This window comes from Amycolatopsis sp. WAC 04197 (genome assembly GCF_003947475.1).
Lineage (GTDB): Bacteria > Actinomycetota > Actinomycetes > Mycobacteriales > Pseudonocardiaceae > Amycolatopsis > Amycolatopsis japonica.
The window spans coordinates 392864-621899 of the sequence record NZ_QHJK01000002.1 but is presented as its reverse complement, the minus strand read 5'-3'; the positions used below and the strand labels follow the sequence as shown (position 1 = coordinate 621899).

Genomic DNA, 229036 nt, shown 5'->3' with positions numbered 1-229036 from the left:
CCCGGACTCCGGCCCGTAGGCCAGCACGTTCTGCTCGGGACCACCGTCGAACGACGCCGTCAGCGCGCCCCGCTGCGTCCCCTCCTGCCGGTAGTGCGAAACGAATGCGACGTCCACAGTGGACTTTCCGGAGACGTCGAGCGAAGGCGACACCAGGGAAGAGTCGAAGGTTCCACGCGACGAGGGCGAACCCTTGTCATCCCATTCGTCCGGATCCGCGACCGCGAACACGCCCCGCGCTCGGGCGTTCGCCTCACGCTGCTGTCCGGGAGCGGTCCGGGTCCAGAAGTCGTCGGTCGTGAAGGCCCAGCCCTGCCATTCCGTCACACCGGCGGGCATTCCGGACGCGTCGCGCACGCTCCAGCCGCCGGGTGCGTCGTGCGTCCAGCCGAGCACTCCGGCCGGGACACCGGTTTCGTCCTGCCGGGGCTTCAGAACGGCGGTGTCGAAGACGTCCGAAGGCGCGGCGCCGAGCGGGTAGCCGTCGTAGCCCGCCGGAGCCGCGATGCCCAGATGCCGCAGCACCGTCGGCGCGATGTCGACGATCTTCGGTGCCACGGCGGGGGTTCCGGCCGGAACCGCACCGCCCGCGGCGATCACGAAGGTCATCCGCTCCTCGGGGCTGTCGCCGCCGTGTCCGCCGGAGGCCGTGTGGCCGTGGTCGGCGGAGATCATGATCAGCCAGTCCTCGTCCGCGCGGGCCGGCCGGGCGTCGACGGCGGCGAGCAGACGTCCGATCAACGCGTCGTCGGTGCGCAGACTGGCTTCGTACTGCGAGGAGTCCGCGCCGTGCTCGTGGCCGGCGATGTCCGTCTGTCCGAAGTAGACGAACGACGCGTCGGCCTTGCCCTGCTTGAGATGCTTCTCCGCGTCGACGGCCACCTGCTCGTCGGTCTTCTCGTAGCCCGCGCTGTCACCGTTCAAGACGAACTTGCGGTCCTGGCCGGTGCGCAGGATCCGGTCGCCGATCGGCGTCCAGTCGACCGCCGCGTAGGTGTCGAGCGCCGGGTTCGCGGTTTCGGCGCGCGCGAGCCAGCTCGGATGCGAGGCGAGATCGTCGCCGGTGAAGGAGTTGTCCTTCACCTTGTGTTTGTCCGGCCAGACGCCGGTGAGGATCGTGGACCAGCCGGGGCCGCTGACCGTCGGCGCCATCCCGCTGCCGTACAACGAACTGCGCGAGGAGTACCCGCGGTTCGCCAGCGCGTGGACGTTCGGGGTGTCGGCGGCCATCAGCTTGTCGAACCGGGCGCCGTCCAGGCCGATGACCAGCACCTTGGGCGTTTTGGCCGCGGCGACGGCGACACCGGACGTCAGCCCGGCGACGGCCACCAAGACCGCGAGGAGGGAAAGCGTTCTGCGCACGAAAGCCTCCGGTAACTCGTTCGAACCAATTGTTCGTCAAGTTAGTGCGCCGAACCGACTTCCCGATGAAGTCCGCGTGCCTTCGCCGAGGACTTCAGCCGACGGAAGCTCGTCCTGACCGTCTGAGATCGTGCGTGGAAAATGGACCCATGAGCGAGAACCCGAGCCCGCCGTCGGCGCTGACCATCGCGGGGTCCGACTCCGGCGGCGCCGCCGGCCTGCAGGCCGACCTGCGCACGTTCCTCACCTGCGGGGTGCACGGTCTGGTCGCGGTCACCGCCGTGACCGTCCAGAACACCCTCGGCGTGCACGACCGCACCGACATCCCGGCGCGTATCGTCGCCGGGCAGATCGAGGCGGTCGCGGCCGACATGGGCGTCAACGCGGCCAAGACCGGCATGCTCGCCTCGGCGGAGATCATCCACGCCGTCGCCGCGGCCTGCGACAAGGCCGAGATCGGCCGCGACAGCAAGGTGCCGTTCGTGGTCGACCCGGTCGCGGCGTCGATGCACGGGCATCCGCTGTTCGACGAGGCCGGGCTGGTGGCGCTGCGCGACGAGCTCTTGCCGCGCGCGACCGTCCTCACGCCGAACCTCGACGAGGTCCGCCTGCTGACCGGGATGACCGTGACCACCCGCGAGCAGATGCACCAGGCGGCCGTCGTCCTGCACCGGCTCGGGCCGAAGTACGTGCTCGTGAAGAGCGGGCACCTCGTCTCCGACCCGGAATGCGTCGACGTGCTCTTCGACGGCTCCACGTTCGTCGAGCTGCCGGGTGAGCGGTACGCCACGCAGCACACGCACGGCGCCGGGGACACGATGGCGTCGGCGCTGACGGCCGGTCTCGCGAAGGGGATGTCCGTCGTCGAGGCCGCCCGCTACGGCAAGTGGTTCGTCTCACACGCGGTCGAAAACGCCTACCCGATGGGCGCGAAGGTCGGTCCGGTTTCGGCGTTTTGGCGGCTTGCGCCGGAGCACTGAGCACACGGACGGTTACCATCTGCGCCGTGACGGGACGCGAAACGGTGGCCAAGGTCGTCGAAGACCGCCGCTTCCAGAACTTCATCATCGCGGTGATCGTCTTCAACGCCGTCACCCTCGGCCTGGAGACCTCGACCAGGATGGTCGCCGAGTACGGGTCGCTGCTGCACACGGTCGACTACGTCGCGCTCGGGATCTTCGTCCTCGAGCTCGGCGCGAAGCTCTACGCCTACCGCGCGAAGTTCTTCCGCGACCCGTGGAACATCTTCGACCTGCTCGTCGTCGGCATCGCCGTAATCCCCACCACCGGCCCGTTCGCGGTGCTGCGGGCGTTGCGGGTCCTGCGGGTGCTGCGGCTGATCTCGGTCGTGCCGTCGATGCGGAAGGTCGTCACCGGCCTGCTCGCGTCGATCCCCGGGATGGCATCGATCGCCGCACTCCTCGCGCTGATCATCTTCGTCGCGGGCGTGATGGCGACGAAACTGTTCGGCGCGATCTCACCGGAGAACTTCGGCGACCTCGGCACTTCGCTGTTCACGCTCTTCCAGGTGATGACGGGCGAGGCGTGGCCGGACATCGCGAAGGAGATCATGAAGGAAGCACCCATGGCCTGGGTGTTCTTCGTGGTCTACATCCTCGTGTCCAGCTTCGCGGTGCTGAACCTCTTCATCGCCGTGGTGGTCAGCGGGATGGAGGACGAGCTTCGCCAGGACATCCGCGAGGAAGAGGCGAAGCAGGCCGAAACCCAGGCTCAGGCGAACAAGGAGATCCTCGACGAGCTTCGCGCTCTTCGCGCCGAAGTCAGCGCTCTTCGTCGGCAATAAGCGCTTCGAGCGCCGGGAGAGCCGCCGCCAAGGCCGCCTGGTGCTCCGGAGTCAGCCGTTCGAGGCGTTTGCCGAGTTCGTTCACCCGCGTCGACCGGACGCCGGAAACCAGCCTCTCGCCCTCTTCGGTGGCCTCCGCGAGCCAGGCGCGCCTGTCGATCGGGTCCGATTCACGGCTGACGTAGCCCGCTTCGACCAGCGAAGCGACGATCCTCGACATGGTGGCCGCGGCGACGCCTTCCTTCGCCGCGAGATCCCCCAGACGGAGCTGCCCGTGGTGCACGAGCGTCGCGAGCGCGGAGATCGCACCGTGGCCTGGTCCGGGCACGCCGGCCTGCCGCAGTGACCGGGACAGCCTGCCCACCGCCAGGAACAACCTGCCCGAAACGTCCTGGACCGTTGACGTGGTCACCACTGGCTCCTCTGGGTACACGGCGGCGGGTGCGCCTCCGGAAAGTGCCGTCAACCATACGGGCTCCGGGGGCGTACTCGCGGTCAAGGCCGTGAACCGTACAAAAGGGTTATCGAGGAGGGCTGGAGGCGTGCGCCCAGAACCGCTGCGGGATCCGGCCCGCGCCGGCGGCCAGCCGCCCGGCGGTGACGGCGGCCCGCATCGCCGATGCCATCCGTTCCGGATCCGCGGCCCTGGTCACGGCGGTGGAGAGCAGGACGGCGTCGCAGCCGAGCTCCATCGCCAGCGTCGCGTCGGAAGCCGTGCCGATCCCGGCGTCGAGGATCACCGGGACCCCGGCACGCGACACGATCAGCTCGATGTTGTGGGGGTTCCGGATGCCGAGACCGGTGCCGATGGGCGCACCGAGGGGCATCACCGCCGCACAGCCCGCCTCCTCCAGCCGCAGGGCCAGCACCGGGTCGTCGTTGGTGTACGCGAGCACGGTGAAACCGTCCGCGGCGAGCTGTTCGGCCGCGTCGAGGGTCTCGAACGGGTCGGGCAGCAGCGTGCGGTCGTCGGCGTGGACCTCCAGCTTGATGAGGTCGGTTTCGAGCGCTTCACGGGCGAGCTGCGCGGTGAGGACCGCTTCGGCGGCCGTGCGGCAGCCGGCGGTGTTCGGCAGCAGGCGGATGCCGAGCCGCCGAAGCAGTTCGAGGACCCCGGAGCCGCCTTCGGCGTCGGCCTTGCGCATCGCGACGGTGGTCAGTTCCGTCCCGGACGCCACCAGCGCGCGTTCCAGCACGGCGAGGTTGCCCGCGCCGCCGGTGCCGATGATCAGCCGCGACGAGAGTTTGTGCTCGCCGATGACGAGTTCGTCACCGTTCATGTCAGCCTCCTTGCACAGCGGTGAGGATGTCGACGCTGGCGCCCTTGCGCACCACCGATTCCGGCCAGTCGCCCCGCCGGACGACCACGCCGTCCACCGCGACCGCGACCCCCCGCGTCGCCGTGCCCAGCGCCTCCAGCACACCCTCGACGGTGGTCCCGTCGGGAAATTCGCGCCACTGGCCGTTGACCTGGATCTCCATCACACCCGCTCCTCGCTTCGCCGCGACGGCGTGGCCGCCGCGACCTCGTCCGGCAACGGCCTTCCCTCTAGCCAGGCGACCGCGGCGTCCGCGGTGACCGGGGCCATCAGGAGACCGTTGCGATGGTGACCTGTCGCGGCGAAGACACCTTCGCCCAGCTCACCGATGAAAGGCATCGTGTCGACGCTCGCCGCGCGAAGCCCGGCAGCCGTCTCGACGACTTCGTATTCGGTCAGGCCCGGAAAGACGCGCTCCGCGCCTTCGAGCAGCTCACGCACGCCCCGGACGGTGACGGTCTCGTCGAAACCGGCCTCGTACTGGGTCGCGCCGAGTACGAGCTGCCCGTCGTCGCGCGGGACGAGGTAGATCGGGCGGCCCTCGACCATCGCGCGGACGGTCCGCTTCGGCGGCGGCAGGCAGCCCCGTCGCGGCCGCAGGCGCAGGATCTCGCCCTTCAGCGGGCGGACCACGCCGTCGAGCGCGGGGTGCAGGCGTCCGGTCCAGGCGCCCGCGGCGAGGACGACGTCGCCTTCGAGGTCTTCGAGCCCGGCGACCGTCTCGTGGCGGAACTCCACGCCGTGCGCGTCGCACGCGTGTTTGAGCGCGCGCAGCAGCTTTCTGTTGTCCACGGCGAGATCCCCGGGTACCAGGAGTCCACTTCGGACTGTTCCGGCGAGACCGGGCTCGGCGCGGCGGGCTTCGCGCCCGGTCAGCTGCCCGACCTCGCGGCCGAGTTCGGTGAGGTACGCGGCGAGCATTTCGAGGTTGCCCGCGTCGGCGCTGTCCAGCGCGACGACGAGTGTGCCGTGCGGGGAAAGGCCCGGATCGACACCCTCTTCGGCCAGGTCACGGGCGAAATCCGGCCAGCGGCGCAGCGACGCCTCGCCGAGGGTGAGCACGTCCTCCTCGCCGGGCCAGGCCTCGGTGACCGGGGCGAGCATGCCGCCCGCGAGCCACGATGCGCCACGTCCCGGATCCGGGTCGTACAGGGTGACGCGACGACCGCGCGCGGACGCACGCCAAGCGACCGCGAGGCCGATGACCCCGCCGCCGACAACCGAAAGTTCCTTCATCTGCGATCACGCTCCCTGCGCCGGCATGACCCGGATCAGGTTCCACGGTCGGAGCGGTCTCGGCTCCCTCTCAGCCCGTCCTCGGGCTCCCGTGCGGACCACCACACCGTAGCGCGCGAGTACCGTCGCCGCCATGCCCACCCTGTCTGGTTCGCCGATCCGCGCCCGGCTCGCGGACGCCCGCCTGTACCTCTGCACCGACGCCCGCCGCGGTCGCGGCGATCTCGCCGAATTCGCCGACGCGGCGCTGGCCGGCGGGGTCGACATCATCCAGCTGCGGGACAAGACCGGCGGTGCCCCGATCGAGGCGAAACACGAGATCGCCGCCCTCGAGGTGCTGGCCGAGGCGTGCGAAAAGCACGACAAGCTGCTGGCGGTGAACGATCGCGCGGACGTCGCGCTCGCCGTCGGCGCGCACGTGCTGCACCTGGGTCAGGACGACATCCCGGTGTCGCTGGCGCGCCGCGTGCTGGGGGACGACGTGGTGATCGGCCGGTCCACCCATTCGGCCGAACAGGCCGCGGCCGCCGCCGGGGAGCCCGGCGTCGACTACTTCTGCACCGGCCCGTGCTGGCCGACGCCGACGAAACCGGGCCGGTCCGCGCCCGGACTCGACCTGGTGCGCTCGACGGCCGCGTCCGGGACGACGCGGCCGTGGTTCGCGATCGGCGGGATCGACACCGAGCGCCTGCCCGAGGTGCTGGCCGCGGGCGCGTCGCGGATCGTCGTCGTCCGGGCGATCACCGAGGCCGAAGACCCCGAAGCGGCCGCTCGCACGCTTCGCTCCGCCCTCCCCTGACCACCCCTCCCATGCATTTAGTCCTCTGGATGCGGTAGTCGGCGATACGAACTACCGCATTCAGAGGACGAAATGCGGGGAGGATGAGGGGTCAGGGCACGGGGGTGTTCGAGGCGGGCGGGGCCGACGGCGTCGTCGAAGGTGCCTGGGAGGTCGAAGGCGTGGTGGACGGCGCTGTCGGCGTCGTCGGGGGCGCCTGCGTAGTGGTGGGTGCCGTCGAAGGCGGCGGAGTGTTCGTCGCCGTCGTCTCGGGCCGGTCGTCCTTCGTCTCCGAAGGGGACGTCGCGGGCGGGGCGTCGTGCTTGTCCTGCGGCTCCTGGGCCTGCCCGCCGCCGATGATCTTCCCTATGGTCGTCCCGGTGCCGCCGCCGAAGGTCTTCCCGGTCGCGCCCTCGAAGCCGGTGATCGCGACGAGCGCCACCGCGAACGCCACCACGCTGACCCCGGCGATCACCGCCCAGCGTGGTTTGAACTTCCGGCCCGTGGGTTCCTCTTCGTCCTCGGACGGTTTCAACCGGACGGTCTCTTCTTCGCCCGGGTCGAGCACCCGGCGCCGCCCCGGCACGGTCAGCACCACTCGCGCCTTCAGCGCCGCGTCCTTCGTCCGCTGAAGCGAACGCAGGTACAGCTCGCCGCCGAGTGTCGTGATCACACTCGCCAGCCCGGCACCCGCGACCGTTCCGGCCACGCCGAGCGTGGAACCCAGCAGTGCCGCGGTGATCGCGGCCATCGCCGCCGCCGTCACCTGGATGATCCGGCCCTGCTTTTCCGTCTTTTCGGTCTTCTCCGTGCTCTCCTTGGTCATGATCCCGTTCTGCTGCTAGTCGGTCCTCACCCGTCCTAACGAATAAGGCGCGCGGGATGCTCCCTTCGTTGTCCGCACGTGAGGAGCGCCACGCTGTCTGTCCAAAAAGGACTGTCCACGGTTCACAACTCCTTGACATAATCGGACGTATGGATCTGGTATCGATCGAGGAAATCCGCGACGCGGCGAGCCGTGTCAAAGGCGTCGCGGTGCGCACACCCCTGCTGGCACAAGGGTGGGCGCCGTTGTGGCTCAAACCGGAAAGCCTTCAGCCGATCGGCGCTTTCAAGGTGCGCGGGGCCTACAACGCGATCGCCGCGCTGACCGAAGATCAGCGTTCCCGCGGCGTCGTCGCGTTTTCCAGTGGCAACCACGCGCAAGCGGTCGCCTACTCGGCGAAGCGATTCGGGATTCCCGCGGTGATCCTCATTCCGGACGTCGCCCCGCGCGCCAAGGTCGAGGCCACCAAGGCGCTCGGCGCCGAAGTCATCGAGGTCCCGATCGACGCCCAGGAGTCCTCCGCGCTCGCCGTCGCCGAGGAACGGGGGCTCACCATGATCCCGCCGTTCGACCACCGTGACGTCATCGCCGGGCAGGGCACCGTCGGCCTGGAGATCGCCGAAGACCTGCCGGACGCCGGCGTCGTCCTCGTCCCGCTGAGCGGCGGCGGGCTGGCCTCGGGCGTCGGCACGGCGATCAAGGCGCTGCTGCCGGACGCGAAGGTCATCGGCGTCGAGCCGGAGCTGGCCGCCGACACCGCCGAGGGCCTGCGCGCGGGCAGGCGGATCGAGTGGCCGATGGACCTGCGGGCGCGGACCAGCGCCGACGGCCTGCGCGCCCAGCCGTCGGACCTGACCTTCGCGCATCTCCAGTCGGTGCTCGACGACGTCATCACCGTTTCGGAGGAGGAGATCCGGGACGCCGTCCGGACGCTGGCGCACCGCGCGCGGCTGGTCGCCGAGCCGAGCGGGGCCACCGCGACCGCCGCGTTCCTCTCCCACCGCGAAGCGCTGCCGCCGGGCAAGGTCGTTTCGGTCGTTTCGGGCGGCAACCTGGACCCCGCGACCCTGGCCGACCTACTGGCGTAACTCGCGTGATTGGCGCCGTATCTCGCGTGATTGGGGACGTAACTCATGAGTTACGCCCCCAATCACGTGAGTTACGCCTTCGATCACGCGTGATGCGCGGGGCGGACGTGCGTCGGGGGCGAGTCGACCCCGCAATGGAGACATTCGCCCGGATGCGGTGACTCGTCGATGTCCTCGCCCGAAGGGGTGTCGAGGACACCGTTGTGGATGCCGAGCGCGATCAGCCCGCCGCCGATCGCCAGCGCCGCGCACACCAGCAACGCCGTCCGCCAGCCCGCGGTCAGCGCGACCGGATCGGTGTACGCGGCGCCGGAAAGCCCGGCGACGGCGGGCAGGACGGCGATCGCGAGCAGACCGCCGGACCGGGCGATGGCGTTGTTGACCCCGGAGGCGACGCCGGCGTACCGGTCCGGCGCGGCGGCGAGCACCGTCGCGGTCACCGGCGCGACGACCGTCGCCAGCCCGGCGCCGAACACGACGACGGCGGGCAGCACCGACCCCAGGTACGAAGATCCCGGCCCGACCCGCATCAGCAGGAGCATGCCCACGCCGACCAGGATCGGGCCGACGACCAGTTGCGTACGCGGCCCGATCTTCTGCGCGAGCGCGCCCGACCGGCCGGAGAACAGCAACATGATGACGGTGATCGGCAGCCCGGCGAGCCCGGCCGCGGTCGGCGAATAGCCCAGCGACACCTGGAGCTGCATGACCATCAGCATCATCACGCCGCCGAGCGCCGCGTAGACGACGAAGGTCAGCGCGTTGGCGAGGCTGAACGTCCGGTCGCGGAACAGTTTCGGCGGCACGAGCGGATCGGCGGAGCGGTGCTGGATCACCAGGAACGCCGCCAGCCCGGCGACGCCGAGCACGATCGCCACCAGGACGACGACGTCACCGATACCGCGCCCGGGCGCCTCCACGAGCGCGCCGGTGAGACCTGCGAGACCGATCGCGCCGACGGCGGCGGCGAGGAAGTCGGGATGTCCGGTCGCCTCCTCGTCGCGGGACTCGGGCACGTAGCGCCGGGCGAGCAGGACGCAGACGGCGGCCAGCGGCAGGTTGATCAGGAACGCCAGCCGCCACGACCACACCTGCACGAGGACGCCGCCGAGCAGCGGGCCGATCGCCGCCGCGATACCGCCGAGCCCGGACCAGGCGCCGATCGCGCGGGCCCGGTCGTCATGGGCGAAGGACGCTTGGAGGATCGCGAGGGAGCCGGGCGTGAGCAAAGCTCCCCCGATCCCTTGGAGGATCCGGGTCGCGACGAGCATCTCGGTCGTCGTCGCGGCGGCGCACAGCCCGGAGGCGACGCCGAACCAGACGACGCCGACGAGGAACATGCGACGGCGGCCGTAGCGGTCCCCGAGTGATCCGGCGACGAGGATCAGCGCGGCGAGCGCGAGGAGGTAGCCGTCGAGGATCCATTGAAGGCCCGCGACGGACGCTTCGAGTTCTTCGCCGATCCTCGGGAGCGCGACGTTGATGATCGTCCCGTCGAGCATCGCCATACCCGAGCCGACGATGGTCGTGGCGAGTACGCCGCGCGCCACCGGCGTCCCCCATCGGATTCCCGCCGCCGTGTCAGTCATGGGACGACTGAATCACGACGATCGGTGACCCGGCCACCGGGAAATCGGCGTGAATTCCGGGAAAGCGATCTTTCCCGGAATTACCTGACTCGTCAGGGAAGCAGCGTGGTGACGAATTTGTAACGGTCACCCCGGTAGATCGCCCTGGCGAACTCGACCGGTTTTCCGTCGGTGGCGAAGGAATGCCTCGAAAGGAGCAACATCGGCATTCCGACGTCGGCGCCGAGCATCTCCGCCTCGTGAGGTCCGGCGAGGGCGGTCTCGATCGTTTCCTCGGCCCTTTCGAGCTCGACGCCGTAGTGCTCCCTCAACACGGCGTACAGGGAGCCACCTGCGGAAACGTGTTTGCGCAAACCGCGGAACCGGCCGAGTGGGAGATGCGTGGTCTCCAGCGCCATCGGCTGCGAATCGGCGAGCCGGAGACGGCGAAGGCGAAGGATCTTCGCGCCCACCCGGATTCCGAGCAGTTTCGCCAGATCCGCTTCGACGGGCAGTTCGTCGATCTCCAGGAGCTTGGAGGAAGGCTTGAGGCCCTGCTTGCGCATGTCCTCGGTGTAGGACGACAACTGCAGGCGCTGCGCGAGTTTCGGTTCGGCGGCGAAGGTGCCCTTGCCCTGCACGCGGTGGAGCCTGCCCTCGGCGGTGAGGTCGGCGAGCGCCTGCCGGACCGTGGTGCGCGAAACGGTGAATTCCCCCGCCAGTGCCCGTTCCGTCGGAATCGGCGAGCCCGGGGGCAACGCGTCGAGAAGATCGAGCAGATGCTGTTTCAGCGCCCAGTACTTGGGTTCGCGCTGTCCGCGCATCCCTGCCGTAGCGCCCGCCTCACTCGCGGTGGTTGTCTCCAACATGACCGACTCCCTAAGCCTTCCCACTCGAACGCGCACCGTCCCCGCTAGGAAACGTACCCTTCTCCACAAACGTCCATTCGGGCTAGCATTGGTCTAGACCTACTCGGGGGACGAAGTACGTCCCGGTGGAAGGGAACGAGATGACCGAACAGCGCCCCGGCGAGCACATGGCCGCGGAGATCTCCCAGCAACCCGCCATTCTGGCAGGAATCGTGGAGCGACAGGCCGAAATCGCCGAGGTGGCCGAAGCCATCTCCAAGCGCCCGCCCAGGTTCGCACTGCTCGCCGCCCGGGGCTCCAGCGACCACGCCGCCCTGTATGCGAAGTACCTGATCGAAGTACTCCTCGGTCTCCCCTGCGGTCTCGTTTCGCCCTCCACCGCGACTTTGTACGGCGCCCGTCCCGATCTGCGGGACGTTCTCTTCATCACAGTAAGCCAAAGCGGTGGTTCTCCGGATCTCATCGAGGTCACCGAAACCGCGCGTCGCCAGGGAGCGCTGACCGTCTCGGTCACCAACACCCCGGAATCGCCGCTGCGCGCCGCCGCCGAACTCGGTGTCGACATCGGCGCGGGGCTGGAAAAGGCCGTGGCCGCCACCAAGACCTACTCGGCCACCTTGCTGTCGCTTTACCTTCTGATCGACGCGGTCCGCGGCGGCAAGGGCGAAGACGCGGAGAAGCTGGGCGAGCTCGCGCAGCAGACCCTCGACGGCTCCGTCGAAGGCGTGCAGCGCGCGGTGGACCGCTACCGCTTCGTCGACCGGGTGCTCACCACCGGCCGCGGCTACTCCTACGCCTCGGCGCTGGAAGGTTCCTTGAAGCTGGCGGAAACCAGCTACCTCGCCGCCCGCGCGTACAGCGGCGCGGACCTGTTGCACGGTCCGGTCGCCGCGGTCGACGGCGAGACCGCCGTGCTGGCCGTGACGAGCCAGGGCCACGGTGTGGGCGCGATGCAGGAGGTCCTCGAGGCCGTCGGCAAACGCGGCGCGGACGTGCTCGCGGTCGGTTCCGCTTCGGCCGACGTCCCCGCGGCGCTGCGGATCGGCGTCGCGCCGTCCGCCGAAGAGGTCGCCCCGATCCTGGAGATCCTGCCCATCCAGCGGATCGCGCTCGGCCTTTCGCTGGCGCGCGGCGGTGACCCGGACAGCCCCCGCGGGCTGCTCAAGGTGACCAAGACCCGGTGAGTCACGTAATCGGTGTGGACGCCGGAGGCACCTCGACGCGAGCGATCGTCGTCGACGCCTCCGGCGCCGTCCTCGGCACCGGGCGCGCGGGCGGGGCGAACCCCAACTCCCATCCCCCGCACACGGCCGCGTCGCGGATCGCGAGCGCGATCACCGGCGCGCTGGGCGGACTCGACCCGGCCGCGACGGCGGCGTGCGTCGTCGGCATGGCGGGCGTCAGCAAACTGAGCGATCCGTCGATCGCGGAGATCTTCGAAGCCGCTTGGAAGGACGCGGGGATCGGTCCGGTGCGGACGGTCCCCGACCCGGAGGTCGCCTACGCGTCGGCGACCTCTTCGCCCGACGGTTCGGTCCTCGTCGCGGGAACCGGGTCGATCGCCGGCCGGATCCGCGGCAGGCGCATGGTATCCACCGTCGGCGGCTACGGCTGGTTGCTCGGTGACGAAGGTTCGGCGTACTGGCTCGGCCGTGAAGCCGTTCGTTCCACTTTGGATGTTCTCGGCCGCGGCGGCGAACCCGGTCCGCTCGCGCGCGCCGTGCTCACCGAAGCGCTCGGACCGTCCGCAGTGGACCCGGGGAGCGACCGGACCCCGCTCTGGCGCGCGCTCATCACGAGCGCCAACGCCGAAGCGCCGATCCGGCTCGCCAGGTTCGCCCCGTTCGTCAGCGAGGCCTACCGCGAAGGCGACCCGGCGGCGGACGAGATCACCACCCGCGCGGCCGCCCTGCTGGTGACGAACGTCATGACCGCGCGGGATCCCGGCGAGACAACGCCGATCGTCTTGGTGGGCGGCGTGCTGTCCCCGGACGGCCCGGTCGGCGCGAAGGTCCGCGCCGAACTCGCCGGTCTCGAAGTCCTGACCAGCACCGATGGGGTACTCGGTGCCGCATGGCTCGCCGCCGTCGACGCCTATGGGGAAGGGGCGCCGCGGCCGGCACCCCGGTGAAAAAACACCCGAAACAAGCCCGAAAAGACCAAACCATCGACTCCGGGGCCGAACTCCGGGTACCGTAGGACCCGGCCCCCGGACCCTCCCCCCTCGCCGGGGGCCGCCTTATGTCCTGGGCAGCCCACCGGGCTCGGAATCCGAGGGATCCCCGTTCTCCTCCACCACCCGCAGACCGGGATGGTCCGGCGGCAGCGCGCGGTACAGCACCCAGCCGCTGACGGCGACCGTCACCGCGACCAGCGGCCAGGACAGCACCGTCCGCGCGATGCCGAGCGCGACCACCTGCCCGCTCCACCACAGCGAGCCGTACACGGCCACCCGCAGCGTGTACTGGAGGAAGACCCACACCCAGCTCGCCCGTGAATACGCGCGCAGCAGCGTGGGATCACGGCGCCAGCGGGTCTTCTGCCCGATGACGAGCCCGACCACGACGCCGAGCAACGGCCACCGGACCACGATGCTGGCCGCCCACAGCAGCGCGCTGGCCACATTGGACAGCAGCTGGATGAGGAAGAAGTCTTCGGCGCGGCCGGTGTGCAGCGCGATCAGCGCGGCGGCGATCACCGCGGCGAGGCTCACCACGACCGCGCGGGCCTTGTCGCCCCGCGCGACCCGGTACCCGCCGAGCAGCACCGCCACCCCGATGGCCACGCCGGAGCCCCAGGCGATCGACTGGCCGGCGATCAGCCAGCCCAGGACGAAGGCCGCGGGCGGGATGCTCGCGTCGATGGCGCCACGCCGCCCGCCGAGGATCTGGGCGAGCGACTCGCGCGGGGGTCGTGAGGTCACCCTTACAGCCTGCCGGATCTCTGAGCCCGAACACCCGGGCGGGGAGACGTTCGCCACACACCCTGTCCGGTTTACGCCCACTTGAGGGGAATCTCCGCAGCCCAGGAGTGTACATCCCGGTAATGGAGATGCATGGACGTCCGACAAAATAAGAGACTGTGTCAACGGGCTGAACCACGGGTTTCGGCAAGGCGGGATTGCAGGGGCGCTCTCAGCTGTTAGTTGTGGTGTACAAGTACCAACCGGGGGCACACGGACGGAAGGGGACCCAACGTGTACGGATTCGACAGCTATGTGGCGATAGGTGACAGCTTCACCGAAGGACTCAACGACGACTTGCCCGACGGCACCTTCCGGGGCTGGGCGGACAGGCTGGCGGAGATCCTCGCCGAAGGCAGGCCCGACTTCCAGTACGCGAACCTCGCCCTCCGCGGCAAGATGCTCGACGAGATCCTCGAAGAGCAGCTGCCCATCGCCCTCGAGGTGAAGCCCGACCTGGTCACCCTGTGCGCGGGCGGCAACGACATCATCGTGCCCGGCGCGGACGTGGACGCCGTCGCCGCGCGGCTGGAGGCGGGGGTCGCCAAGCTGCGCGAGGCCGGGATCCCGGTGCTCATCTTCAACGGGCCGGACACCAAGTACCTGTCCGTGATGCACGTCCTGCGGGGGAAGGTCGGCATCTACAACGCGCATCTGTGGGCGATCGCCGACCGGCACGGCGCCAAGATGGTCGACATGTGGGCGATGGCCCCGCTGCACGACCGCCGCGCCTGGAGCGACGACCGGCTGCACTTCACCCCCGAGGCCCACCGGCGGATCGCGCTGCGCGCGGCCGAGGTCCTCGGCGTCCCGGTCGCCGACGACTGGCGCGAGCCGTGGCCGGCGTCCGAGCAGCCGAGTACCTGGATCACGTCGCGCCGTTCGGATCTCGAATGGACGAAGGCGCATCTGCTGCCGTGGATCCGGCGTCAGCTCAAGGGCGAGTCCATGGGCGACGGCCTGTCCCCGAAGCGCCCCGCGCTCGCGCCGCTGCTCCCGCTGGAGCAGATCGAGTCGGGGACCGTCGCCCTGCCCGCCAAGGATCTGCGGGAGATCCACCACCACGCGAGCTGAAGGGGACTATCCCCTCATCTGGCGCAGCGAAGGGGCCCTTCACCACATCTGATGCGGTGAAGGGCCCCTTCGGCTCACATCACCCGAACGGGTCATGTCCTGTTCGTCCGATGCACCTACGCCGAGTGCGGCTTACAGTCCCTTTATGCCCGGTACACGCTGGAGCCGCTTGCTGCCTACAGCGCTGCTGGTCACGCTCGCCTTGACGGCGATCACCGTCTGGTCGGCCTCGGACGACATCGAGGCCGAGCTGGCCGCGCGCGCGAAGGCCGCGCTCGCCGACGTCGGCGTCTCCGGCGGGCAAGTGAGCTTCTCCGGCCGCGACGCGAGCCTCTCCGGGTTCCCTCCGGACAAGGCCGCGCAGGCCATCGACGCCATCCAGCGGATCGACGGGGTCCGGACGGTCGAGATCTCCGGTGACACCGCACCGCCCGCGGGCCCGGTGACGACCAGCGGCGAGCCGCCTGCCCCGAGCACTCCGCCGAGCCCTTCGCCCAGCCCCACGCCGACCTCGGCCAAGCCGACGGACAAGGCCGGGTTCCAGGCCGAGATCGACCGCCTGCTCGCGGCCACGCCGATCACCTTCGAACCGGACACCACCGACCTCACCCCGGACGGCGAACGCGGCGCGCTGGAGATCGCGAAACTGCTCACGGACGCGCCACGCGACCTGAAGTTCCGGATCACCGGATCGGTCGCGACCGGTTCGGACCGGAAGCTCGCGCTGAACCGGGCGCTCACGGTGGAGCGGCTGCTGGAGCGCAACGGGGTCAAACGCGACCAGGTGTACTCCCCCCAGCGCAAGAACTCCGACGGCGCGAGCGGCGAGGGCCGCCGCGTCGACATCACGGCGGAACAGAGGTGATGGCCTGATGCTCTGGCTCTTCGGGCAGATCTGGCTCTGGCTGCTCATCTCGTTCGCCCTCGGCTGCGGTGTCACCTGGCTGCTGATGCGCGGCGAACGACGTGAGCGGCCTGCCACGGAACCGGTGGCCCACGAGCCGGCGCGGGGATTCCCGGTCGAGCACGAACCGGATCCCGAACCCGTGCCCGAACTGCTTTCCACCGAACGGACGCAGTTCCTCCCGCCCGCGCGGATCCAGGACGACGACGAGCCGTACGACCAGGAGGCGGAAGGCCACCGCGAGGGTCAGCTGATCCCGGAACCGGTGCGGGCCTACCACCCGGAGCGGCCGGAACCGGCCGCCCGCAACGGCGAGGGCGCGCACGAACCCGAACCGGTCTGGCCGAGCGACGAGGACTGGCCGCCCGCCAGGCAGGCGCCCGAGCACCGGCCGGGGCAGGGCGGCTGACACTCGCCTGGTAAATTCGGCTACGCACTGTGAGCGGGACGCCGGGTACGTTTCTTCGATCGGGAGCTCCGGCACACGAAGGAGGCTCCGATTGGCGCTCCCCTATTGGACGCCGCACAACCTGCTGCCTCCTGGCCGCCATCCCGCCGATCTGGCCGATGTCTACGAGCGGCTGGTCTTCGACGCGCCACACCAGAACGACCGTGAAATCCTGTTCAGCGCGCTGAACAGTTACCTGGGCGTCGCCCGGCGGATCATGCCGACCGGCCGCGCGTGGATCGGCGGCGATCTGACCGCCAGGACCCCGCATCCGCCGCTCGGGCTCGACGTGGTGCTGATCCCGGACGAATGGGGCGCGCTCAAACGGCTCGACGACGCGGGCCGCTCGGCGCTGTACGGGCTGCTGACGTTGCGCGGGGTCATCGTCGGCCAGCCCGCGATGTATCTCGACCAGGTCCAGCCCGTCGGCGGCATGCTCGACGGTTTCCTCTGCCGCCCCGGCGACGAGGAGATCTGGGAAGAAGTGTGGGCATCGGGTGGCAGGGGAATTCCGGAAGTGATCTGGTGAGGAACGAATTCCGGCGTATCGCCGACGAGATCCCCGGCGGCACCTGGCTCGACGACCTCGCCCGAGCGTCGGCGATGGCCGCGTACGCGAAGTTCGAGCGGACGTCGCGCTCGCCGCTGCTCCGCGTGTCCGTGATCGGCGAATCGCATCTGGACGCGTACACCTTTTCCGACATCAGCCGCGCGTTGCAGGACGCGACGGCGAAGATCGGGCACATCATCCGCAATCCGTCGGGCGAGGTGACCTTCGTCCAGCCCGCGGACCGGGAAAAGGCCCCGCTGATCCAGCGCGGCCAGGCGGGCAACGCGATCTTCTTCGGCTTCCCCGAACCGGCGCTCGACGACGCGCTGATCCACGACGGGATCGAGTCGCTGTCCGAACGCGCGGTGAAGGAACTGTGCGATTTCCTGCCCGCCAACGGCTCCGACGACGGCGCGCTGGACGCGGTGCTGCTGCAGCGCGACACCGTCCGCAACGCGGTCAGCGACATCGTCAACGCGGTCAGCAAACACGCCGGGATCGGGATGGCGCTCACCCCGACGTCCGGCGACGAACTGACCCGCAGCATGACCACCGAGCAGGCGAGGATCCTGTCCGGGAGCCTGCGCGAGTCACGCGAGGCCGTCGGCTACGAAACGGTCAGCGGCAGGCTCGACGGGGTCCGCACCCGGCGCCGGATCTTCTATCTCGAACGCGAATCGGGCGGCACGATCCAGGGCGCGGTGGCGCCGGATCTGCTCGACGAGATCAAGGAGAACCTGGACCGGCCGGTGACCGCGCGGTTGCGCGTCGTGCGCACCACGACCATCGACGGCCGCCGCGGCCGCCCGGTGCACGAACTGCTGGAGATCACCCCGGAAGTCAGCCTGTTCGATCAGTGATCGGGTTTCCGACATTCGGCGATGCCACAATTCTCGTCAGAAAATGTCGATGACCGCTTGATCATCGTTGAATGATGACTTTTTCCGGCAGGTAACAATTTCGGCCATTGCCCCGAACGATGGGTTAACGTCTTCGGACGGAAGCCTCCGAAAGGGCACGTATGCCGACCGATCCACCTCTCCCGCACCCACCCGCCACCCGCTACGGCCCGGGGTTCGCCGCGCACGGAACACGGCACCGCAAACCCAAGAACGGCCTGGTCATCGCAGGTTTCCTGGTCGGCTTGGCAGCGCTCGGGGTCGCCTTCGTCCCGGTCGCCGGGATCGCCGCCTGGCCGCTCGCCGTGATCGGAATGATTCTTTCCGTGATCGGTTTGACCAAAATCAAGAAGGGCGAAGCGGACAAGAAGGGAATGGGGATCGCGGGGCTCGCGCTTTCCATCGCGGGTCTGCTGGCCGCCGGCGGGTTACTGGTCTACACCAGTTTCTTCGCCACCGGCGAGTCCGGCTTGCACGTCCCGGCCGTCGCCGGGGACAAGAACACCGTCGAGTTCATCGTCAGCGCCTCGGGCGGCGCGACCATCCGGTTCGGCTCGCTCAACGACCAGCGGACCGAGACGACCCCCGCCAGCACCGACGAATGGCGCGGCACGGCGTCCTTCAACTCGGGCGACTACCTGCTCACCGTCACCGCGGACACCCGGAACTCGTCGGTCAGCAACCAGATCGCCTGCACCATCCTGGTCAACGGCCAGAAGGTCGCGGAGAACAAGGGGCAGACCATCGCCCTGTGCACCGCCGGCACCCGCTGACCCCACACGTTTCGTCCTCTGAATGCGGTCCTTGCGTGTGCAAGTACCGCATTCAGAGGACGAAACGCGGTGGTGCCGCCTGGCGGCCGGCCGGTATCGCCCCCACCTCCACCGGCCGGACCGCCACGAGCCGCTCCTGGCGGCTCTTCAGACGGGCCCGCGAAGGGCCCGCCCGAGCGCCGATCCCTACCGCATGCCCCTCCCCTAGGGCTCGATCGACGCTGAACCGGACCCTACGCGCGTGTGCGGCGAGGCCACTAAGAATCCGCTAAGGATCACTCACGGACTTTCGCCGAGGTCGGTGAGTTCCGCACGGACCATTCCCGCGAGCTTCGGATTGACGTCCGCGAGGATCTTCAGCGCGAGCGCGAACTGTTCGCGGGCACCGTCCACATCCGACCCGGCCCGCAGCACCCTGCCCAAGGTCAGCCGCAGTACGCCCTCCTGGAGGACGAACCGCCTGCTGATCGTCAGGTCCACGGCCTCCCAGACGTACCGTTCGGCCGCGGCGAGTTCGCCGATCCGCATGCTCAATTCGGCCAGGTTGTTCAGCGAGACGACGACGTAGCTGTCGTCGCCGAGGGTCCGGTCGATCTCCAGCGAGGCGATCTGGTGCCCGATCGCCTCGATGAACCGCCCCGCCCGCTTTTCGGCCTCGGCGCAGTTGTTGAGCGCCTGCCCGCGCAGTTCGAGGTCGCCGGTCCGCTCGGTCTCCTCGACCGCCCGCCGCAACGTCCCGATGGCCTCGTCGTACCGGCCGAGCAGCGTCAGCGCGGAACCGAGGTGGATGTTCGCCGAGACCATCAGCCGGTCGTCGCCGATCGCGCTCGCGAGTTCCAGCGCGCGTTCGGCGTCGGCGAGACAGCCCTGCGGCAGCTCGAAGGTGAGCGCGATGGCGCACCGGGAGATCAGCATCCAGCACTGGCCGAGGACGTCGCCGGACCGTTCGGCGGCCCCCAGCCCGATCCCGACCAGCCGCGTCCATTCGTCCAGCAACGGGTACACCGCACGATAGGTGTGCGCGACCCGGGCCAGCCGCCACACGTCGTCGTGCCGTCCGGCGGCACGGGCGGCTTCGAGGACTTCGAGCAGGTTCTCCCATTCCGCGGTGAACCAGTCCTGCGCCTCGTCGAAGGAACCGATCGGCGGCGTCTGCGCGTCGGTCAGCACAGCGGTGAAATCGAGGGGGTCGACGATCCGCAGCATCTTGCGGCGGGCCCGGTCGGCGACGGCCTGATAGAACCGCACCGACCGCGACAGGACGTCCTCCCGGTCGGCCTCGTCGAGTTCGTTCTCCGCCAGTTCGCGCAGGAACAGCCGGACGAGATCGTGCGGGACGAAGGAATCGCGGCCGGTTTCGGCGAGCAGGTTGTGCGCGGCGAGCACCCGCAGATGCCGCCGCGCCTCGGCGACGGTGATCCCGCCGATCGCGGCCGTCAGATGCGAACCGGCCGAAACGCATTGGACGACGCCGAGCCGCAGGAACGTGTTCGCGACCTCGGCGGGCAGACCGCGGAACGAGACGTCGAACGCCGCGCGGACGCCGTCGTCCGGACCTTCGACGTCGAGCGCGGCCAACCTGGTCCGCTCGTTGCCGAGCTCGTCGACGAGATCCTGCGCGGACCACTGCGCGCTGGCGGCGAGCCGGGCTCCCGCGATCCGCAGCGCCAGCGGGAGATAGCCGCACAGCCGGGCGAGAGCGTGGTTGAGGTCGTAGCCGGCGGGCCCGGCGAGTTCCTCGATCAACCGGACGGCGTCACCGGGCGCGAGCGTGCCGAGCACCCGCAGTTTGGCGGCATTGGACACGGCGAGCCCGTCGAGGCGGGAGCGGCTGGTCACCAGCGTCATCGACCGCGAACCGGGCGGCAGCAACGGCCGGACCTGGTCGGCGGAGCGGGCGTTGTCGAGGATCACCAGCATCCGCCGGCCGGCGATCATCGACCGGTAGAGGGCGACGCGTTCGTGGACCTGCTCCGGGACGCCCTCGGCAGGGACGCCGAGCCCGAGCAGGAACTGAGTGAGCAGCTCGGCGGGCTCCAGCGGCGGATGGTGCGGATCGAACCCGCGCAGCGCGGCGAAAAGGATGCCGTCGGGGAAGCGGCGGGCCGCGCGATGCGCCCACCACACCACCAGGCTGCTCTTGCCGATCCCGGCGGTGCCGGTGACCACGCCGACCGCGGTCTCGCCCGCTTCGGCCCGCTCGGCGAGTCCGTCGAGCCAGGCCAGATCCGCCTCGCGCCCGGCGAGGTTCGGCACCGCGGGCGGCAGCTGCTGGACGGGCCCCGCCTCGGGCTTCGGCTCGGCGACGACCTTGACCGGCAGATCGTCGTTGAGGACGCGTTCGTGCAGCCAGCGCAGGTCCGCGCCGGGTTCGACCCCGAGGGTGCGCAGGGTCGCCCGGGACACCGTGCGATAGAGCTCGAGCGCGTCGCCGCGGCGTCCGGCGTGGTAGAGCGCGCGCATCAGCTGACCGGCCGTGCGCTCGGCGAGCGGATTCGCCCGGACCAGCGGGCTCAGCTCGACGATCAGTTCCGCGTGCCTGCCGAGTTCGAGATCCGCGTCGACCCTGGCGCCGTGGACGGCGAGCCGCAGATCCTCCAGCTCGGGGGCGCGAACCGAACTCGGCACGCCGGCCAGCGCGGGCCCTTGCCAAAGGGCGAGGGCCTCGGCGAGCAGTTCGGACGCCTTCTCCGGTTCTTCCGTCGAAGCCCGCTCCAGCAGGGACCGGGCGCGGTGGACGTCGATCCGGTCCGGCTCGACGGTGAGCTGGTAGCCAGGCGGCGTGGTGCGGATCTGGGCGCCGTCCGGGTGATCACCCTGGATGCCCCGGAGCACGCGGCGCAGATGCGAGACGTTGCCGTGGACGATCGTGCGGGCGGTGGCGGGCGGATCGTGGCCCCACAGCGCGTCGATGATCTCGTCGAGCGCGACGACCTTGTTGACCTTCAGCGCCAGCAGCGCGAGCAGCCCGCGGACACCGGGGCCGCCGACGGGGACGGGCCGATCGCCGTCGAGGAGGCGTACGGGACCGAGGAGCTGGAAGCGGGCAGGGGAACCGCTTTCGGCCATGACAAGCCCCCCTCCCTCCGATCTCTCCCCTTACCGGAGTAGCCAACCTACCGCGCGAAGAGCCCGCCAACCAGAACGCGGCTGGTCGTGAAGGCCTCCTTCCCTACTTTGAGGGTAGGGAAGGAGGCCTTCACGGACGCTCGATACGGACAAATGCCCCACGGGGCTTCTGTCCACTATGGACTTCCGGGGAGGCTGCGCTCAGCACCAGGGGCTCGCCTGAAGTACGTGAAGGCCCCCTTCCTGTACCTAGGCGCAAGGAAGGGGGCCTTCATGTACCTGGCAGGCGCGTGCTGTGGCTGCTGGTGCCGGTGGGGCGTGCGTGGCGGCCCGCAAGTCCGTGAATGCCTCCTTGAGGGACCCAGAGTCCCTCAAGGAGGCCTTCACGGACCGGACCCGTGCCACTCAACGACACGAAAAAGGCTCCGTGCCATCAGTCCCGATCTGATGGCACGGAGCCGGGGGATGTCCGACTTGGGCCGCCTGGGGGCGCGACCCACATCGGACATCGGCGTCCACGTCCGTCCGGGTGGGCTCACCCCGAGCGAAGAACCCGTTCGGTCGTCGACAACACCTACGTGAGCGAGCCCACTGGCCCGCTCACGTGGCGACAACGTAACAGGGCGCACACCGACGGCTACAAGCGCCCCGTCATGGCCTTCGCGACCTGCGGTTTCGTCAAACGGGTCAACGCGTCAGCGGTGTCGAGTCGCGGCCGGCGATGAAGGCCGGACGCGGTTCGATCGCGGCGTACGGCTTCTGCAGCGCGTTCTCGACGCTGTTGAACACGACGAAGATGTTCGACCTCGGGTACGGCGTGATGTTGTTCGAGGAACCGTGCATCACGTTCGAATCGAACCAGAGCGCGGAACCGGCCTGCCCGGTGAACTGGTCGATCCCGTATTCGGCGGCGAGCGAGGTGATGTCCTCCTCGCTCGGGACGCCGACCCGCTGCTCTTTCAGCGAACTCTTGTAGTTGTCCTCCGGGGTTTCCCCGGCGCACTGCACGAAGGTCCGCTGCGAGCCCGGCATCACCATCAGCCCGCCGTTGAACGGGTAGTTGTCGGTGAGCGCGATGGAGCAGCTGACCGCGCGGGGCACGGGCATGCCGTCCTCCGCGTGCCAGGTCTCGAAGTCCGAGTGCCAGTAGAACCCGGTGCCCTTGAAGCCGGGCATGTAGTTCACGCGGCTCTGGTGGATGTACACCTCGGAGCCGAGGATCTGCCGCGCCCGGTCGAGCACGCGCGGGTCGCGGACGAGTTCCGCGATCAGCTCGCTGGTCTCGTGGACGTCGAAGATGGAGCGGACCTCACCGGTCTTGGCTTCGGTGATGACGCGCTCGTCGTCGCGGTGGTCCCCCGACGACATCCTGACGAGTTCCTGCCAGTACGTCTGGACTTCGCCAGGCGACAACAACTGGTCGACGACGGTGTAACCACGCGTTTCGTGGTTGGCGAGCGTGGCCGCGTCCAAGGGGCCGTCGGCCTCGGTGCCCCAGACGGTGGGGTGCGTCCTGGGCAGGTGTTCGGGCTTACCCGTGATGCGGGTCGGGTAACTGTCGTCGACTCGGGTGTCGGTCAGCGTCAATGCAGTCGCCTCCTCGAGCGTTTCCTAGGGTTCGGTGACGAGCGGGTACACGCCGTTTTCGTCGTGGACCTCACGGCCGGTGATGGGCGGGTTGAACACGCAGACGCACTTGATCTCGGTCTTGGGCCGGACCTGGTGCTTGTCGTGGTCGTTGAGCAGGTACAACGTGCCCGGCTTCAGCTGGAAGACCTCGCCGGTCGCGGTGTTTTCGAGCTCGCCTTCACCGGAGGTGATGAACACCGCTTCGATGTGGTTGGCGTACCAGAAGTCGTTGACCGTCCCGGCGTACAACGTGGTCTCGTGCACCGAGAAACCGACGCCCTCCTTGGCCAGCACGATGCGCTTGCTGCGCCAGTTCGGGGTCTTGATGTCGGCGTCGGTGTCGGTGACCTCGTCGAGTGTTCTGACAAGCAACGGAAAACTCCTTCTCGTTCTTGGTTGAGGGCGGTCGGTTCGGGTCAGTTGAGGACGGAGGCCACAGCCTCGTCGATGATCGACAGGCCCTTCGTGAGCTCGTCGTCCGTCAGCGTGAGCGGCGGGAGGACCTTCATGACCTCTCCGTCCGGCCCGGAGGTCTCCATCAGCAGCCCGCGCTCGAACGCGGCGGCGCAGACCTTGCCCGCGAGGTCGCCGTTGGCGAACTCGATGCCCCGGGCGAGGCCGCGGCCCTTCGCGAACAGGTTCGCGTCCGGGTACGCCTCGACGATGCCCTGGAAGGCGGCGGCGATGCGCTCGCCCTTCGCCTTCGTCGACTTCTCCAGCTCGTCGTCGCTCCAGTAGACGCGCAGCGCCTCGGTCGCGGTGACGAACGCCGGGCTGATGCCGCGGAAGGTGCCGTTGTGCTCACCCGGCTCCCAGACGTCGAGGTCCGGGCGGATCAGCGTCAGCGCCATCGGGATGCCGTAGCCGCCGATGGACTTCGAGAGGCACACGATGTCGGGTTTGATACCCGCGTCCTCGAAGCTGAAGAACGGGCCGGTGCGGCCGCAGCCCATCTGGACGTCGTCGAGGATCAGCAGGATGCCGTGCTTCTTGCACAGGTCGTCCAGCGCCTTGAGCCACTCGATACGGGCGGCGTTGATGCCGCCCTCGCCCTGCACGCCTTCGACGATCACGGCGGCGGGCTCGTTCAGGCCGCTGCCGGAGTCTTCGAGCAGCTTCTCGAAGTAGAGGAAGTCCGGGATCGAGCCGTCGAAGTAGTTGTCGTACGGCATCGGGGTGGCGTGCACCAGCGGGACACCCGCGCCGCCGCGCTTCATCGAGTTGCCGGTCACCGAGAGGGCGCCCAGCGTCATCCCGTGGAAGGCGTTGGTGAAGTTGATGACCGATTCCTTGCCGGTCACCTTGCGGGCGAGCTTCAGCGCGGCCTCGACGGCGTTCGCGCCACCGGGGCCGGGGAACACGACCTTGTAGTCGAGATCGCGCGGCCGGAGGATCTTCTCCTGGAGCGTCTGGAGGAAGTCCCGCTTCGCCACGGTGAACATGTCGAGCGCGTGCGTCACGCCATCACGGGCGATGTAGTCGATCAGCGCCCGCTTCAGCGCCGGGTTGTTGTGCCCGTAGTTGAGCGCGCCGGCGCCCGCGAAGAAGTCGAGATAGGCCTTGCCGTCTTCGTCGTACAGGTAGCTCCCCTGGGCCCGGTCGAACACCACGGGCCAGCCACGGCTGTAACTGCGTACTTCGGATTCGAGTTCCTCGAAAATGCTCATCACGTTTTCTTTCTCCCTGAGATCCCCGGATTTACGTTCTATTGACTGCTGAGCGGACCGATTCGGTACAGGTCCTCCCGCTCATGCGTTCCTTCCTCGGCCGGGAAATCCGTCGCGGAGAACAGATCCTGGCGTTCCACGGTGGTGTCCCACCGCTTGGCGAACGAGGCGAACAACCGGATCGAAGCCTCGTTGTCCGGCGTGATCGTGGTTTCGAGGTACCGCACGCCCTGCGCGGTCAGACGGCTGAACAGCTCGTCGAGCAGGGCTCCGGCCAGGCCTTTTCCCCGCTGGGACGCGTCGACCGCGACCTGCCACACGAAGCCGGTGTCCTGCTTGCGGTATCCGATCACGAAGCCGACCGGGACGCCGTCGACTTTCGCGACGACCGAGGTGTCGGCGAAATCGTGGCACCACAGCAAATAGGCGTAAGGCGTGTTGAGATCGAGCTTCTTCGAATCGCGGGCGATTCTCCAGAGCGCGGCACCGTCTGCCTTGGTCGGAGTTTCGATCAAGTGCTTTCCGGACATGTCCAAGAAACGTACCGGAGGATTCGGGCGCGGTCAGATCAGCGCGGCAGCGGCAACGCGGCTACCTGCAACAACCTCGAAACACACGTGATAAAGGTAACTGTAACGTTTGAAGCGCAGCACGTGTGGGTAAGGCCGCTTCGGTGCGGTCTCACTGCACGTGACGATACCAACCGTTACCACTTCGTCGCACGGTCAGGGCGCGATTCGGCACCTGATTCCGCTATTCACGACGCCGCTTTCGCCCGGCGATCGCACCGATCGGCGTCCAGATGGCGGGCAGGACGAGCAGCAGGCAGACGACCAGCCACCACACCGGTGCCTCGCCGCGCCGCCAGCCCGCGACGACGTCGCCGAGCCAGCCGAAGAGCGGGTCGCGCACCGGTGGCAGGAACGCGGCGAACAGCAGGGCCGCCACCACCAGCACGCCGAGCACCGTGAGCACCATCCGCCACGTCTTGCGCAACGTCATCAGGCTGACCACCAGGAACACGACGGCGCCCGCGGCGACCGGCACGCCGACCCACTGCAGGACCGGGCCGCCCTGTCCACCGAGGACGAAACCCGCCAGCACGGTGATCAGCGCGGCGAGCACGTTCCATGGCGACGGCAGGGTGGCCGCGCCCCGCGTGATCCACCACGCGCTGCGCCCGGCGGCCTTGGCGAAGGTCGCGGCGGGCTGGACCGATTTCGGCACCCGCGTCGCCCCCGCGGCCGCGTTGAGCCCCGCCGCGCCCGCCTTGACCAACGTCTTCGTCAGGAGCATCGTCCCGCGTTCGTGCTCGAACCGTTCGCCGGAGACCTGGCACGCCTGGAACGCGCGCTGCGTCTGCTCGTCGGTTTCCGGCTCGTTCTCGATCAGCCGCCTGAACCGTTCCGACGGTTTTCCGTTGCCCTTGGCCGTTTTCGCGTCGTGTCCGCAGTGGAGGCCGACGCACGGCAGTTCCTCGCGCGCGATCTCCAGCTGCCGCACCCTGGCGAGCACCATCGCCGTCACCGGCATGCTGATCGGCAGGACGGCTTCCCCTTCGACATCGGCGAGTTCGCCGTCGAGACCGAGGAAAGCCAGTTCCCCGGCCAATTGCGCGCGCAGGGCGTCCGCTTCCTCTTGCGACAGCCCGTCTTCCGTGCCCGGCTGTCGCCAGCCGATCGCCTTGAAGGTGTCCCGCACCTGGGTCCGGAACGCCTCGCGCCCGACGACGTCGCGCAGCAGCCGCAGGCGTTTCGGGTCGAGCAGGCACTGCACCAGCCAGCCCGCGCCGTCGACGCGGCCCCACATCCAGTCGTTCGCGCGCCAGGACGCCTTGTAGAACGCGCCGAAGTAGTCGGCCTGCATCCCGGTGAGCTTGTCCCAGGATCGGCGGCGCTTCATGTCCATCAGCGTCCGCGAATCCGCGCTCACCTGGACGAGATCGACCCGCTGGTCGACCGACGGCGGCTGCGCGAGCAGTCCCCGCGTCGCGATGTGCAGGCGCACCAGCCGCGAGGTGACGATGGGATCTCCAGCACTCGTGTCGTCCGACGTGAGCCCCGTCCAGGCGAGCAGCGTGCTGACCGCGTCGGCGGCTTCGGTATCGGGTTTCGCCTGTGCCAGCGGCAAAAGGATCGGCGTCGCCTGCCGGAGCGCGGCGACGACGAGCGGCCACGCCTCCTTCAGCGTGTCCGACCGGCCGAGCTTGGCCCATTCCTTGGCGAGGCCTTCGATCCAGGCGGCCAGCGTGACCTCGGCCGACGGCGGGCCCTGTTCGGTGACCCAGCCCGCGAGCCGTTTCCCCCGCGCGGCCTTGTGCCGCGCTTCGTGCAGCAGCACCCGGCAACGGTTGAGCTGCACCGCCTGCTCCGGCGACGGATCGAGCCGGAAGCCGGCGTTCACCAGCTGGAGACCGGTGGCGACGGAATCGTCGAGCGCGGTGGTGCGGAAGGCGACCAGATCCGTGAACTCGCAGGTGTCCTTCGGCGGCTCGGTGGGCAGGCCGTCCCGCAATCCGGCCGCCGCGGCCGCGCGCAGCTGCGCCGCCGTACCGGACGCCCACTGACGACCTTGATCCTCCACATCGGACAGTGAGAGCCTGCGGGTCGCCTCGCGGACCAGCGCGGTGGCGTCCTCCTGCACCCGCCGGTCGCGGTAGTCGTTCATCAGCCGCTGGTCGACCAGCGTGTCCGGGCCGCCGCGAACCCCCATCGCGGCCAGGGAGACCCTGGTCCCCCTGGTGCGGACGACGGCGTCGTTGTGCCTGGTCAGATCTTCCAGTTCGGCGCTGATCGTCTGGCTCAGCACGGTGCCGACGACCTTGCTCATGGCGCTGCCCAGCAGCGGCGGGCGTTCGGGATCGACCGCGACCCGCTCGGCCTCGCGTTCGGCCGTCGGCACCACGTACAGCAGCAGCCGCCGGACGTCCGAATGCGACTGCCGTTCGAAGATCTCCCGCAACGCCGGCCGCAGCGGTTTGTTGAGCAGGACACCTCCGTCGGTGAGCCAATGCGACCGGGTGACGTCGGTGTACTTCGTCATGTCCGGATGCAGCGGGCCGGTCTTCTCGCCGATCGGCATCCTGGACAGCTCGAACGCGCCGGGGAACGACGCGGTGGAGCGCGCCGCGAGCGCGAGCGGCCCGACCACGTCGTCCGTCCACAAAGGAGCGTCGAAGCGGAACAGCAGCCGATGTTCGGTGTCCCGCACCAGGTTTCCGAGCGCGTCGTCGAACCGGGTCGTCTCGCCGTCGATCATCGTGCCGGTGAGCAGCACGGTGATGTCGGGACAGTCGGGTTTCACCGTCGCCTTGTCGGTGATCCGGTGCAACGCGTCCTTGAGATCCCCGAGCAGCACCTTGTCGCCGTCGAGCAGCGAACGCGGTTCCTTCTCGCCGGGATCGCGGATCAGGTTGTCGAGCGATCCCGTGCTGATCCACGTGTCACGCAGCACCTGTGGGCTCGACCGGAACGCCTCGGCCAGCCCGAGGCACGCCGCGTTGATGCCGCCCGCGCTCGTGCCGGTGAGCACGTCGAGCGAGACGGTGGCGTTGAGCAAGTCGAGCAGGGCCCGGTACGGGCTCTTCGATTCCGGTGTTCTCGATGCCTGCAACAGATGCGAGGTCTCGGTGGCGACCCCGCCCATCCAGACCGCGAGACTCGCCCCGCCCACCATGGTCATCGCCAGCCGGATCTCCTGCGGCCACGGGCTCCCCGCGTCGGCCATGTGCGCCCTCCCCAAGGCTTTGCTGCAGGGGGCACTCTAGACCGGACGGCGGACCCGGTGTACCGCCGATGGGGCAGCCATCCGCGCATTTCGTCCTCTGAACGCGATCCTTGCGCAGGCGAACTACCGCATTCAAGGACGAAATGCGGGAAGTGTCAGGCGGCGAAGTGCTCCAGGAGGAGGACTTGGGCCTCACCGACGGCGAAGCCCAGGACGGCGCCGGTCGCGATCAGGATCCATTCGTCCTGCTGGAAGGCCGGCCGCAGCAGGCCTTCGAATTCGCGCGGCGACAGCTCCTTCATCTTCGTCACCAGCACGTTCCGGATGTCCATCGCGTCGGTCGCGTAATCCTCGATGTACCGCATGGTCTCCGGCAGCTTGTCCATGATCTTCTCGGCGATGTTCAGCTTCATGTCCTGATACCGCCTGCTGCCGACGGCGAACACCACCAGCGGTTTCCCGACGCCGACGCGGCGCCCGAGCTGTTCGTCGAGCTGACGCTGGATGAGCCCGAGCACCCGGTCCGACAGCGGCCCGTGCAGCACGGCCTCGATCACGTTGTGCGGGGTGATGATCTCCTTCGCGATCAGCGCGCCGTACGCCTCCGCGACCTCACCGCGCCGCTTCAGGAACAGCCCCTGCCAGCGCACGCCGAAGTACCGGCGTTCCTCGATCGGGTAGAAGATCATCCGCAGCGCCAGCCAGTCGGTGAACCAGCCGGTGAAAAGCCCGAACAGCGGCATGATCAGCGGGAACTTGAACAGCACCCACGCGATCATCTGGATGACGCCGATGAGCCCGCCGAAGAAGATGCCGGAGCGGGCGATGAACTTGAACTCCTTGTCGCCCGCTTCCTGGAAGATCCGGTTCAGCAGCCGTTTGTCCTTGACCAGTGCGGTGACCACCATGCCCTTGAGGTCGAACACACTGTCCACATCGGACTTGATGAGCTCCAGCACGGCCGCGACCATCCGCGGCGTCTCGGCCTGGACGCGCTGGATCACCAGCCGCTGCATCCCCACCGGCAGCGATTCCCACAGTCCCGGCTGGTAGTGGGCGGCGACGTCGCGCACGATGTCCTCGACGGCCGCCTGGAGCGGTTTTTCGATCTCCTTGGCGATTCTCTGCGGATCGAGCCGGGCGACGACCTCCGCCGGTTTGATCAGCTGCTCGGTCATCGTGTCGCAGGCGATGCTCGCCATCCGCGCGGCGCGTTTGGGCACGATGCCCTGCCAGCCGAGGAAGGGTTTGATCCCGATGAACTCGACCGGCTGGAACATCATCCGGATCGCGACGAGTTTGGTGGTGTAGCCGATCAGGGCGGCGACGATCGGGATGGAGACGTAGATCGGCCAGTGCTCGCCGAAATCGGCGAGGATCCCGTCGAGGAACGCACCCATGCCGGGGTCAACCGGCGCTCGGGTCGCAGGCCTGCCAGAACTGGGCGCCGAGCCGGGAGATATGGACCGTGCGTTTGACGAACTTGGCCCGCTTCACCGATTTCTCCGCCTCACGGACGGTCTCGTCGGTCAGCAGGATCTCGTACTGCGTCTCCAGCGCGGGCACCTCTTCGTCCAGCTCGACCAGGCCGAGCCCGATCAGCCTGGTGAGGTAGCCGGGCACCTGGTCCGGCAGCGACACCCCGGCCGCCTTGCCGACGGTGGAGGCGTTGCGCAGCACGAACCGCCCGGCGGCGCCGAGGCTCGTGCGCTCGGCGACGTCGACGGCGGGGAACGGCGAGCCATCGGAGAGCGCGGAAAGGATGCGGGCCTCGTCCGGCGTGAGCTGCCGCAGGATGATCGCGTAGAGGTATTCGCGCGCCCGCTCGCGGCCGAAGCCGATCGAGTGGTTGAGCAGTTCGGCCATCGCCGCGCGGAGCGGTTCGAGCTGGGCACGGGTGTGCACGAGGGTGATGGTGGCCTCGACCGGCCGGGAGCCGTTGGTGTCGGGCCGGTTCATCGCGGACGCGGCGGTGAGCGCGGCGTGGTACGGGTCGTCGACCTCGTCGAGACGGCGGCGCAGCTCCGAGAGCAGCTGCCGCTCACCTTGTTTGACGATCTGTTCGGCGATCTCGACACCGGGGAGCTTGCGGGTGAACTCGAAGCCCGTGCGGGCGGCCCAGCCCGCCAGCTGTCCCGCGCGTTTGGCGAAAGCGGCCAGGTCTTCACCGGCGGGTCGGTCGTTGCTCACGGGCACTCCCCTCACGTTCGCGCTGATGCTACCTGCGAGTAGGCCGAATGGCCGAAATTGTGATCGACGAGGGTGTTTGGATGGTCACCATGAGCTTCACGCGCTGGGGTCCGCCGATCGACGTCCTCCCGTTGTTCGCGCGGGAGGAGCAGGCCTTGCTGGACGTGCTGACCGGATTGGACGCGGACCAATGGGCCGCGCCGACGGTGTGCACGGGCTGGACGGTGCACGACCTCGCGGCCCACATCCTGGGCGACAAACTCGGCAGGCTGTCCCGCGACCGCGACGACTACCGGACGACGGCGCCTCGCGAGGGCGAACGGTTCGGCGACTTCATCGACCGGATCAACGACGAATGGGTGGTCGCGTGCCGGCGGCTGTCCCCCGAAGTGCTCTTCGCGATGCTGGTGGACAGCACCTCGCAGATCGCCGAGATGTTCGGCCGCGCCGATCTCGACGCCGTCGGCGATCCGGTGAGCTGGGCCGGGGACGAGCCCGCGCCGGTGTGGCTCGACGTCGCCCGTGAGTACACCGAGTTCTGGGTGCACCAGCAGCAGATCCGCGAGGCCGTCGGCGCGCGGCCGCTGGACGATCCGGACTTCCGCGGGCCGGTGATCGACACCTTCATGCGGGCGTTGCCGCACACCCTGCGTGACATCGACGCCCGCGTCGGCCGGCAAGTCGCCTACACCGTCACCGGCCAGGGCGGCGGGAAGTGGACGGCACGGCGGACCGCGGACGGCTGGGAACTCGACCGCGTCGCGCCGACGTCACGGGCGCCGCTGGCCTCGGTGACGACGGACGCGGACACCTTCTGGCGGCTGTGCACCCGGAACCCGGCGGACCGCGCCCGCGTCACCGCCGAGGGCGACGAAAACGTTTGCGCCGCCGTGCTCGGGATGACGTCGATCATCACATCAGCGTCTGTGGGTGAACCCGCGTCCGCGATCGACGTCGGCAGGGCGTGACCTGGTCTTGCAGGTCCCGAAGGTGGTTAAGGCGCCCTGCCACCGCGATAGCGGGGCCTACGGCCGGGGCGGGTTCACACGCTCGGTCATTTTCAGGTCCCACCTTCAGCTCCGCCATCACATCAGGTAGCGGCTCACCTTCTCCGGCCGGATGAGGAGCCGCACGAGGTCGAGGGTCTGGATCCCGGCGAGCTCGCCCGCGTGGGCCGGGTCTTCGAGGTCCCAGTAGCGCTCGGCGAGCCTGGCGGCCAGGTCGTGCGCCCCGTCGGGTTCCACCGTGGCGGGGCCGGAGACGGAGACCCAGCGCTCGCGCTCGCCCACCGGCGCGGCCACGATGATCGACGCCCGAGGGTCGTCCTTCAGGCGTCGCACCTTGGGCGACTCACGGGGCGTGAACAGCTGGATGGCGCTGTCGGCGGTGGCCTCGAACCACACGGGCCGGACCGGGCCGCCTGCCACGGTCAGGAATCCGTGCAGCGGGCGGCGGAGGAATTCGAGGTCGTCGGAGGTCAGCATGAGCTCGATTCAATCCGGCCGGCTCGGACGTGCCCATAGGTGAAAGGCCGGATCACCTGTCCATTCGTCTAATCTCGGCCGCGTGGACGTGTTCAGTGACCTGATCCGCGGCGTGCGGTCCCACGGTTCGTTGTTCGGCAGCACGACGCTGTCCCCGCCCTGGGCACTGCACTTCGTCGACGGCGCGCCGCTGACCCTGTGCGCCGTGCTCACCGGGGCGGGTTGGATCGTGCCGGAGGAGGGTCCGCCCGAGCCGCTACGCGCGGGCGAGTCGGTCATCGTGCGCGGACCCGCGACGTTCACCTTCGTCGACGAAGTCGGCACTTCGGCCGAGCCGCTCGCGTGCGGCGAGCACTGCGCGACGCCCGAACAGGGCGGGACCCGGCACCGGCTCGGCTGGGTCGACGACCCCGGCGGCGAGACGACCTTGATCGTCGGCGCGTACCCGGTGCGCGGCGAGATCGGCCGCCCGCTGCTGGACGCGCTGCCCGTCGTGCTGCGGGTGGACGCCGGGGGCGCGGGCGACCCGGTCCTGGAACACCTCGCCGCGGAGGTCGCCATCGACGCGCCGGGTCAGCAGGTCGTCCTCGACCGGCTGCTGGACTGGATGCTGGTCTGTTCCCTGCGCGAGTGGTTCGACCGGCCGGGCGGTGAGCCTCCGGCGTGGTGGGCGGCCCAGCGGGATCCGGTGGTGGGTGACGCGCTGCGCCTCCTGCACGCGGAGCCGGCGGCGCCGTGGACGGTCGGTTCGCTGGCCGCCCGGGCCGGGGTCTCGCGGTCGACGCTGGCCAAACGGTTCGCCGAGCTGGTCGGCGAACCGCCGTTGACCTACCTCACCCGCTGGCGGATGACGCTCGCGGCGGATCTGCTGACCGGCAAGGCGTCCGCGACCATCTCGGACGTCGCGCGCACCGTCGGCTACTCCGACGCCTTCGGGTTCAGCGCGGCGTTCAAACGCGTGCGGGGCGTCAACCCCAGCGAGTTCCGGGCCGGCGTCGCTCAGCGCAGTTGATGCCGGGACTTCTTGGCCTGCTTGCGCAACTGCAGGATCCGGGCGCCGCCGACGAGCGCGACCAGCGCGCCGCCGGCGATCACCGAGAACAGCATCGCGACCGCCAGCGGCATGCTGCCGGACATGCCGAGGAAGTGGACGGTGGCCGTGTCCTGGTTCTGCAGGATGAACACGAGCAGGAACACCAGCACGATCAGCGCCACGATGACGGCGATCCAGGTGCCGCTCACCCTGGTCCGTTTGAGTTTCGGGCCGGCCTCGAACTTTCCGCTGTGTCGTGCGCCGCCCGCGGTCTCGGGCGGGCGGACGGGAACCTCGGCGGCGCCTTCCTCCGGCTGCGTCATGCAGGACAGTGTCCGCCGAAGCGGGCTGGATCGCGCTCTCAAGCGTCCGAACGGGTGACCTCGTCCGCCGCGCGCAGCACGCGCAAGGTGTTCTTCCCGGCCAGCTTCGCGCAGTCTTCTTCGCTCCAGCCGCGTTCCAGCAGCGCGGCGAACAGCACCGGATACTTGGAAACGTCTTCGAGGCCTTCGGGCAACGTCGCGACTCCGTCGTAGTCACCGCCGAGTCCGATGTGGTCGACACCGGCCACTTCACGCGCGTGCTCGATATGCGCGACGACGTCGTCGATACCCGCCTTCGGCTTCTCCGGCCCGCCTCGTTCCGCGGTGAACTTCGTGCGCTGGTCGATGTCGCGGTAGTCCTTGCCCGCGGCTTCCATGTCCAGGCGCAGCCGGTCGTCCCACTCTGCGACCTTCGGCGAGATGAAGCCCGGCACGAACGTCACCATCGCGACGCCGTCCTTGGCCGCCAGCGTTTCCAGCACGTCGTCGGGGATGTTGCGGGGGTGATCGTTGACCGCGGTGCAGGAGGAGTGGCTGAAGATCACCGGCGCGGAGCTGACCTCCAGCGCGGCGCGCATGGTGCTCGGCGCGACGTGCGAGAGGTCGACGAGCATGCCGATCTCGTTCATCTCGCGGACGACGTCGCGGCCGAATTCGGTGAGCCCGCCGTGTTCGGGTTCGTCGGTGCCGGAGTCGGCCCAGGTGGTGTTGTAGTTGTGCGTCAGCGTCATGTAGCGGACGCCGAGACGGCGCAGGATCCTCAGCACGCCAAGGGATTCGGCGATGCTGTGGCCGCCCTCGGCACCCAGCAGCGAAGCGATCTTGCCGTCGCGGAAGGCGGCCTCGGCCTGGTCGGCGGTGTCCACGAGGGCCAGGCGATCGGGGTATCGCTCGGCCATCTGGTGCACGATCTCGATCTGTTCGAGGACCGCCGTCACCGCGCTGTGCCCCTCGAACTGGCAAGGCACGTAGACGGACCAGAACTGCATCCCGAGCCTGCCCTCGGCGAGCTTCGGGAAGTCGGTGTGGAGATGCGGCTGACGGACCGTGAGATCCGTGCCCGCCACGGCCTCGACCGGATCCGGCCCGGTCGTGACCCGCAGTTCCCATGGCAGATCGTTGTGCCCGTCCGCGAGGAGGACCCTGTCGAGCAGGGCCTGGGCGCGGACGAGGTCCCCGTTAGTCATCGGACGATTTTACGTTCGCGTGCTTTGCTCTCCCCGTTACGGGTTGAGCCACCCGGCGGCCGCTACCAAACCGTTGCCGGTGACCTGGTGCCCGCCGGGATGCCGGTGGGCGACCACGTCCGCGCCGCGTTCGCGCAGGTCACGGACGAGTGTCTCGGCCGAACCCAGCGGCGCCATCGGATCGTGCTCGCCGTTCGACAGGAAGACCCTGGTACCGGACAGGTCTTCGCGTGGCGGCTCCGGAAGCGGTGACATCGCCGCGAACAGCGCGGACTCGCGGACGGCGTCCGGACGGAGCAGGGTCACCGCGGCGGCGATGTTGGCGCCGTTGGAGAACCCGATGGCCACGAGCCGCCGGTCACCGAGGCCGTATTCCTCGCGCGAGGCGAGGACGAAATCGGCCAGCTGGTTCGCGCGGAAGACGACGTCCTCGTGGTCGAAGACGCCCTCGGCCAGCCGCCGGAACCAGCGCGCCGCACCGTGTTCCGACACCGGCCCGGCCGGCGCGAGCAGCGCCGACGCCGGGCTCAGCTGCCGGGCGAGCGGCACGAGGTCGTCCGGCCCGCCGCCGGTGCCGTGCAGGAGCAGCAGCACCGGCTCGTCGGCCGCGCCCTCGACGTACTTGTGCTCCAAGGTGCTCATCGCGGGTTGTTCTCGCTCGGAAGGTCCAGCTTCGGCAGCATGGCCTCGATGTCCTCGCGCTTGGGTTCCAGCCACGGCGGGAGTTTCAGCGCGCGGCCGAGTTCGAGCAGCGGCTCGTCGATCGCGAAACCGGGTTCGTCGGTCGCGACCTCGAGCAGGGTGCCGCCCGGCTCGCGGAAGTAGATCGAGCGGAAGTACTGACGGTCCAAAATGGACGTGACGTTCACGCCGTCGTCGATGAGCTCGTCGCGCCAGGCGGCCTGGGTCTCTTCGTCCGGCGCGCGCCAGGCGACGTGGTGCACGGTGCCCGCCGCCACCAGCCCGCGCGGGGCGTCGGGGGTCACGAGGACGTCGACGAGCGCGCCGGGGCCGCCCTCGCCGGCGGAGAACCGGAGGCGATTGCCGTCCTGGTGCTCGAAGGACAGGCCGAGGCCGTCGGTCAGCATCCCGGCGGTCGCGTCCTCTTTGGACACCGACAGCGTGACGGAGTGCAGGCCGCGGATCGCGTGTTCGGCGGGGACGAGCTTCGTGTCCCACGGGTCACGCGGGTCGCCCTGCGGATGCGCGACGAGCGCGAGCTTCAGGCCGTCCGGATCGGCGAAGGTGAGCGTCTCCTCGCCGTCGGAGTTCCGGATCTGGCTCGTCTCGACATCGCTCGCGGCGAGGTGCTGCTTCCACCAGCCGAGCGAGGCCTCCGGCACGGAGAACGACGTCGTGGTCGCCTGGCCGGTGCCGTGACGGCCCTTCGGCGCGTCCTTCCACGGGAAGAACGTCATCAGCGAGCCGGGTTTGCCGGACCCGTCGCCGTAGTAGAGGTGGTAGGTGCCGGGGTCGTCGAAGTTGACGGTGGTCTTCACCAGCCGCAGGCCGAGGGCCCGGGTGTAGAAGTCCGCGTTGCGCTGGGGGTCGCCACCGATGGCGGTGACGTGGTGCAGGCCCGAAGTCTTGATCGACATGGTGCCCTCCTCTGGAGCCGGTGGAATCACGCTAGCCCGATAACCTCTCGCGCGCAAGATATATTCCTGGAAGAGTTCTTGGTGTACTCTCGCCCGCGTGACAACCGAGGAACCGCAAGACGACGAAGTGGTCACGTGGTGGGGCCTGGTGATCGAGGGCTACCTGGCCACGCAGAACAAGCTGATGGGCGAGATCGCCGAACGGTTCGGCCTGGCGCCGGCGTCGTTCGACATCCTGCTGCGGCTCGTGCGCTCTCCCGAGCACCGGATGCCGATGACGCGGCTGGCCGTCGAGGCGGCGCTGTCCAGCGGCGGGTTCACCAAGGTCGCGGACCGGCTGGTCGCCGCGGACCTCATCTGCCGGGTGCCGAGCCCGGACGACCGCCGGGTCACGTTCGCGGCGCTCACCGAGCACGGTCTCGACGTCGCGGAGAAGGCGCGGGAGGCGTGTGCGGAGATCCTGCGGCGCATCGTCCTGACTCCGCTCGGTGACGACGCGCACGCGCTCGCCGAAGCCATGCGCACCCTGCGTACCGTCAACGGCTCCTGACTCCCCGCGTTTCGTCCTCTGGATGCGGTACTTGCGTGTGCAAGGACCGCATTCAGAGGACTAAATGCGGCGGGGCGGGGGCCTGGACCTCGTACATGTCCCGCACCAGTTCCCGGATGACGTTGCGCCGGATCTTCCCGGTCGCCGTCTTCGGCAGTTCGCCCAGTTCGACGATGCCCCGCGGCCGTTTGAACGACGCCAGGCCCGCCCGGCAGAACTCGATCAGCTCGTCCGGGTCGAGCCGGTGCCCCGGCACGCCGACCACGCACGCGACCGGTTTCTCGATGCCGTCGGCGTCGAAGGCGGCGACCACCGCGACCTCGGCGACCGCCGGATGTTGCCGCAGCCGGTCCTCGACCTCGGTGGGCGAAACCCAGATCCCACCCGGTTTCAGCATGTCGTTGAAGCGGCCCAGACAGGTGTAGCTGCCATCGGCGTTGCGCACGAAACTGTCGCCCGTCCGCAGCCATTCGCCCTGGAAGACCTGCTTCGTCGTCTCGTAACGGGCCCAATACCCGGTCGCGATCGACGGCCCGGCGACGAACAGCTCACCGGGCTGCCCGTCCGGCACCGGTTCGCCGTTTTCGTCGCGCAGCGCGATCTCGTAACCCGGCACCGGCGTCCCGGTACTGCCGGGCCGGACCTGACGCGGCCGGTTGGACAGGAAGATGTGCAACGCCTCGGTCGAGCCGATCCCGTCGAGGATCTCGACGCCGAACCGGTCGCGAAACCGTTCGTACAGCACGGCGGGCAGCGGTTCGCCCGCCGAAACCGCTTGGCGCACCGAGGCGAACGTGTCGTCGGGGATGTCGCTGGCGAGCAGCGCCGCGTAGAACGTCGGGACGGCGAAGAACAACGTCGGCCGCTCCGCACGCGCCCTGGCGGCGATCAGTCCCGGGGTCGGCCTCGCCGGTTCGAGCAGTGCCGTCCCGCCGGCCGCGAGCGGGAAGAACGCCGAATTCCCCAAGCCGTAGGCGAAGAACAGCTTCGGGACGGAGAGGAACCGGTCGTTCGGCCCGATGTCCAGCACGCCGCGCGCGTACGTCTCGCAGACCGCGCGGATACCCGCGTGCCGGTGCATCGCGCCCTTCGGCTTGCCCGTCGTCCCCGAGGTGTACAGCCAGAGCGCGGGCGAGTCCTCCCAGGTCGGCGCCGGTTCGAAACCGACGTCGTCCACTGTGGACAGATCGCCCCACTGGTGCGTGCGGATCCCGGACGGCAGATCGGCCGCCTTCGCCCGGTCCAGCACGACGTCGGTGACCTCCGGCGCCAGCCCCAGCGCGACCGTCGCCTGCGACGCGAACTCGCCCGAGACGCACAGGACCCTGGCCCGCGAATCGGCGAGCATCTTGCCGAGGTCCAGCCCGGTGACCATGGTGGACACCGGTACCGCGACCGCTCCGGCCAGCATCGCGCCGAGGATGCCGGTGAGCAGTTCGACGTCGTCGGCCATGCAGAACAGGACCCGCTCCTCCGGGCGGACGCCGATCGCCTTCAGCCCTGCCGCGACCCGCCGGGTTTCGGCCGCCAACCCCGCGTACGTGAGACTTCGCCTCGGGGAAACGACCGCGTCCTTCGCGCCCCGCCCTTCCGCCAGATGCCGGTCGAGCAGGTAGCTCGCCGCGTTGAACCCGGTAGCAGCAGCGGTCACGGGCGCACCTCAATCGCTCAGCTCAGGTAAACGTATTCGTAGTCGAACGGTTTCCCATTGATGCCCTGGCGTGGCGGCGCCACCCAGCTCGCGATCTTTCCTCGCTCGTACACCGGGTGCATCAGCGATCGGACGAAAGTCAGGTCTTCGGGAGTGGGCAGCCACTTGCGTTTGCCGGCCAGCCACGTCCGCTCGTCGACAACGGTGCCGTCGGGCGTCACATGGTGGCCGGAGTTTATGCCGACTTCGCGATTGAATCCAGGGTGCGGGAGGACGAATCGGAAGTCGACGCCCGCCTCGTCCAGGATCTTGTTCCAGCGGTTGACCCCGGTCTGGCAGTCGGCGCGGTACTCCTCCCGCAGGTCGAGGTTCAGCAGCAGGATGGCCGCGTGTTCCTCGCTCTCCCAGGTGCCGTCGGCTTTCGGCCGCGACAGCGATCCGGCGGCGTCGGTGAGCTTGTGGTCGTCCTTGCGGCGGGGCTCCTGCCAGCGGCCTTTCAGCCCGGCGGTGTAGTAGTTCGCCGCGTTGGTCGAGGTCTCCCCGCCGAAGAGGTCGAGCGAGACGGTGTAGTGGAAGTTGAGGTAACGCTGGATGACGTCCAGCGGGATGCCCCCGTACCCGCCGATGTCGAAGGTGTCGTGTTCGCGGATCAGTTCGGCACTGCGGGTGACCACCCGGTCGACCCCCGTGGTGCCGACGAACATGTGGTGCGCCTCTTCCTTGAGCATGAATTCACAAGTGCGGGAAAGCGGGTCGAAGCCGCTTTCCTTGAGGGTGCCGAGCTGATATTTGCCATCACGATCGGTGAAATAGGTGAACATGTAGAACGCGAGCCAATCCGCGGTCTCCTCATTGAAGGCGCCGAGGATCCGCGGGGCGTCCGGACTTCCGGAATTCCGGAGCAGCAATCCTTCCGCCTCGTCCCGGCCTTCGCGACCGAAGTAGGCGTGCAGCAGGTACACCATCGCCCACAGATGGCGGCCTTCTTCGACATTGACCTGGAAAAGATTCCGCAGGTCGTAGAGGCTCGGCGCGGTGAGGCCCAGGAGTTTCTGCTGCTCGACCGAAGCGGGTTCGGTGTCGCCCTGGATGACGATGAGCCGCTGCAGGTCGGCGCGGTATTCGCCGGGAACCTGCTGCCAGGCCGGCTCGCCCTTGTGCTCGCCGAAACCGATGACGCGGTCGGGGTCCGGCTCCGCGAGGAAGATCCCCCACCGGTAGTCGGGCACGTTGACGTGGTCGAAATGCGCCCAGCCGTCCCGGCCGACACTCACCGCGGTGCGCAGGTAGACCCCCTGCGTCCGCAGGGTCGGGCCCATTTCGCCCCACCAGTCCAGGAACTTCGGCTGCCAACCTTCCAGCGCCCGCTGAAGGCGGCGATCACCGGAGAGGTCGACGTTGTTGGGGATCTTGGCGTCGTAATCGATCTTGGTGGGCATGGGCTGTTCAAACCCGCTTCCTGTCGAAGACGGCCTTCTGACCAGTACCGTAGCGACGCAACGCGCCCTCGGGACCGGATGCGTTCGGACGAGTGAAGATCCAGTTCTGCCACGCGGCGAGCCTGCCGAAGATCTTGCTTTCCAGGGTTTCGGGACCCACGAACCGGTGATTGGCCTCCATTCCGGTCAACGCGTCGGGGCTGAGCGAAGCCCGCCCTTCCAACGCGATCCGGATCTCGTCCTCCCAGTCGAGGTCGTCCGGGGCGTCGGTGACGAGGCCGAGGTCGTTCACTTCCGCCGGGCTCAGCGCCTTGCCGCGCACCTCCGCGAGCCTCGTGACGTGGTCCGGGTCCCCGAAGAAGCGGGATTCGAGGCGGGTCAAGCCGTTGCCCATCGGGAAGCGGCCGAAGTTGGCTTCGGACAACGTGATCGCCGCTCGTTCTTCACTGTCTTCGTCGTCGATCGGCGGACCGTCCAAGATGTACTGCCGGTCGGCGGCGAGCGCGAGTTCCAGCAGGAGCCCGGCGTAGCAGCTACCCGGCTCGACGAGGGCGATCAGGCTACGGCTGGTGACGTCCAGCCGCTTCAGCGTCCGCTTGAAGTAGTGGACGATTTCGTTGCTCAGACAGTCTTTCGCGTCGAACACGGCGCGTTCGCGTTCGAGGACCTTCGCCTGATCGCCTTCCGTGCGGAGCACCCACGTGCCGAGTTCGGGTTCGTTGGTGCGGAGCCGGAGGATCGCGTCGTCCAGCTCGCGCGTGACGTCCAACAGCCAGCCGTCGTCGTCCTCCGGCCCTTTGACGGTGATCGTCGCTTCGGTCGCGGTACGGGCGATGTCGACATAACGATGCTTGAGCGGCTTCAGCTCGACACCTTCGCCGTCGAGCCGCTCGCTCGTCCGCGCGAACTCCTTCGCCCTGGCCAGCACGGCTTCGCGGAATCCCTGCCGGGGCACGAGTTCGTCGACGAGCCGCCAGTCGACGGCGGTCCGCCCTTTCACTCCGTCGGGGCGTGTGGCGAAGACGTCGGCGAGATCCCGCCGTACGCCGCGTTTGTCGACCACCCGGGTGAGCCCGCCAGTTCCGGGGAGGACGCCGAGAAGCGGTACCTCCGGCAGCGCGACGGTCGAGGAGTTGTCGTCGACCAGGAGGATCTTTTCGCAGGCGAGAGCGATCTCGTAGCCGCCGCCGGCGCAGGTGCCGTTGACCGCCGCGACGTAGAGCTGGCCCGAATACGCGGCGGCGTCCTCCATGGCGTTGCGGGTCTCATTGGTGAATTTGCAGAAGTTCACCTTCCACTCGTGCGACGACGACGCCAGCATGCGGATGTTCGCGCCGGCGCAGAAGACGTTGTCCTTCGCGCTGGTCACGATGACCACGCGGACCTCGGGATGTTCGAACCGCAGCCGCTGCGTGGCGTCGTACAACTCGATGTCCACGCCGAGGTCGTACGAGTTGAGCTTGAGCTCGTAACCCGGGACGAGGCCGCCGTCGGGGTCGACATCGAGTTCGAGCCACGCGACGTCGCCGTCGGTGGTCAGTTTCCAGTGCCGGTAGCCGCTGGGATGACGTTCGAACGTCACCGATGTGGTCCGCGTCACCCTTCAGATTGTCTACATTGCACTGATCAGCGTCAATGTTATGTAGAAAGTTGGTCACGGAGCAGGTCGTGGAAACGCACCCAGTCGGCGCCCTTGCGGATGACCGAGGAAAGCGCGCCGACCAGGAGATACACGTCCGCGACCGTGCAGTCCGACCGAAGACGGCCGGCAGCCTGGTCGTGGGCGATGATCTCGGCGACCACCGTTTCGAGGCGCTCGCGAGCAGAACCGCGCGGCTCGCTCCCGGGCCGCCCGCGGGCCGAATCGATGGCGGCGGTGAGGCCGCGATCGCCCGCCAGCACCTCGCCGACGTACCGGAAATAGCGCTCCAGACCGGAATCCTCACCGAAACAGTGCGCCCGGGCGTACTGCTCGATCTCCGCGAACCGGTGCTCCGCCGCCGCCTCGACCAGCGCCTGGCGATCCGGGAAGTGCCGGTACACGGTCCCCACGCCGACCCCGGCCGCGCGGGCGATCTCCGGCATCTGCACGTCGTCCCCGCGTTCGGCGAACAACGCGCGCGCGGCGTCGACCACCTTCGCCCGGTTGCGTTCCGCGTCCGCTCGCGGCTTGATTGACAACCCGCCTCCTTCGCGTTTAAGTGGAAACGGAGTCCGTTTCCGATTGAAGGGCAGCATAGCATGTCGAAGGACCGTTTTCTCCTGCTCAAGCCTGGTCAAGCCCGCCCCGGCCGGGTTCCGCTGCCGCCCTCGTTCAGCGTGAAGGCGATGACCGAAGACACCGAAACGAGGTTCTCGCTGCTCGAGGTCACCCTCGCCATGGACATCCCGCGGCACGTGCACCACGAAGCCGACGAATGCATTTACGTCCTCGAAGGCGAACTCGGGATCGACTTCGACGACGAGACCCACATCGCGACGAAGGGCACTTTCGTCCTGCTGCCGCGCGGCGTCCCGCATGCCTTGCGCCGCGTCTCCGAGCCGCCGCGGGTTCTGCAGATCTCGTCCCCCGGCGGCTGGGAGCACTACCTGGAGGACCTGTTCGAGGCGGGACCGGCGGTCTTCACCCAAGGCGCGATCGACCCGGCGAAGATCAACCGGGTCGCCGCGCCCCACCGCATCACGTATGGGAGCTGACCACCGCGGGAACGCGGTTGAGTTTCGTCGCCGCCCAGGTCACGAAGACCCACAACGCGAGCGCCGAGGCGGTATCGGTGTAGATGGTGGCGAACCAGAAGGCCGGGATCTGCGGCACGGCGACCAGGAAATGCCCGAGGCTCGCGAGGCCGGAGAGCGAGTAGACCATCAGGAACGCGAGCGCCCGCCAGTAGCGTCCGCGCAGGTAGTCGCGGTAGCCGGCGAGACCGAACGCGGCGAAGACGACGTACGCGACGGCGACCAAGGTGGCGGCGACCGCCACCGGGATCCCCTCGATCTGCGGATAGTCGGCAGCCCTGATCACGTTGTGCGCGTAGTGCAACGTGGTGGTCAGCAGGGTGAAGGCCAGGATCAGGCGTAGCGCGGTGAGGCCGCCGGTTCGAAGAGCTTCCATGTTCGCCCCCTTGCGATTTGATAGATCGCTCTAGCGAGAGCGTAGCCCAAGGCGGGGTGTGTGGAAATAGGGACGTTGAGTGTCTCTATTTCCACACACCCTGTACTCCGGTAGCGATGCTGACTGGCTGGCTGTGAGGAGTCGGCGGGCAAGTACATGAAGGCGACCAAGGTGCCGACGCCGAGCACCTCTTCGGCTCTCGGAAATGTCGGTGGGTGCGCGTAGAGAAGGAGGAGTGCCCGAAACGACCGTGCCCCTGATCGGGGTCGAGAACCTCAAGATGCCCGAGTGGGCCGCGGTCGACGAGACCGTGGCCCAAGCGGGGATGGTCAAGGCCATCCGCACGCTCCCCTCCGCCGTGGCGATCGTGCTGCGGCTGGCCTGGCGGACATCGCCGCGGCTGACCCTGCTCGCCGGCGTCGTCCATCTGCTTTCCGGCTGTGTCACGGCGTTCGGCCTGCTGGCGACGGCGAACGTGTTCATCGCGTTGCTGGAGAGCGGGCCGACGCCGGAACGCGTCCTGCAATCGCTGCCCGCGCTGGTGGTCGTCGTCGGCACGTACGCCTTGCGCGCGTTGCTCGACACCGCGGTGGCCGCGGTCGAGGGCGCGCTCCGGCCGCGGGTGGTGACGTCGGCGGGTGACGAGGTCACCGCGGCGATGGTCCGGGTGCGGCTGCTGGCCTTCGAGGACGCCGATTTCCGGGAGCTGGCCAGGCAGGGCGCGCGATACGGGGTCCGGTCGATCGAGATGAGCCTGCGCTGGCTCGCGGATCTGACGTCGGCGCTGATCTCGCTGGTCGCCGCGCTGGTGGCAGCGGGTCTGCTCAACCCGTGGCTCGCGCCGGTGCTGCTGCTCGCCGCGGTCGCCGACGGCTGGGCGGCGGCGAAGGTCGCGCGCCTGAACTACCGGCATTATCTCGACACCGTCGGCCGCAACATCCGGAAGGGGATCGTCGAGGAGGTCGCCACGTGGCGCCAGTTCGCCCTCGAACGGCACGCCCTCACCCTCCAGGAGCCGCTGCTCCAGGAGTACCGGCGGATCACGGAAAGCCTGATGCGCGAAGAGGTCCGGCTCGCGCATCGCAGCAACATGGTCCGGCTGACCGGCCGCGCGGCGGCCGGGGTGGGCACCGCGATCGCGTATCTGGTGCTCGGTCTCCTGCTCCACAGCGGGCAGATGGAACTCGCCCTCGCCGGGACGGCCGCGCTCGCCATGCGGACGGCGTCGAACTCGCTGTCCATCACGATGCACGCGGTGAACTCCTTGTACGAGGAGTCCTTCTACATCGCGTTCTTCCACCGGCTGCTCGTGGAATCCGCGAAACGCGGCCCGGTGAAGGGCGGGGTCGCCGCTCCTGAAGACCCCGAGGAGATCCGGCTGGAGAACGTCGGGTTCACCTATCCCGGCCAGGAAACCCCGGCTCTGCGCGACGTTTCCTTGACCATCCGGCGCGGTGAGGTGATCGCCCTCGTCGGGGAGAACGGGTCGGGCAAGACCACGCTGGGCAAATTGCTCACCGGGCTCTATCCGCCCTCGGAAGGAAAGGTGTACTGGGACGACGTCGATCTCGCGGGCGCCGATCACGAGTCGGTGCACGCGAACATCGCGGTGATCGCCCAGGATCCCGCCGAATGGCCGATGACCGCGGAGCACAACGTGACCGTCGGCAGGCTCGGCCGCGAGGACCCGGACCGCGTCGCCTGGCAGGACGCGATCACCTCTTCCGGCGCCGACGAGGTGATCGAATCCTTGCCCGCCAAGGAGAAGACGGTGCTGTCCAAGAAGTTCGACGACGGGCAGGACCTCTCGGGCGGGCAATGGCAGCGGATGGGCATCGCCCGGGGGATCTACCGGGACGCCGCCGTCCTGGTCGCCGACGAGCCGACGGCCGCGCTCGACGCGAAGGCCGAGGCCCGGGTCTTCGCCGGGCTGCGGCACGCGAGCAGGCGCACGACGATCCTGGTGACCCACCGGCTGGCCAACATCCGCTCCGCGGACCGGATCCTGGTGCTGGAGAAGGGGCGGCTGATCGAGCAGGGCACGCACGCCGAACTCATCGAGGAAGGAGGGCTCTACCACGAACTTTACGAAATCCAGGCTCGCGCGTACCGCGGTGAGTAGGCACACTGTCGTGATGCCGGAGAAGATCGCCGAAGTGAACGGCATCCAGCTGTGCCACGAGACGTTCGGCTCGCCGGACGGCAGACCGCTGCTGATGATCATGGGCCTGGCCTCCCAGATGATCTGGTGGGACGACGAACTCTGCGAGAACCTCGCGGCCGAGGGGTTCTTCGTCATCCGCTACGACAACCGGGACGCCGGCCGGTCCAGCCGGATGACCGGCCGGGTGAACCTGCCGCTCGCCTACGCCCTGCGCACGGCGCCGTACTCCTTGGCGGACATGGCGGGCGACGCCGCCGGGCTGCTGACCGAGCTCGGCGTCGCGAGCGCGCACGTCGTGGGCGCGTCGATGGGCGGGATGGTCGCGCAGACCCTGGCCATCGAGTATCCGTCGCGGGTCCGGTCGCTGACGTCGATCATGTCGACCACCGGCAACCGGTTCGTCGGGCGGCCGAGCGCCAAGGCGATGGCGATGCTGCTTTCGGCGCCCCCGCGCGGCCGCGAGGAGTACGTCGAGCAACTGGTGCGCACGTTCCGCGTGATCGGTTCGCCCGGTTATCCCTTCGACGAGGCCCGGATGCGGGAGCGCGCGGAGCGGTCGTTCGATCGCGGCGTCAACCCTGGCGGGACGGCGCGGCAGCTGGCGGCGATCGTTTCGAGCCGGGATCGCTTCCGCGCGTTGCGGAAGGTCGACGTGCCCGCGCTCGTCGTGCACGGTTCGAAGGATCCGCTCGTGCACGTTTCCGGCGGCCGGGCGACGGCCCGCGCGCTGCGGGAGTCCGAAGTGGACATCGTCCCGGGCATGGGGCACGACCTGCCGCGCGCGATCTGGCCCCGGCTGACGCGCGGTCTGCTCCGGACGGCCGACCGCGCCGACGTCAAGACCCGGCGAGCGTGATCGAGCCCAGGTTCGAGAAATGCGCCGCCACCCGTGAACCCGGGCGCACGTCGACCGCGTCGGTCATCCCGCCGGTGAACACGAGCCAGCCCGGCTCCAGCGCGCGCCCGCGCGCACCGAGGGCGTTGGCCGCCAGCGCCAGCGCCTCCGCCGGATGCCCCAGTACCGCCGCCCCGGTGGCGGTGTCGACGATCGCGCCGTCGACCTCCAGCAGGGCCACCTCCAGCGACAGATCCAGCGATGCGGGCTGTGCGCCCACCGGCCCGAGCGTGACGTACGCGGAAGAACCGTTGTCCGCCACGACGTCCGGCAGCTCGAAGCGATAGTCGCGGTAGCGGCTGTCGATGATCTCGACACCGCCGTGGACCCGGTCCACCGCCGCCATCGCGGTCGCCGCGGTCACGCCAGGCCCCGAAAGACGTTGTCCCAGAACGAAAACCAGCTCCGGCTCGGCACGCGGATGGAGCAGGGACGGCACGGGCACCCCGGCGGGGAGCACCATCGCGTCGGTCAGCCACGCGAGCAACGGCGAGTCGATGCCCATGCGTTGCTGTTTCGCGCGCGAGGTCAGGCCGAGCTTGACGCCGATCAGCGTCTCGCCGCGCTCCAGCCTGAGCCGGAGCGCCTCGTCCTGGATCGCGTACGCGGTGTCGATGTCCAGCTCCGGCCACGTGTCGGTCAGCGGCTCGCGTTCTTCCCCGGACAGCAGCGCTTCCGCCGCCTCCCGCACCTCGAGGCTCACGGCCGTTCCTCCCCGGAGAACTTCGCGGTGACACTGCCGAGTCCCGCCATCGTCGCGACGACGGTGTCGCCCGGATTCACCGGGATCGCCCGCGTCATCGAACCCGGCAGCACGACGTGCCCCGGTTCGAGCGCGACACCGAGCGGCCCGACCGTGTTCGCGAGCCATACCAGCGCGTTCACCGGCGAACCGAGCACCGCGCCACCGGCGCCGGTCGCCGCGATCTCCCCGTTCTGGTGCAGGACGCAGCCCACCAGCCGCAGGTCGATGTCGCCGATCGCGGTCGGCCTGCTGCCGAGGACGACACCGCCCGAAGACGCGTTGTCCGCGATGGTGTCGACGATGCTGATCTTCCAGTCCCGGATCCGGGAATCGACGATCTCCAGCGCCGGGACGACGAAGTCCACCGCCCGCAGCGCGTCCGCCACCGTGACCCCGGGGCCGCGCAGCCGCGAACCGAGCACGAACGCGATCTCCGGTTCGATCTTCGGCTGCAGGAAGCCGCCGATCGGGATCGGCTGGTGTTCGAGATGGAACATCGAAGCGGTCAGATGGCCGTAGTCGGGCTGGTCGACGCCCATCTGCCGCTGCATGGCGGCGGAAGCGAGGCCGACCTTGTGCCCGCGCACGCCGTCGCCGCGCTCGGCCCAATGGCGGACGAGCCGCTGCTGGACGCGGTACGCGTCCTCCAGCGTCGCGGCGGGATAGGTCTCGATGAGGGGCGCGATCGGCTTGCCGGTCTCGTACGCGCTGAGCAGCGCGGCCGCGGCCTCCTGCAGCGTGCTGGCGTCCATGGGCTCCTTCCGACCAGTCGGACTCTGCCCCGTCACCCCGGACCGCACAAGACGGCCGTTCCACTGGCCGGTACGACGAGATTAGGCCGAAAGGGTCTCGCACGACCCCGATCATCACCTAGCCTGCTCCCATGTCCGATTGGGCGCTCTCCAGGGCGAAGGCCAGGATCGACCGCCGCGAGGAGCTCGACGAGCTCACCGCGCGTATCCGCTACGAGGTGCGGGTGCACCTCAACGAGCCCACCGCGCACAATGCCTACGACGAGCTGACCGACATCTTCGCCATCGGGCACGCGGAGTGTTCGGCGCTGCTCAAGCACCGCCGGGTCCTGCCGTTGTGGGAGCGGCTGCTGCTCCAGCGCTACACCCGGCGCCTCTACGGCAAGGCCGTCTCGGCCACCGTCGGCGATCTCCCCGCCGACGCGGGGCCGGCGCCCGCGGCCGCGTTCGGCCCGGAGATCGCGTCACTGACCCCGGATTCCGGCGACACCGGCGCGAAGTTCGACCTGCAGGGCCGCGGTCTGGTCAACGTCTTCCGGATCGCCGCCGGGCGGCACGGCGAGATCTGGCCGGACCGCCACGACGTCGCGACGACGTCCGCACGCAGTGTCCTCACCTGTTCCGCGGTCTTCCTGCGGCGCCGCGTGTGGCACGTCGTCTGGCCGGTGTACCGGGTGCGCGGGCTGCGGCTCTGGAAGCTCTAGGAGGGGGTCGTGAGTGACAAAGAGGGTTAGAACGACATTTGCCACTCACGACCCTCGACAGGATCACCCATTTCGACATTAATCGGACATGCCGTCGCCGAGACGTGTCCACAGTGGACGCTTGAGGCGTAGCGGGCTTCGGTTAACCTGCCGCAACCGCCGCCACTGGCGATCAAGGGCCGTCCAAGGTCAACGCAAGCCACAGGACAGGCGACCTTCAGGAATTCGCGGCCGCCCGCCGTGGTTGTACGGGATATGACCGATCGCGCCACCGAGATCCTCGCCGGATCGAAGACGATCGCCGTCGTGGGACTGAGCCGCGATCCGGCCAAGTCCTCGCACGGGGTCGCCGCCGTACTGCAGGCACACGGGTTCCGGATCATCCCGGTCCACCCGTCGGCCGACGAACTGCTGGGCGAGAAGGTCTACCGCTCGCTCACCGACATCCCGGAACCCGTCGACCTGGTCGACGTCTTCCGCCCGTCCGCCGACACCCCGCCGATCGCCGAACAGGCCGTCGCGATCGGCGCGAAGGCGCTTTGGCTGCAGCAGGGCATCGTCTCCGCCGAGTCCCGCCGGATCGCCGAAGAAGGCGGTCTGGACTACGTCGAAGACCGCTGCACGGCGGTCGTCCGAGCGATCGGAAACCTCTCGGTGCGTTAGAAACGGACTCCACCCCGGACCCTCGCCGCGATTTTCCGGCGAGGGTTCTTTCATGTCCGTGAACAGAAAAATGACCCCTGAAGTCATACGCCGAATCGGACCGCCGAACGGATTGGTCCAAACCGGTGATCTTGACGGGAAGCCCGAGAGCTGGGAAAACTTGTCCGGTCGCCAGTTTGTTAAGAAACCTTCCCAAGGGTCCGGTGAACTGTTAACGTCCGAATCCGCTTAGCGGAAACAGGTGCCGATGATCGGCACCCCGGTCCTACGGAGGGCGAAGTGGGCACACCACGCGGGCTGGATTCCAGTGGCACACTCGAGCGCGGTCTCGCGGTTCTCGAGCACGTCGGCCAGAACCAGGAGATTTCCACCAACGCGATCGCCAGGCAACTGGGTCTCTCGCGGAGTGCCGCCTACCGCATCGTAGGCACCCTCAAGAATCTCGAATACCTCGAAGCCGATCGCGCCACCGGCCGTGTGCGGCTCGGTACCCGGCTGGTCGAACTCGGCGCCCGCGCGATGGCGGCGACCGACCTCCACCGCTGCGCGCCGCGCTACCTCGCCTCGCTCGCCGAGCGGAGCGGCGAGACCACGTATCTCGCCGTCCCGGACAACGACACGATGGTCTACGTCGCCACCGAACGCAGTGCCAACGCCGTCACGCTGGCCTGCCGCCTCGGCACCCGCCGTCCGCAGCACGCGACGTCGCTGGGCAAGGCTTGGCTGGCGGCGCTGCCCGAACAGGACCGTGTCGAGCGCATCCGCCGGATGAAACTCGACAGTCTCACGCTCAAGACGATCAACGATCCCGTCCGGCTGCTCGACGATCTCGCCAGGACGAGCCGTCGCGGCTGGGCGGTGGACGACGTCGAGAACGAACCGGACGTCGGTTGTGTGGCCGCCGCCGTCCGCGACCACACCGGACGGCCGATCGCCGCGATCAGCGTCGCGGGCCCCGCCGGCCGTGTGCTCCGTCGCACCGACGAACTCGGCGCGACGGTGGCCGGGACCGCCGCCGCGCTGTCGCTCCGCCTGGGTTACGTGCGCGCGCAAAGGGCCTGAGGTGGGCTGGCTCCAGGACTACCAGCCGGCGGGCGGGCTGTGGCTGTCCGCCGCGCTGGCGGCGCTGCCGATCATCGTGCTGCTGGTGACGCTGGGAGTCCTGCGCCGCTCGGCGCAGCTCTCGGCCGGGCTCGCGCTGATCACCGCGCTGCTGGTCGCGGTGCTGCTGTACCGCATGCCCGCCGGGCTCGCCCTCGATTCCGCCGCCATGGGGCTGGTCTTCGGGGTGTGGTCGGTGGCCTGGATCGCGTTCCACGCCGTGTACTTCCACAACGTCACCGTCGCGACCGGACGATTCGACGACATCAAGGCGGTCCTCGCCGGGTTCAGTGAGGACCGCCGCCTCCAGGCACTGCTGATCGCGTTCGGTTTCAGCGCGCTGCTGGAAGGGATCGCGGGCGGCGGCTCGCCGATCGCGATCACCGCGGCGATGATGGCCGCGCTCGGTTTCCCGCCGGTGAAGGCGGTCGTGCTGGCGTTGCTGGCGAACACCGCGCCGGTCGCGTTCGGCGGTCTCGGCAATCCGTTGATCGTGCTGGGCAGGCTGACCGCGCCGATCCTCGACCTGAAACAGGAGCAGGCGACGGAACTGTTCTCGTCGATGGTCGGGCGCCAGCTCCCGTTGCTGGCGTTGATCGTCCCCGGTTTCCTGATCGTGGTCCTCGCGGGCTGGAAGCGGATGATCGAGGTCTGGCCCGCCGTGCTGACGGCCGGGCTGTCGTTCGCCGTCATGCAGTTCGTCACCTCGAACTTCATCAGCCCGAGCCTCGTCGACGTCGTCGCCGCGCTCGCCGCGATGGCGTCGCTGTGGATCCTGACGCGGTTCTGGCAGCCTTCGGCGGTTTGGCGTTTCGACGGCGAAGAACCGGTGAAGGCCAGTCTCGGCGCGGCGAAGGCCGGACGCGGCGCGCTGTACGCGTGGGCGCCGTACATCATCCTGATCGCGGCGATCTTCCTTTCCCGGATCGGCACGATCTTCAAGAACCTGCCCGAATGGCTGGACCTGACGAAGCTGCTGCACAAAGCCGACTGGATGTTCGCGTGGCCGGGGCTGCACAAGGAGGTCGTCCAGCACCCGCCGATCACGCCCAAGGACACGCCGTACGCGGCGACGCTGACCGTCGACTTCCTTTATTCGCCCGGAACGGTGGCCCTGATCGCGGCGATCGTGGCGGGGTTCGCGATGGGCGCGAAACCGCGGCTGCTGCTGGCGACCTACCGCCGGACACTGCACCAGATGCGGTGGGCGCTGGCGACGATCTTCATGATCCTCGCGATCGCGTTCGTCATGAACTACTCGGGTGCGACGCAGACCCTCGGCCTCGCGCTCGCGACCACCGGGGTGCTGTTCCCGTTGTTCTCCGCCTACATCGGCTGGCTGGGTGTCTTCCTCACCGGCTCGGACGCGTCGACGAACAGTCTCTTCGGGCCGATGCAGGTGATTTCGGCGCAGCAACTGCACGTCGACCCGATCCTCGCCGGCGCCACCAACACCTCCGGCGGCGTGATGGGCAAGATGATCTCGCCGCAGAACCTGTCCATCGGTGCCACCGCGATCGGCCGGTCCGGTGAGGAAGGCGCGCTGCTGTGGCAGACGTTCCTGTGGTCGGTGGTGCTGACCGCCGTGGTCGGGGTGATCTCGTTGCTGCAGGCGACGGTGCTGCGGTTCATGATCCCGTCGTGAACGTGAATTCGATAATGTCCACAATGGTCATCCGATCTTAACCGGCCATTGGGCTGGATGGATGAACACCGGATCCGTTCACCGGAATGCGAACTACCGTTGTCCTCATGCCCATGACGCTGATCAAAGGTACGTTCCAGCTTGTCGGAGCCTCACCGGACGGCGATTCGGTGCGGTTCTATCCCGAAGACCCGCAGGCGACCAAGAAGGCGGGCCTGAAGGTCCGGCTCAATTCGCGGGGCGGGATGCAGTTGCGGCTCGACGCGATCGACGCGCTCGAAACGCATTACCAGGCCAGGGGAACCGGCGGGATGTGGCACCAGCCCGCGGAATTCGCCGACGCCGCCGCGGCGAACCTGCTGAAGTGCCTCGGCTTCAAAACCGTCGAACGCGACGAGCGGGGAACGGTCACTTCGTCGACGCCGATCAAGGTAGCCGGTCACATACTGACGCGATTCGCCGACAAATACGGACGAGCCGTGGCGTTCGCCTTTCCCGGGCAGCGGCCGGGCCGGTCGGCGGACCTTTCCAAGGTCCATCTCGACGTCAAAACGCTGAAGAACTCCGCGAACTACCGGCAGGTCGCGGACGGTCTCGTCTATCCGACGTTCTATTCACTGCTTTATCCCGATCTCCGTGACGCCTTGGCCGAAGCCGCGGTCAAAGCCCGCCAGAACGGGCTCGGGCTGTGGCCGCAGGACGTCACGAACTCCGGGTTCAAGCTCGCGTCGCGGCGGCAACTCGCCGACGAACTGGTGATCCTGCCGAAACTGTTCCGCCGGCTCGTCGACTACCTCGCGCTCGACGAAAGCGGCGGGGTCTCGCTGACCGGCTTCTCCGACTTCCTCGATTCGCGCAACGATCGCCTGTTCACCGTCCCGGACGGGCACGCGACGGAATTCGAGACCTTGGTGAGCGTGAAGCGGCAGACCGTGAGCCTCACGATCGAGCCCGAGCGGATCGTCTTCATCGAGGCCTGACCCACTCGTGTGGGCAAAAAGACCGTACCTCCCTCCCCCGCGGCCGTGCTCATCTGAAAGGTGGGAGAGGGAGCCGATGGAAGGACACGGTTCGCGACGGCCGGAGGAGGCCGACGGGCGGATGGAGCCGACTTCGAAACTCGTCGACGCCGTCCGCGTCCTGGTCGTGCGTTACTGCCGGGCGCGGATCGGTCGTCGTTCGGGCACCTACGACATCGCCGACGCGGTCGCCAAGGACAGCTGCCGCGAAATCGTCGCCGGGACGGCCGGTGCGCGCGCCCTGCTCGCGTTCGCCTACGACGTCACGCACGGTCTGGTCGACGACTTCCACCGGACCGCCGCCGAACTGCCGAATCCGCTTTCGGGGCTGCCGGGGCAGCAGCGCGAGATCATGGTGCTGCGGTCGCTCGTCGGGCTTTCCGCCGACGACACCGCGCTCGCGCTCGGCTGCTCCGTCCAGGCGGTCCGGCTGGGCCAGCACCGGGCGCTGACCGCGCTTCGCCCCGCCCGCGCCTGACGGCGTTTCGTCCTCTGAATGCGGTGGTTCGCACCACGAACCACCGCATTCAGAGGACTAATCGCGAGGGGTGCATTCGGCCGCGCGGTTCAGGAGCAGGGTGCGCTCCCGGTCGTTCCCGGTCATCTCCGCCGCGCGCTCGAACTCGGCGCGGGCCTCGTCGAGGCGGCCGAGTTTCGACAGGAAGTCGCCGCGCACGCTCGGCAGCAGGTGGTACGCCTTGAGCGCGGGCTCCGACGTCAGCTTGTCGACGATCTCCAGCCCCGCCTCCGGCCCGACGGCCATCGACAACGCCACCGCGCGGTTCAGTTCGATCACCGGCGACGGGTTCAGCTTCCCGAGCCCTTCGTACAGGACGGCGATCCGCGCCCAGTCGGTCTCCTCGCCCGTCCGCGCCCGCGCGTGGCAGGCGGCGATGGCGGCCTGCGCCGCGTAGACGCCGAAAGCGCCGCCCGTGAGCGACTCGGAGAGCTCCAGCGCGGAGAGGCCGCGGCCGATCAGGATCCGGTTCCATTTCGTGCGGTCCTGGTCCATCAGCAACACGGGTTCGCCGTTCGGCCCGACGCGGGCGGCGGACCGTGAAGCCTGGATCTCCATCAGCGCGACGAGCCCGTGCACCTCGGGTTCCTTCGGCATCAGCCCGGCGAGGATCCGCCCGAGCCGCAGCGCCTCCTCGCACAGCGCGGGCCGCATCCAGTCCTCGCCCGCCGTCGCCGAATAGCCCTCGTTGAAGATCAGGTAGATGACTTCGAGCACCGAAGAAAGACGCGCGACCCTGTCCGCCCCCTCGGGCACCTCGAACGGCACCTTGGCGTCGCCGAGCGTCTTCTTCGCCCGCACGATCCGCTGCGCGATGGCGGTCTCCTTGGCCAGGAACGCCCGCGCGATCTCGTGCGTCTGCAGCCCGCCGATCATCTTCAGCGTCAGCGCCACCCGCGCCTCGGTCGAAAGCACCGGATGGCAGGCGGTGAACACCAGCCGCAGCAGATCGTCCTCGATATGGTCGTCGAGGCCCGCGGTGAAGTCGGGTTCCTCCTCGTACTCCTGCTCGCGGCCGATCTCGCCGAGCTTCTTCTCGTACCGCTCGTTGCGCCGGAAGGTGTCGACGGCCCGGCGTTTGGCCGTGGTCATGAGCCAGGCGCCCGGATTCCTCGGGACGCCCGACTCAGGCCACTGTTCGAGCGCGGCGACCAGCGCGTCCTGCGCCAGCTCCTCCGCGAGGCCGACGTCGCGCGTCATCCGCGCGAGGCCGGCGATGAGGCGGGCCGATTCGATCCGCCACACCGCGTCGATCGCCGAACGGGAGTCTGTCGTTGCCGTCACGCCGACCAATCAACATCGTCGGCGCGACGACCGCAACCATTAGTTGGTCTCTGCCTGCTGCCGCAGCTTCTGCTCGTGCTCGACGATCTCCGGGGTCGCGTTGTCGAAGTCCTCCATCTCCGCGATCCGGCGGATCTCGATCTCGCCCTCGCGGAACGGCGCGCGCTTCATCCATTCGATAACCTCGGCGCGGTCCTTGACCTGCAGGATCCAGAAACCCGCGATGAGTTCCTTGCTCTCGGCGAACGGCCCGTCGACGACGCGCGCCTCGGTGTCGCCGGAGTACTGGAGGCGGAAGCCCTCGGAGCTGGGCAGCAGGCCTTCACCCGCGAGCATGACGCCGGCCTTCACCAGCTCCTCGTTGAACTTCCCCATCTCCTGCAGTTCCTCGGCGCTCGGCTGGGCGCCGGCCACGTCGGTCTTCTCGTCGCTCTTGACAATCACCATGAACCGCATCGAAGTCTCCGTTCCCGGCGGGGCTCGTCCCTGCCACATCTACGCGTCGATCGGGCACCCCGGGTTTCGACACGGTCCCCGAACTTTTTTCCGCGGATATTCGAGCAGCCGGAAAACCGCAGGTCAACCACCCATGCGAGAATCTTCGACCGTGTCCGCACTCCCCGAAACCCTCCGCTCCGCCCTCGACGAAGAGCTGGGCAAGTACCCGCAGAACAGGCTGACGCAGTCCGTCGAGCGGCTCAGCACGCGCTACCGCGAGAACGCCCCCGCGAGCGCGCCCATCCTCTCGTCCGAAGCGGACGTCGCGGCGTACGCGGGCTACCGGATGCCGGCCACGTACGCGGCCGTACACGCCGTCCTCGCCGAAGCCGCCCTTCGCGCCCCTGGGTTCGCTCCGCGCACGCAGATCGACATCGGCGGCGGAACCGGCGCCGCGATCTGGGCGGCGGCCGACGTGTGGCCGTCACTGGAGGAGAGCACCGTCGTCGAACAGGTCCCCGGCGCGATCGCGCTGGGGCGGCGGCTCGCGGAGAACGCCGGGGACAAGGCCGTCCGGGGCTCGACCTGGCGACGCGGCCTGATCGACCCGGCGGCGCCCGCGCCCGAGGCCGATCTGGTGACCCTCTCCTATGTCCTCGGTGAGCTGCCCGAAGCGCGCCGGGCCGACACCGTCCGCTGGCTCTCGGCGAAGGCCTCGATGCTGGTGCTGATCGAGCCCGGCACCCCCGCGGGTTACGAGCGGATCGTCGCGGCGCGGGATCAGCTCGTCGGGCTCGGGCTCTCCCTGGTCGCGCCCTGTCCGCACGAGCGCGAGTGCCCGATCCCGCGCGGCAAGGACTGGTGTCATTTCTCCGCGCGCCTCCCGCGCACCGGCCTGCACCGTCAGCTCAAGTCCGGGACGCTGGGCTTCGAGGACGAGAAGTTCTCCTACGTCGTCGCGTCCCGCACGGCGCCGGAACGGGCCGACGCCCGCGTCCTGCGGCATCCGGCCAAACGCAAGGGCATGGTCAGCCTGTCCCTGTGCGCCGAGTCCGGGCTCACCGAGAAGATCGTCACCAAACGGCACGGCCCGGCCTACCGCGCGGCCCGCGACGCGGAATGGGGCGACGCCTGGCCCGATCACTCCACAGTGGACTGACGGCGCCGCGGCGGATTGCCGATGGCGGTGAGCAGCGCGCCGAGCGCCGGATTGTCGTTGCCGCGCCGCCACATCAGGTCGAGTTCCACCGGACGGCCCTCGACCCCGTCCACCGGACGGAGCACGACACCTTCGAAGCGCAGCGTGCCCGCCGCGGCAGGCACCAGCGCGACGCCGAGTTCCGCCTTCACCAGCGCGAGCACCGTATGCACCTGGCAGGGGTATTGCGTGTACTCCGGCGACACCCGGGCGGCGCGGAACACCGCCACGAGCAGATCGTGGAAGTACCGGCCTTCCGACGGCGAATACATGATGAACGGTTCGCCGTCGAAATCACGGACGCCGGGATTCTTCTTGCGCCGCGCCAAAGGATGCGCCGACGGCAGCGCGGCCAGCAGCGGTTCCCGCCACAGCGGCAGGGTCACGATGTCGGCGCCCGCGACCGGTGGCCGGATCATGCCGAGGTCGATCCCGCCCGCCAGCAACTCCTCCACCTGCACCGCCGTCACCATCTCCCGGAGCACGAGATCGACACCGGGCACCTCGGCGTTCGCCGCGGCGATGACGCGTTCGAGATACGAATACGCCGCCGTGGCGGTGAAACCGAGTGTCACGACGCCGACCTCACCCTTCTTCACGCGGCGGACGTACAACGTCGCCTCGTGCGAGGAACGCAGGATCTTCCTTGCCTCGGCGAGGAAAACCCGTCCGGCGGGGGTCAGCCGGACGGTGCGGTGCGTACGGTCGAAAAGCTCGGCCCCGAGTTCCCGCTCCAGCAGCTGGATCCGCCTGCTCAACGGCGGCTGCGTCATCGAGAGCCGCTCCGCCGCCCGGCCGTAGTGCAGTTCCTCGGCCACCGCGACGAAACTCACCAGCTGCTCCAGGGAGAACACCCATCCAGTCTAGGAATCGGCCTGGGGCGGACAAGCGCCGAACCGGTATCGCTCAGCGCGGGATTTCCACCGTGCGGTCGATGATCCCGGTCGCCACGGCGAGGATCTTGCGCACGAGCGCCGCCGCCTGGCCGTTCGCCGAAGGAAGCCCCCGCGAGTTCGCGATAGCAGTCGACGACTTCTTCGGCACCAATGCGGTAGCCCGAAGAGCTGAACGGCGGGTGCGGACGGCCGTCAATGGTCCGTTCAGCCGGTTCCGGCTCCCCGGACCGCGCCTAGGCTGGAAACCGAGACCGCTTGTCCTGGCCCTCGGCAACGGTGCTCGCCGGCGAGCTCTGGAGGGGCCATGTGCGTTCGCATTCTCGAAACCCGCGCCAAACGGGAGAATCCGTTGGTCCGGTTGTTGATCCGTATTCAGCTCAAGGCGTCCTGGCGCTGAGCGCAGGCCCGCAGCCTGCTGATCGCGCGGTGTTTCGTCACCCGCACCCGTGACGACGTCGTACCGAGTGCCGCGGCGGTCTCGTTCGACGTCAGCTCGCCGATCACCCGCATCCCCAGCACCTCACGGTGGGCGACGGGCAGCATCCGCATCAGCCTGCCGAGCCGCACCCCGAGGTCGGTCCGCAGCGCGCGCTGCTCCGGTTCGTCCGCCGGTCCGGCCGGGCGTTCGGGGAGTTCGCCGGTCAGCACCTGCTTGCTCCGCGCCGCCTTCCGGAAGACGTCGGCGACCTTGTTCGCCGCGATGGCGCGCAGGAGGAACAGGAAGGAACCGCCGCGTACGCCGTATCCGGGGACGGCGACCAACACCGCGAGGCAGATCTCCTGAGCGACGTCGGCCGGTTCGAGGTAGGTCAGCTCATGGCCGCCGAGGCGGGTCTCGGTGTACTGCCGTGCCCATGCCGCGACGGCGGACATGAGGTCGTCCATACCGTGCGGCTCGCCGTCCGCCGCGGCCTTGGCGAGGCCGTCCCAGGAGGCGGCGGAAATCCACGTCTCGCCGCCGCCGGTTCTTCGCATCGGAAATTCGTCGCTCATGTCCCGCTCCCCACGGATGAGAAAACCCGGCCGCCGGGGTCCAGGACGGAACCCGGACAACGGTAGTCGAGGAATCCGGCCACCTCAATCGACGAAGGATGCGCGACGAATTGTCCGCCTGGGCGGAAAACCGGACAGATTCCCACCAGTGGTCTGGACATGTCGGTGTACCGCGACGTAACTTCCCGTGCTGAGACCCCTCGCCAAGGTCACGCCCAGGCCGGGAACGCGCCCCCGGCCGACATCCGCAAGCACCGCCGCGGCGCGTCCACGCTCCGCGGCGGGATTCCGCCGAGGAGTGAACTGTGCGCATCCGCAAGAAGGTCCGGCGCGTTTTGACCGCGTTGGCGGTCGCCCTCCCCCTGGTCACCGGCGTTTCGGCGCTTTCGGCGCCCACCGCGGCCGCCGCGGGCCCCGATCCGCTGCCGCTGACCGTGACGAACAATTCGAACCGCTCAGACGCGGTCCACCTCTACGTGCTCGGCACGAACCTCAATACCGGGAAACTCGGCTACGTCAACGCCGCCGGCGCCTTCACCGCGTGGCCGCCGGGCGCGAACCCGCCGAGCCCCGCGCCGGACGTCTCGATCGCGGGCCCCGGCAACGGCGGCTCGACCACGCTGCGGATCCCGCGCATGCTCTCGGGCCGGGTCTACATGTCGTTCGGGCAGAAGATCAAGTTCTTCCTCACCCCGGACGGCCTGGTGCAGCCCGCGCCGTGGGCCGACGGCGACCCGAACCGCGACATCCTGTTCGACTGGAGCGAATTCACCTACGACAACGGCGGGCTGTTCATCAACAGCTCGCAGGTCGACATGTTCAGCGTGCCGCACGCCGTCGGGCTGACCAACGGGGCGGGCGCGAGCAAGGAAGCCGGCCGTTTGAAGCCCGGTGGCCGCGAGAACGTCTTCAACGCCGTCCAGGGCCAGTCCGGCTTCTCGAACCTGGTGTACAACCGGCTGCGGGTCCTCGCGCCGGGCAAGGGGCTCGACACCGGCAAGTTCGCCGGCAACTACCTCGACGGCTACGTCACGAGCGCCTGGAACACCTACAAGTCGACGCCGCTCACCGTCGTCCCGTTCGAGGCCGAACCCGGTAAGAAGTTCACCGGCCGGACCGGCGGGGACGACGTCCTGCGCTTCACCGACACCTCGGGCGCCGAAGTGGCGTCGTTCAGCAAGCCGAGCACCCGCGACGTCTTCAACTGCGACGGACGGCTGCACGCGCCGAACGACCAGGTCGTCGGCCCGATCGCGCGGACCCTGTGCGCGGCGCTGCACCGCTCGACGCTCGGCTCGCTGCACACCCAGCCGACGTATGACGCGGGCCAGTTCTACAAGCAGCCCGTGACCGACCACTACTCGCGGATCGTGCACGAGCAGATGGTCGACGGGAAGGCGTACGGCTTCGCCTTCGACGACGTCGGGCACTTCGAGTCGCTGGTGCACGACGGGGATCCGCGGACAGCGCGGATCACGCTGACCGCGTTCTAGCCGATCAACGCGCCCCGCTCCCGATCCGCCAAGCCGACATGCCGATCCCGCTCGGCACGAGCGAGAACACCGGCGGCTCGGGAGCGTGGACGCGCGCCAGCTCCTCCGGCGTGTACCGCACGCACTTCCGGTGCCATTCCAGGATTCCCGCCATCCAGTCCTTCAGGTGGTCCGCGTACCCGGTGACCGCCGCGCGGACGTCGTCGCCGAGCCCGAGGTCGTCGCACATCCGCGGCAGATCCTCACCGGCGAGCTGCTCGAACTGCGTCATCCGCGCGTTCATCAGCCGGGCCGCGATGTCGCGGGCCTCGATCCGGTCGACGTCCAGGAACCGCTCGGCGACGTACACGAGGTTGTGCGTCTCGCCCTCGTATTCGATCTCCTTCTGGTACGAGAACAGGTCGTTGGAGAACGCCGCGTAGTCCTGCGCCGCCGTGTCGAGTTCGAACAGCACCCGGTTCCCGAAGAGCTCGGCGGGCACGACGTCGCCGAGTTCGAGGAGCGCGAGGCTCTTGGTCAGGTCGGAGCCGAACGTCCGACGGCGCATCTCCACGTAGTCGACCGGGTCGGGGACGCGGTTCTGCGCCTGGTTCCCGACCTCCCAGGCCCAGCTCGCGGTCATGCTCTCGACCGCCTGCCGGAACCCCGCGCGTGTGCGCGGGGACAGCGGTCCCGCGGTGCGGCCCCACAGGTCCGCGAGGCCGACCTCTATCGGGTTCGACGGCTTCGGCACCGGCTCGCCTTCGAGCGGCATGAACAGGGAAAGCCGGTCGCTGCACAGTTTCGCGGCGACCGCGTCTCGTTTCGCCCCGAAGACCAGCGGGAAGTAGTCGTCGCCGAACGTGCCCCAGGTGAGCCAGTCGGACGACAGCTTCAGCCCGTCGAGGTCCGTGTCCGGGTCGATCATCGCGGCGCAATACGCGAGGTCGATCCCGCGGAACCGGCGCTCGTCCCAGATCCCGCCGTCGAGCATCCCCATCTCCCGCGCCCAGCCGGGCGCGTATTCGCGGGCGGCGGCGAGGTGGGGGCTGGTGCGCACGGGATACGGCATGCGGAATTCCGGCAACGGCAGGTGCCCGGTCTTCGCGAACGGCGGCGGCGCCTGCTGGCGTATCCGCTGAACGAGGCCCGGCCCGTTCGCGGCCGCGCCCTCGTTCATGTACCGGCTCGACCGGGTGTGCCATTCGTGACCGCCGGATTGCCAGTCCTGCATGCCTTTGACGTACAGGCCGACCGCGATCTGCTCGGGCAGTGAGACATCGCGCTCGGCGAGCAACGCGGGCACCTCGACGAGCGCGGTGTTCTCGAACTGCTGCAATCGCGAGGTCAGCAGGTCGTTGGTGAGTTCGGCGGCTTCCTGCGTCGGGCAGTCGAGGAACTTCTCGAAGACGAGGACGGCGTTGGAGTTCTCGCCCTCCTCGCGCACTTCGCGTTGGTAGGAAAAGAGATCGTTGCGAAGGTGGACGGCGTCGGCGAACGTGTCACGCAGCACCTCCATCGGCCTGGTCGCCGCGATCCGGTCCGGTACCTCGGCACCGACGGCGAACTCGATGAGGTTCGCCGACCACGGCGCCCCGCCGACACGACGGCGCATCTGGACGTATTCGATGGGGTTCGCGATGCGGCCGCGGTCGATGTTGTCCAGTTCCCAGAGCGATTCGACCATCAGATTGTGCGTGCTGGTGACGAAACGCCGTCGCCAGGCCTCGGACATCGAAGGAATGGTGCGTGCCCAAAGGTTTTCGAGCCCGGCTTCGGCGGGATTCCCCGGTTCCGGCGACCTTTCTCCCGGCCCGGTCATGAACAGTTCCAAGCGGTCCAAATAGGCCTTGGCGCCCTCGGTGTTCCGGGTGTACTTGAATTGCGCGAGGAAATCGTCGTCGAAGAAGAACACCCACACGTACCAGTCCGTGACCAGATCGAGGGACGGCCCGTCACAGTCCGGATGGGTGTGCGCGCAGAGCAGCGCGTAATCCATTTTCGCCAGCGCCTGCTCGTTCCAGACGACGTCACCGGACGGCGACGGCGAATCGAGCATCCCCATTTCCCTGGCCCAGGACATACTGTGCGCCCGTGCCGCTTCGAGGTGCGGATTCATCCTGGCCGGATGCGGCAGGTAGAACTCGGGCAAGGTGAAAGCCTGCATCTGCGACTGCCTCCCGGGCCGGGGTCGGATCCGTTCCGACGTTTCCAGCCCGCCGCCGCGCCGGGCAACCGTCCACCCGAGCGATTCGGTGCGCCATGGAGTGAATCAGTCCCAGAGTGACTCGGGATCGACATACGGCGCGAGCAATCCGGTCAATATCTCGTCACCGTTCCCGTTCAACGCGTCCTCGGCGATCCGACGGGCGACACCGACGAGGAAATCGGCGGCCTGCACCCGCGGATCGGTCCGGGAATCCACGAATTTCACCCCGGCCAATCCCGGACTCGCCTCGATCCGGGCGAGCCGGTCCCCTTTGAGCGACGGTTGTTCGTCGTGGACGAGGAAGACCGGCTCCCCACCCGCGCTCCAGTACTCGATGGCGCGGAGGATCGCGGGCACCAGCGGATCGAGGATCTTGGCGTCACGCGCCCGGCCGACCTTCGCCCTCAATTCCGCGCTGTCCCCGGCCATCGCGAAGAACGACCCCGCCGCCGGATCGCGACGGTTCCTGGTCCGCAGCACGTCGTTGAACGCGGCGAGGAGCTCGTCGTCAGGCCGGATTTCCGGGCCGGCGAGCGCCCGGAGTTCGTTCGCCAGCAGCCGTTTCTTGTCCACGAGGTACACCTGCGCACGCCCGTGGACCGGGCCGCGCGGACCGAGGAACCATTCGAGCACCCGCCGGTGCTTCGTGCGGAGGAGGTGGTTCGCCTTGTACTCGACCGCCGGCGAGCGGATCCTTCGCCGCAGCTCGACCAGGCAGGCCGTGGCCTCTTCGAGGCTCAGCCGGACCCCCGCGTGCGCGAACACGCCGGTCCGGCCGCCGATCAGTTTCTCGCCCTCGGACCCGGACTCGTCGCAGGCGATCTCCAGGGGCACGCTGCGCATCGTGCCCGATCGCGAGGGCCGGGTCGACCGGGTTACGCGGGTTCTGGCAGCGGCTCGCCGGTCTCCAGCAGCGATTTGAGGCTCGACAGGATCGACGGCCAGCCGCCCTTGACCATCTCCAGCGCGGTGCTGCCCTGGTCGAAACCGTCGTGCACCACGGTCAGCTTCACCATGTCGCCGACGGGTTCGAGATCGAACGTCACCTTCGACCGCGACTCGGCCTGGAGCTTCGCCGACACGTCGTCGTCGAGCCCGACCGACTTGGCGAACTCCGGCGTGAAGGTGTGCCAGGTGTAGGACAGCCGCCGGTACGGGTCGGACTCGAGGACGACCTGTTCGGGATCCTCCAGCTTCACACCGAGCTGCTCCCAGGCCATCGTCGAGCCGGCCTTCCAGTCCGAGGTGAACTCGCAACCCCAGTACTGCTTGGTGAAGACCGGATCGGTGAGCGCCCGCCAAAGCCGCTCCGGCGTCGTCCTGATGTAGCTGGTGTACACGAATTCGTCGGTGCTCATGGGTTCCTGCTCCAATGCCTTCTTGAGGTCGGCGAGCGCTTCGACCCGGCCCTGGTGGTACCGGTCGATCCAGCGCTCGGCGATCGCGTTGATCGGCTCCGCGTTCACGTAGTGCAACTTCTCGCGGCCACGCCACACCGTGGTCACCAGATTCGCCGCTTCCAGCACGGCCAGATGCTTGCTGACCGACTGCCGCGCCATGTCCAGCCCCGCGCACAGCTCGCGCAAGGTCTGCCCGTTGCGGGCGTTCAGGTCGTCGAGCAACCGCCGCCTGCTCGCGTCGGCCAGCGCCTTGAAGACCTCGTCCATGCCGCTCTCCCTGATATGCAGCCTCGCGGCTGCCTTTACAGGTTAGGCAGCCGTACGGCTGCATGTCAAGGCGCTCGCCAGGTCCGTGGGTTCGGCGGGCAAGTGCGCCCGCGAACGCCCCGTCACGTTTCCCCCGACTCCCTCGTCCAGGTGGCGACACGTCCACTCGAAGGAGTTCCCATGCCGACCCCGTTGCGCGTCGCGATCGCCGTGCAGACCCTGGCCGTCTTCCTCACCCCGATCTCCGCCGGTCTCCTGCTGACCGTGCCGAGTGGCCACACCCTGCACAGCGCCACGGCCTACACGCTGTTCAGCGTCTCGATGCTTCACGTGCTCATCGCGATCCTCGTGTGGCGACCGGGTGGCGGCTCCGCCAAGCCGATCCTGCCCGTGGCCGTATTCCTGGGCCTCACGCTGGTGCAGGTGTTCCTCGGGATCGCGCACGTGACGGCGGTCCACGTCCCACTCGGCGTCGCGCTGTTCGGCTTCAGCCTCGTACAGCTGAGCCGGATCCGGCCCCTGCCACGGGAAGCGGCGGCGCCTTGATGACCGCGGTGGAAGCCTGCCGATCCATGCGTCCCTCCACCCGAGATACTTGAACGCGCAACCAAATGCGAGTACTAGTGGCACCAAGGCCGATACGGCCCGTCCATACCTCAGGGGAGTATCGATGCGTCTTGGGTTCAGCCTTCCGGTGTTCGGCAAGGCGGCGGCCACACCAGGTGGGATCGCGCGGTACGCGCGTACGGCGGAGCAGGCCGGGGCGGCCAGTCTCTGGGTCGGCGACCGGTTGCTGTCGCCGGTGAACCCGGAGGTGGCCTACCCGGGCTACGACACCATGCCCGAGGAGTTCTGGACCGCCCAGGATCCGTTCACCGCACTGGCCGTCGCGGCCGCGGTGACCGAAACCGCGATCCTCGGGTCCAGCACCATCAACGCGACGCAGTACCAGCCCGCCAACTTCGCCCGGCTGCTGACCAGCATCGACGTGGCCAGCAACGGCAGGCTGCTCCCCGGCCTGGGCATCGGCTGGTCACCCGACGAATACGCGGCCGTCGGCGTTCCGATGGCAGAACGTGGCAAGCGGCTGGACGACCTACTCGATCTCCTCGACACCTGGTGGACCAAGGACACCGTGTCACACAACGGCATCGGCTACACGATTCCGGAGACCCACGTCCACCTGAAACCGGTACGCAAGCCGCCCGTACACCTGGCCGGGTTCGGCGAGAGGGCACTGCGCCGGGTCGCCGAGCGGGCGGACGGCTGGCTGCCGGTCTGGACGGTGCCCGAAACCATCCCCGCCGACATGCTCACCGCCACCCTGGCCAAGATCCGAGCCGACGCCGAACAAGCCGGTCGCGACCCGCGGACACTGGGCGTGGCGCTGCGAGTGAATGCCGCCCCGGACACGAAGCCGGAACTCATCGCCGAGTCGGTGACGAAGATCGTCGCGACCCTTGCGCCGGACCACACCTTCGTCGACCTCACCTACCTGACCAGCAGCGTGGAAGAACACATCGACCTCACCGGCCGCCTGCTGGAACTGACCGCCCGAGGCTGAAAGCGGAGCCCATAAGGGCCATGAACAGACCCCGCGAAACGCGAGGCATCAGCATGTCGATCTGGAGCCGCCAAGGGGGCTCGAACCCCTGACCTTCTGTTTACAAGACAGATGCTCTACCAGCTGAGCTATAGCGGCCTTGCCCAGGACAGCCTGGGCAAGGCAAGTATATCGGCGCCCGTTCAGCGCTCCGCAGGGCGCACCCGCGGGTCCCCGGCCACCGTCCGGAAGGCGTGCGCGAACGTCACGGCGGTCGCCGGATCCCGGCGATCGGCGACGTAGTACCAGTTCATCCGGACGGCGTCCGGGGTCACTTCGAGGACGGCCGGACCGTGCGAGTCGAGTTCCACGAAGCGCACGTGCGGGTTCAGCGCGCGGATCGCGGCTTCGACCTTCAGCGAGCCGGTCCGCGGCGGGACGCCGAGTTGCTCGTCGATGTTGTCCGAGGTGACCGAAGGGCAGACGAACTCGACGGCGACGCTCGTTCCGTCTCGGGGCACGTCGTTCGCCCACGACGAGTGGACGTCGCCGGTCAGGAACACCGTGTTGCCCCGGCCTTGCGCGGCGATGGTGTCGAGGACGCGGCGGCGGTCGGCGGTGTAGCCGTCCCATTGGTCGGTGTTGACCGTGGTCGGCTGGCCGTCGAGCAGGTCGCCGAGCGCGAGCCGTTCGCGTGTGGGCAGCGCGGGGATCTTGATCGGCGTGACCATCACCGAGTTCCCGATCAGGTTCCAGGACGCGGTCCCGCGCGCGAGGCCGTCCAGGAACCACTGCCGCTGATCAGCGCCGAGGATGGTGTCCTCCGCCGAGACCGGGCCGGGTTGCCGCGTCCGGTACGTCCGCAGGTCCAGCATGGTCAGGTCGGCCAGCGTCCCGAACTTCAGCCGCCGGTACAGCCGGTCGCCGCGATGCCGCACCGGCATCCATTCGAAGTACGCCTGGTGCGCGGCCCGCATCCGGTCCGCCCAGTCGCCCTCGGTCGCCGGGTCGTGTGACGGCGATCCGCCGGACCACGCGTTGTCGGCGGCCTCGTGGTCGTCCCAGGTCGCGATCATCGGATGCCGGGCGTGGAGCCGCCGCAGGTGCTCGTCGGTCTTGTACATCGCGTGACGTTGCCGGTAGTCCGCCAGGGTGATCAACTCGTTGGGCGGTACCGAAGGCCGGAGATCACCCGCAGGGTTGGGATTCCCTTCGTAGAGGTAGTCACCCAGGTGAATGAAGGCGTCCAGGTCGTCGCGGCCGGCCAGATAGCCGTAGGGGGCGAAGTGACCGACAGCCCAGTTCGCACACGAGACCACGCCGAAGCGCAGGCTTTCGACGTCCTCGTCGCGCGGAGGCGCCGTGCGGGTCCGGCCGGTCTGCGAGACCTTCCCCTGAGACGCGAACCGGTACCAGTACCCGGTCGACGCGCACAGTCCGCCGGCCGTCACCTTCACCGTGTGGTCGCGTTCCGGGCCGGTCCGAAGGTGACCGCGAGCGACGACGCGCGTGAAGCCGGCGTCCTCGGCCACCTCCCACCGGACGTCCACCGCCGCCCCTTTCCCGGATCCCGGAACCGCCTCGGGCGAAGGGGTGACGCGGGTCCAGAGAAGGACCGAATCGGGCATCGGGTCACCCGAGGCGACCCCGTGCGCGAAAACCGGGGCTTCCGCCCCGCTAGATGCACCCGAAAGGGTGAACGTCGCCGCGGTCCCGGCAGCGGTGACACCGGCCGCGCGAAGAACGGAACGCCTGCTCACGGAGGACGCCATGACATGCAGTGTGCCGTAAACCGGCGACGTCGCGATGATCTTCCTCCGACGTGGCGGACGCCACTTCGGGTTTCCTGCAACGGTCGAGGCACCGGCCCCGATGCTCCTCGGGAAAGTCCCTCGAACCAGAGTGAGGAGGTGGATCGATCATGAAGATCAACGAGCACACCAAGGGAGCCCAGCGCGGCGAACGCGGTGCCGAAAAGAACCAGGACGAAACACCCGAACGTGGCGAATGGCTGCTGGAAGCGCCGCGCCAGCGTGACGGAGAGCGATCGATCCCCCAGACTCGCTCGCACCGGCCGAATCTGCTGCGCCGCCGCGCCTGGCAGATCCTCGAAGCGCCGACGGCGGAGCAGCCCGCCGTCGACGTCGACGAGGCGATGGGCCCGCAGCCGCCGGACGACACGACGGTCAACTTCGTCCTGGACCTCGTCCTGCGCATCGGCGAGGTCCAGATGTCGAGCGGCGCCGGCGCCTCCGACGTCACCGCGACGATCATCGCGCTGACCTCCGCGCTCGGCCTCCCGCACTGCGAGGTCGACGTGATCTTCACGTCGATCACGGTGACCTGCCACCGCGGCACCGACATGGCCCCGGTCACGGCGCTGCGCGTGGTCCGCTCGCGCAGCCTCGACTACACGCGGCTCACCCAGACCGAGACCCTGGTCCGCCGCATCGTCCGCGGCAACATCGGCGCCGAAGAGGCCCAGCAGGAACTGCAGCGCATCACGACCGCGCCGCACCCGTACCCCCGCTGGGTGGCCACGGCCGCCTGGGGCGGGCTGGCCGCGTTCATCACCCTGATCCTCGGCGGCAGCATCGACGTGGCGCTGGTCGCGCTGGTGATCAGCGCGGTCATCGACCGGCTCGGCCGGTTCTTGAACCGCTTCGCGCTGCCGTTCTTCTTCCAGCAGGTGATCGGCGGCCTGGTCGCGACGCTGTCCGCGATGGCGATAGTCAGCAGCAACCTGCTCACCACGGACAAACCCACGCTGGTCGTCGCGGCGGCCGTCACCGTGCTGCTGTCCGGGCTCTCCACGGTCTCCGCCGTGCAGGACGCCATCACCGGCTACTACGTCACGGCGGCCGGGCGTACGACCGAGACCGCGCTGATGAGCGCCGGGCTGATCGCGGGTGTGGTGCTCGCACTGAAGATCGCGGTCCTGCTCGGCCTGCCGCTGACGCCGCTGCCCGAGGTCGTTTCCTCGACCCCGCAGCAGTTGCCGATCATCGTCATCGGCAGCGTCGGCGCGTCGGCCTGCTTCGCGCTCGCCTCGTATTCGACCCTGCGCGCGATGATCGTCGCGGGCGCGGCCGGGGCGATCGGCGGCGCCGTGTACGGCGCGCTGATGCTGACCGACTTCCAGGCCGTCAGCTCCTCCGCGGTCGCCGCGACGCTGGTCGGGTTCTGCGGCGGCGTGCTCGCCAGGCGCCTGAAGGTGACGCCGCTCGTGGTGGCTGTGTCCGGCATCACGCCCCTCCTCCCCGGTCTCTCCACCTATCGTGGTCTATACCAATTGGGCGTCGAGCCCGGCGGGAACATCTCGACGCTGATGACCGCGGTCGCGATCGGGCTTGCCCTGGCAGCGGGTGTGGTACTCGGCGAATACCTGGCGCAACCGGTGCGCACGGGGCTCGGCAGGCTGGAACGCAAATTCGCCGGGCCGCGGATGGCGGGTCCGCTGGAACCCGCCGAACGACGCTTGGAGTGATCGCTCGGCGACGGGCCGCGGCCTCCTCGCGCGATAGGGTTTCCGCTTAGGGCAGCGACCCGCGATTCGAGGGAGCGGCTGGTGGACGAAGTGATTGCCGAGACGAGCAGAACGGCCTCCGCGGATTTCGTGGTGGTGGCGAACCGGCTCCCGGTGGACCTCGAACGGACCGCCGACGGGAGCAGGCGCTGGACGGCGAGCCCGGGCGGGCTGGTGTCCGCGCTCGAACCGTTCCTGCGGTCACGCAAGGGAGCCTGGGTCGGGTGGCCGGGTGTGCCCGACGTCGACGTCGAGGAGTTCGACGACGACGGCCTGGTGCTGCACCCGGTCTCCCTGACGTCGGACGACGTCCGCGACTACTACGAGGGCTTCTCCAACGCGACGCTCTGGCCGCTGTACCACGACGTGGTGGCGCGGCCGGTGTTCGACCGGAGCTGGTGGGAGTCCTACGTCCGGGTGAACCGGCGCTTCGCCGAGGCGAGCGCGAAGGTCGCCGCCGAGGGCGCGACCGTGTGGATCCAGGACTACCAGCTGCAGCTGGTCCCGGCGATGCTCCGCGAGCTGCGGCCCGATCTCCGGATCGGGTTCTTCCTGCACATCCCGTTCCCCCCGGTCGAGTTGTTCATGCAGATGCCGTGGCGGACCGAGATCGTCCGCGGCCTGGTCGGGGCCGACCTCGTCGGATTCCACCGGCCGGGTGGCGCGCAGAACTTCCTCTGGCTGGCGCGGCAGCTGGCCGGGCTCGAATCCAGCCGCGGCGCGGTCGGTATCCGCACCCGCCCCGGCCTGATGCAGGTCGGCGACCGCACGGTGCGGGTCGGCGCGTTCCCGATCTCCATCGACGCCATCGGCCTCGACAAACTCGCCAAGACCAAGGGCGTCGCCGAACGCGCCGCCCAGCTGCGCCGTGACCTGGGCAACCCGAAGAAGGTCCTGCTCGGCGTCGACCGGCTCGACTACACCAAGGGCATCGACCTGCGGCTGCAGGCGCTGCACGAGTTGCTGCACGAAGGCCGCGTCCGTCCGGAGGACGTGACGTTCGTCCAGCTGGCCACGCCGAGCCGCGAACGCGTCGAGCACTACCAGCGGATGCGCGGCGACATCGAGCAGATGGTCGGACGGATCAACGGCGAATTCGCGCGCGTGGGTCACCCGGTCGTGCATTATCTGCATCAGTCCGTGAACCGGACGGAACTGGCCGCGTTCTTCTCCGCGGCCGACGTCATGGTGGTCACTCCCCTGCGTGACGGGATGAACCTCGTCTGCAAGGAGTACGTCGCCTGCCGCCACGACCTGGGCGGTTCGCTCGTGCTTTCGGAGTTCGCCGGCGCCGCGGCCGAGCTGACCAGTGCGCTCCTGGTCAACCCGCATGATCTGGACGGGGTGAAGAACGCCTTGGAGACTGCCATTACGCTCGACCCCGCAGAGGGACGCCGCCGTATGCGCGCCATGCGTCGACAGGTCCTCACGCATGACGTCGACCGCTGGGCGCGCTCGTTCCTCCAAGCGCTCGGTGCCGAACCGGCCGACTGATCCCCCTACCCCGCATAGTTCCCGAGGAGAAATCGTTGACCGCCGAGGCACTGCCCGCCGAGCTGCGGCGTGCGATCGTTCAGGTCGCGCGCACCCCGCGGCTGCTGGTCGCCTGCGACTACGACGGCACGCTGGCTCCGATCACGGCCAACCCGGACGAAGCCCGTCCCCTGCCCGAATCGGTAGGTGCGCTCAGGTCGCTGGCCGGCCTGCACGAGACGACCACCGCGGTCATCTCCGGCCGCGCGTTGCGTGATCTCGCCACTCTTTCCCGCCTTCCGGCCGAGGTGAACCTGGTCGGCAGCCACGGATCCGAGTTCGACATCGGCTTCATCCACGCCCTCGACGACAAGGCCCGCGAACTCCACAGACGGCTCGAGGCCGAGCTGGAGAACCTGGTGCTCGACGTGCCGGGCGTCTCGCTCGAGGTCAAACCCGCGAGCATCGCGGTGCACGTCCGCCGCGCCGAGCACGAGGCCGGCAGGCGAGTCCTCCGCGATGTCCACAATGGACCTTCGAAATGGGAGGGCGTGTCCACGACCGACGGCAAGGAGGTCGTCGAGCTCGCGGTCGTCCAGACGGACAAGGGCCGCGCGCTGGACACCCTGCGCCACCAGGTCGGCGCGACGGCGGCGGTCTTCCTCGGCGACGACGTCACCGACGAGAAGGCGTTCGCCCGGATCTCCGGCCCGGACCTCGGTGTGAAGGTCGGCGACGGCGAAAGCCTGGCCCAGTACCGGGTTCCGGACACGGTCGACGTCGCGATGGCGCTCGCGTTCCTGCTCGAAGAGCGGCGCAACTGGCTCTACGGCGAGCAGGCCCCGCCGATCGAGCGGCTTTCCCTGCTGGCCAACGAACGTTCGGTCGCGCTGGTCACGCCGGACGCCCGGCTGACCTGGCTGTGCCACCCCGGCCCCGACGCGCCCGCGATCTTCGCGGACCTGCTCGGCGGTGCCGGCGCGGGCCACTTCTCGATCAAGCCGCACCGCAACGGCCTGCCGCTCGGGCAGCGCTACCTGCCGAACACGATGACCGTCGAGACCCGCTGGTCGCGACTGCTCGTCACCGACTACCTGGAGCCGGAGAGCCCCGCGCACCGCACGGATCTCGTCCGGGTGATCTCGGGTGAGACGGCGGCGGAGATCGTGTTCGCGCCGCGGCCCGAATTCGGCGGTGTGCCGGTGAAGCTGGTCGCCGAGGGCGACGGGATCCTGGTGCAGGGCACCTCGGAACCGTTCGCGCTGCGCTCGCCCGGCGTGGAGTGGGAGATCACCTCCGACGGCATGAACGACACCGCGACGGCGCTGGTCACTCCCTCGCCGGAGAACCCGGTGGTGCTCGAACTCCGTTGCGGCACTTCGGATCTCAGCGAGCACGAACTGTCCGAAGTGGAGCGACGGACGCGCGCGGGTGACTACTGGAGCACGTGGGCGCGGACGCTCAAACTGCCCAGCGTCCAGACCGACCTCGTCGGCCGCTCGGCGCTCACCCTGCGCGGGCTGGTGAACACCGACACCGGCGGCGTGCTCGCGGCGGCGACGTCCTCGCTGCCGGAGGAGATCGGCGGCGTCCGCAACTGGGACTACCGCTACTGCTGGATCCGCGACGCGGCCATGACCGTGCGCGAACTGGTCCACCTCGGCTCGACCGAAGAGGCCGAAGGCTACCTCCGGTGGCTGCACGGCGTTCTGTCCACTTTGGCCGGTCCGGAACGGCTACACCCGCTGTATACCTTGGCGGGCAGCGTGATCGGCGCCGAAGCGGTCATCGAATCGCTGCCCGGATACGCCGGTTCGCGGCCGGTCCGCGTCGGCAACCTGGCGAACCACCAGGTTCAGCTGGACGTGTTCGGCCCGGTCGTCGAACTCGTGCAGACGCTGGCGGAGGCGCGCGGGGAACTGCGCGACGAGGACTGGCAGATGGTGCGCGCGATGGCCGAGGCCGTCACACGGCGCTGGAACGAGCCGGACCACGGCATCTGGGAGGAGCGGCACGTGCCGCGCCACCGGGTGTACTCGCGGGTGATGTGCTGGGTGACCATCGACCGGGCGGTCAAACTCGGCGAGGTCTACGGCCGTGAGGTGCCGGGCGCGTGGCCTTCGCTGCGTGACGAGATCGCCGCGGACGTGCTGGAGAAGGGCTGGAACGAAGAGGTCCAGGCCTTCACCACCGCCTACGACGGAACGGACCTCGACGCCGCTTCGCTGTTCGTCGGGCTGACCGGGCTGATCGATCCGGCCGACCCGCGTTTCCAGTCCACGGTGACGGCGATCGAGGCGGAACTGCGCAGCGGGTCGACCGTGTACCGGTACCGCCGCGACGACGGTCTTCCCGGTGGCGAGGGCGGTTTCCACATCTGCGCGGCCTGGCTCATCGAGGCGTACCTGCTCACCGGGCGGCGCACCGAGGCCGAGGAACTGTTCACGCAGATCGTCGACGCGGCGGGCCCGACCGGCCTGCTGCCCGAGCAGTTCGACCCGATCGCGGAGCGTTCGCTGGGCAACCACCCGCAGGCGTACTCGCACATCGGGCTGATCCGCTGCGCGAACCTGCTTTCCCAGTAGGTCGCTTCACGTGTCAGGAAAGGGTCGTTCAGGACGTTTTTCGTCCTGAACGACCCTTTCCTGACATCCGGCTGCCGCTCAACCCCCGGCGACCGACGGAATGATCTGGACTTCCTTCGCCTCCGCGAGCGAAGTCTTGGCCCCATCGAGACGACGGCATTCCTCACCGTCCACATAGAAGTTCACATAGCGCCGCAGCGCACCCGTCTCGTCGCGCAACCGCCGTTCCAGCGCGGGAAAACCGTCGCCGAGCGAGTCCAGGACCGCGTCGAGCGTGGGCGCGTCGACGTCGAGCGTCCCCGCTCCGCCCGCGAGCGGCCGCAGCATCGCGGGCAGCAGGACCCGGACCATCTAGACCACCTGGGCCCGGACGCAGAGCACGTCCGGCAGATGCGCGGCCACCTGATGCCAGGTGTCGCCCCCGTCGGGGCTGGCCCACACTTCACCGGATCGCGTGCCGAAGTAGATCCCGTCCCGCGCGTCGACGCACATGCCGTCCCGGAGCACACCGGCGTAGAAACCCTTGTCCGGCAAGCCGTTTCCGAGTCCCGTCCAGGTCTCGCCCGCGTCCTCGCTGCGGTAGACGCGGCAGCGGCCCTCCGGCGGGAACCGGAGCACGTCGGCCACCAAGGGGAAGTTGTAGACGGTGTCCGGCTCGGTCGGATGGACGACCATGGCGAATCCGAAGTCGTTCGGCAGGCCGCCGGCGATGGACTTCCACGTCTTCGCGTCGTCGTCGCTGCGGTAGACACCGCCGTGGTTCTGCAGGAAGAACCGTTCGGGCCGCGCCGGATGCATCGCGACCTTGTGCACGCACTGCCCGAATTCGGGTTCCTCGTCGGGGAGGAATCCCGCGCTGATCCCGCGGTTCGACGCCGTCCAGCTCTTGCCGCCGTCCTCGGTCCGGTAGACGCCGCCCGTCGACATGGCGACGGTGATCCGCCGGGAATCCGTGGGATGCGGCAGGATCGTGTGGATCATCTGGCCGCCGCCACCGGGTGTCCAGTGTGGACGGTGCTCGTGATCCCACAGCCCGCGCACGAGTTCGAAGGTCTCGCCGCCGTCCTCGGACCGGAACAGCGCGGACGGCTCGACACCGGCGTAGACGACGTCCCCGGCGAGCACGATCTGCCAGATGCCTTCGAGCGCGGTCTCCGTGTCGGCGGGGAAGGCGACCGGGGCGTGATCGGGTTCGGACCAGGTCTCGCCGAAGTCCTCCGACGTCGCGATCGTCGGTCCGAAGTGCTCGTTGACCGCGGCCGCGTAGACCTTGCCGGGGGTCAGCGCGACCGCGCGCACCGCCTCCATCGGGAACTTCGGCTCGGAGAGTTCCCAGTTCTCGCGATCCTCGCTCCGGGCGAGGAACAAGCCCTTCCTGGTACCGATCCCCAGCTGGAACTCCACGACGCCGTCCTCCTCGCTCCGGTTATGTGACCCAGGTCACCGTACTACCGCGAGCGGGGAAATGGAGGCGTCGCGCCGGCTGCTGTCCAAGGGGTCGTGGCCTTCGCCTTCTCGGGAGAACGAGGGTCACAGACGAGCAGCCGGCGCGACGGGCTTTCGGGGGCGGTCAGGTACCGCTGATCAGGCGCAGGGCGAGATCGGGGCTGAACTGACCGGCTTCGACGTTCGGCGCGATCCCGCATTTGCCGTCGGAGTCGCCGGGCACCTTGACCCAGAGCAGCATCTCGGCGCCGCCGCCGGTCTGCGAGGTCGCCCCGAGCTTGCGCCCGGCCGGGTTGCACCACTCGGAGCCCAGCGGGCCGTTGCCGTTGCGGCTCGTGTCGATCACGAACGGCTTGGTGTAGCCGTACTTGCTCGACAGCGCCGCGCTGACACTTCGGCCGTAGTTCGCCGAGTCGGTGGTGGTCTTGTAGTTCGACACGTTGATCGCGAGACCGCGGATCGACTTCACCCCGACGGCGTTGAGCCGGTCGGCCATGGTCGCGGCCGGGATCCAGGTCGAGTTGCCGCCGTCCATGTACGCCCAGGTGTTCGGGGCCTTCGCGGCGAACTGCTCCGCGGCGTACTTGAGGAGATCGAGGCGGGTCTGGCGCTCACCGGTGGGCAGGCAGTCGAGCTGCGCGAGCGCGTCCGGCTCGATGACGACGACCGCGGGCTTGCCGCCGATGCCGTCGGCGAAGTTCGAGATCCAGGTCCGGTAGGCGTCCGGGCTGCCCGCGCCGCCGCCGGAGTGACCGCCGCAGTCACGGCCGGGGATGTTGTACGCGACCAGGATCGGCAGCTTGTCCGCGACGTCGGCGGCGTAGGTGTAGCCGTCGACCGCGGTCTTGATGTTCCCACTCCAGTTGCCGAACCAGCGCGCGCCCGCCTTGGTGGAGATGGCGGCCTTGATCTTGTCGGCGGTGCTGCCCGGGTGATCCCTGACCCAGACCGCGGGATTGGAGTTCGGGTCGACATAGAAGCCGTTGGTCTTCTCGAGCGGGTTGCCGTCGGCGGCCATGGCCGGCGAGGCGACCAGGGCCAGCAACGAGGCTGCCAGCAGACCGAGCGTCTTGATGCGCATGTTCCCCAGCTTCGGGCTCTTCCGTACAAGATTCGTACAACCCACGCGTTTCGTCCTCTGAATGCGATCCTTGCGCACGCAAGTAACGCATTCAGAGGACGAAACGCGGGAGGGCGTGGGTCAGGCCGAGTAGCCCTTCGGCGGGATCAGGGTCGCGAGCTGGTTGAAGGTGAGCCAGTAGATCTGGTTGCCGCCGAAGTTGGCCGGGTCGGCGATCTTCACCGTCATGTTGTCGCTGTTGTAGCCGATGATCGTGAAGTAGTGGTAGATCGTGTAGTTCGGGTAGCCCGGCGGGTGGTTGTTCGCCGGGGCGACGATGTTCGCGACGATCGCGTAGCCCTTGTCGACGTCCAGCACGATGTCGCGCCACAGCAGGTCGCGCTGCGCCTGGGTCGGCGGGTCGTTCGGCATCTCCTTGGTCTCGTACCAGCCACCGGCGACGTGGTTGTTGAGGACGCGGGTGACCTGCCCGATCCAGTCGGTGCCGTTGGTGGTGGTCGGCAGTTCGTTCGCGAGCTGCTGCTGGCTCGGCGGATTGCCGTTCTTGGCCGAAATGGCGATGCGGGTGGCGGCCGGGCCGCACCAGTACCCGGTCTCCTGGATCTGGTACTGGATGTTGAGTTCGGCGGCCGCCCTGACCCCTTCGACCTTGGCCGGCGGCGCCATCGACTCCACATCGACGACTGTCTTACCTTGAGCGACGGCCACCGCCGGAGCGGTGATCAAGGCGGACGCCGCGAGCGCGGCGACGACCACGGTCCTGAGTCGACGCATGGTAATCCTTCCCCAGTTTCACTTTTGAATGGTGAATAGTGAACATGATCGCCGGTCCCGGGGCTTTTGTCTGCGGCTTCACCTGCGCTTTCCCCGGTCGGCCCACGACGAAAGTAGGATCGGATGAACGCTTCGAGCGCCATCGGGCAATAGCGATCGTGCAGGTGATGAAAGACGATCACGAGCAGGCCGGCTCGCGCGGACCGGACAGACCCGATCTCGGTGGCCCCGATCCCGCACCCGTCTTCGGCATGCTCTTCGACGCCCACGCGGCCCCGCTGCAGCGTTATCTCGCGCGCCGCGTCGGCACGGAGACCGCGCACGACCTCGTCGCCGAGACGTTCCTCGTGGCGCTCCGGCGACGCGAGACGTACCGCCCGGAGGCCGGGACGGCGCGGGCGTGGCTCTACGGCATCGCGACGAACCTGCTGCGGCATCATGTCCGCACCGAGACGAGGGCCCTCAACGCGACGGCCCGGCTCGCGGCCGCCGGACAGGCGGTCTCGGCCGGACATGACGGCCGTGTCGCCGAGCGGGTCGACGCGCAGTCCCGCGCGGCCCAGCTGGCGGGCGCGCTGGCCGAACTGAGCGTCGCGGACCGCGACACCCTGCTGCTGGTGTCGTGGGCGGGCCTCGATCCCGGCGAGGTCGCCGAGGCGCTGGGGATTCCCGCCGGGACGGTGAGATCGCGGCTGCACCGGATCAGGAGATGGCTGCGCGCCAACGCACCGGAGTCCACAAAGGACGGATCGAGCAGGAACGAGGAGGGCGAAAGTGCACGGCGATAGCGTCAGGAAGGTGTGGTCGGAGGCCGAACTCGACGAGGCGCTGGCCTGCCTCCACGCCGAACCGGAAACCCGGCGGGACGAACTGTCCCGCGCCAAGGCGGCACTTCTGCGCGCCGCCGGCGAGGTCGAGGACGAACTGCTCCCGAGGCTCGCGCCCCCGCCGAGGAAACGGCCCGGCGCTTGGCGATGGATCGCCGCCGCCGCGGCCGCGGCCCTGGTGTCGGGCGGAGGGATCGTGGCGACGAACGCCTTCACCGACGGCGACGGCCCGGCCCCCGCGGACCATTCGGTCGTCGGCCCGAACGAAGAAGCGCTCAAATCCCTCCACGGCGACGACTTCCCGCTTCGCGACGATCAGTACCGGCTCGTCACGGAGTCCACCTGGACCACTCGTGTCACCAAGTCCGGGCTGGTCTACCAGACCCACGAGATCCTCGAACGCTGGCTGCCGGTCCCGGGCTGGAAGTCGTTCAAGACCCGGTTCACCGGGACCGGTGAGATCCGCTGGGTCAAGGGCGACTACCAGACGGCGATGAGGAACGGCGAAGCACTGCCGGGCCCGTCGTCCTCGGTCAGCGTGAACGAGGTGCCGCCGCCCACCACCACCACCACGACGTCGCCGGCACCTCCGATCCTCCCGCCCCAGGACCGGCTCCCTTCGGAGAGCGGCTGGACGCAACCCTCCCCGGACTTCCTCGCGGAACTGCCCATCGACCCCGGCAAGATGGCCGAGCGGCTCCGCCACGACGGCACAACCGACCCTCCCGCTTCGGACGGCCGCCCCGCGGAACAGCCGAACTCGCCGCCCGAGATGTTCGAAATGGCGTTCAACGTGCTGCGCTCGTCCCAGGGCTTCGGCGCGCAACGGGTGGCTCTGTGCAAAGCGCTCGCGAGGATGCCCGGCATCGTCCTGGAGACCGTGACCACTCCTGACGGTCGCTCCGCGTTGTCGTTCTCGGTCACGATGCCGGACCGGACACGCACGTTCATCGTCGACCGGGCGACGGCGGCCGTCGTCGGGAGCCGCGCCGTCCGGGCGAACGACAAACGGGAGGGCTGGCCGGGGCTGACCCTGTTCGACACGACGATCTCGGTGGTGATCACCGACGACGACGGCCCCTAACGAGCGTGCTTCGCGGCGTTGAGCGCGCTTCCGACGTCGGCCACCTCCAGCACCCGGATACCCGGCGGGATCTTGCCGGAATCCGGCGGCACCAGCGCGTACGTGAAGCCGAGCCGGGCGGCCTCCGCGAGCCGCCGCCCGACGCTCGGCACCCGCCGGACCTCACCCGAGAGCCCGACCTCGCCCATCGCGACGAGTTTGGGCGAGAGCGGCGTGTCCCTCGCCGACGACATCAGCGCCAGCACGACCGCGAGATCGATACCCGGCTCGGTGATCTTCATGCCGCCGACCGTCGCGACGTAGACGTCCTTGTCGCCGACCTTGATGCCCGCCCGTTTCTCCACCACGGCCAGCACCATCGCGACACGGGCCGAATCGAGGCCGCTCACCGCGCGCCGGGGCTGCGGTGACTGGGTCGCCGACACCAGCGCCTGCACCTCGCCCAGCAGCGGCCGCTTGCCCTCCATGGTCACCGTGACCGCGGTGCCCGCGACCGGCTCCGCGGTGTGGCTGAGGAACAGCCCCGACGGGTCGGGCACGCCGACGATGCCCTCCTCGACCAGTTCGAAGCAGCCGATCTCGTCGGCGGCACCGAAGCGGTTCTTGATACCGCGCAGCATCCGCAGCGTCGAATGCTTGTCGCCCTCGAACTGCAGGACGACGTCCACCAGATGCTCCAGCACCCGCGGCCCGGCGACCGAGCCGTCCTTCGTCACGTGGCCGACCAGCACGATCGGCAGCCCGCGTTCCTTGGCCAGCGCGACCAGCCCGGAGGTGACCGCGCGGACCTGGGTGACCCCGCCCGGCGCGCCCTCCACCTGCGGGGAGGCCATGGTCTGGACCGAGTCGACGATCAGCACGCCCGGCTTGACCGCGTCGACGTGGCCGAGGATCGCGGAGAGATCGCTCTCGGCCGCGAGGAACATCTCGTCGTGGACGTTGCCGGTGCGCTCGGCGCGCAGCCGCACCTGCCCCGCCGACTCCTCGCCCGTGACGTACAGCGCGCGGCCCGCGGTGGCCGCCCACTGGTAGGCGACCTCCAGCAGGAGGGTCGACTTGCCGACACCGGGCTCCCCGGCGAGCAGGATGACCGCGCCCGGCACGAACCCTCCGCCGAGCACCCTGTCCAGCTCGGAGACGCCGGTGGGCTTCGCGCGCGCCGTCTCGACGTCGACCTCGCCGATCGGACGCGCGGGCGCACTGGGCGCGCCCGCCGCGACCCTGGCTATCGCGGGGCGGGCGTCGCCGCGCTCCTCGAGCGTTCCCCACGCCTGACATTCGGGGCAGCGCCCGACCCATTTCGGCGCCTCGTACCCGCACTCACCGCAGCGGTAGGTGCTGCCTTTCTTGACCACTCCGCGAGGCTAGCGGCCACCACCGACAAACCCGGGGAGCGACAAGTACATGAAGGCCCCCTTCCTGTACCTAGGCGCAAGGAAGGGGGCCTTCATGTACTTACGAGGGAGCTAGTGCCCGCCGCCTTCGGCCTTGGGCTTCTCCGGCGCGGGCGCCCGGCTGCCCGGGTGTGACGGCGCCGCGACCGGCAGGTCGACGGTGATCGAGCCGGAGTTCTTGAAGACGAAGGTGACCTTGATGGTCTGGCCCGCCCACACCGGCTGCTTCAGCCCCTGCAGGACGATCGTGGCCTTGCCCACCTGGTCCGGCGCGTTGGTCTGCTCCGGGCCCGCGGACGGCGTGACCGTCCCGGCGACGCTCGACGACGGGGCGCCGGAAGACGAGGGCGTACCCGACGAGGACGAGGGCGCGCCCGAGGACGAAGCCGGCGCGGAGGACGCCGGGGCGCTCGTCGGCGCCACCTCCTTGGTCGACTCGACCGCGTCGGACGGGCCGATCACGAGCGCGTGGCTCGCCACGACGACCTTGGCTCCGGTGATCTTGGCGTCACCGGTGGCGGCTTCGGAGGAGACCGAGACGAGCTCGTCGTCCAGCTTGCCCTGGTTCACGATGGTCAGCGTCAGCGGCGCGGCGGCACCGGCCGGGTACGCCTGCCCCTCGGTCGGGAACTGGAGCGCGGCGTTCCGCAGCACCAGGTCCTTCGCCTGCGCGTACGTCCCGTTGACCGCGGGCTGCTGCGAGTCGGTCTGGGTGATCTGACCAGCACCGCAGCCGGCGAGCACGAGCGCGGCGCCGAGCGCCAGCACACCTGCGCCGAACACGCGACGATTCTGCAGCCTCACGTCGGAGTCCTTCCATCTCACGGCCTCTTCACCGCGAAGACTAGCCGGGCGCCTTCACGGGCCAAGAACCCGGTGCGTGTTGGCACCCCACCAATGCGGTGACGTGCCCAAGATCAACCGTCCACAAAGGATTTGGAAATCGTTCGCTTCTCACCAGCGTGAGCATGGGCGAATTGGGTTTGTCAACCCCCGGGCGGACCACCGTCAGGCCGCTGACCTGCGACGACGATCGCGGGCCACTAGGTGGGCCTCGTCGGCACGTGCTAAGATGAATTCAGCGAAAGGGGCAGAGGACACATGGTTTTCAAGGTCGGAGAGACCGTCGTCTACCCGCACCACGGTGCCGCACTCATCGAAGCCATCGAGACCCGCGTGATCAAGGGCGAGGAGAAGAAGTACCTCGTCCTCAAAGTCGCGCAAGGGGATCTTACGGTTCGCGTGCCCGCAGACAACGCCGAGATCGTCGGCGTTCGTGATGTCGTCGGGCAAGAAGGACTGGACAAGGTTTTCGACGTTCTGCGTGCTCCGCACACCGAGGAGCCCACCAACTGGTCTCGTCGGTACAAGGCCAACCTCGAGAAGCTCGCCTCCGGCGATGTGAACAAGGTGGCCGAAGTGGTGCGCGACCTCTGGCGGCGAGAGAAGGACCGCGGACTTTCAGCCGGCGAGAAGCGCATGCTGGCGAAGGCGCGGCAAATTCTGGTCAGCGAGCTGGCGCTCGCGGAGGGCACCGACGAGGACAAGGCTGAAGTCCTCCTCGACGAAGTTCTGGAAACCGCGGCAGTCTGAACCGGCGGGTGTCCCACGCCAGGTGAGGCTGCGAGGGATACCTCTACGATCGCGCACATATGAGCACCGTCCATATGAGCACAATCGTGTTCGTCACTGTCGTTCGACACCATGCCTCCGACGCGGAGCTCGCTCTCGCGCCGGTCAATGGTGAAGCGCTACTCACGCACACTGTGCGGGGGCTGCTCGCTCTGCCGGATCTTGATCTGGTGTTCGTAGCGGCCCCCGAGCGGTGTGCTGATTTGTTTTCGGCCGCTTTGAGCGGCTTCGAGGAGCGTTGCCGGATAGTACCCGGCTCGTCGCTCAAGCATGCTTTCGACACCGTCGAAAAAGAGATCACCGGGAATCCGGTCTTCCTCGTGCACGACGCCCTGCGCGCCTTCACTCCCCCGGACACGGTCCGTGCCGTCGTGGACGCGGTCCGTGCGGGATCTCCCTTCGTGATTCCCGTACTGCCGATGGCGGACACCGTGAAGGTGACTGATGCGGCGAAAGTGATTACAGGGACCGAAGACCGCGCGTTTCTGCGCACGGCGCAAACCCCGCTCGGCTTCACTCGTGAGACTTTTCTCTCGTATGCCGGCAAGCCGTCTCTCGACGGCGCGCACACCGTCGCCGGACACCCGGATGCGATGCGCGTCACCAACTCGTTCGAACTGAAGCTGGCCGAAGCGATCGCTCGGGCTGGGAAAGAGGAAGTGCTGTGAGGATCGGGAACGGCGTCGACGTACACCCCGTCGAGGCGGGCCGTGAATGCTGGATCGCCGGGCTCCTCTGGCCCGGCATCGACGGTTGCGCCGGCCATTCCGACGGCGACGTCGCCGCGCACGCGCTGTGCGACGCGCTGCTGTCCGCGGCCGGGCTCGGCGATCTCGGCGCGGTGTTCGGCACCGGCGATCCGCGCTGGGCCGGCAAGCACGGCGTCGAATTCCTCGCGGAGGCGCGGCGTCTGGTCGAGGCGGGCGGTTGGACCGTCGGAAACGCGACCGTCCAGATCGTGGGCAACGCGCCGCGCGTCGGGAAACGCCGCGAAGAGGCGCAGAAGGTGCTGAGCGAGGCCGTCGGCGGGCCGGTGAGCGTGTCCGGGACGACGACCGACGGGCTCGGCCTGACCGGACGCGGCGAGGGCATCGCGGCGTTCGCGACGGCGTTGCTGCTGCCCTCGCAGGAATAGCCGCGGCCGGAAGCCGGTTCGGGCTGTCATGGCAGTCACACTTCCCGAACCGGTCCGTGCACTGGTGGACGGCAAGAACTTCGCGACCGTGGCCACGCTGGACGCCGACGGCGGCCCGCAGACCTCGGTCGTCTGGGTGGGCCTCGACGACGGCGATCTGGTCTTCAGCGCCACCGAAGACCGGCTGAAGGTGCGAAACCTGCGCCGCGATCCGCGCGCGAGCGTGTCGATCACCGACGCGGAGAACCCGTACCGGCACACGCAGCTGCGCGGCACGGTCACGATCACCCCGGATCCCGGGAAGGCGTTGCCGAAGACGCTCAGCCACAAGTACCTCGGCCAGGACCCGCCGCCGGAGGGCGATGACGTCGAGCGGGTGATCGTCCGCCTGCGCGTCGAACGGATCGCCGGGAACGTCCGGTGATTAGGCTCTCCGGCATGGGTGTGACCTTCAACGACGCGACCAAGAAACTCCTCGACGGCAACAACTTCCCGGTGCTGGCGACCATCAACGCCGACGGCTCCGCGCAGACGTCCGTGCTGTGGGCGAAGCGGGACGGAGACACGGTGATCTTCGCGACCGTCCGCGGCCGTCTCAAGGAGCGGAACATGGCCAGGGACCCGCGGGTGTCCGTCTCGGTCTTCGACCAGGAGAACCCGTACAACTACGTCGAGATCCGCGGGACCGTGGAGATGACCGACGAGGGCGGGCGCGAGCTGATCAACGAGCTGTCGCACAAGTACCTCGGCAAGGACTACCCGGACGAGCCGGCGGAGGTCGTCCGCGTACTGGTCCGGATCACGCCCACCAAGATCACCGGCAACGCCGCCTGACACGCGCCATGAAGGTCCTTTCCTTGCAAATTTTGCAAGGAAAGGACCTTTCATCTCACACGCGAGGGGCGGCAGGAACCCCACGATCGTGGCTAATGTGGACCTCGTGACCTTTCGCGCTGTGTTGTTCGACTTCTCCGGCACGGTCTTCCGGCTCGAACAGGACGAGACCTGGCTCGCCGACCTCACCGGCCACGATGGCGAGAGCTTGGACATCGAGGCCCAGACCGAACTGATGCGCCGGATGACCGCGCCGGTCGGCCAGGTCGTCGATCTCGACGAAGAGCACCTGTACGCCTGGAACCACCGCGACCGCGACCCGGTGCTGCACCGGAAGGTGTACCTCGAGGTCCTCAAGCAGTCCGGGGTGCCGCACGCCGACCAGGCCCTCGCGCTCTACACCCGGCTGATCGATCCCACCCAGTGGACGCCGTACCCGGACACCGAGGCCGTCCTCAAGGGCGTTTCGGGCAAGGGCGTGAAACTCGGGGTGCTGAGCAACATCGCCTTCGACATCCGGCCCGCGTTCGGCCGCCGGGGCTGGGACGCCTACGTCGACGAGTTCATCCTGTCGTTCGAGGTCGGAGCGGTGAAACCGGAGCCGGAGATCTTCCGCGCGGCCGTCGAGCGGCTCGGCGTCGACCCGGCGGAAACGCTCATGGTCGGCGACAGCGAGGAAGCGGACGGCGCCGCGCGCGACATCGGCTGCGCGTTCGCGCTGGTAGAGCCGCTGCCGACGACCGAGCGGCCGGACGCCCTGCTCAGCGCCCTGCGCACCCATAACGTGCTGTAATACGGTCACTGCGACACCGCTCACGCCGACCCCGTACCCTTTTAGGGTGGCACTACACCTCTATGACACGGCGACCCGAAGCGTGCGGGAGTTCCATCCCGCCCGTAGTGGAACGGCGTCCATGTACGTGTGTGGTGCCACCGTGCAGGGCATCCCGCATATCGGCCACATCCGCGGCGCGCTGAATTACGACGTCCTGCGTCGCTGGCTCGTCCACAGTGGACTCGACGTGCTGATGGTCCGCAACGTCACCGACATCGACGACAAGATCCTCAACAAGGCCACGGAGGCGGGTCGCCCCTGGTGGGAGTGGGCGGCGACGCACGAGCGCGCGTTCGAGTCGGCCTACGAGACGCTGGGCTGCTTGCCGCCCTCGATCGCCCCTCGGGCGACCGGGCACGTCACGCAGATGGTCGAGCTCATGCAGCGGCTGATCGACGGCGGGCACGCCTACGCCGCGGACGGCAACGTGTACTTCTCGGTGAAGGCGTTCGACGGCTACGGCGAGCTCTCCGGCCAGAAGCTCGACGAGGTCCAGCAGGGCGAGGACAAGCGTGGCGGCGAGGCCAAGCGCGACCCGCGCGACTTCACGCTGTGGAAGAGCGCCAAGCCGGGCGAACCGTCGTGGCCGACGCCGTGGGGTTCCGGCCGCCCTGGCTGGCACCTCGAATGCTCGGCGATGGCGACGACGTATCTCGGCGCCGAGTTCGACATCCACGGCGGCGGCGTCGACCTGGTGTTCCCGCACCACGAGAACGAACGCGCCCAGTCGAACGCCGCGGGTGATCCGTTCGCGCGGTTCTGGCTGCACAACGCCTGGGTGACCATGGCCGGCGAGAAAATGGCCAAGTCGCTGGGCAACACGGTCTCGATCCCGGAGATGCTGCGCGAGTACCGGGCACCCGAACTGCGGTATTACCTGGTCCAGCCGCATTACCGGTCGACGATCGAGTACTCCCCGGGCGCGCTCACCGAGGCCGCGCAGGGCTACCGGCGGATCGAGCAGTTCCTCCGCCGGACCGCGAGCAGCGCCGGCGCCGTGCACCTCGGCGAGATCCAGGCCGGATTCGCCGCCGCCCTCGACGACGACCTGGCCACCCCGCAGGCGTTCGCCGTGCTGCACAACACGGTCCGGGACGGTAACGCGGCCCTCGACGCGGCCGACAATTCCAAGGCACTCGAAATCGCCGCCTCCGTGCGCGCGATGACCGACGTGCTCGGCCTCGACCCGCTCTCCGCGCGCTGGTCCGAGGCGGGCGGCAATGAGACGCCCACCCGGCAGGCACTGTCCGATCTCGTGGAAGGGCTGCTGACCGAACGGCAGCAGGCCCGCGCCGACAAGGACTTCGCCCGTGCGGACGCCGCGCGTGACCGCCTCCAGCAGGCGGGCATCGTGGTGGAGGACACGCCCAACGGTCCACAGTGGACCGTCAAGGACGTCTGACTCTTACTCGGTTTCTAGCTCAAGGATTCTCACTGATGGCAGGCAACTCCCGGCGCCAGGGCGCTATTCGCAAGCCCGGCACGAAGAAGGGTCAGGTCGTCGGCTCCGGCGGCCAGCGCCGGAAGGGCCTCGAAGGCAAGGGCCCGACCCCCAAGGCCGAGGACCGGCCCGGCCACAAGGCGTACCGGATGGCCAACGCGCGTGACCGCAAGGACCAGGCGCGGCAGAAGAAGGCCGACAAGCCGGAACTGATCGCCGGGCGCAACCCGGTGGTCGAGGCGCTGCGTGCCGACGTGCCCGCGACCGCGCTGTACGTGGCGATCAACATCGAGATCGACGACCGCGTCAACGAGGCCGTCCGGCTCGCCGGCGACAAGGGCATCTCGATCCTGGAGATCCCGCGCGAGGAACTGGACCGCAAGACCAACCGGGCCATGCACCAGGGCCTCGGCCTGCAGGTCCCGCCGTTCGTCTACGCCGACCCGCGTGACCTGATGGCCGTCGCGAAGGACTCCGGGCAGACCCCGCTGTTCGTCGCGCTCGACGGTGTCACCGACCCGCGCAACCTCGGCGCCGTGATCCGCTCGGCCGCCGCGTTCGGCGCGCAGGGTGTCCTCCTGCCGGAGCGGCGCAGCGCGGGCATGACCGCGGTCGCGTGGCGGACCTCCGCCGGCACCGCGGCCAAGCTGCCGATCGCCGTCGCGACCAACCTGACCCGTCAGCTGAAGGCGTGGAAGGACGAAGGCCTGATGGTCGTCGGCCTCGACGCGGACGGCTCGGTCGACATCGACGAACTGGACCTCGCGGCGGATCCGCTGGTCATCGTGCTCGGCTCCGAGGGCCGCGGACTGTCCCGGCTCGTGCGCGAGACCTGTGACGCGACCGTCTCGATCCCGATGGCGGCCGGCGTCGAATCGCTCAACGCGTCGGTCGCGGCCGGCGTGCTGCTGGCCGAGGTGGCGCGCCGCCGACGGCTCGCGGGACGTGTCTGACCCCGCACTTCGGCACACGGTGCGGGGCGCGCAGGCTAAGGTCACCAGCGGATAACGCGTAAAACCGCCTGGGGGACCCCGCACCGATGTCGTTCATTTCACCGCTGTTCCTGTGGTACTTCATGCCGGCGGTCCTGCTCGCCGTGCTGGTGTGCCCGCGCGGCTGGCGGAACGGCATCGTCGCGGTCGGCAGCCTGATCTTCTACGCCACCGGCGCCGGGCCGTACACGCTCGTGCTGCTCGGCTGCATGGTCGTCAACTTCCTCGCCGGGCCCGCGCTGGAGCCGAACGCGTGGGATCTGCAGAACAAACGGCGTAAACGGCTGCTGCTCGGCGTCATCGGCCTCAACGTCGGCATGCTGCTGATCTGGAAGTACGCGGGGTTCGCGACCCAGCAGATCGCGGCCGTGACGCATTGGTTCGGCGGCGGCTTCCCGGTGGCCGACCTGGTCATCCCGATCGGCATCTCGTTCTACACGTTCCACCACATCTCCTACGTGGTGGACATCTACCGCGGCGAACGCCGCGCGCTGCGCGACCCGGTGTCGTTCGCCGCGTACATCGCGATGTTCCCGCAGCTGGTGGCCGGGCCGATCGTGCGGTACCGCGAGATCGCCGACCAGCTGCCGCAGCAGCGGTCGCACCGCCTCGACGACATCGCCGCCGGTTTCCCGAGGTTCGCGCTGGGGCTGTGCAAGAAGACGATCATCGCGGACTCGCTCAGCCCGATGGTGGACGCCTGCTTCAACACGCCACCGGACCAGATGACCTTCGCGATCGCCTGGCTCGGCGCGATCGGGTACACGCTGCAGCTGTTCTTCGACTTCTCCGGGTACTCCGACATGGCGATCGGGCTCGGCCGCATGCTCGGCTTCCGGCTGCCGGAGAACTTCGCGAGACCGTACTCGTCGGTGACCATCACCGAATTCTGGCGACGCTGGCACATGTCGTTGTCCCGCTGGTTCCGCGACTACGTCTACATCCCGCTGGGCGGCAACCGCACCGGCGCCGGGCACACGTACCGGAACCTGTGCATCGTGTTCGTGCTGACCGGGTTCTGGCACGGCGCGCAGTGGACGTTCCTGATCTGGGGCATCTACCACGGCGCGCTGCTGATCGTGGAACGCGCTTTCGGCTACGACGTCACCCCGAAGTCCCAGGCCGCCCGCATCGGCCGCCGCGCGCTGACGCTGGTGCTCGTCGTCTTCGGCTGGGTGTTCTTCCGCGCGAAGGACCTGCCGCACGCGCTCGGCATGATCGGGCACATGGTGCTGCCGGACTTCACCGGGCTCACCGACGTCGTCGAGAGCGCCGTGACCAATCAGCGGCTGCTCATCCTGTTGTGCGCGCTGGCGATCGTGTTCCTGCCCGCCCATCCGGTGACGGGACCGCTGCTGGAATCGTCGCGGAGCCGCCCGGCCACGGCGCTGCGGATCGGCGTGATGACCGTCGGCCTGGTGTACGCGGCCATCCTGATCGCGACCGGGACGTTCAGCCCGTTCCTCTACTACCAGTTCTGACGGAGCCGAAATGACCAACCTGGCAGCCCAGCCCGGAGTGATCCCGTACGTGGACAACCACGACGGTCCTCGCCGCCTGCTCACGGTCGACATGCGTCCCTTTCCCAGTATGAGGCTGACTTACGTACCGTTCGCGAGCATCGACGGCAGGCAGTACGTGGTCTCGTGGGGGTCGGTCATGTTCGAGATCCCCGCCGACCGGAACGTGCACGTCAGCGTCCACATGCAGACCAACTACGGGGCCGGGTCCAGTGCGACACCGTTCGCCTCGATCGTCTTGGCGCCGCATCACGAGCCGGTCCGGCTGGCCACCCAGCTCACCAGCCAGGGCGGTTCGATCCTCCCGGTCGGCTAGCTCGGCCTCATGATCGACGGCTGGAAGCGGGATCGCATCGGTTCGGCGCTGCGCGGCGGGAATCCGACCGTGCTTCGGCGCCTGGACGCGGGTTTCGCGGTGATCGGCGATACGCAATTCCTCCCGGGCTATTGCGTCCTGCTCACCGATTCCCCGGTGTCGGCAAGCTGAGCGATCTACCGCGGCCACGGCGGCTGAAGTTCCTGTCGGATATGGAGATGCTCGGGGAAGCCGTCGAAAACGTCTGCGCGCGAAGGGATCCGGGCTTCCGCCGGGCCTCAGCACGACTCGCTGCGTACCGAGCTGGCCGACGAGCTCGACAGGCTGCGGGCCGCGTCGAGCACCAGCTGAGCGAACTCCTTGCCCCGCACCATCGGCAGGTAGTGCCCCGCCTTCGGGACGTTGACCAGCCTGCCGTCTGCGCACGCGTCGAGAAAGCGGCGTTCATGGCGCCTGAAGTGGTCGCGTGAGCCGTTGACGAGCCAGGTGGGCCCCGGATAGGCCGCCAGGTCCCCGAGCACGTCGAAGCCCGCGAAGGCCTCGGCGACGTCCGGGATGACCTCGGTCGCGATGCCGCCGCCGATCACCGCTTCGGCGAGTTTCGGCGGAAGGGCGCTTCGGAACTGCCATCGGCCCAGCCGTTCACCCTGGTCCGGCAGCCGCATCAGCAGGCGGTGCGCCAAGCGGAACGGGGTCTCCAGTGCCTTGCCGGGCAGGAAGGTCGAGCCCGCGACGACGAGACCCGCCACGCGCTCCGGATACTCTGCCGCCGCTGCGATCGCGACGTAGCCACCGAGCGAGTGCCCGACCACCAGCGCGGGCTCGTCGATCGCTTCGGCGACCGCGTCCGCTGCCGCGGCCAAGGTGAACCGCTCACCTCTCCGGGTGCCGTGGCCGGGGAGATCGACCGCTTTCGCGGGATGTCCGAGCAGTCGGAGTTGCTCGGACCAGGCGGCACCGCTGAGCCGGATGCCGTGGACGAAGACGACGGGGACCATGGACTGCCTCCTGATTGCAACGCACCGTTGCGTTGCAAAGTACGTCCGATCGTCGCACAACGCAACGGTGCGTTGTATTCTCCGCCGGTGAGCACTCGGAACGGCCCTCGCAAGGCGGAGGCGATCTTCGCCGCGACTCTCGAACTCCTGGCGGAGCACGGCTACGACAAGCTCGCCATCGAGGCCGTCGCCGCCCGGTCCGGCGTCAACAAGACGACGCTGTACCGCTGGTGGCCGTCGAAGGACGCGCTTTTGGCCGCCGCACTGCGCGATTCGGGCCTGTTCGCCGTCGACGTCCCGGACACCGGCGGCCTGCGCGGCGATCTTCTCGCCGTGGCAACGCAAATCCATCGTTTGCTGACTTCGGAGCACACCGCGCCGGTCGTCACCGCGACCCTGACCGCGGGCCCCCGGCGCCCGGAACTCGGTGACGTGGCGAGGAGTTTCTTCGCCGACCGCATGGCGCGCGAGGAGCCGATCTTCGAACGCGCCATCGCCAGAGGCGAACTGCGCGCCGGCGTCGATCCCGTCCTGGTGATGGATCTGCTGGCGGGGGCGATCTGGTTCCGCTCGCTGCTGCGCGGCGGCGAAACCGGTCCGAAATTCCTCGAAGAAGTCGTCGACACAGTACTGGGCGGTGCCGCGTGAAAATCACACTGAAGATCGAATCCGAACGGCTCGAAGATTATCTGGCCGCCGACGCGATCGTCGATCACGATCATCCGCTGATCCGCGAAACGGCTGACAGCCTGTCACCGACCGGCGGCACCGAAGTCGACGTGATTCGTTCGATGTTTCACTTCGTACGCGACGAGATCGCCCATACGGTGGACGCCGCAGATTCCCGCGTCACCCTTATGGCCTCCGAGGTTTTGCGCGAGCGGGTCGGACTTTGCTACGCGAAGGCCCATCTGCTGGCCGCTTTGCTTCGCAGTCAAGGCATCCCGGCCGGGTTCTGTTATCAGCGGATCGGCGTGCTGCACGGGCTCAACGCCGTGTACCTCAGTGGTCCGGACCGGTGGATCCGGCTGGACCCGAGGGGCAACAAGAACGGCGCGGACGCGCACTTTCCTTTCATACGAGCGAGTCAGCCGGAAGAAGAACGGCTCGCCTGGACGCTGGACCCGGCGAAGGGCGAGATCGACTTCCCCACCGTGTACACCGCACCGTCTTCGGCCGTCGTCGAAATCTTGTCGTCCGCGAAGCCCGGTCCGGCGTGGTACGAAGGAATCCTTCCGCACGCTCCGTGAGTGGTTTTTCCGTGATCCGGCGAAACCTCCGATGCGAAACCGGCATCGCCGAGCGTCACATTCGTTGTTGGTCCCTTTCCCCCGATTTTCTTATTTCGACATTGTCACGATGCGCGTAGAGTAACTCCCCGCACTCGAACAGATACGCACTGCGTTCGTCCGTTCGGGTGCTGATCAAGGAGGTGACCCTCGTGCCCGCGGAAGCCGACCGGCTCCGCCGTACCCCGTTGCAAGAGATCTTCTGGACCAGGACGAGTCTTCTGCTCACCGTACTGGTCGTCGTCGCGGGCCTCAGCCTGTGGATCTCCAGCATGATGGATCCCGGCGCCGGCAAGACACTGCTCACCTCACTGGGCACCGGCACCCTGATCTCCGCGGTGGTCGGCTTCGGCCAGACCCTGATCACCGCCACCGCGTCACAACGCGCGATGGTGACCCCGGTGATCGAGGAAAGCCGACGAGCGCTGGAAGCGCTCAGCGCCGAATACCGTTCGCTCAACAAGGAATTCTTCCCCACCCACGTCTTCGAAGCGACCACCGATCCGGATCCGTTGTTCAACCGGGTCATGACCGAAGACCTCGACGTGGCCAGGCACTACTTCTTCCGCGGGTTCTCCGGCAGGCACGCCGCGGCCCGATTGTTGTTGTCCCGCACCGAAAGGGAGCTCCGCGTGGTCATCGCCGACCCACGCGACGAGGGTTCGATCGGTGGCAGGGCGCGGTATCTCCTGCGCAGCGAAGAAGCGGGCATGGACTACGAGACGATCCGGTCGCGGCTCAACGACGAGATCAGCATCGGCCTGGTCGGGCTGTTCCTGGCCCGCAGCCGGTGCTCACTGGTGGACATCACCGTCGTCGCCGACCCGCCCTTGGACCGGCTCGAAGTGTTCGACGAGAGCGTTTGGGTGACCTTGTACAGCGACATCCGCGGCGCGACCACGTTGTATCCGCGAACGCTGCGGTTCAGCGAAGGATCCTTCCTGTACAACAAGGAACGCTCCGAGTTCCTGCGCGTGTCCCAGTCGCGGTCGGGACGGCACTTCCGCATCTCCACCACGACGACGCGGGCGGATTTCCTCGCCCTGTACGAAAAGATCACCGGCTCTCCCCTGTCCGAAGAGAACTTCCTCGAACTGGAAGGGAAATTCCATTCCTTCCGGAAGGAGTTCACCACACTCGCCGAGTTGAACCCCTGACCTCTCGGCGTCGCAGAGCACTAGATTTGAGGAGCTGAAGTTGCTCACTCGCTTGTCCCCCCTCACCCAGCTCTCCGCGCTGCTCCGGACCACGGACCTGCCGCTGGCGCAGCACTGGCAGATCGTCGACGGGATCTTCCGCGACTGGACGTCTAGACCAGAGTTGCGCGACGACCTCCGGCGGCATCTGGATTCGCTGAGCCCGGACGAGGCGAGCGCGGTACTCGAGCGATCCAGGGAGACCACCACCCATTTCGCCTGGTGCCTGCTCGATTGTCCGACAGATCCTTTTTCGGTCTGGCTCCACGAGTACAAGGCGCCGGAGGACTGGCGCGAGGGGTACGCCGATTCCGTGCACAATCACAGATATCACTTCTGCACCACGATCCTCCGTGGCAACTACGTCCACGAACGTTATTCGACCCTGCGCGACCAGCTTTCCGGATTGATCACATCGGTTCGGTTACGACGTAGCACGCTGTGTCAGACCGGGTCGGTAGGCGTCATGTACGCGGACGAGTTCCATCGGATTCCCGAGGCCACCGAAGGGACTATGACGTTTTTGGTGAAATCACGCCCCGTGAGCGAGTTCAGTCTTTCCTTTGACCCGAAGACCGGGACAGGGCACCGTCACGTTCCGGTTGAGGTCCGATTGGGGGATCTCGCCGGCCGCATCTAACTACACACCGCCGTCGAAGGCGCATACCATTACTCCACCCGTCTCCTGAACGGGATCGGAGAGGTGTATGCGCGCGCGAAAGAGCACGATTCCTTCCCACACCATTGACGCCGTCGAGCAGCACGTCCGGAGACTGTGCTGGCGTTATGCGGACAAACTGCAGTTCCACGGCTGGCACCACGTGAGTTTCGTCCGGGCGAAGGCCGCGGGGTTCGCCGACCACAACGGCGCGGATCGCACCGTCGTCGAAGTGGCGGCGCTGGTGCACGATGTGAACTACATCGTGCTCCGGAACTCCCCCGCGGCCGCCGGACGAGACCTCCGGATGGACATCCTGCGGGAATGCGGGGTCGAGGAGAACGTGGGCCGATGGATCGACGAGATCATCGACGAAGCCGAAATGGCCACCAGAGGCCGCCACATCTCGCTCGAAGCTCAGGCGTTGAGCGACGCCGACACGCTGTTCAAGGCGCTGCCGGTGACGCCCGTCGTCCTCGCCCACCGCTATCTGCGGGAGAACGGGTTGAGCCTCCGCGAACTGGCGCACAAGATCGTCGGGGAACAACGCGACGTCCACGACAGCGGCTATTACTTCTACAACCCGAAAGCGGCGGAGAACTACTCCCGCTGGGCGTTGGCGAATCTCCAGTTGTGGCAGTGCATCAAGGAAGCCGTCGACGATCCTACGGTCGTCGAACTGCTCGACGCGGTGCACGCCGTGGACGCCACGGACTTCGAAGTCGAGCCCGCGGCGTCCTAGGACGTCAGTGAACGTGCCGGCGCCTCCGCCAGTACGCGAAGCAGACTGCTCCCAGCAAGGGGCCCCACAGCAGGAGCGGCACGTAGGTGAGTTCGAAGAACGCGAGTTGCCAGCCGTGCATGGCATTCGCGGGGTAGTCGGCCGGGAGCGGGTCGCCTTGGATGGTGAGCCCGGACATCCCGGTGACGAAGGCGGTGGTCCACAGGACGGTCAGGATCGTGGCGCCGAGGGCGGCGGGCAGGATCGCGGCGAGGGGCCGCACTCGGCGTCCGCCCAGCCACGGGATCCAGCGAGGGACGACCTCGCCCCAGGAGGCGATCAGTCCGATGGCGGTGAACGCCAGCAGTTCCGAGACGACGGACAGGCCGACGATGTACACCGGCCCCGGCAACCATGACGGGAGCTGGCCCGAGCCGTGCGTGGCGTCGTCGCCGATGTGGAAGACGACGGTCATGATCCGCCACAGGCCGGAGGGCAGCACGACGAAGGGAATGGCGTAGGCGGCGATCCGGGCCCACCGGGGGACTCCCGGCACCGGGGCGTGCGCGTTGTGCCAGGCGGCGCGCAGTCGCCCGGGCGCGGTGGGGTGGTGGACAGTCATGCGTGCTCCTCGGACCATCGGATGCCGATCACTTGATCGGCATCCCACGATCACAGCCGCCGCTGCCCGTCGGCCTCCCTCGCCGGTTTGAACCCCGTCCGTCGCTTGGGGGAAGGTGTGGCCTAGCGCTGGCCGTAGCCGCGAAGTTTCTCCACGACGTGCTCGATCTCGTCGGGCGGGAGCAGGTTCGGCGTTCCGGCCGCGCGGGCCGTCAGCCATACCTGGCAGACCCACTCGAGCTGTTGCGCGCGGCTGTACGCCGAGCCGAGGCTGTCGCCGAAGGTGGTGGTGCCGTGGTTCGCCAGCAGACAGCCCCGGCGGCCGTCCAGCGCCTCCAGCATGGCTTTGGCGAGTTCCTCGGTGCCGTACGTGGCATAGGCGGCGACGCGGGCTGTCGGACCGATCGCGGCGAGCATGTAGTGGATCGGCGGCACCTCGGTCACGAGGGTGGAGACCGCCGTGGCGTGCACGGAATGCGTGTGCACCACCGCGGAGATCGGCTTGCCGTCCGGATCCGCCGCCTGCCGGTACACCGTGAGGTGCATCGGGAGTTCGCTGGTCGGTTTGAGCGTGCCTTCGACGATTTCGCCGTCCAGGCCGACCACCGGGATGTCTTCCGGCCGCAGCCCGGCGTAGTCGACCCCGGTCGGGGTCACCGCGACCAGCTCGCCCTGCCTCGCGGAGACGTTGCCGGAGGTGCCGACCACGAGCCCGTCCGCGGTCATCCGGCGGGCGAACTCGCAGACCGCCAGGCGTTCTTTGGCCAGGATCACCGTCACAACCTCCAAAGTCCGCGGGCCGCGGCCAGTGAGGCCTGATAGTCGGCATAGCCCTGCTCGTAGAACCCTACGTTCTCGGGCCGGACCTCGACGACGCGCGCGCTCTCCGCCCAGAGTTCCCGGTCGACCGGCTCGCCGAGGGCGTCCGCCGCGACGATCACCGCGCCTCGCGCGCCCACCCCGGGATCGCCGGGGATCACGATGGGCCGTCCGAGAACGTCGGCGAAGATCCGGGTCCATTCGAGCGACCGGACCCCGCCGCCGCACGCGTACAACGTGCCGGTGAGCCCGGCCGCATCGAAGCATTGCCTTGCCGCGTAAGCGATCGACTCGCACAGCGCCCGGACGATGTCCCCACGCTCGCTCTCCAGGCTCAGCCCGGAGAACTGGGCCCTCGCCGAAGCGTCGACGAACGGCGCCCGCTCACCGGATGCGGAGAGGAACGGAAGCGCGCGGACCCCGCCCGCACCGGGCTCGCTCGTGTCGAGCAGCGAGCCGATCTCCTCGACCTCGATTCCGAACAGGCGGCACATCCAGTCGATCCCCGCCGTGCCGACCATCGCCGGCATCGCCCGCAGGAACTCGCCTTCTTCCGGCGTGCAGAGGAACATCCCGGCGGGCTCGCCTTCCGGATCGAACTCCGCCGAGTCCGTCAGGACCTGGCAGGCGAGGGTGGTGCCGGCGGTGAGAATGCCGTCGCCCGGCCGTCGTACACCGGCACCGATGGCACTCGCGGGCAGGTCGAACGGCCCCGCGGTGACGGGCAGCCCGACCGGAAGTCCGAGCAGCCCGGCACCGCGTTCGTCCAAGCGGAACACGGTCTTCGGCGCCGCCGGCTCCGCGAACAGGTTCCGGCGGTGGGAGAGACCGACGGCCGCGATGGCGGCTTCGTCGTACCGCCGGGTGGCCGGGTCGAGGAACGGCAGCGAAGCATCCGACGCGTCGACCGTGATCTCGCCGGTCAGCCGCTGGAGTACCGCGTCGACGCAGTAACCCGCGACCACCGCCCTGTCCAGCGACTCCGGTTCATGAGTGTCCAAAAAGGACATGATGGCCGCGGCGCAACCGGGGAACATTCCCGACGCGGTACGGCGGAACACTTCCCTGGTCACTCCGCCCGCCTGCCACTGGGCGAGCAACGAGTTCGCCCGGCCGTCGAGCCAGGAGATCGCCGGGCGCACGGCCTCGCCGGATTCGTCGCGCAGCCACAGCCCGTCGCCCTGACCGGTGAGGGCCAGTGCGGTGACCGGACCGTCGAGCCCGGCGGCGACCTCGCGCACCACCGTCGCCACGGTGCCCAGCACCTGATCGAGATCCTGTTCGACCAGCCCGCCCGGCAGGTGGTGCACCTCGGACGTGGTGCACGCGCTCGCCACGGACATCCCGGCCTTGTCGAAGACGACCGCCTTGGTCAGTGACGTGCCGATGTCGACGCCGATGATCATGGCCGCAGGACCTCGGGGTTCGCCAGATTCGCGAGCGCCTCCCCGCGCGCGTACCGGCCGACTTCGGCGGCGACGATGCTCGCCGCCCGCTCCGCCGTCTGCCTGCTGGCCCCGGCGAGGTGCGGGGTCGCGATCACGTTCGGCGCGTCGCGCAACGCCCAGTCCGCGGGCGGGGGCTCGACGTCGTACACGTCGAGCGCGAGCGCGCCGAGCCGTCCCGAGCGCAGGGCTTCCGGCAGCGGGGAGTAGTCTAGCAAGCCGCCGCGCGCGGTGTTGACCAGCACGGCGCCTTCCGGCAGCAGCGCGAGCTTGGCGGCGTCGATCAGATGCCGGGTCTCCTCGGTGAGCCGGGCGTGCAGGCTCACCACGAAACTGCGGCGCAGCAGGTCGTCCAGTTCGACGAGCTCCGCGCCGTCGGCGCTGATCCGGGCCGGATCGGCGAACGGATCCGAGACCAGCACCTTCGCGCCGAACGCGACGAGCACCTTGGCCACCCGCGCACCGATCGCGCCGTACCCGACCAGGCCGACGGTGGTCCCGTCGAGTTCGAGACCGGTCTGGTCGTAGGCGTAGTAGTCACCGCGCCAGGTGCCGCCCAGCAGTTCGGCCGAGGACGTCGAGATCCGGCGCATCGCGGCCAAGATCATCCCCACCGCGAATTCGGCGGCGGCACCGGCGTTACGGCCGGGTGCGTACGTCACCGCGACACCCGCTTCGGTGGCCGCCGCGAGATCGACGTTGACCGGGCCACCCCGGCATACGGACACGAGTTTGAGCCCCGGCGCGGCCGCGAACACCTGCTTGGTGAAGGGCGCCATCTGGGTCACCGCGACCTCGGCTCCCGCCAATGCCTCGATCACCTGCTCCTCGGTGCCGCTGGCCTCGTGGACGTTCGCGACCGGACCGAACGGCTCCACCGGCCACGGCAGGGTCAGTTCCGAGAATTCGTGCCCGGCGCCGATCTCGGCACGGACGGCGTCGGCCAGCAGGCCGGTGCCGACGAAATGGTCTCCCGCAGCGAGTATCCGCAACTCTGCGTCCTCTCTCCGTGCCCGTGTCGGGCCGCGTTCAGTGAGCTTGCTCGTATTCGGTGATGTGCGCGACCTTGCTCGCGCTGGCCGAGGCCGGGTCGAAACGATGGCCGACCCATTCGGCGACGATCTTCTTCGCCAGCTCCGGACCGATCGCCCGGGCACCGAAGGTGATCACCTGGCAGTCGTTCGATTTGACCGAACGCTCGGCGGAGTACGAGTCGTGCGCGACCGTGGCCCGGACACCGGGGACCTTGTTCGCCGAGATCGCCATGCCGATCCCGGTCCCGCAGACCAGGACTCCGCGATCCGCCTCGCCCCGTGCGATCGTCTCCGCCGCCGCCAGGCCGAGCAGTGGGTACGCCTTGTCGTCGGACCCGTCGGCCACGCCGAGGTCGGTGACCTCGTCCACCCGGTCGTCGGCGAGGAGCAGGTCACGCAACTGGTCCTTGAGTGCCACCCCGGCGTTGTCCGCCGCCACCACGATCCGCATTCAGTCTTCCTTTCCGAGAGCCTGGCCGACCGCGGTGACGAGCAGCGCGAACGAAGTGGCCCCGGGATCGGGGTGCCCTTCGCTCCGCCGCGCCAACCGCGCCGCCCGGCCTTTGACGGGCAGCAGGTCCGCCGTGGCCTCGGCCGCGCTCACCGCGACCTGGGCCGCCTTCTGCCAGGCCTGCGGGACGTCGGCGCCCGCCTCGGCCTGTTCGCGCAACGCCAGCCGGAACGGCTCGATGGCGTCGAGCATGGTCTTCTCGCCAGGTTCGGCCTTGCCCAGTTCGACGAACGCCTTCACGGCGCCGTCCACCGCGCTCGCGAGCGTTTCCGTGGTGACTTCTTCGGCCGCCAGGCCACGCAGTCCCGCGCCGGTCTCGGCGAGCAGGACGCCGTACAGCGCGCCGGACGCACCGCCCGCCGCGTCGGCGAACGCCGTCCCGGCGGCCAGGAGCGCGGTGGACAGCGAGTCTCCGTCGCGCCGAGCGGCGGACACCGCGGCCCGCATACCCCTGGTCATCCCCAGCCCGTGGTCACCGTCGGCCGCGACCGCGTCCAACCGGCCGAGCTCGGCCTCGTTGGCCTCGATGTCGCGCAGGGCCGCGGTCAACGCGCGATCCACGATGCCCTGGCCCGGCTCGACCTCCGCCAGCAGAGCGTCCACTGTGGACTCCAGCGGTACCTGCGCCAACGCGGCACCGGTGCTCCGATAGCCGGGGGTGTCGCAGGGGGCCGCGTAGAGCTCGGCGAGTTCGTCGTCGAGCACCAGGATCGACAGCGAGACACCCGCCATGTCGAGCGAAGTGACGAACTCGCCGACCTCGGTGTGCGACGGGCTGAGCCCCGCCGCGGCGAGCCGCTCGTGCACCCGGGTGTAGGTCGCGAACATCTCCTCGTATTTGGTGCGGCCCAGCCCGTTCAGCAGGACCACCACGCGTCCGTCGCCGGTGGGCAGTTCCGGGAGGAGACCGTCGACCAATTCGTCGGCCAGCTCCCGTGCGCTCAGCCTGCCGACCGTGCGGACGCCGGGCTCGCCGTGGATGCCGAGGCCCAGCTCCATCTCGCTCTCGCCGACGGTGAACAGCGGAGCGGACGCGCCGGGCAGCGTGCACCCGCCGAACGCCACGCCGAAGGTCCGGGTGTTCGCGTTCGCCTTCTCCGCCACCGCGTGCACGGCGGCCAGATCGTCACCGCGTTCGGCGGCGGCGCCCGCGATCTTGAAGACCAGGAAGTCGCCCGCGACACCGCGACGCCTTTCCGGCGCGTCGGCGGGGCCGCTGGCGATGTCGTCGGTGACCAGGATCGTCCGGCTCTCGATGCCCTCGGCGGCCAGCCTGCGCGCCGCCAGTCCGAAATGCAGCACGTCGCCCTGGTAGTTGCCGTAGCCGAAGAGCACGCCGGCTCCGCTCTCCGCGGCCCGCGCGGTGCGATAGACCTGCTCGGCGCTCGGGCTGGTGAACACGTCGCCCACGACGGCTCCGTCGGCCAGACCGGGACCGACCAGCCCGGCGAACGCCGGATAGTGCCCGCAGCCGCCGCCGATCACCACCGCGACCTTGGGTTCGGTTTCTTCCCGGCGCAGCACGCCATAGGCGCCGGGAACCTTGCGCACCGAACGCCCGTAGGCCATGACGAACCCGTCCAGCCAATCGCGTTTGAACGTCTCCGCGGCGCCCAGGACCGTCATCGCCCGCTCGCTTCCGCGAATTCACCGGACAGGTACGCGAGCAGCTTGCGGCGGACGTCGTCGTTGTTCTCCGCGACCTCGGCGGCCAGCGCCAGCGCGTCCGGCTTCGGCGGGTACACCGGATTCGGCAACGCGATCACGGTGAGCCCGGCCGCGGCGGCGGCACGGATGCCGTTGCTGGAGTCTTCGACGCCAAGGCATTCCTCACCGGACCGGCCGAGCCTGGCCGCGGCTTCGAGATAGACGTCCGGGCTCGGTTTGCCCCTGGCGACCTCGGCGCTGGAGACGGTCGCGGCGAACTCGCCGGTGAGCCCGTGTTTGGAGAGCACCGCGTCGATCACCCGGCGGGCGGCCGACGACGCCAGCGCGACCGGCACCTTCGCGCTCACCTCGCGGACCATCTCCCCGGCGCCCGGCAGGAGGGGCGCCTCGCCCGCCTCGATCGCGGCGATCATGCCGTCCACGACGGCACGCTCGACCTCGGCCGCGCTTTCCGGGGTGCCGGACCGCTTCGCGAGATACGCGGCCCATTCGGGCGCGCTCATCCCCTGCACGGACGCGGTGTCCTCGGCGGTCCATTCGGTGCGGTGCCGGGCGGCGTACGCCACCCAGTTCTCCTCCCAAAGGTGTTCACTGTCGACGAGGACACCGTCCAGGTCGAACACCACCGCGGCGAGTGCCATCCGGCATCTCCTTTCACATCGATGCTGTTAAGTTAACATCGATATTGTGATCTAGGCAAGCTCCGAGGAGGGATTACGTGGTCGCACGGTTGTTATTGGCACGGCACGGCCAGACGGAATGGCATGCCGAGAACCGGTACGCGGGCAGCAGCGACGTCGCGCTGACCGAGGAAGGGTTACGGCAGGCGGACGAGCTCGCCGGGTTCGCCGCCGAGGCCAAGCCGTCCGCCGTGTTCTGCTCGCCGCAGAGCCGGGCACGGCGCACCGCGGAGCCGTCCGCCAAGGCGTTGGACCTGCCTTTACGGGTGGTCGAGGAACTGCACGAAGTCCACTTCGGACTGATGGAAGGGCGCACCAGGGCTGAGCTGGCGGAGACGGATCCCGCTGCGGTGGCGAGGTTTCTCGCCGATCCCGTGAGCGGCGCGTTCCCCGGTTCGGAGCCGCCCGCGGACGCGGCGGCCCGCGGCGCCGCCGCCTTGCGTGGGATCGCCGCCGAGGTTCCGGGCGAGACCGTGCTGGTCGTCGCGCACAACACCTTGATCAGGCTGACGTTGTGCGCGCTGCTCGGCATCCCGCTCGAGAACTACCGCACCGTGTTCCCGCGGCTGGACAACGCGGCCGTCACGGAGATAGAGATCGGCGGCACGCGCACCGGCCTGCTGCGCCTCAATCAACCCGCCCGCACGCGATACTGGACGACATGAGCGATGAGAAGACGGCCGGTGCGAGCGCGCACTCTCGTAACACGCGTCAGCAGCTGATCACCGAACACGTCTTCACAGCCGGCTCCGCGAGCATCGCCGACCTGGTGGAACTCACCGGCGTCAGCACCATGACAGTGCACCGCGACGTCGACGAACTGGCGCGGCGCGGCCTGCTCCGCAAGTACCGGGGCGGCGTGTCGGCCATGCCGTCGACGGTGTTCGAAAGCAACGCCGACTACCGGATGAACGTGCATTCGGAAGAGAAGATGGCCATCGCCGCGCACGCGCTCGCGCGCGTCGAGCCGGGGATGTCGATCCTGCTCGACGACTCGACGAGCGCGCTCGCGCTGGCGAAGATGCTGCACCGCGTCACCCCGCTGACCGTCGCGACGAACTACCTCGGCGCCATCGAACTACTCAAAGGCGTTCCCGACCTGCGGCTCATCTGTATCGGCGGCGACTACTCCGCGACCCACGACTCGTTCCTCGGCATGCAGAGCCTGGAGGCGATCGAGCGGATCAACGTCGACGCGACCTTCGTTTCGACCTCGGCGATGAACACGCGGATGACGTTCCACCAGGAACCGGAGATCGTGATGCTGAAGCGCGCGATGCTGGCCAGCGCCCGGACGAAGGTGCTGCTGATGGACCACAGCAAGACCGAACGCGCGGCGCTGCACCGGCTGGCGCCGTTGAGCGACTTCGACGTGCTGATCGTCGACGACGGAGTGGAAGAGCACCTGGTCGAGGAGATGCGGAGCCAGGTGGAAGTGGACCTCGCGGAACTCTGAGACACACGCGACCTGAAGTACGTGAAGGCCCCCTTCACTGCGTCCAGCGCAGCGAAGGGGGCCTTCACGTACTCGGGACACCCGGGCGCGCGAGGCTAACACGAAAATCCACCGATGTAACATCTTGAAAGTTAAGTTAACACGATCCATGATACGCTGAACACGACGTCATGGAGGCGTGCATGAACCAGGTAACACCGCCGTTATCGCGATCCGGGAGCGGGTTCGCCCGCGTACTGAACCGTTGGGGCCTGCCCGCCCCGCTGTTCCTCGGCTACGCCGGGCTGCTGCTGTTCATGATCGGCGACGGGGTCGAGTCGGGCTTCATCGCGCCGTTCATGGCGGACAACGGCGCGGGCACCGAGATCAAGGCTTCGTACGTGATCACCGTGTACGGCGTCGCCGTGATGCTGGCGTCGTGGTTGTCGGGCGCGCTGTCGGATCTGTGGGGCCCGCGTCGCGTGATGATGATCGGCCTGGCCATCTGGCTGGTGTTCGACGTGCTGTTCCTCGCGGTCGCGGTGTCGGGCGAGAACTACCCGTTGATGCTGGTGTTCTACGGTCTGCGCGGGTTCGGCTATCCGATGTTCGCGTTCGGTTTCCTGGTCTGGATCACCGCGGTGGCGCCGGTCGCCAGGCTCGGCGCGGCGGTGGGCTGGTTCTACTTCGCCTTCACCGGCGGGCTTCCGACGCTGGGCGCGTTGGTCGCGAGCTTCACGAACCCGGTGCTGGGCCAGTACGGGACGCTGTGGGTGTCGGTGGCGCTGCTCGCGCTCGGCGGATTGCTCGCGATCTTCGGTGTCCGGCAACGGACCGGGTACACCCGGCTCGCGCCGCCGGACGTGAAACCGGTGCAGAGCCTGGTTTCCAGCGTGTCGATCGCGTGGAAGAAGCCCCGCGTCGGCGTCGGGATGCTCGTCCGCGTCATCAACACCGCGCCCGAATTCGGGATGCTGGTGTTCTTCCCCACGATCTTCATCGAGGAGATCGGGTTCGGGGAGAGCCGCTGGCTCCTCCTGGTCTCGGTCATCTACGGCACGAACATCTTCTTCAACCTGATCTTCGGCGTGCTGAGCGACCGGATCGGCTGGCGCACCACGATCTTCTGGTTCGGCGCGATCGGCTGCGCCGTCTCGATCCTGTTGCTCTACTTCGTCCCGATCGCCATGGGCGCCGAGTACTACTGGCTCGCGCTGCTCGTCGGCGCGCTGTACGGCGCCACGCTCGCCGGGTTCGTGCCGATCTCGGCGCTGCTCCCCTCGCTCGCCCCGGAGAACAAGGGCGGCGCGATGGCCCTGCTGAACCTGGGCGCGGGCGCGGCGGCGTTCGTCGGGCCGGCGATCGTCAGCGTGTTCCTCGGCCCGCTGGGCGCGGCCGGTGTGGTGATCGTCTTCGCCGCGCTGTATCTGGTCGCGGCGGTCATGGTGCGTTACCTGAAGCTGCCCGATGAGACGGCGAAGGCGATCGAAGAGGACAAGAGTCTGCAAGAAGTCGGAGAGAAGGTCGTCACCACGTGAACCAACCCGTCACGATCGGCATCGACGTCGCCACCGCGGGGGTCCGAGCCCTCGCGGTGCGCGGCGGCACCGTCCTCGCTTCGGCCGCCGGGCCGCTGCCCGCGCCGGTCCGCGACGGCCGCGGACACAGCGAGCAGGACGCCCGGTCCTGGTGGCCGGCGGTGAAGACGGTGCTGGCGAAGGTCACCGGCGAGCTGCCGGGCAGGGGCGGCGAGGTCGCCGCGGTGGCCATCGCCGCGACGTCGGGGACGATCGTCGGGGTCGACGCGTCCGGTGCGCCGGTCACCCCCGCGCTGATGTACGACGACAGGCGCGGGGCGGAGCTCAACCGCGAGGCCACCGCGCTCGGCGCGGATCGCTGGCGGCGGCTCGGTTTCGGCGTGTCCGCCACGGCCGCGCTCGGCCGGATCGCCTGGCTGGCCGGGCACGTCCCCGACGTCGCCGGGATCCGCCACACCCCCGATCTGATCGCCGCGGAGCTCACCGGCGGGCCGGTGGCGGCCGACTGGTCGCATGCCTTGAAGAGCGGTTACGACCCGCTCGCCCTCGAATGGCCCGCCGAGGTCTTCGAGGCACTGGGGGTGCCGGCGAGCCTGCTCCCCTCGGTGGTCGCGCCGGCCACCGTGCTGGGCGAGGTGGCCCGTCCGGTCGCCGGACTCCCGGCCGGCTGCCCGGTCGTGGCCGGGATGACCGACGGTTGCGCGGGCCAGCTCGCGGCCGGCGCGGTCGCTCCCGGGAGCTTCGTCGGGATCCTCGGCACGACGTACGTGCTCAAGGGAGTCACCGAAGAACTGGTGCCGGATCCGACGGGGGCGATGTACAGCCACCGTCATCCGGACGGCTGGTGGCTGCCCGGTGGCGCGTCGAACACCGGCGGCGAGGCCGTCGCCGGGCAGGATCGCCTTTCCGAACTCGACGCGGCCGCGGCCGAGCTGGGTCCGGCGAAGGTGGTCGCGTATCCGTTGCGGCGCAAGGGCGAACGCTTCCCGTTCGCCAGCCCGGACGCGGAGGGCTTCGTGTCGGGCGAGGCCGACGAGGTGGAGCTGCACCGGGCCAGGCTGGAGGGGGTCGCCTTCCTCGAACGGCTGGCGTTGGACCACCTGCGCCGCCTCGGTGTCACGGTCACCGATCCGCTGCTGGCGGCGGGCGGCGGCAGCAGAAGTCCTTTGTGGACACGGATCAGGGCGACCGTCAGCGGCCTCGGCCTGCGGGTGTCACCCCAGGCGGAAACGGGCTACGGCGCCGCGCTGCTCGCCGCGGCGGGAGTCCTGCCGGGCGGGCTGACCGAGGCATCCGAGGGGCTCGGCGAGGGAACGCTGGTGGAGCCCGACGAGCGCGAAAGTGCCGCGCTCGCCGAGTCGTACCAGCGATTCTGCGCCGAGCTGCACACCAGGGGCTGGATCGACGACGAGCTGTTCGCCGTCGTCCGGCGTTAAAAGATCAGGAAGGGCGTGGGCCGTTGGATTTGGTGGGAGCGGGCTTCGGCGCGGCCTCCGGTTTGGGTGCCTCGGCGGCATCGGGGGCGGGAGCCAGCAGCCGGATGGCCTCCTGGACGGCGACGTCCGTGGCGGAGAGCCGATCGGCGACCTTCGACCGGAGTTCGAGCGCGAGCTTCCGGGCCTGCTGGGCTTCGGCCTGCTGAGTCTTCGCGTCGGTGAGCGCCTCCGCGACCTGCTCCTGCTTCGCGGCGATGTCCTCCGCCGAAGACTTCTCCGACTTGGCGATCTTCTCCGCGGAGATCCGCTCGGCCTCGGCACGTTTGGCCGCCGACACCCGATCGGCTTCCGCGATCTTGTCCGCGGACGCCTTCTCGGCCTCCGCGCGGCGAGCCGCCGAAGCCTCCTCGGCCTTCTTGTCCGCGGCGGCGCGAGCCCGGACGCTCTCCATGTCCAGTTCCTTGCGCTTCTGTGCCGCCTCGGAGTTCAGCCGCTCGATCTCCGCCTTGGCGTCGGCGAGCAGCTTTTCCCGCTCGGCCTGCGCGTCCTTGGCCGCCTTCTCGATCGCGCGCTGCGTCTCGTGGGCGTACTTGTCCGCTTCGGCCCGGGTCGACTTGGCGTCGGCTTCCGCGGCGGCCTTGAGGTCGGCGATCTCCTCCTCGGCGAGCTGCATCATCATGCGGACGCGTTCGGCCATCGCGCCGGCGCCGGACGGGCTCGAACTCATCCGCACGAGGGCGGCCTTGGTCTCGTCCAGTTCCTTCTGGGCGTGGCCGAGCGCCTTGGTGAGTTCACCGGCGGTCGCCACGGCCTCGTCGCGGCTGCGTGACGTCTGCTTGAGTTCGGTCGCCAGTTCGGCGAGGCGCTCGTCGACCTGACGCTTGTCGTAACCGCGGACTGAGCCCGCGAACGGGGACGATTTCGCTGAGGGCGCCTGAGGCGCCGTCTTCTCAGGAGCGACCATGGCGGCCACCTTAATGAGCTGGCACCCGTCGGGCAGTACCGCCAAACGGCTGCACTCGGCGTACGGCGGACCGATCACATGGCATCCTGCATTGTTGACAGGTCGTAAGCAGCGGAGGCCCGGTTGGACATCTCGGCGATCCTCGAAGACATCCGCGAGCACTGGCACGTCTACGCCACGATGCCCTTCATCGCCGCGCTCATCGGGTACATCACGAAACGCGTCGCCATCGAGATGATGTTCCGGCCGCTGGAGTTCGTCGGGATCAAACCGTTCCTCGGCTGGCAGGGGGTCATCCCGGCCAACTCGCGCCGGATGGCGACCACCGCCGTCGACCTGCTGACCAAGAACCTCGTCGATCCGCAGGAGATCTTCTCCCGGCTCGATCCCGAGGAAATGGTCAAGGAACTCGAAGAGCCGCTTCTCAAGGCCGTCGAAGACGTCACCCGCGAGGTGATGGAGCAGTATCAGCCCAGACTGTGGGAACTGCTGCCGACCCGGGCGCAGCGCATGCTGGTCGATCAGGTCCGCGCGCAGGCGCCGAAGGTCGTCGCGCGGCTGATGCGCGAGGTGTCGACGAATATCGACGAGGTCCTCGACGTCAACGAGATGCTGATCAACTCGATGGTCCGCGACAAATCGCTGACCTGCCGCCTGATCAAGGAGGTCGCGACCCCGGAGCTGCGCTTCATCGCCCGGTCCGGCATCTGGTTCGGGTTCGTCATCGGCCTGATCCAGTTCGTCGCGTGGGCGCTGACGAAACAACCGCTGATCATGCCGATCTTCGGTTTCGTCACCGGGTTCGTCACCGACTGGCTGGCGCTGAAGATGATCTTCTACCCGCGCGAGCCTCGCCGGTTCCTGTTCTTCAGCTGGCAGGGCATGTTCCAGAAACGCCGCCAGGCGGTGGCCAAGGACTACGGCGCGCTGATCGCCGACGAGGTCCTCACCGTGCGGAACGTGATGGAGGCCGTGCTCACCGGGCCCAAATCGGACAAGCTGTTCGCGATGATCACCCGCGAGGTACAGCGGACGATCGACGCGCAGGCGAGCATCGCGAAACCGTTGGTGGCGCTGACCGTCGGCGGGGTCCAGTACCAGGAGATGAAGAAGGCCGCGGCGGAAAAGGCGATCGCCTATCTCCCCGAAACGGTGAAACACGTGGAGAGCTACGCCACTGACGCGCTCGACGTCCGCAACACCATCGTCACGAAGATGCAGCAGCTGACCCCGCTCGAGTTCGAGGGGATCCTCCGTCCCGCCTTCCAGCAGGACGAATGGAAGCTGATCGCGGTCGGCGCGGTGATCGGCGGGCTCGTGGGTGAACTTCAGGTCCTGTTACTGCTCCATTGAGGACCGGCGGCTAGGTTGCCCTTCAAGCAAGACGCGGGAGGGGCTCGGAAGTGGACGCCGTCATCGCCGATCTCGGCGAGCACTGGCCGGTGTACGTCAGCATGCCGTTCATCGCCGCGCTGATCGGTTACGTCACCAAACGCGTCGCCATCGAGATGATGTTCAAACCGGTGGAATTCGTCGGCGTCAAACCGTTCCTCGGCTGGCAAGGGGTACTGCCGGCGAACGCGGAGCGGATGGCGGCCACCGCCACCGAGATGCTGACGAACAACCTCGTCGACCCGAAGGAGATCTTCGCCAGACTCGACCCGGCCCAGGTGGCGAAGGAGATCGAGCAACCGCTCCTGCGGATCGTCGAGGACGTCACCCGCGAGGTGATGGAGCAGTACCAGCCCAGACTCTGGGAAGTACTGCCGAACACCGCCCAGCAACTGCTGCTCAAACGCGTGCAGGCGGAGGCGCCGCGTGCGATCACGAAGATCATGGGCGAGATCTCGGAGAACATCGAGGACGTCCTCGACCTCAAGCACATGGTCGTGACGAACCTGGTGCGCGACAAGGCCTTGCTGAACCGGCTGATCCGCGACATCTCGCGGCCGGAGATGCGGTTCATCGCGCGGTCGGGGATCGTGTTCGGGTTCTCCCTCGGCTGTGTGCAGCTGCTGGTGTGGGCGCTGACGAAGTCGCCGATCGTGCTGCCGCTGTTCGGTATCGGCATCGGCTGGTTCACGGACTGGATCGCGCTGAAGATGATCTTCCTGCCGCGCGAGCCGAAACGGTTCTTCGGCTTCTACACCTGGCAAGGCGTGTTCCAGAAGCGCAAGGACCAGGTCTCCGCCGACTACGGCGACATGATCGCGCGCGAGATCATCACCATCCCGAACCTGCTCGAAGCCGTGCTGAGCGGGCCGAAATCGGACAAGCTGTTCTCGATGATCACCCGCGAGGTGCAGCGGACCATCGACGCGCAGGCGAGTGTCGTGAAGCCGTTCGTCGCGATGGCCGTCGGGAGCAGGCGGTTCCAGGAGATGAAGCAGACGGCGGCCGCGAAGGCCGCGGCGCGGATCCCGGAGACGATCCGCCACGCCGAAAGCTACGCGGTCAACGCGCTCGACGTCCGGAACACCATTGTGGACAGAATGCGGCGGCTGAACCCGCTCGAGTTCGAGCAGCTGCTGCGCCCGGCGTTCCGGCAGGACGAGTGGAAACTGATCGCCGTCGGCGCGGTGATCGGCGGCCTTGTCGGTGAACTTCAGGTGCTTCTACTGCTTCACTGAAGGCCAACCGATACGGTTTCCCCCTTCCCTGAGCGAAGCGAGGAGGTCGTGTGGACGCCGTCCTGGACGACCTCGCCCGGCACTGGTGGCTGTACGCCGCGATCCCGTTCGTCGCCGCGCTGATCGGCTACGTCACGAAACGCGTCGCCATCGAGATGATGTTCAAACCGCTCGAGTTCGTCGGGATCAAACCCTTCCTCGGCTGGCAGGGCGTGGTGCCCAAACACGGCGGGCGGATGGCCGCCGTCGCGACCGAGCTGCTGACGTCGAATCTGCTGGACGTCAAGGAGGTCTTCCGCCGGATCGATCCGGCGATCATCACGCGCGAGATCGAGCAACCGCTGCTGCGGGCCGTGGACGAGGTCGCCCGCGAAGTGCTCGAAAAGCACCATCCCAGGCTCTGGGAGGTCATGCCGACGATGGCGCAGGAGCTGCTGATCAAGCAGGTCCAGGCGTCGACGCCGCGGCTGGTGCGCGAGTTCATGGAAGAGATGACCGAGAACCTCGACGAGGTGCTCGACTTCCAGCACATGACCGTGCAGCGGCTCACCAGGGACAAGAAGCTGCTCGTCCGGCTGATCCGCGAGACGTCGCGGCCGGAGATGGCGTTCATCGCGCGCACCGGGATCTACTTCGGCTTCGGGCTCGGCATCGTGCAGGCGTTCGTCTGGGCGCTGACGAAGGAACCGTGGGTGCTGCCGATCTTCGGTGGCAGCATCGGGCTGTTCACCGACTGGCTGGCGATCAAGCTGATCTTCGTGCCGCGTGAGCCGGTGCGGGTCGGGCGGGTGATCCTGCAGGGCAAGTTCCAGCGGCGGCGGGCCGAGGTCGCGCACCAGTACGGCGAGATGATCGCGAACGAGATCCTCACCGTGCCGAACCTGCTCGACGCCGTCCTGCGCGGGCCGCGATCGGATCGGCTGTACGCGCTGGTCGAGCGGCTGGTGGCGCAGGCCGTCGACGAGCAGGCGAGTGTCGCGAAACCGATGGTCGTGATGGCCGTCGGCGGGCAGCGGCTGCAGGAGATCAAGCAGGCGGCGGCGCGGAAGGCGCTGGAGCGGCTGCCGCCGACGATCCGGTACGCCGAGGGTTACCTGACCGAGGCGATGGACGTCGCGAAGATCGTCGAACGGCGGATGCTGGGGCTGACGCCGCTGGAGTTCGAGGGGTTACTGAGGCCCGCGTTCCGGCAGGACGAGTGGAAGCTGATCGCGGTGGGTGGGCTCATCGGCTTCCTGGTCGGTGAGCTGCAGGTCCTGCTGATGCTGCACTGACCTGCGTTTCGCGGGCTAAACGCGATTTGGGTGCCCGGGGCCGCTGACCTGCGTTTCGCGGGCTAATCGCGATCCCGGGTCTCCAGCCAGGCGCACCTGCGTTTCGCGGGCTAAACGCGATCCGGGGCGCGGAAGTGAGGCGTTCTCACGTGCGCGAGACACGGGGTGATTACGGTGGAGGGGTGGCGTCCGAACCCCAGCAGCTGCCAGCCGTCCACGAGGCGTGGCTTCCGCGCGAGCACGCGTTGCACCGTCCCCGCCACGGTGGCAGGCAGCTGACCGCACTGATCAGCGCGCTTCTGTTCTTCACCACCCCCGCGCTGCTGTGGGTGTTCGGCGTCCGGCCGGGCGAGATCGAGAACCACAAGCTCGCGAGCTTCCCCGGGCTGGACCGGGGCTGGGGTTTCTTCACCGACATGCCGACCTGGGCGATCGACCAGCTGTCGTTCCGGCCGGGCGCGATCGCCGCCGCCGACGCGATCAGCCGCGGCGTCTTCGGCGAGGGCGCCCCGCTCGACCAGCCGCCACCGCAGCAGCAGGCGGGCCCGATCCCCGCGCCGCCGGCACCGTCGCCGTCCAAGACCGCGCCCACCCAGGGGCCGACGCCGAACGCCGCGTCCGGTTACCGCCGTGTCGTGCAGGGCCGCGACGGCTGGCTGTACTACGGCTACGACGCCGACGCGAAATGCGATCCGTCCCGTCCGCTGCCCGAGACCATCGCCAAGATCAACGAGTTGCGGCGCGCGGTCGAGCAGTCCGGGAGGCGGTTCGAACTCGTCGTCGCGCCGGACAAGTCGACGATGGTGCCGCAGTTCCTGCCGGACACGTACCCGGGCAAGGACTGCTCGCGGTCGGCCGAGGCGTCCACCTGGCACCGGATGCTCAAGGACGCGCGCGCGATCGACCTGCGGCCCGAACTCCGCGCGTCCGAGGGCCGCGTGCAGCATCCGATCTACCCGCCGAACGACACCCACTGGGCCGACGAGGGCGCCCTGGTGATGACGCGCGCCATCGCGAACGCGATCAAACCGGGGGTCACGCAGACCTGGGTCAGCGTTCCCGTCGGCCAGTACGACACCGTCGCCGATCTGCCGCCGCTGATCAGCAAGCAGGGCACGAAGACGAACACGCTGTACAGCCTCCGCCCGGACGGCGTCGTCGAGCGCGCGGGCGAGCCGAACGGCGACATCGACCGGCCCGTCTACCGTACGGCGAGCCCCTTGATCGGGACCGTGGACGACAAGATCCTGATCTACGGCGACTCGTTCACGAAGGCGTCTTCGCGGTATCTCTCGGGCGCGTTCACGAACCTGACGATGCTGGCGCACTTCACGCAGAAGACGTCGCAGGCCGAGGCCGTCGACGCTTTCGTGAACGCGAACGTCGTGGTCGTCGAGGCCGTGGAGCGCAGTGTGGCCGGTGGTCAGCTCGCCTTCATCGACCCGAATTTCCTCGAACCGCTGAAGAAGGCGCTCGCCGAGAACCCGATCCGCTAGCGCAAGGCAGGCCGCGCGGTCGCCGTCGGCTCGATGCGGACCCGCGACGTACGTCCGCGCAGCCACGCGATGAGACGGCAGACCAGGTAGATCACGAACGAGATCGTCGTGACGAACGCGCTCACCGGCTTCCCTGGTGCGAGCGAGAGGATGATCCCGCCGAGCGCGGCGATCTCCGCGAACACGATCGACAGCACGGTCGCCTTCCACGGGCTCGCCGTGACCCGCGCGGCCGCCGCGGCCGGGGTCACCATCAGCGAGACGACCAGCAGCGCGCCGACGATCTGCACGCCGAGCGCGCTCGAGATGCCGACCAGCACCGCGAAGATCAGCGACAGCAGCCGCACCGGCACGCCGCGCGCCGTCGCGACCGCCGGGTCGACCGTGGCGAACAGCAGCGGCCGGTAGATCACCGCGAGCACCACCAGTACGAAGACCGACGCGCCGACGAGCAGGTTCAGGTTGGTCGAGTCGATGGTGATGATCTGCCCGACGAGGATGCCGAACTTGTTGGCGCTGCGGCCTTCGTAGAACGACAGCAGCAGGACGCCCATGCCGAGGCCGAAGGCGAGGATCACGCCGATCACGGAGTCGCGTTCGGACTCGCGGCCGCCGAGGATCCCGATCAGCAGGGCGGCGATGACCGCGCCCGCGAGGCCGCCGAGTTCGACGCCGACACCCAGCAGCAGCGCGCCCGCCGCGCCGGTGAAGGCCAGTTCGGCGGTGCCGTGCACGGCGAACGACATCCGCCGCATGACCACCAGCGGGCCGAGCACGCCGGCCACCAGGCCGAGGACGGCGGCCGCGAGCAAAGCCGTCTGCACGAAGTCGAGGCCGAGGAGTTCGCCGGTCAGGGCGAAGTCGAACATCTTGTCCACGGCGTTTATCCGAGAACCCGCGACCGCGATCGCGTCGCCAGGGCGCGAGTTCGCGTCATCGAGCGCGTTGATTCACCAAGACGCCCTGCCGCCCCGATCGCGGGGCCTCCGGCCAGGGCGGGTTCTGCGTGTGGTCCAGGCCGCACGAATGACCTCACTTCGTCTACCACTTCCGCTACGAAACCTGTTCGTCGATGTGGTGGGGTTCGTCCTCGCACAACGCGCTCTGCGCCCCGGCGACGTGGATCTGCCCGCCGACCTTGAGCACCTCGATCCGCGTCCCGTACAGCTCGGACAGCGTCTCCGAGTTCATCACCTCGTCCGGTTTGCCGACCCGGAACTGGCCGTTCACCAGATAGAGCACCCGGTCCACATAGGACAGGATCGGGTTGATCTCGTGGGTGACGAACAGGACGGCGGTGTCCGCCGAACGCCGCCGCTCGTCGATCAGCTCGCTGACCGCGCGCTGGTGCGCGAGGTCGAGGGAGAGCAGCGGCTCGTCGCACAGCAGGACTTCGGGGTCGCCGACCAGCGATTGCGCGACGCGGAGCCGCTGCTGCTCGCCGCCGGAAAGCCGCCCGACCGGCTGCTTCGCGTACGCCTGGGCGCCGACGGACTCGATCGCCTTCGCCACCAGCTGACGCCGCTTCGAAATCCCGAAGAGCCCGGTGCCCCACCGGTGCCCGTCCAGGCCGAGGCCGACCAGGTCCACCCCGCGCATCGTCAGGCCCTCGTCGAGGGCGCGCTGCTGCGGGATGTAACCGATCCGCCGGTTGGTCCCGCCGGGGCGCCGCCCCGCGATCTCGACCGTGCCCTCGGGCAGCCCCTGCTGGCCGAGCAGCACCTTGAGCAGGCTGCTCTTCCCGGAGCCGTTGGGCCCGAGGATCGCGAGGAACTCGCCGGGTTCGACGTCGAGGTCGAGCCCGGACCAGAGGGTCCTGGTGCCGAACGCGAGGCTCGCCCCGCGGACACGGACCGCGGGGCGGGCTTCGGCGGGTACGGAGGTCACTACTTCAGTGCTCCGGCCAGCGCGTCCACTTCCTTGGTCATCCATGCAATGTAGTCGGTCACACCCTGCGGGAGCGTTTCGGTGACGTCGACGACCGCGATACCGGCGTTCTTGGCGTCGCCGACGACCTGCTGGGTGACCGGGGTGGTGGTCTGCGCGTTGTTGATCAGGGCCTTGACCTGCTTGCCGGAGATCAGCTGCTTGACCTCGTTGAGCGCGGCGGCGGGCACGTCCTGCTCCGCTTCCACGGCCTCGGCGAAGGCGGGCGGGGTCGCGTCGGTGACCTTCGCGCTGTCGAGCAGGTAGTGCGCGACGGGCTCGGTCGCGACGACCTTGGCGTTCGAGGCGCCCAGGCCTGAGACCTTCTTCAGCAGCTCCTGGGTCTTGCCCTTGAACGCGGTCGCGTTGGCGGTGAAGGCGTCCTTCGAGGCGGGCTGGATCTCGCCGAGCTTCGCGGCGACCTGGTCGGCGATCTTCTCGACGCCGGGGAGGCTGTACCAGACGTGCTCGTTCTCGTTGCCGGTCGCGGCGATGTCGACGGCGACCAGCTTCTGCGCGCCGGTGGCCTGGTCGGCGAGCTTCGAGAAGAACTCGTCGTAGCCGCCGCCGTTGGACAGCGTCAGCTTCGCGTTCTTCGCGGCGATGGCGTCGCTCGCGGTGGTCTCGTAGGAGTGCGGGTCGGCCGAGGGGTCGTGGATGATCGAGGTGACCTCGACCTTGTCGCCGCCGACGGCGGTCACGACGCTGCCCCAGACGTCGGTCGAGGCGACGACCTTGATCTTCTCGCCACCCGGGTTCGCGGCGGACGCGTTCGGCGAACCGGAGCCCGTCGACGCCTTGTCGCTCGACGCGCAAGCCGTCGCGCCGAGCGCGAGGACGGCCAGGGCCGACACGGCCGCGAAAACACTCTTAGTACGGCGGGAATTCATTTACTGCACTCCTGCGGATGCCCAGGCCAGGTGTCACCGATGCCGGGTAATGGAAACCGTTGTCAGATTCAACTGTACCCCATCCGGATGACGGTGCCCCCCGTCCAGGCGCGAGCTGTACCCAGGGTCACTCTGAATCGAGACCTGCCACACGTCGGGTGATGCTTCTGCAAAACGTTCTGAACCGTTACGGTTTGCGGATGGGCCGTCCTATCCGCACCAGGAGGCAGGCGACACTGGCGTCGTTGGCCGCAGAGCTCGGTGTGTCGAGGACCACCGTCTCCAACGCCTACAACCGACCCGACCAGCTGTCCCCTGAGCTGCGCCGCCGCGTCCTCGAGACCGCGCGCCGACTCGGCTACCCGGGCCCGGACCCGGTGGCCCGTTCACTGCGGACGCGCAAAGCCGGCGCTGTGGGTCTTTTGCTCACCGAAAACCTCTCCTACGCCTTCCGCGACCCCGCCGCCGTCGGCGTGCTCGAAGGGCTCGCGCTGGCCTGTGAGGACGCGGGCGTCGGCCTGCACCTCGTCCCGGCGAGCCCGGGGCGCGAGGACGTCGCGGCCGTGCACCGCGCCGGCGTCGACGGTTTCGTCGTCTACTCGGTGCCCGACGACGATCCGCATCTGGGCGCCGTGCTGGAGCGCCCGGTGCCGACGGTGATCGTCGACCAGCCGCGCGTGGACGGTGTCGACCGGGTCGGCCCGGACGACGCGGCCGCGGTCACCGCCATGGCCGAGCACCTCATCTCGCTGGGCCACCGGCAGATCGGCGTGCTGTGCATGCGGCTGGCCCGCGAGCGCAACGACGATTTCGTCTCCATCCAGCGGCAGAGCGCCGCCCACTTCCACGTCCAGCGGATCCGGCTGGAGGCGCTGGCCGCCGCGTTCTCCGCGGCCGGGGTCGACTGGGCGACCGTGCCGGTGGTCGAACGCTTCGACCACACCGTGGACGACGGCGCGTCGGCCGCACGCCAGCTTCTGGACGCGTACCCGCAGGTCACGGCCGTGATCTGCACCTCGGACATCCTCGCCCTCGGCGCGCTGGCCGAGGCGGAGCGCCGCGGGCTGCGGGTGCCGCAGGATCTGACGGTCACCGGATTCGACGGCATCACCGAGGCCGAGCGTTCCGGGCTCACCACGGTCCACCAGCCGGTGCTCGAAAAGGGCAAGGCGGCGGGCAAGCTGCTGCTCAGCTCCGCCGACCGGGTCGGGCCCAAGGTGATCACGCTGCAGACGGAACTCCGGGTCGGGCGCACGTCCGCGCCGCCGCGGACGGCCGAAGAACGCTGGTTCGGGCCGTGATCTGCGCCCGCACGCGTTGCCGTCGCCCCGCGCGTCGGTTCCAATGAACACGTGACCTCAATCGACGTACTGCTCAAGCGAAACCAGGAACTGGGTGATGTCACTCCTGGTGACCGCTCGTCGCCGAGGCCATCGCTCCACGTGACGATCCTGACCTGCATGGACGCCCGTATCCGGGTGTTCGAGATCTTCGGCCTGATCCAGGGTGAAGCACACATCCTGCGCAACGCGGGCGGCGTCGTCACCGACGACATGATCCGCTCGCTCGCGCTCAGCCAGCGGAAGCTCGGCACGCGCGAGGTGCTGATCGTGCAGCACACCGACTGCGGCCTGTCCATGGTCACCGAGGACGACTTCAAGGACGAACTCGAAGCCGCCAGCGGGCTGCGCCCGACGTGGTCGGTCGAGGCGTTCCGGGTGGTCGAGGACAGTGTGCGCCGGTCGGTGCAGCGGGTCCGGCGCAGTGACTTCCTGGCGCATACGGACAACGTGCGCGGCTTCGTCTACGACGTCAAAACGGGCCGCCTCAGCGAGGTCGAGTAAGGGTTTTAAGCTGACACAGTGGGCGTCGACGCGGATGTGCTGACCGACTGGTTCGACGAAGTGGGGCGCGACCTGCCCTGGCGCGAGCCGGAATGCTCCGCCTGGGGCGTGCTCGTCAGCGAGATCATGTTGCAGCAGACCCCGGTCGCGCGCGTCCAGCCGATCTGGCTCGAATGGATGGCGCGCTGGCCGGTGCCGTCGGCGCTGGCGGCGTCGTCGCAGGGCGAGGTCGTGCGTGCCTGGGGCAAACTCGGCTACCCGCGGCGCGCGCTGCGGCTGCACGCCGCGGCGGCCGTCATCGCCGCCGAACACGGCGACGTCGTTCCGTCCGATGTGGACATTCTGCTCGCGTTGCCGGGGATCGGCGCGTACACCGCCCGCGCGGTCGCGGCCTTCGCCTACGGCAAGCGGGCGCCGGTGGTGGACACGAACGTCCGGCGCGTGGTCGCCAGGGCGGTGCACGGCGCGGGTGACGCCGGGCCGCCGTCGAACACCCGCGACATGGCCGACGTCGAGGCGCTGCTCCCGCCGGAGGACGCGCCCGCCGCGAAACTCTCCGCGGCGCTGATGGAACTCGGCGCGCTCGTCTGCACCGCGCGCTCGCCGCGCTGCGCGGACTGCCCGATCTACGAAGACTGCGCGTGGCAGCGCGCGGGCAAACCCGCTTACGCCGGGCCCGCGAAGCAGGTCCAGAAGTTCGCCGGCACCGACCGTCAGGTGCGCGGTCTGCTGCTCGACGTCCTGCGCGGCAGCGAGGGACCGGTCGAGAAGGCGCGGCTCGATCTCGTGTGGGACGAATCCGGGCAGCGTGACCGGTGCCTCGACTCCCTGCTCGTCGACGGCCTCCTCGAACAGACCCGGGACGGTCTGTTCGCGCTCCCTGGCGAACACTAACGCATTACGACAAAAGTTGGTCAATGGTTGTCATCGGCGCGATGGCGGGTTAGTTTTCCGGCCAACGCGCATGATGGGAGTTACGCCCGTGGCCGACTTCGACCGACGTACCGCGCTCAAGGGCGGCCTGACGGTAAGCGCCGTCGGGCTACTGGGGACAGCGACGACTTCCGCCGCCGACGCGGCTTCCGGGGTGGCGGAACCCAAGATTTACGACACGACGGCCTGGAACGCCCGCCCACCGGCCGGGGCGATCGAGGTGCAGAACCACAAACCGACGTACATCGTCGTGCACCACACGGTCGATCCGGGGAACGTCACCGACTACACGCTCGAACACGCCTTCTGGGCGTCGCGTTCGATCCAGAACTTCCACATGGACACCCGTGGCTGGATCGACACCGGCCAGCAGTTCACGAACAGCCGCGGCGGGCACATCACCGAAGGGCGGCACCGCAGCCTGGAGATCCTGCGCGGCGGGACCCGGCACGTGCTGGGCGCGAACGTGGGCAACAACAACAGCACCTGCATCGGCATCGAGAACGAGGGCCTCTACAGCAAAGAGGACGTCACACCCGCGCTCTGGGACTCGCTGGTGAAGCTGGTCGCGTACATCGCTTCGCAGTACGGGATCTCGCCGGAGTTCATCAAGGGACATCGGGATTTCAACTCGACCGAATGCCCGGGAACGGTGCTGTACAACCGGCTTCCCGAGCTGCGCACGGAGGTCGGCAAGCTGCTGGGCACCGCGTCGCCCAAGGTGGACCTGCCGGAGTGGCCGCTGCTCAAACCCGGCGACTCCGGGCCTCGGGTGCGGACGGCGCAGGAACTCCTGCGGGCACGCGGTTTCGCCGTCCCGGTCGACGGCCTGTTCGGACAGTCCACAAAGGACGCTGTTGCCGCGGTGGCGGCCCGGCACGGACTGGAGCGCGATGCCTGCGGTGCGACTGCGGCCACCGACGAGACCGGGTTCCTCGGCTCCGACGTCTGGCCGCTCATCGTCGGCTCCGGCACCGATCTACGGGCGCTGAAGGCACGACTCGCCGGCTGAACAGCAGCGGCGCGAGGATCAGCACGGCCGCGCACCACGGGAGCGACGACGTTCCCAGCGGCAGCAGCAGCCCGCCGACGAGGGCTCCCCCGGCGACGGCGCCGTTCCAGGCCGCGATCGTGAGCGACTGGGCGGCGTCGGCCGTGGGGCCCGCGAGCAAGGCGGTGACGGCCTGGAACGCGGTCGGCGCGCCGCCGAATCCCAGGCCCCACAAGCCCGCTGCGGCCAGCACGAGTCCGTGGACGCCGTCGCTGATCCCCAGCAGGAGGATGGCGGCGGCGGTCACGGCGGAGCAGGACACGAGCACCGCGCGCGGACGGCTGTCGAGCGCGGAGCCGACCGCGACCAGCCCGCCCACCGTGGCGCAGCCGAACACCAGCAGCGCCGCGCCCGGCATCGGTGCCGAGTCGAGCCCGGCGAGCACCGGCCCGATGTAGGTGTACGCCACGTTGTGCCCCAACGAGAACAGCGCCACCGTCGCCAGTACGGGACGCATCCCCGGCAGCCGGGACGCGGCCAGCGGCCGGGTGGGCCGCGACGCTTCCGAGGGCACGGTGGGGACCACGGCGGAAACCCAGGCCAGTAGCGGCACCGAGATCAGTGCCATCGCGGCGAACGCCCAGCGCCAGTCGGCGAATTCGCCGAGCGCGGTACCCGCGGGCACGCCCAGCGCGAAGCCGATCGGCGTGCCGGACATCGCGACGGCCAGCGCGCGTCCGGTGAGTCCCGCCGGGGCGAGCCGCATCGCGTAGCCCGCGACGAGCGACCACATCACCCCGGTCAGCGCACCGGAAACCACCCGTGTCGCCAGGATCAGCGGATACGACGAGGACACGGCGATCACCAGATTCGTCGCCAGGAAGCCGAAGATCAGCGCGAGGAGCAAGCGCTTGCGCGGCACCCGGAGGGTCGCGCCCGTGAGCGGGATGGCGGTGAGCGCGGTCGTGATCGCGTAGACCGTCACCAGCTGCCCGGTGGCCGACGGCGAGACGCCCAGGTCCTCGGACATGCCCAGCAGCAGACCGGCGGGGAGCACTTCGGTGAGGCAGCCGAGGAACACCGTGGTCGTCAGCGCGAGCAGCGCCGGGAGGGGCAGCATGCTCCGACGATCTCTTCCGCCGGGTGACGCGGATAGTCCCTGGCGGGTATGCCGCGCGGTTATCGGCCGGGATAACCCGGCGGCATGACCGGCTGGCAGTGCCGCGCGCCGCGCGGGCGTACGCACGATGACCGGGCATCCTCCCCGTTAGAGAGAAGGCTCGTTCATGACCGTGCGGATTCGGTGGCAGGAGCCACTGTGCACCGCGTTGCTCGCCACCACCATGCTCGGCGCCTGCCCGGCTTCGGCGGTGGCCAAGCCGGCCCCCGGCAGCGACGGGTACGTGCACGTCTCACCCGACGGCACCGTCCTCGGACCCGATCCTTACTACCCGAAGGACGGCAACGGCGGTTACGACGTCGACCAGTACTCACTCGCGTTGGACTACGCGCCGTACTCGATGTTCTTGAGTGGCAAGGCGACCATCACCGCGACCGCGACGCAGGATTTGGACCGGTTCGACCTCGATCTGCGTGGTCTCACCGTCCGGTCGGTCACCGTCGACGGCGTGGCCGCGACGTTCCGCCGGGAGGGTGAACACGAGCTGGTGATCACGCCGCGGACCCCGTTGGCGAATGGTGCGCGGTTCACCGTGGTGGTCGGGTACGACGGGCGTCCGGAACCGATCGCCACGGCGCGGGGACGGGTCGGCTGGCTGGCCACGTACGGCGATTCCGCCGTCGCCACCGGACAGCCGCGTTCGGCGATGACCTGGTTCCCGGTCAACGGCACCGAAGTCGACAAGGCGACCCTGCGCGTCTCCGTCACCGTCCTGGACGAATTCTCCGTGCTGGGCAACGGTTTCCAAGTCTCCGACGTGCCCGCCGGCGTCGGGCGGCACACCGTCACCTGGTCGGAGGAGACCGCCCTCGCGCCGAGCACGGCGATGCTCGGCATCGGCCGCTGGGAGGTCGAGAGGATCACCCTTCCCGGTGGGCGGACCGCGATCAACGCCTACCACCCGTGCGCCGTGGACAAGCGGAAGATCGGCGGGCGGCTGCCCGAGGTGCTGGAATTCCTCACCGGGAAGTTCGGCGATTACCCGCAGTCGGCGGCGGGCGGGCTGTTCCTCGACCGCTCCCTCGGCTACACGCACGGCGCCCAGACCAGGCCGGTCTACGGCCGCGCCGCCACGATCGCCGATCTGGTGTACGCGAGCGCGTACCAATGGTGGGGAGCCGGGGTGAGCGGCAAGATGTGGCGCGACACGCTGATGCCCGAGTCCATCGCGCGGTACGCGGTGTGGCTGTGGGACGAGAAGAACGGCGTCGATCCGGATCGCCGTTACCGTGAGATGGTGGCGAAGGTGCGCGACGACGCGGCTTTCTGGGCTCCGAAGCTCACCGATCCGGGTAAGGGCACCGAATTCGCGCCCACGACCAAAGCGGTGCTGATGGTGCACGCGCTGCGCCGTCTCGTCGGCGACGACGCGTTCTTCCAGATCCTGGCCGGTTTTCCGGTGATCAACCCGCAGGGGAACCAGAACTGGCACGACTTCGAGCTCTACGTCTCCGCGATGACGCAACGCGATCTCGGCGAGTTCAATCACGCATGGCTGGACGGTACGGTGCGGCCGCCGGACTCGCTGCTCTTTCCCGGGAGCTGAACGACCTCGTGAGTGGTGAGGCCGGTTGCGACCGGGCCCGGTACCCCCTGGCGATCATGTCGCGAAAGCCACTTTCGGGACGTCTGATGTCCCGAAAGTGGCTTTCGCGACACACCTCCGGTGGTTCTCTTGAGGGTCGTGCTCGCGGGCGGGTCGGTGGTGGGGCGAAGGCTCCCTTCGCCGCGTCTAATCCGGTGAAGGGAGCCTTCACCCCGGTCACCCACTCGCGCCGACCGTCCCACCGCCAGCGCCCGTGTCGCGAAAGCCACTTTCGCGACACGTTCGACAGGCGGAAGAGCGCGGTGACTCTTGATGTCTCTTGTGGACGGTAGGCCGCGCACAACACGCCAGCTTGTCCTCACCACTCACGAGGCCTGGCCAGGTATTCCGCATAAACGGGCGCCGTCCGCGCCTCCGCCCAGTAAGCGTCGACCACCGCGGAGAGCAGTTCTTCCCGCCGCCCCGCCACGAACGTCTCCTTGTTCCAAGCGAGAACATGCCTGCGCGGCAACACATCCCCGCGCAGCGGCCGTGTCACGACGCCGTGGTCGCCCGGATCGCAGATCGGCTGGGACAGCCCGATCGCGCCCGCCTTGACCACCAGCAGCGCCACCTGCTGCGAAGTCACCTGATGGGTGAACGACGGCGTGAAGCCGTGCCGCGCGCAGGTGTCGGCGAAGTACTTGGTGAACGTGGCCGCCGACGAGTCGGACACCATCACCCACGATTCGTCCCGCAGGTCGCACAGGTCGACGACCTTCTCCCGCGCCAACGGATGGAAGGCCGGCAGCAGGACGAAGGTCGGCTCGGTGACCACCACTGCGGTGTCCACGTTCGCGGGGATTTCGAGCTCGTAGCCCGGATAGTCCTTGACCAGCGCCAATTCCGCGCGCCGCTGGGCCAGCAGCGGCAACAGCCGCTCGGGATGGTCGTCGTGCACGACCTGAACCTCGGAGACCTCCGGCCACAACCGGGTCACCAGCGACGGCAGACACGCCACCAGCGCGCTGGCCACCGCGGCCACCCGGACCACGGCGGGCGGGCCGCTGGGGCAGACGCGCTGCTCGATGTCTTCGAGCAGTTTGTCCAGCTGTGGCAGCAAAGCGGCGGTGCGGCGCAACAGCAGCTCCCCCATCGGAGTCGGTGTCACGCCGCCTTCGCTCCGGTCGAACAGCTGGTACCCCAGCATGTTCTCCAGCCGTTTGAGTTGCGCGGAAACCGCGGGCTGGGTGACGCCCAGCGCGATCGCGGCACGGGAAAGACTGCCCGTGTCCGCGATCGCCCGGATCACCCGCAGGTGGTGGACATCCAGCTGTACGACGTCGAACTCCTTTGTCACGAACGGGTTTTCGACCCGCCGGAAGAAGTCGTGGCCGCGGGAACCGCCGCGGCCGTGGTCCGTCTGCCGAGAAGAACATACAGCAGAAAAGCCGCGAAAACGGAGTTCACCGTGGGGATTCCCCACGGCAGCCAGATCCCCACCGCCGCACCGGCCGCCCAGCAGATCAGCGCGGCGGGAACCCAGGACGGGCAGGTGGGCGGCAGGTCCCCCGACGCGCGGGTGGCGTCCAGCTCCGGTTTCCAGCGCCGGACCACGTAGTACTCGGCGATCACCACGCCCGCCACCGGCGGCGTGAGCACGCCGACCCAGGTCAGGAAGGTGGTGAAGTGATCGAGGATGCCGATCGCGGAGAGCACCGTGCCGAGGCCGCCGAGCAGCAGGGTCGCGGTGGTGCGGTCCAGCCGCCGGGACAGCAGTACCTGCACGGCGTTCACCAGCCCGAGCGAGGACGAGTAAAGATTCCAGTCATTGATCTTCAGGATCGCGGTGACCAGGATCAGCGTGCCGAGCACCCCGGACGACGAGGTGATGATCCCGACCACGTCGGCGCTTTTCGCCGCGTGCGCGAGCAGCACCCCGATCAGGCCGATCAGGTACTGGCCGAGGGTGACGCTGACCAGCGTCTGCTTCACCACGTCGGAGGCGGTCCGGTTGAACCGGGTCATGTCCGGCGTCATGATCGCGCCCATGATGAAGGCGCCCGCCACCAGCGTGGTGCCCTGTGCCAGCGACATCGACGGCCCCGGCGGCGGCCCGGCCATCAGCGCGGGCAGCGAATGGTCGCCGAGCGCCGAGATGATCGAAAACCCCGCCAGCGCCAGGAAAGCGGGCACCGTCAGATACGCCGTCCAGGCCATCGCGTGGAAGCCGAACACGACGATCGCGGTGACCAGCGCGCCGCCCGCGAGCGCCCACACCCACACCGGCGGGCCGCCCATCAGCGCGTGCAGACCGTGGGCGAAGACGTCGTTCTGCACCCCGAACCAGCCGGCCAGGCTCACCGTCATCAGGAGCCCGACCAGCGACGATCCGCCGGTGCCGAACCCGGTCCAGCGCGCGAGCACCGACGTCGAAAGTCCTTCCCGCGTGCCGGCGACCCCCATCAGGATGGTGATGATCTCCAGCAGCACGGAGCCGATCGTGATGGCGAGTACCGCGTCCCAGAACGTCATCCCGAAGCCCAGTACCGCGCCGAGCAGGAACTGATGGAACGAGGAAACCTGCCCGAACCGTTGCAGCGCGACGGAAAACCAGGAGTAGCGGCGTTCGGCGGGCACCCGGCGCAAGGAGAAGTCGTCGTGTTCCACGCTCACTCCACCCGTTCCGGGACAGCTTGTTCGAGGACGACGAAACCCTGGCCCGGCAAAGGCCGCCATGAGAGTTCGCCGCGGTAGAGCCGTTCGAGGAAGCCGACCCGCTGGTGATAGGCGAACACGGAGCTTTCGACGCCGGCCACGGCGACGGTGCCGACGAACATCGGCAACTCGGCGAGGAAGTACCGGACGGCGCTGCGCAGCTGGTCACGGGTGGGGTGTTCGCCTTCCGGCAGGCGCCGGTCCAGCACCCAGCCCGTGGCGCCGAGGCACTGCTCGGCGAACTCCGGATCGGTGGCGAACCGTTGGTGTGCCTCGGAAAGCAGGCCGAGATACGCGCTGTCGGCCTCCAGCGCCGCGGCGTCCAATATCAAGGTGTGCGGATCCGCGGGGCAGACCTGCTGAAGCGCGCGGACGATCTTGTTGCGCGTGTAATTTCCCTGCCGCTGCGCCTTTTGCGCGGCGCGGACCGGGTCGTAACCGAGTGCTTCGAGCGTGAACGCGGACGGGCCGTCCGGGACGAAGAAATGGAATCCCCGGAAGGCCGACATCGCCCAGCGGGCGAGATCGGCGATACGTTCCACCGTGAAATGGCTGTTGAACGGGCTGACGCCGAGACAAACGTGCTCGGCCCGCGCCAGCGGATCGGCGCAATGCTCCGTGAGTGGCAGTGGTCGCGGCAAGACGGCTCCTGATTCGCGTGATCTGCGGGGCGTCGACCGAACGTAGCCACGGCACTCCTGCGCGGGTATTGCCGGATAATGTTGTCACCGGGTTATGAGAAATCGGCTGTCTCTACTTTCGGGGGTGCCGGGCGCGAACCGGTCGCGGTATACGAAGTCATGGAGATTCAGGTTCGGCATCTTCGCGTGATCTGTGAGATCGCCGCCGCCGGCAGTCTCAATCGTGCCGCGGCCGGGCTGGGACTCGGACAACCCGCGCTCAGCCACCAGTTGCGCCGGATCGAGCGGATGGTCGGCGGCCCGCTGTTCCACCGCGACCAGCACGGGGTGCGGCCCACCGAACTCGGCGCCCTGATCCTGCGGCGGGCGCGGGCGATCGTGCTCACCTTCGACGAACTGGAGCACGACTTCCACCGGCAGGAACCCGAGACGGGCCAATCGATCCGGATCGGCTGGAACGACAGCGCCATCACGGGTTCGCTGCTCGGCGGCCTGCGCGATCTGCGTCCGGGCGAACCGTTCCGCACGCGCGCCGACACTTCGCGCACGCGGCTGCTGGCGCAGGTCGCGAACCGGGGCATCGACCTGGCGCTGATCATGATCTGCGGCCGTCGCGGTCTCCCCGTCCCACCGGAAGTGCGGACGCTGACGCTGGTCGAGGAGCCGTCTTTCGTCGCCATTCCCGCGGAACATCCGCTCGCCGGCGAAGAGGAGATCGAGCTCGCCGAACTCGCCGGGGAGGACTGGATCGTGTCGAGCGGCGGCGACGGCTGCCGGGTGGTGTTCCGCGAAATGTGTCTCGCGCACGGTTTCGATCCGCGGATCACCCACGACGTCGACATCGACACCGCACGGGAAGACCTGGTCAGCGGCGGGTACGGGGTCGGGCTGGTCCAGCCGACCCGGCCACCGGCGGACGGGCTGGCCATCCGGCCGCTGGCGGGCGCGCCGATGTGCGTTCGGCATGTGCTGGCGTGGCGGGAAGACGGGCCGTGCGCGCACGGGGTCCCGGAACTCGCCACCGAGGCGAGGGCGGGCTATTGGCGGCTCGCCGAACGGACGGCGTCGTACCGCTCCTGGTTGCACCGCCACGGAAGAGTGGCCGCCGGATAACCCCTCGGCATGCCGAGGCGGCACTAGAGCGGGTCCCGCGAGGCGGCCGACGATGTGCATCGTCAATCACGGTCGCCGAAAGAAGGGGCACCATGCTGCCGTTGATCACCCGTACGGAACTGCTTTCCCGGATGGAGTCCGGTTCGGTGGTCGTGGTCGACACGATGCCGGTCGCCTATTTCGACAAGGAACATCTGCCGGAAGCACGCAACATTCCGGGTTTCCCGTACGAACGGGCCGCCGAATTCACCGACCGGCTGGCACCCGTGGTGCTTCCGGACAAGGCCGCCGCGATCGTCGTCTATTGCGCGAACACGCCGTGCCGCAACAGTGAATTCGTCGGACGGCGGCTGCTGGAGCTCGGATACACGAACGTCCGCAAGTACCGCGAAGGCATCGAAGACTGGGTCGCGAACGATCTTCCGACCTGGTCTTCGTCCTGAAAGGAGATCGTCTTGTCCAAGGTCAAACGATTCGTCTGCGTGCTGGCCGGTGCCCTGGCACTCGTCACCGGATTCGGCGGCGGAGTGGCTTCGGCCGCACCGAAAGCCGAGAACGTGATGACGGTGACCTCGGCCAACTACGCCGAGGTCATGAACATCTCGAAGCAGAAGCTGGTCATCATGGACTTCGGCGCGACCTGGTGCCCGCCGTGCCGCCAGATGAAACCGGTGATCGAGCGGCTCGCCGGTGAATACGGCGGGCGGTTCCTGCTGGGCGAGGTCGACGTCGACCAGAGCCGTGACCTGTCCACCCGGTACAACATCCGCTACCTCCCGACGCTGGTCGGCGTCCGCAACGCCGCCGAACTGCCGTCGTCGCGGAACATCGGTTACCCGGGCGAAGCGCGGTTGCGCGCCTGGATCGACGCTCAGCTCGCGAAGGGCTGACCGATGACGTCGGAGAGAAACGCTTCGACGGCACCGAGGTAGGTCTCCGGCGCTTCGTCGTGCACCACGTGCCCGGCGCCTTGGACGACGATGTGCCGTCCGAGGCCGCCGGGTACGCGGGCGGCCAGTTCGGCCTGCTGGCCGTGCGGCATCGCGGTGCGTTCGCCCTCGATCGCGAGCAGCGGACACTTGACGCGTTCGACGAACTCCCAGAAATCACGCCGTCCCCACTCGGCCGCGATTTCGTACAGGTCCGTGAGTGACGCGATCAGGTGATAGCCGTCTTCGCGTTCCTCGACGCATTCGATGAAGTAGTCGCCGGTGTCGCCGAAGAACTCGCGCACGTGGGCCAGCGACCGGAACGGGACCGGCCACGACTCGAAGTACCCGCGCCAGGTGTCCACGGTCCGGCCGCGCTGATCCGGCGCGAAGTCCTCGCAGACCACGGCGCGGACGAGTTCGGGATGCCGGGCCGCGGTGACCCACGCGTGCAGGCCGCCCATCGAGTGTCCGATCAGGATCGCCGGTTCGCCGAAGGTCCGCAGCACCTCCGCGACGTCGTCGGCGAACCGTTCGGTGCGCCAGGGCCCGCCGCGCGGCCCGCGTCCGTGGCCGCGCGCGTCGAGGCCGTGGACACGCCCGTACGGTTCGAGCCTTCGCGCGACCCGCCACCACGTCGTCGCCCTGCCCATCAGTCCGTGCAGCAGGACGATCGGCGGCCCGTCACCGCCGAAAGTGACCAACCCGTCGCGCTGAATCACCACTAAGCTCCCCTCCATGCGCAGCCGTGTCCCCGCCGCCGGTCTGGTCCTGGGGGTCGTCTGCGCCCTGATTATCGGCTGCAGTGCCGATCCTCCTCCGGCCACGCCCCCTCCTCCGCCGCCGATGAACCCGGCTCCGGGCGCTTCGGGCGCGGGCGACCCGTACTACCCGATGGACGGAAACGGCGGCTACGACGCGACCGAATACCAGGTCGGGATCACTTACGACCCCGCGAAAGGGCGTCTCGACGGCGACACCACGGTGATCGCGAAAGCGACCCAAGACCTCAATCGGTACAACTTGGACTTACGCGGCTTGACGGTCCAATCCGTTGAAGTGGACGGGAAACCGGCGAAGTTCGCGCGCGAGGGCGAATTCGAACTGGTGGTGACGCCCGCCGAGCCGATCCGGAACGGGACCTCCTTCCGCACGAAGGTCCTCTACGGCGGCGACCCGTCCGCGACGCCCAAGGCGGGCGGCAGCGAGAACGGCTGGCAGAAGTCGAAGGACGGCGGCGCGTTCATCGTCGGCGAGCCGCATTCGGCGTCGTTCTGGTATCCCGTCAACGAAACCCCGCGCGACAAGGCGATGTTCACCCTCAACGCCCGCGTGCCGGACGGCTGGACCGTCATCTCGAACGGACGCGAGATCCAGAAGACCGCGGCGAACGGCTGGACGACGACGTCCTGGCAGGAACGCACCCCCGTGGCGGCGTACCTGACCACGGTGGCGATCGACAAGTTCACCGTCGACCGGATGGCGCTGCCGGACGGGACGCCGGTGGTCAACGCGTACGCGCCGGGCGCCGAGGACCGGCGCGACACGGGCAGGCGGCTGCCGGAGATCATCGGCTTCCTGAGCTCGAAGTTCGGGCCGTATCCGGTCGACGCGGCGGGCGGCATCTATCTCGACGAGGACATCCACTTCTCGCTGGAGACCCAGACCAGGCCGACCTACGCGAAATGGGCCGACCTGATCACCGTGGTGCACGAAACCGCACACCAGTGGTTCGGCGATTCGGTGACGCTGGATTCGTGGTCGGACATCTGCCTCAACGAATGCCTGGCGTCGTACGCGCAATGGCTGTGGCAGGAATCGCGGGACAACGAGGACCTGGACGTCCGTTATCGCGCCGCGCTGGAGATCATGCGGGGCAGTGCCGATTTCTGGAAGCCGAAGCTGGTCGGCATGGGGGCCGGGCAGGAATTCCGCGGCGTCTACGACAAAGGGATCCTGGCCGTCCACGCACTGCGGCGGAAGATCGGCGAAGGCGCTTTCGCGCGGCTGCTGAAGGAATGGCCGGCGGCGCACCGGAACGCCAACGCGAGCTGGGCGGATTTCGAGGCGTTCACGATCAAGCTTTCGGAGCAGGACCTGCGGCCGTTCTTCGACGCGTGGTTCCACGGGACGACGATCCCGCCGGACGCCGAACTCCTCCCAGGCACCCTGCGCGGCTGACCCCACGCCCGCCCCGCATTTAGTCCTCTAAATGCGGTCTTGCGGGGCACTCAGCCACGCATTTAGTCCTCTGAATGCGGGCGGGGGTAGTCCGGCAGGTCGATGCCGTTCACGACGTCCCGCATCTTCCGCGAGGCCAGGGCGGCGAACGGCTTCAGCCGCATGACCCGCATCGCCAGGTACCGCATCCGCAACCCCGTCCGCGACTTCGCGAAGATCGACTCCGCGTTCTCCCGCCCCAGCTCCTGGGTCTTCTCGACGAACTCGCGCATGACGGCTTCGTAGCGCTTCAGCCCGGTGTCGAGACCGGCGGCGAGTTCCCCGGCGAGCACGTACGCGCCGACGAACGCCAGGCTCGTGCCCTGCCCGGACAGCGGCGAAGGGCAGAAAGCGGCGTCGCCCAGCAGCCCGACACGGCCGCGCGACCAGGAGTCCATGACCACCTGGGCGCACGAGTCGAAGTAGAAGTCGGGCGCCTCGTCCATCCGGTCCAGTAGCCAGGGCGCTTCCCACTCCATCCCGGCGGCGAACCGGCGGACCAGCGCCTTCTGCGCTTCGACATCGCGGTGGTCGTAGTCGATTTCCGGCGACGCGAACCCGAAGTACGCCATCGCCTCGTCGCCGTCGCGGACGCCGCGGATCCCGGCGGCCCGGCCGACGTCGTCGTAGCCGACGGCCCAGTTCCGCAGGCCGAGCCGGTTCGGCACGGTGAAGAACGCCAGGTAGGAGCCCAGATGCCGGACGAACCGGGACTCCTCGCCGAAGGCCAGCGCCCGCACGCCCGAATGCAGCCCGTCCGCCCCGATGACCAGGTCGAACGTCGCCCTCGAACCACTCGCGAAGGTGACGTCGACGCCGTCGGCCCGCTCGTCCAGCGCGGTGATCCGGTCCCCGAAGACGTACTCCGTCCGCTCCTGGGTCGCTTCGTAGAGCACTTCGGTCAGGTCGCCGCGGAGGATCTCGATCTCCGCGACGACACCGTCGCCGTCGAAGTCGTCGGCGCGGATGGTGGCCTTCGTGCGGTTCTTCCGGTCGACGAGCGTCTCGCCCTTCGTGTCCGTGCAGGCCGCGCGGATGCGTTCGTCGAGCCCCATCCGGCGGGCGACCTCCTTGGCCGTTCCGCGCAGGTCGACGGCCTGGCCGCCGGGGCGCAACGACGGCGCGCGCTCCACGACGGTCACCTGGAAGCCGTACCGGGTCAGCCAGAAGGCCAAGGCCGGTCCGGCGACGCTCGCTCCGGAGATGAGGATCTTGGTGTCAGCCATCGTCTGGAAGGTCCCACGCATCACATCGCGGCGCAAAACGATTTCGTCGTAGGCTGGCGGCATGGCTGTCGTGAAGATCAACGCGATCGAGGTACCCGAAGGCGCAGGCCCCGAGCTGGAGAAGCGGTTTGCCGCCCGACTGCACGCCGTCGACAACCAGCCCGGTTTCCTCGGCTTCGAGCTGCTCCGCCCGGTCTCCGGCGAGTCGCGCTACTTCGTCTACACCAAGTGGGAGTCCGAAGAGGCGTACCAGGCGTGGGCGTCCGGCCCGGCGCGTGAGGCGCACGCGGGCGAGCGCGCGAAGCCGGTCTCCACGGGTGCGAACCTGCTGGAATTCGAGGTCGTCCAGGCTTCGAAGCCGGGTGAGTGAACTCGAACGAGCCGCGGAACTGATCGACGGCGCCGGCGCGCTGCTCGTCTGCGCCGGTGCCGGGATGGGCGTCGACTCCGGCCTGCCCGATTTCCGGGGCGATGAGGGGTTCTGGAAGGCGTATCCGCCGTACGAGCGGCTGGGCATCAGCTTCGTCGAGCTCGCCGACCCACGACATTTCGCCGAGGATCCCGAGCTGGCCTGGGGTTTCTACGGCCACCGGCTCGCGCTGTACCGCGCCACCGTCCCGCACGACGGGTTCCGTCTCCTGTCGTCCTGGGGAGCGCGCAAACCGGGCGGCACCCGCGCGTTCACGTCCAATGTGGACGGACAGTTCCAGAAGGCCGGTTATCCGCAGGTCGCCGAGGCGCACGGCTCCATCCATCACCTGCAGTGCCTCGAAAGATGCACCAAGGAGATCTGGTCCGCGGACGACGTCGAGGTCCCGATCGACGAAGACACCATGCGCGCGCGGACCCCGCTGCCGTCCTGCCCGCGCTGCGGCGGTCTCGCCCGGCCCAACATCCTGATGTTCGGCGACTACGACTGGCTCGGGCAGCGCAGCCAGGCCCAGCTCGACGAGCTGAACGCGTGGCGCCGCGCGTATCGCGACCTCGTGGTGGTGGAACTCGGCGCCGGACAGGCCGTGCCGACGGTGCGGCGGTACTCGGAGCTGGCCAGCGCCGCGACCGGCGCCCTGGTGCGGATCAACCCGCGTGAACCCGGGATCCGGCACGGCCGCGGGGTCTCCCTCGCGACCAACGGCCTGGAAACCCTCCAAGCGCTGGACGCCCTGCTCAGCTAGGCCGCACCCACAGGGCGCGGTCGCCCTTCAGCACCACACGCCCGTCGTCGAGGGTCATCGCGGCGATGAGCCGTCCGGCCGGGCAGCCGAGCTCACCCCGCTGCCAGCCGCCCTGCCCGACCCACACCACCGAGCACGACCGATTCGACGTCTTGCCCCGGTTCCACTCGACACGGTCCCCGAACAGCACGGGCTCACCCGCCTTGCCGACGGTCCCGCCGAGGATCCGGCCATCGCCGAGCGGAGCGAGTTCCCAGGCGCCGGGCTCGCCGGTCAGGACCAGCGCACCGGCCGCGGAACCTCCGGCCAGCAGCCATTTCCCGCCCGCCCGGAGCGCGGTGGAGAACCAGACGTCGCTCGCCCGCACGAGCACCTGCGAGACCGTCCAGGTGGCGCCCGCGTCACCGGATGCCCAGACCCGGACGTCCCCGCCGAGGGCCGCGGTCACGAGCACCCGGTCGCCGTCGGCGGCGATCGCAGTCGGAGCCCAGTGACCCGGTCTGTCCTGCGGCAACACGATCTCCCGAGTGCCTCCGTCCCCGGACACCCACGCGATCGGGTCCGACCGGCCTTCCCCGGGGAACTCCCGGAAGCCGACGCCGATCACGGTCCGGCCCGCGCGGGTCAGCGCCACCCCGGTCCGGTCGGGCCCCGGCCGGAACAGCCGCTGGATCTCGGCGACCGGATCCTGGACACCGAAGGCGTTCGCCTCGCCGGGCCGGGCGGCGAAGCCCAGCGCGCTCTTCGCCTCACCCGGCGGCGACTGCCCCGGGACACAGGCCGCGAGCAGCGACAGCGCGAGCACTCCCCAGAGCTTCCTCATGGGCGGGAAGCCTGCCAGCGGAAGGTCACTTTCCGGGCAGGACGATTTCCGCGTAGACGGCGTCGTGATCGCTGCCGGGCGTCTCCAGCACCTTGAAGTCCGCGATGGCCGTCCGTTTGTCCGCCAGCACGTGGTCGATGGCCACCGGCGGTGCGATCCCGTTCGTCCAGGTCCCTTCCAACGCCTTCCCCAGTTCGTCGGCGGCGTCCACGTATCCCCTGGTCAGCAGTTCGCGGAAGAGCGCGTGGTCGAGGCTCGCGTTGAAGTCGCCCGCCAGGATCCGGATGTCGTGCTCGGCGTCGGCGTACGGCAGGTCCTTGGCCTCGGCGACCCACTCGTACCGGTCCCACATCGGTGCCGACGGATGGACCGCGACGACCTCGACGCGGACGCCCTCCCCGAGATCCACGCTCGCGCTGGGCTGCTTGTGATCCGAGTCGCCGCTCAGTTTCAGCGGCGTGAGCGGGTACTTCGACACCAGCCCGGAGCCGAACGCCCACTCGGCCGGATGCAGCACGTGGTACGGCAGGACCTGGAACAGCCCGGCCCGGTCGAGCGCGGTGATCGCCTCGGGGGTCAGCTCGGTCAGGCTCAGGACGTCGACCTGGTGTTCCTTCACGTAGCCGACGATCCTGGCGGGATCCGCCTGGCCGCCGAGCATGTTCGACGCCAGCACGCGGACGTGCTTCCCGTCGAGCGCCTTCTGCTCGTTCGCGAAGGCGCGCGGCAGGACCATGGACGCGAGTGTGCAGGTCAGCACCAGTGCGACGACCGCGGTCCACCAGCGGCGCAGCACCAGCGCGAGAACGCCCAGCACGAGCGTCGCGATCCCGGCGTACGGGGTCAGCGCGAGCGCGGCGATCGTGTACGTGTTGCCGTCGTAGCCGACCAGCCGCAGCCCGGTCAGCACCGCGAACGGCACGACCGCCGCGATGAGGAGCCCACTGACCAGCTTCCGTCCGGTGCCGGGACGGGCCGCCGGGCGAACCGGACGTTCTTCGATCACCATGCCGTCGAGTATGCCGATCGGGCGCGCCGGGGCGGCGGTCTCCACAACACCTTCACAACCTCCTCACACGGCGTCTACCAGCGCTTATCAGTTCCTGACAGCCGCTGCCAGCGCGCTGTGCGCGGTCTGCCAGGCCCGGGGTGCACCTTTGTCCGCGGGGCGAGATCCACAGGAGGAAAGCGATGACTCACGCGATCAGGGCCGAGGGCCTGGTCAAACACTATGGGGAGACGAAGGCGCTCGACGGGGTCGATCTGGAGGTCCCGGCGGGCAAGGTGGTCGGGGTGCTGGGGCCGAACGGCGCGGGGAAGACGACCGCCGTGCGGATCCTGGCCACCTTGATCCGGCCGGACCGCGGCCACGCGAGCGTCTTCGGGTACGACGTCGTCAAGAACCCGATGGCGGTCCGGAGCATGATCGGGCTGACCGGGCAGTACGCGTCGGTCGACGAGGACCTTTCCGGTACGGAGAACCTCGTCCTGATCGGCAGGCTGCTGGAGTTCTCGAGGGCGGACGCGAAGAAGCGCGCGGCCGAGCTGCTGGAGCGGTTCGAGCTGACCGACGCCGCCGGCCGCGCGATCAAGACCTACTCGGGCGGCATGCGGCGGCGGCTCGACCTCGCCGCGAGCCTGGTCGGCCGTCCCAAGGTGCTGTACCTGGACGAGCCGACCACCGGGCTCGACCCGCACGCCCGCAACGAGGTCTGGGCCGTGGTCCGGACGCTGGTCGCCGACGGCACGACGGTGCTGCTCACCACGCAGTACCTGGAGGAGGCCGACCAGCTGGCCGACACGATCACCGTGTTCGACCACGGGCACGTCGTGGCGAACGGGCGGGCCGACGAGCTCAAGCGGCGGACCGGCGGCCAGACGCTGCAGGTGCGGCCGTCCGCGCTCGCCGACCTGGACGCCGTCGAGCGCATCCTGGCCGGGCTCACCGGGGTCCGGCCGAACCGGGACGACGACACCGGGCTGCTCACCGCACCCGTCGCCGATCCCGTCCTGCTGTCCACTCTGGTCCGCAAGCTGGACGAAGCCGGGATCACCGCGGACGAGCTGGCGCTGCGGCTGCCCAGCCTCGACGAGGTGTTCCTCGCGCTGACCGGCAAGAAGACCGACGAGTCCACAAAGGACGCTACTCCGGAAGGGAGCCTGGTATGACGACCATCGCCGCGCCCGCACCACGGCGCGTTTCACTGTCGAGCAGCACGCGGCACGGGCTTTCCCTCGCCTGGCGCGGAGTGCTGAAGATCCGCAAGAACCCGGAGCAGCTGGCCGACGTCACGCTCGCGCCGATCATCTTCCTGGTCATGTTCGTCTACCTGTTCGGTGGCGCGATCATGGGCAGCACCGAGAGCTACCTCCAGATGATCGTGCCCGGCATCATGGTGTTCAACATCCTGCAGGCCAGCATGACCGTCGGCGTCCAGCTGAACACCGACGTCACCAAGGGCGTGTTCGACCGGTTCCGCGCGATGCCGATCGCCCGGTCCGCGCCGCTGATCGGCGCCGTGCTGGCCGACATCGTGCGGTACCTGGTGTGCCTGGTCGTGCTGATGGTGGTGGCGACGATCATGGGCTACCGGATCCAGACCGGACCCGCCGAGTTCGCGCTGGCGATCCTGCTCGTCATCGCGTTCGCGCTGTCGTTCTGCTGGGCTTCGGTCTTCGTCGGGATGCTGGTGAAGAGTCCTGGAGCGGTGCAGGGCCTGATGTTCGTGGTGCTGATGCCGCTGACCTTCGGCAGCAACGTGTTCGTGGGGACGAGCACGATGCCCGGCTGGCTGAAGGCCTGGGCCGACATCAGCCCGGTGACCCAGATGTCCGACGTCCTGCGCGGGCTGATGAACGGCGGGCCGATCGCCGGACCGCTGACCGGGGCGCTGATCTGGATGGCGGCCGCGCTCGCGGTCTTCTTTCCGCTCGCCACTTGGGCTTACCGGAAGCGCGTCTGACGGGGGTCAGGGGGAAACGCGCGTGAAGGGCTCCTCGCCACTGCCGGGCGAGGGGCCCTTCTTCACGCTCCCACTTCCTGGAGGATCCAGGACATCAGGTCGGGGCGGGAAAGCCCGGCATCCTGTGTGAGCAAGGCTTCGTAGCGCTCTTCGCCGAATCGCTCGCGAAGTTCGCCGATCAGCTCCCGGATGGCGGGCTCGCCGAGATCCAGCCTGCCGCGCAGCAGTTTCGCCGCGCCGAGCAGCCGGACGGCGGTCTCGGGGTCGCCCTGCCGGAACCGGATCAGGCCGCCGACCTCGACGATCCGCCCGAGGTCGGCGATGTCGCCGCGTTCCGCGGTGGACTTCACGACGACCGCGGCACCGCGCTCCGCCGCGGCCAGATCCCCGGCGGCCAGCCCGATCTCGGTGTCGATGTACCCGCCGAACTCCTCGCCGAACATGCCCGGCGCCGCGACCGAGGTCATCTTCTCCCGGAATCGGACGGCGGCCTCGCGCGCCTCGTCCACGCGTCCGGCGCGGCAGAGCAGATCGGCCTTGCCCACCAGCACCATCACCGCGAGCTGGGCGTTGCCCGTTTCGTTCGCGTAGCGCTCGGCCTCGATCATCTCGCGCGTCGCCGTGTCCAGGTCGCCCGCCCGCGCGTACTCCGTCGCGAGCCGCCAGCGCTGCTGGATCACGTCGTCCTGCGAACCCAGTTCGAGCGCGAGGGCGAGCCCTCGGCGGTACAGCGCGAGCGCGGCTTCGTGATCACCGGACATCGAGATGTCGCTCGCCTTCATGCCCAGCGCCATCGCGGTGCCCCACCGGTCGCCCAGTGCCAGGAACCCTTCGTAGGCCCGGTCCCTGGCCTGTTCGGCGCCGTCGGGATCACCGTCGTCGGTGAGGACGAAGCTGTGCGCCCACGACCCCGCCGCCCTCGACCAGGGATCCTCGCTCGCCAGCGCCCGTTGCACCTCGCGGTGCGCGAGCTTCTTGTCCTGCGAGAAGAAGGCCAGCATGGGCAGGCCGATGGCCAGCCCGGCGAACCGGTTGTACGCGCCGGTCCGCACGCATTCGTCGATGAGCGAGCGCACGGCTTCCGGGTCGCCGACGCCGGGCACCATCGTGGTGATCTCGCGCATCGCCCGGAACGCGGCCGCGAAATCGTCCTCCAGGCGGTCGCCGAAAGTGAGCACTTCGGCGACGAAGGACTCCACCCGGTCGCTGTCGCCCTTGATCAGCCAGTACCAGAACGTGCTGCCGAACAGGCGCATCGCCATCTCGACGTCGTCGGCGTCGATGGCCTGGCGGAGCGCGGTCACGATGTTGCCGTGCTCCTCGTCGTACCGGGAGATGGCGACGAGCTGGTCCGCCGTCCGCAGCATCGGCTCCAGCCGCTCGGCGAGCTGGGCGTAGTAGCGGTGATAGGCCTTCCTCAGCCGTTCCCGCTCTTCGGCCTCGTCGAGACGTTCCGCCGCGTAGGCCCGGATGGTCTCCAGCATGCGGTAGCGCGGCTCGCCGTGCTCACCTGCGATCGCGTCCACAATGGACTTCTCGACGAGCGAGCCGAGGACGTACAGGACGTCCTCGGCGGGCAGGTCTTCGTCGGCGCAGACGCTTTCGACCGCTTCGACCTCGGCACCGCCCCCGAACACCGAAAGCCGTCTGGCGAGCACGCGTTCGGCGTCGTCGAGCAGGTCCCAGCTCCACTCGACCACGGCACGCAGCGTGCGCTGTCTCGGCAGCGCCGTCCGGCTGCCGGAGGTCAGCAGGCGGAACCGGTCGTCGAGACGCTGCGAGATCTGCGCGACGGTCATCGACCGCAGCCGCGCCGCGGCCAGTTCCAGCGCCAGCGGCATCCCGTCCAGCCTGCGGCAGATCTGCGCGACGTCGTCCACTGTGGACTCGTCGAGCCGGAAGTCCGGGCGCACGGCCACCGCCCGGTCGACGAACAGGCGGATCGCGCCCGCCTCCGCCGCTTGGGAGACGGTCGGCGTGCCTTCCGGAACGGACAGCGGACCGAGCGGGCACAACGTCTCGCCGTCGATGGCCAGCGCCTCCCGGCTCGTCGCGAGGACGCGCAAGGTCGGCACCCGCCGCAGCAGGGTGTTCGTCAGCTCCGCCGCCGCGTCGACCAGATGCTCGCAGTTGTCCAGCACCAGCACCGATTCACCGGCGCCGAGCGTCTCCACGACCCTGGCCAGCGCGTCCGCCGGGCGGCGCATCGGATCGCCTGCGTGCGTGAGGCCGAGATCCCACAGCTCCAGCGCCGCGAAGACCGCGCCGGGCAGGTCGCCGGGGTCGCGGACGCCGGCGAGCGGCACGAACCAGACGCGTCCGCGCGCGTGCGCCGGATGCCGCGTCGCGACCTCCGTGGCCAGCCGCGTCTTCCCGGCGCCACCTGGCCCGACGAGCGTCACCAGCCGCGCGCCGGCGAGGAGTTCGGCGATCAGCTTCAGCTCGTCGTCACGGCCGACGAAACTGGTCAGCCGGACCGGCAGATGATCGGCGGGCGCGGGTGGCGGGCCGAGTTCGCCGCGCAGCGCCGCGAGATGGATCTCCTGGAGTTCGGCCGAGGGGTCGACACCGAGCTGGTCGGCCAGCGCCGCCCGGACCTCCTCGTAGACCGCGAGGGCGTCGGACTGGCGATCGGCCGCGCACAGCGCCCGGATCCACAGCCCGGCGAGCCGTTCGCGCAGCGGATGCCGTGCGGCGGCCTCCTTGAGATCCGCCAGCACCCGGTCATGCCCGCCGAGCCGGATCTCCGCTTCGAAGCGGTCTTCGGTGGCTTCGAGGCGTAGATCCTCCAGGCGGGTCGCCGGTGCCTGCGCGAAAGGAGCTTCGAGGACGTCGGACAGTGCTTGACCACGCCAAAGCCCGAGCGCCTCGGCGAGGATCGCGGCCGCACCGGCGTCCCGGCCCGCCGCGAGTTCCGCGCGTCCCTCCGCGGCCAGCCGCTCGAAGCGGCACACGTCTACGTCCTCGCGGGCGACGTCCAGCCGGTAACCGCCGGGGCCCGAGTCGAGGGCGACGTCTTCGGCGCGCAGGACCTTGCGCAGCCGCGAGACCAGGGATTGCAGCGCGTTCGCCGCGTCGGCGGGCGGCTCCGCGCCCCAAAGACCGTCGACGAGGGACGTCGCCGGGACGGCGCGGCCGGGCTCCAGCGCGAGCCTGGCCAAGAGCATGCGGAGGCGGGCACCGCCGATGTCGACCGGGGTGCCGTCACCGGCCTCCGCTCCGACCGGGCCCAGCAGCGTCACACGCACGGACCCCAGCTTTCCAGAAGCCGCAAACGCATACCCCGACCAGGCTGTGTCTCTCAGAGCGCGCTGTCGGACTTCCGGACCTCGATCAGGCGACGGAAGTGGGGATTATCCGGGCACGAAGGAGCTTTCCGGGCGGTCGGCCGAGGTCACGGCGCTACGTTCGAGGCCAAGTCACAGCCGATCGACTGGGAGCGTGAATGAGGTACCGGAGTGCGGCCGTCATCGCCGCCGTTCTGGCCGCGAGTGTCCTCGGCGGCGGGACCGCCCTCGCCGACACCGGGAAACCCGGCGCCGACGGCGCGGGCGACAGCTACTACCCGCAGGACGGCAACGGCGGCTACGACGTCGGCGACTACAACCTGAAAATCGGCTACGAGCCCGCCACCAAACAGCTCACCGGCCTGCAGACGATCACCGGACGGACCACGCAGGCGCTGAGCTCGTTCAACCTCGACCTGCACGGGCTGACCGTCGACTCGGTCAAGGTCAACGGGCGGAAGGCGGCCTTCACCCGCACCGGCGACCACGAACTCGTGATCACCCCGGCGCGTTCGCTGCGGAACCACGAGCGGTTCACCGCCGAAATCGCCTATCACGGTGTCCCGCAGCCGATCGAGGATCCGTCGCTGGGCGAGAACGGCTGGCAGTACGCGAAATCCGGCGGCGCGTTCGTCGCGGGCGAGCCGAAATCCGCGACCACCTGGTACCCGGTCAACGACACCCCGCGTGACAAGGCGACCTTCCACCTCGCCGTCACCGTGCCCTCGGAATGGGGCGTCATCTCGAACGGCGGCGAGCGCGGGCACTTCGCCGACGGGCCGAAGACCACCTACGTCTGGGCCGAAGAGACCCCGGCCGTGCCGTACATGACGACGGTCGCGATCGACAAATGGGAGTTCGAGCGGACGAAGCTGTCCGACGGCACCCCGGTCGTCAACGCCTACGCCCCCGGCACCCCCGCGTCGACCAAGCAGGCCGAGGCGCGGCTGCCGGAGATCATCGACTTCCTGGCGTCGAAGTTCGGGCGCTACCCGGTGGACGCGGCGGGCGGCATCTTCCTCGCCGAGCCGATCGGGTTCTCGCTGGAGACGCTGAGCAGGCCGATCTACTCGGGCGCGGCGGGCAACATCCCGACGATCGTGCACGAGAACGCCCACCAGTGGTGGGGCGACTCGGTCGCCGTCGACAAATGGAAGGACGTCTGCCTCAACGAATGCTTCGCGTCGTACGCGGAATGGCTGTGGTCCGAGGCGAAGTCGGGCCAGGACCTCAAGGCGCGTTACCTGAACGCCGTGCAGAAGGCGACGGATCGTTTCTGGGCCGGGAAGCTGTACGACATGGGGCCCGGCAACGAGTTCACCTACGTGTACTCGAAGGGCCCGGTGGCGTTGCACGCGTTGAAGAACTACATCGGCGCGGCACCGTTCGACCGCATCCTCAAGACGTGGCCCGCCATCCACCGCGACGGCAACGCGAGCCTGCCGGAGTTCCAGAAGTTCACCGAGCGCGTCGCGCACAAGAACCTCCAGGGCTTCTTCGACGCGTGGTTCTACGGCAACACCAAACCGGCGCCCGAGTACCTGTACCCAGGGGACCTCAAGCCCGCCTCCTGACCTGCGTCACACGTTAGGGTGAGGGCATGACGTCTGTGCTCCTCACCGGTTTCGAACCGTTCGGCGGTGAGCGGGTGAATCCGTCGTGGCAGGCGGTTTCCCTGCTCACCGGCCGTCGGCACGACACCGTGGCCGTCGAACTGCCGTGCGTCTTCTCGCGTTCGCTGGTCACCTTGCGCGACGCGATCGACGAGTACCGCCCGGAGCTGGTGATCTGCGTCGGACAGGCGGGCGGCCGCCCCGACGTCACCCCGGAGCGGGTCGCGATCAACCTGATCGACGCCCGCATCCCGGACAACGCGGGCTCGCAGCCCGTCGACGTCCCGGTGATCCCCGGCGGGCCCAACGCGTACTTCACCACCCTGCCGGTGAAGGCCTGTGTCACGGGGATCAAGGACGCGGGGTTGCCGGCGTCGGTCTCGCACACCGCCGGGACGTACGTGTGCAACCAGGTCTTCTACGGCCTGATGCACTTGCTGGACAACGACTTTCCCGGGGTACGCGGCGGTTTCGTGCACGTGCCGTACACCCCGGAGCAGGCCGCGCGGACCACCGCGCCGAGCCTGGCCGTGCACCGTGCCGCCGAGGCGCTGGAGATCATCGTCGACACCGCGCTTTCGGTGACCGAAGACCTTTCTACGCCCGCAGGCACCCTGCACTGATCAAGGTTTGAGCTGTGCGGTGAAGAACTCGACCATCTCCGCGGTCGTCCGCGCGGTGCCGTCGCTGCGGGTCGAAACGAGCATCGCGCTCAACGGTGCGTCTTCGGTCCCGAAGAGCACGATGCCGCTTCGCGCGCCTACGCCCGCCATGTAGCGCCCTCGGAGGCCGTCTGCCGCCCAGGTGCCCTCCGCGGGCTTGCCCTTGGTCATCCGCTGCCGGACGCCGTCCTCCAGGCCGGTCATCGCGACGCCCTGGTAGTAGTTGATCGCGTTCGACCCTTTGGCGTCCTTGAACACGCAGGTGACCGCCGACGCCGCGCCCACCGTGGCGGCCGCGTCCGGCGCGTCCCGGCACTCGTCCCGCTGCGGGATGACGGCGGCGATCCGGCGGAGACAGTCCGTGAACCCCTGCGCGTCCTTCGTCCCGGGCTGATCGCAGCTCACCGGTTTCGCGGGGGCCGGTCCGGCGACCGGTTCGTCCTCGCCGCCGGTGAGCAGGACGATCGTCGTCACGATCGCCGCGAGGGCGAGCGCGACGACGCCGTAGGTCGTGGGCTTCTGCCAGTTCCGGCCGGGCGGTGGCGTGGGCGGCGTCCAGCGCGGCGGCTGCGGACGCCGCACAGGCGGGGGCTGTTGCTGCACCGGCTGCTGGACGGGCTGTGGCCGCACCGGCGCGAAAGCGGGCACGGTCAGCTGGGAATCCTCGCCACCGGTGGGCACGTGATGCAGCCCGAACGCGACCGCCGTCTCCGGCTGGTCCTGCGTGGTCGGCGCGATCCGGAGCTGGTTCGCCAGCAGGCTCGCCAGCAACGGCATCCGGCTCGGCCCGCCGACGAGGTAGACGCCGCCGAGCCGGTCCGGGGTCAGCCCGGCGCGATGGATCGTGGTGGCCAGGAGTTCGCCGCTGCGCAGGAAACTCGGCCGGACGAGCGCTTCGAGCTCCATCCGCGTCACCCGCACGTCGCCGAAGGGCTCCGGCATCGGGATCTCGGTCTGCTGATGGCGGGACAGGCTTTCCTTGGCGTCACGGACATCCTGCAGCAACGACCGCCGCGTCCGGCGGTCGCTGACCGACTGCGGGCGCAGGATCCGTTGCCAGTGCGCGGGATCGGAATGCGACACCTCGCGGCCGATGTGCACCAGCAGCGCCTGGTCGATGTCGAGACTGCCGAGATCGGGCAGCCCGTCCTCGGCGAGCACGGCGAACCCCTGCGCGCTCACGCCGACGACGGCGCAGTCGAAGGTGCCCGCCCCGAGGTCGTACACCGCGATCGGACCGGGCGGGCGCCTGCCGTTGTCGAGCGAGGCATAGTGCGCGGCAGCCGCGACCGGCTCGGGAATCAGCACCGTGGTGGGAAATCCGGCCTTGAGGGCGGCGTCGCGGAGGATCTGCTTGCGATCCGGGCCCCAGCCCGCGGGATGCGAAATGCGCACCTGCGCGGGCATCCGCTGCAGGAGCAGCTCCGCCTCTTCGCCGACCCGGCGCAGGACCGCGGCGAACGCGTCGGCGATGGGGAGCGAGAGGTCACCGAGCTGGAGAGCGCCCTCGTCGATGCGCCGCTTCGGATTCGCCTCGAACCGGCTCGGATCCAGCCGGGCCCGGCGTTCGGCGTCCCGGCCGACGAAGACCGTGCCGTCCTTGTCGGCGTAGATCGCGGACGACATCGTCACCGACCCGTCGATCTCGACGACCTGCGTCCCCTTGCCGTGGATCGAAAGCACCCCCACCGTGCTGGAGGTACCGAAATCGATCGCCAGAACGTCCACCTGACCCCCTCCCGGACCCGAGGGCATCGTCTCACGCGAAGATCGGGAGACCGGGGCGGGTTCAGACGGCGGTGGAAATGGTGACGTCGTGATCGTCGAAATCGGCGACCACGCGCATCCGGCCGCCCAAGGCGCCGATGTACCTGCGGAGCGTGTCCAATTCCATCTGGCTCGGATCACCCTGCTCGAGCTGGCTGATCCGCGGCTGGCTGACGCCCATCCGCTTGGCGACCTCGGCCTGGCTCAGTCCGACGTCCTCACGCAGTCGCGACAGCCGGAAGCCGAGAACGTACGCCTGAGTGGCTTCCCGCGCCTCGGCTCGCGCGGCTTCGACGTCGCGGCCGGCGTCACGGTCCGCGGCGAGCTTTTCGGCCTTGACCTCTTTCCAGGACCGACCCATTTCAGCCTTCCTCCATCGCGTCGAGATGGTGCCGGTATCGCTCCTCCGCGATCGGGATGTTGATGTCGTACCACCGTTTCCAGTTTCCGGCCTTGTCACCGGCCACCAGGAGTACGGCCCTGCGCACCGGATCGAAGACGAACAAGATCCTGATCTCGGTATGCCCGGCCGACGCCGGGCGTAACTCTTTCAAGTTGTGTCTTCGCGATCCGCTGATCCGGTCGACCAGCGGCCGCCCGAGCCGTGGGCCTTCACGAGCCAGCATGTCGATCGCCTCTTCGACCCGGTCGGCCGTACGCGGTTCTTCCCGACACAGCGCCGCGAACCAGCGATCCACTTCCTCGTGAAGTTCGATCTCCCACTGCATCAGCCGACCATAATGTAGACCTTATATCGGTCGAGGCTCGAAGACCAGAGTTCCCACGAAGGTGCGCTTCCGCCTCGGGGCCTTCCGCAACCGCAAGGACCGCACGCGAGTTCCGCCTCCAATCACGTGAGTCCCGCGCCCAATCACGCGTGTCGTCCGCCCAATCACGCGTGTCGTCCATCCACACACGAATGGCGTCCGTACGGAAACACGTGACTCGCGTGATGGAACACGGAACTCGCGTGATTGGACGGCGAACTCGCGTGATTGAAGACGACACACCCCGAAACGCGGAAGTGCCCGCCGCGGCGAACCGCGACGGGCACTTCCGGAGCAGAGAGGCCTTACTCGCCCTCGGCTTCACCGTTCTCTTCGGTCGAGCCGGCACCGATGCTCACCGGCGGGGCGTCCGGGACCGACGAGGGACGGGCTTCGCCACGGAAGACGAAGTGCGCCTTGTCGTCCTTCTCGCCCTCTTCGTCGTTCCAGCCTTCGACGTCGACCAGGATGATCTGGCCGGGCTGGACCTCGCCGAACAGGATCTTCTCCGACAGCTGGTCCTCGATCTCGCGCTGGATCGTGCGACGCAGCGGCCGCGCGCCCAGCACCGGGTCGAAGCCGCGCTTGGCGAGCAGCGACTTGGCCTTGGGCGTGAGCTCCAGCTCCATGTCCTTGGCCTTGAGCTGCGTCTCGACCCGGGCGATCATCAGATCGACCATCTCGATGATCTGTTCCTTGGTCAGCTGGTGGAAGACGATGATGTCGTCGATCCGGTTCAGGAACTCCGGCCGGAAATGCTTCTTCATCTCCTCGTTGACCTTTTGCTTCATCTTCTCGTACCGGTTGGTGCTGTCACCGCCGGACGAGAACCCGAGCGAAACGGACTTGGAGATGTCCGAGGTACCCAGGTTCGAGGTGAAGATGAGCACGGTGTTCTTGAAGTCGACCGTACGACCCTGACCGTCGGTGAGACGGCCGTCTTCGAGGACCTGCAGGAGCGTGTTGTAGATCTCCTGGTGGGCCTTCTCGATCTCGTCGAACAGCACCACCGAGAACGGCTTGCGCCGCACCTTCTCGGTCAGCTGGCCGCCCTCTTCGTAGCCGACGTAGCCCGGAGGGGCACCGAAGAGCCGCGAAGCGGTGTAGCGGTCGTGGAACTCACCCATGTCGATCTGGATGAGCGCGTCGTCCTCGCCGAACAGGAACGCCGCGAGCGCCTTGGACAGCTCGGTCTTACCGACACCGGACGGGCCGGCGAAGATGAACGAGCCGGAGGGGCGCTTCGGGTCCTTCAGGCCGGCACGGGTGCGGCGGATCGCCTGGGAGACGGCCTTGACCGCGTCCTCCTGGCCGATGATCCGCTTGTGCAGCTCCTCCTCCATGCGGAGCAGACGCGTGGTCTCCTCCTCGGTGAGCTTGAACACCGGGATACCGGTCCAGTTGGCGAGGACCTCGGCGATCTGCTCCTCGTCGACCTCGGCGACGACGTCGAGGTCGCCGTCCTTCCACTGCTTCTCCCGCTCGCCCTTCTGGCCAAGGAGGGTCTTCTCCTCGTCGCGGAGGCGGGCGGCGCGCTCGAAGTCCTGCGCGTCTATCGCGGACTCCTTGTCCCGGCGCACGTCGGCGATCTTCTCGTCGAACTCGCGCAGGTCCGGCGGCGCGGTCATGCGGCGGATGCGCATCCGGGCGCCGGCCTCGTCGATCAGGTCGATCGCCTTGTCCGGCAGGAAGCGGTCGTTGATGTAGCGGTCCGCGAGGGTGGCCGCCTGCACCAGCGCGCCGTCGGTGATCGAGACGCGGTGGTGCGCCTCGTACCGGTCACGCAGACCCTTCAGGATCTCGATCGTGTGCTCGAGCGACGGCTCGCCGACCTGGATCGGCTGGAAACGGCGCTCCAGCGCGGCGTCCTTCTCGATGTACTTGCGGTACTCCTCGAGCGTGGTCGCGCCGATCGTCTGCAGCTCGCCACGGGCCAGCATCGGCTTCAGGATCGACGCGGCGTCGATCGCGCCCTCGGCGGCACCCGCGCCGACGAGCGTGTGCAGCTCGTCGATGAACAGGATGATGTCGCCGCGGGTCTTGATCTCCTTGAGCACCTTCTTCAGGCGCTCTTCGAAGTCACCGCGGTACCGGGAACCGGCGACCAGGGAGCCGAGGTCGAGGGTGTAGAGCTGCTTGTCCTTCAGCGTCTCCGGGACCTCGCCCTTGACGATGTTCTGCGCGAGCCCTTCGACGACGGCGGTCTTGCCGACGCCGGGCTCGCCGATGAGGACCGGGTTGTTCTTGGTGCGCCGCGACAGCACCTGCATGACCCGCTCGATCTCTTTGCCCCGGCCGATGACCGGGTCGAGCTTGCCTTCGCGGGCCTGCACGGTCAGGTTGCGGCCGAACTGGTCGAGCACCAGCGACGACGACGGGGTGCCTTCACCGCGTCCGGAGCCGGTCTCGGTCGACTCCTTGCCACCCTGGTAGCCCGACAGCAGCTGCAGGACCTGCTGACGCACCCGGTTGAGGTCCGCGCCGAGCTTGACGAGCACCTGTGCGGCGACGCCTTCACCCTCGCGGATCAGCCCGAGCAGGATGTGCTCGGTGCCGATGTAGTTGTGGCCGAGCTGCAGCGCTTCGCGCAGCGACAGCTCAAGCACCTTCTTGGCCCGCGGGGTGAAGGGGATGTGCCCGCTCGGGGCCTGCTGCCCCTGGCCGATGATCTCCTCGACCTGCTGGCGGACGCCCTCCAGCGCGATGCCCAGCGATTCCAGCGCCTTGGCGGCGACACCTTCACCCTCGTGGATCAGACCCAGGAGGATGTGCTCGGTGCCGATGTAGTTGTGGTTGAGCATCCTGGCCTCTTCTTGGGCCAGGACGACCACCCGCCTCGCGCGGTCGGTGAACCTCTCAAACATGTGCACTCCCTCGACTGCTGCGACGGCGGCCCGTTTCCATCGTGCTTTCACCGCGATGGATTCAGCACCGTGAGACCACTCTAGTAGCCATGCGGTCGCGCTGGCGTACCACTACGGCTGATTGCGGCCCGTTCGCGCCCCGGCCGTTCTCCGGCCGTGCGCTCTTTCATCTTCCGGTTGCCCTGCACCTTTACGTCAAGCCCAACGTGCGAACACGCGTCCGGATTCCGCCGGACGAGGGTTGTCCGCTGAGCGCGAACACGGGCTCCGCCCAGTGGATGGACACCCGTCCGGAGTAGTCACGGACGGTATGTAAGGTTAGGCGTACCTAATGATGGGAGGCCGGTGTGTCGTATCCCCGCACGCTCGCGTCGCGCGAGGACGGGCTCCGCACCTCCCTGTCGAGGATGCCCGAAGACGCCCGGCTCCGCGCGGACGTGCCGGAGGACGAGCCGGGCTGGGTCCGCTGCGGCGACCTGCTCCGCGAACCGGCCCGTCTCCTGCGCTGGCGGGAGCGGCTCACCGGCTGGCTCGCCGAGACGTATCGGGAAGCCCCTGTGATCCCCGAGCGGACCCCGGCGAGCTGGATCCTGTCCTGGTACCTGCACGTCCCGGCCCTGGCCGGCGCGATGCTGCTCCATCACGAACGGCGCGTCCCGTCGCTGGCGCCGTCCGCGCTGGCGTTCCGGATCGGCGCCGACCGGCCCCACCCGGACTCGGTGGCCGTCCTCGGCGACGGCTTCCACTGCCTGCCGACCGACGCGGGCTCGGCGCATCCGAGGGCCGTCGTGGTCCCGGACGAGCGGGCGCTCGCGGCCGTCCTGCGGGGCCGGTACGTCGCTCACGCGAGCCGGTTCATCGACGTCTACGGGCCGCTGACGAGGCTCGGCCGGCGCCAGTTGTGGGCCGCCGCCACGGACGCGCTCGACAACGCGCTGTGGTCGGCGGGGCGGCTGGGCGGGACTCCGGAGGCCGAGGGGGCCGGGGTCGCGGACGCCGCCCTGGTCCTCGAAACGCGGTTCCCGCCGCTGACGTCCGCGTCGAAGCTGACCCTGACCTCGGGAGCCGACGGACGCCGCGAGTGGACGCGAAACCGCGAAGGCTGCTGTTACAACTATCTGCTTCCCGCGGAATCGGAATGCGGCGGTTGCCCGCGGGTCCGTTAAGGGAGCCAGCCGGGGTTTCGGCCCGTCGCGCCCAAAGCGCGTTCGAACGTCGTCGCGCCTTCCTCGACGGGCACTTCTTCCCCGTACACCTTCATCGCCCGGGCCTGTTCGCCCATCGCCGCGGCGGACGCCAAGACGGCTTCGGCCGCTTCGGGTGCGACGTCGAGTGAGCGGCCGGTCGCCTTCGCCAGGTCCCAGCCGTGGAAGACGAACTCGCCGAGCACCATGTCGCCGACGAACGAGGACGGCATTTCCGCCGTGCCGAGCGCCGTGGTGCCCTGCCACGCTTCGGGTGTCCCGAAGACGTCCACGAGCCGCGCGGTCTGTTTCTCGATGGCGCTGAGCCATTCGCCGTCGGCGAGGCCCGCTTCGGCCTCACCGACGGACACCTCGGGCGGTGCCGTCTTGCGCCCGGCGGCTTCGAGCCAGGGACCCCAGTAGAGAAGGTGGTTCAGCAACGCGCGGACGTCGTACTCGGCACACGGCGTGGGGGCGGAGAGGTCGGTTTCGCCGATCCCGCGCAGGATTCCGGTGAACTCCGCGGCGGCGGGGGCGATCAGGGCGGCGTGTTCGGACATGAGGCCATGAGTTCACGAGGACCCGTGTGCTGTCTTGAAGAAACGCGACAAGGTTAGGTTGATCCGGTGAGCGGGCACCGGATCCCGGCGGGGATCGTCAACGCGCGGGCGGCGAAGTTCAGCCTCGTCCGCCATCCGCCCTCGCCGGAACTGCGCCCGTACGTCGACCATCACTGGGTGCTGCGCTGGGATCTGCGCGGCAGGCCGGGCGAGGAACAGGTGGTTTTGCCCAATCTGGCGGTGAACGTCACGTTCTTCCGCCTCGCGGCCGGCGCGTTCGGGCCGGCGAAACGGCCTTTCCGCTACCTCGTCGAGGGCACGGACCACGGTATCGGCGTTCGATTCCGTCCTGGGGCATTCCGGGCATTCCTCGGTGGTCCGGTCTCGATGATCTCCGGCGGTTCCGTTCCGCTCACCGATCTCTTCCCCGGCGACGGCGGAGTGACGGAATCGGTACGGAATGCGACGGACGACTTCGAAATGGTCCGTGTCGCGGAGGAACTGCTCCTCGCGAAACGCCCCGTGCTCACCGCCGCGGCCGCGACGGCCATCGAAGCGGTGGAAACAATCGCGGCTGAGCCGTCCATTACCCGGGTCGCCGAGCTGTCAAGCCGGACGGGCCTGTCTCAACGAAGCCTGCAACGCCTGTTCGCCGAACATGTCGGTACCGCCCCCAAATGGGCGATTCAGGTATACCGATTGAACGAAGCGGCGGCACGGATCGCGGCCGAGGAACGGCCGGACTACGCGGAACTGGCGTTCACGCTGGGCTATAGCGACCAAGCGCACTTCACCCGGGATTTCCGCTCCGTGACCGGATGGGCGCCCACCGAGTACGCCCGCTTGAACCGTGTACAAGAACAAGAAAGCCGCCGGGAAAAGTTTCCCGGCGGCCGTCAGGTCTGAAAGACCTCAGTTCTTCTTGTGGTAGGCCTCCACGACCTCGGACGGGATACGCCCACGGTCGGAAACCTGGAAGCCGTTCTTGCGGGCCCAGGCGCGAATGGCCTGGTTCTGCTCGCGGTCCACGGTCGCGGGACGGGCGGCGGCCTTCACGCCGGCGACCGGACGAATGGCGGTGCGCTTACGGCCACCCGCGCGACGGGCGTGCTCCACATACTGGGCCAGCGCGTCACGAAGCTCTTCCGCGTTTTCCGCGGAAAGGTCGATCTGGTAGCTCACACCGTCCAAACCGAACTCGACGGTCTCTTCCGCCTCAGTGCCGTCGAGGTCGTCGACGAGCGAGACGAGCACCTTCTGTGCCATCTGTTTCCTCCTGCTGGGGGCTTACACGAATGATCTGGTACGGGGCATGCCCCGGACAGAAGACTTTGTCTAGCGACATTAATACCCGCTACCGACTCATAACGCAAATCTTGTTTACGAGAACGATCGAGGTATCTGTCACGCGGACGGGTTATTCGGGTCGGACGAGCGGGAACAGGATGGTCTCCCGGATACCAAGGCCGGTCAGCGCCATCAGCAACCGGTCGATCCCCATTCCGACACCACCGCTCGGCGGCATTCCGTACTCCAGCGCGCGGAGGAAATCCTCATCCAGGTTCATGGCCTCACTATCACCCTGCGCACCCAGCCGAGCCTGTTCCACCAGACGCTGACGCTCCACCACGGGATCGACCAGCTCGGAGTATCCGGTGGCCAGTTCGAATCCGCGCACGTACAGATCCCACTTCTCCGCGACCCCCGGCTTGCTGCGATGTTGCCTGGTCAGCGGGGATGTCTCGACCGGAAAATCACGGACAAAAGTGGGTTCGTGGAGATGATCGCCGACGAGATGTTCCCAAAGTTCTTCGACGAGTTTGCCGTGACCTAACTTCGGGTCGAGCTCCAGCTCTCGCGCTTCGGCATAGGAACGCAGCTTGTCCGCCGATGTCTCGGGAGTGACCTCTTCCGACAACGCCTCGGACAACGACTCGTACATTCCGAGCGTGGTCCACTCGCCGGACAGGTCGTACTCCGAACCGTCGGCGAGAGTGACCACCTGAGTACCGAGAACGTTCTGTGCCGCCTCCTGGATGAGCTGCCGCGTCATCACCGCGTTGGAGTCATAGGTCGCATACGCTTCGTAGTACTCGAGCATGGCGAACTCCGGCGAGTGCGAGGAGTCGCTGCCCTCGTTCCGGAAGTTCCGGTTGATCTCGAAGACCTTCTCGATACCGCCGACCACGCAACGCTTGAGGTACAGCTCCGGCGCGATCCTCAGGTACAGATCGAGGTCGAAGGCATTCGAATGCGTGACGAATGGCCGCGCCGCGGCGCCGCCGTGCAGCGTTTGCAGCATCGGGGTCTCGACCTCGAGGAATCCCCGGCCGTGAAACGAGTCACGCAGGGAACGCAGCACACCGGCGCGGGTACGGACCACGTCCCGCGCCTTGGGACGCACGATCAGATCGACATAACGCTGCCGGATCCGCGTTTCCTCGGCCAGGTCTTTGTGCGCCACGGGCAACGGGCGCAATGCTTTCGACGTGATGCGCCAGGAGTCGGCCATCACGGAAAGCTCACCGCGCTTGGAGGTGATGACCTCACCGGAGACGAATACGTGATCACCGAGATCGACATCGGACTTCCACGCCGCGAGCGCGTCCTCGCCCACCTTCGCGAGGCTGAGCATCGCCTGCAACTCGGTGCCGTCGCCTTCACGAAGACTCGCGAAACACAGTTTGCCGGTATTGCGCATGAACATGACCCGGCCGGTGATACCGACGATGTCGCCGGTGGCGGTGTCGACAGGAAGACCGGAATGCTTCGCGCGCACTTCGGCCAGCGAGTGCGTCCGGGGCACCTCGACCGGATACGGATCGATACCCTCCGCGATTATCCGGTCGCGCTTGTCCCGGCGCACCCGCATCTGTTCCGGCAGGTCTTCGTCGGGGCTCACGCCCTCGGATGCGGGGATTTCAGTCATGGCGCACAGCGTACGAACCCGCCGGTTCCCTACGCCAACCGGATTACCTTTTCCGGGTCCGGACCGGCCGGTTTTCTCTCCATTAACCTTGAGCGCGTGAACTCATCCACTCCCGGCATCGAACCCGAACTGCACGCACGCCGCGCCGCCTCGTTCGGCGCGAAGGCCGCCGACTATGCCGCGCATCGGCCGGACTACCCGGAAAAGGCACTGGCCTGGGGGCTGGCCGGCGCGGCGGGAGCCCCGGAGCGGGTCCTGGACCTGGCGGCCGGGACCGGCAAGGTCAGCGAAGGACTGCTGGCGCTGGGCGTCACGGTGACCGCCGTCGAGCCGGACGAGAAGATGCTCGCCGAGCTCACCAGGACACTTCCCGCCGTGACCCCGCTCATCGGGACCGCCGAGGAGATCCCGCTGCCGGACGGAGCCGTGGACGCCGTGGTGGTGGGCCAGGCCGTCCACTGGTTCGATCTCGACCGGGCCTATCCGGAGATGGCCAGGGTGCTGAGGCCGGGCGGAGTCGTTGCGGCGCTGTGGAACCACGACGACGAGTCGGCGGGCTGGCTGGCGGAGTTGAACGCCCTGATCAAGACGTCGATGAGCAGGCGCTGGCTGAGCGACTACGAATCGCTGCCGCGACACGAAGCCTTCGAGCCGTTCGAGAAGAAGACGTTCGGTCACAAACAACCCAGGACGGCGGAAACCCTCGTGGCCACCCTCGCGACCCATTCGCACATCCTGGTGGCCCCGGCGGAGGAACGCGAAGCCAAACTTCGCACGGCGCGGGAATTCCTCGACCGGAATCCGGAAACCGCGTCCGGGGAATTCGATCTGCCGATCACCACCACCGTCTTCCGGGCGCGTAAGCGATGACCGACTGGAAGGCGGCGTTCACGACGACGTTCGGCGCCCCCGCGTCGGCGGTGTCCGCGCGGATCTGGGCCGAGGTCTACGGCGACGAGTACCCCGCCGAGCTGGACACCTACAGCTTCGTGACCCGGACCGACCTGCGCCGCATCGCGTCCGAAGCGCAGCTGGAGCCGGGTGGGCGGCTCGCCGACATCGGCTGCGGGCGCGGCGGTCCCGGGCTTTGGGTCGCCGCGCGCACGTACGCGACGCTCACCGGCATCGACATCGCGGCGACGGCACTGGCGTCGGCACGGCGTCGAGCCGAAGCGATGGACGTCGAGGCGACCGATTTCCGGATCGGCGACTTCCAGGACACCGGGCTGGAGGACGCGTCGTTCGACGCGGTGATGAGCGTCGACGCGCTGTTGTTCGCGCCCGACAAGCGGCGCGCCTGCGAGGAGTTCGCACGGATCCTCGCGCCGGGCGGGCGGCTGCTCGTCACGACCTGGGACTTCGACGGGCAGCCGGTGAACCGGCCGCCCCAGGTCGCCGACCACCGGCCGCTGCTGGAAGCCGCCGGCTTCGACGTCCTCGCCTACGAGGAGACGCCGGACTGGCGGGCGCGGCAGCGGCGGACCATGGAGCTTTCGCTCGAACGCTTGGAGGAGCTGGCGGCGGAATCGGGCGACGATCCTTCGCGGCTCCGAGCGAGCCTCGAACAGACGCTCCGGAACCAGGACCTGATGACGCGGCGGGTGCTGATGATCGCCTCCCGCCGCCGCATTTAGTCCTCTGAATGCGGTAGTTGCCCGCGCAAGGACCGCATTCAGAGGACTAAACGCGGTGGTTGCGCTCGTAGACCAGCCGGAGGCCCAGGAGGGTCAGATCCGGCGCGTGCTCGGTGATCGTCTCGGACTCGCCGAGCACCAGGGGCGCGAGGCCGCCGGTCGCGATCACCGCGACCGGATCCGCCCCGCCCGGTGAGAGCTCGCGCTTGATCCGCTTCACCAGGCCGTCGACCTGGCCGGCGAAACCGTAGAGGATGCCGGATTGCAGGCATTCCACGGTGTTCTTCCCGATCACCGACCGCGGCGGCACCAGCTCCACCTTCCGCAGCGCCGCGGCGCGCGCGGCCAGCGCGTCGACCGAGATCTCGATCCCGGGCGCGAACGCGCCGCCGAGGAACTCGCCCTTGGCGGAGATGGCGTCCACATTGGTCGAAGTCCCGAAATCCACCACCACACAGGCGGTGGACGGGTGCAGGTGATGCGCGGCCAGGGTGTTCACCAGCCGGTCCGCGCCCACCTCCTTGGGGTTGTCGACCAAAAGCGGCACGCCGGTGCGCACTCCCGGCTCGATGACGATCTTCGGCACCCTGGCGTAGTACCGCGAAAGCATGACGCGCAGCTCCCGCAGCACGGCGGGAACCGTGGACAGCGCGCTGATCCCGGTGACCGCGTCCGCGTGCGAGCCGAGGAGCCCGCGCATGGTGAGCGCGAGTTCGTCGGCGGTCATCCGCGCGTCGGTGCGCATCCGCCAGTCACCGGCCAGGTCGTTTCCCGAGTACAGCCCGAGAACGATGTTGGTGTTGCCGACGTCGATCGTGAGCAGCAAGGACTCAGCTTTCGGCGTGCAGCAGCGCGTCGAGACGGCGGGCGTCGGCGGTTTCGGCGACCGGGAAGGTCATCGTGTCGTCGTCGGCCAGGGTCACGGTGCCGCTCAACAGGCCGGAGCCCTCCGGCGCGTGCCCGGGGTTGGCGCCCTTCTCGACGATCCGGTTGTCCGCGTCGACGAAGACGACCCGCGGCCGGAACGCGGCCGCCTCGGCGTTCTCCATCTGCGCGTACGAAATCAGGATCACCAGATCGCCCGGGTGCACCAGATGCGCCGCGGCGCCGTTGATGCCGAGCACCCCGCTGCCGCGTTCGCCCGCGATCACGTAGGTCTCGAGCCGCGCGCCGTTGGTGACGTCCACAATGGACACCTGTTCGCCCGGCAGCAGATCCGCCGCGTCCATCAGGTCCTCGTCGACGGTCACCGATCCGACGTAGTGGAGATCGGCCTGGGTGACCGTCGCCCTATGGATCTTCGATTTCAGCATCGTGCGGTACATCGTGGACTCTCCCTATTCCCCTGCGTCCGGCGCGTGTTCCGGATGGTCCACGGCCGCGCCGAGCACCACCGGGACGTTGTCGATCAGCCGGGTACTCCCCACCCTGGCCGCGATCAGCAGACGCGCCTCACCGTCGACGGGCGCGGGCCCGAGGTCGGTTCCCCTCAATTCCAGATAATCGACCTCGACCGCGGGTCGCGCGGCGAGGGTCTGCCTGGCGGTCGCCAGCACGGCTTCCGCGCCGTCGCGTCCGACGAAGGCACCCGCGGTGAGCGCCGCCGACAACACGATCGCGTCCTCGCGCTGTTCCGGAGTCAGGTAGACGTTGCGCGAGGACAACGCCAGCCCGTCGCGCTCCCGGACCGTCGGCACCCCGATGACGCGGGTGTCGAAGTTCAGGTCGCGCACCATCTTCTTGATCAGCACCAGCTGCTGGTAGTCCTTCTCCCCGAAGAAGGCGTAATCCGGCCGCACGATGTTGAACAGTTTCGCCACCACAGTGAGCACGCCGGCGAAATGCCCCGGCCGCACCGCGCCTTCCAGCTCGTCGCCGAGCGGGCCGGGGTGCACCGTGACGGTGGCCCCTTCGGGATACAGATCCGACGCCTTGGGCAGGAAGCCCAGCTCGACTCCGTCCTCCTTCAGCACTTCGAGGTCCTTGTCCAGCGGACGCGGGTACGCCTCGAAGTCCTCGCCCTCCCCGAATTGCAGGGGGTTCACGAAGATCGACGTCGCGACGACCGTGTTCGGCAGCCGCTTCGCCCGGCGGATCAGCTCGCGGTGCCCCGCGTGCAGCGCGCCCATGGTGGGCACCAGCGCGACCTTGCGGCCGACGCCGTGCAGCGCACGCGTCACCTGGCTGACCTGCTCCGGCGGCTGGAAGGTGTGCAGCGTGCCTCGGGCGAATTTCGGTGTGGTCACTGGTTTTGCTGCCCTTCGGCGGGGTCACTGAGGAGTTCGGTGAGCTCGGCGGCGGCCGAGGCGTCCAAGAGCCCGGCGGCGTCGCCGCGCGCCAGCGTGCGCTTGGCCAGCGCGCGATAGCTCGGTGCGATGTCGGGGCCACGTTCGGCCAGCACCGCGAGATGCTTGCGCACGGTGCCGAGATCACCACGGGCCACCGGCCCGGTCAGTGCGCGGTCCCCGTGTCGCAGAACATTATCCAACGCCGCCGACAACAACGGAGCCACCAGGCGTTCGGGCTGGGCGATTCCCGCCTCCCGCAACAGTTCCGCGCAGTCGGCGACCAGCGCCATCAGGTGGTTCGCACCGTGTGCCAACGCCGCGTGATAGAGCGCTCGCGCTTCGTCGGGGACCCGGACGGGCTCCGCGCCCATCTCCACGGTCAACGCCTCGCCGACGTTCCACGCCGCCTCGTCACCCTCCGCCGCCGTGACGCCGAAACTGCAGGCGGCGAGCCTGTCGAGGTCTTCGGGACGGCCGGTGAAGGTCATCACGGGGTGCAGCGCCAGCGGCAGCGCGCCCGCCTCGGCGGCGGGCGCGAGGACGTCGATGCCGTGCGACCCGGAGGTGTGCACCACGATCTGTCCCGGGCGCAGCGAACCGGTGGCGACGAAACCACGCACCATCCCGGCGAGCGCGTCGTCCGGCAGGGCCAGCAGGACCAGATCGGCCCGGCGGGCGACCTCGTCGGGCGGCAGGAGCGGCACGTCGGGGAGCAGTTGCTCCGCCCGGCGCACCGAAGCGTGGGAAAGGCCCGAAGCGGCGACGACCGTGTGCCCGGCCCTGGTGAGCGCCGCGCCCACGACACTGCCGACGCGACCTGCGGAGACAACGCCCACGGCCAGGCGAGCGGGCCTCATCATGGCGTGCGCCAATGGACGCTCATGGTCGAAAACTCCTCAACTCGTTCCAGTCCCGCTCTGCGGTCGCGGGTACCAGACGACGGCGCGAGGGTAACCCTCCGCCCCGGGTCTGACCCGGCGCTCGTGACCAGCTTCACCTGACCGTGGTCACCCGCGCGGCGCGCCGTCGGCGAGCCGGACGGCCTCGGCCCGTGACGTCTTGAGCACCTGCAACAGTTCACTCTGCCGCTGTTTCGCCTCGTCGGTGAGCTTCGGGCCGCGCCGCAGGAACGCGAGCTCGGTCACGCTGGCCTGGTAGCGGCCGACGGCCTTCGCCGCCTCCCGCCCCGACTGCTTCCGGGCCTGTTTGCGCCACGACCGCCGTCCGGAGAGGCTGGCCAGCAGCGAGACCTCCGACGGGGCGATCCAGCGGGCGTCGACCATCATCGGCAGGGCCGCGGCGACGATCCGCTGCTCGCGGCGCCGCTGCATGACCACCACGGAGAAGACGCCGATGAACAGCGGCACCATGATCAGGAAGTAGACGTTCAGGAAGGTCTTGGCGCCACCGAGCAGCGCCGCGCCGTTCCACAGCGCGTGCAGCAGGACGGCGACGAGGTAGCCGCCGATCGGCGCCAGGATCCGCAGCGAGCGGACCTTGCTGCTCGCGGCGACCCCGAGGCCGATCCCGGTCATCACGGCGAACAGCGGATGCGTGAACGGCGAGAGCACGCCACGCAGGAAGAACGCCGCGAGCACACCGGCGCTCGTGCCGTCGCCGAAGCCGTGCTCGGCGAACGCGCGGCCGAAGTAATAGATGTTCTCGGTGAAGGCGAAGCCCGCCGCGGTGAACCCGGCGTAGACGATGCCGTCCACGACTCCGTCGAACTCGCTCGGACGGCGCCACCACAGCAGCAGGATGAAAACGGCCTTCGCGGCCTCCTCGACCAGCGGCGCGGAGACCAGTCCGCTGATCTTGCTCCCGACGCCCGTACCGAGCAGCAGGTCACCGACGGCCTCGGCGCCGCTGTTGAGCAGCAACGCGATGATCGTCGCGACGCAGGCGCCCCAGACGAAGGCCAGCAGCAGGAGCTTCGGCGGTTCCGGCTCCCAGCGGTCCACCCACAGGAACGCGGTGACCACCACGGCGACCGGGACCAGCGCCGCGAGCACACCGATCCCCACCGCGAGCGGGCCCACCTTTTCGGTCACCGTGCCGAAGACGAACAACCCGCACAGCGCGACGGCGATCAACCCGAGCACCGGCAGCAGCACGGTGATCGACCGAGACCGGCGGGGCCGGTCGAGACCGGGCGCCGGGGAGGAAGGCTCGCTCACAGCGGGTCACCCTACCGTCGGTACGCGCTCAGTCCTCCGCACGCCGCCTGCGCCGCGGAGTGGATTCGTTCGCGCCGTTGGCGGCGAGCAGGTCCATCACCGATCGGCCGGAGGCGTGCGAGCCCGCGTCCGAGGTCTCCGGACGGCTGTGCGACGAGCCGTTGCGGGACGGCGTCTCGTCGTCCGGCTTCGCCCGCCTGCCGCCGTGACGGCCGCCGGTGGACTCGGTGCTCTGCCAAGCCGGGGGCTCCCCGTCCGGGCGACGGCGACGGCCGCCGCCGGTGGGCTCCGGGACGTTCGGGGCCGGGGTGATCGAGACCGAGGAGTCCTCGGCGGCCCGGCGACGGCGTCCGCCGCCACCGTTCTGCGCCAGCCGGATCTCTTCGGGCAGGGTCGGGTTGACCGCGGGCGGTTCCTCCGCGGCCGGGGATCCGTGCCGCGACGGCGCCTCGGCCGCCGGACGGCGCACCGGTTCGGGCTCCGGCTGCCGCACGGGCTCGGCCCGGCGAGGCGGCTCGGACACGGCCGGGATCGACGGCGGAGTCGGCGGCTCCGGGTCGCGACGCGGTTCCGGCCTCGGCTCGGGGCGCGGTTCCGGACGCGGCTCGGGACGCGACTGCGCGGCCGCGGGCTGGGGCTTGGCAGGCGGCGTGGGCCGCAGCCGGTCCTGGAAGTCGTCCTTCCTGGGGAACGCGGCGCTCAGATCGGAGACCGGGCGCTCCTGCGTCCACGACGGCTTCCACTCGCCGGTGGCCTCCATCGGCTCCGGCGTGGCGGGCTTGTTCGCCGGCGGCGGCGTGCCACCGGCCGGACGCTGCCGCTCGACGGGTTTCATCCCGGGGCGCGTCAGGCCGAGCTCGCGGTTCGGCCGGGGACGGTCCGGCTCGACCTTCTTCACCGGCTTCGCCTGCGTTGGGGGCTTCACCGGCGGCGTCTGCTTCCGGGTCTGCTCCTCGGGCCGCGTCGCGGGAGGACGCTGCACGGTGCCGGCGTCGAGCCGCTGCTGCAGCGAAGACTGCTGCGGGCGGCGGGGCGGTTCGTTGCGCGGGGGCTCCGGCCGCTGGGGCTGCCGGGCGATGGTCGGCATCGACGGCTGCGAGACCTCGGCGCGCGACACCCCCGGCATCGACGGACGGGACACCTCGGCCGGTGTCACCGGCGGCGGGGTCTTGCGCGGGGCGTCGACCCTCGGCATCGGCCGGGAGACCTCGGCGGGCGACATCCCGGGGTTCGACATCTCGAGCCGCTCGCGGCGAGCGGCTTCGGCGGCGAGCGCCTCGGCCGCCTTCGAGGCACGGGCGTCCGCCTTGCGCATACTGCGGCGGGTCGACTCGTCGACCGGCTTCGGCCGCTGGACCTGATTGCTCTGCCCGTACCCGTTGGTGCCGTTGACCTGGCCGTTCGCCGGTTTGCGGCGGGCGGCGGGCGGCGTGCCCGCCCGCGCGGAAGCGGGTTCGAGGACGCGGTCGATCATCTCGGTCGGGCGCTCGCGCTCGCGTTCACGCTCGTCGACGTCGATCGTGGTGCTCTTGGCCGCCATGAGCTGGGGTTTGCCGTTGCCGTTCTCGGCCCCCGCGCTCATCAGCTGCTTGTTGTCGAGGGATCGCATCCGGGTGGCCTGCGCGGTGAGCGCGACGCGTTCGAGGAGCACCTCGCCGCCGAAGAGCGACTGGAGGCTTTCGCGCAGGGCGCTCACCTCGGCTCTGAGCGCTTCGAGCTCTTCGTGGGAACGGCTCTCGGCGGCCTGCCGGGTCTCCGCCTCGATCTCCAGCTCGAACTCGCGGCGGGCGGCGATCTCGCGTTCCAGCTCCAGCTCGTAGACGGCCTGTGCCTCGGCGACGGCGTCCTCGCTCTGCGACACGTGCTTGCGGTAGCGGACCGCGAGGAACGCACCGATCAAGGCGGCCCACAGCGCCGCGACGATGCCCAAACGCAAGTAGCGGAGGTCGTCGGAAAGCACCAATGCGAGAGTCGCGCCGACGGCGAGAACCAAGCCGACGACAAGCCACGGCCTACCCGCAAGGCGGCCGCGCGAGTCGTCACCCACCCCGGTCATGCCCAACACCGTACCTTCTAGTAATCCGAACGAGACCTAGTCGGTACTTCGAGCGGTGGCTCTCGAGCGTTAACCGGTCGGCTCGGGATCGCGCTCCCGATCGCCGCCCTCGGGGGTCCGGCAGCAGTGTTCGAGCCACAAAGCCGCAGCTACCAGCGCCGCCGAGCTGACGATCCCGACCGTCGCCGAGCGGAGATCACCGCTCGCCGCGAGGAGTTCGTCACGTCGCGGAAAAAGATACGCGAAAGCCGCCAGCCACACCCCCGTCATGGCGGATCCGGCGAGAGACGAGGCCTTCGCGAGCGCCACCGATCGGGCGACCGAGATCGCGGAGAGCACGCGGTTGCTCTTGATCCGCGCACGGATGATGAAGGCGAGCACGACCTCGCAGAGCGCGAGGACGAGCAGCGTGATTCCGGCGAAGAGCGGAAGCGCGGGGATGGATCCGTAAGCGACCTGGAAGAGCAGATAGGCCAGGACCAATCCCAGGAGGCCGGCCACCGCCAGCTCGCGTGGCCGGGTGAAGTGCATGGTCCAACGCTACCTGGCAGGCTTGACTCTCCACCAACTGGAGAGTCGACGATGAAGCACATGGGCACCGCAGCGGTTTTCACCATCGGGGAGCTGGCCAAACGGACCGGCCTGCCGGTGAAGACCATCCGCTTCTACTCCGACGAAGGGCTCCTGCCCCCGACCGACCGCACCGATTCGGGCTACCGCCTCTACGACGCCACCGCGATGGCGCGCCTGGAGCTGGTCCGGACGCTGCGGGAACTCGGGCTGGGCCTCGCGGACGTGGAGCGGGCGCTGACCAGGGAAGCGACCATCGGGGACCTCGCGGTCCAGCACGTCGCCGCCCTGGACGAGCAGATCCGGCGGCTGGAACTGCGCCGCGCGGTCCTGCGAGCGGTGGCCAAACGGGACTCACCACTGGAGGAGGTCGAACTGATGAACAAACTCGCGTCGATGTCGGACGAAGACCGCAAACGTTTGCTCGACGAGTTCTGGGCGGACATGGTCGAAGGGCTCGAGCTGGATCCGGAGTTCTACGAGCGGATGGTCTCGGCGAAACCGGAGCTGCCCGACGACCCGACGCCCGAGCAGCTGGAGGCGTGGATCGAGTTCGCCGAACTCGTGCAGGACGAGGAGTTCCGCGCGTCCATCCGCCGGATGAGCGAGTGGCACTCGCAGCTCCGGAAAGAGGACGGGGCGGACTTCGGTGCGAAGCAGCAGGAGCTGTGGACGGCGTGGAGCGCGAAGGCGACCGAAGCGCTCGAAGCCGGCCTCGCTCCGGCCTCGCCCGAAGGCCGGGAACTGGCGGAGACGATCTTCACGCAGTCTTCGCGCAACGGCCGTGACCCGCGCGACCCGGCCTGGCGGAAGCGGCTGACCGCCGGGATGGCGATCAGCATGGATCCGCGGGCCGAGCGGTACTGGCTGTTGCTGGGGAAGATGAACGGCTGGCCGTCCTTCCCGTCGCAGATGCGGCAGGCCGAGTGGATCGTCGCCGCCCTGCGCTCCGCGCTGGACTAACGCGCGTTTAGTCCTCTAAATGCGCTGGCTACCACCCGCGTTTAGTCCTCTGGATGCGGTGGTTGGCGATGCGAACTACCGCATTCAGAGGACGAAATGCGTGAGGCGGACGGAGTCGCGGTCCGAGGCGGGGCGGGCGGCGAGGAGGTCGGCGACGGGACCGTGGCCGGGGAGCACCGCGTCGGGCTCGATCTCCAGCCAGGGGATCAGCACGCTCGCGCGCTCCGGCGTGCCGGGATGCGGCAGCACCAACTGGGGGTCGTCGGAGCGCACCCCGTCCACGGTCACTATGTCGACATCCAGCGTGCGCGGACCCCACCGGAGTTCGCGCACGCGCTCCGCCGCCTGCTCGGCGGCCTGTCCGGTGCGCAGCCAATCCCAGTGATCGCGCGCCGGGTCGTCGACCAGGACGACGGCGTTGAGGAAGTCCGGCTGGTCCTCGACGCCCCAAGCCTTGGTCTCGTACACCGACGACACCGCGACGACCGCGGGCCGGACCGCGTCGACGGCGGACCGGAGGTACGCGAGCCGGTCACCCAGATTGGAACCGAGCGAGAGCAGCGCGCGGCTCATCGCTCCCGCCGCACCGTGACGGCGACGTCGTCGAAGTTCAGCGGGATCGGCGCGGACGGCTTGTGCACCGTCACCTCGACGGCGGTCAGCCGCTCGTCGCGCAGCACCTCGTCGGCGATCTTCCCGGCGACGCTCTCGATGAGGTCGTACGGCTCGCCCGCCACGATCCCGGCGGCGAGCTCCGCGAGTTCGCCGTAGTGCAGCGTCTTGGTCAGGTCGTCGGACGCGGCGGCCGGGCCGAGGTCCAGCCACACCACGATGTCGACGACGAACTCCTGCCCGTCCCGCTTCTCGTGGTCGAAGACCCCGTGCCTGCCGAAGACCCTCAATCCGGTCAACGTGATCCGGTCAGACAACAGGACTCCCCTTCCGCCAAGCCGCCGCGACGGTCACGGCGTCGATACTCGCGCCGACCTCGTGCACCCGCACACCCCAGGCCCCGGCCGCCGCGGCGAGCGCGGACACGGCCGCGGTCGCGTTCTCGCGACCGTCCGGCGGGGCGGGCTTTCCGTCCTTTCCGGACAACAGGCGCCCGAGGAACCGTTTGCGCGACGCGCCGACGAGGACCGGGAAACCCAGTGACAGAAAGGAATCCAGACCGTTCAACAACGCCCAGTCGTGTTCGGCGTTCTTCGCGAAACCCAGCCCAGGGTCGAGCACGATCGCGCCGCGGTCGACACCCGCGGCGAGTGCTTCGTCCACTCGGGACAGCAGCTCGGCGCGCACGTCCGCGACGACGTCCTCATAGGACGCCAGCGCGTTCATGTCCTTGCTGTGCCCGCGCCAGTGCATCAGCACATACGGGACGCCGGTCTCGGCGGCGACCTTCGCCATGTTCGGATCGGCCAGCCCACCGGAGACGTCGTTGATCACGGAAGCGCCCGCCTCGACCGCGGCGAGAGCGACCTCGGCGCGGGTGGTGTCCACGGACATCGCGACGCCGTCGGCGGCGAGCGTGCGGATCACCGGCATGATCCGGGAAATCTCGGTCTCGGCGTCCACCCTGGACGCTCCCGGCCGCGTCGACTCCCCGCCGACGTCGATCAGATCCGCGCCGCGCGCCCACATCTCGTGCGCGTGCTCCAGTGCCTGCTCGACGCCGAGATAGCGGCCACCGTCCGAAAAGGAATCCGGGGTGACGTTCAGGATGCCCATCACCGCACACCGGCCGGGCCGAGGCAGGGCGGTCATCGACGGCCCTTGATCAGGTCCAGCGCCTCCGCCCGCGAGGACGCCGAAGACTGCAGCAGCCCGCGTACGGCGGACGTCGTCGTCCTGGCGCCGGGTTTGCGGATACCGCGCATGGCCATGCAGAGATGCTCGGCCTCGACCACGACGATCGCGCCGCGGGGTTCGAGTTTGCGCATGAGCGCGTCGGCGACCTGGGAGGTGAGCCGCTCCTGGACCTGCGGGCGCTTGGCGTAGAGGTCGACGAGACGGGCCAGTTTGGACAGGCCGGTGACCTTGCCGTGGCCGTTCGGGATGTAGCCGACGTGGGCGACACCGTGGAATGGGACCAAATGATGTTCACAGGTGCTGAACATCGGGATGTCCGTCACGAGCACGAGTTCTTCGTGGGCCTCGTCGAACGTGCGGTCCAGGACGTGGTCCGGTTCGGTGTAGAGACCGGCGAACATTTCCCGGTAAGCGCGAGCGACCCGGGCCGGGGTCTCCAAGAGACCGTCCCGGTCCGGGTCCTCACCACAGGCGAGCAGGAGTTCGCGTACGGCTTTCTCGGCCCGATCCTGGTCGAAGACCGGGCGGTCGCCGTTATCGCTTGGTGTCGTCCTGTCCGTCGTCACGCCGTTGCTGTCCTTCGTCCTGCTGACCGCCGGGCTGGTCAGCGAACCAGCCGTCGCGCGGGCGGTCTTCGGCGGGACGCCAGGGCTGGTTCGGCTGGCCGCCCGGCTGGGTCGCCGGGGTCCATCCGGGAGGAGCCCCGTAGTTCGGCGGGCCGCCTACGGGCCCACCCTGGTAACCGCCTGCCGGTCCGCCCGGCTGCTGCCCACCATATGCCTGGGGCCAGTGACCGGTGCCGTTCGGCCCGCCGTTGGGACGACCGCCGTTGGGGTAGGCGCCCGGCGGCGGAGGGGCGTACGGGTTGGCGTTCGGGTCCGGGGGCGGGGCCGGCTGCGTGTACGGCGGGCCGCCGGGAAGGTCGCCGCCGCCCTGCGCGGTGCCGACCGGGGTCGGCGCCGGCTGCAGCACCGGCTGTTCCTTCTTCTCCTCCGGCGGGGGCCACGGCTCGCCGCGCTCCATGGCCAGCTCGCCAGGGGTCTTGATCGGCGGCTTGTCGGACGGCTTCCGGTCGCCGAACTCGTTGAAGATGGTGATGTGCGGGCGTTTCTCGACGGTCGCGAAGATCCGCTCGAGGTCCTTGCGGGTCAGCGTCTCCTTCTCGAGGAGCTCGATGACCAGCTCGTCCAGCACGTCGCGGTAGGTGCTCAGCACGTGCCACGCCTCGGTGTGCGCGGTCTCGATGAGCTTGCGCACCTCCTCGTCGATCTCGTGCGCGACCTCCAGCGAGTAGTCCGCCTGGCGGCCCGCCGAGCGGCCGAGGAACGGGTCGCCCTGTTCCTGGCCGTACTTGACCGCGCCGAGCCGGGCGCTCATGCCGTATTCGGTGACCATCGCGCGGGCGATCTTCGTCGCCTGCTCGATGTCGGAGGAGGCACCGGTGGTGGGCTCGTGGAAGACGAGTTCCTCCGCCGTCCGGCCGCCCATCGCGAAGACCAGGCGCCCGATCATCTCCGAACGGGTCATCAACTCCTTGTCGTCCTCCGGGACGAGCAGGGCGTGCCCGCCGGTGCGCCCACGCGGCAGGATCGTCAGCTTGTAGACCGGCTCGATGTCCGGCATCGCCCACGCGGCGAGCGCGTGCCCGCCCTCGTGGTAGGCCGTGATCTTCTTCTCCTTCTCGGAGATGATCCGGCTCTTGCGGGCGGGCCCGCCGACGACGCGGTCGACGGACTCCTCAAGCGCGGCGTCGGTGATCACGTGCCCGTTCTGGCGGGCGGTGAGCAGGGCGGCCTCGTTGAGCACGTTCGCCAGGTCGGCGCCGGACATGCCGACGGTCCGCTTGGCGAGGCTGCTCAGGTCGGTGCCCTGCGCGATCGGCTTGCCCTTGGCGTGCACCTCGAGGATCGCCTTGCGGCCGCGCATGTCCGGTGCGGACACCGGGATCTGGCGGTCGAAGCGGCCGGGGCGCAGGAGCGCCGGGTCGAGGATGTCGGGACGGTTGGTCGCGGCGATCAGGATGATGCCGCCGCGCGCGTCGAAGCCGTCCATCTCGACGAGGAGCTGGTTCAGCGTCTGCTCGCGTTCGTCGTGGCCGCCGCCGAGGCCGGCGCCGCGCTGGCGGCCGACCGCGTCGATCTCGTCGACGAAGATGATGCAGGGCGCGTTCTGCTTGGCCTGCTCGAACAGGTCGCGGACGCGCGAGGCGCCGACACCGACGAACATCTCGACGAAGTCGGAACCGGAGATCGTGTAGAACGGCACGCCCGCCTCGCCGGCGACGGCGCGCGCGAGCAGCGTCTTACCGGTACCGGGCGGCCCGTAGAGCAGCACGCCCTTGGGGATCTTCGCGCCGAGCGCCTGGTAGCGCGCCGGGTTCTGCAGGAAGTCCTTGATCTCGTACAGCTCTTCGACGGCCTCGTCGGCGCCCGCGACGTCCCCGAAGGTCGTCTTGGGCATGTCCTTGTTGAGCTGTTTGGCCTTCGACTTGCCGAAGTTGAGGACGCGGTTCCCGCCGCCCTGCGCGTTGTTCATCATCCACATCAGCAGGCCCAGTACCAGCGCCAGCGGGATGGCGAAGATCAGGATCTGGGTGAGGACGTTCTGCTGGGTGACCTTGGTGGTGAACTTGACCGGGTTGTCACCGCTCTTGAGGCCGATGAGCTGGCCGTAGATGGTGCCCGCGACGTTCGCCGGGTACTGCGCGATGATCTGGTCGACCTGCTGGCCGTCGACCTCGATCTTCTTGTTCAGCAGCAGCTTGATCTGCTGCTCCTTGTCCTCTTGCGAGGCTTCCTTGACGTTGTTCGCGGTGATCTGCTGGTTCGCGATCGAGATCGGCACCTGGGTGTAGCCACGATCACTGTCGAAGATCGTGTTGTATGCGAGAAACGCCAGTACCGCCGCGAGAATCCAGAGCACTGGGTTCCTGAGCACGCTCTTCCGGTTCATACGACTCGGCCCTGGTGGCCTCGACCCTTCCTGGTTGGGCGGCTCCTGTGATACCCGCCATCACGATCTTGACGACCCATGGTGCTCCGACACCCGCCCCTCAGGATACCGCCCGCCTGGACGGATGAGGGTGGTGAGCCTCTCGGACGTAAACGGCGGACGCCTCGCGAGGGTTCCCGGAGCGGGCTCTCACCGTGTGTCGACCGCCACACCGGCGGCCATTTCACCCAGTCTCATGCGGAGTGTCTTGACGTCCGCGGGTGAGACGGTGACCCATTCGCGGCCGTCCGGACCGGCCTGTGACGTGCTGAGATAGCGGCCGCTGGCGGTGTCGAACCAGCCGAGGACGCGGGACCGCTGCTTGGCGCCGACATGGGACCGGCTGTTCGCTGCGAGCTGACCGCCGCGGAGCCTCGGCTGGCCGGTGAGCTTGCCGAACGCCTCGCGCGGGTCCGCGGTGATGCGTTCGCTGAGCGAGACGCGCGGCTTGTCCTTGCGGCGGGACTTCGCCGCTTCGGGCTCTTCGGACTGCTTCGTCGCGTTGATGGCGGCGCGGATCGGCTCGGTGCGGCGGGCGTCGTCGATCGGCAGCGTGATGGACGCCTCCGAACCGCGCTGCCCCGGGGGCAGCAGGTCGACGACCGCGGTCGGGAGCCCGTCGGCGGGTGCCTCACGCAGCCAGATCCCGGACTGGTCCTGGATCGCGATCACCGCGTCGCGGCCGTCGGTGGCGCCGAGCACGGCGATCGTCGGGGCCTGGAAATCGGGGATGTGCAGCGCGTCGATGGTCAGCGAACCGCGGGCGAGGAGGTACAGCCAGTCCTCGATCCTGCGGTCCAGCCGGCCCCGGCCGTCGCGGATGCCGCGGGCCTGGAGTTCGTTGTCGACGCGCTGGCGCAGCGCCCGCCGTTCGAGCTCGGTCGCGCCGTGCGACCGGACGCGCAGCGGGTACGGCAGGTCGCCGAGCTCGGCGGACTCCCAGAGGAAGTCGAACGCCATTGGCGTGAAATGTTCCTGGTGCATTGCTCCGTGCCCTCCCGGCACCTCGGCTTCTGGGCCTCGGGACGCCCAGCGGGTTCACGATAGCGAAGGGGTACGACAGTCGTCGTCCGGATGCGCTAAGTGCCCGGGTCGCCAAATGTCAGGAAAGGGTCGTTCAGGACGAAAAATGTCAGGAACGACCCTTTCATGACATTTCGAAGAGGGGTCAGCGCGCGAGAGAAGCGTCGGAAGCGATCTTCCCCAGCATCTCCGTGAGCCGGTGCCGCAACGTCGCCGGATCCGCGGGCGCGACGGTGATCCAGTCCCGGCCGTCGGCACCGCGGGTGGCCTGGGTGAAGTACCGGCCGGACTGCGTGTCGAACCAGCTCAGCACCGAAGACCGGCTCCGCGTGCCGTGTTTGCTGCGCGCGTTCGCGCCGAACTGGCCACCGCGAAGCCGCGGCTGGGCCTGGAGCCTCGACAGGGCCTTGCGGTCCTCGTCGGACGTCGCCGTGCCGTCGATCTGCGGCTGACGGCGCTGGAGGAAGTCCGCCCCCGAGGCGCCGACGAGACCGTCCAGCGGGAGGGTGATCGACTTCTCCGTGCCGCGGGTCCCCGGCGGCAGGAGGGAGACGATCGCGCTCGCGAGGCCGTCCGGGGCGATGGGGTGGAAGTGGAAACCGCGCGGGTCCTGCACCGTCAGCAGGCCTTGGCCGCCGAGCAGGGACGCGACCGCGAGCAGCGGTTCGGTGTTGGGATTGTTGAGCTGGACGCAGTCCAGGCTCAGGTCCGGCCTCGCGAGGACACCGAAGTAGTCCTCGATATGCGGCTCGGGGCGTCCGCGCTCGTCGGCGAGGCGGCGCTGGTTCAGCGACTGGAGCGTCTGCGTGCGCAGGGCGCCGCGCTCGTCCATGGTCGCCCCGTGCGAGCGGAGCCGTAGCGGGTACGGCAGCTCTCCGGCGTTCGCGCCCTCCCAGAGGAAGTCCAGCTCGACCGGGGTGAGCAGTTCACCGTTCGCCATCTTCGGCCCCCAAACAAGTCAGCGGGCGCGCGGCCGATCGGCCGCGCGCCCGGTGAAAACCGTTCTAGCGTTCGTCGTCTTCGGTCCAGGCGCCGATGACCGGCGGCGGGGTCGCCTCGTTGGCGCCGAAGGCGTCGTCCGGGTCCGGCTCGATGAGGAACGACGCGTGCGTGTGCTCCTCCTCCTGCTCGGCCTGCGCGCCGTGGGCGCCCATGCCCATGCCGCCCATGCCCTGCATCGGCGGGGTGGCGCCGCCACCGATGGTGCCGCTGGAGGACACGATGCCCTGCTGCGGCACGGCCTGGGACGCCGCGCTCTGCGCGGGCCCGCCCTTTTCGGTGGCCGCGGCGTCGGTGCTGTCGGTGTCCTTGGCGCCGGACTTGTTGCCCTGTCCGAGCGCCTTGGCACCGGCGTAGCCGAGAGCGCCGCCGAGACCGGCCGCGGTGAGGGCCTGGCCGAGTCCGTTGCCGCCGCTCGCCGGGGCGTGCGGGGTCATCGGGGCACCCGCGCCGGAGGCGACGCCGGCGCCCGGCGCGACGCCGGAGGCCGGGACGTTCGCGGCGGGGTTGTAGCCGGCCTGCGAGAACACACCCGAGTCCGGACCGGCGTGGATCGGAGCCGCGCCGCTGCCGTGCGCGCCGCCGTAGCCGTGCGTACCGGCGAAGACGGGGGTGCCGGAGACGGCGCCGGAGTTGAGGCCACCGCCGCCGATGTTGCCGACCCCGCTGAACGAAGCGCTGTTGTGCGTGGCGGTCGGCTTCATGCCGAGGGATTCGGGGCCGAAGCTCGGGGTCGAGCTGTCGACCTCGCTCATCTCCTTGGTGTAGGCCTCGAGGAACCTGGCCTGCTCCGCCCGCACTTCCTTGTCCTGGTCGGCGAGGGGCTTCTGGTCGGTGATCATGCCGACCGGGCCCGCCGCCAGCGCCTGGCCCATGGCCTTCTCGGGGCTGTAGTCGGTCGGCTTCGGCATGAGCTTGACCTTGGTGGCGGCGTCGGCCTGCTTCTGCAGCCGGTCCGACATCGTGTGCGCGGCCTCGGAGGCCTGCGAGCCCGAGTTCGCGATGGCGACGAGCGAACCCTGCGCGGCCGCCGCGCCCTGCCCGATCCAGGCGGAGCCCAGTTCGGAGATCGCGTTGTAGAGGTCGTTCGACGCCTGGCTCAGCTTGCTGCCGTGCGAGCTCCACGACTGGCTGATCGCGGTCGCGGTGCTGGGGTCGTTGCCGAGGTTGGCCTGGTTCCACAGGTCCTGGCTGCTCGGGGCGCTTTCCCAGTTCGGCGGGTTGGTGATGGCGCGGTCCGCGCCGATGTCGAACCCGTCGGAACGGCCGCGCGCGGACGACACGATGTTCGCGGCTTCGGTGTTGTCGCCGAGCTGGACCGGCGCGCCGCTGGTGTTGCTCTCGCCGTAAGAGTCGGCGCTGTGCTTCGGTGGCATGGCTTTCTGACTCCCCCTCAGACGTTCCGGAACGGCTCGGCCGCGGCCTGGTCGATCTCGTGGTAACGGGCCATCGCGGTGACGATGCCGGCCTCGGCCGCCTCGTACTGCTGGTAAAGGTTCTGGAGGGCGGCGGTGTAGGAGTCGCCGCCGCCGTCGGCCCGGTTCGCGACCTTCGCCGCGATCGCGTTGCCGACCGGGTTGTTGCCCAGCTTCGGCGCCTGCCCGAGGTCGCCGGCGCTGTGGAGCAGCGCTTCGACGGCGTCCTTGCCGGTGCGGATCTTGTTCAGTGCGGTCTGGGCCGCGTCCGGGTCGATCCCGACCTGCCCCTGAGCCGCGGCGTTCTTGAACGCGTTCGCGTCCGCCAGGCTGCTGTTCCCCATCTGAGCTCTCTCCGTTTCCCCCGGGCCAGGCCACGACGGCTTCGTGGCAAAGGTCTTCGCATAGGTTAACGCACTTGATCGCAGCCTATGACGCGTTCTCCGCGCTCAGGGTTCCGCATTTCCCCGCGAACGGGCAAGCGGTTCTCAGGACGTGTAAACGTGCGGATCCAGGGTGCCGATGTAGGGTAGGTCCCGGTAACGCTCCGCGTAGTCCAGGCCGTATCCGACTACGAATTCGTTAGGGATGTCGAACCCGATGTACTTGACCGGTACGTCGACCTTGACCGCCTCCGGCTTGCGCAGGAGCGAGACGACCTCCAACGACGCCGGGTTCCGGCTCGCGAGGTTCTTCAGCAGCCAGGACAGGGTCAGCCCGGAGTCGACGATGTCCTCGACGATGAGCACGTCGCGGCCGGCGATGTCGCGGTCGAGGTCCTTGAGGATCCGCACCACGCCGGACGACGACGTCGCCGAGCCGTAGGACGAGACCGCCATGAACTCGAGCTGGGAGGGAAGAGGGAGAGCCCTGGCGAAGTCGGTCATGAACATCACCGCGCCCTTGAGCACGCCGACGAGCAGGAGGTCTCCCTGCCCGGAGCCGGGGCCGTCGGCCGGGTAGTCCGCGGCGACCTGTGCGGCCAGCTCGGCGATCTTGTCGTTGATCTGCTGCTCGGTGACGAGCACGGAGGCGATCTCGCCTTCGTACACAGGACGTTCCCCTCTAGGTGGTGGACTGGGGTGTTTCGAGCAAGAGCCTGCCATGCGCCCGCTTCGCCACCAAGTCGCCGGGTAGCCAGACCCCGCCCTGACCCCGCCAGTTCCCCACCAGCGCGTCGACCGAACGCAGATGGGCGTCGGTGAGCTCGCGGACCCCGGAGTCCAGCAGCCACCTGCGGAGGACGCGTCGCCGCAGCGCGGGCGGTTCGGTGGCGAGCACTGAGACGTCGAGCCCTTCGCCGGTGAAAGCCCGCAGGTGGACCTCGCCCGCGAGTGTGTCCAACGCCTCGGTGTCCTCGCGCAGTTGCGCCGCCGTGCGGGCGAGCGAGGCCGCGACCCCGCCGGACAGCACCTCCTCCAGCAGGGGCAGTACTTCCGTCCGTAACCGGACACGGGTGAACCGCGGGTCCGCGTTGTGCGGGTCCTGCCACGGGTCGACGCCGAGCGCCGCGCAAGCCCGGCGAGTGGTGGCGCGGGTGACGCCGAGCAGCGGCCGTCCCCATGGCGGGTCGAGCGGCCGCATCCCGGCCAGCGAACGCGGACCGGAACCCCGGCCGAGGCCGAGCAGGACGGTTTCGGCCTGGTCGTCGAGGGTGTGGCCGAGCAGGACGAGGCCGTGCCCGTCCGGCAGCGCCGAACGCAAGGCGCCGTAGCGGGCCCGGCGGGCGGCGGCTTCCGGGCCACCCGCGCCCTCGACGCGCACCTTCAGGACTTCGGCGGTGTCGGCGCCCAGTTCCCGTGCCGTGTCCGCGGCGCGGGCGGCGGTTTCGGCGGAACCGTCCTGGAGGCCGTGGTCGACGACGAGCGCGCACACCTTCAGCCCCGCGCGGCCGCCGGTGAACGCGGTGGCTTCGGTCAGCGCCAGGGAGTCCGCGCCGCCGGAGACCGCGACGTACACCTCGTCGCGCGGGCTCGCCGACGCGAGGAACTCCCGCACGGCCGTCCGCACGGCCGCGATCGCGGGATCAGGTCCGCTCACCCGTGCAGGCGCCGCACCCAGGCCGCCGGATCGCCGATCTCGGCCCTGGTCGGCAGTGTGTTCGGCGACGTCCACACGGCGTTGAAGCCGTCCATGCCGACGGCGTCGACGACGTGCTTGGTGAACTTCGCGCCCTGCTCGTACTGGCGCAGCTTCGCGTCCACGCCGAGCAGGCTGCGCAGCACTCGGTCGATCAGGCCGCCGCCCTTGCGCCGGGCGGTGAACCGCGAACGGATCAACTCGACGCTCGGCACCACCTGCGGTCCGACGGCGTCCATCACGAAGTCGGCGTGCCCCTCCAGCAGGGTGGAAAGGGCCAGCAGCCGGTCGAACACCGCGCGTTCGCCCGGCGACTGCAGGAGTTCGGCGAGACCGGCGCCGCCCGTCCTGCCCTTGCCGATCTGCTTGATGGTGTCCGGCAGACGGCCGACCAGATCGCTCAGCCCGTCCGCGTCCCGGCCGGCGAGCCCGCCGATCAGGCGCTCGACCTCGTCGGCGAAGTAGTCGCGCAGCCAGGTGACGGCGGTGAACTGCAGCCGGTGGGTGCATTCGTGCAGGCAGACCCACAGCCGGAAGTCGTGCCCCGGCACGTCCATCGCGCGCTGGGCGGCGACGACGTTCGGCGCGACGAGCACCAGCTGCCCGCCGCGGTCCGGTCCGCCGAACGGGTCGTACTGCCCGAGCACGCGGGACGCCAGGAAGGCGAGCACGAGACCGGTCTGGACACCGGCGCCACCGGCCAGCACCGGCGCCAGCGGGCCACCCTGCGCCTCCGGCAGCGCGCGACCGGTGAGCGCGTCGAGCCCGGCCGCGGCCGAACGGACCCAGCCGGGCCGGTCGACGACTTCGGCGGGCAGAAGCGGCAGGTCGAGGCCGAGCCCGGTCAGCTCGCGGACGTGCCCCTCGGCCTCGCTCGTCAGGTCACGTAGCTCGGCGACGGCTTCTTCGGCCTCTTCGCGGTCGACCACCGGACCGCCACGCACCAGGAGGGCGCCCGTCGAGGCGGCCAGGGACCAGTCGACCATCGAACGTGTCTTGGTCGGCGTTTCCTCAGTCACTCTTATGACGCTACCCGCTGGAAGACCGGTTTCCGTCCCGAGTTCCTCACGCTCCGATTCCGGTCGCTCACCTGCAGCCGCATTTGTGCAGGGTCGCCGCGACGACGTCGAGCGCGGCCCTGCCCTTGTTCTGATCCGAACCGGACGACATCAGCGCGAACACCAGCATCCGGCCGTCGGTGTCCAGCACCACTCCCGCCAGGGTGTTCACCCCGGACAACGTCCCGGTCTTGCCGCGCACCCAGCCCCGGCCCGCCGACGACGCCGGATCGCCGTAGCGCTTCTCCAGCGTCCCGCTGCCGCCCGCGACGGGGAGGCCCGCCAGCAGCGGGCGCAGCTTGGGCGTCCTCGGATCCTTGCCGTCCGGCGCCGCCGCGACCGCGAGGATCTCGCTGAGCACCTTGGCCGGGATCTTGTTCTGGTCGGACAGCCCGCTGCCGTCGTTGATCTGGACCCCGGTGAGGTCGAATCCGGCCTGCTTGAGCACGTCCATCGTCGCGGCCGCGCCGCCGGTGAACGACGGCTCGACGCCCTTCGCGAGCGCGAGCTGGCGGGCGAGCACGTCGGCCATCAGGTTGTCCGAGAGCTGAAGCAGCGAGTTGGCGAACTCGGTCAGCGGCTGAGACTTGACCTCGCCGAGCACCTTCGCGTCCTTCGGCGCCGTCGTCGTACCGCCGGCTTGGGCTTCGAGCTTCCCCGCGATCTTCTGGGTCAGCGCGGCCGCCGGATTCGCGACGCGGGGCGAGTGGTCGTTCTTCGGATCGGTGCGGCCGCCGTCGGCCATCACGGGGAGGACCGGCGCCATGTAGGTGTTCCCGGCGGCGGTGTCCTCCGGGTCCCAGCCCTTCGCGGCCGTCGGCCCCTTGAACAGGCTGACGTCCAGCTGGACCTTGGAGATCTTGCCGCCCACGGCCTTCTTGACCTGGGCGACGAGGTCGTCGACATGCGCCGCGCCCGGGTACAGCGGCGAATCGGTGCCCAGCGGCAACGCGGTCAGCGACGGGTCGCCGCCCGCGACGAGGACGACCGTGCCCGGCTCGGCGCCCTGGACGATCTTCGTCGAGAACTGCGTCCCGTGCTCCATCGACAACAGCGCGGCCGCGACGACGAGGATCTTCGTGGTCGACGCCGGGGTCAGCGGGGTGCCGGAGTTCTTGTCCCACAGGACCTCACCGGTCGCCGCGTCCACGACGGTGCCGGTGAGCGTGCCCAGGTCCGGCGCACCGGCCGGACCGGCCAGCGCGGCCGCGAGACCGTCCTTCGTCGGCCCCGCGCCATTGATGTCCGGCCCGTGCAGGACGCGGGTGACACCGGCGGGCTTGGGGATCTCGCCCTTCGGCGCGTTCGGCGCCCAGGGCAGGCCGAGCCGGTTCGACACCTTCGGCATCGCGGCGGCGCCGCCCATCCCGGCGAGCAACAGGACGACGACCAGCGTCGTGATCAGCAGAGCCTTGCGTTTGCGCTTCGGCTTCGGCGCGGGTGCGGATTCGGCCTCGGCGGCCGGGGGCTCCTTGGAAGGCGGCTCGGACTGCTGGATCCCGACGGTCGCTTCGGCGTCGAAGCGCTCTTCGGCGGGCTCGATGCGGACCGGACGCGCGTGCATGGTCGCGGACGGGACGGGCGCGGGCGCCGGCGGCTCGACCCGGCTCGGCTCGGGGCGGCGCTGCTGCTGCGGGGGTTCCTGCCGCGGCTCGGGTCTCGCGAGCTCGTGATCCCGCGTCGGCGTCGGGGCGCCCCGGTCGAACTGCTCCCAGTCGGGTTTGTCCGTTTGCCTCGGCTGGACGGGCTGGACGAAGACCGTCTTCGGCGCTTCGGGCTCCTCGGGCTTGACCGGCTCGACCGGCGTCGCGGGCTCGAAGGCGGACCACTGCGGCGTCGGGGTCTCCGGGACGTCCGGCTCCTCCTCGACCTCGACGACGGGCTGGAACCACGAGCCACTTTCGGGTGTGACCTTCGGCACTGCCAGCTCTTCGGTCTTGCCGTTCGCCAGCCCCGTCATCGGCAGCCAGACGGTGGCCTCACCCTCCCCCTTGGCGCCCTTGGGCTCGGCGGATGAGGTGTCCTTGTCGTCCGACGGCCACATCGGGACATCGTTTTCCGGCACGCAACACTCCTTCATCCACCGTCCGGGGAAGGGGCCAAGCTCACATACGACCACATCGATGCGACCGCCCGGGCCCCCGTGGTCCACACTAGTGAAGACAAGACGATGATTTCGGTGAGCCGTCCGCGACGGCGGGGCGTACCAAAGACGAGAGCAGCGAGGCCGGCGTGGAATTCGACGTCACTATCGAAATCCCCAAGGGGGAGCGCAACAAGTACGAGGTGGACCACAAGACCGGTCGGATCAAACTCGACCGGACGCTGTTCACCGCCACCCAGTACCCCGCCGACTACGGGTTCATCGACGACACCCTTGGCCAGGACGGCGACCCGCTCGACGTGCTGGTGCTCGTCCAGGAGCCGACCTTCCCGGGCTGCCTGATCCGCTGCCGCGCGATCGGCATGTTCCGGATGACCGACGAGAAGGGCCCGGACGACAAGGTCCTCGCGGTCCCGACGAACGACCCGCGGCTCGAGCACCTGCGCGACATCCACCACCTGAACGAGTTCCACAAGCTCGAGATCCAGCACTTCTTCGAGGTGTACAAGGACCTGGAGCCGGGCAAGAGCGTCGAGGGTTCGACCTGGGTCGGGCGCTCCGAGGCCGAGGCCGAGATCAAGCGTTCGCTCGACCGTGAGACCGACCGGCTGGCCAAGGAGGCCATCGACGGTCCGGCGGCTCACTAGCTCGTCAGAGCTTCGAAGCGCGTGAAGGCCCCCTTCCCTCGGCTCAGCCGAGGGAAGGGGGCCTTCACGCGTTGAACTACGCCGAGTAGCCCGGGATCGGGAACGGCGCCAGGAACTCGCGGATCTCGGCGGCGATGGTGTCCAAAGCGGACTGTTCCTCGCCCGCCGCCGCGGTGATCGTGCGGTCGATCCACTCCGCCACCTTGACCTGGTGCTCCGGCTCGAGCCCGCGGGTGGTGATCGCGGAGGTGCCGAGCCGGATGCCGGACGGGTCGAACGGCTTGCGCGGGTCGAACGGCACGGTGTTGTAGTTCAGTTCGATCCCGGCGCGGTCCAGCGCCTGCGCGGCCGGTTTGCCCGGCACGTTCTTGTTCGTCAGGTCGATCAGCAGCAGGTGGTTGTCGGTGCCGCCGGACACGAGGTCGTAGCCCCGCTCCACCAGCGCCTCCGCCAGCGCCCGCGCGTTGGCGACGATGCGGTGCGCGTACGCGGAGAACTCCGGCTTCTGCGCCTCGCCGAGCGCGACGGCGATCGCGGCGGTCGTGTGGTTGTGCGGGCCGCCCTGCAGGCCGGGGAACACCGCCTTGTCGACGGCCTTCGCGTGGTCGGCGTCGGAGAGGATCATCGCGCCGCGCGGGCCGCGCAGCGTCTTGTGCGTGGTGGTGGTGATGACCTGCGCGTGCCCGACCGGCGACGGGTGCGCACCACCGGCGACCAGCCCCGCGATATGCGCGATGTCGGCGACCAGCACGGCGTCGACCTCGCGGGCGATCTCCGCGAACGCCGGGAAGTCGATGGTGCGCGGGATCGCGGTGCCGCCCGCGAAGATCAGCTTCGGCCGGTGCTTCAGCGCGAGTTCGCGGACCTGGTCGAGGTCGACACGGCCGGTCTCCTTGCGGACGCCGTAGCGGACCGGGGTGAACCACTTGCCGGTCGCGGACACGCTCCAGCCGTGCGTGAGGTGGCCGCCGTCCGGCAGCGCCATCCCGAGCACGGTGTCGCCCGGCTGCGCGAAAGCGAGGTACACCGCGAGGTTCGCCGGGGAACCGGAGTACGGCTGGACGTTCGCGTGGTCGACGCCGAAGACGGCCTTCGCGCGCTCGATGGCGAGGGTCTCGACCTGGTCGATGAGCTGCTGGCCCTCGTAGTACCGCTTGCCCGCGTAGCCCTCGGAGTACTTGTTGGTGAGGACGGTGCCCGTCGCCTCGAGTACGGCCTGGGAGACGTAGTTCTCGGACGCGATCAGGCGGATCTTGTCGTGCTGGCGTTTCGCCTCGTCCTCCACGAGCCCCGCGATCTGCGGGTCGGCGGCGGCGAGCGCGGAAAGTTCGGGCTGGTGTGTCATCGGACGTACTCCTGCCGGAGACGGCCGGACCCAGGCGCGCGGTACCGGCCTTGTCGTCGCTTCCCGGTGGTGCTCCACCTCAAATGGCGCCAGTCGCTGGTGCGGACCAGCCTAGAGCACGGCGCGAGGCCCGGCGTGCGGACGATGCCCGGCGCACCACCGGCGGCTGCATCCGGCCGTGCGGTCGCAGAACGCCTGTGCGCAGACGGCACAGCGTTTGATCCGCCGCCAGCCACCGAACACGACGAGTTCCGCCAACCCGGACGCTCCCGCGACCAGGTCACCGCAGCCGGGCCACGCCGTCACGTGCACCAATCGCCACCCCTTTCCGGACTCGACCAGCCGCGGCGCGGCACCGTTCCCGGCGAGGATCCGGTTGAGCCGGTCGGCGGCGGCGGGTTCGTCCGGCAGCGCCGATACGACCCCGGCGAGCCACGGATTCCCTTGGGCCAGCAGCCTTTCCGCGACTTCGAGAGCCGGGTCGAGGTCGCGGAAAGGCGGGACGATCACGTGCTTGCGCGTCACGGTTCTTCGATCGCGACGCCCATCGAGCGAGCGGTGCCCGCGATCGTGCGCATGGCCGCTTCGACGTCACCGGTGTTGAGGTCCGGCAGTTTCCGCTCGGCGATCTCGCGCAGCTGTTCCCGGGTCAGCTTCCCGGCGACCTCATGCCCCGGGCGGCCGGATCCCTTGCCGCCCAAGGCCTTCTTGATGAGGAAGGACGCCGGCGGGGTCTTCAGCCGAAGTTCGAAGGAGCGGTCTTCGAACACCGACACGACCACCGGGACGATGTCGCCCCGCTGCGCCGCCGTCGCCGCGTCGTAGGCCTTCTTGACCTCGACGAGGTTCACGCCGGTCTGCCCGAGCGTCTTCCCGAGGTCGACCACCGGCGCGTTGCCGGCGGTCAACTCGAGGGTCGCCTGATGGGTTTTCTTCTTCGACTTCGGTGCCATGCGCCGAAGCTATGGTCTCCAGTTACTGGAGAGTCAATCGATCGGTTTGACGGTCTCCGCGTGACGGCGCGCCAGCTCCTGGTAGATCACCGCGTTGTGCTCGACCCAGCCGCGGGCGGTGCCGTCGAGCGGGACGTGCTTCTTCGCCGGGCTGCCCATGGCGACCGTCTCCGGCGGGATGACCATGCCGGGCGTCACCGTGGCGCCGGCGGCGACCAGCGCCTTCGCGCCGATCTGGGCCTTGTCGAGCACGGTCGAGCCGTTCCCGATCAGCGCCTGCTCGCCGACCGTGCAGTCGTGCACGAGGCACTGATGCCCGACGGTGGCGTTCTTGCCGACCTCGGTCACGCCGCCGTTGACGTGGATGACCGAGTTGTCCTGGATGTTGGCGCCCTCGCGGACGATGATCTTCCCGAAGTCGGCGCGCAGCACGGCGCCGTACCAGACGGAGGCGCCCTTCTCGACGACGACGTCGCCGATCAGGGTGGCGGTGGGGGCGATCCACGCTTCGGGATCCACCTGGGGCCGCAGCCCCTCGAATTCGAACATCGGCATGCCCCGCACCCTATGCCGAAAGTCCGTGAAGGCCTCCTTGAGAGACCCAGAGTCCCTCAAGGAGGCCTTCACGGAACGTCGCTCAGCCGATGGCGGTGTTCAGCAGGAGGTCCACGGCCTTGTCGTTACGGGTGGTCTCCCGGACGATCACCTCGTCGGGAGGGTAGAAACCGGGGTTCGAACCCCGCGGGTACATCTCGAAGGTGAAGCTCAGGATCTTGTGGGTGCCCCACATCCAGTCGTCGATCGTCCCGTCGGTGATGTACAGGTCGCTCGACTGCTGCGGCGTGTAGCCGTTGGTCGCCGCCAGCTGCCGCCCCAGCGTCTGGAACCGCTGCGCCTCGGCCGCGGTCATCCCGGGTGCGGTGTCGTTGTAGGTGAAGCCGAACGGCCACAGCACGAGCTCCGAATAGGTGTGGAAGTCGATGCTCGCCTTGATCTGCTGGACGCCGCCGATCTTGCGCGAGTTGACGAAGTTGGACACCGCGCGGGTCTCCGGCGCGGAGAACGCCGACGGGCCGCGGTAGGTCTCGCTGGTGGTCGAACCCGACGAACCGCCGCAGCAGCCCCAGTTGTAGCCCCAGTTGCGGTTGGGGTCGGTGCCGTTGCCCTGGCGGTTCTTGCGCCAGTACTTGTAGCTGCCGCCGGAGATGTCGTACTCCGAGCCGTCGGGGTTGACGTTCGGGATCACGTAGATCTCGGTGCTGTCGACGAACCGCTTGATCGCCGGGTCCGAGGCGTAGCCCTGGGTGAACCGGTTCACGATCCGCAGGCACATCTCGGTGGTCAGGTGCTCACGCGCGTGCTGGTTGCAGGTGAACAGGACTTCCGGCTCGTTCTCGTCCGTGCCGACGTTGTCGCTGATCTTCAGCATGTTCAGCGCCCGGCCCTGATACGAGTTGCCGACGCTGCTCAACCGCGCGATCGACCCGTAGTTCGACTGGGCGTTGCGCAGTTCCGTCGTCACTTCGGCGTAGTTGTGGTAGCCGGAGTCCGACGGCGGGAAGTCGCTGATCGCGTTGGTGCCGACCTTCTCCGACCGGTCGACCACGCCGCGCTGCTCGACGCGGTAGCCGAGCGAGCGGATCTTCGCCGCGTCGCGCGCCTCTCCGATGAACGTGGTCGTGCCGCCCGCGGAGCCGAGGATGTCGACGCCCAGCCGGGAGATCTGGGTGCGCTGCTGGGAGGTCCCGGTGCCGAAGACCTCGTAGATCTGGACCTGCGCGTCCTCGGCCTGCTGGTCCGCGGTCGCCGGGCTCGCGGCGACCGGGATGGTGAACGCCGCGACGGCCGCGATCGCCACGGCCATGCACCGTCTTATGCGCATCGTCGTCTCCTAGCTCTGAGGCAGGGGAAGGGGAACCTCACCATGACCGGAGCCGGAAGGGCGAACAATCCGTAACGGTACGGATCTAATGCGTATTTCTAGCCGTAGTTCGCGAAACAGAGCGCTTCGATGTCACCACGCAGTGCGGCGAACGGCCGCCGCCGGACGCGCTGCTGGACGATCGCTCCGAGCAGATAGGACAGTAGGGCCCGCGCTCGCGCCCGCGGGTCTTCGACGTCGAGCGGCGCGAGCAGTTCCGCGAGCAGTTCGGTGATCGAGGTCAGCATGACGTCGATGGCCTGAGGGTGCTGCGCGCGGCCGGCGGCGATCCAGTACTCGAACCAGAGGAAGGCCGCGTTCGGACGGCCGGAGAACTCGGCGAGGAAGGCTTCCAGCGCGGCGAAGAGCCGCTCATCCGGGTGATCGTGTTTCGCCGATATTTTGCGCAAATCGGCGGTGAACGTTGTGATGTGCGCCGCCATCGCGCGGTCGATCAAGACGTCGATGTCCGCGAAGTAGTAATGAATCGCACTCTTCGTGAGCGGCCCGGCGTCCGCGATCGCCCGCACGGTGCAGCCCGCGAGCCCGTCCCTGGCGAGCACGACACGCGCCGCTTCGACGATCTGTTCCTGTTTCTGCAGCTGATTGGGGGAGAGCCGCGCGCTGCGGCCGGGAACGGCGGTCACGAAGTTCCTTACACCAAGTAGTCAGGACACGAGCCCTGAAGTTTAGGGCAAGCGTCCTGTCCGATCACAGCGGGTGAAAAATCTAGGTGGCTAGCCGTCGATCCGTAGCGGACAATGCCCGGCATGGTGACCTCAGGGGACAACGGGTTCAGCCCGGCCGCACGACGGCAGCTGGAGAAGGAACTCGCCGATCTGCGTGCGCAGCGCGACGCGATGGCGCCGCTCGTCGGCGAGCAGGAACGAACCGGCGACGCCGCCGACCAGGCGGAGGTGCTGGACCGCGCGGAGGCCGCCGCCTACCTCGACCGGCGCATCGCCGATGTCGCGGCGAAACTGGAGCACGGCGGCCGTGACAGCAAGGGCCTGCTCCCCGACGGCACCACCGTCACCCTCAGGTTCGCCGACGGCGACGAGGACGAGCTCCACATCGTCACGATCCCCGGCGAGGACGCGGACGCCTCCACGGTCACCTCGGACAGCCCGCTCGGCCTCGCGCTGGTCGGCGCGAAGGAGGGCGACGAGATCACGTACCGGACGCCGCGTGGCGAGACCAGCGCCACCGTCGTCACGCTGAAGCCGCCTGCCTGACCTCGCACTGCCCCCGGATGTCATGAAAGGGTCGTTCAGGACACTTTTCGTCCTGAACGACCCTTTCATGACACTTGAACGCCGGTCAGGCCTTCACGCGCCCGGACGGCACAGCACCGGATTCGCCAGCTCGGCGCACGGCCGATGCCCGTGCGACCGCACGATGTCCTTGCCGACCTGGTTGGTCAGGTACCGCAGGAAGCTCGCGACGAGCGAGTCGGCCTTCGGCTCGCCGAACGTGTACGCGTACTCGGTCTCCCAGAACGGGTACGCCGCGTGGATCGCGCCCTCCAGCGTCGCCTGGTGGCCGCCGATCCGCACCGGCAGCACGTCCTCGCGTTTCGTGGCGGCGCCCAGTTCGCTGTAGCCGAGCGCGCCCGGCACACGCGACACCGCGTCGAGGACGTCGTTCGTGGACGGCTTCGCGCATCGCACCACTCCCGGCTGGGCACCCGGCGCCGGTTTGAGGCAGTCGTCGGAGTTGTCGCCGGGCTCCCGCTTGCCCGCCAGGATCTGCCCCTCGAACGTCCGCCGCGTGCCGGAATCCGAATGCCGGTCGACGAGCCGGACCGGCCGGTCCTTGCCGCCGATCTCCCGCCAGTTCGCGATCTTGCCGTCGTAGACGTCGCGGATCTGCGCGAGCGTGAGGTCCTGGACCCCGGCTTCTTTGTTGATCACGAGCGTGAACAGCGAGAACGCGACCGGACGCGGCAGCAGCTGCGGGAAGCCCTCACCCTTCGCGCCGTCGGAGAACGCCAGCACGCCTTCGTTCCCGGCCTGGTTCAGGCTGCCGAGCCCTTCCGCGCTCCCCCGGGTGTCGAAGACGAACGACGCACCCGGGCACGTCTTCGCGTACGAAGCCGTCGCTTCCTTCAGCACCGGCGCGAACGCCGTCGAGCCGGTGATCGTGAGCTTCCCGGACGCGCAGTCCAGCGGCGGCGGCTTCTCGTCGAAGAACAGCGAGCGGGTCAGCTGGAAGATGCTGATCACCACGAGGAACAGGATGAGCGCGATCACCGAAGTCGTCGGCCCGGTGCGGCTTTTGGTCTCGCGGAGGCTGCCGCCCTTGATCTCGCCGACGACCTGCGGATCGTCGAAATCGTCGGGCGAGCCGTTGGGGATCCGGTCGAGCACGGCGAGGATCTTGTAGTGCGCGCCTCGGTTCAACGGCACCCTCGGCAGGTCGATCACACCCGCCGGCCGCTCGGGATTCTCGTCGCGCGCGCCGAAACCGGAGTCGTCGCCGAAACATTCGTGCAGATGCGGCGAGCTGAGTTCGGTCACCACCATGCCCGCCACGGTGCGGCCGGGGAACTTCACGCGGACGCCGACCCGGTCGTTCTCGTTGACGGCGTAGTCGTCGGTGTCGATGTCGGTGGTGCCGTTGTTCTCGATACGCAGCAGCACGAACGACGGGTCGACGAGGCGCTCGCCGTTCTCGTGCTGCAGCTGCGCCAGCGCGTCGGCGGTCGGCGCGAACCCGCGCCCGGACGCCGTCGGGGTGTCCATCTGCACGCGGTAGCCGAGCCGTTTGCGGCCGACGAGCGCGAACTCCCACAGAAAAGCGACGGCCGGGACGGCGATCCCGGCCACCGCGAGCAGGACGTCCCAGGGAAAGCCTTCCAAGACCAGCCTCCAGGTTCGGGGAATCGAACCTAAGGCCCGTCACGGGCGGGGACGGCGGACTTCAGCCAGTGTTCACCGCCCGTCCGCGAAGGCGTAGTCGTCGAGGTCGAAGAACCGGCTCGTCACCATGGTTTCCAGCGTCGGCGAGGCCCGGAACGGCACGTCCCCGTTAGCGTCGAAGTAGTAGCTGTTGGCCAGTGAACAGCTGTCCTGGAAGAAGACCTGGTGCTTGCGCCGGTCCAGCATGCTCCGGAAGTAGCGGTCGTTGGCCTCGCTCGTGACCTCCACGCGCGTGGCGCCGGTCTTCCTCGCGTTGCGCAGGCAGCGGATGATGTGCGCGGTCTGCGTCTCGATGAGGTTGAAGTACGAGGAACCGTTGTAGCCGTAGGGCCCGAGGATGGTGAAGAAGTTCGGGAAACCGGGGACGCTGACGCCCTGGTAGGCCTGGAACCGGTTCTCTTCCCAGAACTTCTCCAGATCCGCGCCGCCCGAGCCGCGCACGGTGAAGGCGGGCATGTTGCCCTTCTCGAACACCTTGAACCCGGTCGCCAGCACCAGGACGTCGACCGGATGCTCGGTGCCGTCGGCGGTGCGCACGCCGGATTCGGTGATCGCGTCGATGCCGGCGGTTTCCAGCGTGACGTTGTCCCGGTTGAACGTCTGGAGGTACTCGTTCGAGAAGCTCGGCCGTTTGCAGCCCAAGGCGTAGCGCGGGGTCAGCTTCTCGCGGGTTTCGGGATCCTTGACCGCGCGACGCAGATGCGCACGCCCGATCCGCTCGCCGGCGCCCGCGGTCGGCAGCAGGTTGTGGAAATGCGCCGCGAGCGGGAAGGTCACCTCGACGAGCGCCTGACTGGCCAGCCGGGACACCAGTTTCGCGCCCGGCAGCCGCCGCAGCGCGAGGCGCGCCGTCCGGGGCAGCGCGGCGTCGGGTTTGGGCAGGCACCAGATCGGCGTGCGCTGGAACACCGTCAGATGCGCGGCCTCCGGCGCGATGGACGGGATCACCTGCACGGCCGAGGCCCCGGTGCCGACGACGGCGACGCGTTTACCCCGAAGATCCACGCCGTGGTCCCAGCGTGCGGTGTGCATGACCGTGCCGCGGAAAGCGTCGATGCCGTCGATGTCCGGCGGCTTCGGCTGGGTGAGCACGCCGGTGGCGCCGACGACGAACCGCGCCGTCATCGACCACCCTTCGGCGGTTTCGAGGCGCCACAAGTGCGTCTCGTCGTCGAAGGTCGCGGAGACGACCTTGCTGCCGAGGCGGGTGCGGCGGCGGATGTCGTACTTGTCGACGCAGTAGTCGGCATACGCCTTCAGCTCGCGGCCGGGCGCGTAGACCCGCGACCAGCCGGAGATCTGTTCGAACGAGAACTGGTAACTGAACGACGGGATGTCGACGGCCACACCGGGATAGGTGTTCCAATGCCACGCGCCGCCGACGCCGTCGCCTTCCTCCAGCATCAGGAAGTCTTCGAAACCGGCTTGGTGCAGCAGGATCGCGGCCCCGATACCGGAGAATCCCCCGCCGATGATCGCGATCTCGTGGTCCGGTTTCATGCGGGGAGCCCTTCCTTGGCGAACAGTGAGCTGGGCCCGAGCACCACCACATCGGCCTGGTGCTCGATACCTTCGGCGGTGCGGATTCCACCGGGCGCGAAGGCGTAGACCGGCCAGGTGATGAGCTTGCAGCCAGGCCGCCGAAGCGCGCCGTAGTAGCCGAGGCCCGGCGCCGTCCGCCGTGAACCGAAGCGGCGGTCGGGCGTCAGGAGCCTGCGGATCCAGGGGTCTTTCACCTGCCATCGCAGGAAAACCCGGGCGACTGCGACGCCGAGGACGGTCGGGCCGGGCACCGGCATCGGCACCACCCAGTCCGGCTCCTCCTGGAACACCTTCACCGACCGCGCGGTGGCCACCACCTCGGGCACGATCTGCGCCGCCTCGCGGCCGGGCGCGAGCACGGCGACACGCTGCCCGGCGAAGTCGTGCCCGAACCACTCGGTGCCGCGCAGCACCTCGCCCCGGAATTCCCCTAGCGTCATGACGCGACCGGTTCGTGGGTGATCTCCTCGGTCCACGACTGCGGCTTTCCCAGCAGCCGCGCGGGGATCAGCCGGGTCGCCTTCACCATCGGGTCGGCGAGCAGCCGGTGGTAGACGTGCGAACGGTCGACGATCATCGCCGCCTGCGCCTTGAGCACGTGGTACGCCGGGATGCGTTTCGTGAACTCGCCGCGGCCGCCGATGGTGGAGAACCGTTTCACGGCGTTGTACAGCTTCTTCTCCGGCAGGCCCATCGCGACGATGTTGTCCCGCATCTTGTTGATCAGCGGCACGAACACCACGATCAGGCCGAGGACGATCTGGGGTTTGAGCGAGCCGATCGATTCGGTGAGCAGTTTGGTCGTGGATCCGGCGCCGATCAGTTCCAGCACCTCGAAATCGGCCGTGATGTGCCGGGCCTCGTCGGAGTTGATATGCCGGAACACCTGGTGGCACACCGGATCGGAGACCTCGTCCAGCAGGAACTTCACCAGCGCGCCGTCCAGCGCGCATTCCAGCAACGGGATGAGCGTGGCGAGCGCCGTCAGCGGCAGCGTGTCGCCGAAGTCGTCGAGGACCTTGATCGCGAGCTTGACGTTGATGTTCGGCTCGGGCATCGAACCGTGCTCGTCGAGCATGCCCCATCGCTTCATCAACGCGAGTTCCGCGTTGGCGTGCTTCTGTTCCTCGGCGTGGAAGTAGCGGTAGATCTCCTGGATCACCGGGGTCGGCGCCTTCTTGGCCAGCGAGGCGAACCCGCGCGCGCCGACGTGCTCGATCCACACGAGGTCGGCCATGAACGGCCGCATCTTGGCGCGCAGTTCGTCGGTCATCGTCTCGGCGCCGGGCGCGTCCCAGTCGATGTCGGCCAGCGACCACTGCTTGTCCTTGATGGTCTGGAGCATCGCCGCGAAGTCGTAGGCCATCACTTCTCCTTTTCGGCGGGCAGGAACCGGCCGAGCAGACCGGCGATCCGCGTGTACGGGACGGGCACGAACCGTTTGGCGTGCCACAGAAGCTGGGCGTCGGGCTGCGGCACGACGTAGAGGCGTCCACGATCGTGAGCGTCGAGGGTCATCTTCGCGACGCGCTCCGGCGAGAACCCGACCACGTCGGACACCCGTTGTGCGAGGCCGCGCGCCCCGTCTTCGATGAGCTCGCCGCCGAAGATGTTGGTGCGCACGAAGGTCGGGCACAGCACGGTGACCGCGACGCCGGTGCCGGAGAGTTCGGCGGAGAGGGTCTCGGAAAGGCTGACGACCCCGGCCTTGCTCACGTTGTACGCGGCCATCCTCGGCGCGGCGGTGAACCCGGCGGCCGACGCGACGTTGATGACGCCGCCCGCCTTCGCCGCGCGCATGGCGGGGACGAAGGTGTGGCAGCCGTGGATCACGCCCCAGAGGTTCACTCCGAGCGTCCGCTGCCAATCGGACAGCGGGCTCTCCCCGACGAGTCTGCCGCCCGCGCCGATCCCGGCGTTGTTGACGACGAGATCCGGCTCGCGGCCGAGCCAGGACCGCGCCTGGTTCGCCAAGTCCGCGACTTCGTCCACATCGGACACGTCACAGGCGATGGCGACGGCGTTCTCGAGCGTTTTCGCGGTTTCCTCGGCGGCTTCGAGGTCGATGTCGGCGCAAACGACCCGGCTGCCGCGCCGGACGAGCTCGGCCGCGATCGCCCGCCCGATCCCGCTGCCCGCGCCCGTGACGACGGCGTGTGCTCCGTGGGTCCGTTTCGTCATGCCGCCCTCACGATCGCTGGAAGGTTCCCGGTGAGGAAGCGGCAAGCCCGCTCCATCGCCGGCGCCGCCTCGGGGATGAAGCGGGTCAAGGCCTGGAAGACGTGCATCTGGCCGGGGACCACGTCGAGTTCGCAGTCGGCTCCCCCGCGGCGCAGGGCCCTGGCCAGCTCGATGGCGTCCGCGGCGAGCATTTCGCGCCCGCCCGCCTGGATGATCGTCGGCGGGAAACCCTTGATGTCGTCGAAGGCGAACCGCAGCCGCTCCGACGCGAGGTCGGCGTCCACTGTGTACAGACCGACCAGCCGCGCGGCCGCGGCGGCGGAGATCATCGGATCCGGGCTCATCCGTTCTCGTTGAGCGGCCAACGAAAACGTCACGTCGAACAACGGTGAGAAGAGCGCCAGTGCCGCAGGCGGTTCTCGATGCTCGCGGAGCAGCTGCGCGGCGAGGTCGACCGCGAGATGCCCGCCCGCGGAGTCGCCCGCCACGAGGATCCGCCGATAACCCTGGTCGAGCAGCCGGTCGTAGGCCTCGCGGACGTCGTCGGCGGCGCTCGGGAAACGGTGCCGCGGCGCGAGCCGGTACTCGCAGGCGAAGACCGGCAGTCCGGTGCCGGCGGAAACCCGCGTGGTCAGCCCGCGATGCGTGCGCGCCGAGCAAAGGGCGTAACCGCTGCCGTGGATGTAGAGGACCACGGCGTTGCCCTCGCTCGTCCCGGGCGCGCGGACCCACTCGCCGCGGATGCCCGGCTCGATGCGGCTCCCCTTCAACGGTGGCGACGCCAGCCACAAACTGCTCGCGATGAAGGCCCGGGAGAACGCGACCCCCGCGCGGTTGGCCGGGATCGCGTTGGCGATCGGCCGCACGAAAGCGGACGTCAGCGCGGAGGCCAATCCGGCACGCAGGCCATTCTGCGGTCGCATGCCCTCAGAATGAATCTGAGGGCACGTGCTGTCAAGATGGAGGGGTGACCGCGTCCCGCCGCTACAGCGGCAAAACCGCCGACGAACGCCGCGCCGAACGACGGCTCGCACTCCTCGGCGCCGCACTGGAGATCTGGCAGGAACAGGGCTGGGCGGCGGTCACCATGCGCGGCGTCTGCGCGCGGGCGAACCTGACCGACCGGTACTTCTACGAGAGCTTCGCCAACCGCGACGCGCTGCTCGCCACCGCCTGGGAACAGGTCCGCGACGAAACCCTGCGGATGGTCCTCGACGCCGTCGCCGCCCGCATCGAGCAACCCGCCCTGGACCAGCTCCGCGCCGCCGTCGACGTCGTCGTGCACCACGTGCAGGAAGAGCCGTCGCGCGCGCAGATCCTGTTCGGCGACCACGCGGGCAGCGCGGTGCTGGAGCAGCTGCGGCGGCAGACCGTCCAGGAGACCACCGGCCTGCTGATCGACCTGGCGCGGCCGCATCTGAAGCCGGACGTGGACGGGCTGGAGTTCCGGGTCAACGTCCTGCTGGGCATCGGCGGCTTCGTCGAGATCATGCTCGCGTGGCGCTCCGGACTGCTCGACGCGGACGCGGACACGCTCGTCGAGCACCTCACGGGAGTGGGCACCTCGCTGTCGCGGATGTTCCTCAAGGGTGACACCAACGGGTGAACTTTGGGTGCGACCCCAGCACTGAGCCGGAAACGAGTCAGGGCCTCATCCGGAGTGTTCCGAATGAGGCCCTGACCTGCGGAGCCGCCTAGGGGAATCGAACCCCTGACCTATTCATTACGAGTGAATCGCTCTGGCCGACTGAGCTAAGGCGGCGGACATCGGGCTCGCACCCGATGACGGAGCCAAGTGTAGCGGAGGCTTGAACGTCACCTTCGAGGGCCACCGTCGTTAAGGTCCTATGACGCCGGTCTCAGTCCCCCAAGATCGGCCCATCCCCACTGGAGGACCTGTTCATGCGGCAACGACTGCCCCGTGTGCTGGCGCTTCCGGCCGCCGCGGCCCTGCTTCTGCTGACCGCGGCTCCGGCGACCGCCCAGACGATCCCGACCACGCCGATCCCCGATCCGGCGAATCCGGGACAGCCGCCGATGTCGGCGCCGATCGGGCCGCAGCCGCTCGGCAAGGCGGTCGGTGACGCGGGGGCGGCGCTCGGTGTGCTGCGGCTGCTGCCGAACGCGGTGCCGACCAGCGCCATCCTGCCCGGCGCGGGCGAGTTGCTGCCGAAGCAGTCCGCGCTCGAAGCGGGCATGGGGCTTTCCAGCGCGCAGGCCAACTCCGAGGCCTACCTGAACTACGAGAAGTCGATCGCGCAGTCGTCGCCGTTCGGCCTGTCCGCCGCCGGCAACGCGCCGCAGACGCCGGGCAGCCTCGTGCAGACGGCGCTGCCGGACAACCCGAAGCCGATCAGCGGCGGCCTCAACGCGCCGAAGAACCCGCTGTTCAACCTCGGCCTGCTCAACGGTGAGGCGCACGCGCGCTGGAGCCCGACGCTCGGGCCGTGCGTCGGCACGATCGCCGATTCGAGCACGTCGATCGCGAACCTCGCGCTGCTGCCGACCATCCCGAACATCCCGGGCGCCGACCAGCTGACCCAGGCCTCCGACCAGCTCAAGGCGGGTCTCTCCGCCCTGGGGCCGCTGGCGAACCTCGGCGGGCTGCTGTCGGGCACCAGCACCAGCGCCGACGGCAAGGGCGCGGTGCTGAGCCTGCCGAACACGCTGTCGTCGCGTTCGGTCGTGCGGCTGGTCGACATCCCCGGCTCGAAGAACAAGGCCGTCGAATCGACGTCGACCCTGCAGGCGGCCAACATCGAAATCCTGAAGGGCACGCCGCTCGGCCTGACGATCAAGGTCGCCAGCCAGCCGACGCTGCGGGTCACCTCGACCGGCGAGAAGAAGACGTCGAAGGTCGAGTACAGCGCCCCGGTGCTGCAGATCGTCCGCGGTGACAAGGTGCTGTTCACCCTCGACGCGAACAACCCGACCAAGGACATCCCGATCGGCATCCCGCTGCCGTCGCTCAAGCAGGTCCCGGGCTTCGACCAGCTGAAGAACGTGCCGGTGATCGGCGGGCTGGCCGAGATGCTGAACGGCGCCACCAAGCAGCTCCCCGGCGGCGAGGCCGGGAACGGGCTCACCCTCGACATCGGGGTGCTGAAGCTGTCGATCGCCGGGCTGAACCAGAAGTCGAGCGACATGACCTCGCCGTTCAAGGGCTTCCAGATGGGTGCCTCGGCGCGACTGCTGGATCTGCAGATCCTGCCGACGACGGCGCTGCAGAAGGCGCTGCCGCCGGACGCCGCGAAGAAGCTGCCTTCGTCGCTGGCGCAGGTGTCGCTCGGTGAGCAGATCGCCCGGGCGTACGCGCCCACCGGTGGTGTCGAGTGCGGGACGGCGACCCCGCCGCCCGCGGGCAACAACGGTGGCGCGGCGCCGAAGGGGCCGGTCAAGAACCTGGCGTACACCAACGCCGCCTACGACACGGTGCCGATGTTCTGGTCGGGTACGGCGATGCTGCTGATCGGCGTCGTTCTCGTGGCCGCCATGCCGGGACGTCGCCGGCTCGCCGTGGCTCCGGCTCCGGTCGCGAAGAAGTCGCCTGGCTTCAAGCCTTCGCCGCGGCCGCGCTCGCTGGACTCGGAGGACTAGACGGGGCGAGGAGGGTGATGAACGGTCCTTTCACGTTCCCGCGTGAGAGGACCGTTCGTACCCCCTGATCGCTCTTCAGCAGTGGGGCCCCGCCGCTTTGACGCGGTGGGGCTCCTTTGCTTTCGGCTCCCCCGAACCCGAAGCGCCTTCACTTACCCACAGCACTTGTCCACAACCATCCCCACCTGTGGACAACTCCCGCCACCAGCCCTTTTCCCCCTCCACCCCCGGTAGACTGGACTCGGGGACGCCCCCCTGGGAAGGGCGGGGGGTGGGGTAGGGAGCGAAGCGCGAATCAGCCCTGGCGCAGGGTGGTGACCATGGCTTCGACGGCGATCCTCGGCTTCACGTTCAGGTCGATCGCCTCGCGGCATTCCAGGACGGCTTCGAGCCGCCGCAGGATCGAGTCCGGCGCCCACGCGGAGGCGGCCTGCGAGATTTCCGAGGCGTGGTCGGGGTGGTTCAGCGTCGCGCCCGCGCCGCTCGCGGTCACGAGCACGTCCCGGTAGAACGCGGCCAGGTCCACCAGCGCGAGATCCAAAGTGTCTCGCTGCGTACGGGTCGCACGGGACTTCTGGCGCTTCTCGAGCTGCTTCACGGCGGCTTCGGCGGCACGTTTCGCCCCGGCGACACCCTTTCCGGTGCCGTCACCGCCCATCGCGGTGCGGAGTTCGGAACGTTCGGCCTCGTCGCGGACCTTGCTCTCCTCACCCGCGTCGGCCTCCGCCGCGCTGATCAGCTGATCGGCGCAAGTGAACACATCGGACGGCCGCCGCAGGCCGAGCGGGATCCGCAGCACCGTCGCCCGCCGCTGCCGCGCCGCCTCGTCGGTCGCGAGCCGCCGCGCGCGGCCGACATGTCCACTGGAGACGGACGCCGCCCACCGCGCGCGTTCGGGATCGATGCCGTCCCGCTCCATCAGCACCTGCGCGATCGCCTCGACCGGCGGCGTCCGCAACGTGACCAGACGGCACCGCGAGCGGATCGTCACCGACACGTCGTCCGGGTGATCCGACGGCGCGCACAGCAGGAACACCGTGCGATCCGGCGGCTCCTCGACGGCCTTCAGCAACGCGTTCGACGCGCCTTCGGTCAGCCTGTCGGAGTCCTCGATGATCACCACCTGCCACTTCCCGGTGGTCGGGCGGCGGGCGGCGGCCTGCACCAGCGAACGCATTTCGGCGACCGAGATCGAAAGGCCTTCCGGCACGACGAGCTTGACGTCCGCGTGCGTCCCGGCCATCACGGTGCGGCAGCCGGGGCACTCGCCACAGCCGGTGCCGGTACTGCACTGCAACGCCGCCGCGAAAACCCGCGCGGCCGTCGAACGCCCCGAACCCGGCGGACCGGTGATCAGCCAGGCATGGGTCATCGCGCCGGGCGCGACGGGCTGATCCTCGATGATCCGAGCGGCCGCCGTCGACGCCGACGAAAGCGTGCGCGCGGCGGGCTCCTGGCCGACGAGCTGCTTCCAGACACCGATCAGCACAGGGGCTTCAGTCACTTCGCTTCGACCTTCTCCTCCGCCGGAGCGAGCCCGGCGAGCCTGCCGACGAGCACCGCGCGGATCGCGGTCCGCACCCGGTCGCCCACTTCGTCCTCGGTACCTTCCGCGTCGACCACGACATACCGGTCCGGGTCGGCGGCGGCCATCTCCGTGAGCAGATGCTGCACCCGCCACTGCGCGTCCAGCGACTCCGACTTCCGCATCACCGTGCCGGGATCGGCGTCGAGCAGGATGGTGATGTCGGGCCGCAGCCTGCCGGTCGCCCAGTCGGCGAGCCCTTCGAGCTCCTGGCTGTCCAGCCCGGCGACCGCGGACAGATGCGCCAGCGGCGAGTCCACGAACCGTTCCATCACCACGACGGAACCGGCGTCGAGCGCGGGCTGGATGTCCCGTTCGACGATGTCCGCCCGCACCGCGGCGGCGGCCAGCGCCTGCGCCCGCGCACCGGACAGCGAAGCGCCGGAGACGAGCTTCGCGAGCCGCTGATCGTCCAGCGCCGGGTCGGCGGCCAGCACGACCGGACGCGTACCCGCGCGCAGCCATTCGGCCAGCCGCGCGGCCTGCGTCTCGGTGTTGATCGCCCGCGTGCCTTCGAGCGCGATCAGGAGCCCGTTCACCCGACGCGGGCTGCGGCGCAAAGCGTTGCGGAGATCGGCGAGGATCGGTTCGGCCCGCCGGTCGTCCATCTGCCGGTACGCGAAGATGCCGGCGAGGAGCGCGAGGATGCCGCCGCCGACCATCACCGGCCGCGTGCCGTCGATCGTGATCGTGCCGCCCCACAGCTCGACCTCGGTCGTCCGGACCGCGCTGATCAGCACCGGCACCAGCACCGTCGAGCCGAACAGCACGATCTTCATCAGCGATTGGTAGATCGCGTTGATCCGGCCGCGGATCGAGTCCTCGATCCGCGAACCGATGATCGTGACACCGGTCAGGAACGCCGTCCCCGCCCAGACACCGACGGCGGCGACCGCGACCAGCGAAACGGCGAGATGCGGCGACAGCGCCACCACGACGAGACACAGCCCCGCGGCGACGATCGAGATCCCGAACAGCCGGTCGTGCGCGAGCCGCCGCGCGAGCTTCGGGGCCACCGCCATACCGGTGGCGAGCCCGAGGAAGACGGCCAGGACGAGCAGGTTGAACGCCGCGTCACCGGCGAGCAGGCTGGACGAGTACGGCTTGGCCGAACCGATCACCGCGCCACCGGCGGCGAAGGCGCCGAAAGCGCCGATCATCAGACCGCGCACCAGCGGCGTCGTCCGCACGAACCGGGCGCCGTCGGCGATCATCTGCCGGAAGCCGAACTTCTCCTCGTCAGCGGGCTTGACCTTGGGCTTCTCGACCGCGTGGACGTTGCGCAGCGACAGCTCGGGGATCCGGGTCGCGATCACGATCGCGCTGGTCAGGTACAGCAGGCCGGTGATGACGACGGCGACCTTGGCGATGCCGAGCTGGGCGTCGCCCTGGAAGAAGTGGAACGTGGTGTTGCTACCGGTGAGCACGGCGTTCGCCCCGGCCGCAGTGATCACCGCGAGGCCGTAGGTCATCACCATGCCGAGCTGGTTGGCCGTCTCGACCTGGTCCGGACGGCGCAGCAGGTTCGGCACCGCCGCGTCCTTCGACGGGATCCACATCATCGAGCAGCAGCCGACCAGGAAGTTGCCGACGAACACCCACCACGGCGTGCCGACGAACGCGATCGACAGCAGGAACCCGCATCGGCCGAGGTCGCAGAGCACCATCACCTTGCGCCGGTCGAAGCGGTCGGCGAGCAGCCCGCCGAGCGGGGCGAACAGCAGCCCCGGCAGCAGCGACGTCAGCACGACCCCGACGAACGCGAAGTTCTGCGCGGCGTAGTTGTCGGTCAGTTTGGTGACCAGCCCGGTCAGCGTGAGGAGGTTCAGCCAGTCCGCGACGCTGCACAGATAAGAGACGCCCCAGATCCGGCGGAACGGCTTGATCGCCAGCACCCGCCGCACCCGGTGCATGGTGGAAGCGTCACGTCCCGACGGACCACTCGTGCCCGCCTCGGGCACCGACTGCACGCCCTCGCTGATACGCCCACCCCACTAGTCACGCGGCGCCGGGGTTGCGACCCGGGTCAACACCGGGTACCCCGACCGTAGGGCCAGGGTATCCCGATGGGTGACGTCTGGACGGACGGCCCCGTCCGGCGGTATCCGCCGGACGGGTTACCCGAAGATCCCCGCGATGCTGTTGAACAGGCTCGCGAGCAGCTGGATGGCGAGCACCGCGAAGACGATCATGAGGGCGATCGCGATCATCACGCCGGCGGTGTTCGACGACGGTTTGCCGAGCCTCGGCATCTGCATGGAACGCTTGGCGCGCCGTACTTCGACCTCGGCCTCCTCGTCGACCTCGACCGGCTCTTCCGGCTTCAACCGACGGGGCTGGCGGATCAGCTGGGACGGCCTCGACGGCCAGGTTCGCTGCTGGGGCAGGATCCCGATCGGCGCAGCGCCTTGCTCACCCACCGTGCTGACGATCTTGGCGGGCGACTGGGCCGCGGTCTGCTCCGCGCCCGGGCTTTCCGCGGGCTGGTCGTCCGCGAGCATGGCCGCGCTGACCATCCTGCTCACCACTTCGGGGTCGTGCTGGACCGGTCCCGGCACCTGCACGTGGACGTCGTCGGCTCCCGCCGAGGGATCGGATTGGGCCGTCGTGCCGGTCGTGACCAGCCCGGACAGCGGGTCGGCGAACGTGTCGCCCGGAGGATCTGCCTGAGTGCCATCGCCTTTCACGAAGTCGGGGGCATCGAAGAAGGGAGTTCCGCCCTTCCCGCTCATGGTGACCACCTCACTACGGAATGTCCTCTGCTTCCAGGGTAACCACCTCGGCCCGCCGCACATCCGCCCAATGGGCCAGATAAATGTCACGCGCCGCGAGGCTGATCTTCACATCCTCCAGCAAAGGTTCGAAGAAAGAACGCCGGTACCGGGCATCCGTCGCGGTCGATGCGGCGAAGTACAAACCGGAGAAAACGGCGAGGAAGACGGAGACGTTGACGAGCGCGGAACTCACCGGAAGGGGGACACCCAGCAGTGTCCCCGGCGCCGATTCACGGCCGGCGAACTCCGTCACGACCTCCGGGCTGAGGATCAGCACCCCGAACACGACGAAGAACGCGAACACCAGCACCCCGAACGCCACGATCTGCACCGCTTGGGCGAAGAACAGCACCAGGGCGATGTTCAGCCGCTCGGTCTTCGTCAGCGCGCGCCTGCCGGGTGGCTGGGTGTCGTCGTCGAACGGCGTGCCGCGCAGGACGGCCGCGCCGGGCTCCACGGTCCAGGACTTCAGCTCCTTGATCTCGTCGGACAGCATCGACGCCAGGAACACGGCGCCGATCAGCACGAGGAAGCCGACCACCAGCCACAACCGGCCGGGGGTCAGCCGTTCCACCGCCTGCCACAGCTCGGCGGTGAAGAAGCTGAACATCACCACCAGCAGGAGCAGCGGCAACGCCCGCGACGCGAGCGTGCCGATGGCCCTGACCTGGGCGACCGCGCTCCGTGCCGCCCAGGTGAGGATCGAGCCGACGCCGATCCGGACCAGGAACATCAGCACGGCCAGCGCGACCAGGTTGGTGAGTATGGCGACCCACAACGGGTTGTCCCACGACACCAGCCCGGTTAGCCGCTCGCCGACCGGCAGCACGAGCAGCCAGAAGCCGATCGTCGCCGCCATGACGGCCAACCGGACTCTGGTGCGGCTCAACACGCGAAGCAGCTTCGCCATCAGCCGTCCGGCGATCACCGGCACCACGACCACGGCGAACGTCAGCGCCAGCACACCGAGCACGTAGCCGACGCCACTGCTGCGCATCCGGGCCGCGAGCACGTCCTCGGGGACGTCGAGCAGCTTCAGCAACGCGGCCAGCAGCAGGTCGAGCAGGCACAGGAACACCAGCCCCGGCGTGGACCGGCGCAACATGCCGGCCCCGCGCCTCCTCCGGTGGATGACCATCGGCAGCCCTCGCCGCCGGAACCACGCGTCGGCCGCGCGCCGGTCCAGGTCCATGCCCGCCCTCCCCAGTCGTCATCGCCCAAGGCGGCTACGTCCGGCTCAAGTCCACCGCCTCGTGCAGCCAGCCCGCCAGTGCCCGGCGGTCCATTCCACCGAACATCAGCCACCCTTCGGAAGGGGCGGCGTACAACACGAACCTCCCCAAATCGTTGTCGACGATCACGAACCCGTAGTCCGGGTACTCGGCGTTCAGCCCGCCGAAGGCGACCAGATCGAGGATCGCCGTGCCGGTGCGCGTACGGCTCAGCGTGTCGGCGACCAGCCCGACCTCTTCCTCCTGGCCGGGCAGCGGCACGCCGTGCTCGTCGATCCTGATGCGCATCGGCTCGGTCTCCCCGGCGGGGACGTGCGGGAGCCCGCCGAAGACCCGGGCTCCCAGCTCGCCGAAATCGCTGAGGCTGAACGTGGTCCGCCGCCCCGACCGCATCCGCCAGACGACCGCCTGATGCCCGTCTCCGTAGCAATCGACGCGCACCGAGCGCGGCGCGGACGCGAAGACGCCGGTGAGGACGCCTCGGACCGAACCGCGCAGCATCACGCCGTGCATCTGGACCGCGGCCGGATGGATCTCGCCGTTCTCCATCAGCCCGGCCTCTTCGAGCATCGCCGCCTTGGCCGCGTACCGCTCGGCCTGGGTGACGAGATCCGCCGGCTCGTCGTAGGACGGGCACAGGCGGCGGATCTCGTCGTCGGTGATCTCCGGGTCGTAGCCCAGGTACACGCTCCGCCGCTCGGGCACCGCGCGCAGCACCGGCTCGGCGGCGCGCCTCATCAGTTCCTTCACGGTCGCCGGTTCACGCATGGTTCTGCACCGCCTTCACGATCCATTGCTCGGCCGTCGACCGGCTGGCCGGGCCCCAGGTGAGCGTCCAGCGGCCGTCGCCGTCCATCGCCGCGCTGAACTGGTACCGGCCGAGGTCGTTGTCCACCAGGCCGAACGCGCCGTGCGGGTACTCGGCGAGGATGGAGTTCCGCACCGCGAGATCGACGAGGACCGTGCCGTGCCGCGGCCGCGAAGCGCCTTCACGGATCACCTCGACGGCCTCGCGGGCCCGCAGCGGGATCAGCCCACCCGCGTCCGTCACGATGCGCACGGTCTCGCCGGTGCCCGGCGGATGGTCGGGCAGCCCGTCGAACACCCAGCCCGGCAGCGCGCTGAGGAAACCGGACCGCAGCCGCGCCCGCCTGCCGAGCTTGTTCAGCACCGTGGTGTAGTCCTCGTCGCCGAAGAACCGGACCTCCCACGGCTCCGGACGCGACGGGAACACGCCGGTCACCACGCCGCGGATGAACCCGCCGCGCAGCGCGCGATACAGCCCGACGGCCTCGGGCGTGACCTCACCGCCGGGGGCCAGCCCGATGGTCGCCATCCCGCTCACGAACCGGGTGTACTGCTCCACCTCCTCGGCCAGGGTGAGCCCTGGAGTCGGCTCCTCGTCGGCCAGCACCGGCGGCACGGCGAGCTCCGGGTCGTAGAACTCCATCACCGAGGGACGCTCCGGAACCTCGGCTGCCAGCGGGGCGATGACCTCGTCGATGACGTCGAAGACAGCGGTCGTTGAAATGCTCACCTGACCATTGAACACCCTGGTACCGACAATTTTTAGAACTTTTGTTCGAACGGGTGAGGTGGTTCGGCGAGCGGTCGGTGAGCGGTCGTCCGGCCCCTCGAAGACCGGTTCAAAGTCCCTCGATGAGGATCAGGAGACCGATGCCGATCAGGACGACCGGGAGCACGACGTGGCCCCAACGCGACAGGGCGCGGGCGACCACCGGCCTCGTCGCGAAGAACCGGCCGATCGCGCACCAGACCGCGACGAGGACCAGGAAGACGACGGCGTAGCCGACGAGCGCGCCCGTCCCGGTATTGGCGAACACCGGGACGTAGACGCCGATGTTGTCGCCCCCGTTGGCGAAGGTGACCCCGGCGACGCCGAGTAGCGAGGGACCTTTGCTCACGGTCGCCTCGTCCTCGGCGTGACGATCGCGCCAAGCGAGCCAGGCCGCGCGGAGGCCGAGCAGGATCGGCAACAGGCCGAGATACGGGATCACCGAGGGCGGCAGGAGTCCCGCGCCGAGCGCTCCGGCGATCGACGCGCCCAGGATCCCGGCGAAGCCGAGGTACTGGCCGAAGACGACCTTCGCGGCGTCGCGGCGTCCGGCCGCTTGGGCGAAGAAGAGCGACAGGATCAGGATGTCGTCGACGTTGGTGACCGCGAACATCCCGACGGCCTGCGCGACCTGACCCGGCTCCACTCACGTCCCCTCAGTGGTCACCCCGATGCAAGGAACGGTCCTTTCCTTGCGAAATTTGCAAGGAAAGGACCGTTCATAGCGTTTGAAGGGAGCTACTTCGTCTTCGTGGCCGTCGAGCGCGTCGAAGGCTTCTTCGCCGCCGCGGTCTTGGTCGCGGTCGTCTTGGTAGCGGTGGTCTTCTTGGCCGCGGTCGTCTTCGTGGCCGCCGTCTTCCGCGCCGGAGCCTTGCGCTTGGGCGCCGGGCCCTTCGCGCGCTTCTCCGCCAGCAGTTCGGCGGCGCGCTCGGCGGTCAGCTCCTCGATGCTGTCCGACTTCCGCAGCGTCGCGTTGTACTCGCCATCGGTCACGTACGGACCGAAGCGCCCGTCCTTGACCACCATCGGCTTACCCGACACCGGGTCGTCGCCCAGTTCCTTCAGCGGCGGCTTCGCGGTCGCCGACCGGCCACGCTGCTTCGGCTCCGAGTAGATCTTCAGCGCCTCTTCGAGCGTGATCGAGAACAGCTGGTCCTCGGTGGTGAGCGAACGCGAGTCCGTGCCCTTCTTCAGGTACGGCCCGTAGCGCCCGTTCTGCGCGGTGATCTCGTCACCGGATTCCGGGTCCTTGCCGACCACGCGCGGCAGCGAAAGCAGCTTCAGCGCGTCTTCGAGCGTCATCGTCTCGATCGACATCGACTTGAACAGCGAACCCGTCCGCGGCTTCGGCTGCTTCGCCTTCGCGGCCTTCTTCTGCGCGGCGGTCGCGCCTTCGGGCAGCGGCTCCGGCTCGGGCAGGAGCTCGGTGACGTACGGGCCGAAGCGGCCTTCCTTCGCAACGATCTCGTGTCCGCTGACCGGGTCCTTGCCGAGCACGCGGCCTTCCTGCGGCGTCGCGAACAGCTTCTCCGCGATCTCCTTGGTCAGCTCGTCCGGCGGCAGGTCCTCGGGCAGGTTCGCCCGCTGCGACGTCCCGTCCACCTCGCGCTCGAGGTACGGGCCGTAGCGGCCGACGCGCACGACGACGGTGTGCCCGTCGGCGTCGCTGAACAGCGGGATCGAGTTGATCTCGCGGGCGTCGATGTCCTCGACGCCCGAGCCGACCAGCTTCTTCAGCCCGCCGAGACGGCCGACGGAACCGTCGACGCCCATGTCACCACCGAAGTAGAACTTCGACAGCCATTGCGTCCGGTGCTCGTCACCGGCGGCGATGCGGTCGAGCTCGTCCTCCATGCCGGCGGTGAAGTCGTAGTCGACCAGCCGCTCGAAATGCCGCTCCATCAGGCCGATCACGGCGAACGCGACCCAGGAGGGCACCAGCGCGGAACCCTTCTTCCACACGTAGCCGCGGTCCTGGATGGTCTTGATGATCGACGCGTACGTCGACGGGCGGCCGATGCCCAGCTCTTCGAGCTTGCTGACCAGGCTCGGCTCCGAGTAGCGCGCCGGCGGCGACGTGGTGTGCCCGTCCGGGCTCAGCTCGGTCGCGGTCAGCGCCTGGTCCTTGACCAGCTGCGGCAAACGGCTCTGCTTGTCGTCCGCCTCGCCACCGCTCTCGGTGTCGACGGCCTCGACGTACGCCTTGAGGAACCCGGCGAAGGTGATCGTGCGGCCCGACGAGGCGAACGTGCACTCCTCGCCGCTGGTGGCCGTGCCGACGATGCGCACCGACATCGTGGTGCCCTTCGCGTCCGCCATCTGCGACGCGATCGTGCGCTGCCAGATCATCTCGTAAAGGCGGTACTCATCGGTGTCCAGATCCTTCGCGACCTGGCCCGGCGTGCGGAAGACCTCACCCGAAGGACGGATCGCCTCGTGGGCTTCCTGCGCGTTCTTCACCTTGCGGGTGTACTGGCGCGGCGACGGCGAGACGTATTCCTTGCCGTACAGCTGGGTCGCCTGGCTGCGCGCCGCCGAGATCGCCGACTCCGACAGCGTCGTGGAGTCGGTACGCATATAAGTGATGTACCCGTTCTCGTACAGCTTCTGCGCGATCCGCATGGTGCGCTCGGAGGTGAACCGCAGCTTGCGGCCGGCCTCCTGCTGCAGGGTCGAGGTCATGAAGGGCGCGTACGGCTTGCGCGTGTACGGCTTCTCCTCGACGCTCGCGACCTTGAAGTCGCGGTTCTTCAGTGCCTCGGCGAGCCGGACGGCGTCGGCCTCGGCCAGCACGCGGATCTCGTTGTTCGAGGCCTTGAGCTGTCCGTCCGAGCCGAAGTCACGGCCGGTGGCCAGCCGGGCGCCGTCGACGGCGATCATCCTGGCCGGGAAGTTGCGGGGGGACGCCTCGGCGCCGGCGTCCATCGTCGCGGAGATGTCCCAGTACGACGCCGAGGTGAAGCGCATGCGCTCGCGCTCCCGCTCGACCACGATCCTGGTCGCCACCGACTGCACGCGGCCCGCCGACAGCTTCGGCATGACCTTCTTCCACAGCACGGGCGAGACCTCGTAGCCGTAGAGCCGGTCCAGGATGCGGCGGGTCTCCTGCGCGTCGACGAGGTCCCCGTCGAGCTCACGGGTGCTGTCGGCCGCCGCGCGGATCGCCTGCTCGGTGACCTCGTGGAAGACCATCCGGCGCACCGGGACCTTCGGCTTGAGGGTCTCCAGGAGATGCCACGCGATGGCCTCGCCCTCGCGGTCGGGGTCCGTGGCGAGGTAGAGCTCGTCGACGTCCTTCAGCAGGCCCTTCAGCTCCGTGACCTTGGACTTCTTGTCCGGCGTGACGACGTAGAGCGCCTTGAAGTCATTGTCGACGTCGACACCCAGCCGCGCCCACGACTCGCCCTTGTACTGGGCGGGCACGTCGGCCGCGCCGCGGGGAAGGTCGCGGATGTGTCCGACGGAGGACTCCACGACGTAGTTACCGCCGAGGTACGGGGCGATCTTGCGGGCCTTGGTCGGCGACTCGACGATCACCAGCCGACGACGGCCCGCGCCGTCGTCCGACGCCGCGGTCTTCTTCGTCCGTGCTCCTGCCACGCTGTCCTGCTCTCCGCTCATCTTCGGCGCCTTCGCGCCGCCTCTCGACCCGTCAGTGTGCACGCTCGCACCGCCTGGACCACGGCTAGGTGGCGCAACACGCCGCCGATCGTGTGTCCAGCGCATCGCCGCTGACCTCGTCGATGTTTCCTTTCAACACCTAGCACGTGATGTCGGACACGTCCGCCTGGGGTCCCGCGTGACGGGGTGAACACCCTCCGTTCGACGGTGGTGACACCGTGGCCGCCAACGCTTCACTTGATGTCCACGCCGACCCGAAAGGACTCCACGTGACCCGACGACTCCTCGGCACCCTGTTCGCCATGCTGACCGCGTCCGCCCTGGTCGGAACCGCACCGGCGGAAGCGGCCACGACCACCTTCGCCGGAACGGTGGCGTTGTCGAACTGCTCCGGGTCGGTGGTCAAACCGCCCGAGGCGAGCCTCGACGACCCCGCCCTCGTCCTTTCCAACGGGCATTGCCTGCAAGAAGGTTTCCCGGACCCCGGGGAAGTAATCGTCAACAAGGCCTCGTCACGGACGTTCAGCCTGCTGTCCAAGGACGGCCGCTCGTCACTGGGCACGCTCAAGGCGAAGAAGCTGCTCTACGCCACGATGACCGACACCGACGTCTCGCTCTACCAGCTCAACACCAGCTACGCCAAGATCAAGTCGACGTACGGTATCGCCCCGCTGACGCTCTCGCCCACCCGTCCGTCCGCGGGTATCGCGATGGACGTGGTCTCGGGATATTGGAAGAAGATCTACTCCTGCAACATCGACGGCTTCGTCCACGAGCTGCACGAGGCGGACTGGGTCTGGAAGGACTCGATCCGGTACACCTCGGCGTGCAAGACGATCGGCGGGACCTCGGGGTCGCCCATCATCGAGACCTCGACCGGGAAGGTCGTCGGCGTCAACAACACCGGCAACGAAAGCGGCCAGCGGTGCACGATGAACAACCCGTGCGAGGTCGACGCGGCCGGGAACGTGACCGTGCGGCAGGGCATCAACTACGGGGAGCAGACCTACCAGCTGACCTCCTGCCTTTCGCACAGTGAACTCGACCTCGCGAACCCGAACTGCCGGGCGCCGAAACCCTGACCCTTCCTCCCCTCACCGGCTGCCATGAAAGGTCCTTTCCTTGCGAAATTTGCAAGGAAAGGACCTTTCATGGCGTTCCCGGCGAGTTCCGGGTCGGGTGGAGCGTGAGAGAAGGCGTAACTCGCGTGATCAGGGACGTGATTCGCGTGACTGGACGCCGCACTCGGGAGTTCCGCCCCTGATCACGCGGGTTCCGCCTTCGATCACGTGAGTGCGGCCTCACGACCCACGCGACCGAGAGCGTCAGACGGCGCGCACCACCGGCACCAGGCTCGGCCAGGCGGGCTCGGCACCCGCGGGCGCGTCCCCGATCAGCTCGAGGACGTGCGCCAGCCGTCGCCGTCCGGTGACCCGGAGCAGCGCTTCTTCCCCCTTCTGCGCTTTGGCGGGCACGCCCAGCCGCGCCAGCGCCGTGATCAGCAGCTCGTGCGTCTCCGGCGCCGCCGGATCCAGCGCGAGCAGGTAGCCGTTGCCCTGGGGACTACCCGCCGCCAGCGCCCACATCCTCAACATGGCCCCGTCGAGCCGGAAGCCTTCCGGCAGGACCTTCTCTTCACCACGGTTCCACCGCCGCTCCAGCGGCAGCAGATCGACCCGGAACGGCGTTCTCACGAGCGGCCGCCCGCACTCGGCGGCCGAGACCTGCGCCTGGACGCCGCGGCGACGGCATTCCCTGGCGAGGGCACCCGCTCGCCAGGGCTCGTCGACCACGGCGGACAGCCGCCCGGCCGTCCGCCCGAAGCCCGTCATCCGCCCGGGCCCGCACAGCACTCCGGCGAGGTCGGCGAGCACCGGCCCGCTCGCCTCCGCCGAGAAGAGCGAGATCGTCCCGTCCACCCGGACAGAATAGAACACAAGTTCGACTGATGGCCAGTGATCGGCCGATGACTCAGCGAGGTTGTTTCACCAATTCCTGGCAAACCGGGATCCGGCTGCTCGCCGCGGCGAGCTGAGGGACGTCGTTAAGGCCCCTGAGGAGGTCAAGGCGGTCCAGTTCGTCGAGCGAGGTCCTGGCGTCACGAAGCGCGGTTTTCGTCGCCTCGGGGTCGGCTGAGGAGTCGAGACGCTGGCGGACGTCGTCAGCGCGGGCGCGGATGCCGCCGAGCTGAGCGACGGCGGCCGCGCGTGAGGAGTCCCCGCCGGCGACCGGTGCCGGGCCGAGGTTCTCGAGCGCGGCGGAAGTGCGGTCCAGCCCTTCGACCACCGAGAGCATCAGCTCGCTGGAGGTACGCGAGGCCTGCTGAGGCGTGCTCGGATCGACGCTGGGCAGCGCCGCCAGCGTCCGGACGAGTCCGCCCGCCGCGCCGCAGTACGCCTCCGCCCAGGCGGAGGTGGGGTCGGCCTCCGACGCGCTGACCGTCGCGAGACCTTCTTGTCTGGCGTGGGAAGTCACCGCGGGCTGCTGCCCGCACCCGGCGAGGCCGAGTCCGATACCTGTTGCTAGCGCGGCAAGGACGGTGAACCGCGGCCGCACGAAAACACCTCCCGACCTGACGACTTCCCGGCTGGCCCCGACGGTACCGATACCGGGGGGCAATGCAAATCAACGTGGCGGAAAGAACGGTCAAGAAGGCAGCTTTCCGCAGTTCGGGGCCTGCGCTGCCAGTGTTTTCACCGAAACGTTCGTTTCCAGCTGCTGGAACGGGTCGGGCATGTCGTTCATGTGGGAACCGATTCGCCGGAAGGCGGCCCCCGCGGCCACCACGGCGTTCTTGTCGTCCTTCGGCGCGGCGTCGAGTGCCGCCTTCGCGGCGAGCACCTCGTCCCGGATCGGTGTCAGCGCTTCGATGATGCTCTTGCGCGCCGCGTCGGCCTCCGCGCTCGGTGCCTGGCCGAGCTTTCCCAGGCCGTTGACCGCGTTGTCGAAACCGGGCGCGAACACCCCGAAGGCGTCGTCCATCACCTTCCGCGCGCTGGCGACGTCGTTCTGTTCGAAGTCGGGCATCGTGAAATCGCCGATCTTGGCGAAGTCGATCAGCGAACCGCAGAAATCGTTCATCCAGGCGGTCCCCGCCACCGGAGCGGGAGAAGCCGTCCGCTCGGCGCCACCGCAGCCCGCCAGCAGGATTCCGGCGGCGAACAGGACGACCGAACGCCTCATGACAGGAACTCCCCCGAATCGGATCGGCGTGACGCGCAGAGATTAGCCCGCCCCGGACAGCCGTCGGGCCCGCCACGGGAAATCGTGGCGGGCCCGGCGGGGGAAACTGTTCGGTGTTACGCCTTCGCTTCCGCAGGAGTGTCGGAAAGAACCGACTCGCGGCGCTTGGAGACCACGATCGCCGCGACGATGATCGCGACGGCGACCAGCGAGATCGCGATGCGGATGCCGACGTTGGCGTCCGCGCCGATCGAGAACTGCACGATCGCCGGGGCGATCAGCACCGACACCAGGTTCATCACCTTGATCAACGGGTTGATCGCGGGACCGGCGGTGTCCTTGAACGGGTCGCCCACGGTGTCACCGATGATGGTGGCCTCGTGCGCGTCCGATCCCTTGCCGCCGTGGTTTCCGTCCTCCACGAGCTTCTTCGCGTTGTCCCAGGCGCCACCGGAGTTGGCGAGGAAGATCGCCATCAGGGTGCCGGTCGCGATCGCACCGGCCAGGTAGCCGGCGAGCGCGCCGGTGCCGAGGCCGAAACCGACCGCGATGGGGGCGAAGACCGCGAGCAGACCGGGCGTGGTCAGCTCACGCAGCGAATCGCGCGTGACGATGTCGACGACCCGGCCGTACTCGGGACGGGTGGTGCCCTCCATGATCCCCGGGATGTCGCGGAACTGGCGGCGCACTTCGTAGACGACCGCGCCGGCGGCACGGGACACCGCGTTGACCGCGAGACCGGAGAACAGGAACACGACCGCCGCGCCGACGATCACGCCGACGAGGGTGTTCGGGCTGACCACCGTGTTCACGAAGAAGTTCAGCGTCGACATGCTGGCTTCCGCGGCTTCCGGGATCGACTTCAGCGCCTTGCTGATCGCGTCCTGGTAGGACCCGAACAACGCCGTCGCCGCGAGGACCGCCGTGGCGATCGCGATGCCCTTGGTGATGGCCTTGGTGGTGTTGCCGACCGCGTCGAGCTCGGTGAGGATCTGCGCGGCGTCTTCGTCGACGTCGCCCGACATCTCCGCGATGCCCTGCGCGTTGTCCGAAACCGGGCCGAAGGTGTCCATCGCGACGATGACGCCGACGGTGGTGAGCAGACCGGTACCGGCCAGCGCCACGGCGAACAGCGCGACGCCGCCACCGAGCAGGTACGCGCCGAACACCGCCGCGCCGATGACCAGCGCGGTGTACACAGCGGACTCGAAACCGACCGAGATACCGGCCAGGATCACCGTCGCCGCACCGGTTTGCGAAGACTTGCCGACCTCCTTGACCGGCTTGTGCTCGGTGCCGGTGTAGTACCCGGTGAGCTTGAGGATGACCGCCGCGAGCACGATGCCGATGATGACCGAGACGGTCGCGATGACCGCCGGATTCCCGGACTCGTTGGTGGCGCCACCGGTCAGCTCGGAGAACGAACCGGGCAGGTAGACGAACGCCGCGATCGTCGAGAGCACCGCGGAAATACCGGCGGAGATGTAGAAGGAGCGGTTGATCGTGACCAGACCGCCTTCGCCCGCCTTGGCCTTGGTGATGTAGACACCGATGACCGCGGTGATCACGCCGATGGCGGGAACGATGAGCGGGAAGATCAGGCCGTGCACGCCGAAGGCGGTGCTACCCAGGATCAGCGCCGCCACGAGCATGACCGCGTACGACTCGAAGAGGTCCGCCGCCATCCCGGCGCAGTCGCCCACGTTGTCACCGACGTTGTCGGCGATGGTGGCCGCGTTGCGCGGGTCGTCCTCGGGGATGCCCTGCTCGACCTTGCCGACCAGGTCCGCGCCGACGTCGGCGGCCTTCGTGAAGATACCGCCGCCGACACGCATGAACATCGCGATCAGCGCGGCACCGAAACCGAAGCCCTCCAACACCTTCGGGGCCTGTCCGGTGTAGACGAGGACGACCACCGCGGCGCCGAAGAGGCCGAGCCCGACGGTGATCATGCCGACCACGCCACCGGTGCGGAAGGCCACGCGCATCGCCTTTTCGCGACCGCCTTCCTCCCGCGAAGCGGCCGCGACGCGCAGGTTCGCCTGCGTCGCCAGCCACATGCCGAGATAGCCGATCGCGAAGGAGAACGCCGCGCCGACCAGGAAGAAGATCGACCTGCCGATCTTTTCGTTCCAGTCATCGGCCGGCAAGGCGAAGAGCAGTACGAACACGATCGCACCGAAGATCGCGAGGGTGTTGCGCTGCCGTTTCAGATAGGCAGCCGCGCCTTCCTGCACTGCCTTCGCGATGTCCTGCATCTTGGTGGTGCCCTGGCCCGCGGCCAGCACCTCCTTGAGCAGAACGTAGCCGATGACCAGTGCGGCAAGGGCGACCACGGCGATCACACCGACGATGGTGTAACCACCTCCGGAGAGCGTGAGTTCGCCCTCCGCGAGGAACTGCCGGGACATTCGTCCTCCTGGAGACGTCGCCGTTGGCCAACGACGATCCGCCGATGGAACCGGCGTGCCGACGCTGGCATGGGATCTGAGCCGAATGTCACGCTAGTCGCACTGCAAGGTACGTCTCACATGACGCTCGCCACAGACGGTGTGGATTGCGGGAGTGTATTGGTAGTGGGATGGCGGACGGCAAGGCGTCCCTGCCACCACACGTTCCGTTACCTTGTGAGGCTGGTCACTTTATCGATCATCGAGCCTCGCTTCCAGTGCCTGATCCGTCCGGCGGCGGCCCGTTTCTGTCGGTGCGCTGTGCGAAGCTCGGAAGGTGGACGGCACGGTGCGACCCGGCAAAGGGCGGCGGCTTCTCGACCGCGCGACGGCGGGGATCCCGGCTTCGCTGTACCCGGTCACCCATGTGGCCGAGCTGCCCGCCCGTCCGGCGGATTCGGTCGACTGGCCGGAGTGGGCGGCGGCCCCGGTCGTCGAGGCGCTGAGGGCGAACGGAGTCAAGGCGCCCTGGCGGCATCAGGTGGAAGCCGCGTCGCTGGCCCGCGCGGGCGAGCACGTGGTGATCTCCACCGGCACGGCGTCGGGCAAATCGCTCGCGTACCAGTTGCCGGTGCTTTCGGCTCTGGTCGAGGACGAGCGCGCTTCGGCGCTGTACCTGTCGCCGACCAAGGCACTCGGCGCCGACCAGTTGCGCGCTGTGTCCTCTTTGGACATCAAGAAGGCGCGGGCGGCGTCATTCGACGGTGACACCCCACTGGAGGAGCGGGACTGGGTCCGCGCGCACGCGAACTGGGTCTTCACGAACCCGGACATGCTGCACCGCGGGATCCTCTCGTCGCACGCGCGCTGGTCACGGTTCTTCCGGCGGCTCGCGTTCGTCGTCGTCGACGAATGCCACAGCTATCGCGGGGTCTTCGGTTCCCATGTGGCGCTGCTGCTGCGCAGGCTGCGAAGGGTCGCGGCGTACTACGGCGCTTCGCCGGTCTTCGTCCTCGCGTCCGCGACGACGGCGGATCCGGCGGCGTTCGCGTCGAAGCTCACCGGGCAGGACTGTGTCCCGGTCACCGAGGACGGCTCACCCCGTGGCGCCCGCACGGTCGCGTTGTGGGAACCCCCGCTGCTGTCGGAACTCTCGGGCGAGAACGGGGCGCCGGTGCGGCGCTCGGCGGGGGCCGAGGCTTCCCGCATCCTCGCCGAACTGGTCATCGAAGGCGCTCGTTCGCTGGCGTTCGTCCGGTCGCGGCGAGGCGCGGAGCTGACCGCGCTCGGCGCCCGGCGCATTCTGTCCGAAGTGGACGGTTCCTTGACGGAATCCGTGGCCGCGTACCGCTCCGGCTACCTGCCGGAGGAGCGGCGCGCCCTCGAAGCGGCGTTGCTGTCCGGGCGGTTGCTCGGCGTCGCGACGACGAACGCGCTCGAACTCGGCGTCGACATCGCGGGGCTGGACGCGGTGGTGCTGGCGGGATACCCGGGCACGCTCGCGTCGTTCTGGCAGCAGGCGGGGCGGGCCGGGCGCGCGGGAGACGCGGCGCTGGTCGTGTTCGTGGCCAGGGACGATCCGCTGGACACCTACCTCGTGCACCATCCGGCCGCGATCCTGGACCGGCCGGTGGAAGCCGCCGTCCTCGACCCGTCGAATCCGTATGTCCTCGGGCCGCAACTGGCGTGCGCCATCGCCGAGCTCCCGCTGACCGAGCCGGAGGTCGCGGCCTTCGGCGGCGACCCGGCGCGTGCCGTGCTCGCCGATCTGGTCAAGGAGAAGATCGTCCGGCGCCGGACGAGCGGCTGGTACTGGACCTCGCGGGACCGGCCGCACGCCGAGGTCGGCATCCGCGGTTCCGGCGGCGAGCAGATCGCCGTCGTGGAGGCCGACTCCGGCCGCATGCTCGGCACCGTCGATCCGGGTTCCGCCTGCTACGCGGTACATCCCGGCGCGGTGTACCTGCACCAGGGTTCGTCCTATGTGGTCGACGAACTCGACCTGGAGACCGGGCTCGCGCTGGTGCACGCGGAGGATCCGGACTGGACCACGTCACCGCGCGAGATCGTCGACATCAGTGTGCTGCGCACCGAGGAGACCAGCGTGCACGGCGGGGTGACGGTGAATCTCGGCGAGGTGTCGGTCAGTTCGCAGGTGGTCGGCTACTTGCGGCGGCGGCCGTCCGGTGAGGTGCTGGACCAGACACCGCTGGATCTACCGGAGCAGAGCCTGCACACCCGCGCCGTCTGGTACACGATCTCGGCGGAGCTGCTCGGTGTGTCCGATGGTGTGGCGGGGACCGGGGGCCATCGGACGGGGACCGAAGTTCTGGAGCCGGTGGGGACCGGAGGCTCCAGGGTGGGGACCGAGGAACTTGGCGGGACACCGGGGACGAGCGCCGAGTTGGATCCGGCGCGCGTCCCCGGTGCCCTGCATGCCGCCGAGCACGCGGCGATCGGCCTGCTACCGCTGTTCGCTACGTGCGACCGCTGGGACATTGGCGGGGTGTCGACCGCGTGGCACGAAGACACCGGGGAGGCGACGGTGTTCGTGCACGATGGCCATCCCGGGGGTGCGGGATTCGCCGACCGCGGATTTGCCGCGATTGTCCCTTGGCTGGCCGCAACGCGGGAGGCGATCGTTTCCTGCGAGTGCCCGGCCGGCTGCCCGTCCTGCGTCCAGTCGCCGAAGTGCGGGAACGGCAACGATCCGCTGGACAAGGCGGGGGCGGTGGCCGTTCTGGACACCGTGCTCGGGGCTTTGCGTCAGCACGGGTCCGTGTCCGGCCACTTGGTGGTTTGAAAGGACTGTGGCTTGAAATTGTGGGTTGATCAGGCGGCGGTGCTCAGCGTCGCCACCGGGGCGACGGCCTGGTCACCGGCCAGCGCACGGACGAGCACGTTGTGCACCTCGGTGGCCTCGGGCAGCTGCCAGCCCCAGACCTCGGGCTTGACCCGCCAGTGCACGACACCGTGCTGGAACGGCGACGGGGGCAGCGGGATGTAGCCGTTCGCGCCGTGCCACTGGATCGAAGCCTGGTCGGCCAGTTCCCGCGGGATGCTCGTGGCGACGGTGGTGAGGAACAGCCAGCGGCCGTTCGGCATCGCGACGATCGGGGCGGGGTGACCGGTGGCACGAAGCAGGCGGGCGGCGGCCTTGCCGAGCTCGTCGTCGACCTCGATGGCGTCGAGCACGGTGCCGGTGGCCACGAGCAGGCTGTGGGTGTCGTCGCCGAACCAGGTGGCGACCTCGTGCGGGTGGGTCTCGAGCAGTTCACGCCAGTTGTCCTGCGCCGGGACGGGACGACGCCAGGTGAGGTCGTCACCCTCCGCGGTGATCGCGGCGGGCTCCGCACCCGGGAGCACCGGCCAGCCACGCCACGCGAGGCCGATCGCCTCCGCCCGCATCTCGATGCGGAAGGCGCCCCGCCAGCTGTCCGGCCAATTCGCGTCCAACATTCCGTCCCTGCCTCAGGTCAACTCTGTCCTGTGTCGGTTCTGCTCCGCGCTACCCGGCGACCTTCTCGAGGTGGCGCACATCTCAATAAACGGCAAGTTGCACATCGGGAGAAGACCTCGCGCGACAACCGGCGGTTACTCAGCGATGAACGCGCGGTAGTGCGACCGGACGGACCGAACGCCGGACGTCCGATTAACGGGCGTGCGCGACCGGTCCGGGGCCGTTCGTCGCAGCCGACCTGGGTTTCCGTCCCGCGTGACGGCGCTCACGGTGAGCGGCGGGCGGCCGTTCGGCGGCGCGCTGATCATGACTTCGACCGCTCGCCGTGCGTCAACGACCGCTGCTCGCGCCGAGCGGTTACTCACGCGTACTACCGGCCGGTCACCACCCGGCGACCGTTCGTCGTGCGACGCACGTCACGGTGGCCGGTCGACCGGCCCCGCCCGGGCGCGCGCCTTCGCCCGTCCGGTGACCGCCGGCCGCCCCGACGGCTCCGAACGCACCTCGACCAGGGCATCGCCGCGCTCCCACCGGCAGGTGAGCAGCGTGACCGACATCCGGACGGCGACCTGCCGGGCCCGTTCGCAGGCCGCGCCGGGGCCCTCCGTCGCGTGCGAGGCGGCCGCGAGCGCGGCCAGATCGGCGGCGGCCTCGGTGCGATGCCGCGCCGTGACGGCGGCTCCGAGCCAGAAGACGAACGCCGCCGCGCAGACCAGGGCCGCGACGATCGACGCGGTCCACACGGTCGCGACACCGCGATCGTCCGTGGTGCCCGAGGTCATGGCCCGCTCCCAGGCTCGGCGATGGCGAAGGCACGGGAGTGCAGCCGGATCCCCGGCAGGAGGCCGCCGACCGGTTCGGCCTCGACGCCGACGCTGATCGCCTCCCCTTCGCGGACGACGTCCAGCCGAGCGCCGGACGGCGCGATCTCCCGCACCGCTTGTTCGGCACGGGCGGGCTGACCGCGGGCGAGGAGTCTGGCCGCCTCGCGGGCCGCGTCGGTGCAGCGGAGCTGATCGGAGGCCACGCCGATCCCGGTGAACAACAAGGCCGAGAGGAAGGTCAGCGCGCCGATGCCGAGGGCGGCCTCCACCGTGACGGAGCCGTGGTCGGCCATCAGAACTTCACCGACAGGGCCCGCTCGATGAGCGCGGTGAGCCCGGCGGAGACGGCATCACTGGTGACGATCAGATAGAGGAGGGCCGCCAAGCCGGCGGCGGCCAAGGTGCCGATGGCGTACTCGACCGTCGTCATGCCGTCGTCTTCGCGGAAGGTGGGCAGCTTGGTCATGGGAATCGCCTTTCAGTCAGAGGAAGTCGAGACGCCCGGCGAGGCCGAGCACGACGGGGAAGACACCGAGGCACAGGAACGCGGGGAGGAAGCACAGGCCGATCGGTGCCGCCAGCAGCACTCCGGCCCGTTCGGCGCGTTCCTCGGCCTCGGCGGCGAGCGACTCGCGCAGTCTTCGCGCGAGATCCTTCGCGTGGTCGGCGAGCGCGGTACCCGCCCTCGCCGTACGGACGGCGGCGACGGACAGCTCGGTCAGGCCGGGCCGGTCGCGAACCGGCGCCCAGGCTTCCGCCGGTCCGATGCCCACGGCGAGATGCGACGCCACCGAGCACAGTGCCGCGGCGGTCTTCGGTGACGCGGTCGGTACGACGGCTTCGAGCGCGACGGGTACCGGCAGCCCGCCGCCCAGGCAGGCGGCCAGCAGGTCGAGAGTGGCCGCGGACCGGAGGAGTTCGGAGACGCCGTTGTCGTGGGACGTTCTCCTGCGCGGCCGGAGCCACCCGGGCCGCGCTGCGGCCACGGAGGTGACGCGCGGCCAACAGAACAGTGCGCCGCCCAGCAGGATCAGAGCCGCCCCGATCACGATGGCGCCACCCTCCCGGTGAGAGCCCGGCACCAGGCCGTGCCCGCCCAGATCAGCCCGCTGCCCACGACGAGCGACAGCTGCCCGGCGCCCGTCCCGGTGAGGGCGTGGACCGGCCCGGCACCCATCACTTCGCCGAGCACCAGGCACAGCAGCGGGAGGACCGCGAGCACGGCGGCACTCGCCCTGGGGCCCGCCATCTTGGCTTTGAGCCGACGGCGGAAGCCGACCTCCGCCTCGGCGTCCCGTCGCGCGGCATCGAGTACCTCGGCCATCGGAAGCCCGAACCGGTTCGCGAGTGTCCAGGCGTTCGCCAGCGCCGGTGGCGCGTCCGGATCGGCGGCGGTGCCGCCACCGAACCGGGCGGCCGCGATGAGTCCGCGCAAACGCCCGGACGCCGCGGGCACCGCCTCCGCGGTGGCTTCGGCCGCGGCCACCGGATGGGCGCCCGCCCGGAGTTCGGCGATCATCGTGCGCAGGACGGACCCGGTGAGTTCCGCTTCGGCCAGCGCCGCCTTCTCCCGTGCCCGCCACCGATGTTCCTGGCGGAGAGTCCAGGTCAGTACGAGCGCCGCCACCGCCCAGCCGATTCCCACGAAGGACAGAGCCAGCGCGGGCAACGGCCACCAGCCCACCCGGACTGCGCGAGGTAGCCGCCAGGCGATCGGAGTACGCGCCATCGACTTGGGCCAGCAGGCCAGACCCGCGCCCCAGGAGAGAAGGAACCACAGGTTCATGCCGCCATCTCCTCGAACGGCGTCTCGTCGCCGATCCAGGAGCCCTTGCTCCAGACCGGGACGACCTTGGCCTCGCCTCGAAAGGACCGGAGGACGCCGACCTCGTCCAGGCGCCGGATCCCGCTCGGCAGGCGGCGCATGTGCAGGACCACTCGGATCGCCGCCGTCAGCTGGCTGTGCAGCGCGTCCCGTTTCAGCCCGCCGAGCGCGGCCAGCGCCTCCAGCCGCGCGGGGACGTCCTCCGGCGAGTTGGCGTGCACGGTGCAGCCGCCGCCCTCGTGCCCGGTGTTCATGGCGTTGAGCAACGCGATGACCTCGCCACCGCGCACTTCGCCGACGACCAGCCGGTCCGGCCGCATGCGCAACGCCTGCCGCACCAGCTCGCTCAGGCCGACCTCACCCGCGCCCTCGACGTTGGGTGGCCGGGTGAGCAGGCTGACGAACTGGGGATGGTCCGGTTGCAGTTCTCCGGCGTCCTCGACGCAGACGATGCGTTCGGCCGGGGGAACCGCGCCGAGCAACGCGGAGAGCAGGGTCGTCTTGCCCGCCCCCGTCCCGCCGGAGACCAGGAACGCGAGCCGTCGCCGGATGACCGAGCCGAGCAGGTCCGCGCCGCTGGTGCCGAACACCCCGCGCAGCCGGAGTTCGGCGAGATCGTGGGTGGCGGGCCGGAGCACGCGGAGCGAGAGGGCGGTCCCGGCCGGCGCGATCGGCGGGAGGACCGCGTGCATGCGGACCCGGCCTTGCGGACCCACTCCCGGCAGCCAGCAGTCGGCGAACGGTTGAGCGTCGTCCAGACGCCGACCGCCGGCGAGGGCGAGCCGCTGCGCCAGCCTGCGGACGGCTTCCTCGTCGGCGAAACGAACATCCGTCAGGCGGACGCCTTCGCCGGTGTCGGTCCAGACCTCGTCGGGTGCCGTGACGAGAACATCGGTGACGCCGGGTTTTTCGAGAAGCGGCGCCAACGGACCGGCTCCGACGAACTCGTCACGGGCCAGCCGCACCGCTCCGAGGACGGCCTCCTGCCCGAGCGCGCCACCGGCTTCGGCGCGCACGGCCCGCGCGACGCTCACCGGATCCGCCGGGGCGGCCGATCCGGCCAGCCGACGCCGGACCCGCTCGACCAGATCGTCGGTCATCGCGAGGCACCGGCCAGCCGCCCGCGCGCGGCCGCGAGGACTTCGCCGGCGGCGATGGCCAGATGCCCGCGATGCCTCAGGACGAACTCACCGCGGTCGAGGGCCGCCGCGAGGGAGCGCTCGCGGCCCATCGAGGTGATGAGCGGAACGCCGACGGCGTCGGCGATCTCTTGCGGGATCAGCCCGGCGGGCGACGGCCCCCGTACCGCGACACCGACCCGCGACGCGTGCGGTTCGATCCTGGCGAGGACCTGTTTCGCCGCCGCGCAGGCGCGGAGTTCGGCGGGGACGACGACCACGACCAGATCGGCGAGCCCGATCACGGCGGACGTCTCGGCGCCGAAATACCTCGGCAGATCGCAGACGACCGTCCGTCCCGCCCGGCGTCCGGCACTCAGCACGCCTTCGATCGCATCGGGCCCCGGTCCGCTTCCTTCCCGGCCATAGGACACAAAGGACAGTGAGCCGGTCGCGTACTTCTTTCGCGGCAGGGCTTCGCTCAACGCGGCCATGGACACCCTGCCGCCGAGTTCGAGCTCCGGCCAGCGTGGCCCGCGATCGCGTTCGGCGGCGAGGAGGACGTCGACCCCGCCGCCGAGCGGATCGCAGTCGACGAGCAGCCCGCCGGTGCCGGACTTCTCCGCCCGGTACGCGACGGCGGCCGAAAGCACCGATGCCCCGGCCCCGCCTCGCCCGCCGATGATCCCGATGACGACGCCGTCGTCCCGTGGCGGTCCGTCGACGACGTCGGCGAATTCGCCGATGAGGTCGCTTTCCTCGTCCGGCAGCGAAAGGACCTTCTCCGAACCGGTGTTGACGGCACGCTCCCACGTGACCGGCGTCGGCGCGCCCTTGCAGACGAGCAGGACCTTGTTCCGCCGCAGCAGCCGGTTCGGCGCGCTCGCGGCCTCTTCGTCGAGCACCACGAGCGGCGCACGGGCCCATCTCCCGCGTGCGGCGGCCAGATCGGGTGCTCGTTCGACCTCGCAACCGGCGGCCGCCGCCACGCGCAGGATCTCGTCGAGCAGGACGTCGTCTCCGGCGACGACGAGCGGATGTTCCGCGGTCATGACTCCCCCAGTGATTCGGTCGGACTCGGGTGACCACTCCACGGTCGCGCCGCCTCCCCGCCCCGCACAACGCCATTCCGCCCCACCTGTGGACAACCGGGGTGTTGTGGACAACTCCGTTTCGAGAAACCGGTTTCCCGGATTTCCGTCGGTCCCTTCCGCTATGGGCTTCGGAGCCGGAAAGGGACGCAAGAAACCCGTGAGAGAAAGGAAAGTTAACGAACTCCCGCCGGTTCGTCCTTGCCCTGACGAGGTTTCCGCGGCCGACAAGGTCTGAACCATTGGCACGACGGGGAAATAGGAGGCGGCCCTCGCCAGGGGGGAGGGACGAGGGCCGCCTGGGGTTCAGCCCCGGGGGGTCGGACTGAACCTGGGCCCGGTGCGACACCGGACAATCTCACTGTAACTCCGATACCGGCCCGTTGCGGACGGCGCCGGTACCCACAATTCGATAACGGCACGACGCGCCGGATCGGGTACGCGGTCGTGAATTTTCCACCGCCGTATCCCGATCGTGGTCGACCAACGGGCGCCCGGCCGTACCGCTCTCCTATCCTTGGCGAGTGGACCGACCCAGCACGACGCCCAGCCAGGTCGCGGCGTTCTTCGATCTCGACAAGACGATCATCGCGTCATCGAGCGCATTGGCCTTCAGCAAGCCGCTTTTGCGCGAAGGCCTGATCAACCGCCGAGCCGCGCTTCGCAGTGCGTACGCCCAGCTCGTCTTCTCGCTCGCGGGCGCGGACGCGGCGAAGACCGAGCGGATGCGCGCCGAGGTTTCCGCGCTGTGCACCGGATGGGACGTCGCACAGGTGTCCGCGATCGTCCGCGAAACGCTGCACGACGTCGTCGACCCGCTCGTGTACGCGGAGGCGGCGGAACTGATCTCGTCCCATCGCGCGGACGGGCACGACGTCGTGGTGCTGTCGGCGACCGGCGAGGAGGTCGTCGCGCCGGTCGCCGAAATGCTCGGCGCGACGCGCAGCGTGGCCACGCGGATGCAGATCGTGGACGGCCGCTACTCGGGCGAAGTCGATTTCTACTGCTACGGCGAGAACAAGGCCGTCGCCGCGAAGCAGCTCGCGGCGACGTACGGCTACGACCTCACGCAGTGCCACGCGTACACCGACTCGAGCACCGACATCCCGCTCCTCGAAGTCGTCGGACGGCCGCACGCGGTCAACCCCGACCGCGTCCTGCGCAAGCACGCGACGGAACAGGGCTGGGAGATCCTCGCCTTCGAGCACCCGATGTCGCTGCGGACCCGGATCCCCGCGCGGTCGGCCGGCTTGGTCGCGCTCGGCGCCTTCGCGGCGGGGGCCACCTGGTACGGCTACAACCGGCGCAAACGCACCCGCTGAGCACGCACCCACACGGCGGTACCGGGCCGGTTTTCGCAGTCAGGGCCGCGAATTGTCCGTCGCGGAGGGTGCCCGTGTCACTAGATCGAGCCTCTGTACCGGTGCACCCGTCTGCGCACTTGAAGTGACCCGGCTCACGGCGTAGAAAGTAGGTGCGGACGTTCGGTCGGCCAGGGAACAGGTAGAAGAGAAGCCTGTTCCACCCCGGCGAATCTCCGTGTGCGGACACCGGGTACCCACGCGCAGCGCGCCGCGGGAGGCTCGTCGTCTAGGGACTGCGTACCGGGACGCCGGACGCCGAGTCCATGAAGGTACGACCAGAGTTGCACGCTTGGTCGCCCGAGTGGTCCGCACCGACTGGCGGCGCCCGCCGGCTTCTTGCCGACGGGCGCCGCCAGTGTTTTGCCCAGGTTTTCAAGCGTGACAGGCCCCTTCGCGTCCCTTTGTGTATGAACGGACCGTTCGTGCGGGTGGCCGATGGACAAGCAAAGTGCTCGTGGGTAGCTTCCGGATATCAGTGCTTCCAGGTGGACTTCTTTCCACCTGAGAGTCAGGCACGAATCTGGGAGGCTTGAGGTGACGACCCGAATCGCGCACGCCCGTCATCGGAGGATCCATGCGCTCGCCCTGCCCCTCGCGGGTCTGCTCGCCCTGGGTGTCGCGGGCGTACCGGCGACCGCGCAGCCGGTGACGGCCGACGCGGAGGCGCAGCGGGCGCTGCGCGGGTTGACCCTGGAGCAGAAGGTCGGGCAGCTCTTCGTCACGTGGGTGAACGGGAAGTCGGCCGACGAGGTCAACGCCAAGAACAAGGCCGACTTCGGCGTGGACACCCCCGCGCAGGTGATCGAGAAGTACCACCTGGGCGGCGTCATCTACTTCAACAACGACAGCCGCGACAACTTCGACGACCCGGTGCAGGTCGCCAAGCTGTCGAACGGGCTCCAGCGAGCGGCCCTCCGCAGCGGCGCCCGCATCCCGCTGCAGATCGCGACCGACCAGGAAGGCGGCACGGTCACCCGGATGGGTGCCCCCGCCACCGAACTGCCGAACGCGATGGCGATCTCGGCCGGCCGTGACACCAAGGCCGCGCAGGACGCCGCCCGGATCCTCGGGCACGAGCTGCGCGCCGTCGGCATCAACCAGGACTTCGCCCCCGACGCCGACGTGAACTCGAACCCGGCGAACCCGGTGATCGGCGTCCGGTCCTTCTCCGGCCGCCCGGAGCTGGCGAGCCAGTTCGTCGAAGCCCAGGTCAGGGGCTTCCAGAACTCGGGACGACGCTCCGAGACGGTGTCCGCCGCCGCGAAGCACTTCCCCGGCCACGGCGACGCGGCCACCGACAGTCACCACGAACTGCCCCGGATCGACCGGAGCGAGGCCAGCTGGCGCGAGACCGACGTGCCGCCGTTCAAGGCCGCCATCAAGGCGGGCATCGACTCGATCATGAGCGCGCACATCCAGTTCCCCAGCCTCGACCCGTCGGGCGAGCCCGCCACGCTGTCGAAGCCGATCCTCACCGGCAAGCTGCGCGAAGAGCTCGGATACCGCGGAGTCGTCGTCACCGACTCCCTCTCGATGGACGCGGTGCGCGAGATGCACAGCGACGCCGAGATCCCGGTGCTGGCCCTCAAGGCGGGTATCGACCAGCTGCTCATGCCGGTGAACCTCGAACTCGCGATCAACTCGGTGCTCGACGCCGTCCGCAAGGGCGAGCTGACCGAGCGGCGGATCGACGAGAGCGTCCTGCGGGTGCTGAAGCTCAAGCTGAACCGCGGCATCCTGACCTCGCCGTTCGTCGACCCGGCCAAGGTGATGTCGAAGGTCGGCGTCCCGGCCAACCTCGCGACCGCGCAGGGCATCGCCGACCGGTCGGTCACCGCGATCCGCAACGACGGCGGTGTCCTGCCGCTCAAGCAGCAGCCCGCGAAGACCCTCGTGACCGGCTGGGGCGCGACCACGACGACGTCGCTGGCCGCGAAGCTCACCGCGCACGGCACGCAGGCGACCGCGCTGCAGACCGGCCAGACACCGACGGACGCCCAGATCGCGCAGGCGGCCGCGGCGGCCAAGAACGTCGACCTCGTCGTCGTGCTGACCAACAACGTGGGCACGTATCCGTTGCAGGGCAAGCTGTTGCAGGCGCTGGCCGACACCGGGAAGCCCGTCGTCGCGGTCGCCGCCCAGATCCCCTACGACGCCGGCTACGAGAACCCGATCAAGACGTGGCTCGCCACGTACGGCTACATCACGCCTTCTCTCGAAGCGCTGGCGAAGGTGATCCTCGGGAAGGTGACGCCGCAGGGCAAGCTGCCGGTGGACGTTCCCGCGGGCAAGGACGTGGGCACGGTGAAGTATCCCTTCGGCCACGGGCTGACCTGGTGAACCTCAACCGCCGCCACTTCCTCGCCACCGGCGCGCTCGCGGTCCCCGCGCTGACGGCCGGGTCCTCGGTCGCGGGGGCCCAGCCGGAAAGCGAGAGCAAAGGTCCCCCGCTCACCCGCACCGGGGCGGACGTGCTCGCCGCCCGGGGCTGGGCGCCGCTGTCCGGCCGCAAGCTCGGCGTGCTGTCGAACCCCACCGGTGTCCTGGCGAGCGGCGACCACATCGTCGACTCGATGGTCGCCGCCGGGGTCCGGCCGCTCGCCGCGTTCGGGCCGGAGCACGGGTTCCGCGGCAGCGCGCAGGCGGGCGGCTCCGAGGGCGACTACACCGATCCGCGCACCGGCGTGCCGGTGTACGACGCGTACGGCGCCGACGCGACGAAGCTCGCCGGGATGTTCACGAAGGCGGGTGTCGACACCGTCGTCTTCGACATCGCCGACGTCGGCGCGCGGTTCTACACCTACATCTGGTCGCTGTACACGGCGATGGTCGCGGCCGCGAAGGTCGGTGCGGCGGTCGTCGTGCTGGACCGGCCGAATCCGCTGGGCGGCAAGGCCGCCGGGCCGATGCTGGACCCGGCGTTCGCCTCGGGTGTCGGCCGGAAGCCGATCGTGCAGCAGCACGGCATGACCGTCGGCGAACTCGCGCGGTTCTTCGCGGCCGAGTTCCTGCCTGCCGAAGGGGTCACGCCGGGCAAGCTCGAGATCGTCGAGGTGCGTGACTGGCGCCGTGATCAGCTCTTCGCCCGCACCGGGCTGACCTGGGTCCCGCCGAGCCCGAACATGCCGACGCCGGACACCGCGCTCGTCTATCCCGGCACCGGGATGTTCGAGGGCACCATGTTCTCCGAAGGCCGGGGCACCACCAGGCCGTTCGAGATCATCGGCGCGCCGGGTCTCGACTGGCGCTGGCGCGAGAAACTCGGCGAGCTTCGGCTTCCCGGCGTGAAGTTCCGTGAGGCCTATTTCGTGCCGACGTTCGGCAAGTTCGTCAACGAACCCTGCGGCGGCGTGCAGGTGACGATCACCGATCCGCGGGCGTTCGACGCCATCCGCACCGCGGTCACCATGTTCGTCACCGCGAAACAGGTGCATCCGGACAAGTTCAAGTGGCGCCCCGACAATTTCCTCGACAAGCTCTCGGGCTCCGCCAGGTTGCGCACGATGATCGACAAGGGCGCCGGGGTGGACGAGATCGTCGGGTCCTGGCAGGCGGAACTGGCCGAGTTCGACCGGAAACGCCGCCGCCATCTCATCTACCGCTGAGAGGAACGACCGTGCGTGTTAGGAAGAGGATCCTGATCGCGGCCGTCTCCGTACTGGTCGCGGCGACCACGCTGTCGACGGCGGGAGCACAGGCGATTCCGGGTACCGGGCAACAGGGAAACGGCACGGCGGGCCGGTTCGACAAGCCGCGTGGGGGCTTCGCGCCCGCGTCCACCGTGCTGCGCGACGGCGCGCCCTCGGAAGTCGGCCTCGACCCCGAGCCGATCAAGGCGGCGGAGCGGTTCATCGAGAGCTGGACGAAGCCGGACGCCACCGGGCATCCGCACTTCTCCGGAGCGGTCGGCCTGCTCGCGCACGACGGCGTCGTCGTCGAGCGCCAGGCCGTCGGCGGCGCGGTCCGCTACGCCGACGCCCAAGGCACGGAACTGCCACCCGGGCAGCAGGTGCCGATGCGCGCGGACACCATCTTCGACATGGCCTCGATCTCGAAGCTGTTCACCTCCATCGCGGTGATGCAGCTGGCCGAGTCGGGCAAGGTGGACATCTCGGCGCCGGTGGTGCGGTATCTGCCGGAGTTCGGGGTGAACGGCAAGGAGTCCGTCACCGTCCAGCAGCTGCTCACCCACGTCTCGGGCTTCGCCGCGACACCGCTCCCGTCGCTGTGGGAGGGCTACCCGGACATCCCATCCCGCCGGAAGGCCGTCCTCGACAGCCCGCTGAAGAACGCGCCGGGCAGCACGTACCTCTACTCCGACATCAACCTGCTGACGCTCGGTTTCCTGGTCGAGAAGGTGGCCGGGGCACCGCTGGACAAGGTCGTCCAGGACCGCATCGCCGCGCCTCTGGGGCTGGTCGACACCGGGTACAACCCGCCGGCGTCGAAACTCGCCAGGGTCGCGGCGACCGAGTACGCCGCGAAGCCGCCTCGGGGGCTCGTACGCGGCGAAGTGCACGACGAGAACGCTTGGTCCTTGGGCGGTGTCGCCGGGCACGCGGGCGTGTTCTCCACGGCCCCCGACATGGCGGTGCTGGCGCAGACGATCCTCAACGGCGGCGCGTACCGCGGTCACCGGATCCTGCGCGAGGAGACCGTGCGGGCGATGCTGACGAACTACAACCACAAGTTCCCCGACAACGCGCACGGGCTCGGCTTCGAACTCGACCAGCCTTGGTACATGGGCGCGCTGTCGGCCCCGTCGACGGCCGGGCACACCGGCTTCACCGGGACCTCGCTGGTGATCGACCCGCTGTCGCGGTCGTTCGCGATCCTGCTCACCAACCGCGTGCACCCGACGCGGAACTGGGGCTCGATCAACCTCGCCAGGGAGACGTGGGCGAGTTCGCTCGCGAAGGCGATGGCCGTCCGCCCGGCGCACGGCCGCGAAGCGTGGTTCAGCGGCGCCGGGGACGTCTCCACGGCGACGCTCACAACCCCGCCGTTACAGACGCGCGGCGGGCCGCTGAAGGTCTCCTTCGACACCTTCGTGGACACCGAAGGCCCCTCGGATTCGCTGTTCCTGGAAATAAGTACCGACGGCGGAGCCACCTGGAAATCGATTACCCTGCGTGCGTCCGGACCTGGCGCCCCCGCCGGGGACCAAACCGGGCTCGGCGGGCATGGACATCGCGCTTGGTGGCGGGCCGCCGCCGAGGTGTCGCAAAGCTCACAAATCACCCTCCGCTGGCGTTACACGACCGATGCCCGTTACACCGGACGGGGAATTTCCTTGGACGGTGTGAAAGTCACTGAACGCGGCCGCATACTGCTGGACAGTGAGCATAATCCCCCTACTTTCGTCGCTACCGGCTGGAAGTTGAGCACTAGGTAGCCAATCGGCTCCGATGTGCTGACCGGACCGCCCCGTTGACCGGGACACAGCCCCTTGCATCGCGACACTAAGTTGCCAAGTCGTTAGCTCGACCTCGTTAACGGCCTCGACCTGGTTAGCGACTTTCTGGTCAACGATTAATCGCAAATCGAATCCGCAGACACGGATAGGTTGCGATCTTCCCGAAGGGTGTGGGTAGCCTTGTCGCAGATGCCAACGGTTAGTAACTTTCCCACGGTGGGCGATACCGAATCCGTAATCGCGGCCGCACCGTCCGAGGCCGTGCCGGCGCAGCCGACACGGGACGCTGACGCGAGCCCGCTCGTCCGGATTCGCTCCCTCCTGCCCGGGCTCGCCCGGGCCGAGCAGCGCGTCGCGAAGGTCGTGCTCGACGACCCCGCGCAGGTCGCGCGGCGCAGCATCACCGAGGTCGCGCTCGCGGCGAACACCAGCGAAACCACCGTCACGCGGTTCTGCAAGGCGGTCGGCGTCGGCGGGTATCCGCAGCTCAGGATCGCCCTGGCGGCCGACACCGCCCGTTCCGAGGCGCGGTCGACCCGCAACCTCGGCGGCGAGATCGGGCCGGAGGACGACCTGGCCGCGGTGATCGGCAAGGTCAGCTTCGCGGACGCACGCGCCGTGGAAGAGACCGCCGACCAGCTCGACGTCCCGTCGCTACAGCGCGTGATCGACATCGTGGCCGGCGCGGGCCGCGTGGACGTCTACGGCGTGGGCGCGAGCGCGTTCGTCGCCGCGGACCTGCAGCAGAAGCTGCACCGCATCGGACGGGTCAGCTTCGCCTGGTCGGACACGCACATCATGCTCACCTCGGCCGCTGTGCTGAGCCCCGGCGACGTCGCGATCGGCATCTCCCACACGGGCGCGACCACGGACACCGTCGAGGCGCTGCGGGTGGCCCGTGAGCACGGCGCGATCACCGTCGCCGTGACGAACTTCCCGCGTTCACCGATCACCGAGGTCGCCGACCACGTGCTGACCACGGCCGCGCGGGAGACGACGTTCCGCTCGGGTGCGACCGCCAGTCGCATCGCGCAGCTGACCGTCATCGACTGCCTGTTCATCGGTGTCGCGCAGCGGCACATGGACGCGTCGGTCAACGCGCTCGACGCGACCAGGGACGCGGTTGGCTCGCACCGTCTGGGCGTCCGGCCCGACGGCAGGCGGCGGCCGCGGGAAACCGGCAAATGAGCGAAAAAGTGAGGCGCATGATGACCGTCCCACGCCAGGTGGTGCACGTCGACTCGCCAACCGAACAGCGCAATCCACGGACGACCGACATCGACCTGATGTCGACCATGGGCATCCTCGGCGCGATCAACGCCGAGGACCGCCGGGTCCCCGAAGCCGTCGCCGCGGTGCTGCCGCAGGTGGCGCGGGCGGTCGACTTCGCCGTGGAAGCGCTGCGGTCGGGACACCGCGTGCACTACTTCGGGGCCGGTACTTCCGGCAGGCTGGCGACGTTGGACGCGGCGGAGCTCGTGCCGACGTTCAACGTGCCCTCCGATTGGTTCATCGCGCATCACGCGGGCGGCGCGCGCGCTCTGCGCCAAGCCGTCGAAGACGCCGAGGACAACGCGAAGGCCGGGGCCGCCGAGGTGGCCGAGTCCGTCGCGCCCGGCGACTTCGTGCTCGGGCTGACGGCTTCCGGCCGGACGCCCTACGTCCTCGGCGCGCTGGCCGCGGCCAGCCGTCGCGGTGCCCGGACCGCGCTGGTCTCGGGCAATCCGGCAGCGGTGACGCCGCCGGGCGTCGACGTCCTCATCGCGGTGGACACCGGCCCCGAGGCGATCGCCGGATCGACGCGGATGAAGGCGGGCACGGCGCAGAAGATCATCCTCACGGCGTTCTCCACCGCGACGATGATCAAGCTCGGCCGCACGTATTCGAACCTGATGGTGAGCATGCGGGCGACCAACGCGAAGCTGCGCGGGCGGACCATCCGGATCCTGCGCGAGGCCACCGGCATGAGCATGGCGGACTGCTCCGACGCGCTCACCGAGGCCGACGGCGACCTCAAGGTCGCGCTGGTCCATCTGCTGTCCGGCGAAGACGTCGCGAGTGCGGCGAAGGCGCTGACGGCCAGCGATGGCCACGTACGAAAGGCTCTCGACTCCCTGAGGGTGCGCGCGAGCTGAACACCGGCGGACAGACCCGTTCATCCCGACGCTTCGCGCTCACGCGACGCGAACGGGTGTCCGTCGCCGGGATGGCCGGATTCATCCTGGCGCTCAACGTCATCGGCTGGGGGGTCCTGACGCTTTTCGTGGCGCCGCGCCAATACGAGCTCGGCGCCACGGGCGTGTTCGGGGTCGGCCTCGGCGTCACGGCGTTCGTACTCGGGACGCGGCACGCGTTCGACGCGGACCACATCGCCGCGATCGACAACACCACCCGCAAGCTGATGGCCGACGGGCAACGGCCGCTTTCGGTCGGTTTCTGGTTCTCCCTCGGCCATTCGACGATCGTCTTCGTCCTGTGCCTGCTGCTGTCGCTCGGCGTCCGCGCGCTCGCCGGGGCCGTCGAGGACGACTCGTCGGCGCTGCACGCGGTGACCGGGCTGATCGGGACGTCCGTTTCGGCCGTGTTCCTGTACCTCATCGGGATCATGAACCTGGTGGTGCTCGTCGGCATCGTGAGGGTGTTCCGGCGCATGAGGCGGGGCGAGTTCGACGAAGCGGCGCTGGAGCGGCAGCTCGACAACCGCGGCTTCATGAACCGCTTGCTCCGCGGGGCCACCAAGGCGGTGCGCAAGCCTTGGCACATCTATCCGATCGGCGTGCTGTTCGGTCTCGGCTTCGACACCGCGACCGAGATCAGCCTGCTGGTGCTGGCCGGCGGCGCGGCGGCGTTCGCGCTGCCCTGGTACGCGATCCTGGTGCTGCCGATCCTGTTCGCCGCGGGGATGACGCTGTTCGACACCGCCGACGGCTGCTTCATGAACTACGCGTACGGCTGGGCGTTCGCGAAGCCGGTGCGGAAGATCTACTACAACCTCATCGTGACGGCGCTTTCCGTCGCGGTCGCCTTGCTCATCGGGACGATCGAGGTCATCTCGATCATCACCGAACGGTTCGGCATCACGACCGGACCGCTCGCGGCCATCGGGTCGCTGAGTCTGGACTACGTCGGCTACGCGGTTGTAGCGCTCTTCGTGCTTACGTGGCTCTTCGCGCTCCTGGTGTGGCGCTTCGGGCGGATCGAGGAGCGCTGGTCGGGGGTCGTGAGTGGTAAAGAGGGTTAGAACGATCATTGCCACTCACGACCCTCGAACCATACTGCGCAAAGCAACCAAATCGGACGTTTTCAATCTCAAAAGTGTCCTTTTTGGACAGCCGGAGGGCGAGCACCGCTCTCTTGCGGATAGTCAGAGCACGAACCTTCCGCCTCGTGTCGCAGCAAAGCCGTCCGAGAGAAGTGGTAGCAAAGGTCCCTTGCTCCCCCTTGGGTCACGCGGGCTCGGGCACCTTCGCCCGCGAAGGCACCGAAAGCGCGAAGCCCAGCAGAGCGACGAAGGCGGCAACGGGACCGATCCACCAGACACCGGCGGAAGACAGGACGACACCGCCCAGCGCGGCACCGAGAGCGCCACCGCCGTAGATCGCGGAACCGTTGAGCCCCATGGCGACCGTCGGCGCGTCAGGCGCCAGCGAGAACAGCCGGTGCTGCTGCGGCACCATCAGCATGCCGCCGAAGACCCCCGAAGCCAGCGCGAGGACCAGCGAACCGGGCAGGCTCAGCACGGCGACGTCCAGCAGCGCGAACGTCACGACCGTCCCGATCAGCGAGATCGACCGGACGCGCGAAGGCCCCAGCGAGTCCGTCGCCCGGCCCGCGAAGGCGTTGCCCACGATCTGCCCGATCCCGAAACCGACGAGCAGCCACGAGATCGTCGCGCCCGCCGCCACCGGAGCCACCAGCACCGGCAGGTACACGAAGGCCGCGAAGCCCGCCGCGGTACCGAGAACGCTCACGCCGAGCACGCGCGCGATCGGTGGCCGCGCGACGACGGCGAGCCTGTCGCGCAACGACACCGTCGGCATCCGAACCCCGGGCAGCAGCGGCACGAGCAGCATCACGATCAGCGCCACCGCGCCGATCCCCCACATCGCCGCGCGCCACCCGAACCAGGTCCCGGCCAGCACCCCGATCGGCACGCCGAGCACCATCGACACGCTCATCCCGTTGGAGACCGTGGCCAGCGCGCGGCCACGGCGCTCGTCCGACGCCAGCGCGCCGGCGAGCACATAGGCGTTGGATTGGAACGCGGCGGCGCCGAGGGCGGCCAGCACCCGGGCGACGGCGACCACGGCGAAGGACTCGCCGAGCGCCTGACCGGCCATGCCGATCGTGAACAGCACCATCCCCGCGCCGAGCACCCAGCGCCGGTCGAGCCGTCCGGTGAAAGCCGCGATGAGCGGCGAAGAAATCGCGTAGGTCACTGCGAAGACCGTGGTCAGCTGTCCCGCGACAGCCTCCGAAACCCGCAGGTCGGCGGCGATGGTGGGCAACAGCCCGTTCAGGACGAATCCGTCGGTGCCGACGGTGAACGTCCCGACGGCGAGTACCAGCAGAGCCCCCAGAGCGAGCCGATCATTTGATGATCGTCGAATCGTCATAGGAGGTATAGTGGCGGGACTGTTCGATGACTGTCAAATAGTTTGGAGCGCCGTGAGCAGCACGCTGCCGCAGCCGTCGATCGACGAGATCGAGATCGTGCCGGTGCTCCAGGCGCTCGCGGATCCCGTGCGCCTGGAGCTGATCCGCGCCCTGCGAAGCAACCCTTCGCCGCGAAGCTGCGCCGTCACCGAGTACGACGTCGACATCAGCGCGCCGACGCTCTCCCACCACTGGAAGGTGTTGCGCGAGGCCGGCCTCACGACGACGTTCGTCGAGGGCCGGACCCGCTGGGTCGAGCTACGGACCGAGGACGTCCACGCGCGCTTCCCCGGGCTACTGGACGCCGTCCTCGCTTAGCCGCCACTTCGCCGCGAGTTCCGCCGCGGCGCACACGCCGACATCGAGCAGATACGGCCCCGCCTGCCCGCAGCCGGATCCCGGCGCGATCGGCTGACCGTGCCCCATCCCGCCGACGGCGTGCGTGTCGACGGCCGCGCCGACGTCGGTCCACTGCTCGGAAAGCTCGCGCATGTTCATCGGAGCGACCGTGTAGTCCGCGGTCCCGTGCCAGACACTGACCGGCGAACGCGGCCCCGTGCCCGCGGCGCGCACCTTGTCACCCCATTGTTTCGGGGTCAGATCCTTGCCGGGGTTCATGCAGGAGTACGCGTCGATCATCGAGGTCGCGCAGCCGTACGGCAGCCCCGCGACGACGCCGCCGCCCGCGAAGAGTTCCGGGTACGCCGCCAGCAGCACCGAAGTCATCGCACCACCGGCCGACAAGCCGGTCACGTACGTCCGGCTCCCGGCCGAATACCGCGCCATCTGCGCGATCGATTCGGCTTCCCCGGAGCCGCGCTTGATGTCCGCCGCCTGGAACCAGTTGAAGCACTTGCTGAAATTGTTCGCCGAAACCTGTTGTGGCAGAACTAGTTTGAACCGCAGCTTGTCCGCGAGCCCGACCCAACCGGAGCCACGCGCGTATCCGGCGGCGTCCTGCGTGCAGCCGTGCAGCACCACCACCGCCGGACGTCCGGACGGCAGCCCGTCGGGAACGTATTCGAACATCTGCAAAGCACCGGGATTGCTCCCGAACCCGGTCACCGGACGGATCGTCGCCGCCTGTGCCGGAGTCGCGAAGAGAAGGGTCAATGCCGAAACCACCGCGCCGATGAGGAGTTTTCGCATCACCCGAGGCTAAAACCGGCGCCAGCGGGGTTTCCACGTGGAAGACCACCACAGCGACGGCGCGTTTTGTGTGGTCGTGCCGGGTACCGATCCGCGGAACGCCCGCTTACCGTCGGCCGATGCGGCTCTTCCTGGTCCTCGCGATGATGCTGGCCCTGGCCACCCCCGCCCAGGCGGCGAGCGGATGCGGGAACGTGCGCGTTCCCGGCGCCGCGACCCAACGACTGTCCTGTTTGGACGATCTGACCACCACCGGCACCCTGGCCACCGGCCATACCGTGCAGTCCGACTGGGCCGGGCTCACCTCCGCCGGTTTCCCCGCGCCCAAGGGCGTTCCCGGTATCCAGATCGACGGCTACTTCCCGGATTCGTCGACGTCCAACACGGCACACGGCTGGAACCACGACGCTCAGTTCGTGCTCCGGCTGCCCGATCGCTGGAACGGCGGCCTCGTGGTGTCGGGATCGCCCGGAGTGCGACGGCAGTACGCGAACGATCGCGCGATCGGCGACCAGGTCCTCGCCGCCGGTTACGCGTTCGCCGCGACCGACAAGGGCAACACCGGCGCCGACTTCCATACCGATGGACGTCGTCCCGGTGACGCGATCGCCGAGTGGAACTCGCGGGTCACGCAGCTGACCATCGCCGCGAAGGCGGCCGTCGCGCACCGCTACGGGCGCCCGCCGAGCCGCACCCTCGCGGCCGGGATGTCGAATGGCGGCTACCTCGTCCGCTGGCAGCTCGAGAACCGGCCGTGGCTCTACGACGGCGGAATCGACTGGGAGGGCACGCTTTGGCACGAAGACGGCCCGAACCTGTTCACCTTCCTGCCGCCCGCGATCAAGGCCTATCCCGCGTACGCCGCCGGTTCCGCGCAAGCCCACCAGGAAATCCTCGACGCCGGTTTCGCACCGGGTTCGGAATTCCTCTGGAAGTACCACAACGACGTCTACTGGGGCCTGACCCAACGGATCTATCAAGCCGAATTCGACCCGTCGTTCACCGGGACCGATTACGACTACGCCGCTCGCCCGCGGTCGGTGCACCGCGCGGTCGAACGGATTTCGCTGACCGGCCGGATCGGCAAACCACTGATCACCCTGCACGGCACCCTCGACACACTCCTGCCGATCACCCGCGATTCCGATGTCTACCAGCGGATGATCGCCGAGCAGGGCCGCGCCGGTCTGCAGCGCTACTACCGGATCGTCGACGGCAACCACGTCGACGGCCTGTACGACGCGTACCCGGACAAGCTGCGCCCGATCGGCCCGTGTTTCCGTACGGCTTTCAGCGCTCTCGAAGGCTGGCTCGACGGCGTCCGCCCGCCCGCTTCGGCGACGATCCCGCGCGCGAGCGGTGACCTGGCGACCTCTTGCGCACTAAGCTGATCACATGGAATTCCAGGACGTCGTACGACGCCGTCGCATGGTCCGGAAGTTCACCGACGAGCCCGTCGCCGAGGCGAGCCTTCAGCGCATCCTGCGCAACGCGCTCAAAGGTCCCTCGGCCGGATTCTCACAGGGACAAGGATTTCTCGTCCTCACCGGCGAAGAACTCGCCAAATTCTGGGAGTTCGGGGCGAGCTGGGCGCCGGAAACCGTGACCACGGCCCCGGTCGCGATCGTCCCGCTCTCGGTCAAGAACGCGTACCTCGACCGTTATGCCAAGCCGGACAAGGGGTTCACCGATCGGGACGATTCGTGGTGGCGCGTACCGTACTGGGACGTCGACACCGGGATGGCGACGATGCTGATCCTCCAGACGGCCGTCGACGAAGGTCTCGGGGCGGTGTTCTTCGGGCTGGCGCCGGAAAGCGTGGAGCGGCTCCACGGCGAGTTCGGCGTGCCGGAGGATCACGACCCGATCGGTGTCGTGGCGCTCGGGCACGGCGCCGAATCCGGTCCGTCACCCGGTTCGTCGCCGACCACGGTCGCCCGCCGCGACTTCGACGACGTCATCCGTTTCGGTCACTGGTGAGGCGATGCAGCCTGAGCGCGAGCTGAAGTTCCAGCGCGCGCTCGGGCGCCTGCCACTGCTCGCCCAGCAGTGACGCGATGCGGTCCAGCCGCTGGACGACGGTGTTGACGTGCACGTGGAGCAGGTCCTTCGCCCGCGTCAAGTTGCCGCCACAGGCGAAATACGCGCGAAGCGTGCCGATCAGGTCCGTGCCGCGGCGTTCGTCGTAGTCGAGCACCGGGCCGATCGTGGCGGTCACGTACGCGCCGAGATCGGCGTGCTCGCCGAGGAGCAGCCCGACGAACCCGAGGTCGGCCATGCTCGCGCCTTCCCCCGCCCGGCCCAGCGCCAGCAGCGAAGCGACGCATCGCGCGGCTTCGGCGTGCGCCACGGCCAGTGCCTTCGGGGAGGCGGCCGGCCCCGCCGCGCCCACCGTCACCGGACAGTCCATTGTGGACGACAGTTCGGCGGCGACGGATCGTGCCAGGGAGCCGGGATCCGCGCCACGCACCAGAAGGACCACCTCGTCGGCGTGGACCCCGACCAGGTCCGCGTGCCGCGAAGCCGCCGCGGCCAGCCGTCGCCGGGAAACGTCGTCGGAATGCGCGATCAGCACCGCGTGCGATGTCGACAAATCGACCCCGAGGCGTCGACCGCGCGCCAGCAGCGCGGCCGGATTGCGGCCGGGCGCGGTGAGCAGATCCGACAGCAGCTCGCCGCGCACCTCGTCCTCGGCGCGCGCGACGGACCGCCGTTGCATCAGCAGCACGGCGGTGACCACGCCCGCCCGCTCGAACAGCCGCCGGTCGGCCTCGCCGAGCGAGCGCCCGCCGCCCAGCACCAGGCTGCCGAGGAATTCCTGCCCCGCCTGGACCGCGCACAGCCAACCGTCCTCAGTGGACACCGCGCGCCCGCTCGCCCTGGACGCGGAAACCGCGGTCCGCGAGAGATTCAGCTCGCCGTCGGTCCGCGCGAGCACCGCGCCGTCCGCGTCGTAGACGGCGATGGCGCCGCCGAGCACGTCCGCGACCGCGGCGGCGACCTCGGCCAGGTCACCGCCGCGCAGCACGAGATCCATCAACCGGTCGTGGGCGTCCTCGGCGCGGCGCATCGCGTCGTTGTGCGCGCTGATCGTCGCGTTCGCGGCGTTCAGCTCGGCGACCGCGCGGCGCGTCTCGTCGAGCAGATGCGCGTTGTCCAGCGCGATCGCCGCGTGGTCGGCCAGCGACGACAACAGCGCGACCTCGTCGGGAGAGAACTCCCGCGTGGTCCGGTCCGAGGCGAACAGGACCCCGATGACCTTGCTGCCGATCGCCAGCGGCACCCCGAGGATCGCGGTCAGTCCTTCGTCGAGCACTCCGGTGTCGATCGACGACGTGTGGCGGAACCGCTTGTCGTTGAAGTAATCCGCCGTCGCGTACGGCCGCGCGGTCTGCGCGACCAGCCCGCCGAGCCCCTCGCCCATACCGAGCACGATGTCCTGGAACAGCGCGGAAACCGACCCGTCGGTGACCCGGACGTAGGTCTTGCCCTCGGTCTCGTCGTTGAGGCTCAGATACGAGACGTCCACGCCGAGCAACGCCCGTGCCCGCCGCACGATCGACCGGAGGACGGCGTCCGGATCGTCCAGCCGCGCGAGGTCGCTGGCCGTGTCGAACAACGCGGCCAGCTCCGCCTCGCGCCGCCGGTGCTCGGCGACGGTGTCCCGGATCCGCAGCGCCAGCTCGGTGGCTTTCGGGTCGACGGGGACGTGCGCCAGCTGCTCGCTGCCCGCGCCGGAGGCGAGCAGTTCGAGCAGCCGGCGCAACTGCGCGGATCCGTCCACAGCGGTCATGCTGACACGTGACCGCGCTCCATGAGAACTTCGGAGTGCAGGGATTCACCCTTGGTCTCGCGGGCGGCGAGCAGGGCGATCACGGTCAGCGCGCACATCGAGACCACGTAGAGCGAGACCGGGACCGTGCTGCCGAACTCCTTGAACAGCGCGACCGCGATGAGCGGCGCCACCGCGCCCGCCGCGATCGAAGACAGCTGACCGCCGACCGAGAGCCCGGTGTAGCGCACCCGCGTCGGGAACTGCTCGGAGAAGAACGCGGCCTGCGGGCCGTACATCGCGCCGTGCAGCACCAGGCCGATGGTCGCCGCGAGGATGATGACGCCGGAGTTCTTCGTGTCGAGCATCGCGAAGAACACGAAGCTCCACACCGCCATGCCGATCGCGCCGAACAGATAGACCGGGCGACGGCCGATCTGGTCGGAAAGCTTGCCCCACAAGGGAATCGTCACGAAGTGCACGGCCGAACCGATGAGCACCGCGTTGAGTCCCACCGATTTCGGCAGGCTCAGCCCGGTGGTGACGTAGACGAGGATGAACGCGGTGATCACGTAGTACGAGACGTTCTCCGCCATCCGCGAACCGATCGTGATCAGCACCGCGCGCCAGCTCTTGCGGAACACCTCGACGACCGGCGCGCGCGTG

The 229036-nt window shown here is 69.0% G+C and carries 221 protein-coding genes, 2 tRNA genes and 1 riboswitch (2 of these 224 cut by a window edge); of the genes, 93 read left to right on the top strand and 130 right to left on the bottom strand.

The annotated features are described in order from the left end of the window. Positions 1-1362: the 5' portion of an alkaline phosphatase family protein gene (locus DMC64_RS10155; RefSeq protein WP_125733298.1), read on the bottom strand. The gene continues 156 nt to the left of window position 1, outside the view; the window shows 1362 of its 1518 coding nt (coding positions 1-1362); it begins with the start codon at positions 1360-1362; its stop codon lies beyond the left edge, outside the window. Between the two features lie 149 nt (positions 1363-1511). Here DMC64_RS10155 and thiD point away from each other — a divergent pair, with 149 nt between their 5' ends. Both thiD and DMC64_RS10145 read left to right on the top strand, forming a co-directional pair. Beyond that, positions 1512-2342 (top strand): bifunctional hydroxymethylpyrimidine kinase/phosphomethylpyrimidine kinase, encoded by an 831-nt coding sequence (thiD, locus tag DMC64_RS10150; protein WP_125733297.1) that lies wholly within the window; start codon positions 1512-1514, stop codon positions 2340-2342. Positions 2343-2368: 26 nt separating this feature from the next. Next, positions 2369-3166 carry an ion transporter gene (locus DMC64_RS10145; protein WP_125733296.1) on the top strand — a complete coding sequence of 266 codons (798 nt, stop codon included), beginning with the start codon at positions 2369-2371 and terminating at the stop codon, positions 3164-3166. Here DMC64_RS10145 and DMC64_RS10140 read toward each other — a convergent pair. The 4 genes from DMC64_RS10140 to thiO all read right to left on the bottom strand — a co-directional run bounded on the left by DMC64_RS10140 (position 3144) and on the right by thiO (position 5721). Next, positions 3144-3578 carry a MarR family winged helix-turn-helix transcriptional regulator gene (locus DMC64_RS10140; protein WP_037335529.1) on the bottom strand — a complete coding sequence of 145 codons (435 nt, stop codon included), beginning with the start codon at positions 3576-3578 and terminating at the stop codon, positions 3144-3146. The two genes, DMC64_RS10145 and DMC64_RS10140, sit on opposite strands and share 23 nt — an antisense overlap. Before the next feature lie 109 nt (positions 3579-3687). Next, positions 3688-4446: a thiazole synthase gene (locus DMC64_RS10135; RefSeq protein WP_037335528.1), complete on the bottom strand. Its 759-nt coding sequence runs from the start codon at positions 4444-4446 to the stop codon at positions 3688-3690. Between the two features lies 1 nt (position 4447). Next, positions 4448-4648, bottom strand: a complete 201-nt coding sequence (thiS, locus tag DMC64_RS10130) for a sulfur carrier protein ThiS (RefSeq protein WP_016337629.1) — start codon at positions 4646-4648, stop codon at positions 4448-4450. Next, complete coding sequence (gene thiO, locus DMC64_RS10125) at positions 4648-5721, bottom strand: glycine oxidase ThiO (RefSeq protein ID WP_125733295.1); 1074 nt, start codon at positions 5719-5721, stop codon at positions 4648-4650. The genes thiS and thiO overlap by 1 nt, the downstream gene beginning before the upstream one ends. Continuing rightward, a riboswitch (TPP riboswitch) is annotated at positions 5717-5824 on the bottom strand. It overlaps the preceding gene by 5 nt. Before the next feature lie 30 nt (positions 5825-5854). Here thiO and thiE point away from each other — a divergent pair. After that, positions 5855-6520: a thiamine phosphate synthase gene (thiE, locus tag DMC64_RS10120; RefSeq protein WP_038507790.1), complete on the top strand. Its 666-nt coding sequence runs from the start codon at positions 5855-5857 to the stop codon at positions 6518-6520. Between the two features lie 91 nt (positions 6521-6611). On the opposite strand, the gene DMC64_RS10115 is transcribed toward thiE, so the two are convergent. Then, complete coding sequence (locus DMC64_RS10115; RefSeq protein WP_125733294.1) at positions 6612-7325, bottom strand: hypothetical protein; 714 nt, start codon at positions 7323-7325, stop codon at positions 6612-6614. Between the two features lie 149 nt (positions 7326-7474). Here DMC64_RS10115 and DMC64_RS10110 point away from each other — a divergent pair, with 149 nt between their 5' ends. Beyond that, the gene (locus DMC64_RS10110) at positions 7475-8413 is read left to right on the top strand and encodes a threonine/serine dehydratase (RefSeq protein WP_125733293.1); all 939 of its coding nucleotides are present in this window, start codon (positions 7475-7477) and stop codon (positions 8411-8413) included. Positions 8414-8496: 83 nt separating this feature from the next. Here DMC64_RS10110 and DMC64_RS10105 read toward each other — a convergent pair whose 3' ends face one another. Together DMC64_RS10105 and DMC64_RS10100 are read right to left on the bottom strand one after the other, a co-directional pair. After that, positions 8497-10002, bottom strand: coding sequence for an MFS transporter (locus tag DMC64_RS10105; protein ID WP_125733292.1), 1506 nt, complete (start codon positions 10000-10002; stop codon positions 8497-8499). Between the two features lie 92 nt (positions 10003-10094). Next, entirely contained in the window at positions 10095-10850 is a 756-nt protein-coding gene (locus DMC64_RS10100; RefSeq protein ID WP_005160527.1) for a GntR family transcriptional regulator, read from the bottom strand. Positions 10851-10990: 140 nt separating this feature from the next. Here DMC64_RS10100 and DMC64_RS10095 point away from each other — a divergent pair, with 140 nt between their 5' ends. Both DMC64_RS10095 and DMC64_RS10090 read left to right on the top strand, forming a co-directional pair. After that, positions 10991-12034, top strand: a complete 1044-nt coding sequence (locus tag DMC64_RS10095; protein WP_037336305.1) for an SIS domain-containing protein — start codon at positions 10991-10993, stop codon at positions 12032-12034. Beyond that, positions 12031-12981, top strand: a complete 951-nt coding sequence (locus tag DMC64_RS10090) for an N-acetylglucosamine kinase (protein WP_125733291.1) — start codon at positions 12031-12033, stop codon at positions 12979-12981. The genes DMC64_RS10095 and DMC64_RS10090 overlap by 4 nt, the downstream gene beginning before the upstream one ends. A gap of 108 nt (positions 12982-13089) precedes the next feature. On the opposite strand, the gene DMC64_RS10085 is transcribed toward DMC64_RS10090, so the two are convergent. Further along, on the bottom strand, positions 13090-13773 hold the full coding sequence (locus tag DMC64_RS10085) for a DUF3159 domain-containing protein (RefSeq protein WP_125733290.1): 684 nt from the start codon (positions 13771-13773) through the stop codon (positions 13090-13092). Positions 13774-14046: 273 nt separating this feature from the next. On the opposite strand from DMC64_RS10085, the gene DMC64_RS10080 reads away from it, so the two are divergent. From DMC64_RS10080 to DMC64_RS10055, 6 genes are all read left to right on the top strand, one after another. Continuing rightward, positions 14047-14886 carry an SGNH/GDSL hydrolase family protein gene (locus tag DMC64_RS10080; protein ID WP_125733289.1) on the top strand — a complete coding sequence of 280 codons (840 nt, stop codon included), beginning with the start codon at positions 14047-14049 and terminating at the stop codon, positions 14884-14886. A 145-nt stretch (positions 14887-15031) separates the two neighbouring features. Further along, positions 15032-15751, top strand: a complete 720-nt coding sequence (locus tag DMC64_RS10075; protein WP_233629611.1) for an OmpA family protein — start codon at positions 15032-15034, stop codon at positions 15749-15751. A 7-nt stretch (positions 15752-15758) separates the two neighbouring features. Then, positions 15759-16199: a hypothetical protein gene (locus DMC64_RS10070; RefSeq protein ID WP_125733288.1), complete on the top strand. Its 441-nt coding sequence runs from the start codon at positions 15759-15761 to the stop codon at positions 16197-16199. A 91-nt stretch (positions 16200-16290) separates the two neighbouring features. After that, complete coding sequence (locus DMC64_RS10065; protein WP_125733287.1) at positions 16291-16767, top strand: hypothetical protein; 477 nt, start codon at positions 16291-16293, stop codon at positions 16765-16767. Further along, the gene (locus tag DMC64_RS10060; RefSeq protein ID WP_037335497.1) at positions 16764-17648 is read left to right on the top strand and encodes a hypothetical protein; all 885 of its coding nucleotides are present in this window, start codon (positions 16764-16766) and stop codon (positions 17646-17648) included. Before DMC64_RS10065 ends, DMC64_RS10060 begins: the two co-directional genes overlap by 4 nt. A 161-nt stretch (positions 17649-17809) precedes the next feature. Further along, positions 17810-18460 carry a DUF4190 domain-containing protein gene (locus DMC64_RS10055; protein WP_125733286.1) on the top strand — a complete coding sequence of 217 codons (651 nt, stop codon included), beginning with the start codon at positions 17810-17812 and terminating at the stop codon, positions 18458-18460. Between the two features lie 279 nt (positions 18461-18739). On the opposite strand, the gene DMC64_RS10050 is transcribed toward DMC64_RS10055, so the two are convergent. The 8 genes from DMC64_RS10050 to DMC64_RS10010 form a co-directional block, all read right to left on the bottom strand. After that, complete coding sequence (locus tag DMC64_RS10050; RefSeq protein WP_125733285.1) at positions 18740-21529, bottom strand: BTAD domain-containing putative transcriptional regulator; 2790 nt, start codon at positions 21527-21529, stop codon at positions 18740-18742. Between the two features lie 687 nt (positions 21530-22216). Further along, positions 22217-23116, bottom strand: coding sequence for an ectoine hydroxylase (thpD, locus tag DMC64_RS10040; RefSeq protein WP_037335490.1), 900 nt, complete (start codon positions 23114-23116; stop codon positions 22217-22219). A 24-nt stretch (positions 23117-23140) separates the two neighbouring features. Then, the gene (locus DMC64_RS10035; RefSeq protein ID WP_007033454.1) at positions 23141-23530 is read right to left on the bottom strand and encodes an ectoine synthase; all 390 of its coding nucleotides are present in this window, start codon (positions 23528-23530) and stop codon (positions 23141-23143) included. A 44-nt stretch (positions 23531-23574) separates the two neighbouring features. Beyond that, positions 23575-24825 (bottom strand): diaminobutyrate--2-oxoglutarate transaminase, encoded by a 1251-nt coding sequence (gene ectB / locus DMC64_RS10030; RefSeq protein WP_125733284.1) that lies wholly within the window; start codon positions 24823-24825, stop codon positions 23575-23577. Between the two features lie 38 nt (positions 24826-24863). Then, positions 24864-25355 carry a diaminobutyrate acetyltransferase gene (gene ectA, locus DMC64_RS10025; protein WP_037335484.1) on the bottom strand — a complete coding sequence of 164 codons (492 nt, stop codon included), beginning with the start codon at positions 25353-25355 and terminating at the stop codon, positions 24864-24866. A gap of 223 nt (positions 25356-25578) precedes the next feature. Continuing rightward, the gene (locus DMC64_RS10020) at positions 25579-28551 is read right to left on the bottom strand and encodes a patatin-like protein (RefSeq protein WP_125733283.1); all 2973 of its coding nucleotides are present in this window, start codon (positions 28549-28551) and stop codon (positions 25579-25581) included. 155 nt (positions 28552-28706) lie between these two features. After that, positions 28707-29951, bottom strand: a complete 1245-nt coding sequence (locus tag DMC64_RS10015) for a DUF445 domain-containing protein (protein WP_037335480.1) — start codon at positions 29949-29951, stop codon at positions 28707-28709. Between the two features lie 7 nt (positions 29952-29958). Then, positions 29959-30741 (bottom strand): Abi-alpha family protein, encoded by a 783-nt coding sequence (locus DMC64_RS10010; protein WP_016337650.1) that lies wholly within the window; start codon positions 30739-30741, stop codon positions 29959-29961. Positions 30742-30821: 80 nt separating this feature from the next. Here DMC64_RS10010 and DMC64_RS10005 point away from each other — a divergent pair, with 80 nt between their 5' ends. After that, complete coding sequence (locus DMC64_RS10005) at positions 30822-31709, top strand: maleylpyruvate isomerase family mycothiol-dependent enzyme (protein ID WP_125733683.1); 888 nt, start codon at positions 30822-30824, stop codon at positions 31707-31709. 117 nt (positions 31710-31826) lie between these two features. Here DMC64_RS10005 and DMC64_RS10000 read toward each other — a convergent pair whose 3' ends face one another. Further along, on the bottom strand, positions 31827-32225 hold the full coding sequence (locus tag DMC64_RS10000) for a pyridoxamine 5'-phosphate oxidase family protein (protein ID WP_125733282.1): 399 nt from the start codon (positions 32223-32225) through the stop codon (positions 31827-31829). An 82-nt stretch (positions 32226-32307) separates the two neighbouring features. Between DMC64_RS10000 and DMC64_RS09995 the strand changes: the two genes are divergently transcribed. Continuing rightward, on the top strand, positions 32308-33237 hold the full coding sequence (locus tag DMC64_RS09995) for an AraC family transcriptional regulator (RefSeq protein WP_125733281.1): 930 nt from the start codon (positions 32308-32310) through the stop codon (positions 33235-33237). Here the strand turns inward: DMC64_RS09995 and DMC64_RS09990 are convergent. The 4 genes from DMC64_RS09990 to DMC64_RS09975 are packed head-to-tail and all read right to left on the bottom strand — an operon-like array spanning position 33225 to position 36366. Then, on the bottom strand, positions 33225-33581 hold the full coding sequence (locus DMC64_RS09990; RefSeq protein WP_037335474.1) for a lipopolysaccharide assembly LapA domain-containing protein: 357 nt from the start codon (positions 33579-33581) through the stop codon (positions 33225-33227). The genes DMC64_RS09995 and DMC64_RS09990 overlap by 13 nt on opposite strands. A 38-nt stretch (positions 33582-33619) precedes the next feature. Continuing rightward, on the bottom strand, positions 33620-34768 hold the full coding sequence (locus tag DMC64_RS09985; RefSeq protein ID WP_125733280.1) for a dipeptidase: 1149 nt from the start codon (positions 34766-34768) through the stop codon (positions 33620-33622). Between the two features lie 36 nt (positions 34769-34804). Continuing rightward, complete coding sequence (locus DMC64_RS09980; protein WP_125733279.1) at positions 34805-35410, bottom strand: alpha/beta hydrolase; 606 nt, start codon at positions 35408-35410, stop codon at positions 34805-34807. Beyond that, the gene (locus tag DMC64_RS09975) at positions 35407-36366 is read right to left on the bottom strand and encodes a ring-cleaving dioxygenase (RefSeq protein ID WP_125733278.1); all 960 of its coding nucleotides are present in this window, start codon (positions 36364-36366) and stop codon (positions 35407-35409) included. The genes DMC64_RS09980 and DMC64_RS09975 overlap by 4 nt, the downstream gene beginning before the upstream one ends. Positions 36367-36463: 97 nt before the next feature. Here DMC64_RS09975 and DMC64_RS09970 point away from each other — a divergent pair, with 97 nt between their 5' ends. Then, positions 36464-36916, top strand: a complete 453-nt coding sequence (locus DMC64_RS09970; RefSeq protein WP_037335467.1) for a MarR family winged helix-turn-helix transcriptional regulator — start codon at positions 36464-36466, stop codon at positions 36914-36916. A gap of 52 nt (positions 36917-36968) precedes the next feature. On the opposite strand, the gene DMC64_RS09965 is transcribed toward DMC64_RS09970, so the two are convergent. The 4 genes from DMC64_RS09965 to DMC64_RS09950 are packed head-to-tail and all read right to left on the bottom strand — an operon-like array spanning position 36969 to position 42187. Next, the gene (locus tag DMC64_RS09965) at positions 36969-38567 is read right to left on the bottom strand and encodes a benzoate-CoA ligase family protein (RefSeq protein ID WP_125733277.1); all 1599 of its coding nucleotides are present in this window, start codon (positions 38565-38567) and stop codon (positions 36969-36971) included. 17 nt (positions 38568-38584) lie between these two features. Beyond that, a complete protein-coding gene (boxB, locus tag DMC64_RS09960; RefSeq protein WP_125733276.1) occupies positions 38585-40006 on the bottom strand; it encodes a benzoyl-CoA 2,3-epoxidase subunit BoxB in 1422 nt (473 codons plus the stop codon). Positions 40007-40013: 7 nt separating this feature from the next. Beyond that, positions 40014-41606, bottom strand: coding sequence for a 2,3-epoxybenzoyl-CoA dihydrolase (gene boxC, locus DMC64_RS09955; protein ID WP_125733275.1), 1593 nt, complete (start codon positions 41604-41606; stop codon positions 40014-40016). Positions 41607-41644: 38 nt separating this feature from the next. Continuing rightward, positions 41645-42187 (bottom strand): TetR/AcrR family transcriptional regulator, encoded by a 543-nt coding sequence (locus DMC64_RS09950; protein WP_233629610.1) that lies wholly within the window; start codon positions 42185-42187, stop codon positions 41645-41647. 60 nt (positions 42188-42247) lie between these two features. Between DMC64_RS09950 and DMC64_RS09945 the strand changes: the two genes are divergently transcribed. Further along, positions 42248-42703, top strand: a complete 456-nt coding sequence (locus tag DMC64_RS09945) for a cupin domain-containing protein (RefSeq protein ID WP_125733274.1) — start codon at positions 42248-42250, stop codon at positions 42701-42703. Here DMC64_RS09945 and DMC64_RS09940 read toward each other — a convergent pair. Then, positions 42687-43118, bottom strand: a complete 432-nt coding sequence (locus tag DMC64_RS09940; protein WP_125733273.1) for a hypothetical protein — start codon at positions 43116-43118, stop codon at positions 42687-42689. The two genes, DMC64_RS09945 and DMC64_RS09940, sit on opposite strands and share 17 nt — an antisense overlap. Before the next feature lie 235 nt (positions 43119-43353). Here DMC64_RS09940 and DMC64_RS09935 point away from each other — a divergent pair, with 235 nt between their 5' ends. Together DMC64_RS09935 and DMC64_RS09930 are read left to right on the top strand one after the other, a co-directional pair. Continuing rightward, on the top strand, positions 43354-45240 hold the full coding sequence (locus DMC64_RS09935) for an ABC transporter ATP-binding protein (RefSeq protein ID WP_199754946.1): 1887 nt from the start codon (positions 43354-43356) through the stop codon (positions 45238-45240). 13 nt (positions 45241-45253) lie between these two features. Continuing rightward, complete coding sequence (locus DMC64_RS09930) at positions 45254-46138, top strand: alpha/beta fold hydrolase (protein ID WP_125733271.1); 885 nt, start codon at positions 45254-45256, stop codon at positions 46136-46138. Here the strand turns inward: DMC64_RS09930 and DMC64_RS09925 are convergent. Further along, entirely contained in the window at positions 46119-46880 is a 762-nt protein-coding gene (locus tag DMC64_RS09925; RefSeq protein WP_199754945.1) for a 2-keto-4-pentenoate hydratase, read from the bottom strand. The genes DMC64_RS09930 and DMC64_RS09925 overlap by 20 nt on opposite strands. Then, entirely contained in the window at positions 46877-47674 is a 798-nt protein-coding gene (locus tag DMC64_RS09920; protein ID WP_037335454.1) for a 2-keto-4-pentenoate hydratase, read from the bottom strand. Before DMC64_RS09920 ends, DMC64_RS09925 begins: the two co-directional genes overlap by 4 nt. A gap of 131 nt (positions 47675-47805) precedes the next feature. On the opposite strand from DMC64_RS09920, the gene DMC64_RS09915 reads away from it, so the two are divergent. From DMC64_RS09915 to DMC64_RS09890, 6 genes are all read left to right on the top strand, one after another. Further along, positions 47806-48378 (top strand): hypothetical protein, encoded by a 573-nt coding sequence (locus DMC64_RS09915; protein WP_125733270.1) that lies wholly within the window; start codon positions 47806-47808, stop codon positions 48376-48378. 255 nt (positions 48379-48633) lie between these two features. Continuing rightward, positions 48634-49041 (top strand): CoA-binding protein, encoded by a 408-nt coding sequence (locus DMC64_RS09910; protein WP_037335452.1) that lies wholly within the window; start codon positions 48634-48636, stop codon positions 49039-49041. Between the two features lie 279 nt (positions 49042-49320). Then, positions 49321-50103: an IclR family transcriptional regulator gene (locus DMC64_RS09905; RefSeq protein WP_037335451.1), complete on the top strand. Its 783-nt coding sequence runs from the start codon at positions 49321-49323 to the stop codon at positions 50101-50103. 1 nt (position 50104) lies between these two features. After that, entirely contained in the window at positions 50105-51787 is a 1683-nt protein-coding gene (locus tag DMC64_RS09900) for an L-lactate permease (protein ID WP_125733269.1), read from the top strand. A gap of 107 nt (positions 51788-51894) precedes the next feature. Next, complete coding sequence (locus tag DMC64_RS09895; protein WP_037335447.1) at positions 51895-52767, top strand: hypothetical protein; 873 nt, start codon at positions 51895-51897, stop codon at positions 52765-52767. Between the two features lie 76 nt (positions 52768-52843). Next, on the top strand, positions 52844-53284 hold the full coding sequence (locus tag DMC64_RS09890) for a sigma factor-like helix-turn-helix DNA-binding protein (RefSeq protein ID WP_233629609.1): 441 nt from the start codon (positions 52844-52846) through the stop codon (positions 53282-53284). Positions 53285-53341: 57 nt separating this feature from the next. Here DMC64_RS09890 and DMC64_RS09885 read toward each other — a convergent pair whose 3' ends face one another. After that, positions 53342-54616: an RNA polymerase sigma factor gene (locus DMC64_RS09885; RefSeq protein WP_125733268.1), complete on the bottom strand. Its 1275-nt coding sequence runs from the start codon at positions 54614-54616 to the stop codon at positions 53342-53344. A 30-nt stretch (positions 54617-54646) separates the two neighbouring features. Then, positions 54647-55063, bottom strand: coding sequence for a YciI family protein (locus tag DMC64_RS09880; RefSeq protein ID WP_125733267.1), 417 nt, complete (start codon positions 55061-55063; stop codon positions 54647-54649). A gap of 133 nt (positions 55064-55196) precedes the next feature. On the opposite strand from DMC64_RS09880, the gene DMC64_RS09875 reads away from it, so the two are divergent. After that, the gene (locus DMC64_RS09875; protein WP_125733266.1) at positions 55197-56204 is read left to right on the top strand and encodes a small ribosomal subunit Rsm22 family protein; all 1008 of its coding nucleotides are present in this window, start codon (positions 55197-55199) and stop codon (positions 56202-56204) included. Here the strand turns inward: DMC64_RS09875 and DMC64_RS09870 are convergent. From DMC64_RS09870 to DMC64_RS09865, 3 genes are all read right to left on the bottom strand, one after another. Next, positions 56186-57097 (bottom strand): LysR substrate-binding domain-containing protein, encoded by a 912-nt coding sequence (locus DMC64_RS09870; protein ID WP_125733265.1) that lies wholly within the window; start codon positions 57095-57097, stop codon positions 56186-56188. The genes DMC64_RS09875 and DMC64_RS09870 overlap by 19 nt on opposite strands. Before the next feature lie 52 nt (positions 57098-57149). Continuing rightward, positions 57150-57287, bottom strand: coding sequence for a hypothetical protein (locus DMC64_RS42655; protein ID WP_158634209.1), 138 nt, complete (start codon positions 57285-57287; stop codon positions 57150-57152). Between the two features lie 224 nt (positions 57288-57511). After that, positions 57512-58132, bottom strand: coding sequence for a sigma-70 family RNA polymerase sigma factor (locus DMC64_RS09865; protein WP_125733264.1), 621 nt, complete (start codon positions 58130-58132; stop codon positions 57512-57514). Between the two features lie 305 nt (positions 58133-58437). Here DMC64_RS09865 and DMC64_RS09860 point away from each other — a divergent pair, with 305 nt between their 5' ends. Next, a complete protein-coding gene (locus tag DMC64_RS09860; RefSeq protein ID WP_125733263.1) occupies positions 58438-59625 on the top strand; it encodes a beta-1,3-glucanase family protein in 1188 nt (395 codons plus the stop codon). Positions 59626-59629: 4 nt separating this feature from the next. Here DMC64_RS09860 and DMC64_RS09855 read toward each other — a convergent pair whose 3' ends face one another. The 3 genes from DMC64_RS09855 to DMC64_RS09845 all read right to left on the bottom strand — a co-directional run bounded on the left by DMC64_RS09855 (position 59630) and on the right by DMC64_RS09845 (position 63480). Then, the gene (locus DMC64_RS09855; RefSeq protein WP_125733262.1) at positions 59630-61771 is read right to left on the bottom strand and encodes a germacradienol/geosmin synthase; all 2142 of its coding nucleotides are present in this window, start codon (positions 61769-61771) and stop codon (positions 59630-59632) included. 105 nt (positions 61772-61876) lie between these two features. Continuing rightward, complete coding sequence (locus DMC64_RS09850) at positions 61877-62656, bottom strand: DUF3800 domain-containing protein (RefSeq protein WP_125733261.1); 780 nt, start codon at positions 62654-62656, stop codon at positions 61877-61879. 32 nt (positions 62657-62688) lie between these two features. After that, positions 62689-63480: a metalloregulator ArsR/SmtB family transcription factor gene (locus DMC64_RS09845; protein WP_125733260.1), complete on the bottom strand. Its 792-nt coding sequence runs from the start codon at positions 63478-63480 to the stop codon at positions 62689-62691. Positions 63481-63660: 180 nt separating this feature from the next. Here DMC64_RS09845 and DMC64_RS09840 point away from each other — a divergent pair, with 180 nt between their 5' ends. Together DMC64_RS09840 and DMC64_RS09835 are read left to right on the top strand one after the other, a co-directional pair. Then, positions 63661-64026, top strand: a complete 366-nt coding sequence (locus tag DMC64_RS09840; protein ID WP_125733259.1) for a hypothetical protein — start codon at positions 63661-63663, stop codon at positions 64024-64026. A 124-nt stretch (positions 64027-64150) separates the two neighbouring features. Beyond that, positions 64151-65044 (top strand): TIGR03619 family F420-dependent LLM class oxidoreductase, encoded by an 894-nt coding sequence (locus DMC64_RS09835; protein WP_125733258.1) that lies wholly within the window; start codon positions 64151-64153, stop codon positions 65042-65044. A gap of 62 nt (positions 65045-65106) precedes the next feature. Here DMC64_RS09835 and DMC64_RS09830 read toward each other — a convergent pair. Continuing rightward, positions 65107-65182 (bottom strand) — tRNA-Thr (locus DMC64_RS09830). Between the two features lie 44 nt (positions 65183-65226). Continuing rightward, positions 65227-66795 (bottom strand): alkaline phosphatase, encoded by a 1569-nt coding sequence (locus DMC64_RS09825; RefSeq protein ID WP_233629608.1) that lies wholly within the window; start codon positions 66793-66795, stop codon positions 65227-65229. 149 nt (positions 66796-66944) lie between these two features. Here DMC64_RS09825 and DMC64_RS09820 point away from each other — a divergent pair, with 149 nt between their 5' ends. From DMC64_RS09820 to otsB, 3 genes are all read left to right on the top strand, one after another. Continuing rightward, a complete protein-coding gene (locus DMC64_RS09820; RefSeq protein ID WP_037335406.1) occupies positions 66945-68510 on the top strand; it encodes a threonine/serine exporter ThrE family protein in 1566 nt (521 codons plus the stop codon). A gap of 81 nt (positions 68511-68591) precedes the next feature. Continuing rightward, positions 68592-70043 carry a trehalose-6-phosphate synthase gene (locus DMC64_RS09815; RefSeq protein ID WP_016337688.1) on the top strand — a complete coding sequence of 484 codons (1452 nt, stop codon included), beginning with the start codon at positions 68592-68594 and terminating at the stop codon, positions 70041-70043. Positions 70044-70078: 35 nt separating this feature from the next. Beyond that, positions 70079-72607: a trehalose-phosphatase gene (otsB, locus tag DMC64_RS09810; protein WP_037335403.1), complete on the top strand. Its 2529-nt coding sequence runs from the start codon at positions 70079-70081 to the stop codon at positions 72605-72607. 78 nt (positions 72608-72685) lie between these two features. Here otsB and DMC64_RS09805 read toward each other — a convergent pair whose 3' ends face one another. The 4 genes from DMC64_RS09805 to DMC64_RS09790 all read right to left on the bottom strand — a co-directional run bounded on the left by DMC64_RS09805 (position 72686) and on the right by DMC64_RS09790 (position 75908). Further along, complete coding sequence (locus DMC64_RS09805; protein ID WP_125733257.1) at positions 72686-72958, bottom strand: MoaD/ThiS family protein; 273 nt, start codon at positions 72956-72958, stop codon at positions 72686-72688. Next, the gene (locus DMC64_RS09800) at positions 72959-74011 is read right to left on the bottom strand and encodes a sialidase family protein (protein ID WP_125733256.1); all 1053 of its coding nucleotides are present in this window, start codon (positions 74009-74011) and stop codon (positions 72959-72961) included. Between the two features lie 166 nt (positions 74012-74177). Beyond that, positions 74178-75134, bottom strand: a complete 957-nt coding sequence (locus tag DMC64_RS09795; protein WP_125733255.1) for a glycoside hydrolase family 6 protein — start codon at positions 75132-75134, stop codon at positions 74178-74180. 120 nt (positions 75135-75254) lie between these two features. After that, positions 75255-75908, bottom strand: coding sequence for a C39 family peptidase (locus DMC64_RS09790; protein ID WP_125733254.1), 654 nt, complete (start codon positions 75906-75908; stop codon positions 75255-75257). Between the two features lie 158 nt (positions 75909-76066). Between DMC64_RS09790 and DMC64_RS09785 the strand changes: the two genes are divergently transcribed. Continuing rightward, positions 76067-76696 (top strand): RNA polymerase sigma factor, encoded by a 630-nt coding sequence (locus DMC64_RS09785; protein ID WP_037335389.1) that lies wholly within the window; start codon positions 76067-76069, stop codon positions 76694-76696. Beyond that, complete coding sequence (locus DMC64_RS09780; RefSeq protein WP_125733253.1) at positions 76683-77819, top strand: CU044_5270 family protein; 1137 nt, start codon at positions 76683-76685, stop codon at positions 77817-77819. Before DMC64_RS09785 ends, DMC64_RS09780 begins: the two co-directional genes overlap by 14 nt. Here the strand turns inward: DMC64_RS09780 and radA are convergent. Together radA and DMC64_RS09770 are read right to left on the bottom strand one after the other, a co-directional pair. Beyond that, entirely contained in the window at positions 77816-79174 is a 1359-nt protein-coding gene (gene radA / locus DMC64_RS09775) for a DNA repair protein RadA (protein WP_037335382.1), read from the bottom strand. The two genes, DMC64_RS09780 and radA, sit on opposite strands and share 4 nt — an antisense overlap. A gap of 111 nt (positions 79175-79285) precedes the next feature. After that, positions 79286-80017, bottom strand: coding sequence for a hypothetical protein (locus DMC64_RS09770; RefSeq protein ID WP_125733252.1), 732 nt, complete (start codon positions 80015-80017; stop codon positions 79286-79288). A gap of 297 nt (positions 80018-80314) precedes the next feature. On the opposite strand from DMC64_RS09770, the gene DMC64_RS09765 reads away from it, so the two are divergent. From DMC64_RS09765 to DMC64_RS42950, 11 genes are all read left to right on the top strand, one after another. Then, the gene (locus DMC64_RS09765; RefSeq protein WP_005165253.1) at positions 80315-80806 is read left to right on the top strand and encodes a CarD family transcriptional regulator; all 492 of its coding nucleotides are present in this window, start codon (positions 80315-80317) and stop codon (positions 80804-80806) included. A 59-nt stretch (positions 80807-80865) separates the two neighbouring features. After that, a complete protein-coding gene (locus tag DMC64_RS09760; RefSeq protein WP_370323678.1) occupies positions 80866-81513 on the top strand; it encodes a 2-C-methyl-D-erythritol 4-phosphate cytidylyltransferase in 648 nt (215 codons plus the stop codon). Then, positions 81510-81980, top strand: a complete 471-nt coding sequence (gene ispF / locus DMC64_RS09755) for a 2-C-methyl-D-erythritol 2,4-cyclodiphosphate synthase (RefSeq protein ID WP_125733251.1) — start codon at positions 81510-81512, stop codon at positions 81978-81980. The genes DMC64_RS09760 and ispF overlap by 4 nt, the downstream gene beginning before the upstream one ends. A 28-nt stretch (positions 81981-82008) precedes the next feature. Next, positions 82009-82404, top strand: coding sequence for a PPOX class F420-dependent oxidoreductase (locus tag DMC64_RS09750; RefSeq protein ID WP_125733250.1), 396 nt, complete (start codon positions 82009-82011; stop codon positions 82402-82404). 14 nt (positions 82405-82418) lie between these two features. Continuing rightward, positions 82419-82814, top strand: coding sequence for a PPOX class F420-dependent oxidoreductase (locus tag DMC64_RS09745; RefSeq protein ID WP_125733249.1), 396 nt, complete (start codon positions 82419-82421; stop codon positions 82812-82814). Positions 82815-82920: 106 nt separating this feature from the next. After that, positions 82921-83607 (top strand): HAD family hydrolase, encoded by a 687-nt coding sequence (locus DMC64_RS09740; protein WP_125733248.1) that lies wholly within the window; start codon positions 82921-82923, stop codon positions 83605-83607. Between the two features lie 46 nt (positions 83608-83653). Further along, on the top strand, positions 83654-85051 hold the full coding sequence (gene cysS, locus DMC64_RS09735) for a cysteine--tRNA ligase (RefSeq protein ID WP_125733247.1): 1398 nt from the start codon (positions 83654-83656) through the stop codon (positions 85049-85051). Positions 85052-85086: 35 nt separating this feature from the next. Then, complete coding sequence (gene rlmB / locus DMC64_RS09730; RefSeq protein ID WP_037335364.1) at positions 85087-86043, top strand: 23S rRNA (guanosine(2251)-2'-O)-methyltransferase RlmB; 957 nt, start codon at positions 85087-85089, stop codon at positions 86041-86043. 86 nt (positions 86044-86129) lie between these two features. Further along, the gene (locus DMC64_RS09725; RefSeq protein WP_125733246.1) at positions 86130-87563 is read left to right on the top strand and encodes an MBOAT family protein; all 1434 of its coding nucleotides are present in this window, start codon (positions 86130-86132) and stop codon (positions 87561-87563) included. A 10-nt stretch (positions 87564-87573) separates the two neighbouring features. After that, a complete protein-coding gene (locus DMC64_RS09720; protein WP_016337706.1) occupies positions 87574-87918 on the top strand; it encodes a hypothetical protein in 345 nt (114 codons plus the stop codon). A gap of 9 nt (positions 87919-87927) precedes the next feature. Then, positions 87928-88089 (top strand): hypothetical protein, encoded by a 162-nt coding sequence (locus DMC64_RS42950; protein ID WP_199754944.1) that lies wholly within the window; start codon positions 87928-87930, stop codon positions 88087-88089. 107 nt (positions 88090-88196) lie between these two features. Here the strand turns inward: DMC64_RS42950 and DMC64_RS09710 are convergent, their stop codons facing one another. Further along, the gene (locus DMC64_RS09710) at positions 88197-88916 is read right to left on the bottom strand and encodes an alpha/beta fold hydrolase (RefSeq protein ID WP_125733245.1); all 720 of its coding nucleotides are present in this window, start codon (positions 88914-88916) and stop codon (positions 88197-88199) included. A gap of 87 nt (positions 88917-89003) precedes the next feature. Between DMC64_RS09710 and DMC64_RS09705 the strand changes: the two genes are divergently transcribed. The 5 genes from DMC64_RS09705 to DMC64_RS09685 all read left to right on the top strand — a co-directional run bounded on the left by DMC64_RS09705 (position 89004) and on the right by DMC64_RS09685 (position 92801). Further along, positions 89004-89564, top strand: coding sequence for a TetR/AcrR family transcriptional regulator (locus DMC64_RS09705; protein ID WP_125733244.1), 561 nt, complete (start codon positions 89004-89006; stop codon positions 89562-89564). Continuing rightward, positions 89561-90166: a transglutaminase family protein gene (locus DMC64_RS09700; protein WP_125733243.1), complete on the top strand. Its 606-nt coding sequence runs from the start codon at positions 89561-89563 to the stop codon at positions 90164-90166. Before DMC64_RS09705 ends, DMC64_RS09700 begins: the two co-directional genes overlap by 4 nt. A 149-nt stretch (positions 90167-90315) precedes the next feature. Then, positions 90316-91362, top strand: a complete 1047-nt coding sequence (locus DMC64_RS09695; RefSeq protein ID WP_233629636.1) for a hypothetical protein — start codon at positions 90316-90318, stop codon at positions 91360-91362. A gap of 40 nt (positions 91363-91402) precedes the next feature. Then, a complete protein-coding gene (locus tag DMC64_RS09690; protein ID WP_037335344.1) occupies positions 91403-92041 on the top strand; it encodes a hypothetical protein in 639 nt (212 codons plus the stop codon). Between the two features lie 67 nt (positions 92042-92108). Next, on the top strand, positions 92109-92801 hold the full coding sequence (locus DMC64_RS09685; RefSeq protein WP_037335342.1) for an HD domain-containing protein: 693 nt from the start codon (positions 92109-92111) through the stop codon (positions 92799-92801). A 4-nt stretch (positions 92802-92805) separates the two neighbouring features. On the opposite strand, the gene DMC64_RS09680 is transcribed toward DMC64_RS09685, so the two are convergent. From DMC64_RS09680 to DMC64_RS09650, 7 genes are all read right to left on the bottom strand, one after another. After that, positions 92806-93402, bottom strand: a complete 597-nt coding sequence (locus DMC64_RS09680; RefSeq protein WP_125733242.1) for a hypothetical protein — start codon at positions 93400-93402, stop codon at positions 92806-92808. 122 nt (positions 93403-93524) lie between these two features. After that, entirely contained in the window at positions 93525-94175 is a 651-nt protein-coding gene (locus DMC64_RS09675) for a class II aldolase/adducin family protein (protein ID WP_125733241.1), read from the bottom strand. A 2-nt stretch (positions 94176-94177) separates the two neighbouring features. Next, the gene (locus tag DMC64_RS09670; protein WP_125733240.1) at positions 94178-95626 is read right to left on the bottom strand and encodes an FGGY-family carbohydrate kinase; all 1449 of its coding nucleotides are present in this window, start codon (positions 95624-95626) and stop codon (positions 94178-94180) included. Beyond that, positions 95623-96657, bottom strand: coding sequence for a 2-hydroxyacid dehydrogenase (locus tag DMC64_RS09665; RefSeq protein ID WP_037335336.1), 1035 nt, complete (start codon positions 96655-96657; stop codon positions 95623-95625). Before DMC64_RS09665 ends, DMC64_RS09670 begins: the two co-directional genes overlap by 4 nt. A 37-nt stretch (positions 96658-96694) precedes the next feature. Then, complete coding sequence (locus DMC64_RS09660; protein ID WP_037335333.1) at positions 96695-97150, bottom strand: ribose-5-phosphate isomerase; 456 nt, start codon at positions 97148-97150, stop codon at positions 96695-96697. After that, on the bottom strand, positions 97151-98836 hold the full coding sequence (locus DMC64_RS09655; protein ID WP_125733239.1) for a dihydroxyacetone kinase family protein: 1686 nt from the start codon (positions 98834-98836) through the stop codon (positions 97151-97153). It abuts the gene before it with no gap. Then, complete coding sequence (locus DMC64_RS09650) at positions 98833-99519, bottom strand: HAD family phosphatase (protein ID WP_125733238.1); 687 nt, start codon at positions 99517-99519, stop codon at positions 98833-98835. The genes DMC64_RS09655 and DMC64_RS09650 overlap by 4 nt, the downstream gene beginning before the upstream one ends. A gap of 77 nt (positions 99520-99596) precedes the next feature. On the opposite strand from DMC64_RS09650, the gene DMC64_RS09645 reads away from it, so the two are divergent. From DMC64_RS09645 to DMC64_RS09630, 4 genes are all read left to right on the top strand, one after another. Further along, entirely contained in the window at positions 99597-100223 is a 627-nt protein-coding gene (locus DMC64_RS09645; RefSeq protein ID WP_125733237.1) for a histidine phosphatase family protein, read from the top strand. After that, a complete protein-coding gene (locus tag DMC64_RS09640) occupies positions 100220-101014 on the top strand; it encodes a DeoR/GlpR family DNA-binding transcription regulator (RefSeq protein ID WP_037335321.1) in 795 nt (264 codons plus the stop codon). Before DMC64_RS09645 ends, DMC64_RS09640 begins: the two co-directional genes overlap by 4 nt. A gap of 182 nt (positions 101015-101196) precedes the next feature. Beyond that, positions 101197-102531, top strand: a complete 1335-nt coding sequence (locus DMC64_RS09635; protein WP_037335319.1) for an MFS transporter — start codon at positions 101197-101199, stop codon at positions 102529-102531. Further along, on the top strand, positions 102528-103967 hold the full coding sequence (locus tag DMC64_RS09630) for an FGGY-family carbohydrate kinase (RefSeq protein WP_125733236.1): 1440 nt from the start codon (positions 102528-102530) through the stop codon (positions 103965-103967). The genes DMC64_RS09635 and DMC64_RS09630 overlap by 4 nt, the downstream gene beginning before the upstream one ends. A gap of 4 nt (positions 103968-103971) precedes the next feature. Here the strand turns inward: DMC64_RS09630 and DMC64_RS09625 are convergent, their stop codons facing one another. Then, entirely contained in the window at positions 103972-104931 is a 960-nt protein-coding gene (locus DMC64_RS09625; protein ID WP_125733235.1) for a hypothetical protein, read from the bottom strand. 123 nt (positions 104932-105054) lie between these two features. Here DMC64_RS09625 and DMC64_RS09620 point away from each other — a divergent pair, with 123 nt between their 5' ends. From DMC64_RS09620 to DMC64_RS09605, 4 genes are all read left to right on the top strand, one after another. Then, complete coding sequence (locus tag DMC64_RS09620; RefSeq protein WP_037335314.1) at positions 105055-106284, top strand: DUF445 domain-containing protein; 1230 nt, start codon at positions 105055-105057, stop codon at positions 106282-106284. Between the two features lie 50 nt (positions 106285-106334). Further along, positions 106335-107561 carry a DUF445 domain-containing protein gene (locus DMC64_RS09615; protein ID WP_037335310.1) on the top strand — a complete coding sequence of 409 codons (1227 nt, stop codon included), beginning with the start codon at positions 106335-106337 and terminating at the stop codon, positions 107559-107561. A gap of 50 nt (positions 107562-107611) precedes the next feature. Then, entirely contained in the window at positions 107612-108835 is a 1224-nt protein-coding gene (locus DMC64_RS09610) for a DUF445 domain-containing protein (protein ID WP_125733234.1), read from the top strand. Positions 108836-109017: 182 nt separating this feature from the next. After that, positions 109018-110331, top strand: a complete 1314-nt coding sequence (locus DMC64_RS09605) for a hypothetical protein (RefSeq protein WP_125733233.1) — start codon at positions 109018-109020, stop codon at positions 110329-110331. On the opposite strand, the gene DMC64_RS09600 is transcribed toward DMC64_RS09605, so the two are convergent. The 3 genes from DMC64_RS09600 to DMC64_RS09590 form a co-directional block, all read right to left on the bottom strand. Beyond that, positions 110328-111209 carry a metal ABC transporter permease gene (locus DMC64_RS09600; RefSeq protein WP_125733232.1) on the bottom strand — a complete coding sequence of 294 codons (882 nt, stop codon included), beginning with the start codon at positions 111207-111209 and terminating at the stop codon, positions 110328-110330. The genes DMC64_RS09605 and DMC64_RS09600 overlap by 4 nt on opposite strands. A gap of 175 nt (positions 111210-111384) precedes the next feature. After that, on the bottom strand, positions 111385-112218 hold the full coding sequence (locus tag DMC64_RS09595) for a metal ABC transporter ATP-binding protein (RefSeq protein ID WP_037335299.1): 834 nt from the start codon (positions 112216-112218) through the stop codon (positions 111385-111387). Continuing rightward, positions 112218-113147, bottom strand: coding sequence for a metal ABC transporter solute-binding protein, Zn/Mn family (locus tag DMC64_RS09590; RefSeq protein ID WP_073845555.1), 930 nt, complete (start codon positions 113145-113147; stop codon positions 112218-112220). Before DMC64_RS09590 ends, DMC64_RS09595 begins: the two co-directional genes overlap by 1 nt. 200 nt (positions 113148-113347) lie before the next feature. On the opposite strand from DMC64_RS09590, the gene DMC64_RS09585 reads away from it, so the two are divergent. The 4 genes from DMC64_RS09585 (at position 113348) to DMC64_RS09570 (ending at position 116936) form a co-directional block, all read left to right on the top strand. Continuing rightward, positions 113348-114448, top strand: a complete 1101-nt coding sequence (locus tag DMC64_RS09585) for a LacI family DNA-binding transcriptional regulator (protein ID WP_005165317.1) — start codon at positions 113348-113350, stop codon at positions 114446-114448. Between the two features lie 51 nt (positions 114449-114499). Next, positions 114500-114991, top strand: coding sequence for a carbonic anhydrase (locus tag DMC64_RS09580; protein WP_016337733.1), 492 nt, complete (start codon positions 114500-114502; stop codon positions 114989-114991). A gap of 18 nt (positions 114992-115009) precedes the next feature. Beyond that, the gene (locus DMC64_RS09575; RefSeq protein WP_125733231.1) at positions 115010-115885 is read left to right on the top strand and encodes an A/G-specific adenine glycosylase; all 876 of its coding nucleotides are present in this window, start codon (positions 115010-115012) and stop codon (positions 115883-115885) included. A gap of 88 nt (positions 115886-115973) precedes the next feature. Then, on the top strand, positions 115974-116936 hold the full coding sequence (locus DMC64_RS09570; protein WP_125733230.1) for an N-acetylmuramoyl-L-alanine amidase: 963 nt from the start codon (positions 115974-115976) through the stop codon (positions 116934-116936). Here the strand turns inward: DMC64_RS09570 and DMC64_RS09565 are convergent. Next, entirely contained in the window at positions 116881-118035 is a 1155-nt protein-coding gene (locus tag DMC64_RS09565; protein ID WP_125733229.1) for an MFS transporter, read from the bottom strand. The two genes, DMC64_RS09570 and DMC64_RS09565, sit on opposite strands and share 56 nt — an antisense overlap. Before the next feature lie 166 nt (positions 118036-118201). Here DMC64_RS09565 and DMC64_RS09560 point away from each other — a divergent pair, with 166 nt between their 5' ends. Continuing rightward, a complete protein-coding gene (locus DMC64_RS09560) occupies positions 118202-119641 on the top strand; it encodes a M1 family metallopeptidase (RefSeq protein WP_125733228.1) in 1440 nt (479 codons plus the stop codon). A gap of 358 nt (positions 119642-119999) precedes the next feature. On the opposite strand, the gene DMC64_RS09555 is transcribed toward DMC64_RS09560, so the two are convergent. Genes DMC64_RS09555 through DMC64_RS09545 form a run of 3 tightly spaced genes read right to left on the bottom strand, consistent with a single transcriptional unit; the run spans position 120000 to position 122979 of the window. Beyond that, the gene (locus DMC64_RS09555; RefSeq protein ID WP_125733227.1) at positions 120000-120980 is read right to left on the bottom strand and encodes a LysR family transcriptional regulator; all 981 of its coding nucleotides are present in this window, start codon (positions 120978-120980) and stop codon (positions 120000-120002) included. Next, positions 120977-122290, bottom strand: coding sequence for a cytosine permease (locus DMC64_RS09550; protein ID WP_125733226.1), 1314 nt, complete (start codon positions 122288-122290; stop codon positions 120977-120979). The genes DMC64_RS09555 and DMC64_RS09550 overlap by 4 nt, the downstream gene beginning before the upstream one ends. 2 nt (positions 122291-122292) lie before the next feature. Further along, positions 122293-122979 carry a tRNA-dependent cyclodipeptide synthase gene (locus DMC64_RS09545; RefSeq protein ID WP_125733225.1) on the bottom strand — a complete coding sequence of 229 codons (687 nt, stop codon included), beginning with the start codon at positions 122977-122979 and terminating at the stop codon, positions 122293-122295. 159 nt (positions 122980-123138) lie between these two features. Here DMC64_RS09545 and DMC64_RS09540 point away from each other — a divergent pair, with 159 nt between their 5' ends. The 3 genes from DMC64_RS09540 (at position 123139) to DMC64_RS09530 (ending at position 124982) form a co-directional block, all read left to right on the top strand. After that, positions 123139-124092 (top strand): LysR family transcriptional regulator, encoded by a 954-nt coding sequence (locus DMC64_RS09540; protein ID WP_125733224.1) that lies wholly within the window; start codon positions 123139-123141, stop codon positions 124090-124092. Between the two features lie 92 nt (positions 124093-124184). Further along, positions 124185-124535, top strand: a complete 351-nt coding sequence (locus DMC64_RS09535; RefSeq protein ID WP_037335273.1) for a rhodanese-like domain-containing protein — start codon at positions 124185-124187, stop codon at positions 124533-124535. A 12-nt stretch (positions 124536-124547) separates the two neighbouring features. After that, entirely contained in the window at positions 124548-124982 is a 435-nt protein-coding gene (locus DMC64_RS09530) for a co-chaperone YbbN (protein WP_037335271.1), read from the top strand. On the opposite strand, the gene DMC64_RS09525 is transcribed toward DMC64_RS09530, so the two are convergent. Further along, positions 124964-125761, bottom strand: a complete 798-nt coding sequence (locus DMC64_RS09525; protein WP_125733223.1) for an alpha/beta fold hydrolase — start codon at positions 125759-125761, stop codon at positions 124964-124966. The two genes, DMC64_RS09530 and DMC64_RS09525, sit on opposite strands and share 19 nt — an antisense overlap. Between DMC64_RS09525 and DMC64_RS09520 the strand changes: the two genes are divergently transcribed. Next, the gene (locus DMC64_RS09520; RefSeq protein ID WP_370323677.1) at positions 125760-127202 is read left to right on the top strand and encodes a M1 family metallopeptidase; all 1443 of its coding nucleotides are present in this window, start codon (positions 125760-125762) and stop codon (positions 127200-127202) included. The two genes, DMC64_RS09525 and DMC64_RS09520, sit on opposite strands and share 2 nt — an antisense overlap. Positions 127203-127264: 62 nt before the next feature. On the opposite strand, the gene DMC64_RS09515 is transcribed toward DMC64_RS09520, so the two are convergent. Beyond that, positions 127265-128467: an FAD-dependent monooxygenase gene (locus DMC64_RS09515; protein ID WP_233629607.1), complete on the bottom strand. Its 1203-nt coding sequence runs from the start codon at positions 128465-128467 to the stop codon at positions 127265-127267. Between the two features lie 61 nt (positions 128468-128528). Here DMC64_RS09515 and DMC64_RS09510 point away from each other — a divergent pair, with 61 nt between their 5' ends. After that, positions 128529-128837 (top strand): antibiotic biosynthesis monooxygenase, encoded by a 309-nt coding sequence (locus tag DMC64_RS09510; protein ID WP_016337748.1) that lies wholly within the window; start codon positions 128529-128531, stop codon positions 128835-128837. Continuing rightward, positions 128830-129642 (top strand): Sir2 family NAD-dependent protein deacetylase, encoded by an 813-nt coding sequence (locus DMC64_RS09505; protein ID WP_125733221.1) that lies wholly within the window; start codon positions 128830-128832, stop codon positions 129640-129642. The genes DMC64_RS09510 and DMC64_RS09505 overlap by 8 nt, the downstream gene beginning before the upstream one ends. Here DMC64_RS09505 and DMC64_RS09500 read toward each other — a convergent pair. Beyond that, positions 129635-130465: a hypothetical protein gene (locus DMC64_RS09500; protein WP_125733220.1), complete on the bottom strand. Its 831-nt coding sequence runs from the start codon at positions 130463-130465 to the stop codon at positions 129635-129637. The genes DMC64_RS09505 and DMC64_RS09500 overlap by 8 nt on opposite strands. A gap of 25 nt (positions 130466-130490) precedes the next feature. After that, entirely contained in the window at positions 130491-131519 is a 1029-nt protein-coding gene (locus tag DMC64_RS09495) for an endonuclease/exonuclease/phosphatase family protein (protein ID WP_125733219.1), read from the bottom strand. Between the two features lie 137 nt (positions 131520-131656). Between DMC64_RS09495 and DMC64_RS09490 the strand changes: the two genes are divergently transcribed. Both DMC64_RS09490 and DMC64_RS09485 read left to right on the top strand, forming a co-directional pair. Beyond that, on the top strand, positions 131657-132634 hold the full coding sequence (locus tag DMC64_RS09490; RefSeq protein WP_125694982.1) for an ATP-binding cassette domain-containing protein: 978 nt from the start codon (positions 131657-131659) through the stop codon (positions 132632-132634). Continuing rightward, entirely contained in the window at positions 132631-133428 is a 798-nt protein-coding gene (locus DMC64_RS09485; RefSeq protein WP_016337752.1) for an ABC transporter permease, read from the top strand. Before DMC64_RS09490 ends, DMC64_RS09485 begins: the two co-directional genes overlap by 4 nt. A 62-nt stretch (positions 133429-133490) precedes the next feature. On the opposite strand, the gene DMC64_RS09480 is transcribed toward DMC64_RS09485, so the two are convergent. Beyond that, positions 133491-136676 carry a BTAD domain-containing putative transcriptional regulator gene (locus DMC64_RS09480; protein ID WP_125733218.1) on the bottom strand — a complete coding sequence of 1062 codons (3186 nt, stop codon included), beginning with the start codon at positions 136674-136676 and terminating at the stop codon, positions 133491-133493. Positions 136677-136873: 197 nt separating this feature from the next. Here DMC64_RS09480 and DMC64_RS09475 point away from each other — a divergent pair, with 197 nt between their 5' ends. Beyond that, complete coding sequence (locus tag DMC64_RS09475) at positions 136874-138289, top strand: M1 family metallopeptidase (RefSeq protein ID WP_125733217.1); 1416 nt, start codon at positions 136874-136876, stop codon at positions 138287-138289. A 26-nt stretch (positions 138290-138315) separates the two neighbouring features. Beyond that, the gene (gene pcp / locus DMC64_RS09470; protein ID WP_037335254.1) at positions 138316-138951 is read left to right on the top strand and encodes a pyroglutamyl-peptidase I; all 636 of its coding nucleotides are present in this window, start codon (positions 138316-138318) and stop codon (positions 138949-138951) included. Here pcp and DMC64_RS09465 read toward each other — a convergent pair whose 3' ends face one another. The 4 genes from DMC64_RS09465 to DMC64_RS09450 form a co-directional block, all read right to left on the bottom strand. Then, a complete protein-coding gene (locus DMC64_RS09465) occupies positions 138952-140718 on the bottom strand; it encodes an Hsp70 family protein (protein WP_125733216.1) in 1767 nt (588 codons plus the stop codon). 61 nt (positions 140719-140779) lie between these two features. Beyond that, positions 140780-141118 carry an XRE family transcriptional regulator gene (locus DMC64_RS09460; RefSeq protein WP_037335250.1) on the bottom strand — a complete coding sequence of 113 codons (339 nt, stop codon included), beginning with the start codon at positions 141116-141118 and terminating at the stop codon, positions 140780-140782. A gap of 1 nt (position 141119) precedes the next feature. Then, positions 141120-141485, bottom strand: a complete 366-nt coding sequence (locus tag DMC64_RS09455; protein ID WP_037335247.1) for a type II toxin-antitoxin system RelE/ParE family toxin — start codon at positions 141483-141485, stop codon at positions 141120-141122. A 344-nt stretch (positions 141486-141829) separates the two neighbouring features. After that, positions 141830-144388, bottom strand: a complete 2559-nt coding sequence (locus DMC64_RS09450) for an ATP-dependent Clp protease ATP-binding subunit (protein ID WP_016337759.1) — start codon at positions 144386-144388, stop codon at positions 141830-141832. 407 nt (positions 144389-144795) lie between these two features. On the opposite strand from DMC64_RS09450, the gene DMC64_RS09445 reads away from it, so the two are divergent. Then, positions 144796-145554, top strand: coding sequence for an iron-sulfur protein (locus DMC64_RS09445; protein ID WP_370323848.1), 759 nt, complete (start codon positions 144796-144798; stop codon positions 145552-145554). On the opposite strand, the gene DMC64_RS09440 is transcribed toward DMC64_RS09445, so the two are convergent. Further along, complete coding sequence (locus tag DMC64_RS09440) at positions 145551-146132, bottom strand: TIGR03086 family metal-binding protein (protein ID WP_125733214.1); 582 nt, start codon at positions 146130-146132, stop codon at positions 145551-145553. The genes DMC64_RS09445 and DMC64_RS09440 overlap by 4 nt on opposite strands. 66 nt (positions 146133-146198) lie before the next feature. On the opposite strand from DMC64_RS09440, the gene DMC64_RS09435 reads away from it, so the two are divergent. Further along, positions 146199-147038: an AraC family transcriptional regulator gene (locus tag DMC64_RS09435; RefSeq protein WP_125733213.1), complete on the top strand. Its 840-nt coding sequence runs from the start codon at positions 146199-146201 to the stop codon at positions 147036-147038. 6 nt (positions 147039-147044) lie between these two features. Here DMC64_RS09435 and DMC64_RS09430 read toward each other — a convergent pair whose 3' ends face one another. Then, positions 147045-147398 (bottom strand): Lsr2 family protein, encoded by a 354-nt coding sequence (locus tag DMC64_RS09430; protein WP_005165380.1) that lies wholly within the window; start codon positions 147396-147398, stop codon positions 147045-147047. Between the two features lie 151 nt (positions 147399-147549). Beyond that, a complete protein-coding gene (gene lysS, locus DMC64_RS09425) occupies positions 147550-149061 on the bottom strand; it encodes a lysine--tRNA ligase (RefSeq protein ID WP_037335237.1) in 1512 nt (503 codons plus the stop codon). A 96-nt stretch (positions 149062-149157) separates the two neighbouring features. Between lysS and DMC64_RS09420 the strand changes: the two genes are divergently transcribed. After that, the gene (locus tag DMC64_RS09420; RefSeq protein ID WP_125733212.1) at positions 149158-149931 is read left to right on the top strand and encodes a class I SAM-dependent methyltransferase; all 774 of its coding nucleotides are present in this window, start codon (positions 149158-149160) and stop codon (positions 149929-149931) included. Beyond that, positions 149928-150695 (top strand): class I SAM-dependent methyltransferase, encoded by a 768-nt coding sequence (locus DMC64_RS09415; RefSeq protein ID WP_125733211.1) that lies wholly within the window; start codon positions 149928-149930, stop codon positions 150693-150695. The genes DMC64_RS09420 and DMC64_RS09415 overlap by 4 nt, the downstream gene beginning before the upstream one ends. A 46-nt stretch (positions 150696-150741) precedes the next feature. On the opposite strand, the gene DMC64_RS09410 is transcribed toward DMC64_RS09415, so the two are convergent. The 7 genes from DMC64_RS09410 to DMC64_RS09380 all read right to left on the bottom strand — a co-directional run bounded on the left by DMC64_RS09410 (position 150742) and on the right by DMC64_RS09380 (position 157747). Next, positions 150742-151521: a type III pantothenate kinase gene (locus DMC64_RS09410; RefSeq protein WP_125733210.1), complete on the bottom strand. Its 780-nt coding sequence runs from the start codon at positions 151519-151521 to the stop codon at positions 150742-150744. A gap of 4 nt (positions 151522-151525) precedes the next feature. Then, complete coding sequence (panD, locus tag DMC64_RS09405; protein WP_016337767.1) at positions 151526-152020, bottom strand: aspartate 1-decarboxylase; 495 nt, start codon at positions 152018-152020, stop codon at positions 151526-151528. Between the two features lie 12 nt (positions 152021-152032). Further along, the gene (gene panC / locus DMC64_RS09400; RefSeq protein ID WP_037335229.1) at positions 152033-152941 is read right to left on the bottom strand and encodes a pantoate--beta-alanine ligase; all 909 of its coding nucleotides are present in this window, start codon (positions 152939-152941) and stop codon (positions 152033-152035) included. Continuing rightward, entirely contained in the window at positions 152938-153843 is a 906-nt protein-coding gene (locus tag DMC64_RS09395) for a Rossmann-like and DUF2520 domain-containing protein (RefSeq protein WP_037335227.1), read from the bottom strand. The genes panC and DMC64_RS09395 overlap by 4 nt, the downstream gene beginning before the upstream one ends. A gap of 147 nt (positions 153844-153990) precedes the next feature. Beyond that, positions 153991-155160, bottom strand: coding sequence for a PrsW family intramembrane metalloprotease (locus DMC64_RS09390; RefSeq protein ID WP_125733209.1), 1170 nt, complete (start codon positions 155158-155160; stop codon positions 153991-153993). A gap of 28 nt (positions 155161-155188) precedes the next feature. Next, positions 155189-157216 (bottom strand): DUF6779 domain-containing protein, encoded by a 2028-nt coding sequence (locus DMC64_RS09385; RefSeq protein ID WP_125733208.1) that lies wholly within the window; start codon positions 157214-157216, stop codon positions 155189-155191. Positions 157217-157285: 69 nt separating this feature from the next. Then, entirely contained in the window at positions 157286-157747 is a 462-nt protein-coding gene (locus DMC64_RS09380) for a DUF3180 domain-containing protein (RefSeq protein ID WP_125733207.1), read from the bottom strand. A gap of 60 nt (positions 157748-157807) precedes the next feature. On the opposite strand from DMC64_RS09380, the gene DMC64_RS09375 reads away from it, so the two are divergent. Further along, positions 157808-158749 (top strand): MerR family transcriptional regulator, encoded by a 942-nt coding sequence (locus DMC64_RS09375; protein WP_125733206.1) that lies wholly within the window; start codon positions 157808-157810, stop codon positions 158747-158749. An 84-nt stretch (positions 158750-158833) separates the two neighbouring features. Here DMC64_RS09375 and folK read toward each other — a convergent pair whose 3' ends face one another. The 13 genes from folK to dacB all read right to left on the bottom strand — a co-directional run bounded on the left by folK (position 158834) and on the right by dacB (position 172188). Continuing rightward, entirely contained in the window at positions 158834-159322 is a 489-nt protein-coding gene (gene folK, locus DMC64_RS09370) for a 2-amino-4-hydroxy-6-hydroxymethyldihydropteridine diphosphokinase (protein WP_037335219.1), read from the bottom strand. After that, positions 159319-159678: a dihydroneopterin aldolase gene (gene folB / locus DMC64_RS09365; protein ID WP_020632060.1), complete on the bottom strand. Its 360-nt coding sequence runs from the start codon at positions 159676-159678 to the stop codon at positions 159319-159321. The genes folK and folB overlap by 4 nt, the downstream gene beginning before the upstream one ends. Further along, complete coding sequence (folP, locus tag DMC64_RS09360) at positions 159671-160513, bottom strand: dihydropteroate synthase (protein WP_037335215.1); 843 nt, start codon at positions 160511-160513, stop codon at positions 159671-159673. The genes folB and folP overlap by 8 nt, the downstream gene beginning before the upstream one ends. Beyond that, positions 160510-161124 carry a GTP cyclohydrolase I FolE gene (gene folE, locus DMC64_RS09355; protein WP_125733205.1) on the bottom strand — a complete coding sequence of 205 codons (615 nt, stop codon included), beginning with the start codon at positions 161122-161124 and terminating at the stop codon, positions 160510-160512. Before folE ends, folP begins: the two co-directional genes overlap by 4 nt. Continuing rightward, the gene (gene ftsH, locus DMC64_RS09350) at positions 161093-163510 is read right to left on the bottom strand and encodes an ATP-dependent zinc metalloprotease FtsH (protein ID WP_016337778.1); all 2418 of its coding nucleotides are present in this window, start codon (positions 163508-163510) and stop codon (positions 161093-161095) included. Before ftsH ends, folE begins: the two co-directional genes overlap by 32 nt. A gap of 189 nt (positions 163511-163699) precedes the next feature. Beyond that, positions 163700-164533, bottom strand: coding sequence for an ESX secretion-associated protein EspG (locus DMC64_RS09345; protein ID WP_125733204.1), 834 nt, complete (start codon positions 164531-164533; stop codon positions 163700-163702). Positions 164534-164717: 184 nt separating this feature from the next. After that, complete coding sequence (locus DMC64_RS09340) at positions 164718-165512, bottom strand: ESX secretion-associated protein EspG (protein ID WP_125733203.1); 795 nt, start codon at positions 165510-165512, stop codon at positions 164718-164720. A 64-nt stretch (positions 165513-165576) separates the two neighbouring features. Then, a complete protein-coding gene (locus tag DMC64_RS09335) occupies positions 165577-166947 on the bottom strand; it encodes a WXG100 family type VII secretion target (RefSeq protein ID WP_125733202.1) in 1371 nt (456 codons plus the stop codon). Positions 166948-166964: 17 nt separating this feature from the next. Further along, the gene (locus DMC64_RS09330) at positions 166965-167330 is read right to left on the bottom strand and encodes a hypothetical protein (protein ID WP_037335204.1); all 366 of its coding nucleotides are present in this window, start codon (positions 167328-167330) and stop codon (positions 166965-166967) included. Positions 167331-167474: 144 nt separating this feature from the next. Next, positions 167475-168038 (bottom strand): hypoxanthine phosphoribosyltransferase, encoded by a 564-nt coding sequence (gene hpt / locus DMC64_RS09325; protein WP_016337783.1) that lies wholly within the window; start codon positions 168036-168038, stop codon positions 167475-167477. Between the two features lie 13 nt (positions 168039-168051). Next, positions 168052-169026 (bottom strand): tRNA lysidine(34) synthetase TilS, encoded by a 975-nt coding sequence (tilS, locus tag DMC64_RS09320; RefSeq protein ID WP_125733201.1) that lies wholly within the window; start codon positions 169024-169026, stop codon positions 168052-168054. Then, on the bottom strand, positions 169023-170051 hold the full coding sequence (locus DMC64_RS09315) for a zinc-dependent metalloprotease (protein ID WP_125733675.1): 1029 nt from the start codon (positions 170049-170051) through the stop codon (positions 169023-169025). Before DMC64_RS09315 ends, tilS begins: the two co-directional genes overlap by 4 nt. 100 nt (positions 170052-170151) lie before the next feature. Continuing rightward, on the bottom strand, positions 170152-172188 hold the full coding sequence (gene dacB, locus DMC64_RS09310) for a D-alanyl-D-alanine carboxypeptidase/D-alanyl-D-alanine-endopeptidase (protein ID WP_199754942.1): 2037 nt from the start codon (positions 172186-172188) through the stop codon (positions 170152-170154). 167 nt (positions 172189-172355) lie between these two features. On the opposite strand from dacB, the gene DMC64_RS09305 reads away from it, so the two are divergent. Beyond that, positions 172356-172874 (top strand): inorganic diphosphatase, encoded by a 519-nt coding sequence (locus tag DMC64_RS09305; protein WP_016337787.1) that lies wholly within the window; start codon positions 172356-172358, stop codon positions 172872-172874. Between the two features lie 76 nt (positions 172875-172950). Here the strand turns inward: DMC64_RS09305 and glyA are convergent, their stop codons facing one another. The 6 genes from glyA to DMC64_RS09275 form a co-directional block, all read right to left on the bottom strand. Then, entirely contained in the window at positions 172951-174219 is a 1269-nt protein-coding gene (gene glyA, locus DMC64_RS09300; protein ID WP_037335192.1) for a serine hydroxymethyltransferase, read from the bottom strand. A gap of 111 nt (positions 174220-174330) precedes the next feature. Beyond that, positions 174331-174744, bottom strand: a complete 414-nt coding sequence (locus DMC64_RS09295; RefSeq protein WP_125733199.1) for a hypothetical protein — start codon at positions 174742-174744, stop codon at positions 174331-174333. Then, a complete protein-coding gene (gene rplK / locus DMC64_RS09290; protein WP_037335188.1) occupies positions 174741-175172 on the bottom strand; it encodes a 50S ribosomal protein L11 in 432 nt (143 codons plus the stop codon). The genes DMC64_RS09295 and rplK overlap by 4 nt, the downstream gene beginning before the upstream one ends. A gap of 33 nt (positions 175173-175205) precedes the next feature. Next, a complete protein-coding gene (locus DMC64_RS09285; RefSeq protein WP_125733198.1) occupies positions 175206-175727 on the bottom strand; it encodes a gamma carbonic anhydrase family protein in 522 nt (173 codons plus the stop codon). Positions 175728-175809: 82 nt separating this feature from the next. Then, entirely contained in the window at positions 175810-177036 is a 1227-nt protein-coding gene (locus DMC64_RS09280; protein ID WP_125733674.1) for a M14 family metallopeptidase, read from the bottom strand. A 116-nt stretch (positions 177037-177152) separates the two neighbouring features. Continuing rightward, a complete protein-coding gene (locus DMC64_RS09275; protein WP_037335180.1) occupies positions 177153-177740 on the bottom strand; it encodes a TetR/AcrR family transcriptional regulator in 588 nt (195 codons plus the stop codon). A 123-nt stretch (positions 177741-177863) separates the two neighbouring features. Between DMC64_RS09275 and DMC64_RS09270 the strand changes: the two genes are divergently transcribed. Then, a complete protein-coding gene (locus tag DMC64_RS09270) occupies positions 177864-178328 on the top strand; it encodes a GreA/GreB family elongation factor (RefSeq protein WP_037336264.1) in 465 nt (154 codons plus the stop codon). 93 nt (positions 178329-178421) lie between these two features. Here DMC64_RS09270 and DMC64_RS09265 read toward each other — a convergent pair whose 3' ends face one another. The 6 genes from DMC64_RS09265 to DMC64_RS09240 all read right to left on the bottom strand — a co-directional run bounded on the left by DMC64_RS09265 (position 178422) and on the right by DMC64_RS09240 (position 184660). Continuing rightward, positions 178422-179954, bottom strand: a complete 1533-nt coding sequence (locus tag DMC64_RS09265; protein ID WP_125733197.1) for a PstS family phosphate ABC transporter substrate-binding protein — start codon at positions 179952-179954, stop codon at positions 178422-178424. Positions 179955-180026: 72 nt separating this feature from the next. Further along, positions 180027-181514, bottom strand: a complete 1488-nt coding sequence (locus DMC64_RS09260; protein WP_125733196.1) for an NAD(P)/FAD-dependent oxidoreductase — start codon at positions 181512-181514, stop codon at positions 180027-180029. Beyond that, entirely contained in the window at positions 181511-181996 is a 486-nt protein-coding gene (locus DMC64_RS09255; protein WP_125733195.1) for an FAD-dependent oxidoreductase, read from the bottom strand. The genes DMC64_RS09260 and DMC64_RS09255 overlap by 4 nt, the downstream gene beginning before the upstream one ends. Continuing rightward, on the bottom strand, positions 181993-182922 hold the full coding sequence (locus DMC64_RS09250) for a hypothetical protein (RefSeq protein ID WP_037335167.1): 930 nt from the start codon (positions 182920-182922) through the stop codon (positions 181993-181995). The genes DMC64_RS09255 and DMC64_RS09250 overlap by 4 nt, the downstream gene beginning before the upstream one ends. Beyond that, complete coding sequence (locus DMC64_RS09245; RefSeq protein ID WP_125733194.1) at positions 182922-183737, bottom strand: SDR family oxidoreductase; 816 nt, start codon at positions 183735-183737, stop codon at positions 182922-182924. Before DMC64_RS09245 ends, DMC64_RS09250 begins: the two co-directional genes overlap by 1 nt. Continuing rightward, entirely contained in the window at positions 183734-184660 is a 927-nt protein-coding gene (locus tag DMC64_RS09240; RefSeq protein WP_233629606.1) for an alpha/beta hydrolase, read from the bottom strand. The genes DMC64_RS09245 and DMC64_RS09240 overlap by 4 nt, the downstream gene beginning before the upstream one ends. A gap of 44 nt (positions 184661-184704) precedes the next feature. Here DMC64_RS09240 and DMC64_RS09235 point away from each other — a divergent pair, with 44 nt between their 5' ends. Next, a complete protein-coding gene (locus DMC64_RS09235; protein WP_016337801.1) occupies positions 184705-185343 on the top strand; it encodes a TetR/AcrR family transcriptional regulator in 639 nt (212 codons plus the stop codon). Positions 185344-185425: 82 nt separating this feature from the next. Here DMC64_RS09235 and DMC64_RS09230 read toward each other — a convergent pair. Continuing rightward, positions 185426-185499 (bottom strand) — tRNA-Thr (locus DMC64_RS09230). A gap of 140 nt (positions 185500-185639) precedes the next feature. Between DMC64_RS09230 and DMC64_RS09225 the strand changes: the two genes are divergently transcribed. Next, entirely contained in the window at positions 185640-187334 is a 1695-nt protein-coding gene (locus DMC64_RS09225; protein WP_125733193.1) for a hypothetical protein, read from the top strand. 295 nt (positions 187335-187629) lie between these two features. Here the strand turns inward: DMC64_RS09225 and DMC64_RS09220 are convergent, their stop codons facing one another. From DMC64_RS09220 to topA, 8 genes are all read right to left on the bottom strand, one after another. Next, a complete protein-coding gene (locus DMC64_RS09220) occupies positions 187630-188838 on the bottom strand; it encodes a DNA polymerase III subunit delta' (RefSeq protein WP_125733192.1) in 1209 nt (402 codons plus the stop codon). After that, positions 188835-190889 carry a dTMP kinase gene (locus tag DMC64_RS09215; RefSeq protein ID WP_125733191.1) on the bottom strand — a complete coding sequence of 685 codons (2055 nt, stop codon included), beginning with the start codon at positions 190887-190889 and terminating at the stop codon, positions 188835-188837. Before DMC64_RS09215 ends, DMC64_RS09220 begins: the two co-directional genes overlap by 4 nt. A 147-nt stretch (positions 190890-191036) precedes the next feature. Further along, positions 191037-191651: a hypothetical protein gene (locus DMC64_RS09210; protein ID WP_233629605.1), complete on the bottom strand. Its 615-nt coding sequence runs from the start codon at positions 191649-191651 to the stop codon at positions 191037-191039. 13 nt (positions 191652-191664) lie between these two features. Further along, positions 191665-192885: a hypothetical protein gene (locus DMC64_RS09205; RefSeq protein ID WP_125733189.1), complete on the bottom strand. Its 1221-nt coding sequence runs from the start codon at positions 192883-192885 to the stop codon at positions 191665-191667. Between the two features lie 34 nt (positions 192886-192919). After that, the gene (locus DMC64_RS09200) at positions 192920-193693 is read right to left on the bottom strand and encodes an ESX secretion-associated protein EspG (RefSeq protein ID WP_125733188.1); all 774 of its coding nucleotides are present in this window, start codon (positions 193691-193693) and stop codon (positions 192920-192922) included. Beyond that, positions 193686-194477 carry an ESX secretion-associated protein EspG gene (locus tag DMC64_RS09195; protein ID WP_125733187.1) on the bottom strand — a complete coding sequence of 264 codons (792 nt, stop codon included), beginning with the start codon at positions 194475-194477 and terminating at the stop codon, positions 193686-193688. The genes DMC64_RS09200 and DMC64_RS09195 overlap by 8 nt, the downstream gene beginning before the upstream one ends. Positions 194478-194571: 94 nt before the next feature. Further along, positions 194572-195147, bottom strand: a complete 576-nt coding sequence (locus DMC64_RS09190; protein ID WP_125733186.1) for a cadmium resistance transporter — start codon at positions 195145-195147, stop codon at positions 194572-194574. A 92-nt stretch (positions 195148-195239) separates the two neighbouring features. After that, on the bottom strand, positions 195240-198122 hold the full coding sequence (topA, locus tag DMC64_RS09185) for a type I DNA topoisomerase (protein ID WP_199754941.1): 2883 nt from the start codon (positions 198120-198122) through the stop codon (positions 195240-195242). A gap of 269 nt (positions 198123-198391) precedes the next feature. Between topA and DMC64_RS09180 the strand changes: the two genes are divergently transcribed. Further along, a complete protein-coding gene (locus tag DMC64_RS09180) occupies positions 198392-199204 on the top strand; it encodes a serine protease (RefSeq protein ID WP_125733185.1) in 813 nt (270 codons plus the stop codon). A gap of 243 nt (positions 199205-199447) precedes the next feature. On the opposite strand, the gene DMC64_RS09175 is transcribed toward DMC64_RS09180, so the two are convergent. The 4 genes from DMC64_RS09175 to DMC64_RS09160 form a co-directional block, all read right to left on the bottom strand. Beyond that, the gene (locus DMC64_RS09175; protein WP_125733184.1) at positions 199448-200059 is read right to left on the bottom strand and encodes a hypothetical protein; all 612 of its coding nucleotides are present in this window, start codon (positions 200057-200059) and stop codon (positions 199448-199450) included. Positions 200060-200093: 34 nt separating this feature from the next. After that, the gene (locus DMC64_RS09170) at positions 200094-200678 is read right to left on the bottom strand and encodes a hypothetical protein (RefSeq protein ID WP_037335133.1); all 585 of its coding nucleotides are present in this window, start codon (positions 200676-200678) and stop codon (positions 200094-200096) included. Positions 200679-200768: 90 nt separating this feature from the next. After that, entirely contained in the window at positions 200769-201305 is a 537-nt protein-coding gene (locus tag DMC64_RS09165) for a hypothetical protein (RefSeq protein ID WP_233629604.1), read from the bottom strand. 116 nt (positions 201306-201421) lie between these two features. Next, positions 201422-203716: a sodium-translocating pyrophosphatase gene (locus DMC64_RS09160; protein WP_037335130.1), complete on the bottom strand. Its 2295-nt coding sequence runs from the start codon at positions 203714-203716 to the stop codon at positions 201422-201424. Between the two features lie 316 nt (positions 203717-204032). On the opposite strand from DMC64_RS09160, the gene DMC64_RS09155 reads away from it, so the two are divergent. Then, positions 204033-206498, top strand: a complete 2466-nt coding sequence (locus DMC64_RS09155; RefSeq protein ID WP_125733183.1) for a DEAD/DEAH box helicase — start codon at positions 204033-204035, stop codon at positions 206496-206498. Between the two features lie 29 nt (positions 206499-206527). Here the strand turns inward: DMC64_RS09155 and DMC64_RS09150 are convergent, their stop codons facing one another. The 8 genes from DMC64_RS09150 to ssd form a co-directional block, all read right to left on the bottom strand. Continuing rightward, positions 206528-207154, bottom strand: coding sequence for a bifunctional DNA primase/polymerase (locus DMC64_RS09150; protein WP_125733182.1), 627 nt, complete (start codon positions 207152-207154; stop codon positions 206528-206530). Between the two features lie 417 nt (positions 207155-207571). After that, positions 207572-207937 (bottom strand): Rv3654c family TadE-like protein, encoded by a 366-nt coding sequence (locus DMC64_RS09145; RefSeq protein WP_125733181.1) that lies wholly within the window; start codon positions 207935-207937, stop codon positions 207572-207574. After that, complete coding sequence (locus tag DMC64_RS09140) at positions 207934-208272, bottom strand: TadE family type IV pilus minor pilin (RefSeq protein ID WP_037335119.1); 339 nt, start codon at positions 208270-208272, stop codon at positions 207934-207936. Before DMC64_RS09140 ends, DMC64_RS09145 begins: the two co-directional genes overlap by 4 nt. Further along, on the bottom strand, positions 208272-208445 hold the full coding sequence (locus DMC64_RS09135) for a DUF4244 domain-containing protein (protein WP_037335117.1): 174 nt from the start codon (positions 208443-208445) through the stop codon (positions 208272-208274). Before DMC64_RS09135 ends, DMC64_RS09140 begins: the two co-directional genes overlap by 1 nt. A gap of 16 nt (positions 208446-208461) precedes the next feature. Beyond that, entirely contained in the window at positions 208462-209031 is a 570-nt protein-coding gene (locus DMC64_RS09130) for a type II secretion system F family protein (RefSeq protein ID WP_125733670.1), read from the bottom strand. After that, positions 209025-209765, bottom strand: a complete 741-nt coding sequence (locus tag DMC64_RS09125; protein ID WP_125733180.1) for a type II secretion system F family protein — start codon at positions 209763-209765, stop codon at positions 209025-209027. Before DMC64_RS09125 ends, DMC64_RS09130 begins: the two co-directional genes overlap by 7 nt. After that, entirely contained in the window at positions 209762-210904 is a 1143-nt protein-coding gene (locus DMC64_RS09120; RefSeq protein ID WP_125733179.1) for a TadA family conjugal transfer-associated ATPase, read from the bottom strand. Before DMC64_RS09120 ends, DMC64_RS09125 begins: the two co-directional genes overlap by 4 nt. Then, positions 210901-211974 (bottom strand): septum site-determining protein Ssd, encoded by a 1074-nt coding sequence (gene ssd, locus DMC64_RS09115; protein ID WP_125733178.1) that lies wholly within the window; start codon positions 211972-211974, stop codon positions 210901-210903. Before ssd ends, DMC64_RS09120 begins: the two co-directional genes overlap by 4 nt. A gap of 563 nt (positions 211975-212537) precedes the next feature. Between ssd and DMC64_RS09110 the strand changes: the two genes are divergently transcribed. From DMC64_RS09110 to DMC64_RS09080, 7 genes are all read left to right on the top strand, one after another. Then, entirely contained in the window at positions 212538-213335 is a 798-nt protein-coding gene (locus tag DMC64_RS09110; RefSeq protein ID WP_016337846.1) for an HAD family phosphatase, read from the top strand. A 576-nt stretch (positions 213336-213911) separates the two neighbouring features. Further along, on the top strand, positions 213912-215717 hold the full coding sequence (locus DMC64_RS09105; protein ID WP_038520992.1) for a glycoside hydrolase family 3 protein: 1806 nt from the start codon (positions 213912-213914) through the stop codon (positions 215715-215717). Beyond that, positions 215714-216982, top strand: coding sequence for an exo-beta-N-acetylmuramidase NamZ domain-containing protein (locus DMC64_RS09100; protein WP_125733177.1), 1269 nt, complete (start codon positions 215714-215716; stop codon positions 216980-216982). Before DMC64_RS09105 ends, DMC64_RS09100 begins: the two co-directional genes overlap by 4 nt. A gap of 11 nt (positions 216983-216993) precedes the next feature. Continuing rightward, entirely contained in the window at positions 216994-218772 is a 1779-nt protein-coding gene (locus DMC64_RS09095) for a serine hydrolase (protein WP_125733176.1), read from the top strand. Between the two features lie 210 nt (positions 218773-218982). Continuing rightward, positions 218983-219981, top strand: a complete 999-nt coding sequence (locus DMC64_RS09090) for a MurR/RpiR family transcriptional regulator (protein WP_370323676.1) — start codon at positions 218983-218985, stop codon at positions 219979-219981. A 17-nt stretch (positions 219982-219998) separates the two neighbouring features. Continuing rightward, a complete protein-coding gene (locus DMC64_RS09085) occupies positions 219999-220928 on the top strand; it encodes an N-acetylmuramic acid 6-phosphate etherase (protein WP_007028475.1) in 930 nt (309 codons plus the stop codon). A 56-nt stretch (positions 220929-220984) separates the two neighbouring features. After that, a complete protein-coding gene (locus DMC64_RS09080; RefSeq protein ID WP_199754940.1) occupies positions 220985-222034 on the top strand; it encodes a HoxN/HupN/NixA family nickel/cobalt transporter in 1050 nt (349 codons plus the stop codon). Positions 222035-222239: 205 nt separating this feature from the next. On the opposite strand, the gene DMC64_RS09075 is transcribed toward DMC64_RS09080, so the two are convergent. Continuing rightward, on the bottom strand, positions 222240-223409 hold the full coding sequence (locus DMC64_RS09075) for an MFS transporter (RefSeq protein WP_125733175.1): 1170 nt from the start codon (positions 223407-223409) through the stop codon (positions 222240-222242). Between the two features lie 52 nt (positions 223410-223461). Between DMC64_RS09075 and DMC64_RS09070 the strand changes: the two genes are divergently transcribed. Further along, the gene (locus DMC64_RS09070; protein WP_037335099.1) at positions 223462-223767 is read left to right on the top strand and encodes a helix-turn-helix transcriptional regulator; all 306 of its coding nucleotides are present in this window, start codon (positions 223462-223464) and stop codon (positions 223765-223767) included. Here the strand turns inward: DMC64_RS09070 and DMC64_RS09065 are convergent. Further along, entirely contained in the window at positions 223744-224598 is an 855-nt protein-coding gene (locus DMC64_RS09065; protein ID WP_125733174.1) for a PHB depolymerase family esterase, read from the bottom strand. The two genes, DMC64_RS09070 and DMC64_RS09065, sit on opposite strands and share 24 nt — an antisense overlap. Before the next feature lie 119 nt (positions 224599-224717). Between DMC64_RS09065 and DMC64_RS09060 the strand changes: the two genes are divergently transcribed. After that, positions 224718-225989, top strand: coding sequence for a tannase/feruloyl esterase family alpha/beta hydrolase (locus DMC64_RS09060; protein WP_199754939.1), 1272 nt, complete (start codon positions 224718-224720; stop codon positions 225987-225989). Between the two features lie 4 nt (positions 225990-225993). Beyond that, positions 225994-226578, top strand: a complete 585-nt coding sequence (locus tag DMC64_RS09055; RefSeq protein WP_037335093.1) for a nitroreductase family protein — start codon at positions 225994-225996, stop codon at positions 226576-226578. Here DMC64_RS09055 and DMC64_RS09050 read toward each other — a convergent pair. Further along, positions 226556-228391, bottom strand: coding sequence for a GAF domain-containing protein (locus tag DMC64_RS09050; RefSeq protein ID WP_125733173.1), 1836 nt, complete (start codon positions 228389-228391; stop codon positions 226556-226558). The genes DMC64_RS09055 and DMC64_RS09050 overlap by 23 nt on opposite strands. Beyond that, a protein-coding gene (locus DMC64_RS09045; RefSeq protein WP_125733172.1) for an MFS transporter crosses the window boundary here: on the bottom strand, positions 228388-229036 show its final stretch. 668 nt of this gene lie beyond the right edge of the window; only the last 649 of its 1317 coding nucleotides appear in the window; its start codon lies beyond the right edge, outside the window — the gene reads right to left on this strand; its stop codon occupies positions 228388-228390. The genes DMC64_RS09050 and DMC64_RS09045 overlap by 4 nt, the downstream gene beginning before the upstream one ends.

Coding starts and splice junctions, on each gene's coding strand:
- thiD (WP_125733297.1), top strand. CDS start 1,512: ATGAGCGAGAACCCGAGCCCGCCGTCGGCGCTGACCATCGCGGGGTCC.
- DMC64_RS10135 (WP_037335528.1), bottom strand. CDS start 4,446: ATGAACGGTGACGAACTCGTCATCGGCGAGCACAAACTCTCGTCGCGG.
- thiS (WP_016337629.1), bottom strand. CDS start 4,648: ATGGAGATCCAGGTCAACGGCCAGTGGCGCGAATTTCCCGACGGGACC.
- thiO (WP_125733295.1), bottom strand. CDS start 5,721: ATGAAGGAACTTTCGGTTGTCGGCGGCGGGGTCATCGGCCTCGCGGTC.
- thiE (WP_038507790.1), top strand. CDS start 5,855: ATGCCCACCCTGTCTGGTTCGCCGATCCGCGCCCGGCTCGCGGACGCC.
- DMC64_RS10115 (WP_125733294.1), bottom strand. CDS start 7,325: ATGACCAAGGAGAGCACGGAGAAGACCGAAAAGACGGAAAAGCAGGGC.
- DMC64_RS10110 (WP_125733293.1), top strand. CDS start 7,475: ATGGATCTGGTATCGATCGAGGAAATCCGCGACGCGGCGAGCCGTGTC.
- DMC64_RS10105 (WP_125733292.1), bottom strand. CDS start 10,002: ATGACTGACACGGCGGCGGGAATCCGATGGGGGACGCCGGTGGCGCGC.
- DMC64_RS10100 (WP_005160527.1), bottom strand. CDS start 10,850: ATGTTGGAGACAACCACCGCGAGTGAGGCGGGCGCTACGGCAGGGATG.
- DMC64_RS10095 (WP_037336305.1), top strand. CDS start 10,991: ATGACCGAACAGCGCCCCGGCGAGCACATGGCCGCGGAGATCTCCCAG.
- DMC64_RS10075 (WP_233629611.1), top strand. CDS start 15,032: ATGCCCGGTACACGCTGGAGCCGCTTGCTGCCTACAGCGCTGCTGGTC.
- DMC64_RS10070 (WP_125733288.1), top strand. CDS start 15,759: ATGCTCTGGCTCTTCGGGCAGATCTGGCTCTGGCTGCTCATCTCGTTC.
- DMC64_RS10055 (WP_125733286.1), top strand. CDS start 17,810: ATGCCGACCGATCCACCTCTCCCGCACCCACCCGCCACCCGCTACGGC.
- DMC64_RS10050 (WP_125733285.1), bottom strand. CDS start 21,529: ATGGCCGAAAGCGGTTCCCCTGCCCGCTTCCAGCTCCTCGGTCCCGTA.
- ectB (WP_125733284.1), bottom strand. CDS start 24,825: ATGAGCATTTTCGAGGAACTCGAATCCGAAGTACGCAGTTACAGCCGT.
- ectA (WP_037335484.1), bottom strand. CDS start 25,355: ATGTCCGGAAAGCACTTGATCGAAACTCCGACCAAGGCAGACGGTGCC.
- DMC64_RS10020 (WP_125733283.1), bottom strand. CDS start 28,551: ATGGCCGACGCGGGGAGCCCGTGGCCGCAGGAGATCCGGCTGGCGATG.
- DMC64_RS10015 (WP_037335480.1), bottom strand. CDS start 29,951: ATGGGTGCGTTCCTCGACGGGATCCTCGCCGATTTCGGCGAGCACTGG.
- DMC64_RS10005 (WP_125733683.1), top strand. CDS start 30,822: ATGGTCACCATGAGCTTCACGCGCTGGGGTCCGCCGATCGACGTCCTC.
- DMC64_RS10000 (WP_125733282.1), bottom strand. CDS start 32,225: ATGCTGACCTCCGACGACCTCGAATTCCTCCGCCGCCCGCTGCACGGA.
- DMC64_RS09990 (WP_037335474.1), bottom strand. CDS start 33,581: ATGACGCAGCCGGAGGAAGGCGCCGCCGAGGTTCCCGTCCGCCCGCCC.
- DMC64_RS09985 (WP_125733280.1), bottom strand. CDS start 34,768: ATGACTAACGGGGACCTCGTCCGCGCCCAGGCCCTGCTCGACAGGGTC.
- DMC64_RS09980 (WP_125733279.1), bottom strand. CDS start 35,410: ATGAGCACCTTGGAGCACAAGTACGTCGAGGGCGCGGCCGACGAGCCG.
- DMC64_RS09975 (WP_125733278.1), bottom strand. CDS start 36,366: ATGTCGATCAAGACTTCGGGCCTGCACCACGTCACCGCCATCGGTGGC.
- boxB (WP_125733276.1), bottom strand. CDS start 40,006: ATGCCCACCAAGATCGATTACGACGCCAAGATCCCCAACAACGTCGAC.
- DMC64_RS09945 (WP_125733274.1), top strand. CDS start 42,248: ATGTCGAAGGACCGTTTTCTCCTGCTCAAGCCTGGTCAAGCCCGCCCC.
- DMC64_RS09940 (WP_125733273.1), bottom strand. CDS start 43,118: ATGGAAGCTCTTCGAACCGGCGGCCTCACCGCGCTACGCCTGATCCTG.
- DMC64_RS09930 (WP_125733271.1), top strand. CDS start 45,254: ATGCCGGAGAAGATCGCCGAAGTGAACGGCATCCAGCTGTGCCACGAG.
- DMC64_RS09920 (WP_037335454.1), bottom strand. CDS start 47,674: ATGGACGCCAGCACGCTGCAGGAGGCCGCGGCCGCGCTGCTCAGCGCG.
- DMC64_RS09915 (WP_125733270.1), top strand. CDS start 47,806: ATGTCCGATTGGGCGCTCTCCAGGGCGAAGGCCAGGATCGACCGCCGC.
- DMC64_RS09910 (WP_037335452.1), top strand. CDS start 48,634: ATGACCGATCGCGCCACCGAGATCCTCGCCGGATCGAAGACGATCGCC.
- DMC64_RS09895 (WP_037335447.1), top strand. CDS start 51,895: ATGCCCATGACGCTGATCAAAGGTACGTTCCAGCTTGTCGGAGCCTCA.
- DMC64_RS09890 (WP_233629609.1), top strand. CDS start 52,844: ATGGAAGGACACGGTTCGCGACGGCCGGAGGAGGCCGACGGGCGGATG.
- DMC64_RS09880 (WP_125733267.1), bottom strand. CDS start 55,063: ATGCGGTTCATGGTGATTGTCAAGAGCGACGAGAAGACCGACGTGGCC.
- DMC64_RS09875 (WP_125733266.1), top strand. CDS start 55,197: ATGCGAGAATCTTCGACCGTGTCCGCACTCCCCGAAACCCTCCGCTCC.
- DMC64_RS09865 (WP_125733264.1), bottom strand. CDS start 58,132: ATGAGCGACGAATTTCCGATGCGAAGAACCGGCGGCGGCGAGACGTGG.
- DMC64_RS09855 (WP_125733262.1), bottom strand. CDS start 61,771: ATGCAGGCTTTCACCTTGCCCGAGTTCTACCTGCCGCATCCGGCCAGG.
- DMC64_RS09850 (WP_125733261.1), bottom strand. CDS start 62,656: ATGCGCAGCGTGCCCCTGGAGATCGCCTGCGACGAGTCCGGGTCCGAG.
- DMC64_RS09845 (WP_125733260.1), bottom strand. CDS start 63,480: ATGGACGAGGTCTTCAAGGCGCTGGCCGACGCGAGCAGGCGGCGGTTG.
- DMC64_RS09840 (WP_125733259.1), top strand. CDS start 63,661: ATGCCGACCCCGTTGCGCGTCGCGATCGCCGTGCAGACCCTGGCCGTC.
- DMC64_RS09835 (WP_125733258.1), top strand. CDS start 64,151: ATGCGTCTTGGGTTCAGCCTTCCGGTGTTCGGCAAGGCGGCGGCCACA.
- DMC64_RS09825 (WP_233629608.1), bottom strand. CDS start 66,795: ATGGCGTCCTCCGTGAGCAGGCGTTCCGTTCTTCGCGCGGCCGGTGTC.
- DMC64_RS09820 (WP_037335406.1), top strand. CDS start 66,945: ATGAAGATCAACGAGCACACCAAGGGAGCCCAGCGCGGCGAACGCGGT.
- DMC64_RS09805 (WP_125733257.1), bottom strand. CDS start 72,958: ATGGTCCGGGTCCTGCTGCCCGCGATGCTGCGGCCGCTCGCGGGCGGA.
- DMC64_RS09795 (WP_125733255.1), bottom strand. CDS start 75,134: ATGCGCATCAAGACGCTCGGTCTGCTGGCAGCCTCGTTGCTGGCCCTG.
- DMC64_RS09790 (WP_125733254.1), bottom strand. CDS start 75,908: ATGCGTCGACTCAGGACCGTGGTCGTCGCCGCGCTCGCGGCGTCCGCC.
- DMC64_RS09765 (WP_005165253.1), top strand. CDS start 80,315: ATGGTTTTCAAGGTCGGAGAGACCGTCGTCTACCCGCACCACGGTGCC.
- DMC64_RS09760 (WP_370323678.1), top strand. CDS start 80,866: ATGAGCACCGTCCATATGAGCACAATCGTGTTCGTCACTGTCGTTCGA.
- DMC64_RS09750 (WP_125733250.1), top strand. CDS start 82,009: ATGGCAGTCACACTTCCCGAACCGGTCCGTGCACTGGTGGACGGCAAG.
- DMC64_RS09745 (WP_125733249.1), top strand. CDS start 82,419: ATGGGTGTGACCTTCAACGACGCGACCAAGAAACTCCTCGACGGCAAC.
- rlmB (WP_037335364.1), top strand. CDS start 85,087: ATGGCAGGCAACTCCCGGCGCCAGGGCGCTATTCGCAAGCCCGGCACG.
- DMC64_RS09725 (WP_125733246.1), top strand. CDS start 86,130: ATGTCGTTCATTTCACCGCTGTTCCTGTGGTACTTCATGCCGGCGGTC.
- DMC64_RS09720 (WP_016337706.1), top strand. CDS start 87,574: ATGACCAACCTGGCAGCCCAGCCCGGAGTGATCCCGTACGTGGACAAC.
- DMC64_RS42950 (WP_199754944.1), top strand. CDS start 87,928: ATGATCGACGGCTGGAAGCGGGATCGCATCGGTTCGGCGCTGCGCGGC.
- DMC64_RS09710 (WP_125733245.1), bottom strand. CDS start 88,916: ATGGTCCCCGTCGTCTTCGTCCACGGCATCCGGCTCAGCGGTGCCGCC.
- DMC64_RS09685 (WP_037335342.1), top strand. CDS start 92,109: ATGCGCGCGCGAAAGAGCACGATTCCTTCCCACACCATTGACGCCGTC.
- DMC64_RS09680 (WP_125733242.1), bottom strand. CDS start 93,402: ATGACTGTCCACCACCCCACCGCGCCCGGGCGACTGCGCGCCGCCTGG.
- DMC64_RS09670 (WP_125733240.1), bottom strand. CDS start 95,626: ATGATCATCGGCGTCGACATCGGCACGTCACTGACCAAGGCGGTCGTC.
- DMC64_RS09660 (WP_037335333.1), bottom strand. CDS start 97,150: ATGCGGATCGTGGTGGCGGCGGACAACGCCGGGGTGGCACTCAAGGAC.
- DMC64_RS09655 (WP_125733239.1), bottom strand. CDS start 98,836: ATGACGGTCCTGGGCGCCGCGGAGACGTTCAAACGCGATTGGCTGGAC.
- DMC64_RS09650 (WP_125733238.1), bottom strand. CDS start 99,519: ATGGCACTCGCCGCGGTGGTGTTCGACCTGGACGGTGTCCTCGTCGAC.
- DMC64_RS09640 (WP_037335321.1), top strand. CDS start 100,220: ATGAGCGATGAGAAGACGGCCGGTGCGAGCGCGCACTCTCGTAACACG.
- DMC64_RS09635 (WP_037335319.1), top strand. CDS start 101,197: ATGAACCAGGTAACACCGCCGTTATCGCGATCCGGGAGCGGGTTCGCC.
- DMC64_RS09625 (WP_125733235.1), bottom strand. CDS start 104,931: ATGGTCGCTCCTGAGAAGACGGCGCCTCAGGCGCCCTCAGCGAAATCG.
- DMC64_RS09590 (WP_073845555.1), bottom strand. CDS start 113,147: ATGAATTCCCGCCGTACTAAGAGTGTTTTCGCGGCCGTGTCGGCCCTG.
- DMC64_RS09585 (WP_005165317.1), top strand. CDS start 113,348: ATGGGCCGTCCTATCCGCACCAGGAGGCAGGCGACACTGGCGTCGTTG.
- DMC64_RS09565 (WP_125733229.1), bottom strand. CDS start 118,035: ATGCTGCCCCTCCCGGCGCTGCTCGCGCTGACGACCACGGTGTTCCTC.
- DMC64_RS09560 (WP_125733228.1), top strand. CDS start 118,202: ATGACCGTGCGGATTCGGTGGCAGGAGCCACTGTGCACCGCGTTGCTC.
- DMC64_RS09540 (WP_125733224.1), top strand. CDS start 123,139: ATGGAGATTCAGGTTCGGCATCTTCGCGTGATCTGTGAGATCGCCGCC.
- DMC64_RS09535 (WP_037335273.1), top strand. CDS start 124,185: ATGCTGCCGTTGATCACCCGTACGGAACTGCTTTCCCGGATGGAGTCC.
- DMC64_RS09520 (WP_370323677.1), top strand. CDS start 125,760: ATGCGCAGCCGTGTCCCCGCCGCCGGTCTGGTCCTGGGGGTCGTCTGC.
- DMC64_RS09525 (WP_125733223.1), bottom strand. CDS start 125,761: ATGGAGGGGAGCTTAGTGGTGATTCAGCGCGACGGGTTGGTCACTTTC.
- DMC64_RS09515 (WP_233629607.1), bottom strand. CDS start 128,467: ATGGCTGACACCAAGATCCTCATCTCCGGAGCGAGCGTCGCCGGACCG.
- DMC64_RS09510 (WP_016337748.1), top strand. CDS start 128,529: ATGGCTGTCGTGAAGATCAACGCGATCGAGGTACCCGAAGGCGCAGGC.
- DMC64_RS09500 (WP_125733220.1), bottom strand. CDS start 130,465: ATGAGGAAGCTCTGGGGAGTGCTCGCGCTGTCGCTGCTCGCGGCCTGT.
- DMC64_RS09490 (WP_125694982.1), top strand. CDS start 131,657: ATGACTCACGCGATCAGGGCCGAGGGCCTGGTCAAACACTATGGGGAG.
- DMC64_RS09485 (WP_016337752.1), top strand. CDS start 132,631: ATGACGACCATCGCCGCGCCCGCACCACGGCGCGTTTCACTGTCGAGC.
- DMC64_RS09475 (WP_125733217.1), top strand. CDS start 136,874: ATGAGGTACCGGAGTGCGGCCGTCATCGCCGCCGTTCTGGCCGCGAGT.
- pcp (WP_037335254.1), top strand. CDS start 138,316: ATGACGTCTGTGCTCCTCACCGGTTTCGAACCGTTCGGCGGTGAGCGG.
- DMC64_RS09460 (WP_037335250.1), bottom strand. CDS start 141,118: ATGGGTCGGTCCTGGAAAGAGGTCAAGGCCGAAAAGCTCGCCGCGGAC.
- DMC64_RS09455 (WP_037335247.1), bottom strand. CDS start 141,485: ATGCAGTGGGAGATCGAACTTCACGAGGAAGTGGATCGCTGGTTCGCG.
- DMC64_RS09450 (WP_016337759.1), bottom strand. CDS start 144,388: ATGTTTGAGAGGTTCACCGACCGCGCGAGGCGGGTGGTCGTCCTGGCC.
- DMC64_RS09445 (WP_370323848.1), top strand. CDS start 144,796: ATGCCCGAAGACGCCCGGCTCCGCGCGGACGTGCCGGAGGACGAGCCG.
- DMC64_RS09440 (WP_125733214.1), bottom strand. CDS start 146,132: ATGTCCGAACACGCCGCCCTGATCGCCCCCGCCGCCGCGGAGTTCACC.
- DMC64_RS09430 (WP_005165380.1), bottom strand. CDS start 147,398: ATGGCACAGAAGGTGCTCGTCTCGCTCGTCGACGACCTCGACGGCACT.
- lysS (WP_037335237.1), bottom strand. CDS start 149,061: ATGACTGAAATCCCCGCATCCGAGGGCGTGAGCCCCGACGAAGACCTG.
- DMC64_RS09415 (WP_125733211.1), top strand. CDS start 149,928: ATGACCGACTGGAAGGCGGCGTTCACGACGACGTTCGGCGCCCCCGCG.
- panD (WP_016337767.1), bottom strand. CDS start 152,020: ATGTACCGCACGATGCTGAAATCGAAGATCCATAGGGCGACGGTCACC.
- DMC64_RS09395 (WP_037335227.1), bottom strand. CDS start 153,843: ATGATGAGGCCCGCTCGCCTGGCCGTGGGCGTTGTCTCCGCAGGTCGC.
- DMC64_RS09385 (WP_125733208.1), bottom strand. CDS start 157,216: ATGACCGGGGTGGGTGACGACTCGCGCGGCCGCCTTGCGGGTAGGCCG.
- DMC64_RS09380 (WP_125733207.1), bottom strand. CDS start 157,747: ATGCACTTCACCCGGCCACGCGAGCTGGCGGTGGCCGGCCTCCTGGGA.
- DMC64_RS09375 (WP_125733206.1), top strand. CDS start 157,808: ATGGGCACCGCAGCGGTTTTCACCATCGGGGAGCTGGCCAAACGGACC.
- folK (WP_037335219.1), bottom strand. CDS start 159,322: ATGAGCCGCGCGCTGCTCTCGCTCGGTTCCAATCTGGGTGACCGGCTC.
- folP (WP_037335215.1), bottom strand. CDS start 160,513: ATGACCGCCCTGCCTCGGCCCGGCCGGTGTGCGGTGATGGGCATCCTG.
- ftsH (WP_016337778.1), bottom strand. CDS start 163,510: ATGAACCGGAAGAGCGTGCTCAGGAACCCAGTGCTCTGGATTCTCGCG.
- DMC64_RS09345 (WP_125733204.1), bottom strand. CDS start 164,533: ATGCACCAGGAACATTTCACGCCAATGGCGTTCGACTTCCTCTGGGAG.
- DMC64_RS09340 (WP_125733203.1), bottom strand. CDS start 165,512: ATGGCGAACGGTGAACTGCTCACCCCGGTCGAGCTGGACTTCCTCTGG.
- DMC64_RS09335 (WP_125733202.1), bottom strand. CDS start 166,947: ATGCCACCGAAGCACAGCGCCGACTCTTACGGCGAGAGCAACACCAGC.
- DMC64_RS09330 (WP_037335204.1), bottom strand. CDS start 167,330: ATGGGGAACAGCAGCCTGGCGGACGCGAACGCGTTCAAGAACGCCGCG.
- DMC64_RS09315 (WP_125733675.1), bottom strand. CDS start 170,051: ATGGTCGACTGGTCCCTGGCCGCCTCGACGGGCGCCCTCCTGGTGCGT.
- glyA (WP_037335192.1), bottom strand. CDS start 174,219: ATGACACACCAGCCCGAACTTTCCGCGCTCGCCGCCGCCGACCCGCAG.
- rplK (WP_037335188.1), bottom strand. CDS start 175,172: ATGGCACCGAAGTCGAAGAAGAAAACCCATCAGGCGACCCTCGAGTTG.
- DMC64_RS09285 (WP_125733198.1), bottom strand. CDS start 175,727: ATGCCGATGTTCGAATTCGAGGGGCTGCGGCCCCAGGTGGATCCCGAA.
- DMC64_RS09280 (WP_125733674.1), bottom strand. CDS start 177,036: ATGGCCGTGGCGATCGCGGCCGTCGCGGCGTTCACCATCCCGGTCGCC.
- DMC64_RS09270 (WP_037336264.1), top strand. CDS start 177,864: ATGGTGACCTCAGGGGACAACGGGTTCAGCCCGGCCGCACGACGGCAG.
- DMC64_RS09260 (WP_125733196.1), bottom strand. CDS start 181,514: ATGAAACCGGACCACGAGATCGCGATCATCGGCGGGGGATTCTCCGGT.
- DMC64_RS09255 (WP_125733195.1), bottom strand. CDS start 181,996: ATGACGCTAGGGGAATTCCGGGGCGAGGTGCTGCGCGGCACCGAGTGG.
- DMC64_RS09250 (WP_037335167.1), bottom strand. CDS start 182,922: ATGGCCTACGACTTCGCGGCGATGCTCCAGACCATCAAGGACAAGCAG.
- DMC64_RS09245 (WP_125733194.1), bottom strand. CDS start 183,737: ATGACGAAACGGACCCACGGAGCACACGCCGTCGTCACGGGCGCGGGC.
- DMC64_RS09240 (WP_233629606.1), bottom strand. CDS start 184,660: ATGCGACCGCAGAATGGCCTGCGTGCCGGATTGGCCTCCGCGCTGACG.
- DMC64_RS09225 (WP_125733193.1), top strand. CDS start 185,640: ATGCGGCAACGACTGCCCCGTGTGCTGGCGCTTCCGGCCGCCGCGGCC.
- DMC64_RS09210 (WP_233629605.1), bottom strand. CDS start 191,651: ATGAGCGGGAAGGGCGGAACTCCCTTCTTCGATGCCCCCGACTTCGTG.
- DMC64_RS09205 (WP_125733189.1), bottom strand. CDS start 192,885: ATGGACCTGGACCGGCGCGCGGCCGACGCGTGGTTCCGGCGGCGAGGG.
- DMC64_RS09200 (WP_125733188.1), bottom strand. CDS start 193,693: ATGCGTGAACCGGCGACCGTGAAGGAACTGATGAGGCGCGCCGCCGAG.
- topA (WP_199754941.1), bottom strand. CDS start 198,122: ATGAGCGGAGAGCAGGACAGCGTGGCAGGAGCACGGACGAAGAAGACC.
- DMC64_RS09165 (WP_233629604.1), bottom strand. CDS start 201,305: ATGAGGCGTTCGGTCGTCCTGTTCGCCGCCGGAATCCTGCTGGCGGGC.
- DMC64_RS09160 (WP_037335130.1), bottom strand. CDS start 203,716: ATGTCCCGGCAGTTCCTCGCGGAGGGCGAACTCACGCTCTCCGGAGGT.
- DMC64_RS09150 (WP_125733182.1), bottom strand. CDS start 207,154: ATGTTGGACGCGAATTGGCCGGACAGCTGGCGGGGCGCCTTCCGCATC.
- DMC64_RS09145 (WP_125733181.1), bottom strand. CDS start 207,937: ATGACCTCGGGCACCACGGACGATCGCGGTGTCGCGACCGTGTGGACC.
- DMC64_RS09140 (WP_037335119.1), bottom strand. CDS start 208,272: ATGGCCGACCACGGCTCCGTCACGGTGGAGGCCGCCCTCGGCATCGGC.
- DMC64_RS09135 (WP_037335117.1), bottom strand. CDS start 208,445: ATGACCAAGCTGCCCACCTTCCGCGAAGACGACGGCATGACGACGGTC.
- DMC64_RS09125 (WP_125733180.1), bottom strand. CDS start 209,765: ATGAACCTGTGGTTCCTTCTCTCCTGGGGCGCGGGTCTGGCCTGCTGG.
- DMC64_RS09120 (WP_125733179.1), bottom strand. CDS start 210,904: ATGACCGACGATCTGGTCGAGCGGGTCCGGCGTCGGCTGGCCGGATCG.
- ssd (WP_125733178.1), bottom strand. CDS start 211,974: ATGACCGCGGAACATCCGCTCGTCGTCGCCGGAGACGACGTCCTGCTC.
- DMC64_RS09090 (WP_370323676.1), top strand. CDS start 218,983: ATGCCAACGGTTAGTAACTTTCCCACGGTGGGCGATACCGAATCCGTA.
- DMC64_RS09085 (WP_007028475.1), top strand. CDS start 219,999: ATGATGACCGTCCCACGCCAGGTGGTGCACGTCGACTCGCCAACCGAA.
- DMC64_RS09075 (WP_125733175.1), bottom strand. CDS start 223,409: ATGACGATTCGACGATCATCAAATGATCGGCTCGCTCTGGGGGCTCTG.
- DMC64_RS09065 (WP_125733174.1), bottom strand. CDS start 224,598: ATGCGAAAACTCCTCATCGGCGCGGTGGTTTCGGCATTGACCCTTCTC.
- DMC64_RS09060 (WP_199754939.1), top strand. CDS start 224,718: ATGCGGCTCTTCCTGGTCCTCGCGATGATGCTGGCCCTGGCCACCCCC.
- DMC64_RS09055 (WP_037335093.1), top strand. CDS start 225,994: ATGGAATTCCAGGACGTCGTACGACGCCGTCGCATGGTCCGGAAGTTC.
- DMC64_RS09050 (WP_125733173.1), bottom strand. CDS start 228,391: ATGACCGCTGTGGACGGATCCGCGCAGTTGCGCCGGCTGCTCGAACTG.